Annotated in this window: 195 protein-coding genes, 1 tRNA gene, 3 rRNA genes, 2 pseudogenes and 1 riboswitch (2 of these 202 running past the window's edge); of the genes and pseudogenes, 117 read left to right on the top strand and 84 right to left on the bottom strand. The window is 71.0% G+C overall.

The window, feature by feature from the left end; all coding sequences use genetic code 11:
- Positions 1–1,115, top strand: the 3' end of a protein-coding gene (gltB, locus tag LNW72_RS11955) for a glutamate synthase large subunit (RefSeq protein WP_250975381.1). 3,424 nt of this gene lie to the left of the window's left edge; 1,115 of the gene's 4,539 nt are visible here — the last part of the coding sequence; its start codon lies off the left edge, out of view; the stop codon is at positions 1,113–1,115.
- Positions 1,108–2,568 (top strand): glutamate synthase subunit beta, encoded by a 1,461-nt coding sequence (locus LNW72_RS11950; protein ID WP_250975380.1) that lies wholly within the window; start codon positions 1,108–1,110, stop codon positions 2,566–2,568. The genes gltB and LNW72_RS11950 overlap by 8 nt, the downstream gene beginning before the upstream one ends.
- Positions 2,569–2,752: 184 nt before the next feature.
- Here LNW72_RS11950 and LNW72_RS11945 read toward each other — a convergent pair whose 3' ends face one another.
- Positions 2,753–3,649 (bottom strand): hypothetical protein, encoded by an 897-nt coding sequence (locus tag LNW72_RS11945; protein ID WP_374117214.1) that lies wholly within the window; start codon positions 3,647–3,649, stop codon positions 2,753–2,755.
- Between the two features lie 214 nt (positions 3,650–3,863).
- Between LNW72_RS11945 and LNW72_RS11940 the strand changes: the two genes are divergently transcribed.
- The 6 genes and pseudogenes from LNW72_RS11940 to LNW72_RS11915 all read left to right on the top strand — a co-directional run bounded on the left by LNW72_RS11940 (position 3,864) and on the right by LNW72_RS11915 (position 14,524).
- Entirely contained in the window at positions 3,864–4,547 is a 684-nt protein-coding gene (locus LNW72_RS11940) for a response regulator transcription factor (RefSeq protein ID WP_250975378.1), read from the top strand.
- Between the two features lie 289 nt (positions 4,548–4,836).
- Positions 4,837–7,934: pseudogene (locus tag LNW72_RS11935) on the top strand (endo-alpha-N-acetylgalactosaminidase family protein).
- A gap of 82 nt (positions 7,935–8,016) precedes the next feature.
- Positions 8,017–8,910 (top strand): AraC family transcriptional regulator, encoded by an 894-nt coding sequence (locus LNW72_RS11930; RefSeq protein ID WP_250980116.1) that lies wholly within the window; start codon positions 8,017–8,019, stop codon positions 8,908–8,910.
- 32 nt (positions 8,911–8,942) lie between these two features.
- Positions 8,943–11,462 carry an aminopeptidase N gene (gene pepN, locus LNW72_RS11925; protein ID WP_250975377.1) on the top strand — a complete coding sequence of 840 codons (2,520 nt, stop codon included), beginning with the start codon at positions 8,943–8,945 and terminating at the stop codon, positions 11,460–11,462.
- Positions 11,463–11,693: 231 nt separating this feature from the next.
- Positions 11,694–13,082: an aminotransferase class V-fold PLP-dependent enzyme gene (locus LNW72_RS11920; RefSeq protein WP_250975376.1), complete on the top strand. Its 1,389-nt coding sequence runs from the start codon at positions 11,694–11,696 to the stop codon at positions 13,080–13,082.
- Positions 13,079–14,524, top strand: coding sequence for a lysine N(6)-hydroxylase/L-ornithine N(5)-oxygenase family protein (locus tag LNW72_RS11915; protein ID WP_250975375.1), 1,446 nt, complete (start codon positions 13,079–13,081; stop codon positions 14,522–14,524). The genes LNW72_RS11920 and LNW72_RS11915 overlap by 4 nt, the downstream gene beginning before the upstream one ends.
- Here the strand turns inward: LNW72_RS11915 and LNW72_RS11910 are convergent.
- Positions 14,496–16,343, bottom strand: coding sequence for a bifunctional UDP-sugar hydrolase/5'-nucleotidase (locus LNW72_RS11910; protein WP_250975374.1), 1,848 nt, complete (start codon positions 16,341–16,343; stop codon positions 14,496–14,498). The genes LNW72_RS11915 and LNW72_RS11910 overlap by 29 nt on opposite strands.
- Before the next feature lie 130 nt (positions 16,344–16,473).
- On the opposite strand from LNW72_RS11910, the gene LNW72_RS11905 reads away from it, so the two are divergent.
- Both LNW72_RS11905 and pyk read left to right on the top strand, forming a co-directional pair.
- Complete coding sequence (locus LNW72_RS11905; protein ID WP_250975373.1) at positions 16,474–17,187, top strand: SIMPL domain-containing protein; 714 nt, start codon at positions 16,474–16,476, stop codon at positions 17,185–17,187.
- Positions 17,188–17,348: 161 nt separating this feature from the next.
- Positions 17,349–18,782: a pyruvate kinase gene (gene pyk / locus LNW72_RS11900; RefSeq protein ID WP_250975372.1), complete on the top strand. Its 1,434-nt coding sequence runs from the start codon at positions 17,349–17,351 to the stop codon at positions 18,780–18,782.
- 91 nt (positions 18,783–18,873) lie between these two features.
- On the opposite strand, the gene LNW72_RS11895 is transcribed toward pyk, so the two are convergent.
- The 3 genes from LNW72_RS11895 to LNW72_RS11885 all read right to left on the bottom strand — a co-directional run bounded on the left by LNW72_RS11895 (position 18,874) and on the right by LNW72_RS11885 (position 20,297).
- Entirely contained in the window at positions 18,874–19,155 is a 282-nt protein-coding gene (locus LNW72_RS11895; RefSeq protein ID WP_250975371.1) for a hypothetical protein, read from the bottom strand.
- A 190-nt stretch (positions 19,156–19,345) separates the two neighbouring features.
- Positions 19,346–20,113, bottom strand: a complete 768-nt coding sequence (locus LNW72_RS11890; RefSeq protein ID WP_250975370.1) for a transcriptional regulator — start codon at positions 20,111–20,113, stop codon at positions 19,346–19,348.
- A gap of 109 nt (positions 20,114–20,222) precedes the next feature.
- A tRNA-Leu gene (locus LNW72_RS11885) sits at positions 20,223–20,297 on the bottom strand.
- 64 nt (positions 20,298–20,361) lie between these two features.
- Here LNW72_RS11885 and LNW72_RS11880 point away from each other — a divergent pair.
- Complete coding sequence (locus LNW72_RS11880; protein WP_374117213.1) at positions 20,362–21,018, top strand: ANTAR domain-containing response regulator; 657 nt, start codon at positions 20,362–20,364, stop codon at positions 21,016–21,018.
- Positions 21,019–21,082: 64 nt separating this feature from the next.
- On the opposite strand, the gene LNW72_RS11875 is transcribed toward LNW72_RS11880, so the two are convergent.
- The 8 genes from LNW72_RS11875 to LNW72_RS11840 all read right to left on the bottom strand — a co-directional run bounded on the left by LNW72_RS11875 (position 21,083) and on the right by LNW72_RS11840 (position 30,787).
- The gene (locus tag LNW72_RS11875) at positions 21,083–21,799 is read right to left on the bottom strand and encodes an ABC transporter ATP-binding protein (protein WP_250975369.1); all 717 of its coding nucleotides are present in this window, start codon (positions 21,797–21,799) and stop codon (positions 21,083–21,085) included.
- Positions 21,796–22,701, bottom strand: a complete 906-nt coding sequence (locus LNW72_RS11870; protein ID WP_250980114.1) for an ABC transporter ATP-binding protein — start codon at positions 22,699–22,701, stop codon at positions 21,796–21,798. Before LNW72_RS11870 ends, LNW72_RS11875 begins: the two co-directional genes overlap by 4 nt.
- 8 nt (positions 22,702–22,709) lie before the next feature.
- On the bottom strand, positions 22,710–24,491 hold the full coding sequence (locus LNW72_RS11865; RefSeq protein ID WP_250975368.1) for a branched-chain amino acid ABC transporter permease: 1,782 nt from the start codon (positions 24,489–24,491) through the stop codon (positions 22,710–22,712).
- A gap of 5 nt (positions 24,492–24,496) precedes the next feature.
- Positions 24,497–25,423, bottom strand: a complete 927-nt coding sequence (locus tag LNW72_RS11860; protein ID WP_250975367.1) for a branched-chain amino acid ABC transporter permease — start codon at positions 25,421–25,423, stop codon at positions 24,497–24,499.
- A gap of 133 nt (positions 25,424–25,556) precedes the next feature.
- Positions 25,557–26,789, bottom strand: coding sequence for a branched-chain amino acid ABC transporter substrate-binding protein (locus LNW72_RS11855; protein ID WP_250975366.1), 1,233 nt, complete (start codon positions 26,787–26,789; stop codon positions 25,557–25,559).
- Between the two features lie 273 nt (positions 26,790–27,062).
- Positions 27,063–27,704: a hypothetical protein gene (locus LNW72_RS11850; protein WP_250975365.1), complete on the bottom strand. Its 642-nt coding sequence runs from the start codon at positions 27,702–27,704 to the stop codon at positions 27,063–27,065.
- Between the two features lie 237 nt (positions 27,705–27,941).
- Positions 27,942–28,415 (bottom strand): hotdog fold thioesterase, encoded by a 474-nt coding sequence (locus tag LNW72_RS11845; protein WP_250980113.1) that lies wholly within the window; start codon positions 28,413–28,415, stop codon positions 27,942–27,944.
- An 83-nt stretch (positions 28,416–28,498) separates the two neighbouring features.
- On the bottom strand, positions 28,499–30,787 hold the full coding sequence (locus LNW72_RS11840) for an FdhF/YdeP family oxidoreductase (protein ID WP_250975364.1): 2,289 nt from the start codon (positions 30,785–30,787) through the stop codon (positions 28,499–28,501).
- Between the two features lie 123 nt (positions 30,788–30,910).
- Between LNW72_RS11840 and polA the strand changes: the two genes are divergently transcribed.
- Positions 30,911–33,649 (top strand): DNA polymerase I, encoded by a 2,739-nt coding sequence (gene polA, locus LNW72_RS11835; protein ID WP_250975363.1) that lies wholly within the window; start codon positions 30,911–30,913, stop codon positions 33,647–33,649.
- Here the strand turns inward: polA and LNW72_RS11830 are convergent.
- Entirely contained in the window at positions 33,580–34,443 is an 864-nt protein-coding gene (locus LNW72_RS11830; RefSeq protein WP_250975362.1) for a DUF4184 family protein, read from the bottom strand. The two genes, polA and LNW72_RS11830, sit on opposite strands and share 70 nt — an antisense overlap.
- 138 nt (positions 34,444–34,581) lie before the next feature.
- On the opposite strand from LNW72_RS11830, the gene LNW72_RS11825 reads away from it, so the two are divergent.
- The 3 genes from LNW72_RS11825 to LNW72_RS11815 all read left to right on the top strand — a co-directional run bounded on the left by LNW72_RS11825 (position 34,582) and on the right by LNW72_RS11815 (position 37,245).
- On the top strand, positions 34,582–35,874 hold the full coding sequence (locus LNW72_RS11825; protein ID WP_250975361.1) for a lytic transglycosylase domain-containing protein: 1,293 nt from the start codon (positions 34,582–34,584) through the stop codon (positions 35,872–35,874).
- 179 nt (positions 35,875–36,053) lie between these two features.
- On the top strand, positions 36,054–36,188 hold the full coding sequence (locus tag LNW72_RS11820; protein ID WP_250975360.1) for an SPW_0924 family protein: 135 nt from the start codon (positions 36,054–36,056) through the stop codon (positions 36,186–36,188).
- A gap of 55 nt (positions 36,189–36,243) precedes the next feature.
- Positions 36,244–37,245, top strand: coding sequence for a DUF3068 domain-containing protein (locus LNW72_RS11815; protein ID WP_250975359.1), 1,002 nt, complete (start codon positions 36,244–36,246; stop codon positions 37,243–37,245).
- Positions 37,246–37,273: 28 nt separating this feature from the next.
- On the opposite strand, the gene hrpB is transcribed toward LNW72_RS11815, so the two are convergent.
- Together hrpB and LNW72_RS11805 are read right to left on the bottom strand one after the other, a co-directional pair.
- Positions 37,274–39,820 carry an ATP-dependent helicase HrpB gene (gene hrpB, locus LNW72_RS11810; RefSeq protein WP_250975358.1) on the bottom strand — a complete coding sequence of 849 codons (2,547 nt, stop codon included), beginning with the start codon at positions 39,818–39,820 and terminating at the stop codon, positions 37,274–37,276.
- 40 nt (positions 39,821–39,860) lie between these two features.
- Positions 39,861–40,679 (bottom strand): class I SAM-dependent methyltransferase, encoded by an 819-nt coding sequence (locus LNW72_RS11805; protein WP_250975357.1) that lies wholly within the window; start codon positions 40,677–40,679, stop codon positions 39,861–39,863.
- A 317-nt stretch (positions 40,680–40,996) separates the two neighbouring features.
- Between LNW72_RS11805 and rpsA the strand changes: the two genes are divergently transcribed.
- From rpsA to LNW72_RS11780, 5 genes are all read left to right on the top strand, one after another.
- Entirely contained in the window at positions 40,997–42,505 is a 1,509-nt protein-coding gene (gene rpsA, locus LNW72_RS11800; RefSeq protein WP_250975356.1) for a 30S ribosomal protein S1, read from the top strand.
- A 157-nt stretch (positions 42,506–42,662) separates the two neighbouring features.
- Positions 42,663–43,598, top strand: a complete 936-nt coding sequence (locus LNW72_RS11795) for a PAC2 family protein (RefSeq protein WP_164298497.1) — start codon at positions 42,663–42,665, stop codon at positions 43,596–43,598.
- Positions 43,599–43,646: 48 nt separating this feature from the next.
- The gene (gene coaE / locus LNW72_RS11790; RefSeq protein ID WP_250975355.1) at positions 43,647–44,246 is read left to right on the top strand and encodes a dephospho-CoA kinase; all 600 of its coding nucleotides are present in this window, start codon (positions 43,647–43,649) and stop codon (positions 44,244–44,246) included.
- A 104-nt stretch (positions 44,247–44,350) separates the two neighbouring features.
- The gene (locus tag LNW72_RS11785) at positions 44,351–44,716 is read left to right on the top strand and encodes a tetratricopeptide repeat protein (RefSeq protein ID WP_250975354.1); all 366 of its coding nucleotides are present in this window, start codon (positions 44,351–44,353) and stop codon (positions 44,714–44,716) included.
- A 23-nt stretch (positions 44,717–44,739) separates the two neighbouring features.
- A complete protein-coding gene (locus tag LNW72_RS11780) occupies positions 44,740–45,213 on the top strand; it encodes a cupin domain-containing protein (RefSeq protein WP_250975353.1) in 474 nt (157 codons plus the stop codon).
- A gap of 46 nt (positions 45,214–45,259) precedes the next feature.
- On the opposite strand, the gene LNW72_RS11775 is transcribed toward LNW72_RS11780, so the two are convergent.
- Positions 45,260–45,844 (bottom strand): methylated-DNA--[protein]-cysteine S-methyltransferase, encoded by a 585-nt coding sequence (locus tag LNW72_RS11775; protein WP_250975352.1) that lies wholly within the window; start codon positions 45,842–45,844, stop codon positions 45,260–45,262.
- Between the two features lie 237 nt (positions 45,845–46,081).
- Here LNW72_RS11775 and LNW72_RS11770 point away from each other — a divergent pair, with 237 nt between their 5' ends.
- From LNW72_RS11770 to LNW72_RS11740, 7 genes are all read left to right on the top strand, one after another.
- Entirely contained in the window at positions 46,082–47,038 is a 957-nt protein-coding gene (locus LNW72_RS11770) for a hypothetical protein (protein ID WP_250975351.1), read from the top strand.
- Positions 47,039–47,113: 75 nt separating this feature from the next.
- Positions 47,114–47,899: an MHYT domain-containing protein gene (locus tag LNW72_RS11765; RefSeq protein ID WP_250980112.1), complete on the top strand. Its 786-nt coding sequence runs from the start codon at positions 47,114–47,116 to the stop codon at positions 47,897–47,899.
- Positions 47,900–47,938: 39 nt separating this feature from the next.
- Positions 47,939–50,035, top strand: coding sequence for an excinuclease ABC subunit UvrB (gene uvrB, locus LNW72_RS11760; RefSeq protein ID WP_250975350.1), 2,097 nt, complete (start codon positions 47,939–47,941; stop codon positions 50,033–50,035).
- A 116-nt stretch (positions 50,036–50,151) separates the two neighbouring features.
- The gene (locus LNW72_RS11755; protein WP_138356309.1) at positions 50,152–50,730 is read left to right on the top strand and encodes a TerD family protein; all 579 of its coding nucleotides are present in this window, start codon (positions 50,152–50,154) and stop codon (positions 50,728–50,730) included.
- A gap of 175 nt (positions 50,731–50,905) precedes the next feature.
- A complete protein-coding gene (locus LNW72_RS11750; RefSeq protein ID WP_250975349.1) occupies positions 50,906–52,741 on the top strand; it encodes a TerD family protein in 1,836 nt (611 codons plus the stop codon).
- 81 nt (positions 52,742–52,822) lie between these two features.
- A complete protein-coding gene (locus LNW72_RS11745; RefSeq protein ID WP_164298507.1) occupies positions 52,823–53,803 on the top strand; it encodes a TerC family protein in 981 nt (326 codons plus the stop codon).
- Positions 53,804–53,915: 112 nt separating this feature from the next.
- Entirely contained in the window at positions 53,916–54,926 is a 1,011-nt protein-coding gene (locus LNW72_RS11740; protein WP_250975348.1) for a cytochrome c oxidase assembly protein, read from the top strand.
- A gap of 29 nt (positions 54,927–54,955) precedes the next feature.
- Here the strand turns inward: LNW72_RS11740 and LNW72_RS11735 are convergent, their stop codons facing one another.
- From LNW72_RS11735 to LNW72_RS11725, 3 genes are all read right to left on the bottom strand, one after another.
- On the bottom strand, positions 54,956–55,477 hold the full coding sequence (locus LNW72_RS11735) for a hypothetical protein (RefSeq protein ID WP_250975347.1): 522 nt from the start codon (positions 55,475–55,477) through the stop codon (positions 54,956–54,958).
- Positions 55,478–55,616: 139 nt separating this feature from the next.
- Positions 55,617–56,042, bottom strand: a complete 426-nt coding sequence (locus LNW72_RS11730) for a hypothetical protein (RefSeq protein WP_250975346.1) — start codon at positions 56,040–56,042, stop codon at positions 55,617–55,619.
- A complete protein-coding gene (locus tag LNW72_RS11725; RefSeq protein ID WP_250975345.1) occupies positions 56,039–56,383 on the bottom strand; it encodes a hypothetical protein in 345 nt (114 codons plus the stop codon). The genes LNW72_RS11730 and LNW72_RS11725 overlap by 4 nt, the downstream gene beginning before the upstream one ends.
- Before the next feature lie 142 nt (positions 56,384–56,525).
- On the opposite strand from LNW72_RS11725, the gene LNW72_RS11720 reads away from it, so the two are divergent.
- Positions 56,526–57,290: a GntR family transcriptional regulator gene (locus LNW72_RS11720; RefSeq protein WP_250975344.1), complete on the top strand. Its 765-nt coding sequence runs from the start codon at positions 56,526–56,528 to the stop codon at positions 57,288–57,290.
- A gap of 9 nt (positions 57,291–57,299) precedes the next feature.
- On the opposite strand, the gene LNW72_RS11715 is transcribed toward LNW72_RS11720, so the two are convergent.
- Positions 57,300–57,719 carry a Rieske (2Fe-2S) protein gene (locus LNW72_RS11715; RefSeq protein WP_250975343.1) on the bottom strand — a complete coding sequence of 140 codons (420 nt, stop codon included), beginning with the start codon at positions 57,717–57,719 and terminating at the stop codon, positions 57,300–57,302.
- Between the two features lie 105 nt (positions 57,720–57,824).
- Positions 57,825–60,833, bottom strand: a complete 3,009-nt coding sequence (gene uvrA, locus LNW72_RS11710) for an excinuclease ABC subunit UvrA (protein WP_250975342.1) — start codon at positions 60,831–60,833, stop codon at positions 57,825–57,827.
- Positions 60,834–61,054: 221 nt separating this feature from the next.
- Between uvrA and LNW72_RS11705 the strand changes: the two genes are divergently transcribed.
- Both LNW72_RS11705 and LNW72_RS11700 read left to right on the top strand, forming a co-directional pair.
- Positions 61,055–61,786: a maleylpyruvate isomerase family mycothiol-dependent enzyme gene (locus LNW72_RS11705; protein WP_250975341.1), complete on the top strand. Its 732-nt coding sequence runs from the start codon at positions 61,055–61,057 to the stop codon at positions 61,784–61,786.
- Between the two features lie 34 nt (positions 61,787–61,820).
- The gene (locus LNW72_RS11700) at positions 61,821–62,477 is read left to right on the top strand and encodes an MBL fold metallo-hydrolase (protein ID WP_250975340.1); all 657 of its coding nucleotides are present in this window, start codon (positions 61,821–61,823) and stop codon (positions 62,475–62,477) included.
- Between the two features lie 86 nt (positions 62,478–62,563).
- On the opposite strand, the gene LNW72_RS11695 is transcribed toward LNW72_RS11700, so the two are convergent.
- On the bottom strand, positions 62,564–63,475 hold the full coding sequence (locus LNW72_RS11695) for a hypothetical protein (protein ID WP_250975339.1): 912 nt from the start codon (positions 63,473–63,475) through the stop codon (positions 62,564–62,566).
- Between the two features lie 236 nt (positions 63,476–63,711).
- Between LNW72_RS11695 and LNW72_RS11690 the strand changes: the two genes are divergently transcribed.
- The 11 genes from LNW72_RS11690 (at position 63,712) to LNW72_RS11640 (ending at position 74,700) form a co-directional block, all read left to right on the top strand.
- Positions 63,712–64,395, top strand: a complete 684-nt coding sequence (locus LNW72_RS11690; protein WP_250975338.1) for a papain-like cysteine protease family protein — start codon at positions 63,712–63,714, stop codon at positions 64,393–64,395.
- Between the two features lie 7 nt (positions 64,396–64,402).
- On the top strand, positions 64,403–65,323 hold the full coding sequence (locus LNW72_RS11685) for a hypothetical protein (RefSeq protein WP_250975337.1): 921 nt from the start codon (positions 64,403–64,405) through the stop codon (positions 65,321–65,323).
- A 74-nt stretch (positions 65,324–65,397) separates the two neighbouring features.
- Positions 65,398–67,407 carry an excinuclease ABC subunit UvrC gene (gene uvrC / locus LNW72_RS11680; RefSeq protein WP_250975336.1) on the top strand — a complete coding sequence of 670 codons (2,010 nt, stop codon included), beginning with the start codon at positions 65,398–65,400 and terminating at the stop codon, positions 67,405–67,407.
- 45 nt (positions 67,408–67,452) lie between these two features.
- On the top strand, positions 67,453–68,376 hold the full coding sequence (rapZ, locus tag LNW72_RS11675) for an RNase adapter RapZ (RefSeq protein ID WP_250975335.1): 924 nt from the start codon (positions 67,453–67,455) through the stop codon (positions 68,374–68,376).
- On the top strand, positions 68,373–69,380 hold the full coding sequence (gene yvcK, locus LNW72_RS11670) for a uridine diphosphate-N-acetylglucosamine-binding protein YvcK (protein ID WP_308401922.1): 1,008 nt from the start codon (positions 68,373–68,375) through the stop codon (positions 69,378–69,380). The genes rapZ and yvcK overlap by 4 nt, the downstream gene beginning before the upstream one ends.
- Positions 69,371–70,348, top strand: a complete 978-nt coding sequence (whiA, locus tag LNW72_RS11665; RefSeq protein ID WP_250975334.1) for a DNA-binding protein WhiA — start codon at positions 69,371–69,373, stop codon at positions 70,346–70,348. The genes yvcK and whiA overlap by 10 nt, the downstream gene beginning before the upstream one ends.
- Before the next feature lie 384 nt (positions 70,349–70,732).
- Positions 70,733–71,737, top strand: a complete 1,005-nt coding sequence (gap, locus tag LNW72_RS11660) for a type I glyceraldehyde-3-phosphate dehydrogenase (protein WP_138356328.1) — start codon at positions 70,733–70,735, stop codon at positions 71,735–71,737.
- A 101-nt stretch (positions 71,738–71,838) separates the two neighbouring features.
- Positions 71,839–73,053 carry a phosphoglycerate kinase gene (gene pgk / locus LNW72_RS11655; protein ID WP_250975333.1) on the top strand — a complete coding sequence of 405 codons (1,215 nt, stop codon included), beginning with the start codon at positions 71,839–71,841 and terminating at the stop codon, positions 73,051–73,053.
- Between the two features lie 6 nt (positions 73,054–73,059).
- Positions 73,060–73,836 (top strand): triose-phosphate isomerase, encoded by a 777-nt coding sequence (tpiA, locus tag LNW72_RS11650; protein WP_250975332.1) that lies wholly within the window; start codon positions 73,060–73,062, stop codon positions 73,834–73,836.
- A gap of 120 nt (positions 73,837–73,956) precedes the next feature.
- Positions 73,957–74,193 (top strand): preprotein translocase subunit SecG, encoded by a 237-nt coding sequence (gene secG / locus LNW72_RS11645; protein WP_138356331.1) that lies wholly within the window; start codon positions 73,957–73,959, stop codon positions 74,191–74,193.
- A 171-nt stretch (positions 74,194–74,364) separates the two neighbouring features.
- Positions 74,365–74,700, top strand: a complete 336-nt coding sequence (locus LNW72_RS11640) for an RNA polymerase-binding protein RbpA (RefSeq protein ID WP_073497103.1) — start codon at positions 74,365–74,367, stop codon at positions 74,698–74,700.
- 195 nt (positions 74,701–74,895) lie between these two features.
- Here the strand turns inward: LNW72_RS11640 and LNW72_RS11635 are convergent, their stop codons facing one another.
- Positions 74,896–75,774: a MurR/RpiR family transcriptional regulator gene (locus LNW72_RS11635; RefSeq protein ID WP_138356333.1), complete on the bottom strand. Its 879-nt coding sequence runs from the start codon at positions 75,772–75,774 to the stop codon at positions 74,896–74,898.
- Positions 75,775–75,835: 61 nt separating this feature from the next.
- Between LNW72_RS11635 and LNW72_RS11630 the strand changes: the two genes are divergently transcribed.
- The 4 genes from LNW72_RS11630 to pgi all read left to right on the top strand — a co-directional run bounded on the left by LNW72_RS11630 (position 75,836) and on the right by pgi (position 80,772).
- On the top strand, positions 75,836–76,939 hold the full coding sequence (locus tag LNW72_RS11630; RefSeq protein ID WP_250975331.1) for a BadF/BadG/BcrA/BcrD ATPase family protein: 1,104 nt from the start codon (positions 75,836–75,838) through the stop codon (positions 76,937–76,939).
- A gap of 70 nt (positions 76,940–77,009) precedes the next feature.
- On the top strand, positions 77,010–77,774 hold the full coding sequence (locus LNW72_RS11625; protein WP_250975330.1) for an SIS domain-containing protein: 765 nt from the start codon (positions 77,010–77,012) through the stop codon (positions 77,772–77,774).
- Positions 77,775–77,874: 100 nt separating this feature from the next.
- Positions 77,875–79,104, top strand: coding sequence for an MFS transporter (locus LNW72_RS11620; protein ID WP_250975329.1), 1,230 nt, complete (start codon positions 77,875–77,877; stop codon positions 79,102–79,104).
- 9 nt (positions 79,105–79,113) lie between these two features.
- Complete coding sequence (gene pgi, locus LNW72_RS11615; RefSeq protein WP_250975328.1) at positions 79,114–80,772, top strand: glucose-6-phosphate isomerase; 1,659 nt, start codon at positions 79,114–79,116, stop codon at positions 80,770–80,772.
- A gap of 81 nt (positions 80,773–80,853) precedes the next feature.
- On the opposite strand, the gene pgl is transcribed toward pgi, so the two are convergent.
- Genes pgl through tkt form a run of 5 tightly spaced genes read right to left on the bottom strand, consistent with a single transcriptional unit; the run spans position 80,854 to position 87,490 of the window.
- On the bottom strand, positions 80,854–81,636 hold the full coding sequence (gene pgl / locus LNW72_RS11610; RefSeq protein WP_250975327.1) for a 6-phosphogluconolactonase: 783 nt from the start codon (positions 81,634–81,636) through the stop codon (positions 80,854–80,856).
- Entirely contained in the window at positions 81,636–82,727 is a 1,092-nt protein-coding gene (gene opcA / locus LNW72_RS11605; RefSeq protein WP_250975326.1) for a glucose-6-phosphate dehydrogenase assembly protein OpcA, read from the bottom strand. The genes pgl and opcA overlap by 1 nt, the downstream gene beginning before the upstream one ends.
- Entirely contained in the window at positions 82,724–84,247 is a 1,524-nt protein-coding gene (gene zwf, locus LNW72_RS11600) for a glucose-6-phosphate dehydrogenase (protein ID WP_250975325.1), read from the bottom strand. The genes opcA and zwf overlap by 4 nt, the downstream gene beginning before the upstream one ends.
- 1 nt (position 84,248) lies before the next feature.
- Positions 84,249–85,367 (bottom strand): transaldolase, encoded by a 1,119-nt coding sequence (gene tal, locus LNW72_RS11595; RefSeq protein ID WP_250975324.1) that lies wholly within the window; start codon positions 85,365–85,367, stop codon positions 84,249–84,251.
- Positions 85,368–85,402: 35 nt separating this feature from the next.
- Complete coding sequence (gene tkt / locus LNW72_RS11590) at positions 85,403–87,490, bottom strand: transketolase (RefSeq protein WP_250975323.1); 2,088 nt, start codon at positions 87,488–87,490, stop codon at positions 85,403–85,405.
- A 397-nt stretch (positions 87,491–87,887) separates the two neighbouring features.
- On the opposite strand from tkt, the gene LNW72_RS11585 reads away from it, so the two are divergent.
- From LNW72_RS11585 to LNW72_RS11575, 3 genes are all read left to right on the top strand, one after another.
- Positions 87,888–88,832, top strand: a complete 945-nt coding sequence (locus LNW72_RS11585) for a heme o synthase (protein WP_250975322.1) — start codon at positions 87,888–87,890, stop codon at positions 88,830–88,832.
- Positions 88,833–88,856: 24 nt separating this feature from the next.
- A complete protein-coding gene (locus LNW72_RS11580; protein ID WP_138356343.1) occupies positions 88,857–89,216 on the top strand; it encodes a hypothetical protein in 360 nt (119 codons plus the stop codon).
- A gap of 63 nt (positions 89,217–89,279) precedes the next feature.
- Positions 89,280–90,419, top strand: coding sequence for an amidohydrolase (locus LNW72_RS11575; RefSeq protein ID WP_250975321.1), 1,140 nt, complete (start codon positions 89,280–89,282; stop codon positions 90,417–90,419).
- Here LNW72_RS11575 and LNW72_RS11570 read toward each other — a convergent pair.
- Complete coding sequence (locus LNW72_RS11570; protein WP_250975320.1) at positions 90,396–91,385, bottom strand: COX15/CtaA family protein; 990 nt, start codon at positions 91,383–91,385, stop codon at positions 90,396–90,398. The genes LNW72_RS11575 and LNW72_RS11570 overlap by 24 nt on opposite strands.
- Before the next feature lie 100 nt (positions 91,386–91,485).
- Here LNW72_RS11570 and LNW72_RS11565 point away from each other — a divergent pair, with 100 nt between their 5' ends.
- Positions 91,486–92,766 carry a glycoside hydrolase family 55 protein gene (locus tag LNW72_RS11565; protein ID WP_250975319.1) on the top strand — a complete coding sequence of 427 codons (1,281 nt, stop codon included), beginning with the start codon at positions 91,486–91,488 and terminating at the stop codon, positions 92,764–92,766.
- A gap of 51 nt (positions 92,767–92,817) precedes the next feature.
- On the opposite strand, the gene LNW72_RS11560 is transcribed toward LNW72_RS11565, so the two are convergent.
- Positions 92,818–93,534 (bottom strand): ABC transporter permease, encoded by a 717-nt coding sequence (locus tag LNW72_RS11560; RefSeq protein ID WP_250980110.1) that lies wholly within the window; start codon positions 93,532–93,534, stop codon positions 92,818–92,820.
- Between the two features lie 86 nt (positions 93,535–93,620).
- A complete protein-coding gene (locus LNW72_RS11555; RefSeq protein ID WP_250975318.1) occupies positions 93,621–94,562 on the bottom strand; it encodes an ABC transporter ATP-binding protein in 942 nt (313 codons plus the stop codon).
- Between the two features lie 202 nt (positions 94,563–94,764).
- Here LNW72_RS11555 and LNW72_RS11550 point away from each other — a divergent pair, with 202 nt between their 5' ends.
- From LNW72_RS11550 to dapD, 12 genes and pseudogenes are all read left to right on the top strand, one after another.
- On the top strand, positions 94,765–95,565 hold the full coding sequence (locus LNW72_RS11550) for a MarR family transcriptional regulator (RefSeq protein ID WP_250975317.1): 801 nt from the start codon (positions 94,765–94,767) through the stop codon (positions 95,563–95,565).
- The gene (gene sufB / locus LNW72_RS11545; protein ID WP_250975316.1) at positions 95,562–96,983 is read left to right on the top strand and encodes a Fe-S cluster assembly protein SufB; all 1,422 of its coding nucleotides are present in this window, start codon (positions 95,562–95,564) and stop codon (positions 96,981–96,983) included. The genes LNW72_RS11550 and sufB overlap by 4 nt, the downstream gene beginning before the upstream one ends.
- Positions 96,984–97,087: 104 nt before the next feature.
- Positions 97,088–98,254: a Fe-S cluster assembly protein SufD gene (gene sufD / locus LNW72_RS11540; protein ID WP_250975315.1), complete on the top strand. Its 1,167-nt coding sequence runs from the start codon at positions 97,088–97,090 to the stop codon at positions 98,252–98,254.
- Positions 98,254–98,592 (top strand): non-heme iron oxygenase ferredoxin subunit, encoded by a 339-nt coding sequence (locus LNW72_RS11535; protein ID WP_250975314.1) that lies wholly within the window; start codon positions 98,254–98,256, stop codon positions 98,590–98,592. The genes sufD and LNW72_RS11535 overlap by 1 nt, the downstream gene beginning before the upstream one ends.
- Before the next feature lie 7 nt (positions 98,593–98,599).
- Positions 98,600–99,367, top strand: a complete 768-nt coding sequence (gene sufC / locus LNW72_RS11530) for a Fe-S cluster assembly ATPase SufC (protein WP_138356351.1) — start codon at positions 98,600–98,602, stop codon at positions 99,365–99,367.
- Entirely contained in the window at positions 99,364–100,620 is a 1,257-nt protein-coding gene (locus LNW72_RS11525) for a cysteine desulfurase (RefSeq protein ID WP_250975313.1), read from the top strand. Before sufC ends, LNW72_RS11525 begins: the two co-directional genes overlap by 4 nt.
- Positions 100,621–100,630: 10 nt before the next feature.
- Entirely contained in the window at positions 100,631–101,086 is a 456-nt protein-coding gene (gene sufU / locus LNW72_RS11520; protein WP_138356353.1) for a Fe-S cluster assembly sulfur transfer protein SufU, read from the top strand.
- Positions 101,083–101,457: a metal-sulfur cluster assembly factor gene (locus LNW72_RS11515; protein ID WP_250975312.1), complete on the top strand. Its 375-nt coding sequence runs from the start codon at positions 101,083–101,085 to the stop codon at positions 101,455–101,457. The genes sufU and LNW72_RS11515 overlap by 4 nt, the downstream gene beginning before the upstream one ends.
- Positions 101,458–101,696: 239 nt before the next feature.
- The gene (locus LNW72_RS11510; RefSeq protein WP_250980109.1) at positions 101,697–103,019 is read left to right on the top strand and encodes a hypothetical protein; all 1,323 of its coding nucleotides are present in this window, start codon (positions 101,697–101,699) and stop codon (positions 103,017–103,019) included.
- 58 nt (positions 103,020–103,077) lie between these two features.
- Complete coding sequence (locus tag LNW72_RS11505; RefSeq protein ID WP_250975311.1) at positions 103,078–103,398, top strand: multidrug efflux SMR transporter; 321 nt, start codon at positions 103,078–103,080, stop codon at positions 103,396–103,398.
- Positions 103,398–103,957: pseudogene (locus LNW72_RS11500) on the top strand (TetR/AcrR family transcriptional regulator). Before LNW72_RS11505 ends, LNW72_RS11500 begins: the two are co-directional and overlap by 1 nt.
- Positions 103,958–104,100: 143 nt before the next feature.
- Positions 104,101–105,099: a 2,3,4,5-tetrahydropyridine-2,6-dicarboxylate N-succinyltransferase gene (gene dapD, locus LNW72_RS11495; RefSeq protein ID WP_250975310.1), complete on the top strand. Its 999-nt coding sequence runs from the start codon at positions 104,101–104,103 to the stop codon at positions 105,097–105,099.
- A gap of 71 nt (positions 105,100–105,170) precedes the next feature.
- Here dapD and LNW72_RS11490 read toward each other — a convergent pair whose 3' ends face one another.
- Both LNW72_RS11490 and LNW72_RS11485 read right to left on the bottom strand, forming a co-directional pair.
- Positions 105,171–105,785, bottom strand: a complete 615-nt coding sequence (locus tag LNW72_RS11490) for a pyridoxamine 5'-phosphate oxidase family protein (protein WP_250975309.1) — start codon at positions 105,783–105,785, stop codon at positions 105,171–105,173.
- Between the two features lie 147 nt (positions 105,786–105,932).
- Entirely contained in the window at positions 105,933–107,765 is a 1,833-nt protein-coding gene (locus tag LNW72_RS11485) for an endonuclease/exonuclease/phosphatase family protein (RefSeq protein ID WP_308401921.1), read from the bottom strand.
- Between the two features lie 251 nt (positions 107,766–108,016).
- Here LNW72_RS11485 and LNW72_RS11480 point away from each other — a divergent pair, with 251 nt between their 5' ends.
- The gene (locus tag LNW72_RS11480) at positions 108,017–109,513 is read left to right on the top strand and encodes a hypothetical protein (protein ID WP_250975308.1); all 1,497 of its coding nucleotides are present in this window, start codon (positions 108,017–108,019) and stop codon (positions 109,511–109,513) included.
- A 302-nt stretch (positions 109,514–109,815) separates the two neighbouring features.
- On the top strand, positions 109,816–111,276 hold the full coding sequence (locus tag LNW72_RS11475; RefSeq protein WP_250975307.1) for an alkaline phosphatase PhoX: 1,461 nt from the start codon (positions 109,816–109,818) through the stop codon (positions 111,274–111,276).
- Positions 111,277–111,329: 53 nt separating this feature from the next.
- Here the strand turns inward: LNW72_RS11475 and LNW72_RS11470 are convergent, their stop codons facing one another.
- Positions 111,330–112,592 carry a TerD family protein gene (locus LNW72_RS11470; protein WP_250980107.1) on the bottom strand — a complete coding sequence of 421 codons (1,263 nt, stop codon included), beginning with the start codon at positions 112,590–112,592 and terminating at the stop codon, positions 111,330–111,332.
- A 97-nt stretch (positions 112,593–112,689) separates the two neighbouring features.
- Positions 112,690–113,499, bottom strand: coding sequence for an NAD(P)-dependent oxidoreductase (locus tag LNW72_RS11465; protein WP_250975306.1), 810 nt, complete (start codon positions 113,497–113,499; stop codon positions 112,690–112,692).
- Positions 113,500–113,685: 186 nt separating this feature from the next.
- On the opposite strand from LNW72_RS11465, the gene LNW72_RS11460 reads away from it, so the two are divergent.
- The 3 genes from LNW72_RS11460 (at position 113,686) to LNW72_RS11450 (ending at position 117,186) form a co-directional block, all read left to right on the top strand.
- The gene (locus LNW72_RS11460) at positions 113,686–114,618 is read left to right on the top strand and encodes a 5-dehydro-4-deoxyglucarate dehydratase (RefSeq protein WP_250975305.1); all 933 of its coding nucleotides are present in this window, start codon (positions 113,686–113,688) and stop codon (positions 114,616–114,618) included.
- 65 nt (positions 114,619–114,683) lie between these two features.
- The gene (locus LNW72_RS11455) at positions 114,684–115,898 is read left to right on the top strand and encodes a hypothetical protein (protein ID WP_250975304.1); all 1,215 of its coding nucleotides are present in this window, start codon (positions 114,684–114,686) and stop codon (positions 115,896–115,898) included.
- 61 nt (positions 115,899–115,959) lie between these two features.
- Entirely contained in the window at positions 115,960–117,186 is a 1,227-nt protein-coding gene (locus tag LNW72_RS11450; protein WP_250975303.1) for a hypothetical protein, read from the top strand.
- 143 nt (positions 117,187–117,329) lie between these two features.
- Here the strand turns inward: LNW72_RS11450 and LNW72_RS11445 are convergent, their stop codons facing one another.
- Entirely contained in the window at positions 117,330–118,100 is a 771-nt protein-coding gene (locus LNW72_RS11445) for an IclR family transcriptional regulator (protein ID WP_250975302.1), read from the bottom strand.
- A 135-nt stretch (positions 118,101–118,235) separates the two neighbouring features.
- Between LNW72_RS11445 and LNW72_RS11440 the strand changes: the two genes are divergently transcribed.
- Complete coding sequence (locus tag LNW72_RS11440) at positions 118,236–119,768, top strand: aldehyde dehydrogenase (NADP(+)) (protein ID WP_250975301.1); 1,533 nt, start codon at positions 118,236–118,238, stop codon at positions 119,766–119,768.
- Between the two features lie 34 nt (positions 119,769–119,802).
- On the top strand, positions 119,803–120,423 hold the full coding sequence (locus LNW72_RS11435; protein WP_285370236.1) for a DUF1349 domain-containing protein: 621 nt from the start codon (positions 119,803–119,805) through the stop codon (positions 120,421–120,423).
- Between the two features lie 55 nt (positions 120,424–120,478).
- Here LNW72_RS11435 and thpD read toward each other — a convergent pair whose 3' ends face one another.
- The 5 genes from thpD to LNW72_RS11410 form a co-directional block, all read right to left on the bottom strand.
- Entirely contained in the window at positions 120,479–121,378 is a 900-nt protein-coding gene (thpD, locus tag LNW72_RS11430) for an ectoine hydroxylase (protein ID WP_250975300.1), read from the bottom strand.
- Positions 121,379–121,382: 4 nt separating this feature from the next.
- Positions 121,383–121,841 carry an ectoine synthase gene (locus tag LNW72_RS11425; protein ID WP_250975299.1) on the bottom strand — a complete coding sequence of 153 codons (459 nt, stop codon included), beginning with the start codon at positions 121,839–121,841 and terminating at the stop codon, positions 121,383–121,385.
- Between the two features lie 49 nt (positions 121,842–121,890).
- Positions 121,891–123,171, bottom strand: a complete 1,281-nt coding sequence (gene ectB / locus LNW72_RS11420) for a diaminobutyrate--2-oxoglutarate transaminase (RefSeq protein WP_250975298.1) — start codon at positions 123,169–123,171, stop codon at positions 121,891–121,893.
- 94 nt (positions 123,172–123,265) lie between these two features.
- Positions 123,266–123,781: a diaminobutyrate acetyltransferase gene (ectA, locus tag LNW72_RS11415; RefSeq protein ID WP_250975297.1), complete on the bottom strand. Its 516-nt coding sequence runs from the start codon at positions 123,779–123,781 to the stop codon at positions 123,266–123,268.
- A 359-nt stretch (positions 123,782–124,140) separates the two neighbouring features.
- Positions 124,141–125,184: an aminotransferase class V-fold PLP-dependent enzyme gene (locus LNW72_RS11410; RefSeq protein WP_250975296.1), complete on the bottom strand. Its 1,044-nt coding sequence runs from the start codon at positions 125,182–125,184 to the stop codon at positions 124,141–124,143.
- 113 nt (positions 125,185–125,297) lie between these two features.
- Here LNW72_RS11410 and LNW72_RS11405 point away from each other — a divergent pair, with 113 nt between their 5' ends.
- The 3 genes from LNW72_RS11405 (at position 125,298) to LNW72_RS11395 (ending at position 130,874) form a co-directional block, all read left to right on the top strand.
- The gene (locus LNW72_RS11405) at positions 125,298–126,389 is read left to right on the top strand and encodes an amidohydrolase family protein (protein WP_250980105.1); all 1,092 of its coding nucleotides are present in this window, start codon (positions 125,298–125,300) and stop codon (positions 126,387–126,389) included.
- A gap of 284 nt (positions 126,390–126,673) precedes the next feature.
- Positions 126,674–127,861, top strand: a complete 1,188-nt coding sequence (locus LNW72_RS11400) for an SCO1860 family LAETG-anchored protein (protein ID WP_308401920.1) — start codon at positions 126,674–126,676, stop codon at positions 127,859–127,861.
- A gap of 193 nt (positions 127,862–128,054) precedes the next feature.
- Complete coding sequence (locus LNW72_RS11395) at positions 128,055–130,874, top strand: ABC transporter substrate-binding protein (RefSeq protein ID WP_250975295.1); 2,820 nt, start codon at positions 128,055–128,057, stop codon at positions 130,872–130,874.
- Here LNW72_RS11395 and cobC read toward each other — a convergent pair.
- From cobC to LNW72_RS11315, 16 genes are all read right to left on the bottom strand, one after another.
- Positions 130,864–132,009: an Rv2231c family pyridoxal phosphate-dependent protein CobC gene (gene cobC, locus LNW72_RS11390; protein ID WP_250975294.1), complete on the bottom strand. Its 1,146-nt coding sequence runs from the start codon at positions 132,007–132,009 to the stop codon at positions 130,864–130,866. The genes LNW72_RS11395 and cobC overlap by 11 nt on opposite strands.
- Positions 131,993–132,898, bottom strand: a complete 906-nt coding sequence (locus LNW72_RS11385) for a sirohydrochlorin chelatase (protein WP_250975293.1) — start codon at positions 132,896–132,898, stop codon at positions 131,993–131,995. The genes cobC and LNW72_RS11385 overlap by 17 nt, the downstream gene beginning before the upstream one ends.
- Complete coding sequence (locus LNW72_RS11380; RefSeq protein ID WP_250975292.1) at positions 132,895–133,545, bottom strand: precorrin-8X methylmutase; 651 nt, start codon at positions 133,543–133,545, stop codon at positions 132,895–132,897. Before LNW72_RS11380 ends, LNW72_RS11385 begins: the two co-directional genes overlap by 4 nt.
- Before the next feature lie 37 nt (positions 133,546–133,582).
- Entirely contained in the window at positions 133,583–135,292 is a 1,710-nt protein-coding gene (gene cobJ / locus LNW72_RS11375) for a precorrin-3B C(17)-methyltransferase (RefSeq protein WP_250975291.1), read from the bottom strand.
- Entirely contained in the window at positions 135,289–136,563 is a 1,275-nt protein-coding gene (gene cbiE, locus LNW72_RS11370; RefSeq protein ID WP_374117406.1) for a precorrin-6y C5,15-methyltransferase (decarboxylating) subunit CbiE, read from the bottom strand. The genes cobJ and cbiE overlap by 4 nt, the downstream gene beginning before the upstream one ends.
- 133 nt (positions 136,564–136,696) lie before the next feature.
- Positions 136,697–137,497, bottom strand: coding sequence for a precorrin-4 C(11)-methyltransferase (gene cobM / locus LNW72_RS11365; protein WP_250975289.1), 801 nt, complete (start codon positions 137,495–137,497; stop codon positions 136,697–136,699).
- A complete protein-coding gene (gene cobI, locus LNW72_RS11360) occupies positions 137,494–138,222 on the bottom strand; it encodes a precorrin-2 C(20)-methyltransferase (RefSeq protein WP_250975288.1) in 729 nt (242 codons plus the stop codon). The genes cobM and cobI overlap by 4 nt, the downstream gene beginning before the upstream one ends.
- Positions 138,219–139,604 carry a cobyrinate a,c-diamide synthase gene (locus LNW72_RS11355; protein WP_250975287.1) on the bottom strand — a complete coding sequence of 462 codons (1,386 nt, stop codon included), beginning with the start codon at positions 139,602–139,604 and terminating at the stop codon, positions 138,219–138,221. Before LNW72_RS11355 ends, cobI begins: the two co-directional genes overlap by 4 nt.
- Positions 139,601–140,197 carry a cob(I)yrinic acid a,c-diamide adenosyltransferase gene (gene cobO, locus LNW72_RS11350; protein ID WP_250975286.1) on the bottom strand — a complete coding sequence of 199 codons (597 nt, stop codon included), beginning with the start codon at positions 140,195–140,197 and terminating at the stop codon, positions 139,601–139,603. Before cobO ends, LNW72_RS11355 begins: the two co-directional genes overlap by 4 nt.
- Complete coding sequence (locus LNW72_RS11345) at positions 140,197–142,209, bottom strand: putative cobaltochelatase (RefSeq protein ID WP_250975285.1); 2,013 nt, start codon at positions 142,207–142,209, stop codon at positions 140,197–140,199. The genes cobO and LNW72_RS11345 overlap by 1 nt, the downstream gene beginning before the upstream one ends.
- A complete protein-coding gene (gene cobN, locus LNW72_RS11340) occupies positions 142,206–145,853 on the bottom strand; it encodes a cobaltochelatase subunit CobN (protein ID WP_250975284.1) in 3,648 nt (1,215 codons plus the stop codon). The genes LNW72_RS11345 and cobN overlap by 4 nt, the downstream gene beginning before the upstream one ends.
- The gene (locus tag LNW72_RS11335) at positions 145,850–147,451 is read right to left on the bottom strand and encodes a cobyric acid synthase (RefSeq protein ID WP_250975283.1); all 1,602 of its coding nucleotides are present in this window, start codon (positions 147,449–147,451) and stop codon (positions 145,850–145,852) included. Before LNW72_RS11335 ends, cobN begins: the two co-directional genes overlap by 4 nt.
- The gene (locus tag LNW72_RS11330; RefSeq protein WP_250975282.1) at positions 147,448–148,410 is read right to left on the bottom strand and encodes a cobalamin biosynthesis protein; all 963 of its coding nucleotides are present in this window, start codon (positions 148,408–148,410) and stop codon (positions 147,448–147,450) included. The genes LNW72_RS11335 and LNW72_RS11330 overlap by 4 nt, the downstream gene beginning before the upstream one ends.
- Before the next feature lie 127 nt (positions 148,411–148,537).
- A riboswitch (cobalamin riboswitch) is annotated at positions 148,538–148,666 on the bottom strand.
- Positions 148,667–148,815: 149 nt separating this feature from the next.
- Positions 148,816–149,049, bottom strand: a complete 234-nt coding sequence (locus tag LNW72_RS11325) for a hypothetical protein (protein WP_250975281.1) — start codon at positions 149,047–149,049, stop codon at positions 148,816–148,818.
- A 25-nt stretch (positions 149,050–149,074) separates the two neighbouring features.
- Positions 149,075–150,331 carry an inorganic phosphate transporter gene (locus tag LNW72_RS11320; protein ID WP_250975280.1) on the bottom strand — a complete coding sequence of 419 codons (1,257 nt, stop codon included), beginning with the start codon at positions 150,329–150,331 and terminating at the stop codon, positions 149,075–149,077.
- Between the two features lie 188 nt (positions 150,332–150,519).
- The gene (locus LNW72_RS11315; RefSeq protein WP_250975279.1) at positions 150,520–151,911 is read right to left on the bottom strand and encodes an FAD-dependent oxidoreductase; all 1,392 of its coding nucleotides are present in this window, start codon (positions 151,909–151,911) and stop codon (positions 150,520–150,522) included.
- A gap of 116 nt (positions 151,912–152,027) precedes the next feature.
- Here LNW72_RS11315 and LNW72_RS11310 point away from each other — a divergent pair, with 116 nt between their 5' ends.
- The 3 genes from LNW72_RS11310 (at position 152,028) to LNW72_RS11300 (ending at position 155,380) form a co-directional block, all read left to right on the top strand.
- Positions 152,028–152,675: a class II aldolase/adducin family protein gene (locus LNW72_RS11310; protein ID WP_250975278.1), complete on the top strand. Its 648-nt coding sequence runs from the start codon at positions 152,028–152,030 to the stop codon at positions 152,673–152,675.
- A gap of 111 nt (positions 152,676–152,786) precedes the next feature.
- Complete coding sequence (locus tag LNW72_RS11305; RefSeq protein WP_250975277.1) at positions 152,787–153,902, top strand: alpha/beta fold hydrolase; 1,116 nt, start codon at positions 152,787–152,789, stop codon at positions 153,900–153,902.
- Between the two features lie 89 nt (positions 153,903–153,991).
- On the top strand, positions 153,992–155,380 hold the full coding sequence (locus LNW72_RS11300) for a hypothetical protein (RefSeq protein WP_250975276.1): 1,389 nt from the start codon (positions 153,992–153,994) through the stop codon (positions 155,378–155,380).
- 84 nt (positions 155,381–155,464) lie between these two features.
- Here the strand turns inward: LNW72_RS11300 and LNW72_RS11295 are convergent, their stop codons facing one another.
- Entirely contained in the window at positions 155,465–156,382 is a 918-nt protein-coding gene (locus tag LNW72_RS11295; RefSeq protein ID WP_250975275.1) for a neutral zinc metallopeptidase, read from the bottom strand.
- Between the two features lie 254 nt (positions 156,383–156,636).
- Here LNW72_RS11295 and LNW72_RS11290 point away from each other — a divergent pair, with 254 nt between their 5' ends.
- From LNW72_RS11290 to LNW72_RS11280, 3 genes are all read left to right on the top strand, one after another.
- Positions 156,637–158,235, top strand: coding sequence for an ABC-F family ATP-binding cassette domain-containing protein (locus LNW72_RS11290; RefSeq protein WP_250975274.1), 1,599 nt, complete (start codon positions 156,637–156,639; stop codon positions 158,233–158,235).
- A 392-nt stretch (positions 158,236–158,627) separates the two neighbouring features.
- Complete coding sequence (locus LNW72_RS11285; protein WP_187144825.1) at positions 158,628–158,852, top strand: helix-turn-helix domain-containing protein; 225 nt, start codon at positions 158,628–158,630, stop codon at positions 158,850–158,852.
- A 116-nt stretch (positions 158,853–158,968) separates the two neighbouring features.
- A complete protein-coding gene (locus LNW72_RS11280) occupies positions 158,969–159,760 on the top strand; it encodes an enoyl-CoA hydratase/isomerase family protein (protein ID WP_250975273.1) in 792 nt (263 codons plus the stop codon).
- A 62-nt stretch (positions 159,761–159,822) separates the two neighbouring features.
- Here LNW72_RS11280 and LNW72_RS11275 read toward each other — a convergent pair whose 3' ends face one another.
- Entirely contained in the window at positions 159,823–160,611 is a 789-nt protein-coding gene (locus LNW72_RS11275) for a nucleopolyhedrovirus P10 family protein (protein ID WP_250975272.1), read from the bottom strand.
- 136 nt (positions 160,612–160,747) lie between these two features.
- On the opposite strand from LNW72_RS11275, the gene LNW72_RS11270 reads away from it, so the two are divergent.
- The 5 genes from LNW72_RS11270 to amaP all read left to right on the top strand — a co-directional run bounded on the left by LNW72_RS11270 (position 160,748) and on the right by amaP (position 163,165).
- A complete protein-coding gene (locus LNW72_RS11270; RefSeq protein WP_250975271.1) occupies positions 160,748–161,263 on the top strand; it encodes an Asp23/Gls24 family envelope stress response protein in 516 nt (171 codons plus the stop codon).
- Between the two features lie 73 nt (positions 161,264–161,336).
- Complete coding sequence (locus tag LNW72_RS11265; protein WP_138354999.1) at positions 161,337–161,519, top strand: hypothetical protein; 183 nt, start codon at positions 161,337–161,339, stop codon at positions 161,517–161,519.
- Positions 161,519–161,890 (top strand): Asp23/Gls24 family envelope stress response protein, encoded by a 372-nt coding sequence (locus LNW72_RS11260; RefSeq protein WP_250975270.1) that lies wholly within the window; start codon positions 161,519–161,521, stop codon positions 161,888–161,890. Before LNW72_RS11265 ends, LNW72_RS11260 begins: the two co-directional genes overlap by 1 nt.
- Positions 161,887–162,561, top strand: coding sequence for a DUF6286 domain-containing protein (locus LNW72_RS11255; protein ID WP_250975269.1), 675 nt, complete (start codon positions 161,887–161,889; stop codon positions 162,559–162,561). Before LNW72_RS11260 ends, LNW72_RS11255 begins: the two co-directional genes overlap by 4 nt.
- Positions 162,562–162,568: 7 nt before the next feature.
- Positions 162,569–163,165 carry an alkaline shock response membrane anchor protein AmaP gene (gene amaP / locus LNW72_RS11250; protein ID WP_250975268.1) on the top strand — a complete coding sequence of 199 codons (597 nt, stop codon included), beginning with the start codon at positions 162,569–162,571 and terminating at the stop codon, positions 163,163–163,165.
- Between the two features lie 36 nt (positions 163,166–163,201).
- Here amaP and LNW72_RS11245 read toward each other — a convergent pair whose 3' ends face one another.
- The 6 genes from LNW72_RS11245 to LNW72_RS11220 all read right to left on the bottom strand — a co-directional run bounded on the left by LNW72_RS11245 (position 163,202) and on the right by LNW72_RS11220 (position 168,630).
- Positions 163,202–163,963, bottom strand: a complete 762-nt coding sequence (locus LNW72_RS11245; protein WP_250975267.1) for an SDR family oxidoreductase — start codon at positions 163,961–163,963, stop codon at positions 163,202–163,204.
- Between the two features lie 4 nt (positions 163,964–163,967).
- The gene (locus LNW72_RS11240) at positions 163,968–165,776 is read right to left on the bottom strand and encodes a glycoside hydrolase family 15 protein (RefSeq protein WP_308401919.1); all 1,809 of its coding nucleotides are present in this window, start codon (positions 165,774–165,776) and stop codon (positions 163,968–163,970) included.
- 28 nt (positions 165,777–165,804) lie between these two features.
- Positions 165,805–166,596, bottom strand: a complete 792-nt coding sequence (locus LNW72_RS11235) for an SURF1 family protein (protein WP_250975265.1) — start codon at positions 166,594–166,596, stop codon at positions 165,805–165,807.
- Positions 166,597–166,653: 57 nt separating this feature from the next.
- Positions 166,654–166,905, bottom strand: a complete 252-nt coding sequence (locus LNW72_RS11230; RefSeq protein ID WP_250975264.1) for a hypothetical protein — start codon at positions 166,903–166,905, stop codon at positions 166,654–166,656.
- 71 nt (positions 166,906–166,976) lie between these two features.
- Positions 166,977–167,981, bottom strand: a complete 1,005-nt coding sequence (locus LNW72_RS11225) for a DEDDh family exonuclease (RefSeq protein WP_250975263.1) — start codon at positions 167,979–167,981, stop codon at positions 166,977–166,979.
- Between the two features lie 31 nt (positions 167,982–168,012).
- Positions 168,013–168,630, bottom strand: a complete 618-nt coding sequence (locus tag LNW72_RS11220; protein ID WP_250975262.1) for a TetR/AcrR family transcriptional regulator — start codon at positions 168,628–168,630, stop codon at positions 168,013–168,015.
- A gap of 129 nt (positions 168,631–168,759) precedes the next feature.
- Here LNW72_RS11220 and LNW72_RS11215 point away from each other — a divergent pair, with 129 nt between their 5' ends.
- Genes LNW72_RS11215 through LNW72_RS11200 form a run of 4 tightly spaced genes read left to right on the top strand, consistent with a single transcriptional unit; the run spans position 168,760 to position 172,998 of the window.
- The gene (locus LNW72_RS11215; protein ID WP_250980103.1) at positions 168,760–169,554 is read left to right on the top strand and encodes an acetoacetate decarboxylase family protein; all 795 of its coding nucleotides are present in this window, start codon (positions 168,760–168,762) and stop codon (positions 169,552–169,554) included.
- Positions 169,554–170,438: an SDR family NAD(P)-dependent oxidoreductase gene (locus LNW72_RS11210; protein ID WP_250975261.1), complete on the top strand. Its 885-nt coding sequence runs from the start codon at positions 169,554–169,556 to the stop codon at positions 170,436–170,438. The genes LNW72_RS11215 and LNW72_RS11210 overlap by 1 nt, the downstream gene beginning before the upstream one ends.
- 20 nt (positions 170,439–170,458) lie before the next feature.
- A complete protein-coding gene (locus tag LNW72_RS11205; protein WP_250975260.1) occupies positions 170,459–171,745 on the top strand; it encodes an amidohydrolase family protein in 1,287 nt (428 codons plus the stop codon).
- A complete protein-coding gene (locus LNW72_RS11200; RefSeq protein ID WP_250975259.1) occupies positions 171,742–172,998 on the top strand; it encodes an amidohydrolase family protein in 1,257 nt (418 codons plus the stop codon). Before LNW72_RS11205 ends, LNW72_RS11200 begins: the two co-directional genes overlap by 4 nt.
- A 142-nt stretch (positions 172,999–173,140) precedes the next feature.
- On the opposite strand, the gene LNW72_RS11195 is transcribed toward LNW72_RS11200, so the two are convergent.
- Positions 173,141–173,335, bottom strand: a complete 195-nt coding sequence (locus tag LNW72_RS11195; protein WP_250975258.1) for a hypothetical protein — start codon at positions 173,333–173,335, stop codon at positions 173,141–173,143.
- A 135-nt stretch (positions 173,336–173,470) separates the two neighbouring features.
- Between LNW72_RS11195 and LNW72_RS11190 the strand changes: the two genes are divergently transcribed.
- Together LNW72_RS11190 and LNW72_RS11185 are read left to right on the top strand one after the other, a co-directional pair.
- Positions 173,471–176,254: a LuxR family transcriptional regulator gene (locus LNW72_RS11190; RefSeq protein ID WP_250975257.1), complete on the top strand. Its 2,784-nt coding sequence runs from the start codon at positions 173,471–173,473 to the stop codon at positions 176,252–176,254.
- A gap of 120 nt (positions 176,255–176,374) precedes the next feature.
- Complete coding sequence (locus LNW72_RS11185; protein WP_138354984.1) at positions 176,375–177,418, top strand: zinc-dependent alcohol dehydrogenase family protein; 1,044 nt, start codon at positions 176,375–176,377, stop codon at positions 177,416–177,418.
- A gap of 71 nt (positions 177,419–177,489) precedes the next feature.
- Here the strand turns inward: LNW72_RS11185 and LNW72_RS11180 are convergent, their stop codons facing one another.
- Positions 177,490–179,028, bottom strand: a complete 1,539-nt coding sequence (locus LNW72_RS11180) for a S8 family serine peptidase (RefSeq protein ID WP_250975256.1) — start codon at positions 179,026–179,028, stop codon at positions 177,490–177,492.
- 509 nt (positions 179,029–179,537) lie between these two features.
- On the opposite strand from LNW72_RS11180, the gene LNW72_RS11175 reads away from it, so the two are divergent.
- The 3 genes from LNW72_RS11175 to moaA all read left to right on the top strand — a co-directional run bounded on the left by LNW72_RS11175 (position 179,538) and on the right by moaA (position 182,773).
- On the top strand, positions 179,538–180,011 hold the full coding sequence (locus LNW72_RS11175) for a DUF485 domain-containing protein (RefSeq protein WP_250975255.1): 474 nt from the start codon (positions 179,538–179,540) through the stop codon (positions 180,009–180,011).
- The gene (locus LNW72_RS11170) at positions 180,008–181,636 is read left to right on the top strand and encodes a cation acetate symporter (protein WP_250975254.1); all 1,629 of its coding nucleotides are present in this window, start codon (positions 180,008–180,010) and stop codon (positions 181,634–181,636) included. The genes LNW72_RS11175 and LNW72_RS11170 overlap by 4 nt, the downstream gene beginning before the upstream one ends.
- 147 nt (positions 181,637–181,783) lie before the next feature.
- A complete protein-coding gene (moaA, locus tag LNW72_RS11165; protein WP_250975253.1) occupies positions 181,784–182,773 on the top strand; it encodes a GTP 3',8-cyclase MoaA in 990 nt (329 codons plus the stop codon).
- 65 nt (positions 182,774–182,838) lie between these two features.
- On the opposite strand, the gene LNW72_RS11160 is transcribed toward moaA, so the two are convergent.
- Together LNW72_RS11160 and LNW72_RS11155 are read right to left on the bottom strand one after the other, a co-directional pair.
- Complete coding sequence (locus LNW72_RS11160; protein ID WP_250975252.1) at positions 182,839–183,111, bottom strand: hypothetical protein; 273 nt, start codon at positions 183,109–183,111, stop codon at positions 182,839–182,841.
- A gap of 177 nt (positions 183,112–183,288) precedes the next feature.
- On the bottom strand, positions 183,289–183,654 hold the full coding sequence (locus tag LNW72_RS11155) for a DUF3099 domain-containing protein (RefSeq protein WP_250975251.1): 366 nt from the start codon (positions 183,652–183,654) through the stop codon (positions 183,289–183,291).
- Between the two features lie 235 nt (positions 183,655–183,889).
- On the opposite strand from LNW72_RS11155, the gene LNW72_RS11150 reads away from it, so the two are divergent.
- Entirely contained in the window at positions 183,890–184,165 is a 276-nt protein-coding gene (locus tag LNW72_RS11150) for a GlsB/YeaQ/YmgE family stress response membrane protein (protein ID WP_138354976.1), read from the top strand.
- A gap of 32 nt (positions 184,166–184,197) precedes the next feature.
- On the opposite strand, the gene LNW72_RS11145 is transcribed toward LNW72_RS11150, so the two are convergent.
- Genes LNW72_RS11145 through LNW72_RS11135 form a run of 3 tightly spaced genes read right to left on the bottom strand, consistent with a single transcriptional unit; the run spans position 184,198 to position 187,687 of the window.
- The gene (locus LNW72_RS11145; RefSeq protein ID WP_250975250.1) at positions 184,198–184,749 is read right to left on the bottom strand and encodes an RNA 2'-phosphotransferase; all 552 of its coding nucleotides are present in this window, start codon (positions 184,747–184,749) and stop codon (positions 184,198–184,200) included.
- Positions 184,750–184,772: 23 nt separating this feature from the next.
- The gene (locus LNW72_RS11140) at positions 184,773–186,167 is read right to left on the bottom strand and encodes a metallopeptidase TldD-related protein (protein WP_250975249.1); all 1,395 of its coding nucleotides are present in this window, start codon (positions 186,165–186,167) and stop codon (positions 184,773–184,775) included.
- Positions 186,164–187,687 (bottom strand): TldD/PmbA family protein, encoded by a 1,524-nt coding sequence (locus LNW72_RS11135; protein WP_250975248.1) that lies wholly within the window; start codon positions 187,685–187,687, stop codon positions 186,164–186,166. Before LNW72_RS11135 ends, LNW72_RS11140 begins: the two co-directional genes overlap by 4 nt.
- Before the next feature lie 248 nt (positions 187,688–187,935).
- On the opposite strand from LNW72_RS11135, the gene LNW72_RS11130 reads away from it, so the two are divergent.
- From LNW72_RS11130 to LNW72_RS11105, 6 genes are all read left to right on the top strand, one after another.
- Positions 187,936–188,862, top strand: coding sequence for a lytic polysaccharide monooxygenase (locus tag LNW72_RS11130; RefSeq protein ID WP_250975247.1), 927 nt, complete (start codon positions 187,936–187,938; stop codon positions 188,860–188,862).
- A 123-nt stretch (positions 188,863–188,985) separates the two neighbouring features.
- A complete protein-coding gene (gene fabG / locus LNW72_RS11125) occupies positions 188,986–189,690 on the top strand; it encodes a 3-oxoacyl-[acyl-carrier-protein] reductase (RefSeq protein WP_250975246.1) in 705 nt (234 codons plus the stop codon).
- Positions 189,691–189,695: 5 nt separating this feature from the next.
- On the top strand, positions 189,696–190,466 hold the full coding sequence (gene fabI, locus LNW72_RS11120) for an enoyl-ACP reductase FabI (protein WP_250975245.1): 771 nt from the start codon (positions 189,696–189,698) through the stop codon (positions 190,464–190,466).
- A gap of 195 nt (positions 190,467–190,661) precedes the next feature.
- The gene (locus LNW72_RS11115; protein ID WP_250975244.1) at positions 190,662–194,444 is read left to right on the top strand and encodes a hypothetical protein; all 3,783 of its coding nucleotides are present in this window, start codon (positions 190,662–190,664) and stop codon (positions 194,442–194,444) included.
- A gap of 42 nt (positions 194,445–194,486) precedes the next feature.
- Positions 194,487–196,301 carry a hypothetical protein gene (locus tag LNW72_RS11110; RefSeq protein WP_250975243.1) on the top strand — a complete coding sequence of 605 codons (1,815 nt, stop codon included), beginning with the start codon at positions 194,487–194,489 and terminating at the stop codon, positions 196,299–196,301.
- Positions 196,298–197,761, top strand: coding sequence for a hypothetical protein (locus LNW72_RS11105; RefSeq protein WP_250975242.1), 1,464 nt, complete (start codon positions 196,298–196,300; stop codon positions 197,759–197,761). Before LNW72_RS11110 ends, LNW72_RS11105 begins: the two co-directional genes overlap by 4 nt.
- Before the next feature lie 61 nt (positions 197,762–197,822).
- Here the strand turns inward: LNW72_RS11105 and LNW72_RS11100 are convergent, their stop codons facing one another.
- A complete protein-coding gene (locus tag LNW72_RS11100) occupies positions 197,823–198,503 on the bottom strand; it encodes an FCD domain-containing protein (RefSeq protein ID WP_250975241.1) in 681 nt (226 codons plus the stop codon).
- Between the two features lie 22 nt (positions 198,504–198,525).
- On the opposite strand from LNW72_RS11100, the gene LNW72_RS11095 reads away from it, so the two are divergent.
- The 4 genes from LNW72_RS11095 to LNW72_RS11080 all read left to right on the top strand — a co-directional run bounded on the left by LNW72_RS11095 (position 198,526) and on the right by LNW72_RS11080 (position 201,036).
- Entirely contained in the window at positions 198,526–199,842 is a 1,317-nt protein-coding gene (locus LNW72_RS11095) for an MFS transporter (RefSeq protein ID WP_250975240.1), read from the top strand.
- Between the two features lie 57 nt (positions 199,843–199,899).
- Entirely contained in the window at positions 199,900–200,022 is a 123-nt protein-coding gene (locus LNW72_RS11090) for an SGM_5486 family transporter-associated protein (protein ID WP_250975239.1), read from the top strand.
- 170 nt (positions 200,023–200,192) lie between these two features.
- Positions 200,193–200,420 carry a hypothetical protein gene (locus tag LNW72_RS11085; protein ID WP_250980102.1) on the top strand — a complete coding sequence of 76 codons (228 nt, stop codon included), beginning with the start codon at positions 200,193–200,195 and terminating at the stop codon, positions 200,418–200,420.
- Between the two features lie 94 nt (positions 200,421–200,514).
- Positions 200,515–201,036, top strand: coding sequence for a histidine phosphatase family protein (locus LNW72_RS11080; RefSeq protein ID WP_138354968.1), 522 nt, complete (start codon positions 200,515–200,517; stop codon positions 201,034–201,036).
- A gap of 284 nt (positions 201,037–201,320) precedes the next feature.
- Here the strand turns inward: LNW72_RS11080 and LNW72_RS11075 are convergent, their stop codons facing one another.
- The 3 genes from LNW72_RS11075 to LNW72_RS11065 form a co-directional block, all read right to left on the bottom strand.
- Complete coding sequence (locus LNW72_RS11075) at positions 201,321–202,412, bottom strand: IS630 family transposase (RefSeq protein ID WP_250973875.1); 1,092 nt, start codon at positions 202,410–202,412, stop codon at positions 201,321–201,323.
- 33 nt (positions 202,413–202,445) lie between these two features.
- The gene (serB, locus tag LNW72_RS11070; RefSeq protein WP_250975238.1) at positions 202,446–203,699 is read right to left on the bottom strand and encodes a phosphoserine phosphatase SerB; all 1,254 of its coding nucleotides are present in this window, start codon (positions 203,697–203,699) and stop codon (positions 202,446–202,448) included.
- 134 nt (positions 203,700–203,833) lie between these two features.
- Entirely contained in the window at positions 203,834–205,480 is a 1,647-nt protein-coding gene (locus LNW72_RS11065) for a streptophobe family protein (RefSeq protein ID WP_250975237.1), read from the bottom strand.
- A gap of 199 nt (positions 205,481–205,679) precedes the next feature.
- Here LNW72_RS11065 and LNW72_RS11060 point away from each other — a divergent pair, with 199 nt between their 5' ends.
- Positions 205,680–208,181, top strand: a complete 2,502-nt coding sequence (locus LNW72_RS11060) for an FHA domain-containing protein (RefSeq protein WP_250975236.1) — start codon at positions 205,680–205,682, stop codon at positions 208,179–208,181.
- 77 nt (positions 208,182–208,258) lie between these two features.
- Here LNW72_RS11060 and LNW72_RS11055 read toward each other — a convergent pair whose 3' ends face one another.
- From LNW72_RS11055 to LNW72_RS11045, 3 genes are all read right to left on the bottom strand, one after another.
- On the bottom strand, positions 208,259–209,023 hold the full coding sequence (locus LNW72_RS11055) for a transglycosylase SLT domain-containing protein (protein WP_250975235.1): 765 nt from the start codon (positions 209,021–209,023) through the stop codon (positions 208,259–208,261).
- 315 nt (positions 209,024–209,338) lie between these two features.
- Positions 209,339–210,376 (bottom strand): S-adenosylmethionine:tRNA ribosyltransferase-isomerase, encoded by a 1,038-nt coding sequence (locus LNW72_RS11050; RefSeq protein WP_250980101.1) that lies wholly within the window; start codon positions 210,374–210,376, stop codon positions 209,339–209,341.
- Between the two features lie 5 nt (positions 210,377–210,381).
- Complete coding sequence (locus LNW72_RS11045; RefSeq protein WP_250975234.1) at positions 210,382–211,080, bottom strand: SDR family oxidoreductase; 699 nt, start codon at positions 211,078–211,080, stop codon at positions 210,382–210,384.
- 168 nt (positions 211,081–211,248) lie between these two features.
- On the opposite strand from LNW72_RS11045, the gene LNW72_RS11040 reads away from it, so the two are divergent.
- The 4 genes from LNW72_RS11040 to LNW72_RS11025 all read left to right on the top strand — a co-directional run bounded on the left by LNW72_RS11040 (position 211,249) and on the right by LNW72_RS11025 (position 213,904).
- Positions 211,249–212,403: a GAF domain-containing sensor histidine kinase gene (locus LNW72_RS11040; protein ID WP_250975233.1), complete on the top strand. Its 1,155-nt coding sequence runs from the start codon at positions 211,249–211,251 to the stop codon at positions 212,401–212,403.
- Positions 212,396–213,064 (top strand): response regulator transcription factor, encoded by a 669-nt coding sequence (locus LNW72_RS11035; protein WP_250975232.1) that lies wholly within the window; start codon positions 212,396–212,398, stop codon positions 213,062–213,064. The genes LNW72_RS11040 and LNW72_RS11035 overlap by 8 nt, the downstream gene beginning before the upstream one ends.
- 150 nt (positions 213,065–213,214) lie before the next feature.
- The gene (locus tag LNW72_RS11030; protein ID WP_250975231.1) at positions 213,215–213,460 is read left to right on the top strand and encodes a chaplin; all 246 of its coding nucleotides are present in this window, start codon (positions 213,215–213,217) and stop codon (positions 213,458–213,460) included.
- Positions 213,461–213,661: 201 nt separating this feature from the next.
- Positions 213,662–213,904 (top strand): chaplin, encoded by a 243-nt coding sequence (locus LNW72_RS11025; protein WP_138354961.1) that lies wholly within the window; start codon positions 213,662–213,664, stop codon positions 213,902–213,904.
- Positions 213,905–213,988: 84 nt separating this feature from the next.
- On the opposite strand, the gene LNW72_RS11020 is transcribed toward LNW72_RS11025, so the two are convergent.
- Entirely contained in the window at positions 213,989–214,774 is a 786-nt protein-coding gene (locus LNW72_RS11020) for a hypothetical protein (RefSeq protein WP_138354960.1), read from the bottom strand.
- Positions 214,775–214,855: 81 nt separating this feature from the next.
- Here LNW72_RS11020 and LNW72_RS11015 point away from each other — a divergent pair, with 81 nt between their 5' ends.
- From LNW72_RS11015 to LNW72_RS11000, 4 genes are all read left to right on the top strand, one after another.
- A complete protein-coding gene (locus LNW72_RS11015; protein ID WP_164298432.1) occupies positions 214,856–215,665 on the top strand; it encodes an ABC transporter ATP-binding protein in 810 nt (269 codons plus the stop codon).
- Between the two features lie 132 nt (positions 215,666–215,797).
- Positions 215,798–216,220: an NfeD family protein gene (locus LNW72_RS11010; protein ID WP_138354958.1), complete on the top strand. Its 423-nt coding sequence runs from the start codon at positions 215,798–215,800 to the stop codon at positions 216,218–216,220.
- Between the two features lie 134 nt (positions 216,221–216,354).
- A complete protein-coding gene (locus tag LNW72_RS11005; protein ID WP_250975230.1) occupies positions 216,355–217,338 on the top strand; it encodes an SPFH domain-containing protein in 984 nt (327 codons plus the stop codon).
- Positions 217,339–217,387: 49 nt separating this feature from the next.
- On the top strand, positions 217,388–218,155 hold the full coding sequence (locus tag LNW72_RS11000) for a sulfite exporter TauE/SafE family protein (protein ID WP_250975229.1): 768 nt from the start codon (positions 217,388–217,390) through the stop codon (positions 218,153–218,155).
- A 76-nt stretch (positions 218,156–218,231) separates the two neighbouring features.
- Here LNW72_RS11000 and LNW72_RS10995 read toward each other — a convergent pair whose 3' ends face one another.
- The 3 genes from LNW72_RS10995 to LNW72_RS10985 form a co-directional block, all read right to left on the bottom strand.
- The gene (locus LNW72_RS10995; RefSeq protein WP_250975228.1) at positions 218,232–218,735 is read right to left on the bottom strand and encodes an HNH endonuclease; all 504 of its coding nucleotides are present in this window, start codon (positions 218,733–218,735) and stop codon (positions 218,232–218,234) included.
- A 458-nt stretch (positions 218,736–219,193) separates the two neighbouring features.
- Positions 219,194–219,733, bottom strand: a complete 540-nt coding sequence (locus LNW72_RS10990) for a YbhB/YbcL family Raf kinase inhibitor-like protein (RefSeq protein WP_250975227.1) — start codon at positions 219,731–219,733, stop codon at positions 219,194–219,196.
- A gap of 84 nt (positions 219,734–219,817) precedes the next feature.
- Complete coding sequence (locus tag LNW72_RS10985; protein ID WP_250975226.1) at positions 219,818–220,600, bottom strand: sporulation protein; 783 nt, start codon at positions 220,598–220,600, stop codon at positions 219,818–219,820.
- A gap of 102 nt (positions 220,601–220,702) precedes the next feature.
- Here LNW72_RS10985 and LNW72_RS10980 point away from each other — a divergent pair, with 102 nt between their 5' ends.
- From LNW72_RS10980 to LNW72_RS10950, 6 genes are all read left to right on the top strand, one after another.
- Entirely contained in the window at positions 220,703–221,365 is a 663-nt protein-coding gene (locus LNW72_RS10980; protein ID WP_250975225.1) for a DNA-3-methyladenine glycosylase, read from the top strand.
- Between the two features lie 115 nt (positions 221,366–221,480).
- Positions 221,481–222,740 (top strand): tyrosine--tRNA ligase, encoded by a 1,260-nt coding sequence (tyrS, locus tag LNW72_RS10975; RefSeq protein WP_250975224.1) that lies wholly within the window; start codon positions 221,481–221,483, stop codon positions 222,738–222,740.
- 561 nt (positions 222,741–223,301) lie between these two features.
- A 16S ribosomal RNA gene (locus LNW72_RS10970) occupies positions 223,302–224,824 on the top strand.
- Positions 224,825–225,117: 293 nt separating this feature from the next.
- Positions 225,118–228,240 (top strand): 23S ribosomal RNA (locus LNW72_RS10965).
- A 141-nt stretch (positions 228,241–228,381) separates the two neighbouring features.
- Positions 228,382–228,498: ribosomal RNA gene (gene rrf / locus LNW72_RS10960) — 5S ribosomal RNA — on the top strand.
- Together the 16S, 23S and 5S rRNA genes form the textbook arrangement of a ribosomal RNA operon.
- A 1,672-nt stretch (positions 228,499–230,170) precedes the next feature.
- Positions 230,171–230,686 carry the 5' portion of a hypothetical protein gene (locus LNW72_RS10950; protein ID WP_250980100.1) on the top strand. Its footprint extends 321 nt past the window's final position, so only the first 516 of its 837 coding nucleotides appear in the window; the start codon lies at positions 230,171–230,173; its stop codon lies beyond the right edge, outside the window.

Here is a 230,686-nt window from a genome sequence, read left to right as displayed (position 1 = left end):
AGAACCCGGTGCTGCGCGAGCGCTTCAGCGGCAAGGCCGAGTACATCGTCAACTTCTTCGAGTTCATCGCCGAAGAGGTCCGCGAGATCCTCGCCGAGCTGGGCTTCCGCACCATCGAGGAGGCCGTCGGCCACGCCGAGCTCATCGACGCCGGCCGCGCCGTCGACCACTGGAAGGCGCAGGGCCTGGACCTGGCCCCGCTGCTGTACGTGCCGGAACTGCCCGACGGCGCGGTCCGCCACCAGGTCACGGTGCAGGACCACGGCCTGGAGAAGGCGCTCGACAACACGCTGATCCAGCTCGCCGAGGAGGCGCTGGCCACCGGCGCCCCGGTCCGCGTCCAGCTCCCGATCCGCAACGTCAACCGCACGGTCGGCACCATGCTCGGCCACGAGGTGACGAAGAAGTACGGCGGCGCGGGCCTGCCAGAGGACACCATCGACATCACCCTGACCGGCTCCGCCGGCCAGTCGTTCGGCGCCTTCCTCCCCCGGGGCATCACGCTCCGCCTGGAGGGCGACGCCAACGACTACGTCGGCAAGGGCCTGTCCGGCGGCCGCGTCATCGTCCGCCCGGACCGCGGCGCCGACCACCTCGCCGAGTTCTCCACCATCGCGGGCAACACCATCGCGTACGGGGCGACCGGCGGCGAGCTGTTCCTGCGCGGCCGGACCGGCGAACGGTTCTGCGTCCGCAACTCCGGCGCCACCGTCGTCTCGGAGGGCGTGGGCGACCACGGCTGCGAGTACATGACGGGTGGCCGGGCCGTCGTCCTGGGCGAGACGGGCCGCAACTTCGCGGCCGGCATGTCCGGCGGCATCGCGTACGTCCTCGACCTCGACCCGGACAACGTCAACACCGGCATGGTCAACGTCGAGGCGCTCGACGCCGAGGACATCACGTGGCTGCACGATGTCGTGCGCCGCCACCAGGAGGAGACCGGCTCCACCGTCGCCGAGAAGCTGCTCGGCGACTGGGGAACCACCCTCACCCGCTTCGGCAAGGTCATGCCGAGGGACTACAAGGCAGTGCTCGCCGCCAAGAACGCCGCCGAGCAGGCCGGACTCTCCGAGTCCGAGACCACCGCGAAGATGATGGAGGCGGCTAATGGCTGACCCCAAGGGCTTCCTCACCACGCCCCGCCAGCTGTGCGACCGGCGTCCCGTCGAGGAGCGCAAGCAGGACTGGAACGAGGTCTACATCCCCGGCGGGCTGTTGCCGATCATCAGCAAGCAGGCCGGCCGCTGCATGGACTGCGGCATCCCGTTCTGCCACAACGGCTGTCCGCTCGGAAACCTCATCCCCGAGTGGAACGACTACGCGTACCGCGAGGACTGGACCGCGGCCAGCGAGCGGCTGCACGCGACCAACAACTTCCCGGAGTTCACCGGCCGGCTGTGCCCCGCGCCCTGCGAGTCCGCCTGTGTGCTGGGCATCAACCAGGACGCCGTCACCATCAAGAACGTCGAAGTCACCATCATCGACAAGGCGTGGGACAGCGGTGACGTGACCCCGCAGCCGCCGGAGCGGCTGTCCGGCAAGACCGTCGCCGTCATCGGCTCGGGCCCGGCGGGACTCGCCGCCGCCCAGCAGCTGACCCGCGCCGGCCACACGGTCGCGGTGTACGAGCGCGCCGACCGCATCGGCGGCCTGCTGCGCTACGGCATCCCCGAGTTCAAGATGGAAAAGCGGCACATCAACCGCCGTATCGAGCAGATGCGCGCCGAGGGCACCAAGTTCCGCACCGGTGTCCAGATCGGCACCGACCTGCTGGGCGACAAGCTCAAGAAGCGCTATGACGCGGTCGTCATCGCCGCCGGTGCCACCCAGGCCCGCGATCTGCCGGTGCCCGGCCGTGAGCTCGGCGGCATCCACCAGGCGATGGAGTACCTGCCGCTCGCCAACAAGGTGCAGGAGGGCGACTTCGTCGCTCCGCCGATCACCGCCGAGGGCAAGCACGTGGTCGTCATCGGCGGCGGCGACACCGGCGCCGACTGCGTCGGCACCGCCCACCGCCAGGGCGCGGCCTCGGTCACCCAGCTGGAGATCATGCCGCGGCCGTCCGACGACCGCCCGGACAACCAGCCCTGGCCGACGATGCCGATGACGTACAAGGTCACCTCGGCGCACGAGGAGGGCGGCGAGCGCGTCTACGCCGTCAACACCGTGAAGTTCGAGGGCGACGAGGACGGCAACGTCCAGTCGCTGCACCTGGTCGAGGTGGTGTTCCAGGACGGGAAGTTCGTGCCGCAGCCGGGCACCGAGCGCTCCATCCCGGCCCAGCTCGTCACGCTGGCCATGGGCTTCACCGGCACCGACCAGAAGAACGGCCTGATCGACCAGCTCGGCCTGGAACTGGACGCGCGCGGCAACATCGCCCGCGACCAGAGCTACGCGACCAACGTCGGCGGCGTGTTCGTCGCCGGTGACGCGGGCCGCGGCCAGTCGCTCATCGTGTGGGCCATCGCCGAGGGCCGCTCGGCCGCCAGCGCGGTGGACCGCTTCCTGACCGGCGCCAGCACCCTGCCCGCCCCGGTCCGCCCGACGGACCGCCCGGTCACGGTCTGACCGGCCTCAGCTGTCCCGTCCGACGACGTACGGAACAATTGCGGCGCCTGCCCCACCCCGACCACGGGGGGCAGGCGCCGCAGCCGTTTTCCCCACCCCGCCGCTGAAGCCCGGCCGGCGATTGAGGCGAGGGGGCCCGGGGGGTTGCCCCGGTTTCGGGAAGGGGCGGGGTGGGGGACAGCCCCTAGGTGTCGCACTCCAGGACCGTCCGGCAGAGCGTGCAGCGGGCCGTGACGCGGCCGCGCACCGGAACCCGGATCCGCTGATGGCAGGTGGGGCAGGGGAAGGAGACCCGCGGCGGGTTCGTCGCCTCGAAGGAGTACCCGCCCAGCGGCGCCGGGGCCTGCGTGGTGCCCGCGCGCCGGTCCCTGGCGTAGCGCCGCCGGGCCGCCCAGCCGGCGGCCAGCAGCGGCGGCTGCCGCCGCTCCTGCTCGGCGAGGACCAGCCCGGCCCGGTAGGCGTCACGCGCCAGCGGGCTGCTGAACCACGGCTCGATGTCGTCGCCGAAGACCAGCGCCCGCTTCGCGAGCACATAGCCGTACTCCTCCGGCGTCAGATAGCCCAGCTTGTACGCGGACATCATCAGCCGGTCCTCCCGGATCGCCGGCTCCTCCCGGTACGAGTCCAGCAGCAGCCAGCCCGCCCCGAGGAACGCCGTCGCGGTGTCGGTGAGGATCTCGTTGTCGCGGGTGCCGGGCAGTTCCAGGCCGAGACGGTGCAGGTAGACGTGCATGACCTCGTGCGCCAGCGCCGCGCCCACATCGCGGCGGTCCGTCTTGAAGCGCGAGTGCAGCTCGACGAAGTACTCGGGGCCCGCCGCCAGTTCGACACTGCCCGCGTGCACCATGTCGCGGAACCCCACCACCATCCGCGCGTCCGGCAGCCGGAAGTGCTGCAGCATCACGCGCGCCACGCGCTGCGCCCCCAGGTACGGGTCCTCGTCCGGCGGGAACTCCACCGACTCCGGGCGCACGCTCGCCGGGTACTGCTCGACCGTGTCGGCGGACAGCCGCCGGTACAGCGCGGTGAGCGAGCTCTGGATCGTGGCCAGGTGCGGGAACCCGTGCTCGATCTCGGTCACAGCCATCTCCCCCCGCCGGCCACCGTGCGGACCGGTGGCCTTTCGAGATTACGCGTCCGCACCGGGGGAGACGCGGAAACCAGTGGTGGTGCCTCCGTGGGTGGGCACAAAGATCGCGGGAACCGTACGTTGTGCCCGCTCTGCGGTTGCGGGTGCCGGGGACCCCCGGTCCCATGGAGGAACACGGGATCCCCGGACCGGCCGAAGGGAAGGCATGACGATCAGCGTGGTCATCGCCGATGACCAGGAGATGGTCAGGACCGGTTTCCGGATGATCCTGGACAGCGAGCCGGACATCGACGTCGTCGCCGATGTCGTCGACGGCGAAGCCGCCCTCGACGCCGCCCGCCGGCTGCACCCCGACGTCTGCCTCCTCGACATCCGGATGCCGAAACTCGACGGCCTGGAAGTGACCCGGCTGCTGTGCGCCCCCGAAGTGGTCCGGCCGCCCCGCGTCGTCATCGTCACCACCTTCGACCTGGACGAATACGTGCACACCGCGCTCCGCAACGGCGCCTGCGGCTTCCTGCTCAAGGACTCCAGCCCCGCCATGCTCGTCGAGGCGGTGCGGGCCGCCGCGGTCGGCGACTCGCTGATCTCGCCCGCCATCACCGTGCGGCTGCTGCGCGACATGGCGCCGGCCGCCGGATCACCGGGGGCCGGGCCCGTCCGGCAGCCCGCCGAGCCGCTCACCGAACGCGAGCAGGACGTCGTGCGGTGCCTGGCCCGCGGAATGACGAACGCCGAGATCGCCTCCGAGCTGTTCGTGTCCCTCTCCACCGTCAAGACCCACCTGGGCCATGTGCAGATCAAGCTCGAAGCCCGCAACCGGGTCGAGATCGCGGCCTGGGCGTGGGAGAGCGGGCTGGCCGCGGGACCTGGGGGCGGGCCCGCGTGAACAGCCTGCCCGGGTGGGCGGTCCGGCACCCGGGGCCGGCCGTCGCGGCCAAGGTCACGCTCCGCGCGGTGCCGCGCGGCTGATCCCGCCCGACCCAGGAGTCCAACACCGGCGCACCTTTGTCCATGGGCGCGCCGGGTCCCCGGGACGCAAGGTGAAGGGCGATCCACCCGTGAAGCAGCTGTACAGCCGGCAGCCACCGGCCGTGCGGCCCACGGCAACCGGCGGTGCGTCCAGCAGCACCGCCATGCCGTGACGATGCCGTAGTGATGCCGTAGTGAGGAGTGCGATGTCCGCCCCCGACACCAGCATGGAAGCCGGTCCCAGCCGCCGCGCGGTGGTGCTCTCCACCGCGGCCGCCGGACTGGCCGCGGCGCTCGTCCCCGGACAGGGAAGCGCCGCCGCCGCGACGGCCGCCGCGGGCCAAGCGGTGATCCGCTCCGCGCACCTGGACGTCCGCGTCCACACCGCCTTCCCCGGCATCGCCTCCTACACCGACCGCGGCACCGGCGCCGTCATCCACGGCGCGCCCGCCCCGCGAGCACCCTCCTCATCGACGGCGCCGCCCACACCCCGCGGGTCACCAGCACCGTCCGCGCCGACCGCGTCACGTACACCCTCGCCTTCGACGGCGGGACCCGTATCGAGGCGCAGATCACCGTCGACGGCTGGACCGCCGAATTCCGTGTCACCGCCGTCGCCGACACCGACAGCCTGCGCGTGGGCACCCTGCAGATCCCCGGGCTGCGGCTGCTGAGCGTACGCAGCGACCAGCCGGGGGCCACCCTGCTCGCCGCGAAGCTGCAGCTCGACAAGGCCACCAGCGGCGACACCCTGGTCCGCGTCACCGCCACCACACCCGCCGAGGCGGCGGCCACCGGCTGCGCCTACGCGGTCGTCGCCACCGACGCGCTCGGCGCCGCGATCGAGAGCAACACCGTCTACGACAAGCCGGTCGGCGCCCAGGGCACCACCTGGGAGAACGGCCGCTTCCAGCGGCAGACGCTGGCCGCCGACGGCTGGATCGAAGCCGGGCTGGCGCCCGGCCAGTGGACGCACCGGGCCGCCGGCGCCGCCACCACCGACACCGAGCCGCTGCCGTACGCCAAGGTCATCGTCACCCGGGACCGCAACGGCGACGGGAAGACCGACTGGCAGGACGCGGCGATCGCGCTGCGGGACATCGCCGTCACCCCGCTCGGCGCCGACACCCAGCACCTGCGGGTCGTCCCGCACATCCCGTTCAACTTCGCCAGCCAGGCCACCAACCCGTTCCTGGCCACCCTCGACAACGTCAAGCGGATCTCGCTGGCCACCGACGGGCTGCGGCAGTTCACCCTCCTCAAGGGCTACCAGTCCGAGGGCCACGACTCCGCGCACCCCGACTACGGCGGCAACTACAACCGGCGCGCGGGCGGCCTCGCCGACCTCAACACCCTCGTCGCCCGCGGCGCCCGCTGGAACAGCGACTTCGCCGTCCACGTCAACGCCACCGAGTCGTACCCGGTGGCCAACGCCTTCTCCGACCAGCTCGTCGACAAGACCGACAAGCAGTGGGACTGGCTCGACCAGTCCTACCGCATCAACGCCCGCCGCGACCTGATCAGCGGCGACATCGCCGCCCGCTTCCAGCAGCTGCGCGACGAGACCCACCCGGCGCTCAACACCATCTACCTCGACGTGTTCCGCGAGTCGGGCTGGACCTCCGACCGGCTCCAGCGGCACCTGCGCGCCCAGGGCTGGACCGTCACCAGCGAATGGGGCCACGGCCTGGAGCGCTCCTCCCTGTGGTCGCACTGGGCCAACGAGACCGACTACGGCGGCGACACCTCGCGCGGCATCAACTCCCAGCTCATCCGCATGGTGCGACACCACCAGAAGGACGTCTTCGCCGACAAGTGGCCGCTGCTGGGCACCGCCAAGCTCGGCACCTTCGAGGGCTGGGTCGGCAAAACCGACTGGAACGCCTTCTACCGCACCGTCTGGACGGAGAACCTGCCCGCCAAGTACCTCCAGGCGTACCCGATCAGCACCTGGACCGACCACGAGATCACCTTCTCCGGACCCACCGCCACCTCGGTGACCGACGCCGACGGCACGAAGACCATCACCACCGACGGCCGCACCGTCTACCGCGGCGGCAGCTACCTGCTGCCCTGGGAGCCGCGGCAGGCCAAGAACCCGCCGAAGCTCTACCACTACAACCCGGCGGGCGGCGCCTCCACCTGGCGGCTGCCGGCCGGCTGGGCGGCCGCCCGCACCGTCAGCCTCTACCGCCTCACCGACCAGGGCCGCCGCTTCGCAGGCGACCTGCCGGTCCGGGCCGGCTCCGTCACCGTGACCGCCGACGCCGGACAGCCCTACGTCCTCTACCGCGACCAGGCGCCCCGCCAGGCCGCCCCCGGCTGGGGCGAGGGCACCGCGATCCACGACCCCGGCTTCCACTCCGGCCGGCTCGACGACTGGCACGTCAACGGGCCGGCGACCGTCGTCCGCAACCCGATCGGCGACTACGAACTCGTCATCGGCGCCGGCCCCGCCGCCTTCGTCGGCCAGCGCCTGTCGCGGCTGCGGCCCGGCAGCTACGCGGCCTCCGTCCAGGTCGAGATCGGCGCCACCGCGGGGGAGCGGCGCCGGGCGGCCCTGGAGGTCCGCACCGCCGACGGCGTCACCGCCGTCAACTGGACCGACACCTCCACCGCGGGCAACTACGTCGCCGCCGACCGCAAGCACGGCTCCCGCATGCAGCGGATGTTCACCTGGTTCACCGTCCCCGAAGGCGGCGGCCCGGTCACCCTCGCCCTGTGCGCCGACGAGGGGACGGCCCGCGTCACCTTCGACAACGTCCGCGTCGTCGCCGCACTCCCCACCCGCAGCCCCGGCGCCCTCGTCCACGAGGACTTCGAGAACGTTCCCCAGGGCTGGGGCGCCTTCGTCAAGGGCGACGCCGGCGACGTCACCGACCCGCGCACCCACATCGCGCAGCGGCACTCCCCGTTCACCCAGGCCGGCTGGAACGGCAAGGTGATCGACGACATCATCGACGGCACCCAGTCCCTCAAGTCCCGCGGCGAGAACGACGGGCTGATCTACCGCACCGTCCCGCACACCGCCCGCTTCACCCCCGGCCGCCGCTACCGCGTCACGTTCCGCTACGAGAACGAGGAAGCCGGCCAGTACGCCTGGATCACCGCCACCGACCGCCCGGAAACCACCGAACTGTCCCGGACGGTGCTGCCCGCCGCCCGGATGCCCGCCACCCACAGCTACGAGTTCACCGCCCCCGCCGACGGCGACGCCTGGGTGGGGCTGCGCAAGGCCGGCGACAGCGGCACCGCCGAGTTCTCCCTCGACACCTTCACCGTCACGGACCTCGGCCCTGCATAACACCCCAAACCGCCAGGGGGCCGGGGGCGCGGCCCCGACCCCCTGGCCAGCACCGCACTCCATGAGCCAAGATCAGTCCTCGATGTTCCACACATGGATGCGCTACTTCTCCCCGAACCCGGTCCACCACCGGCTCGGCCTCGTATGCCTCGGCGTCGGCATGCAGCACGGAGCGCTGCCCACCGTCGGGCCGCGCACCATCGACCACCACGTCGCCGTCGTCATCAGCGCCGGCTCCGGCTGGTTCCGGCACCGCGGCGGCGACGCCGTGGAGATCACCGCGCCCACCCTGCTGTGGCTCACCCCCGACGCCGAGCACCACTACGCGCCGCACCCCGGCAGCGGCTGGGACGAGAGCTTCGTCGACTTCACCGGACCCGCCGCCGCCACCTACACCGAACTCGGCTACATCGAGCCCGACCGGCCCATCGTCCCGCTCAGCGACACCACGGGACCGCGCGCCGTCATCGCCCGCATAGCCCGCGCCGCCCGCCCCGGAAACCCACTCCTCGAAGTCGAGAGCTCCGCCGCCGTCCATGAACTCCTCGTCGCCCTGCGCCGCGCCCGCGCCGACACCACCGGCGACGGCGACCGGGTGCTCGACGCCCTCGCCCGCGACGCGTTCCTGCCGCTGACCATCGCGGAACACGCCGCCCGGCACGGCATGACGCTGGCCGAACTGCGCGCCGCGGTCCGCCGCAGCGCCGACTGCAGCCCCAAGGACTACCTGCTCGGCATCCGGCTCGGCCGTGCCAAGGAACTCCTCGCCGCCACCGACCTGCCGGTCGCCGCCGTCGCCCGCCGCGTCGGCTACGAGGACCCCGCCTACTTCAGCCGGCTGTTCACCCGCCGGGTCGGCGCCGCCCCCGTACGCTTCCGCGAACAGCAGTACCGCACCGTCCCCGGCGGCTGGTCCACCGACCACCTCGACCCACGGAAGATCACCCGCCAGACAGCAGATCACCCCGGGCCGTGACCTGCGGGCACCCGTACGGCAGCATGTCCGGCATGCCAGCCCTGACTCGCGCCGAGGCCGAGACCCGCGCCCGCCTGATCGACGTGCACCATTACGCGATCCACCTGGACCTCACCCGCGGCGACGCGACCTTCCGCTCCACCACGGTGATCCGCTTCAGCGCGCGCGAAGCCGGCGCCGCCACCTTCATCGACCTCAGGCCCGCCGCACTGCACAGCGCCGCACTCAACGGCCACGCGCTCGACCCCGGCACCCTGGACGACGGCCGGCTCCCGCTCACCGGGCTGCGGGCCGGCAACGAACTGCGGATCGACGCGGACATGCACTACTCCCGCACCGGCGAAGGCATGCACCGCTTCACCGATCCCGCCGACGGCGAGGTCTACACGTACTCCCAGCTCGGCCTCGACCACAGCCCCGCGTTCGCCGCCACGTTCGACCAGCCCGACCTCAAGGCCGTCTTCGACGTCACCGTCACCGCCCCGCCCGCCTGGACCGTCCTCGGCAACGGCATAGCGCAGCGCACCAGCACCGGCGAAGGGCACTGGCAGCTCGCCACGACGCCACCCATCAGCACCTACCTCCTCGCGGTCGCCGCGGGCCCCTGGCACAGCATCCGCACCGAACACGCGGGACTGCCCTTCGGCCTGCACGCCCGCAAGAGCCTGGGACCGTACCTGGAGAGCAACGCGGCCGAACTCCTCGACACCACCCGCCGCTGCTTCGACCGCTACCACGAGATCTTCGACGAGCCCTACGCCTTCGACTCCTACGACCAGGCGTTCGTCCCGGAACTCAACTGGGGCGCCATGGAGAACCCCGGCCTCGTCACCTTCCGCGACGAATACGTCTACCGCTCCGCCGTCACCCACACCGAACGCCAGAGCCGGGCCGTCGTCATCGCCCACGAAATGGCCCACATGTGGTTCGGCGACCTCGTCACCCTGCGCTGGTGGGACGACATCTGGCTCAACGAGTCCTTCGCCGAGTACCTCGGCTACCAGGTGCTCGCCGAAGCCACCGGCTTCACCAGCACCTGGACCGACTTCGCCATCGCCCGCAAGATCTACGGCTACGACGCCGACCAGCGCCCCTCCACCCACCCCGTCGCCCCCGAAGCCGTCCCCGACACCGCCTCCGCGATGCTGAACTTCGACGGCATCTCCTACGCGAAGGGCGCCTCCGCACTGCGGCAGCTCGTCGCCTGGCTCGGCACCAGGGACTTCCTCGCGGGCGTCAACGACCACATGGCCCGGCACCGCTTCGGCAACGCCACCCTCGACGACTTCATCGAGTCCCTCGCCGGCGCCACCGACCGCGACGTCCGCAAATGGGCCGCGCAGTGGCTGCGCACCACCGGCGTCGACACCCTCCAGCCGCACTTCGACGGCCCCGCCGCACCGTTCATCGCCCGCACCGGCAGCCGCCCGCACCACATCAACGTCGGCCTGTACGACCGGGCCGTGACCGACCCGTGCCGGCTCGTCCTGCGCGAACGCCTCGAAGCGGACCTCGCCGCCCCCCGCGTCCCGCTGCTGCCCGAAGGCCGCCCCGTCCGCCCCGACCTGGTGCTGCTCAACGACGGCGACCTCAGCTACACCAAGATCCGCTTCGACGACCAGTCGTGGACCACCGTCACCGAATGCCTCAGCGGCCTGCCCGACCCGCTCTCCCGCGCCGTCGTCTGGAACGCCGCCCGCGACCTGGTGCGCGACGGCGAACTGCCGCCCGGCGACTACTTCGACCTCGTGCTGCGGCACCTGCCCGCCGAGACGGACCCCGCCATCGTCCAGGGCGTCCTCGCCTTCACCCGCGGCCAGCTCATCGACCGCTACCGCGGCCCCGCCCGCCGCACCGCCGACCTGACCCTGCTCGCCGGTGTCTGCCGGACGTTCCTGCACGGCGCCGACGCCGCCCTGCACCTCAGCGCCGCCCGCACCCTCATCGACTGCGCCGGCACCGAGGGCGACACCGCCCGGCTGCGCGACTGGCTCACCGCCGGCCGGATCACCGACGGACCCGCCCTCGACCCCGAACTGCGCTGGCAGCTGCTGCTCCGCCTCACCGTCCTCGGCGCCGCCACCCCCGGTGACATCGCCGCGGAACTCGCCCGCGACCCCAGCGCCTCCGGCGAGGAGGGCGCCGCCCGCTGCCGCGCAGCCCTCCCCGACCCGCAGGCCAAACACGCCGCCTGGACGTCGATGTTCGGCGACGACTCCCTGTCGGTCTATCTGTTCACCGCCACCGCCCAGGGGTTCTGGCAGCCGGAACAGCACCATCTGCTGCACGGGTACGTGCCGCACTACTTCGCGGCGGCCACCGCCGTCGCCGCCCGCCGCGGCCCCGCCCTCGCCACGGCCGCCGGCCGGCACGCCTTCCCCACCACGGCCACCGACATGTCCACCCTGCGGCTCGGCGGCGAATGCCTGCGCGACGCGAACCCGCTGCCGGCGCTGCGCCGCCAGCTCGCCGACCAACTCCACGAACTGCAACGGGCGTTGAAGATCCGGGCGACGTACCCCGAGCCGGCCGACGACACCGTCCGCGGCTAGACCCCGACCCAGGACCGTTCCACCAGGGTGCCCGCCGGCCGGGCGGGCACCCTGCGCCACGCCGTGCCGTCAACGCACCGGACACCCCGAACACCCCCGCCCGACCACCCCCGCACGGCCGGAATCTGATCCTCCGTACCGGCCCCGCAATACCCCTGACTGGTGGCTCTCGTTGAGCACACCGGGCGGAACCGCCCGCCCGACAGGCAGCGACCGCGAAGGGGCCACCCCATGCCACCCCAGCTCGCCGGAGGGATCACAGGACCCGGCCACCTGCGCCCCCTGCTGGACACCGTCCTCGACGCACTGACCGCCGGCGCCACCGCCCGCGGCGGACCCCTCCCCGCCGGCGGCCCCGACACCGTCGCCCGGCACGTACGCGACGCGTGCGCCCCCGCCATCCCGCACACCGGAACCGGCGCCGAACACGCCCTGCGCACCCTCGTCCACGCCCTCGCCGCCGGAGCCGCCGACCCCGCCCACCCGCGCTGCGTCGCCCATCTGCACTGTCCGCCGCTGGCCCTCGCCGTCGCCGCGGACCTCGCCACCAGCGCCCTCAACCAGTCCCTCGACTCCTGGGACCAGGCACCCGCCGCCAGCGCCCTCGAAGCCGAGACCACCGCCGCCCTCGCCGCCCTCGTCTACCCCGGCCACCGCGCCCCCGACGCCCTCGTCACCAGCGGCGGCACCGAGTCCAACCACCTCGCCCTGCTGCTCGCCCGCGAACGCCACCCCGGCGCCCCCGCCCTGCGGGTCGTCTGCGGAGCCAACGCCCACCACAGCATCCAGCGCGCCATCTGGCTCCTGGGCCTGCCGCCGGCCCACGTCCTGCCCACCCCCGCCGGCACCCTCGACCCCGCCACCCTCCACACCGCCCTCGGCGAGCTCGGCGACCCCGGCCCCGTCCTCGTCGTCGCGACCGCCGGAACCACCGACACCGGCGCCATCGACCCGCTCCCCGAGATCGCCCACCACACCGCCGCCCACGGCGCCGAACTCCACATCGACGCCGCCTACGGCGGACCCCTGCTCTTCAGCGACCGCGAAGCACACCGCCTCGACGGCCTGCCGTTCGCCGACTCCGTCACCCTCGACCTGCACAAACTCGGCTGGCAGCCCATCGCCGCCGGCCTGCTCGCCGTACGAGACACCACCGCACTGCGGCCGCTCAACCACCAGGCCGACTACCTCAACGCCGACGACGACACCGAAGCGGGCCTGCCCGACCTCCTCGGCCGCTCACTGCGCACCACCCGCCGCCCCGACGTCTTCAAGATCGCCGTCACCCTCCGCGCGCTCGGCCGCGAAGGACTCGGCGCCCTCATCGACACCGTCTGCGACCAGGCCCAGCACCTCGCCGACCTCATCGACGCCCACCCCGCCCTCACCCTGCGCGGCCGCCCCGAGATCAGCACCGTCCTGTTCCGCCCCACCGACGCCGACGACACCCACGTCGCCGCCGTCCGCCGCCGCCTCCTGCACGACGGCCACGCCGTACTCGGCCGCGCCCACGCCGACGGACGCCTCTGGCTCAAAGCCACCCTGCTCAACCCGCACACCCGGCCCGCCGACCTCACAGCGCTCCTGCACCTCACCACGGAAGGCACCACGGCCCGATGACGACAGCACCCACCACCCCGCAACCCACCGAAGCCACCGAACCCGCCGAACCCACTGCACCCGCCACCCCCGAAGAACCCCTCGACCTCCTCGGCATCGGCATCGGCCCCTTCAACCTCTCCCTCGCCGCCCTCGCCGACGGCATCCCCCACCTCACCGCCGCCTTCTACGACCAGCGGCCCTCCTTCCAATGGCACCCCGGCCTGCTCATCGACGGCGCCACCCTCCAGGTCCCGTTCCTCGCCGACCTCGTCACCCTCGCCGACCCCGCCAGCCGCTGGTCGTTCCTCTCCTACCTCAAAACCCGCGAACGCCTCTTCCCCTTCTACTTCGCCGAGCGCTTCCACATCCACCGCGCCGAATACGACGCCTACTGCCGCTGGGTCGCCGACACCCTCACCACCACCCACTTCGGCCAACAGGTCGACACCGTCCGCTGGAACCCCGGCCGCGCCCTGTTCGAGGTCGACCACACCCACCTCGACCGCAACGGCGAAGCCGAAGCCCTCGGCCGCACCCACGCCCGCAACCTCGTCATCGGCATCGGCACCAGCCCCTACGTCCCCGAACCCCTGCGACCCCTCGCCGAAGCCCCCACCGTCCCCGTCATCCACTCCAGCGACTACGTCAACCAGCGCGCCCGGCTCCTCGCCACCGAACACATCACCGTCGTCGGATCAGGACAGTCCGGCGCCGAAGTCTTCCTCGACCTGCTGCGCGCCCGCCCCGCCGGCCGCGAACGCCTCACCTGGATCGCCCGCACCCCCGCCTTCGCACCCATGGAATACAGCAAACTCGGCCTCGAACACTTCACCCCCGACTACACCCGCTACTTCCACGGCCTCGCCGAACCAGTCCGCGACCAACTCGTCCCCCAGCAGTGGCAACTCCACAAAGGCATCGACCACGACACCATCAACGCCATCCACGACGAGCTCTACCGCCGCACCCTCGACGGCGGCTGGCCCGACGCCACCCTCACCCCCGGCGTCACCGTCCGCACCGCCGGCCGCCTCGGCAGCACCGGCATCGAACTCCACCTCGAACACGAACAACAAGGCACCCGCAGCCGCCTCCAGACCAGCGCCGTCGTCCTCGCCACCGGCTACCGCGAACGCTCCATCGACCAACTGCTCGCCCCGCTCCACCCCTACCTGCGCCGCGACGCCGCCGGCCGGCCACGCATCGACGCCGACCACCGGCTCGCCCTCGACCCGTCCATCAGCGGCGCCGTCCACATCCAGCACGCCAACCGCCACACCCACGGCGTCGGCGCCCCCGACCTCGGCCTCGTCGCCTGGCGCTCCGCCGTCATCCTCAACGCACTGACCGGCAAGGAGCCCTACCCCCTGCCGGCCAGAACGTCGTTCACCACCTTCGGCCTCGACGGGACGGCCGCCTCCAACGTGCCGACTAGAACAGCGGCACTCCGTCGCGGGTGAGCTTCCAGCTGTCACCGCCGAAGGCGGACGGATCGATCGAACCGTTCGCCTTCACCCACGCGATGATCGTGTTCCGGATCTCGTCCGAATTCGCCCACACCGACGGCGTCGCCGCCACATGCGGGAAATTGCCGCCACCGTTCGCCCGGTAGTTGTTCACCGCCAGCACGAACTTCGCCGCCGGATCCAGCGGCGCACCCTGGAACGTCGGATTCACGATCCGCGAACCCACCGGCTTCGCGATGTCGATCTCGTACGACACCCCGCCGACCACGTCGTAGTTGTAGTCCGGAGTGCTGTCCGCGTTCGTCAGCTTCGACACATCCACCACCGAACCCGCCGCCGTCTGCACGAAGTACTTCGCCGAGAACTCCAGATAGTCCTTCACCTGCGCACCCGTGAGCACCCGCGCGTCCAGCGTGTTCTCGTACACATACAGCCCCGCCACATCCCGCAGCGACACCTGACCCGCCGGAATCGCCGCCGTCCGGGAGAAACACGCCGCCTGCGACAACACCGGCAGCGCCGCGTACTCCGTCCCCGCCAGCGCCGCCTTCACCGTCTGGCTCTGCACCGCGTTGATGAAGTCGATGATCGGCGTGTCCTTGTACGGCGCCTCGGTCGCCGCCATCGCGACCGTGCACGTACCGACCACCTGGTTCACATACGCCACGACCTTGTCGTGCTCCGCCTTCACCAGCTTCACCACATGCGGATCCTCCGCCACCGCGTTCGCGTTGCGGACCTCCGCCACCACCGACGTCACCGACCAGCGGCCCCGCGAGAACTCCAGCCCGATGTCGAAGACACTCAGCCGCATCCCCCACATCAACGGCTCCGACAACACCACGTTCCTACCGGACACCGTGTTGACGACCGTGCGCGACGCGACCTCCTTGTGCGTGTGCCCCACCAGGATCGCGTCGATCCCCGGCACCTGCTCCGCCACCAGCGACGACGCGTTCTCCGGATACGGCAGCGCGTCCCCGTACGACGTACTGCCGTCAAGTCCCGAGTGGTCCGTGCAGATCACCACGTCACAGCCCAGCGCCCGCAGCTTCGGCACATAGATCTTCGCCTGCTCCACCAGACCCGGGAACGCCATCTTCCCCTGCACATTGGCCTTGTCCCAGATCGCGATCCCCGGATTCGTCAGCCCCAGGATCCCGACCTTGATGTCCTGCCCGCCCTGCACCCTGATCCGCTTGATCGTGTACGGCGGGAACGCCGGCTTCAGCGTCTTCGCGTCCACCGCGTTCGCCGCCAGCAACGGGAAGTCGCACTGCTCCTGGAACTTCCGCAGCACCGGGATGCCGTAGTTGAACTCATGGTTGCCCAGCGCCGCCGCGTCGTACCGCATGTGGTTCATCGCCAGCGCCATCGGGTGCACCGGAGGCCGCTTGCCGTGCTTGCCGGCCGCGCCCGCCGTGCCGGTGATCGGCTCCACCCGCGCGTAGTAGTACGACAGCTGCGTGCCCTGGATGATGTCACCCGCGTCGATCAACAGCGTCCGGTCGCAGCCCTTCTCGGCACGCGCCTGCTCCACCAGCGTGGAGATCTTCGCCAGACCCACGTCGTTGTGGGTGCTGTCGTCGTACTCCTTGTCCGTGAAGTAGTCCCAGTTGAAGACATGGCCGTGCAGATCCGTCGTGCCCAGCACCCGCAGCGAGTACGTCTTCGGGCCGTGACCGTGCCCCCGTCCCTCGTCGTGCGCCTGCGCGGGCGCGGCGCCGGCAACGGCCCCCGCCGCGCCCGCGAGCGCCACCCCCGCACCCGTGGCGGCGGAACGGTTGAGGAAGGTCCTTCGGTTGAGCGGCATGTCGGCTCCCGGTCTGTCTGGTGGTGTAACGCGCGTAGATTCTGGCGCAGGAACCCCACCCCGCAACACCCCCCACGCGTTTCCATCAGATGTCCCGCCGAAGAATGCCCTGCCTGCGACAGTGGGGCACATGGCCACAGAAACGGACAGGACCCACCCAACCACCGACGCCCCGCACGTCGGCGTCCGCGGCGAAGCCACCCTCGAGGTCGAACCCGAACTCGCCCGCATCGCCGTCACCATCAGATCCCGCGGCGCCGACCGCCGCCACACCCTCGACGACCTCACCCGCCGCAACACCCAGGCCATCGACCTCATCAAGAGCTACGGCGAAGCCGTCGACAAGATCGAAACCGGCACCATCGGCCTCACCCCGGAACTCCGCGACAAAGGCCGCGACCGCGGCGAAAAGATCCGCGCCTACCACGGCGTCGTACGCATCGGCGCCACCCTCACCGACTTCACCGCCCTCGGCGAACTCACCACCCGCCTCGCCGACCTCGAACTCACCTCCGTCGACGGCCCCTGGTGGTCCCTGCGCCCCCAGTCGCCCGTCTACCGCGAAGCCCGCAGACAAGCCGTCCACGACGCCGTCCAACGCGCCCGCGAATACGCCGAAGCCCTCGGCTCCACCCTCACCGCCCTCCTCGAACTCACCGACGAAGGCGTCCAGCAGGCCACCCCCTACCCCCGACAGGCCTTCGCCGCCATGAGCACCCGCGCCGCCGGCGGCCCCGGCACGGCCGACCTCGCCCCGCAGTCCCTCGACCTCGAACCCGAACGGCAGAACGTCTCCGCACACGTCACCGCACACTTCACCATGACCCCGCCCCCGCTCGGCTGACCCCGGCACCCCTCCACCCGGCCCCCACCAGGACCCGCCACGCTGCTCACATGAGCACTGCCATGCACGTTCGACACTTGTCAACAACCGTTAATCCAGCCGACGTTGGACAGTCGCCTCCACCCATCTGCCTACCCGTCAGTAAGTCATAGGCTCGAAACATGCGCCGAGCAAAAATTGTCTGCACCCTGGGCCCCGCCACCGACAGCTACGACCAGATCAAAGCACTCGTCGAAGCCGGAATGGACGTCGCCCGCCTCAACCTGAGCCACGGCTCCTACCCCGACCACGAGGACCGCTACCACCGCGTACGCAAAGCCTCGGAAGAGACCGGACGCAGCGTCGGCGTCCTCGCCGACCTTCAGGGCCCGAAGATCCGCCTCGGCCGCTTCACCGAAGGCCCCGTACTCCTTGAACGCGGCGACGAATTCACCATCACCGTCGAAGACGTCGAAGGCGACCGCCAACGCTGCGGCACCACCTACAAAGGACTCGCCGCCGACGTCACCAAAGGCGAACGCATCCTCGTCGACGACGGCCGCGTCACCCTCGAAGTCACCGAAGTACAGGGCTCCCGCGTCCACACCATCGTCATCGAAGGCGGCATGGTCTCCGACAACAAGGGACTCAACCTCCCCGGCGTCGCCGTCTCCGTCCCCGCCCTCTCCGAAAAAGACATCGAAGACCTCCGCTGGGCCCTGCGCATCGGCGCCGACATCATCGCCCTCTCCTTCGTCCGCAGCGCCCAGGACATCATCGACGTCCACCGCATCATGAAGGAAGAGGGACGCCACGTCCCCGTCATCGCCAAGATCGAAAAGCCACAGGCCGTCGACAACCTCGAAGAGATCGTCGACGCCTTCGACGGCATCATGGTCGCCCGCGGCGACCTCGGCGTCGAAATGCCCCTCGAAGCCGTCCCCATGGTCCAGAAGCGCGCCATCAAACTCGCCAAGCGCAACGCCAAACCCGTCATCGTCGCCACCCAGATGCTCGACTCCATGATCGACGCATCCCGCCCCACCCGCGCCGAAGCCTCCGACGTCGCCAACGCCATCATGGACGGCACCGACGCCGTCATGCTCTCCGGCGAAACCAGCGTCGGCAAACACCCCATCGAAACCGTCAAGGTCATGGGCCGCATCATCTGCGCCTCCGAAGAAGAGATCCTCTCCTCCGGCCTCCCCCCACTCACCGAACGCAACAAACCCCGCACCCAGGGCGGCGCCGTCGCCCGCGCCGCCGCCGAAATGGGTGACTTCCTCGGCGCCAAGTACCTTGTCGCCTTCACCCAATCAGGCGACACCGTCCGCCGCCTCAGCCGCTACCGCTCCCCGATCCCCCTCCTCGCCTTCACCCCGGAACCCGCCACCCGCTCCCAGCTCAACCTCACCTGGGGCGTCGAAACCCTCCTCGGCCCCATGGTCCAGACCACCGACGAAATGGTCGACCAGGTCGACGAACAACTGCTCCGCATCGGCAAGTGCCGCAAGGGCGACATCGTCGTCATCACGGCCGGCTCCCCGCCGGGCGTACCCGGCACGACGAACATGGTGCGCGTACACCACATCGGCGAGGACGACTCCCCGAAGTAGCCCGCCATCGCGGTTCGTCACACCGCAGACCAGGCCTGCCGGACGCGAGATCCGGCAGGCCACCGACGGCCCGGAAGACGCGGTGCCGGCCTCAGTTGTAGATGAAGAGCCAGTACAGGTACTGGTTGGTGGACGGAAAATAGGCGTAACGGCATTGGTACGGAAAACCTTCACGCTGATATTCCTGGCCATCATCCACACACGCTGATTTGGCAGCGTAAAGCCCTCCGGTGAAATGCCATGAACCCGCGGCGCTGGCCGTAGCCGCGACGGGCCGGCGATCCTGAGCGTAGGCGGGAGCCGTGGTGATGGCCGTAGTGGCCATCACGCCGGAGACGAGAACCGCCGCGACGGCGGCAGAGATCTTCTTCAACGTTCCTCCTGTAGGAGTCGTGCGGCCTGGCACGAGCCGATGGCCGCGCTGCCAGGCTAGGACTGGCGTGCGAACGCCGCCGCGGAATGATCGCGATGTGACATGTGCCACGAAACGGCCTTTGGCCGAATTTGGCCTGTGCCACGCGCGCGCCCAACTCCCGTTTTCTGGCGGCCAGTTGCTCTTGTACTCAGTACTTGGGCCCCACATGCAGGTCCATGAGCGCCACGGAGGCGCGGCGCGCGACGGAAACGTTGTACGGGTCCTTGCCGCGCCGGGTGATCTTCCATTCGACGCCGACCGCGTCGAGGGCGGCGCTGTAGAGGCCGAGGATGTCCTCGGACTTGTTGGTGAAGAAGTACCGCGGGTACTCGTAGCGCTTCGGCTCGCCGCCGATGACCTTCTCGGTCCAGTTGGTGATCCGACAACCGTCGGAGTGGATGAGTCCCCGGATGAACTCCCACGGGTGGGCGTCGACGATCTCCTGCTGCCATGATTCGAGGGCGATGCGCCGCTCGTGCTTCTTGCCCGGGGCGTGCTGCGGGAAGAGGCACGGCCAGTGCTTGCTGGTGGACGTCACCATGGTGCAACCCTGCTTGCGCACGCGGCAGACAGCGTTGTCCGGGTGGATCGTCCGGATCGCCGCTTCGCAGGATTCGATGAGACCTGGCCAGGAGTCCGCGCAGGCGATGCGGAGGGCGAAGACGCCGCGCGGCTGTGCGCTGAGGCATCCGTCGCCGAGGTAGAGACCCAGTAGATAGGCATAGGCGGCGGTAGAACCTGGTGATCGTGCCGGGGACGTGCGCCGGGCGCAGTCGTGGCCTCGGCGCGGTTCGATCTCGACTCGCCAGGCGCGGAGAGCGGACCGCGAGATGTCTGTGATCTTGCTGACACTGTTCAGGCTCTGGCCTGTCGCGACGAGCCCGAGCGCTCGACGCCGTATTTCCAGATCGTACATACACCCGATGCTGGTCCGTACGCCGCAAAACCTCGCCGATTCGAAGGCCTGTTCACCCGACTAAGTGAAGATCGCCAACCATCGGCCAACCTTGGAATCCAAGGTAGAGTGCCCCGGGTCGGACTCGAACCGACACTGTATGGGTTTTGAATCCATTGCCTGCTGCCAATTGGGCTACCGGGGCCCCTTCGAAACAGAGGATAGCGGAAACCCTCCGTGGCTCAAACATACCGGAGCTAGGTAGGCTCATGGGTGCATTACCCCGCCATGATCGAGGAGTCCCGTTGAGCGCCGCCGAGCCCATAGACGAGCAGTCGCACGTACCGCCGATGACGACGCGAGTCGTCATCGCCGAGGACGAGGCACTGATCCGGCTCGATCTCAAGGAGATGCTCGAGGAAGAGGGCTACTCCGTCGTCGGCGACTGCGGCGACGGCGAGACCGCCGTCAAGCTGGCGGAGGAGCACCGGCCGGATCTGGTGATCCTGGATGTGAAGATGCCCATCCTGGACGGGATCTCCGCTGCCGAGCTGATCGCGAAGGCGAAGATCGCGCCGGTGCTGATGCTGACCGCGTTCTCCCAGCGGGAGCTCGTGGAGCGGGCGCGGGATGCCGGGGCGATGGCGTATCTCGTGAAGCCGTTCAGCAAGAGTGATCTGGTGCCGGCCATAGAGATGGCGGTGAGCCGCTTCCAGGAGCTGCGGGCGCTGGAGCTCGAGGTCGCGGATCTGTCGTTGCGGCTGGAGACCCGGAAGCTGGTGGACCGGGCGAAGAGTGTGCTGCAGACGAAGTACGGCTTGTCGGAGCCGGCGGCGTTCCGCTGGATCCAGAAGACGTCGATGGACCGGCGGATGTCGATGCAGCAGGTGGCGCAGGCCGTGATCGACGAGGTTCCGGAGAAGTAGTGCCCGCTGGACATGATGAAGGGCCCGCACCGTGCGACGGTGCGGGCCCTTCATCATGTGGGTGTCAGTCCTCGCCGAGGTAGGCCTTCCGCACGGATTCGTCGTGGAGCAGGTCCGCGCCGGTCCCGTTCAGGACGATCTTGCCGATCTCCATCACGTGGCCCTGGTCCGCCAGTGACAGGGCGGCCTGGGCGTTCTGCTCGACGAGCAGGATCGTGGTGCCCTGGGACTTGAGCTCGGCGATCGTGTGCATGATCTTCTGCATCATGATCGGGGAGAGGCCCATGGAGGGCTCGTCGAGCATGAGCAGTTTGGGTCGCGACATGAGCGCGCGTCCCATGGCGAGCATCTGCTGTTCACCGCCGGAGAGCGTTCCCGCGGCCTGCTTCCTGCGTTCCCCGAGGATGGGGAAGAGGTCGTAGGCGCGCTTGATGTCCTGGCCGATGGCGGCTTTGTCGTTGCGCAGGTATGCGCCGAGCTGCAGGTTGTTCTCGATGGTGAGGCGGGGGAAGATGTGCCGGCCTTCGGGGGAGTGGGCCAGGCCCAGTGCCACGATCTTGTGTGCCGGAACCTTCTCCAGTGACTGGCCGCCGAAGGTGATCTTGCCGCTGAGGGGTTTGATCAGTCCGGAGAGGGTGCGCAGGGTGGTGGTCTTGCCCGCGCCGTTGGTGCCGATGAGGGTGACGACCTGGCCTTCTTCGACGCTGAACGAGATGCCCTTGACGGCCTCGATCTTGCCGTAGGCGACGCGCAGGTCCTCGACTTCGAGCAGTGCGGTCATCGTTCGCCCTCCGTGCCTTTGGTGCTGGTGGTGCTGGTGGTCGCGGATTCCGCTGCCTCGACCTCGGCGAGTTCCTCGTCGCCCGGGGCTCCTTCGAAGGGTTCGCCGAGGTATGCGGCGATGACGCGGTCGTCGCGCTGGACGACCTCGCTGGTGCCTTCGACGAGCTTCTCGCCCTGGACGAGTACGGAGACTCGGTCGCAGAGGTTGAAGATGAAGCGCATGTCGTGCTCGATGACGAGGACGGCGATACCCATGTCGCGGATGGCGAAGACGAGTTCCTCGGTGGTGCGGGTCTCCTGCGGGTTCATGCCGGCGGTGGGTTCGTCGAGCAGCAGGAGTCCGGGGTCGCTGGCCAGGGCGCGGGCGATCTCCAGTTTGCGCTGGTCGCCGTAGGGGAGGTTGCGGGCCAGGTGTTCGGCTTTGGATTCGAGGCCGATGAAGGCGAGGAGTTCCATGGCGCGGTCCCGGGAGGCGGTCTCGGCGCGTTTGAAGCCGGGGCCGCGCAGGAGTGCGGAGAACAGGCCTTCTTTGGTGCGGGTGTGGCGGCCGACGAGCACGTTTTCCAGGACGGTCATGTTGGCGAAGAGCCGGATGTTCTGGAAGGTGCGGGCGATGCCGGCCTGGGTGACGAGGTGGGGCTTGGGCGGCAGGACCTTGCCCTGGTAGCTGACGGTGCCCTCGGTGGGCACGTACAGGCCGGTGAGGCAGTTGAAGAAGGTGGTCTTGCCGGCGCCGTTGGGGCCGATGAGGCCGACGATCTCTCCGGTGTTGACGGTGAGGTCGACGGATCGGACGGCGGTGAGGCCGCCGAATCGCATGGTGACGCCGGAGGCGTTCAGCAGGGGGGTGCCGGGGGTGGCTGCGGGCCCGGCCTTGGGGGTGGTGGTGTCGGTGGTCATGGTGCCGCTCACGCCCCTGCCTTGCTGGTGCCGACGTTGGCGTCGGAGAGGGTGAGTTGTGCGGGGACGGAGAGCTGGTCGGTCTCGTGGTATTCGAGTTTGGACCGGCGGTTGACGACCAGGCCTTCGGGGCGGAAGCGCATCAGGAGGATGAGTGCGAGGCCGAAGAGGAGGAGCTGGTAGTCGTGCATGAACTGCAGTTTGACCGGGATGAGGTAGAGCAGTGAGGCGCCGATGAGGGGGCCGCTGACGGTTCCCATGCCACCGAGGATGACGGCGGCGAGGAGGAACGCGGAGTTGGGTGGTGCGGTTCCGGCGAACTCGAACTGGTCGGGTGTGACGCTGTAGGTCACGTGTGCCTGTACGGCTCCGGCGAGTCCGGCGAGGCTGGCGCCGAGTGCGAAGGCCAGGAGTTTGAGGCGGAAGCCGTTGATGCCCATGGCGGTGGCGGCGGTCTCGTCTTCGCGGATGGCGACCCAGGCGCGGCCGATGCGGGATTCTCCGGCGCGGCGGAAGACGAGGACGACGATGGCGGTGAAGACGAGCATCAGCAGGTAGTAGTTGCCGAATCGGCCGAGGCTGTTGACGCCGGTTTCGTGGCTGTCGCCGAAGTTGAACCCGAACATGTCGAGGTCGGGGACGTTGGAGATGCCGTTGGGTCCGTTGGTGATGTCGGGCCCGGTGGTGCCGTTGAGGTTGTTCATGGTGATGCGGAAGATCTCACCGAAGCCGAGGGTGACGATGGCGAGGTAGTCGCCGCGCAGCCGCAGGGTGGGTGCTCCGATGAGGACGCCGAAGACCAGGGAGGCGGCGGCGCCCGCGAGTGCTGCGGCCCAGAAGGGGAACTGGATGCCGAGCGCGGAGGAGGTGGAGCCGGATACCAGGGCGGCGGTGTAGGCGCCGACGCCGAGGAATGCGACGTATCCGAGGTCGAGCAGGCCCGCGAGGCCGACGACGACGTTGAGGCCGAGGGCGACGGTGGCGAAGACCAGGATGTTGACGCCGACGGAGGTGTAGGCGTCGTTGTTCTGGGTGAAGGGGAAGGCTGCCGCGGCGGTGAAGGCGGCGGCCATGGCGACGTTGCGGTGCTTCGTGGTGAGCGTGGTCAGCCGGGCGATCAGGCCGCTCTTGGTGAGGGCGGCGAAGCTGAAGGCGACGATGATCAGGAAGCCGACGAAGAGTTCCGCGTACGCGGTGTCGATGCCGTACGTGAAGACGTAGAGGCCGATGCCGAACGCGGCGACGATGAGGAGGAGTTCCGCCCAGGAGGGGAGGGTGCGGGTGGGTTTGGGGGGCGGGTCCGCGTCGAGCGCACCGAAAACAGCTTTCCAGACGTTGACGGGTGCGGTGCCACGGCTGGGCAGGGCAAGGGCTCCGATGAGCGCGGCGAGGGCAGCGACGATCGCGACGTAGGCGCCGGGTTCGAGGTTGACGATGCCGTTGAGTTCCACGGTGATGCTGACGACCGTGTAGCCGACGACGCCGAACATCCCGCGGGTGAGCAGGAACAGGGGGCTGTCGGTGCCGGCGGGGTTCAGCCAGCGCAGTCCCCGTACGCCGTAGGACGCGGCGGTGAAGAGCAGCGTGAGGAGTGCGCCGACGAGGGCGAGCACCTGGAGGCCGCCGGGGTAGCCGGCGACGGTGAGGTCGCCGGGGTATGCGGAGGTCCAGGTCCAGGGGAGGAAGGTGGAGATCGCGGTGGCGGCGGCGCCGATGGCGACGAGTGCGCGGGCGGCCTTCTCCGGGAGCGGGATGATCCCCTGGTGCCGGGTGGTGGTGTCTGTGGTCATGTGGATCACGCCCGATCCGCGACGCGTTCGCCGAGCAGGCCCTGGGGCCGGATCAGCAGGACGAGGATGAGCAGGACGAAGGCCCAGACGTCCTTCCAGGCGGAGCCGAATTCGCCCATGCCGGGAATGTTGTCGATGTAGCCGGTGGCGAGCGCTTCGGCGATGCCGAGGGTGATGCCGCCGAGCATGGCGCCGTAGATGTTGCCGATGCCGCCGAGTACTGCCGCGGTGAAGGCCTTGAGGCCCATGAGGAAGCCCATGCGGTAGCTGATCTGGCCGTCCTTGAGCCCGTAGGCGACGGCTGCGACGGCGGCGAACGCGGCACCGATGGCGAAGGCCATGACGATGATGCGGTCGGTGTTGATGCCCATCAGCTTGGCGGTGTCGGGGTCCTGGCTGGTCGCCTGCATGCCGCGGCCCATGCGGGTCTTGGCGACGAACAGGCCCAGGGCGAGCATGCAGACCGGGGCTGCGATGAGCAGGAAGATCGTGCCGCGCTGGATGGTGACGCTGCCGACGTGGAAGGGGTCACCCGAGAAGCGCGGGAAGGGGTGGTCCTTGTTCGCGTCGGGGTACCACTTCCAGATGGCCTGCTGGAGGGCGATGGACAGGCCGATCGCGGTGATGAGCGGCGCGAGCCGGGGGGCGTTGCGCAGTGGCCGGTAGGCGAACCGTTCGGCGGCGACGGCGACGAGGACGGAGCAGACGATGCCTCCGACGATCATGAGGGGGAGTGCGACCCAGAGGGCGGTGCCGGTGGGAAGGACGAGGAACGCGGTGAGGGCGCCGAATCCCCCGATCATGAAGATCTCGCCATGGGCGAAGTTGATCAGCTGGACGATGCCGTAGACCATCGTGTAGCCGATTGCTATCAGTCCGTACAACGCGCCGAGTATCAGGCCGTTGGCCAGCTGTTGCGGCAGTTCGTGCACCGCAGGGCCTCCGTGGAGTGGGACGGATACGCCCGGCCGCGCGGCGCTGGTGACGGGTCCGCGCGGCCGGTGCGTACTTACAGGGGGGTGCTGCGGTGGATCTGGTGCGGGTCGGTCGTTGATCGGCGGGTGATCAGCTCTGGTTGAACACGCCGCTCTTGATCGGTGCCCACTTGCCGCCCTTGACCTGGTACACGGTGAGCTGCTTGTTGGTGGTGTCGCCGAACTCGTCGAAGGAGACGGTGCCGGTCACGCCGTTGAAGGAGACCTTGGACATGGCCGCGGTGATCTTCGCGCGCGAATCGGACGGGAGCTTGCCGCCGTTGTCGTTCATGACGGTCTTGACGGCCTGGATGATGGCCCAGGCGGAGTCGTAGGAGTAGCCGCCGTACGCCTCGAAGGCCTGCTTGTAGCCGGCGGCCGCGTAGTCGGCGACGAACTTCTTCGCGGACGGGAGGGTCTCGACGGGCGCGCCGACCGAGGTGGCGAGGTCGCCCTCGGCCTTCTTGTTCAGCTTGACGTAGTCGGCGCTGTACATGCCGTCGCCGCCCATGAGCGGGATGGCGACGCCGTTGTCCTTGAGCTGCTGGCTCAGCGGGCCGGCGGCGGGGTATTCGCCGCCGTAGTAGACCGCTTCGGCGCCGGCGGCCTTGACCTTGGTGACGATGGCGTTGAAGTCGCGGTCGTCGGGGTTGACGTGGGCGGTGCCGACGACCTTGCCGCCGAGCTTGGTGAACTCGCCGGTGAAGGTGGCGGCGAGGCCGGCACCGTAGGTCTTCTGGTCGTCGATGACGTAGACCTTGGTCTTCTTCGCCTCGCCGAAGAGGTACTGCGCGGCGAACGGGCCCTGGATGGCGTCCGTGGTCGCGGTGCGGAAGTACGACTTGAACGGGCGGGCCTTGGTGCCCGTGGCCCACTTCTCGCCCTGGGTCAGGGACGGGTTCGTGTTGGCGGGGGAGACCTCGACGAGGTTCGCGCCGTCGAAGATCTTCTGCATCGACTGGGCGACGGAGGAGTTCAGCGGGCCGACGACTCCGGCGACGGTGTTGTCACCGACGAGCTTGGTGGCGTTCTGCTGGCCGGGGCCGGGCTTGCCCTGGTCGTCCAGCGCCTGGATCTTGAACGTGACGCCCGGAACCTCTTTGGTCTTGTTCGCCGTGTTGGCGGCGAGCTCGACGGAGTTCTTGATGCCCTGGCCCAGCGCGGACAGGTCGCCGGTCAGGGGGGCGTCGACGCCGATGACGACGGTGGTGTTGGCGCCGTCGTCGCCCTTCTTGCTGTCGTCGCTGCGGGATCCGCAGGCGGTAAGTGTGAGGGCCCCAGTGGTGAGCACGGAGGTCAGTAGCAGCAAGGAACGGTGTCGCACGATCAGTCCTTTCCCCAGGCGCGGCCTGCTCTGGTGAGAGGCCGAGTCGTGCGCTGGAACCCGAACTGGCGAATCCGGTGGCGCGGTGACTGGCCGTGACTCTAGGCCTGTGTGGGGAACTCGGGCAGCGGTGCGGGAAGAGTGTGACTGTCTTGTTATGCCGGATGGAAACTCTTGAGGTTTTGTTGAGGTTCCTTGGGCGGTTTGCGGTGTTTTGCCCCCCTGTCCGCATGTTTTATGGCGTTGTCCGGATAGCGAGAACCCGCACTTCCGCTACGGGATGGAAGTGGTGGAAGTGCCGCGGGCGGGTCCTGGCCGGCAGATTCGGTGCAGGAATGCGGAGAGGTCGCGGGGATAGCCGCCGCCGAAGATGAAGCTCTGATTCTGTATTGCGCGCGTGTTACGCAGCGTTACGTCGAGGAAGGGAAGATCCACGTCCAGCGGCAGCCCCGCGCATTTGTGCACGGTCATCTTTATCGTGATGTGCCGCGTTGTTCCCTGCTTAAGGGTCAATGGGACCGAGGGGGCGATTTCGGCACTGAGTCCCTCGAATGAGGGAGTAACGCCGAGAATCGTCACCGCAGTTCCCTCCCGCACGGTCACGGTGAAACGGAACACCCCGGACCCGGCGGGGGACATGGGCGGCGGATGTCCCGACTCGTAGGCGATGTAGGTGACCTGCGCAGGCCATGGGCCGGGGTCCGGCACCGGCTCCGGGGTGCGCATCGCATGGCCCAGGGCGATGACCGCGATGACGCACAGGGCCGCGGTGGCGGCCAGCACCGTACGGCGGCCCCGGTCGGACAGCGCGGCCCGGCGTACTTCCCAGCGGACGGCCCAATATCCGCCCGGGCGGGGGGAGTTGGTGGTGGGTGTGCCGGTGGCGGGGCCCTCCACCGGGCCGATGCCGCTCACCGCGCCCGGCCCCCGGTGCGACCAGGGGGAACGTGCCGGCGGTCCGGCCCGCCGTCCCTGGTGCGGACGGACCGGCGCCCGGCCCGGTAGGTGACGGCGAGTAAGGCGGTGCGGACGGGCGCGGGCGCGCGGCGGTGCCGCGCGTGCCGGATCCCTGCTGCCGCCATGGCCGCCCCCCTGCCGAAAACGCTAGGGCCTCCGGGCCCGCGCGACAACGGTGCGGGCCCGGCCGGTGGGTCAGGTCGTGGTGGCGCCGGGGCTGGCGGGGCGCAGCATGCAGGTGAGGCGGGCGGTACAGACCCGCTTGCCGTTCTCGTCGGTGATGACGACCTCGTAGGTGGCGGAGGAGCGGCCGCGGTGGACGGGGGTGGCGACGCCGGTGACGTTGCCGGAGCGGATGCCGCGGTGGTGCGTGGCGTTCAGGTCCACGCCGACGGCGAGTTTGCCGGGACCGCCGTGCAGCATCGCGCCGACGGAGCCCAGCGTCTCGGCGAGGACGGCGGAGGCGCCGCCGTGCAGCAGGCCGTAGGGCTGGGTGTTGCCCTCGACGGGCATGGTGCCGACGACCCGGTCGGGGGACGCCTCGGTGATCTGGATGCTCATGCGGTCACCGAGGTGGCCGGCCGAGAACAGGGCGGGCAGGTCGAGGCCGAGGCCGGACCACTGCGCCAGGATCTCCTGCGGGAACTGCGTGCTCGTCTGCTCGCCCATGCGGCCGGCTCCGATCGTCATCGTTCGGTGGTGTCGGTGGATCAGTGAATCGGTGTACGGCTCAACTTTCTACCTGACGGTAGTCACGATCCGTGCACCGGGGCCGTCCGCTCCAGGCGGACGACCACTGACTTCGACGCCGGGGTGTTGCTGGTGTCCGCCGTGTGGTCGAGCGGGACGAGGACGTTCGTCTCGGGGTAGTAGGCGGCGGCGCAGCCGCGCGGGGTCGGGTAGTGCACCACCCGGAAGCCGTCGGCGCGGCGTTCCGTGCCGTCGGTCCACTCGCCGACGAGGTCGGCGTAGGAGCCGTCGGGCAGCCCGAGGGCTTCCGCGTCCGCGGGGTTGACCATGACGACGCGGCGGCCGCCCTTGATGCCCCGGTAGCGGTCGTCGAGGCCGTAGATCGTGGTGTTGTACTGGTCGTGCGAGCGCAGTGTCTGCAGCAGCAGCCGGCCCTCGGGGACGGCCGGGTACTCGACCGGTGACGTGGTGAAGTTGGCCTTGCCGGTGGCGGTGGGGAAGGTGCGGGTGTCGCGCGGTGCGTGCGGCAGGGTGAAGCCGCCGGGGTGCCGGACCTTGGTGTTGAAGTCGTCGAAGCCGGGCACGACGCGGGATATCCGGTCGCGCACCAGGTCGTAGTCGGCTTCGAGCGCGGCCCACGGGACGGCGGTGTCGTCGCCGAAGGTGGCGCGGGCGAGCCGGCAGACGATCGCGGTCTCCGACAGCAGGTGCGGGGAGGCGGGCCGCAGGGCGCCGTGTGAGGCGTGCACCATGCCCATGGAGTCCTCGACGGTGACGAACTGGTCGCCGCCCGCCTGGGTGTCCTTCTCGGTGCGTCCCAGGGTGGGCAGGATCAGGGCGCGCGATCCGGTGATGACGTGCGAGCGGTTGAGCTTCGTCGACACGTGCACGGTCAGGGCCGCGTTGCGCATCGCGGCCTCGGTGACGGCGGTGTCGGGGGAGGCGGCCACGAAGTTGCCGCCCATGGCGAAGAAGACCTTCGCGGTGCCGTCGCGCAGCGCGCGGATGGCGCGGACGACGTCGAGGCCGTGCTCGCGCGGCGGGGCGAAGCCGAACTCCTTCTCCAGGGCGTCGAGGAAGGCGGGGGCGGGGCGTTCGAAGATGCCCATGGTGCGGTCGCCCTGCACGTTGCTGTGGCCGCGCACCGGGCACACCCCGGCGCCGGGGCGGCCGATGTTGCCGCGCAGCAGCAGGAAGTTGACGACTTCCTTGATGGTGGGGACGGCGTGCTTGTGCTGGGTCAGGCCCATCGCCCAGCACACCACGACGCTCTTCGCGTCCAGGACCAGGGCGAGCAGCCGGTCGATCTCCGCGCGCTCCAGGCCGGTGGCGCGCAGCACCTCGTCCCAGTCGGTGGTGCGCGCGGTGGCGGCGAACTCCTCGTAGCCGTGGGTGTGCTCGTCGATGAAGGGCCGGTCGACGGCGCCGGCTTCGACCAGCATCCGGTTCAGGGCGCGGAACAGCGCCTGGTCCCCGCCGAGCCGGATCTGCAGGAACAGATCGGTCAGCGCGGTGCCGGAGCCGGCGAGGCCGCGGGCGTTCTGCGGGTTCTTGAAGCGCTCCAGGCCCGCTTCGGGCAGCGGATTGACGGTGACGATCTTCGCGCCCTGCTGCTTGGCCTTCTCCAGGGCGGAGAGCATCCGGGGGTGGTTGGTGCCCGGGTTCTGCCCGGCGACGATGATGAGGTCGGCGCGGTACAGGTCCTCCAGCAGCACGCTGCCCTTGCCGACGCCGATGGTCTCGGTGAGCGCGGAGCCCGAGGACTCGTGGCACATGTTGGAGCAGTCCGGCAGGTTGTTGGTGCCCAGCCGGCGGGCGAAGAGCTGGTAGAGGAACGCGGCCTCGTTGCTGGTGCGCCCCGAGGTGTAGAACACGGCCTCGTCGGGCGACGCGAGCGCGTGCAGCTCCTGCGCGACGATGTCGAAGGCCCGCTCCCAGGGCACCGGCACGTAGTGGTCGGCGCCTTCCGCCAGGTACATCGGCTGGGTGAGCCGGCCCTGCTGGCCCAGCCAGTAGCCGCTGCGCCGCGCCAGGTCGGAGACCGGGTGCTCGGCGAAGAAGTCGGGGGTGACCCGGCGCAGTGTCGCCTCTTCGGCGACGGCCTTGGCGCCGTTCTCGCAGAACTCCGCCTTGTGCCGGTGCTCGGGCTCGGGCCAGGCGCAGCCGGGGCAGTCGAAGCCGTCCTTCTGGTTGACCTTGAGCAGGGTGAGCGCGGTGCGGCGCACGCCCATCTGCTGCTGGGCCATGCGCAGGGAGTGCGCGACCGCGGGCAGACCCGCGGCGGCGTGCTGCGGGGCTGTGACGTCGGGTGCGTCCTGAACCGGGTCGCCCGCGGGGGGTTTCGCTGCCATGTCTCCGATCCTGCCACGCGGGAGGGGCGGCCGCTCCGGCGCGTCCGGGTCGGCCGCCGGGCGCCGGCGGGGGTTGACGGTGCTTGGCGGGGCTTGTCAGTGGGGCATGGGAGTATCGAGGACGTGGCAGCAAAGGCATCGAAGACGAGCGCAGCGACCGGCACGGCATCCACGGCGGGAGACCGGCCGCGGCTGCTCCTGCTCGACGGACACTCCCTGGCGTACCGGGCGTTCTACGCCCTGCCGGTGGAGAACTTCAACACCGCCACCGGCCAGCCGACGAACGCCGTGTACGGCTTCACGTCGATGCTGGCGAACACGTTGCGTGACGAGAAGCCGACGCATCTGGGCGTCGCCTTCGACGTCTCGCGCAAGACATGGCGGTTCGACGAGTTCCCCGAGTACAAGGCGACCCGTTCGAAGACCCCCGACGAGTTCCGCAGCCAGGTGGAGCTGATCGGCGAGCTGCTGGACGCGATGGGCGTCAAGCGGTTCGCGGTGGAGAAGTACGAGGCGGACGACATCATCGCCACGCTGGCCACCCAGGCGGAGGCCGCGGGGTTCGACGTCCTCATCGTGACCGGTGACCGGGACGCGTTCCAGCTCGTCAGCGAGCACACGACGGTGCTGTACCCGACCAAGGGCGTCTCGGAGCTGACCCGGTTCACCCCGGCGAAGGTCGAGGAGAAGTACGGACTGTCGCCGTCGCAGTACCCGGACTTCGCGGCGCTGCGCGGCGACCCGTCGGACAACCTGCCGGGGATCCCCGGGGTGGGGGAGAAGACCGCCACCAAGTGGATCACCCAGTTCGGGTCGTTCGCGGCGCTGATGGAGCGGGCCGACGAGGTCAAGGGCAAGGCGGGGGAGAACCTGCGCGCGCACCTGGACGCGGTGAAGCTCAACCGCCGGCTGACCGAGATGGTGCGCGACGTGGAGCTGCCGTGCGGCCCGGTGGAGCTGGAGCGCGCGGCGTACGACCGCGATGCGCTGCACATCGTGCTGGACGCCCTGGAGTTCCGTAACCAGAACTTCCGGGACCGGCTGTTCGCGGTGGACCCGGGCGCGCGGGAGGAAGAGGCGCAGGTCGCCGAGGGCGTCGCCGTGGAGGGCGCGCAGCTGACCGAAGGCGGCCTGCAGGAGTGGCTGGAGGGGCACGGCACGGCGCCGCTCGGCATGGCCACCGTCGACACGTGGGCGCTGGGCGCCGGCACCGTCACCCAGGTCGCGCTGGCCGGGGCCGAGGGGCCCGCGGTGTGGTTCGACCCCGCGCAGCTGGCCGAGGCGGACGAGAAGGTGTTCGCGTCCTGGATCGCGGACGCCGCCCGCCCCAAGGTGCTGCACAACGCGAAGAACGTGATGCGGGTCTTCGCCGAGCACGGCTGGACCGTGGCCGGCGTCAGCATGGACACCGCGCTCGCCGCCTATCTGATCAAGCCCGGCCGCCGCTCCTTCGCCCTGGACGCGCTGTCGGTGGAGTACCTGGGCCGTGAGCTGGCACCGGCCGGCGCCGAGAGCGGGCAGCTGGCGTTCGGCGAGGAGCAGGAGGACTCCGCCGCGCTGGACGCGCTGCTGGCGCAGGCGCGTACGGTCCTTGACCTCGGCACGGCGTTCACCGGCCGGCTGGAGCAGGACGGCGCGACGGGGCTGCTGCGGGACGTGGAGCTGCCGACGTCGGCGCTGCTCGCCCGCATGGAGCGGTCCGGGATCGCGGCCGACCGCGCGCACCTGGAGGCGCTGGAGCAGCGCTTCGCCGACGCCGTGCAGCAGGCGGTGGCCGAGGCGCACGCCGCGGTGGGCCACGAGTTCAACCTCGGCTCGCCCAAGCAGCTCCAGGAGGTGCTGTTCGGGGAGCTGGGCCTGCCGAAGACCAAGAAGACCAAGACCGGGTTCACCACGGACGCCGACGCCCTGGCGTGGCTGGCCGCGCAGACCGACCACGAGCTGCCGGTGATCATGCTGCGCCACCGGGAGCAGGCCAAGCTGCGGGTGACGGTCGAGGGTCTGATCAAGACGATCGCGCCCGACGGGCGGATCCACACCACGTTCAGCCAGACCGTGGCCGCCACCGGCCGGCTGTCGTCCACCGACCCCAATCTGCAGAACGTGCCGGTCCGTACCGACGAGGGCCGGGAGATCCGGCGGGGCTTCGTCGTCGGCGAGGGCTTCGAGTCGCTGCTGACGGCGGACTACAGCCAGATCGAACTGCGGGTGATGGCCCACCTGTCGGAGGACGCGGGCCTGATCGACGCGTTCAACACCGGCGAGGATCTGCACACCACCGTCGGCTCGCACGTCTTCAGCGTCCCCAAGGACGCGGTGGACGCGGAGATGCGCCGCAAGATCAAGGCCATGTCGTACGGCCTGGCCTACGGGCTGTCCGCGTTCGGCCTGTCGCAGCAGCTGGGGATCTCCCCGGGTGAGGCGGGTGCGCTGATGGACACCTACTTCGAGCGGTTCGGCGGGGTGCGGGACTATCTGCAGCGCGTCGTGGAGGAGGCCCGCGGCACCGGCTACACCGAGACGCTGCTGGGCCGCCGCCGCTATCTGCCCGACCTCAACAGCGACAACCGGCAGCGCCGCGAGATGGCCGAGCGGATGGCGCTGAACGCGCCGATCCAGGGCTCGGCCGCCGACATCGTCAAGCTCGCGATGCTGCGGGTCGGTGAGGCGCTCACCGAGGAGAAGCTGGCCTCGCGGATGCTCCTGCAGGTGCACGACGAAATCGTGGTGGAGATCGCGCCGGGCGAGCGCGAGCGCGTCGAGGAGCTGGTGCGCCGCGAGATGGCCGGCGCCTACCCGCTGCGGGCCCCGCTCGACGTCTCGGTGGGCGTCGGCAAGGACTGGGAGTCCGCGGCCCACTGACGGCGCCGCCTGCGGCGCAGCCGGGCGGCGGCCGCGTACAGCAGCGCGCCGCCCGCCAGCCCGGCGCCCGCGCCGAAGGAAGCCGTGGGCACCACGTCGCCGATGGACGTCGGTGCCCTGACCGCGTACTCCCGCAGACAGCGGACGACCGAGCCCGCCACCGCGCAGCCCACCAGCAGCGCGACCGTGCCGCCGCGCCCGCGGGCCGTCAGCCGCGGCAGCCGGGCGGGCGGCGGCTCCTTCGGGGCGGCGCGCAGCGCGCGGGCGGTGAACGCGGCCAGCACCAGCAGCGCCGCCGCCGAACTGCCGTACTGCAGCCACTGGTACAGCTGCTGTCCGTGCACCACGGTGTTCAGCACCGGCAGCGTCCGCACCCCCCACCGTCCGTAATGGGTGAAAGTGTCCCATCCGACGTGGGTGGCCGCGCCGATCGTCGCGGAGAGCCAGAACCAGCCCGCCGTGCGCGCCGACCACGGCCGCCGGTCCCCGTCGAACAGCGCCCCGGCGCGCCCCTGCCACCCCTCGGGCAGCAGCGCCAGCAGCGGATCGCGCAGGAACAGCCAGCCGCCCACCAGCCCTGCGGCGATCAGCGGATCGAGGGTCGGGACCGCCGCAGGCGAGTGCGTCACATGACCGAACCCGAAGACGCCGGACACCACCGAGGCGGCGAAGTACGGGATGTCGGGGGCGAAGGAACCCGCGACGAGCGCCGCCGCGACCAGCGGCCCGCGGGCGGTTCCGTCCCGGCGCAGCCCCGGCAGCACCGCCGCCGCGTGGCTCAGGGTGAACGGCATCAGACCCCCTCATGAAGTGATCCTTTCGGACCAGTATGCGGAGTACCGCACGGTGGATGCGCGCCGGAAGTTCCCGTATGGTCCGTGGGGTTGCGGCGCGGTAACGCGCTCAGCTCGCACGTGGGAGGGACCGCGGACATGGCAGCGCGATACGGACGGCGGATACGCGCGATGCGCAGGGGGGCGGCGGGCACGGCGGTCGCGGCCCTGGCGGTCGCGGCGCTCAGCGCCTCGCAGGCACCCGGTTTCGCCCAGGCGGAGCGGGCCCGCAGTGCCGTCCCCAAGCCGCCACCGGGCCCGCAGATCGACGGCGGGTCGCCGTTCTACAGCGCCCTGCCGCCCGGGGACGGCTCCAGCGGCCTGGCCGTGGGCGGCACTTCGGGCCCCACGCCCACCGGCGGCACCGGCACGAGCATCGACACCGGCGGCACGGGCCTGCCCGGCACGGTGCTGGACGCCTACCGCAGGGCGCAGCTGGCCATCGCCACCTCCGACCAGGGCTGCAAACTGCCCTGGGAACTGCTCGCCGCGATCGGGCAGGTCGAATCGGGTCAGGCGAGCGGCGGCGCCGTCGACGCGAAGGGCACCACGTACAAGCCGATCCTGGGCCCGGTGCTGAACGGCGCCGGGTTCGCGAACATCTCGGACACCGATGGCGGCGCCTACGACGGGGACACCGTCCACGACCGCGCGGTGGGACCGATGCAGTTCATCCCGTCGACCTGGGCCAGTTGGGGAGCCGACGGCAACGCGGACGGCGTGAAGGACCCGAACAACATCTACGACGCCGCCCTCGCCGCCGGCCACTACCTGTGCGCCGACAACCGCGACCTTTCGGTCTCCGCGGACATCGACCGCGCGATCCTGGGCTACAACCACTCGCAGGAGTACCTGCACACCGTCCGGGCCTGGTTCCAGCACTTCAAGGACCAGGGAGCCGTCGCGGTCCCGGACAGCGGCCGCACACCCGGCACCGGCACCGGCACCGGCACCGGCACCGGCCCGAAGACACCGCCGGCCACCACCGCGCCGAAGCCGGGCGCCGGCCCGTCCGCCACGGCCACCGGCTCCGTCTCGCCGGCGCCGACCACCACCGGCCGGCCGACGCCGCCGACCACCGGCCCGGGGACGCCCACCGGAACGCCGACCGGCACCGCGTCGCCGTCGCCCACGCCGACGCCCACGGGCAGCGGGAGCCCCACCCCGGGCTGCCCGACGCCTACGCCCACTCCGACGGGGTCCGCCTCGCCGACGCCCACCCCGACCGGCACCCCGACGCCGACGCCGACTCCCACGCCGACCGACGGCTCCTGCCCCACCCCGACGCCGACCACGTCACCGACGCCGTCACCGACCGCGACGGGCGCCACGACCGCGCCCGCGAGCCCGAGCGCGGCCCCGTCGACCAGCCCGGCGGCCGTCGCCGGCTGACGCACCGCGCCACCTGACGTACCCCGCACCCGACGAGCCCGGCCCCGCCCTCCACGGCGGGGCCGGGCTCGTTCGCGCGGTGGCCGCATTCGATCGGTAGAACCTGTTCTCATCTGATCCCCCGATTGCTACGGTGCCCCGGCCCAGCCGACGTCGTCGTCCACAAGGGAGGTCCGGCCATGCGCGCCCTGATCGCCGCAGCCATCGGACTCGTCGCCGCTCTCGCGCTCGTCCTCACCATGACCGCGGTCGGCGCACCCGCGGGGAAGACCTCGCCCAAGCCGCTGCTGACCACGATCCCCAGCCATCCGTAAACCGGCCGTACCCGCCTACGGTCACCCGTAGCCACAAAGGAGGGGAAGCGTCCCGATGCGCCGCAAGTCCAGCCTGGTGCTGCTCGCCTTCGCCGTCTTCTTCGCGACCCTGTCGCCCCTGATGCGCTGGTACGCCTTCCCACGGCTGGCCAAGGTGCCGGCCAACGAGTACCAGTCGGTGGTCCTGGAGGCGAAGAACGCCACCCTCCTCGTCAACTACCTCTCGCTCAAGCCGGAGATCGTCCCCAAGCTCAGCATCGTCCAGACGCTCAAGGGCAACGTCGAGGAGTCCAAGAAGGTCAAGGCGGACACCGGCCGCGACGTCGTGGTCTGGGACGCGCTGTCCTTCGTGGCCGGCCCGGACGGCTCGATGGTCTCGGAGATCCCCGAGCGCTACATCTTCGACGCCCACACCCAGGACCCGGTCCACACCGCGAGCGAGAGCGTCGACGGCGACTCCGTGCACCGTGAGGGCGTGGAGTTCAAGTTCCCGTTCCTCACCGAGAAGCGCGACTACTTCTACTTCGACGCGCAGTCCCGGACGTCCGCGCCCATCCACTACAAGGCGACGCAGAAGTTCCGCGGCATGACCGTCTACTACTTCGAGCAGACCGTCCCCTGGGTGAAGGTCCCGCTGCCGAAGAAGATGCCCGGCGGCGTCACCGAGGCCTCGCTCGGCGGCTCGGTGGAGCGCTGGTACACCACGGTGCGGAAGTTCTGGGTCGACCCCACCACCGGTGCCCCGGTCAACGGCGAGGAGGTCCACCAGGAGGAGCTGCGCTTCCCGCAGGCGCCCGACACGAAGCCGGTGACCGTCTTCTCCGGTGATGTGAAGATGCGCGAGGACTACATCGACTCCACCGTCAAACTGGTGAAGTCCCAGCGCCAGCTCATCCTGCTGCTGACCAGCTACCTTCCCTGGGGCTTCCTGATCCTGGGCGTCGTCCTGCTCTCGCTCTCCCTGCTCCTGGAGGCGCGCGGCCGCCGCCCGGCCGACCCGGCCCCCGACGACACGGTGCGCGACCCGGATCCCGACCCGCACCCGATCGCCGTCTGAGCCCCGCCGCCGCGCCGTCCTGGAGGGGTCAACGCCGCTGGTTCGTCCGGCGGGTGGGCGCGGCGGCGGCCGGGTCCTCCGGCCACGGGTGCTTGGGGTAGCGGCCGCGCAGCTCGGCGCGGACCGAGCGGTAGCCGCCCCGCCAGAACGAGGCGAGGTCGGCGGTGACGGCGGCGGGCCGGCCGGCGGGGGACAGCAGATGGACGAGGAGCGGCACCCGGCCACCCGCGATCCGCGGGGTCTCCTGCCAGCCGAACAGCTCCTGGAGCTTGGCCGCGAGCACCGGCTGGTCGCCCTCGTAGTCCACCCGGATCCGTGAACCGCTGGGCACCTCGATCCGCTCCGGAGCCAGCTCGCCGAACCGGGCGGCGGCACCGGAGGCCCAGGGCAGCAGCCGGTTGAGCGGGCCGCCGGCGTCGGTGCGTTCCAGATCGGCGCGCCGGCGGGCCGCGGACAGCTCGGGGCCGAGCCAGTCGTCCATCCCGTCCAGCAGCGCCTGCTCCGAGACGTCCGGCCACGGCTCGCCCAACTCCCGGTGCAGAAAAGCCAGCCGGCGGCGGGTGTCCTGCGCGTCGCGCGACCAGCGCAGCAGCCCGGTGCCCTCCCGCCGCAGCCCCTCGGCGACGGCGGCGCGCAGCAGCGCCCGGTCCGGTGACCGCAGCGGGCGTGCCGTGAGCTCCACGGCGCCCAGCCGCTCCACGCTGCGCGCCACCACGTCGCCGTCCGACCAGCGCACCTCCTCGCCCGAGGCCAGCAGCGGAGCCGCCGCCGTGCGGGCGGTGGCCTCGTCGATCACCGCGGCCAGCCGCACCCGCGCCGAGACCGCCGTCACCGGCCGGTCCGCGACCGCGACGGCCAGCCAGCCGGGCGTCCCGAGCCGGGAGCCGGTGCCCAGCTCCGCCGCCGTTCCTGACGCCATCAGATACGTACCGGCGCCGCGGGCCCGGGCCACCCGCTCGGGGAAGGCGAGCGCGGCCACCAGCCCGGCCGCCGCGTCATCACCACCGGAGCCGGCCGCCCCGGACCCGCGCGGCCCGTCCGGTCCGCCGCCGGTCCCGGCCTGCCGCAGCGACGCCTCCAGCCGGCCGGCCTCGGCGCGCCAGCGCGCCGCGTAACCGTCGCCGCCGCGCCGGGCCTGCCGCCAGGCGGCGGCCAGGTCGTCGCCGTAGTCGCGCGGCGGCTCCTCGCTGAGCAGCGCCACGACCTCGGCCGCGCGCCGCGCACCGACCGCACGTGCCCCGTCGAGCAGCGCGCGGGCGAGCCGCGGGTGCACGCCCAGCCGGCTGAGCCGCTTGCCCCGGTCGGTGGCGCGGCCGTCCGAGGACACCGCGCCGACCGCGAGGAGCACCTCGCGGGCCGCGCCCATCGCGCCGGCCGGAGGGGCGTCGAGCAGGGCGAGGCCGGCGGCGTCCGGGTCGCCCCAGCAGGCCGACTGCAGAGCGAAGGCGGCCAGGTCGGCCACCGAGATCTCCGGTGCCGGCCAGCGCGGATGCCCGGCGTCGTCCGCCTCCGACCAGCAGCGGTACACCGTGCCGGGACCCTCGCGCCCGGCGCGCCCGGCCCGTTGGCGGGCCGCCGCGTGCGAGACCCGCACGGTCGTCAGCGCGTCGAGGCCGCGCGCGTGGTCCACCCGCGGCTCGCGCGCCAGCCCGCCGTCCACCACGATCCGCACCCCGGGGACGGTGAGGCTCGACTCGGCCACCGACGTGGCCAGCAGCACCCGGCGCCGGGTGCCCGGCGCGAGCGCCGCGTCCTGCACGGCGGCCGGCGCCCGCCCGTGCAGCTGCAGCACGTCCACGTCGGGCCCGCTCAGCATGCCGGCGACCCGCGCGATCTCCCCGACGCCCGGCAGGAAGCACAGCACGTCCCCCTCCTTCTCGCGCAGGGCCCGCCGTACCACCGCCGCCACATGCTCCAGCAGCGCCGGATCGACCCGCATCCCGTGCGGCGGCCGCACCGGGCGGGCCGGCGGCGCCCACTGCACGGCGACCGGATGCAGGATGCCCCGCGCCTCGACCACCGGGGCGGCGCCGTCCTCGCCCCCGACCAGTGCGGACCAGGCGGCGGTGTCCGTGGTGGCGGAGGCCGCGACCACCCGCAACTCCGGGCGCAGGGCGGCCCGTACGTCCAGCAGGAAGGCCATCGAGGTGTCGGCGTCCAGATGCCGCTCATGGCATTCGTCCAGTACGACGGTGTCCACACCGGCCAGCTCCGGATCGCGCTGCAGCCGCTGGAGCAGCACACCGGTCGTCACCACTTCGACGACCGTCTGCGCCGAGACCTTCCGCTCGCCGCGCACCGTGAAGCCGATCCGCGCTCCGACGCCCTCGCCGAGCAGCCACGCCATCCGCCGGGCGGCGGCCCGCGCCGCCATCCGGCGCGGCTCAGCCACCAGCACCCGGCGGGGGACCTCCCCGTACTGGGGGAGCAGCCCGGCCAGGGCGAGCGGTACGAGGGTGGTCTTCCCCGTTCCGGGCGGCGCGGCGAGCACGGCGCAGCCCCGCTCGTCGAGCGCCCGCAGCAGTGCGGGCACGACGGTCTGTACGGGCAGGTCGAGGGAACTGGCGCGGATCACCCGCCCAGTGTGCCCGTCGGTCCGGCGGCGGGCGCCGCCGTCAGTCCCGCACGCACACGAAGATCGCGGTCCCCGGCAGGATCCCGCCGCGCAGCGGCGACCAGCCGCCCCACTCCTGGGTGTTCCACTCCGGCCACCGCGGCTCGACGAGATCGACCAGCCGGAAGCCGGCTGCGGCGATCTCCCGCACCCGGTCGCCGAGGGTCCGGTGGTGCTCGACGTACTCGGCGAGCCCGCGCTCGTCCTGCTCGACGTACGGGGTGCGGTCGAAGTAGGAGGAGACCGCGGTCAGCCCCTCGGGGCCCGGCTCGTCGGGGAAGGCCCAGCGGATCGGGTGGGTGACGGAGAAGACCCAGCGCCCGCCCGGCCGCAGCACCCGGTGCACCTCGCGCTGCACGCGTTCGGGGTCGGCGACGAAGGGGAGCGCGCCGTACGCCGAGCACGCCAGGTCGAACGAAGCGGCCGCGAACGGCAGCGTCCCGGCGTCGGCCTGGACCAGCGGGAAGCCGCCGTCCGCCGCCTCCTCGTCGATCCGGCGCGCGTGCTGCAGCTGCCGGTGGGAGAGGTCGAGGGCGACGGGGCGCGCGCCGCGCGCGGCCAGCCAGCGCGAACACTGCGCGGCGCCGGCGCCGATCTCCAGCACCGACAGGCCCGCGATTTCGGCGGCGGGGCCGAGCAGTCCGGCGTCGGACTCGTCCAGTCCCTCCGGCCCCCAGACGAAGTTCCCGTCGCCGAGGAAGGCTCCGTGTTCGACCTGGTACTCGTCCGCGTTCCGGTCCCACCAGCCCCGGTTGGCCCGGCTGCTTTCCGTGACGCCTGCGGTACGCCGGGTGGCTTCTGGTTCGGGTCCTTGGCTCATCGCGGTTGTCGTCGTACTCTCTGGTTGGACCTGTGACGGGGGGACTTGCGCCGGGTATGGGCTGTTCTGCCCCAGGTGGGCCCTTCGCGCATTGACCGTGTCCGGCTGCCCCCGTATGCTACAAGTTGCGCTGCGGGCCTGCGCACCTCAGACGTAGCAGGTTGCGCTCGCACTGGCTTGTATCCCCTCGGTCCTTGAGGCGACTCTCCGAATCATTTGGAAGGTCTGACTCAAGGCTGTCCGGCTTCGGCTGTGCGATAACGGGTCCTGGCGTAGCAGTACCTACAACTTCTGTCCGTACCGGAGTCCTTCCCCATATGACGAGCAGCACCGAGGCAACGCGCACCACCCCGCAGGTGGCGGTCAACGACATCGGCTCCGAGGAAGACTTCCTCGCAGCGATCGATGCGACGATCAAGTACTTCAACGACGGCGACATCGTCGAAGGCGTGATCGTAAAGGTCGACCGGGACGAGGTCCTGCTCGACATCGGTTACAAGACCGAGGGCGTCATCCCGTCCCGCGAGCTTTCGATCAAGCACGACGTCGACCCCAATGAGGTCGTCAAGGTCGGCGACGAGATCGAAGCCCTTGTTCTCCAGAAGGAGGACAAGGAAGGCCGCCTGATCCTCTCGAAGAAGCGCGCTCAGTACGAGCGTGCCTGGGGCACCATCGAGAAGATCAAGGAAGAAGACGGGATCGTCACCGGTACCGTCATCGAGGTCGTCAAGGGTGGTCTCATCCTCGACATCGGCCTCCGCGGCTTCCTGCCCGCCTCGCTCGTCGAGATGCGTCGCGTCCGCGACCTCCAGCCGTACGTGGGCAAGGAGCTCGAAGCCAAGATCATCGAGCTGGACAAGAACCGCAACAACGTGGTCCTGTCCCGCCGTGCCTGGCTTGAGCAGACCCAGAGCGAGGTCCGTCAGACCTTCCTCACGACCCTGCAGAAGGGCCAGGTCCGCTCCGGCGTCGTTTCCTCGATCGTCAACTTCGGTGCGTTCGTGGACCTCGGCGGCGTCGACGGTCTCGTGCACGTCTCCGAGCTGTCCTGGAAGCACATCGACCACCCCTCCGAGGTTGTCGAGGTCGGCCAGGAAGTCACCGTCGAGGTTCTCGACGTGGACATGGACCGCGAGCGTGTCTCCCTGTCGCTGAAGGCGACGCAGGAAGACCCGTGGCAGCAGTTCGCCCGGACGCACCAGATCGGCCAGGTCGTTCCCGGTAAGGTCACCAAGCTCGTTCCGTTCGGTGCGTTCGTGCGCGTCGACGAGGGCATCGAGGGCCTGGTCCACATCTCCGAGCTGGCCGAGCGCCACGTGGAGATCCCGGAGCAGGTCGTCCAGGTCAACGACGAGATCTTCGTCAAGGTCATCGACATCGACCTCGAGCGCCGCCGCATCAGCCTCTCGCTGAAGCAGGCCAACGAGGCCTTCGGTGCCGACCCGGCCACGGTCGAGTTCGACCCGACCCTGTACGGCATGGCCGCGTCGTACGACGACCAGGGGAACTACATCTACCCCGAGGGCTTCGACCCCGAGACCAACGACTGGCTCGAGGGCTTCGAGACCCAGCGCGAGGCGTGGGAAGGCCAGTACGCCACGGCCCAGACCCGCTTCGAGCAGCACCAGGCCCAGGTCATCAAGTCCCGCGAGGCCGACGAGAAGGCGGAGGCCGAGGGTGCTGCGGCTCCCGCCGGTCCCGCCAGCTCCGCCGGTCTCGGTGGCGGCGGTTCCTACTCCTCGGAGTCGGATGACAACTCCGGCGCCCTGGCGTCGGACGAGGCACTGGCCGCGCTCCGCGAGAAGCTGGCCGGCGGCCAGAGCTGACGCTCTGACCTGCAGGTAGCCGTACGGACGGAAGGCCCGTTCCCCGAGAGGGGAGCGGGCCTTCCGCGTTGTCAGGGGGTGAAGCGGGCCCGGATGCGGGAATGCTCCCAGCTCCTCGCACGTTTCCGAGGAGGAAGAACGAGGAGGAACGATCACAGTGCTGGATCCGCAGGGGCTGTACGAATTCGTGCCGGGCGGTGCCGAGGCCGTGGACGAGGCGGTCGGGGAGACCGGCCCCGTTCTGCTGTACCACCTGGAGGGGTACATCGACGCGGGTGACACCGGCGAGCAGATCTCGGAGCAGCTGCTGGACCGCCTCGACAACCAGCTGGTGGCCAGGTTCGACGCCGACCGGCTGGTCGACTACCGCGCGCGCCGGCCCCTGATGCTCTTCGAGCGCGACCACTGGTCGGGGTACGAGGCACCGGAGATCGCTCTCTACCTGGTCCGTGACACCACGGAGACGCCCTTCCTGCTGCTGACCGGCTCCGAGCCGGACGTGGAGTGGGAGCGCTTCGCCGCGGCCGTGCTGCAGGTCGTCGAACGGCTCGGGGTGCGGCTGGCCATCAACTTCCACGGCATTCCGATGGGCGTTCCGCACACCCGCCCGGTCGGTCTGACCCCGCACGGCAACCGGGTGGACCTGATGCCCGGCCACCGCAGCTGGTTCGACGAGGCGACGGTGCCCGGCAGCGCCGAATCCCTCATCGAGCTGCGGCTCGCCGAGGCGGGCCGGGACGTCCTGGGCGTCGCCGCGCACGTGCCGCACTATCTGTCGCGTTCCCCGTACCCGGACGCGGCGCTCGCCGTACTCGAAGCGATCACCGCCGCCACCGGCCTGGTCCTGCCCGAGGTGGCGCACGCGCTGCGCGCCGAGGCGCACACGGTCCGCGGCGAGATCGACCGCCAGGTCGCCGAGGGCGACGGCGAGCTGGTCTCGGTCGTCCGCGGGCTGGAGAGCCAGTACGACGCGGTGGCCGGTTCGATGACCCGGGAGAACCTCATCGCCGAGCCGGTCGACCTGCCGTCGGCCGACGACCTCGGGGCCGAGTTCGAACGGTTCCTCGCGGACCGCGAGGACGACGGAAGCTGACGACAGACCCTAGGGCCTGTCCTGCTGGGCAGGCCCTAGGCTGACGCCATGCTGAAGGTGGGCCTGACCGGCGGAATCGGCGCCGGCAAGAGCGAAGTGTCACGGCTGCTCGCGTCGTACGGGGCGGTCGTGGTGGACGCGGACAAGATCGCCCGGGAGGTCGTGGAGCCAGGATCGCCGGGGCTGGCCGCCGTGGTGGCCGAGTTCGGCACGGAGATCCTCACTCCCGACGGGGCGCTCGACCGCCCCAGGCTGGGGTCGATCGTCTTCGCCGACCCCGCCAGGCTGCAGGCACTGAACGCGATCGTGCATCCGCTCGTGGGCCGCCGGTCCGCCGAGTTGGAGGGCGCCGCGGGCCCGGACGACATCGTCATCCATGACGTCCCGCTGCTCACCGAGAACGCGCTCTCCGAGCTCTACGACCTCGTCGTGGTGGTGGACGCGTCCCCCGCCACCCGACTCGACCGCCTGGTCCGGCTGCGCGGCATGGACGAGGGCGAGGCCCGGTCGCGGATGGCGGCCCAGGCCACCCGCGAGCAGCGGCTCGCCATCGCCGATGTCGTGCTGGACAACGACGGTCCCCTGGAGGCGCTCGAACCCCAGGTCAAACGGGTCTGGCAGCAGCTGCGCGACCGCCTGGGGCCCTAGCGCCGCCCCGCGCGGGACCGCCTGGAATGTGATTGCGGGAGACCGCGTTGGGTATGTCTGTGCCGACGATCAGTCGTCACCCCAGCCATGGAAGGGAGGCGGCCGTGCCCGAGCAGACCCCCGAGACCCACGTCATCGATTTCCGTGCCGCGGAGCAGTTGTTGGAAGCCCGCGACCCGCGCGGAGCGGTGAAGCTGCTGGACTCGGTCATCACCGCCCACCCGGAGAACACCGCCGCGCGCCTGCTGCGGGCCCGAGCCTTCTTCGCCGCCGCCCAACTGCGCCCGGCCGAGCTCGAGTTCCAGATAGTGCTGGAACGGGAACCCGACAACGCGTTCGCGCACTTCGCGCTCGCCCGGACCCTGCAGCGTGCCAACCGTCCGGATGAAGCAATGCGACACTTCCGGCTGGCCGCCGCTCTGGACCCGCGGCCGGACTATGTTGAGGCGGCTCGTTTCGACGCTCCCTGAACCGTTCCGGAGGAACCCCGCACATGGACAGCAGCAGGCGCTGGAGCCGGATCCGCAGAGCGGCGGCGGTGGCCGCATGTGTGGTGGCACTGGGACTGGTGCCGTCCGGCGCCCTGGCGACACCGGGCAGCGGGGTGACGGCCACGGTGCTGGCCAAGGGCACCTCCGCCGAGGGACTGAAGATCAGGACCCAGGGGCGTACGGATGTCGTGGTGCGCACGGTCACCATCGCGCCCGGCGGTGAGACCGGCTGGCACTACCACCAGGGGCCGCTGATCGCCGTCGTCCAGTCGGGCACGCTGACCAGGACGCTGGCCGACTGCTCGGTGGTGCGCAGCAGCGCCGGCCAGTCGTTCATCGAGCCGGACGGCGCCCGCAAGGTGCACAACGGGCAGAACCTCGGCACGGTGCCGGTCGTCCTGTACGTCACGTATCTCCTGCCCGAGGGCGACGCGCTGTCGGTCGACGCCCCGGACCCGGGCTGCCGCCACTACTGACCGGGTGACGGAGCCACCCGGTGGTCCCGTGGTCCGCTCCGCGCCGTCAGAACAGGGGCGGCGGGAGCACACCCTCCAGGGCCAGCAGCGTCCGCTTGATCTCCAGGCCGCCGCCGAAGCCGCCTATGCCCCCGTTGCTCTCCACGACGCGGTGGCACGGGACGACGAGCGGCAGCGGATTGGCTCCCATGGCGGTGCCGACGGCACGGGCGGCGCCCGGTTCGCCGACGCGGTCGGCGAGGTCCTGGTAGCCGACGACCGAGCCGTACGGCACGCCGGTGGCGAGCTCCCGCTGGACGCGGCGGTTGAAGCCGGCGGTCAGCGACCAGTCCAGATCGAGGGTGAAGTCGCGCAGCTCGCCGGCGAAGTACGCCCGCAACTGGCGGACGGCGGGGGCGAGCCGCCCCGACTCCCCGGACTCCTCGACCGGCTCCTCGACCGGCTCCGCGCCCAGCCGGCGCCCCAGCCGCTCCAGGAAGGCCTCCGTCACCTCGTCGTCGGCCCGGAAGACGACGCTGACCAGCCCCTGGGCGGTCGCGGCGAGCAGCAGCGGGCCGATCGGGGTGTCCAGCCGCGTCCAGGCCACCGTGGCGGGCCGCTCCGCCACCTCGTGCTGCTCGGTGTTCGTCATACCGCCAGCGTATGCCGGGCCACTGACAACGGGCCGGGAGTCGATCTCCTGCGCCGGCCTTCTGCGTCGGCCTCCTGCACCTGCCTCATGAGCCGGGTTCGCCGACCGGGTCCGTCAGCCGGATCGGCCGACCGGGTCCGTCAGCCGGGGCCGCAGCGATCACTCGGGCGGGTGCCACTCTTCGACAGCCTTGTCACAGCGGGTAGTTGAGCGGTTCCGGTGGGGGAGGGGGCCGTCATGACGCGAAACGACTTTGCCCAGGCCCTGCGCATTCTCGCCCGTGACCAGCGGCAGGTGGTGACGGTCAGCCAGCTGTCCGGCATCGGGGTGTCGGAGGTGGCGCTGCGCAAGCGCTGCGGGCCGGGCGGGCCGTGGCAGCGGGTGCTGCCGAGGGTGGTGGTGCTGCGGCGCGGTGCGCTGTCCGCCTGGCAGCGCTGCCGGGCGGCCCTGGCCTACGCCGGGTACCCGGCGGCGCAGGCGCAGCTGACGGGGATCGCGGCGCTGGCCCTGCACGGGATGCGTGAGGTCCTGGTCCCGGCCGAGGTGCGGGTGGTCGACGTCCTGGTGCCGGCCGGGCGGGCGCTCAGGACGCACACCTGGGTGCGGGTCCACCATGCGCGCACCCTTCCCGGCCCCGAGTTGGTGGACGAGCTGCCCGTCGCGCCCCTGGTGCGCGCCGCGGGGGACGGGGTCCGGGCGTCGTGCGACCCGGACTGGGTGCGGGCCGTGCTCCGCGAGCTGGTGTGGGACCGCGGGATCGACCCGGCCGAGCTGGCGGGCGAGCTGCGCACCGCGTCGCTGTCCCGCAAGCCCGGGATCGACGAGACGCTGCGGGAGCTGGCGCTGCCGGGACGGGTCCGCCGCCCGCTCGGCGGCCAAGTACGTTCGCTCGTCGCGCTCTCGGGGTCGCGGCCGCCGCTGTGGCGGCCCGAACTCCGCCTGGACGGTGTGTTCCTGGCATCGCCGGACGCCTACTGGGCGCGCGAGGGGGTGGCCCTGGTGATCGGGCCGGCGGCCGGCACCAACCCGTTGGACACGTGCGGCCTCCGGGTCGTCCGGGTGCCTCCGGAGGCACTGACGACGAGTCCGGCGCAGGTCGTGGCGGCGCTTCGGACGGCGCTCGGCTCGGGGCCGCACGGACCGCTGGACCGCGTCACCGTGCACCCGGATCACGGGTCGGTAAAGGGAATCTGAAACTCGGTCAGATATTCGCCGGGCCGTCCTATCGTGTGCCAACTCGATGCGCCGGAAAGGCCCGCCGTGGACGGCATGTACGGAACGGTCAACGGATTCACGTACGGCTGGATCACCCCCGTGGTGGCCTACGTCATGGCTTGCCTGGGAGCCGCTCTCGGACTGCGCTGCACGGTCCGGGCGCTCGTGATGGAGCGGTCCCGGCGGGCCGGCTGGCTCGCCCTGGGCGCCGTCTCCATCGGCTCGGGCATCTGGACGATGCACTTCATCGCCATGATGGGGTTCACCGTCGACCAGCTGGAGATCAACTACGACAAGTCGATCACCTTCCTGAGCCTCGGGGTGGCCATCGCGGTGGTCGGCGCCGGCGTCTTCCTGGTCGGGTTCTTCGGCCGCGGCGCACCGGTCCTGCTCGCCGCCGGCGCGATCACCGGCGTCGGGGTGGCCGCCATGCACTACCTGGGCATGGCCGGGATGAAGCTGAACGCGGACCTCTCCTACAACACCGGAACGGTGTACCTGTCGATCGGCATCGCGGTGGCGGCGGCCACCGCGGCGCTGTGGGCCGCGGTGTCGGTCAAGGGCTTCGCCGCGAGCATGGGGGCCAGCGTCATCATGGGCGTCGCGGTCACCGGCATGCATTACACGGGCATGGCCGCGCTCCGGGTGCATCTGCACGACTCGGGGATCGCCGGCGGCCTGGGCGGCGCCTCGCCCGCCGCGATCCTGGCGCCCGTCCTGATCGGCCCGGTGGTGTTCCTGTTCCTGGCCGGGGTCGTGGTGGCGCTGGACCCGCCCGGGGTCCAGAAGCCCCGCTACGAGCCGGTCCGCGAGCCCGTCCACGGCCGTCGCCCACGGTGATCCCCGTGGTTTGTCAGTGCTGGGCCGTACGGTGGTTCCATGCGGCCCGTATCAGACATCGAACGTACTGTGGCGCCCTTCGAGGTCGTCAGCCCCTTCCAGCCCAATGGTGACCAGCCGGCCGCCATCGAGGAGCTGGAGCGGCGTATCCGCGCAGGTGAGAAGGATGTCGTCCTCCTCGGCGCGACCGGCACCGGAAAGTCGGCGACCACGGCGTGGATGATCGAACGGCTCCAGCGCCCGACGCTCGTCATGGCGCCCAACAAGACCCTCGCGGCGCAGCTCGCGAACGAGTTCCGCGAGCTGCTGCCGAACAACGCCGTCGAGTACTTCGTGTCGTACTACGACTACTACCAGCCCGAGGCGTACGTCCCCCAGACGGACACCTACATCGAGAAGGACTCCTCGATCAACGAGGAGGTCGAGCGGCTCCGCCACTCCACCACCAACTCCCTGCTGACCCGTCGCGACGTCATCGTCGTCGCGTCGGTCTCCTGCATCTACGGCCTGGGCACCCCGCAGGAGTACGTCGACCGCATGGTGCGGCTCCGGGTCGGTGACACGATCGACCGCGACACGCTGCTCCGCAAGTTCGTGGACATCCAGTACACCCGCAACGACCTGGCGTTCCAGCGGGGCACCTTCCGGGTCCGGGGCGACACCATCGAGATCTTCCCGGTCTACGAGGAGCTCGCCGTCCGCATCGAGATGTTCGGTGACGAGATCGAGGCGATGTCCACCCTCCACCCGCTCACCGGCGAGGTGATCAGCGACGACCGGGAGATGTACGTCTTCCCGGCGACCCACTACGTCGCGGGACCGGAACGCATGGAGCGCGCCGTCGCGGGGATCGAGAAGGAGCTGGAGACGACCCTCGCGACGATGGAGAAGCAGGGCAAGCTGCTGGAGGCCCAGCGGCTGCGCATGCGGACCACGTACGACATCGAGATGATGCGGCAGATCGGCAGCTGCTCCGGGATCGAGAACTACTCACGGCACATGGACGGCCGTGAGGCGGGCACCGCCCCGAACACCCTCATCGACTACTTCCCGGAGGACTTCCTCCTGGTCATCGACGAGTCGCATGTCACCGTGCCGCAGATCGGTGCCATGTACGAGGGCGACGCCTCCCGTAAGCGCACCCTGGTCGACCACGGCTTCCGGCTGCCGTCCGCGATGGACAACCGCCCGCTGAAGTGGGAGGAGTTCCTGGAGCGCATCGGCCAGACCGTCTACCTGTCGGCGACCCCCGGCAAGTACGAGCTGTCGCGCGGCGACGGCGCGGTCGAGCAGATCATCCGCCCGACCGGGCTGGTCGACCCGCAGGTCATCGTCAAGCCCACCGAGGGGCAGATCGACGACCTGGTGCACGAGATCCGGCTGCGCACCGAGCGGAACGAGCGGGTGCTGGTCACCACCCTCACCAAGAAGATGTCCGAGGACCTCACCGACTACATGCTGGAACTCGGCATCCAGGTGCGGTACCTGCACAGCGACATCGACACGCTGCGCCGGATGGAGCTGCTCAGCGAGCTGCGGGCCGGCGAGTACGACGTGCTGATCGGCATCAACCTGCTCCGTGAGGGCCTGGACCTCCCCGAGGTGTCGCTGGTGGCGATCCTGGACGCGGACAAGCAGGGCTTCCTGCGCTCGGGCACCTCCCTGATCCAGACCATCGGCCGTGCGGCCCGAAACGTGTCCGGCGAGGTCCACATGTACGCCGACACGATCACTCCCGCGATGGCGCAGGCCATCGACGAGACCAACCGGCGCCGTGAGAAGCAGGTCGCCTACAACACCGAACACGGCATCGACCCGCAGCCGCTCCGCAAGAAGATCGCGGGCATTCTCGACTCGTTCGCCCGCGAGGACGCGGACACCGAGGAGCTGCTGGGCTCCGGCAGGCAGCGCTCGCGCGGCAAGGCCCCGGTGCCGGGACTGTCGTCCAAGGCGGGCGGCAAGCGGGTGGCCCAGAGCCTGCCCGCCGAGGAGTTGGCGGACCTGATCGCCGAGCTCACCGCGCAGATGCACGCCGCGGCGGCCGAGCTGAAGTTCGAGATCGCGGGCCGACTCCGTGACGAGCTGGGCGACTTGAAGAAGGAACTGCGGCAGATGCGCGAGGCCGGTATCGCCTAGGGCCTGTCCGGCCGACAGACCCTGCCCTGGGGTGAACCGAGGTGCGCTGTCCCGGCGTCTTGTTAGGGTGCGGGGCAACCGCACACAGTCCGGTGACGGGTGAGAGGGGACAGCGCGTGACGGTCAACATGACCAAGGGCCAGCAGATCAGCCTTACCAAGTCCGACGGGGGGACGCTGACGGCCGTTCGGATGGGGCTCGGCTGGCAGGCCGCGCCCCGCCGCGGTCTGTTCGGCAGCCGCACCCGGGAGATCGACCTCGACGCCTCGGCGGTGCTCTTCGCCGACAAGCAGCCGGTGGACGTGGTGTTCTTCCGGCACCTGGTCAGCGACGACGGTTCCGTCCGGCACACCGGCGACAACGTGGTCGGCGGCGCCGGCCAGGGTGGCGACGACGAGTCGATCCTGGTGGACCTGCAGCGGGTGCCGGTCCACATCGACCAGATCGTCTTCACGGTGAACTCGTTCACCGGGCAGACCTTCGCCGAGGTGCAGAACGCGTTCTGCCGTCTCGTCGACGAGACCAACGGCCAGGAGCTGGCCCGCTACACCCTGACCGGTGGCGGGCAGTACACCGCGCAGATCATGGCGAAGGTGCAGCGCGCGGGCAGCGGCTGGTCGATGACCGCCATCGGTACGCCGGCCGCAGGCCGTACGTTCCAGGACCTGATGCCGTCGATCCTGCCGGCGCTCTGACTCCACAGGCGCCCAGCACCACGGATCGACAGCACCACGGATCCACAGCACCAAGGAACAACGGCACCACGAGAACAACAGCACCACGAGAGCAACGGCAGCGCACGCACGCCGGCAGCGCACGCACGACAGCTGCACACGCACGACGCGTACAACACCAATGGGGGGTGGCGGCATGGCTGCCGAGCTGGTCCGGGGACAGAATCATCCGCTCCCGGCCGGGCCCGAGGGCGCCGGCCGTCTGGAGATCCGGGTGACGGCGGGCACGCCGGTGGTGGCCGTGGCCACCCTTGGTGACGAGCAGGGGCGGGTGAGCGGCACGGAGTGGATCGCCCACCCCGGGTCGCCGCACCTGCCCGGCCTCGAAGTGTCCCAGCAGGCCGCCGCCTCCCACCGGCTCGCGGTGGACCTGGGCGCCCTCTCCGAGGACGTCCACCGGGTCCATGTGCTGCTCGCACTCCCCACCGCGGCCGGCGTTCCGGCCTCCTTCGGCGTGGTGGCCGCTCCGCATGTCGCGGTCACCACGCTGGACGGGTCCGAGGTCGCGGGATTCACCATCACCGGGCTCGGCCCGGAGACCGCGGTCGTCGCCGTCGAGCTCTACCGCAGGCAGGGCGGGTGGAAGGTCCGCGCCGTCGGTCAGGGGTACGCGGGCGGCCTGGCCGCCATGCTGCGCGACCAGGGAGTTCCGGAGGCGGCCGGGCTCGCCGCGGGCATCCATGACGCGGTGGCGAAGGGACTGGCCCGCTCGGTCACCCCGCCGCCCCGGCAGCAGGCCGGATCCCCGGCGTCGTCGTCCGCGGGGGCGACCCCCGGCGGCCCGGTCAGCTACCAGCACCCCCGGCGGCACACCGCCCCGCAGACCCCGGACCTGCCGCCCGGCCGGCCGGCGGACGCCACGCCCCCGGGGAGCGCCCCGCAGCCCGTCGCCGGTGACGCCAGCGGCTGGACGATGGAGGAGCGGCTCTACAACCAGGTCTGGGGCATGTTCGAGGATCTGGCCCGCACCACCGCCGCCTACCGCAGCGCGGTCGACTTCGCCGAGTCCCGGCTGGACCAGGAACTGGACCGGCTGCTGGCCGACCCGCGCACCCGCGTCGGCCCGGCCGCCGACGCCGCCCGGGACCAGGCCCGCGCCAAGCAGACCGACCTCATGGACCAGGCCCGTGCCGTCCTCGACCGCGACCTGGCGCAGCTGCGCGCCGAGTCCGAGGTCGTCGAACCGGCGCTGCCGCCGCCGTACGCCGGCTGGGAGAGCCCGGTCTGGCACGGCTACACGGTGCCGATGGAGGTGCCGATGGCCGCCAGGCTCGGCAATCTGCATCTGCCCGAGACCCCCGAACTGCGGATCCCGCTGCTGGTCAGACTGCCGCTGGAGCGCGGTCTGTGGATCGACAGCTCGCAGGACCGGCGGCTGGCCATGGAGATCGCGGTCACCATCGCGGCCCGGCTGCTCGCCTCGTACCCGGCCGGTGACTTCTCGGTGCACGTCATCGACCCGGCCGGCACCGGCAGCGCCGCGCTCACCCCGCTGACCGAGTCGGGCACCCTGCGGATGCCGCCCGCCACCGGCGCGGCCGGAGTGGCGGCGCTGATCGGCAGGATGACCGAGCGGGTGGACCTGGTGCAGATGGCCATGCGGGCCGGCGCCCCGGACTCGCTGCCGGTGGACCTGGACACCGCAGAGCAGTTGCTGATCGTCAACGACTTCCCGTACGGCTTCGACGACCGCACCGTCAACCAGCTGCGCTACCTCGCCGACGAGGGCCCGTCGGTCGGTGTGCACCTGCTGATGGTGGCCGACCGGGACGACGCACGGGCGTACGGCCCGGTCCTCGACCCGCTGTGGCGGTCCCTGATGCGGCTCACCCCGACCCCCGAGGACCACCTCGCGGACCCCTGGGTCGGCCATGCCTGGACATATGAGCCGCTGCTCGTGCCTCCGGGTAGTCACGTGGTGCCCCAGGTCCTCCGTCAGGTCGCGGCTGCTCGGCAGGCGTATGGCCGCTGACCTGGTATTTTGACCTTACCTTTGCCTTCTCTTGGGCATTCCGGTACCGTTCACTGTTCGTAGTGAACTACCGGAGGCGCAGTGGATGTTTCCTTGACCATGTGGGCACTGACCATCGCGGGTCTGTGTGCCCTGATCGCCGTCGACTTCCTCATCGGACGCAAGCCGCACGACGTCACCATCAAGGAAGCGGGCATCTGGACGGTCGTCTGGATCGTCCTCGCCGCGCTGTTCGGGCTCGGCCTCGCACTCTTCGCGGGCGGTCAGCCCGCGGGCGAGTTCTTCGCGGGGTTCATCACCGAGAAGTCGCTGAGCGTCGACAACCTCTTCGTCTTCGTCCTGATCATGTCGAAGTTCGCGGTGCCGACGAAGTACCAGCAGCGGGTGCTGCTCGTCGGTGTCCTCATCGCGCTGGTGCTGCGCGCCGTCTTCATCGCCGGCGGCGCCGCGATCATCGCCAACTTCTCCTGGGTCTTCTACATCTTCGGCGCGTTCCTGATCTGGACCGCCTGGAAGCTCATCAAGGAGGCGCTGGCCGATCCCGAGGACGAGGAGTTCGAGGAGAACAAGCTCCTCAAGCTCGTCGAGAAGCGCGTCCCGTCCACCGACAAGTACCACGGCACGAAGCTGTTCATCGTCGAGAACGGCAAGCGCCTGATGACGCCGATGCTCGTCGTCATGCTGGCGATCGGCACCACGGACGTCCTGTTCGCGCTCGACTCCATCCCGGCGATCTTCGGCCTCACCCAGGACCCGTACATCGTGTTCACGGCCAACGCCTTCGCGCTGATGGGTCTGCGACAGCTGTACTTCCTGATCGGCGGACTGCTCAAGAAGCTGGTCCACCTCTCGTACGGACTGTCGGTCATCCTCGGCTTCATCGGCGTGAAGCTGGTCCTGCACGCGATGCACGAGTCCGGGGTGAACGTCCCGGAGATCTCCATCCCCGTCTCGCTCGGCGTCATCGTGGCCGTGCTCGCGGTCACCACCGTCACCAGCCTGTTCGCCTCCAAGAAGCAGGCGGCGGCCGAGGCGGCCGAGAAGAACAGCATCGACGCGTAACGCGCGGTGGGCAGGGCCCGGCAGCGACACGCCGGGCCCTGCCCGCATCCGTCCACCCCGGCAGGTCTAGCGTTGGCCGCCGGGACCGGACGGATGCGAGGACGAGGACGACATGGCTGCTGCGCTCGGCACCACGGCGGCGGCTCTGCCGGAACTGACGGTGTCCACGTTCCTCGGCGCCTGGCAGCTGGACGGCGTGGCGCTCGCCGCCGTGGTCCTGCTGGGCGGCCTCTACGTGGCGGGCGTGCGGCGGCACCGTCGCGCCGGCGGCCGCTGGCCGGTCGCACGGACCACGGCGTTCCTCGTGCTCGGCCTGGGCGCGATCGTGGTCGCCACGATGTCCGGCCTGGCGGTCTACGGGCGGGTGCTGTTCTGGCCCGCCGCCGTGCAGAACATCGTGCTGGACCTGATCGCCCCCCTGGGCCTGGCCCTCGGCGACCCACTGGCCCTGGCGGCCCCGGACGGCCCGCTGCACGGCGTCCTGACCGGCCGGGTGGTGCGCCTGCTGACGTATCCGCTGGTCAGCTCGGCGGCGGTACTCGGCTCCGAGCTGACGATCTACTTCACGCCCTACTTCGAGACGGCGCTGCGCCATGACGCCGTCCGCCAGCTGATGCATCTCCAGTTGCTGCTGACCGGCTGCCTGTTCGTCCTGCCGATGCTCACCCACCAGGAACTGCTGCCCCGCTGGTGCACCCACCCGGTCCGGGCCGCCCTGGTCTTCCTCGACGGCCTCTTCGACTCCCTCCCCGGCATCGTCGTCATGACCAGCGGCACCCTGGTCGCCGGCCACTGGTACGCGTCCCAGCCCCGCACCTGGGGCCCGACCCTCCAGCAGGACCAGCTGATCGGCGGCGGCCTGATGCTCACCCTCGCCGAATTGGTCGGACTGCCCTTCCTGATCGCGGTCTTCGCCCAGTGGTGGCGCACGGACCGAGCCAAAACCGCAGAACTGGACGCCCGCCTGGACCTGGAGCTCCTCCCAGCGGCCCCAGCAAAGCCCGCGACCACGCCGGCACCCGCGTCCGCCCACGAGCCCGCCCCCGCCGTCCCGGAAATGACCCGCCCCTGGTGGGAGACGGACGCGGGCGAAGTGGGCCAACGAATGAGGCGGCGCCCGTAGGGCCTGTCCGACCAGCTTGTGGCCAGCGGTTACCCGAGCTTGGAGCCGGCCTTGTCGTAGGCGGCGGCTTGGGTGGGCGTGAGGTACCGGGAGACGCGGACGAGGGCCGTCCCGTGCGGGTAGTCGTACTCGGCGAGCATGGGGATGCTCGCCGTGACCTTCTGGATGTACTCGGCGCGGGTCTTCGCGGCCTCTGTGGTGGGGAAGACTTCGATGCAGCCGCCGAGTTCGACGTCGCCCGTCTTGTACATGCTGGCGTCGGCACCCTTGATCCGACTGTCAGCGAACTTGATCGCTGACGTGTACTGGCCGGGGCGCCCCATCAGGTGATTGCTGTCGTTCTCAGCGGTCACCGTGACCGTGAGCTTCGCACTCGGAACATCCTTGGCAATCGAGCCGAACGCCGTGGTCGCCGTGACATCAGTTCTGGTGCTCCCCGGACCGACTTGGCCCACGGGCTTGTCCGGAGTCGGCGAACTGCCCACGGAGCAGCCGGTAGCGAGCAGGAGCCCGCAGGCGAAGAAGGCGGTGCGGGCTGGATGAGCATGCATGGGTCCCCCTGATTGATCTCGAGGATGCAGCGTGGCAGCGCAGGGGGATGGCCGGTGCCGGAGTGACGGACCTGTGACCAAGCGTTGCCGGGTGGGCTGCCGTGTACCGGCGCTGCTGGTCAACACTGACGGCCCGGACTCAGCGCGACCGTGGAGCGAACGGGTCGGCGGTGCGGAAGCGGATGGTGCCGTCCGTGTCCGCCGGGTGCTCGGCGAGCGGGATGATCCGGTACGCCACACGGCACTTGGCGTCCGCGTACAGCAAGCGGCCGGGACCGGTCGGCGCGGGCCGGTAGCCGATTGGGACGGCCATTGCGACGTTGATCGGGTCGTGGCACAAGTGGCACCATGCGTGCGGTTGCCGTTCGACCGCGACGGCGCAGGACGGTTCGCACGCATACAGTTCGACGTCGTCGGCGTACACGCCGGCCCCGATGTGGTGTGTGCCTATCGACCGGGCGCGGTAGAGGCGCGCTGCGCAGTGCGCGCAGTTCAGTCCGCGCAATTGGTTGATGGTGAGCCGGTCCGGGTCGATGACTGGAGGCTGGGTGTTGTCGGTGCTCATGGCGTCTTCTCCTGGGTGACTTCTGCCCAGAGGCCGTGATCGTCCGGGGTGGTGCCGTGGCAGGACGAGAAGGCGCGGATGATCGAGAGACCGGCACCCCTGACGCTGTGCAGCGGTAACGCCACACTGCCGGACGCGGAGATGCGGGCCCGGTAGCCGGCCGTGGAGACGGTCATCTGGATCTTCGCCGGCCGTGTCGCCAGGACGGCGACGAACAGTTCGTCGGCCAGCAGCGGAGCGTCCTCGTGGCGCACGTGATTGCCCACCCATACCCGGACGACGCGAGCCTGCTCTGCGTTCCCGGGGAAGCGGCGCTGCCAGCTCTGTCCGGATTCAGGCATGGGTGTGCTCCCAAACTCCGCAGCGTTCTGAGTACGGAAAGTTTCTTTCTGTACTCAGAATCACGCGCGACTTGGCGAGGGTCAAGTGAAGAGGCCAATATGTGAGTACAGAATCGGACGATCACTCGGGAGGGTGGTTCGCGTGCCCCGCGAGGAACGGCCGGAGTACCTCCGCATCGCCGCCGAAGTACGTGCCCAGATCCACGACGGCACCTACGCGCCGGACGACCGCCTGCCCACCCTGCCGGAGCTGTGCGAGGCGCACGGCGTCTCCGAGACGACGATCCGCAACGCTCTCTCGGTCCTGCGCAACGAGGGGCTGATCGAGACCCGGACCCGCGCGGGCACCATCGTCCGCAAACGGCCGCCCATTCACCGCATGGCAGCTGACCGGTACCGCACCAACACCACTGCGCCGCAAACGGCGTTCACCAAGGACCAGGGCATCGGCTGGTCCGAGTACCGGCTCGACAAGCGGTACGTGAAGAAGCGAGCCGATGCCGAGCTGGCCGCGCTCTTCGAGTGCGAGATCGGCGAACCGCTCCTCGCCCGCCACTTCGTGTTCTACGACAACGACGCTCCGACGCAAATGTCCATCAGCTACGTCCGCTGGTCCGATGTCGCCGCTACGCCTGTCGCCGACCCGATCAATGAGCCGTGGCCGGGCGGCACTCGTGCGCAGTTCAAGACTCTGGGCATCCACGTCAACCGCATCACCGAGTCGTTCACCACGGCCATGCCCACCGAGGACGAGCAGGCGACGCTACGCATCGGCGGCTCCGTGCCGGTGATCCGCTTCACCCGCAGGCACGTCGCCGACGACGGCAGGGTGGTCGAGGTTGCGCATCCGATCGTCCGGCGCGGTGACACCACGGTCGTCGAGTTCGCGATCGACCTCGACGACTGATGCCGGGTGTCAGGCCTTGGGGCCGGTGATCAGTTTGCCGCCCTCGACGCGTACCTCGACGGCGGGCAGCGGCTCGGTCGCCGGGCCCTGGACGACGGCGCCGGTCGTGGCGTTGAAGCGGCTGCCGTGGCAGGGGCAGGAGACGATGCCGTCCTCGACCTTGTCCACCACGCAGCCGGCGTGCGTGCACACGGCGCTGACCGCCTTGTAGGCGCCCTGGGTGGGTTGCGAGACCACGACCTTGTCGTCACGGAACAGCTTGGCGCCGCCGACGGCGACCTCGGTGGCCGGGCCGAGGTCGACGGGCCCGGTGGCCGCCGCCTTGTCCTTGCCGGATCCGCCGCAGGCCGTGAGGCCCAGGCCGGCGACTCCGGCGAGAGCCGCGCCCCGCAGGACGGTACGGCGGCAGGCGGCGTGCGGTTCGGTCATCGTGGTGCTCCAGGCTCAGGACGCGGAAAGGGACGCAGGGACTGATCTTGCGACCAGTACCCTACGTCCCGAACCTGTGCCTACCTGTGTACCGATGTACTGGTGTCAGGCCTTGCCCGCTGCCTTCTTGCGCGGCGCCGCCTTCTTGGCGGGTGCCGCGACGGTCTCCGCGACCGCGGCCTTCTTCGCGGTGACCTTCTTCGCGGTGACCTTCTTGGCCGGGGCCTTCTTCGCCGCCGGCTTCTTCCGCGGCGACACCGTGGCGTCGCTCACCCGGTCACCCAGGATGTCCCGCAGGAACTTACCGGTGTGGCTGGCCGTCGACCCCGCGATCTCCTCCGGGGTGCCCTCGGCCACCACCAGTCCGCCGCCGTTGCCGCCCTCCGGGCCCATGTCGATGACCCAGTCGGCGGTCTTGATGACATCGAGGTTGTGCTCGATGACGATGACCGTGTTGCCCTTGTCGACCAGGCCCGACAGCACCTTGATGAGCTTGCTGATGTCCTCGAAGTGCAGACCGGTGGTCGGCTCGTCGAGCACGTAGACCGTCCGGCCGGTGGAGCGCTTCTGCAGCTCACTGGCGAGCTTGACGCGCTGCGCCTCGCCGCCGGAGAGGGTCGGCGCCGACTGGCCGAGCCGGACGTAGCCCAGCCCCACCTCGTTCAGGGTGCGCAGATGACGGGAGATCGTCGGGACGGCCTCGAAGAAGTCCAGCGCCTCCTCGATCGGCATGTCGAGCACCTCGGAGATGGACTTGCCCTTGAAGTGCACCTCCAGCGTCTCGCGGTTGTAGCGGGCGCCGTGGCAGACCTCGCACGGGACGTAGACGTCCGGCAGGAAGTTCATCTCGATCTTGATCGTGCCGTCGCCCGAGCAGTTCTCGCAGCGGCCGCCCTTGACGTTGAAGGAGAAGCGGCCCGGCAGATAGCCGCGCACCTTCGCCTCCATCGTCTCGGCGAAGAGCCTGCGGACGTGGTCGAAGACACCGGTGTACGTCGCCGGGTTGGAGCGCGGGGTGCGGCCGATCGGCGACTGGTCCACGTGCACGACCTTGTCCACCAGGTCGTCGCCCTCCACCCGGGTGTGCCGGCCCGGGACGCTGCGCGCCCCGTTCAGCTCGCGCGCCAGGTGGGTGTACAGGATGTCGTTGACCAGCGTCGACTTGCCGGATCCCGAGACGCCGGTGATGGCGGTGAGCACCCCGAGCGGGAAGGACACGTCGATGTCCTGCAGGTTGTGCTCGCGGGCGCCGTGCACGGTCAGCTGCCGGTCACGGTCCACCGGCCGGCGCACGTCCGGCATCGGGATCGAGCGCTTGCCGGACAGATACTGGCCGGTCAGCGATTCCTCGTTGGCCAGCAGGTCCTTGAGCGAACCCGAGTGGACGACCTTGCCGCCGTGCTCACCGGCGCCCGGGCCGATGTCGACGATCCAGTCGGCGATCTTGATGGTGTCCTCGTCGTGCTCCACCACGATCAGGGTGTTGCCGAGGTCCCGCAGCCGCACCAGGGTCTCGATGAGCCGGTGGTTGTCCCGCTGGTGCAGACCGATCGACGGCTCGTCCAGCACGTACAGCACGCCGACCAGACCGGAGCCGATCTGGGTGGCGAGCCGGATGCGCTGGGCCTCGCCGCCGGACAGGCTGCCCGAGGCGCGGTTGAGCGAGAGGTAGTCCAGGCCGACGTCGACCAGGAACTTCAGCCGCTCGTTGACCTCCTTCAGAACCCGTTCGGCGATCTTCTTGTCGCGGGCGTCCAGCTTCATCGCGGAGAGGAAGTCGGCGCAGTCGCTGATCGACATCGCGGAGACATCGGCGATGGACCGGCCCTGGACGGTGACCGCGAGGACGATCGGCTTGAGCCGGGTGCCCTCACAGGTCGGGCACGGCACCTCGCGCATGAAGCCCTCGAAGCGCTCGCGGCTGGAGTCCGTCTCGGACTCCTGGTGCCGCCGCTTGACGAACGGGATCGCGCCTTCGAAGTTGGTCGTGTACGCGCGCTCGCGGCCGTACCGGTTCTTGTAGGCCACCTTGATCTGCGTCTTGTGCCCGTGGAGCAGCGCCTTCTTGGCGCGGACCGGCAGACCCGCCCAGGGGATGTCCGTACGGAAGCCGAGCTCCTCGCCGAGTGCCTCGACGAGCCGCTGGAAGTACCCCTTGGACATCCCGCCGGACCACGGCGCGACCGCGCCGTCCTCCAGCGACTTCTCCTCGTCCGGGACGATCAGCTCCGGGTCGACCTCCATGCGGGTGCCGATGCCGCTGCACTGCGGGCAGGCGCCGAAGGGCGAGTTGAAGGAGAAGGAGCGCGGCTCCAGCTCCTCGAAGGAGAGGTCGTCGTAGGGGCAGTACAGGTGCTCGGAGAACATCCGCTCACGCTGCGGGTCGTCCTCGGGCAGATCGATGAAGTCCAGGATCACCATGCCGCCGGCCAGCCCGAGGGCGGTCTCGACGGAGTCGGTCAGCCGCCGCTTGGCGCTCTCCTTGACGGTGAGGCGGTCGATGACCACCTCGATGGTGTGCTTCTCCTGCTTCTTGAGCACCGGTGGCTCGGTCAGCTGGATGGTCACGCCGTCCACCCGGGCCCGGCTGTACCCCTTGGTCTGCAGGTCGGCGAAGAGATCGACGAACTCGCCCTTGCGCTCGCGCACCAGCGGGGAGAGCACCTGGAAGCGGCTGCCCTCCTCCAGCTCCAGCACCCGGTCCACGATGGCTTGCGGCGACTGGCGCGAGATCGGCCGGCGGCACTCGGGACAGTGCGGCTTGCCGATCCGGGCGAAGAGCAGCCGGAGGTAGTCGTAGACCTCGGTGATGGTGCCGACGGTGGAGCGCGGGTTGCGCGACGTGGACTTCTGGTCGATCGAGACGGCCGGTGAGAGGCCCTCGATGAAGTCGACGTCGGGCTTGTCCATCTGGCCCAGGAACTGCCGGGCGTAGGAGGAGAGCGACTCGACGTAGCGGCGCTGCCCCTCGGCGAAGATCGTGTCGAACGCGAGGGAGGACTTGCCCGAACCGGAGAGCCCGGTGAACACGATGAGCGCGTCCCGGGGGAGGTCGAGCGAGACGTTCTTGAGGTTGTGCTCGCGAGCGCCACGGACTGTGAGTCGATCGGCCACGCCAGTGCGCACCTTTCATAGAAAAGGAGAGGGTCGGCACCCCCAGTCAGCCTAAACGGGGCGCCGTCAACATTTCTTCCTGTTGTGACACACCGAGCCTATAGCACGCGCATTCGATTTACGGAGGGCGTCCGCCATGTTCACCCGACCGAGTGATCGCGCTAGCGTCGTCCGTGCACCGTCGATCAAGCTGTCGAGCACGTTGTCGATCAGGAGGCCCTGTGTCCGTCCAACGACCCGACCCCGCCCGCGATGCGGCCGCCGTGCAGGCAGCCACCGAACGGCTGATCGAGGCGGTCGCGGCGCTTCCCGCCGCCGCGGTCGCCGAGCCCTCGCTGCTGCCCGGCTGGACCCGCGGCCACGTCCTGGCCCACCTCGCCCGCAACGCCGACTCGCTCGTCAACCTCCTCACCTGGGCGCGCACCGGCGAGGAGACCCCGCAGTACATCAGCACCGAGGTCCGCGACAAGGACATCGCCGACGGCGCGGGCCGCCCGCTCGCCGAGCACCTCGACGATCTGCGGAGCTCCGCCGAGCGCTTCGCGCTGGCCACCGGGGAGATTCCGCCGCAGGCCTGGGCCACCCAGGTCCGGATGCGGTCCGGCAAGGTGATCGCCGCGGCCGAGATCCCGTGGCGGCGGCTCGTCGAGATCAACTTCCACCAGGTGGATCTCGGAATCGGCTGCGGTTTCGACGATCTGCCGGCGGACTTCACCGGGCGGCAGCTCGAGGCGCTCCTCGACGGCCTCTCCGGTCACGAGGGCGTCGCCGCCGTGCGGCTGCACGACACCGGCAGCGGATCCTCCTGGGACCTCGGCGCGGCCACCGAGCCGGAGCTCACCGTCAGCGGCACCGGCAACGCCCTGCTGGCCTGGGTCAGCGGCCGCGCCAAGGGCGACGGCCTGACCACCGTCCCGGACCACCCGCTGCCCGTCCTCCCACCGCTCATCTGACGCCATTGAACTGGGCGCCATTAACCTGGGCGGCATGCCCTATAACGGAGAAGTGAAGGTCGGCGGCGCGCCGGACGTGCACGAGCTCACCGACCTCATCATCACCAAGGTCGCGGTCGGCGCGATGAACAACAACGCGTACCTGCTGCGCTGCCGGGACTCCGGTGACCAACTGCTGATCGACGCGGCCGCCGAGCCCCGGACGCTGCTCGGCCTGATCGGTGACGACGGAATCGCCTCCGTCGTCACCACCCACCAGCACGGCGACCACTGGGGCGCCCTCGCCGAGGTCAAGGCCGCCACGGGCGCGCGCACCTACGCCGGGCGCTACGACGCGGAGGGCATCCCGGTCCCCACCGACGTGCTGGTCGAGGACGGCGACACCATCCAGGTCGGGCGGATCGAACTGACCGCCCGCCACCTGGTCGGCCACACCCCCGGCAGCATCGCCCTCGTCTACGACGACCCGCACGGCCACCCGCACCTGTGGACCGGCGACTGCCTCTTCCCCGGCGGCGTCGGCAACACCCACGACGACCCCGAGGCCTTCACCCGCCTCCTGGGCGACGTGACCACCAAGCTCTTCGACGCCCTCCCCGACGAGACCTGGGTCTACCCGGGCCACGGCAACGACACCTCCCTCGGCACCGAGCGCCCGCACCTCGCGGAGTGGCGCAAGCGCGGCTGGTGATCCGGCGGGGGCGCCCGGCAACGGGCCGGCCCCACCCCGACGGATCCGTGCTGAGTGCGTCCGCCCTGGGTGCGTCGGCCCGGCCCTCAGGACCAGTCCCACGCGATGCCCAGCAGGCCCGGCCGTACCGTCTCCTCCACGAAGTGGACGGTGCCGCGGCCGTTGAGGAGCAGCTCGGCCACCGCCTGCTGGGGGGCGCCCTGGGTGGGCTGTTCGAAGCGGCGGCAGCGGACCGGGAGGGTGGTGGGGGCGAAGGCGGCCTGGAGGACGTACTGGCCGCCTCCGAAGGGGAAGCCGCGGACGTACTCGCCGCTCGGCGGGCCGCTGCCGTCGTCGAAGCCGTAGCCGAGCAGGGCGGTGTCGCCGGCGCGGAGCCGGCCGTCGAAGAGCAGTTCGGCGACGACCACGCCGGACTCCTGGTGCCGTCTGACGCGTCCGACGCGGCAGTTGTCGGCCGCCCGCACCCGGACCCGCTCGACATCGCAGCCGGGGTCCCCGTGGTGGATGGCCACATAGCGGTCCACGCCGTCGCGGTGTGCGCGGACCACATGCTGTGAGTCGTGGGCGAGCAGCTCGCGTGCCTCCCCGATCCGCACCCTCTCGTAGTGCACGACGGTGTGGAGTCCGCCGTCCGCCGGGGAGCCGAGCTCCGCGAGCAGGGTCTCCAGGGCCGCGGCGGGTTCCATCAGGTACTGGTACGAGCGGGCCGGCGGCCGGTCTGGCGTCGTGCGGGGGACGAGCAGCCGGCTCAGGGAGTGCGCGGGCAGTTCCAGGACGTCCTCCAACGCCTGGACGGCGCGCAGCGATTCGGCCCGCTCCGGTCTGCGGATGCCGCTCTGCCAGTAGCTGAGGCTGGTCACGGATACCCGCACGCCGCGCTGCGCGAGCCGGTGCCGCACCCGTTCCAGGGCCAGACCGCGGGCGGCGACGGCCGTCCGCAGCGCGTGGTGGAAGGGCCCGGTGCGCAGCGCCTCGGACAATGCGGTTCTCTGCGACATCGCGCTCCTCCGGCCGCGCGGTCTGTGAACGTTCACCCACGTGGTGGCCGGTACGTCTCGCGGCACGCTGCTGACCTGCTGATCCGCGCCCTGTGTTCACACCCGTACCGCGGGCGTTCACACCTGGCTCGCCCCCACATTGAAGCCCGTTGACCGGTCCCCGACAACACCCGATGCTCTGATCCAGCGTCCGGACGCGCTCCTCCACCCCCCACTTCCCGACAGGGAGGAACGCCATGCTCCATCCCCTCCGCATGCGGTTGCGCGGCCGCGGGCGCCTCGCGGCGGTCGTGCTCGCACTCGCCGCGACGCTCGGCCTCGGCATCACCGGCACCCCCACAGCCGGCGCCGCAACCGGTGCCGCACCCGGTCCCGCGTCCCATGCCGTGCCCCTCGCCGCGCCCCTCTCCGCACCCGCCGCCGCGACCAGCACCCTGGCCGGCGCGAAGCAGCTGAACATCACCATGCAGGCGCAGCAGAACACCAACTGGTGCTGGGCCGCGAGCGGCAACACCATCGCCACCTGGTTCGGCCGCTCCTACTCGCAGAACCAGTTCTGCAACGCGGCCTTCAACCGGGCCCAGGGCTCGACCTGCGGCAACTGGCAGGCGTCGCTGGACAACGTGCAGAGCGCGCTGGACTGGGCCGGCATCAACCCCGGCAGCTACGTCACCGGCTATCTGCGCTACGCCACCGTGCAGAGCGAGATCAGCGCCAACCGGCCGGTGGAGACCCGTATCGCGTGGAGCTCCGGCGGCGGGCACATGCATGTGCTCTACGGCTACGACACCGCCACCAACTTCGTCTACTGGGGAGACCCCTGGCCGTCCAACTACCGCTACAACTGGGCGGATTACTCGTACTACGTCAACAACAGCTCGTTCTCCTGGACCCATTCGCTCTACCGGATCGGAGCGTGAGGCGCCGATGAAGACGAGCACGACACACAAGATCGCGGCAGGCGCCGCCGCCGTGCTGGCGTCCGGCGCGCTCACTCTGGCCGCAGTCCCCGTGGCGCACGCCGACGACACACCCGCCGCTTCCGCCGCTTCCACCTCCACAGCCCCCGCCGCCGCCCGCGAAGCCGCCGCGGCGCCGGCCACCCTCGACACGCTCTCCCGCTTCTTCGCCCGTGACGGCGGCACCGCTCTGAAGGGCGCCACGAAGGCCGCGGCGCCGCACCTCGAAGGCACGACCGTCACGGTCAACACCCTCAACCCCGGCTTCGTCGCGGGGGACAGGGGCGCGGCCGTCGCGCTCCCGGAGTTCGCCGCCACCAAGGCGGTCTCCGCCGACGGGCACACCGCCTCCGTGTGGACGGTGCGCAGCGGGGCCGGCTGGAAGGTGGTGAACATCGCCACCGGGAGCGACGAGACCGACTACGTCGCCAAGGGCGGTGCGCAGCCCGGTTCCACGGTCTTCCGGGAGCCGCAGATCGACGCCTGGTACGTGGTGCGCGGGGGCAGGGTCCTGCCGCTCGATCCGGACGCGGTCAAAGCCGTCGGCGCCGCCGGCACGACCCTGGCCGGCTACCAGCAGCTCGTCCACCGAAGGTACGGGGACAAGCTGCCCGGCTCGGCGTACGACAGGGCGGGCCTGGGCGGCGGCTACGACACGGGGGCTGCCCCCGGAGCCGCTCCCGGGACCGTTCCCGCAGCAGTCGGTCCGGCCGCGGCTCCGGCCGCGGCTCCGGCTGTCGCAGCGGCCCCCGAGGCGCAGGCCGCCGGGGACAGCGCGGCGGACGGGCACCTCGGGAAGGGCGCCCCGCTCGGCGCGGTCGGCGCCGGTCTCGCGCTGATCACCGCCTTCGCCTTCGGCGTACGCCGCCGCACCATGCGGCGTAGCTGAACCGTCATTCCCGGTCCCCGCGCGTGACCCGTGCCGGGACCGGGAATGTCACCGCCCGCCAGTAGGGTGGTGGCATGGCAGACCCCTCCAGTTACAGACCGAAGCCGGGTCAGATCCCCGACTCGCCGGGGGTCTACAAGTTCCGGGACGAGCACGGCCGGGTGATCTACGTCGGCAAGGCGAAGAGCCTGCGCCAGCGGCTGTCCTCGTACTTCCAGGACATCGCCAACCTGCACCAGCGCACCGCCACCATGGTCACGACCGCCGCGTCCGTCGAGTGGACCGTGGTCGGCACCGAGGTCGAGGCGCTGCAGCTGGAGTACTCCTGGATCAAGGAGTTCGACCCCCGGTTCAACGTCAAGTACCGGGACGACAAGAGCTATCCGTCGCTGGCGGTCACCATGGGTGAGGAGTTCCCCCGGGTGCAGGTGATGCGCGGGCCCAAGAAGAAGGGCGTGCGCTACTTCGGGCCGTACGCCCATGCCTGGGCGATCCGCGAGACCGTGGACCTGATGCTGCGGGTCTTCCCCGTGCGGACCTGCTCCGCGGGGGTGTTCAAGCGGTCCGCGCAGATCGGCCGGCCCTGCCTGCTCGGCTACATCGGCAAGTGCGCCGCCCCCTGCGTCGGCCGGGTCACCCCGGACGAGCACCGTGAACTCGCCGAGGAGTTCTGCGACTTCATGGCCGGCCGCACCGGCACGTATCTGCGCCGCCTGGAGCAGCAGATGCGGGAGGCGGCCGGCGAGATGGAGTACGAGCGGGCCGCCAGGCTGCGTGACGACATAGAAGCGCTCAAGCGGGCCCTGGAGAAGAACGCTGTGGTGTTCAACGACGCCACCGACGCCGACCTGATCGCGGTCGCCGAGGACGAGCTGGAGGCGGCCGTCCAGATCTTCCACGTCCGCGCCGGCCGGGTCAGGGGACAGCGCGGCTGGGTCACCGACAAGGTCGAGGCGGTCGACACCGCCGGCCTCGTCGAGCACGCCCTGCAGCAGCTCTACGGCGACGAGAAGGGCGAGGGCGTCCCCAAGGAGGTGCTGGTCCCGGCGATGCCGCAGACCGCCGAGGCGCTCACCCAGTGGCTCGGCGAGCGGCGCGGTTCGCAGGTCAGCCTCCGGATCCCGCAGCGCGGCGACAAGAAGGACCTGATGGTCACCGTGCAGCGCAACGCGCAGCAGGCGCTCGCGCTGCACAAGACCAAGCGCGCCTCGGACCTGACCACCCGCTCCCGGGCGCTGGAGGAGATCTCCGTGGCGCTGGAGCTGGAGACGGCTCCGCTGCGGATCGAGTGCTTCGACATCTCGCACCTCCAGGGTGACGACGTGGTCGCCTCGATGGTGGTCTTCGAGGACGGTCTGGCCCGCAAGAGCGAGTACCGCCGCTTCCAGATCAAGTCCTTCGAGGGCCAGGACGACGTCCGGTCCATGCACGAGGTGATCTCCCGGCGCTTCCGCCGCTATCTGCAGGAGAAGCAGAAGACGGGCGAGTGGGACGTCGGCGCGGCCGGCGGCGAGGTCGGCGCCGAGGGCGGCGAGGCCACCGAGGCGGTGGGCGGGCCCATCGACCCGGAGACCGGCCGGCCGCGCAAGTTCGCGTACCCGCCGCAGCTCGTCGTCGTCGACGGCGGGCAGCCGCAGGTCGCGGCCGCCCAGCGGGCACTCGCGGAGCTGGGCATCGAGGACGTGGCCGTCTGCGGCCTCGCCAAGCGCCTGGAAGAGGTCTGGCTGCCGGACGACGACGATCCGGTGATCCTGCCCCGCACGAGCGAGGGCCTGTACCTGTTGCAGCGGATCCGGGATGAGGCACACCGCTTCGCGATCTCGTACCAGCGCACCAAACGATCGAAATCGATGAAGGCGGGCGCCCTGGACGCGGTGCCGGGCCTCGGCGAGACACGCCGCCAGGCGCTGCTGAAGCATTTCGGCTCGCTCAAGCGGCTGCGGGCCGCCACGGTGGAGCAGATCTGCGAGGTGCCGGGCATCGGCCGCCGCACGGCCGAGACGGTCGCCGCGGCCCTGGCCGGAGCCGCGCCCGCCGTTCCCGCGGTGAACACCGCCACGGGAGAGATCATTGAGGATGAGTAGACGGCCGCACCCGGGGGCCGCCTCAGTGGAACGGGGGAGACAGCGATGACAGAGAACGACGGAGACGGAGCAACCGTGACGACCGGTGGAGCGGGTGAGGCCGCCGAGGCCATCCCCGAACTGGTGATCATCTCCGGCATGTCCGGAGCCGGCCGCAGCACCGCGGCCAAGTGCCTCGAGGACCTCGGCTGGTTCGTCGTGGACAACCTGCCGCCCGCCCTGATCCCCACCATGGTGGACCTCGGCGCGCGCTCGCAGGGCAACGTGGCGCGGATCGCGGTCGTCGTGGACGTCCGCGGCCGCCGCTTCTTCGACAACCTGCGGGAGTCGCTGGCGGACCTCGACACCAAGGGCGTCAAGCGCCGCGTGGTGTTCCTGGAGGCCTCCGACGACCTCCTGGTGCGCCGCTTCGAGTCCGTCCGCCGCCCGCACCCGCTGCAGGGCGACGGCCGGATCGTGGACGGCATCGCCAAGGAGCGCGACCTGCTGCGCGAGCTGCGCGGCGAGGCCGACCTGGTGATCGACACCTCCAGCCTGAACGTGCACGAGCTGCGGTCGAAGATGGACGCCCAGTTCGCGGGCGACGAGGAGCCCGAGCTGCGGGCGACCGTCATGTCCTTCGGCTTCAAGTACGGGCTCCCGGTCGACGCGGACCTGGTGGTCGACTGCCGGTTCATCCCGAACCCGCACTGGGTCCCGGAGCTGCGCCCGTACACCGGGCTGAACGACGAGGTCGCCCAGTACGTCTTCAACCAGCCCGGCGCCAAGGAGTTCCTGGACCGGTACGCCGAGCTGCTGCACATCATCGCCGCCGGCTACCGCCGGGAGGGCAAGCGGTACGTGACCATCGCCGTCGGCTGCACCGGCGGCAAGCACCGCAGTGTCGCGATGTCCGAGCGGCTCGCCGCGCGGCTCTCCTCGGACGGGGTGGAGACCGTCATCGTCCACCGGGACATGGGGCGCGAGTGATCCGGACGGCACGGCGCCTGCGTCGCACGAGCCGTCGCTCCGGAGTACCGCCGAAAGTGGTCGCCCTGGGCGGCGGCCACGGCCTGTCCGCGTCGCTGAGCGCCCTGCGCCGGATCACCGGCGACCTGACCGCCGTCGTCACCGTCGCCGACGACGGCGGTTCCAGCGGCCGGCTGCGCGAGGAGATGGGCGTCCTGCCCCCCGGTGACCTGCGCAAGGCGCTGGCCGCGCTGTGTGGGGACGACGAGTGGGGGCGGACCTGGGCGCAGGTGATCCAGCACCGCTTCGTCAGCAAGGGCGATCTGCACGGACACGCCGTAGGCAATCTGCTGATTGTCGCCCTCTGGGAGCAGCTCAACGACGAGGTCGCGGCACTCGAATGGGTCGGCCGGCTACTGGGTGCGCACGGCCGGGTGCTGCCCATGTCCGCGGTGCCGCTGGACCTCCATGCGAGCGTCCGCGGGCACGACCCCGAGAAGCCCGACGAGACCACCACCGTACGGGGCCAGGCCACGGTCGCCCTCACCCCCGGTGACGTGCAGGAAGTCTGGTTGCTGCCGGCCGATCCGCCGGCCGTTCCGGAGGCCGTCCAGGCGGTCCTGGACGCCGACTGGGTGGTCCTCGGACCGGGGTCCTGGTTCTCCTCGGTGATCCCGCATCTGCTGGTCCCGGAACTGGCCGACGCACTGGTGAACACCCGGGCTCGCAAGGTCCTCACACTGAACCTCGCACCCCAGCCGGGGGAAACCGACGGCTTTTCTCCGCAGCGTCACTTGGAGGTTTTGGCCCGACACGCCCCTAAACTCACCATCGACGTGGTGTTGGCCGATGAGGCCGCCGTGCCCGACCGGGAGAGCCTGGCCCAGGCTGCCGAACGGTTGTGCGGCACGGTCGAGCTGGCGCGGATAGCGGCCCCTGACGGGCCGCGGCACGATCCGGAGCTGTTGGCCACCGCGTATGACCGGATTTTTCGTATGCGTGGAAGGATCGGCCCATGGCGATGACGGCAGCGGTGAAGGATGAGATTTCCCGGCTCCCCGTCACCCGGACCTGCTGCCGGAAGGCGGAGGTCTCGTCGATCCTGCGGTTCGCGGGCGGTCTGCACCTGGTGAGCGGCCGCATCGTGATCGAGGCGGAGCTCGACACCGGGATCGCGGCCCGGCGGCTGCGGAAGGACATCCTGGAGATCTTCGGCCACTCCTCCGACCTGGTGGTGATGGCCCCCGGCGGGCTGCGCCGCGGCAGCCGGTACGTGGTCAGAGTGGTCGCCGGCGGTGACCAGCTGGCGCGGCAGACGGGTCTGGTGGACGGCCGCGGCCGCCCCATCCGGGGCCTGCCCCCGCAGGTCGTCTCCGGCGCCACCTGTGACGCCGAGGCGGCCTGGCGCGGCGCCTTCCTGGCCCACGGCTCGCTCACCGAGCCGGGCCGCTCCTCGTCGCTGGAGGTCACCTGCCCCGGCCCCGAGGCAGCGCTGGCGCTGGTCGGCGCGGCCCGCAGGCTGCAGATCCCGGCCAAGGCCCGCGAGGTGCGCAACGTCGACCGGGTCGTCGTACGGGACGGCGACGCGATCGGCGCGCTGCTGACCCGGCTCGGCGCCCATGACTCCGTCCTGGCCTGGGAGGAGCGCCGGATGCGCCGCGAGGTCCGGGCCACCGCCAACCGGCTGGCGAACTTCGACGACGCGAACCTGCGCCGTTCCGCGCGGGCCGCGGTCGCGGCCGGCGCCCGGGTGCAGCGTGCCCTGGAGATCCTCGGCGAGGAGGTCCCCGAGCACCTCGCGGCGGCCGGCCGGCTGCGGATCGAGCACAAGCAGGCGTCGCTGGAGGAGCTGGGCTCGCTCGCCGAGCCGCCGCTGACCAAGGACGCGGTCGCCGGCCGCATCCGCCGGCTGCTGGCGATGGCCGACAAGCGTGCCTCCGACATGGGGATGCCCGGCACCGAGGCGAACCTCACCGAGGAAATGGTCGGCTGACCGCGCCGCCGTTCACCCACCGCACGCCCCGGTGTTCCGCACAGGACACCGGGGCGCGGTGCGTCCGGCTGCCGCCGCCGCGGCGGAACCGATGGGAAGCCCAACCGCCGTGCGGACGCGGCCCGGTGGCGGCGCCGAACGGTTTGTTGAATTGTGGGACCGGCCGTCTCAGCATCCGGAGCGGTTACCGACGGCCTCCACGGTGACACTCCGTGACAGGCGGGGTGAACTGGGAAAACGGCCGCTGAGCGGGCGCTCAGAGCCCGTCCGGGCGCCGTCGATGTCACTGGGAACACGTGGGCGAGGTAGGGTCGTGGGTGGTCGGGGACATCCCATATTTCGCAGCCGGAGTGTATTCCGGCACATCAGCGAGGAGATCGGTTCGTGACGATCCGGGTAGGCATCAACGGCTTCGGTCGTATTGGTCGCAACTTCTTCCGTGCCGTGCTTGAGCAGGGCGCGGACATCGAGATCGTCGGTGTCAACGACCTGACCGACAACGCGACCCTGGTGCACCTTCTTAAGTACGACAGCATCCTGGGCCGTCTCAAGGCCGAGGTCACGCACACCGACAACACCATCACCGTCGGCGGCAAGACCTTCAAGACGATGGCGGAGCGGGACCCGGCGAACCTGCCGTGGGCCGAGCTCGGCGCGGACATCGTCATCGAGTCCACGGGCTTCTTCACCAAGCGCGACGACGCCGCCAAGCACCTCGCGGCCGGCGCGAAGAAGGTCCTCATCTCGGCTCCGGCCAAGGACGAGGACATCACCGTGGTCATGGGCGTCAACCACGAGAAGTACGACGCGGCGAAGCACAACATCATCTCCAACGCCTCGTGCACCACGAACTGTGTGGCGCCGATGGCGAAGGTCCTCCTGGAGAACTTCGGCATCGTCAAGGGCATGATGACCACGGTCCACGCCTACACGAACGACCAGAAGATCCTGGACTTCCCGCACAGCGACCTGCGCCGTGCGCGGGCCGCCGCGATCAACATCATCCCGACCTCCACGGGTGCCGCCAAGGCCACCGCGCTGGTCATCCCCGAGCTCAAGGGCAAGCTGGACGGCACCTCGCTGCGCGTCCCGGTCCCGACCGGCTCGATCACCGACCTCGTGGTGACCGTCGAGCGCGACGTCACCAAGGAAGAGGTCAACGCGGCCTTCCAGAAGGCGGCCGAGGGCCAGCTCAAGGGCATCCTCGAGTACACCGAGGACCTCATCGTCTCCACGGACATCGTCAACGAGCCGGCCTCGTGCACGTTCGACTCGCAGATGACCATGGTCCAGGGCGACCAGGTCAAGATCTTCGGCTGGTACGACAACGAGTGGGGCTACTCCAACCGCCTGGTGGACCTGACCACCTTCGTCGGCGGCCAGCTCTGAGTCACGGCCTAGCCACGCAGATGTGAGTGACAGGGCTCGGCCGACGCGATGACGCGTCGGCCGGGCCCTGTCCCTTGTCGACCACGAGGAGCCCACCGGATATGAAGACGATCGACGACCTCCTGAACGAGGGACAGGTCGCGGGCAAGCGGGTGTTCGTCCGCGCCGACCTGAACGTGCCGCTCTCCGGCGACACCATCACCGACGACGGCCGGATCCGCGCCGCCGTCCCGACCATCACCAAGCTCGTCGCCGCGGGCGCGAAGGTGATCGTCGCCTCCCACCTGGGCCGCCCCAAGGGCGAGCCCGACCCGCAGTTCTCGCTCGCACCGGTCGCCGTACGCCTCGGCGAACTGCTCGGCACGGACGTCGTGTTCGCGGCCGACACGGTCGGGGACAGCGCGCAGGCGGCCGTGGCCGGGCTGGCCGACGGTGGCGTGGTACTGCTGGAGAACCTGCGGTTCAACGCGGGCGAGACCGCGAAGGACGACGGCGAGCGCGGCGCCTTCGCCGACCGCCTGGCATCGCTCGCGGACCTCTACGTCGGTGACGGCTTCGGCGCCGTGCACCGCAAGCACGCCTCCGTGTTCGACCTCCCGGCGCGCCTCCCGCACGCCGCGGGCGGTCTGATCGCCACCGAGGTCGACGTACTGAAGAAGCTCACCTCCGAGGTGAAGCGGCCGTACGCGGTCGTGCTCGGCGGGGCGAAGGTCTCCGACAAGCTCGGCGTCATCGACCACCTGCTGGAGAAGGCCGACCGGATCCTGATCGGCGGCGGCATGGTCTTCACCTTCCTCAAGGCCCAGGGCCACGAGGTCGGCAAGAGCATGCTCCAGGAGGACCAGATCCCGGTCGTCCAGGAGTACCTCAAGCGCGCCGAGGCCAAGGGCGTGGAGTTCGTACTGCCGGTCGACGTCGTCGCCGCCGGCGCGTTCCCCGACCTCAAGGCGCAGGCGCCGACCAACCCGGTGACCGTGGACGTCGACGCCATCCCGGCCGACGTGATGGGCCTGGACATCGGTCCGGAGTCCGGTGCGCTCTTCGCCTCGAAGCTCGCCGACGCGGCCACCGTGTTCTGGAACGGCCCGATGGGTGTCTTCGAGCACCCCGACTACGCCGAGGGCACCCGCGCGGTCGCCCAGGCACTGATCGACAGCCCAGCGTTCACCGTGGTCGGCGGCGGTGACTCGGCCGCGGCCGTGCGCATCCTCGGCTTCGACGAGAACGCTTTCGGCCACATCTCGACCGGTGGCGGCGCGAGCCTCGAATACCTCGAGGGCAAGACGCTCCCCGGCCTCGCCGCACTGGAGGACTGACCCAGCATGAGCACCCGTACCCCGCTGATGGCCGGCAACTGGAAGATGAACCTCAACCACCTCGAGGCCATCGCGCACGTCCAGAAGCTCGCCTTCGCGCTCACCGACAAGGACTACGACGCCGTCGAGGTCGCCGTCCTGCCGCCCTACATCGACCTGCGGTCGGTGCAGACCCTCGTCGACGGCGACAAGCTGAAGATCAAGTACGGCGCCCAGGACCTCTCCGCGCACGATTCCGGTGCGTACACCGGTGAGATCGCCGGATCGATGCTGGCCAAACTGAAGTGCACGTTCGTGGCCATCGGTCACAGCGAGCGACGCCAGTACCACGGTGAGGACGAGGAACTCGTCAACGCCAAGATCAAGGCCGCCTACCGGCACGGGCTGACCCCGATCCTGTGCGTCGGTGAGGGCCTGGACGTCCGCAAGGCCGGTCAGCAGGTCCCGCACACCCTCGCCCAGCTCGACGGCGCGCTGCGGGACATCCCGGCCGAGCAGGCCGAGACGATCGTCGTCGCGTACGAGCCCGTGTGGGCGATCGGCACCGGCGAGGTCGCCACCCCCGAGGACGCGCAGGAGGTCTGCGGTGCCATCCGCGGCCGCCTCGCCGAGCTGTACAGCCAGGAACTGGCCGAAAAGGTCCGTATCCAGTACGGCGGCTCGGTCAAGTCCGGAAACGTCGCGGCGATCATGGCGCAGCCGGACGTGGACGGCGCCCTGATCGGTGGCGCGGCGCTCGACGCGGAGGAGTTCGTCAAGATCGTCCGCTTCCGGGACCAGTAGGACCAGCAGGCGGTGGGCCTAGCGGGCCCGCACGAAGTACCCTGTCGGGGCCGGACCGGCGCACTGGCGCCCGGTTCGGCCCTGCGCCGTCCATTTGTAGTCGAGAGAGTTGGTCCAGCCGTGGTAGTCGGGTTCTCCATCGCCCTCATCATCTTCAGCCTGCTGCTTCTGCTGCTGGTGCTGATGCACAAGGGGAAGGGCGGCGGCCTCTCGGACATGTTCGGTGGTGGCATGCAGTCCTCCGTCGGCGGCTCCTCGGTGGCCGAGCGCAACCTCGACCGGATCACCGTGGTGATCGGTCTGTTGTGGTTTACGTGCATTGTCGTACTTGGTCTGGTGCTCAAGTTCCAGAAGTAACCCCCGCGGCGTACTCCCCTGAGTCCAGGGAGAACTGACGCCTCGTCGCAAACGCGGCTTATCATGGGAGGGCGTCCTACGGGGCCGGGTACACCACCTGCCACTGGACGGCACGTAAGGTCTCCGTAAACTGGGCGACCTCGCAGCACCATCACGCAGGGAGTTACGACCGTGGCAAGTGGCAACGCGATCCGTGGCAGTCGGGTCGGAGCGGGGCCGATGGGAGAGGCCGAGCGCGGCGAGTCCGCGCCACGCCTCCGCATCTCCTTCTGGTGCTCGAACGGGCACGAGACCCAGCCGAGTTTCGCCAGCGACGCGCAGATCCCGGAGACCTGGGACTGCCCGCGCTGTGGTTTCCCGGCAGGGCAGGACGAGGAGAACCCGCCGGCGCCGCCGCGGACCGAGCCGTACAAGACGCACCTGGCCTATGTGCGGGAGCGGCGCAGCGCGGCCGACGGCGAGGCGATCCTCGCCGAGGCCCTCGCGAAGCTCCGCGGCGAGATCTGAGCGATCTCCTCGCGTACGGCACGCGGATATCCCCCTTGTTCGCCGGGCGGGCCCGACCGTGGCCTCAGCCGTCGGCCGAGCTGGACCTTCCCAGCTCGGCCGACGACTGAGGCCGGGAGTCACCCGGCGAACGGGGGTATTTTTCTGCCCTCTGCCGACCGCCCTCCGCCCTCTGCCGCCTACGGCTGTGCCGGGTCAGCGGCGGCGGGCGCGGGCGGTGTGGCTGTCGGCGATGTGGGCGGTCAGCGCGACCGCCGCGGTGGCCCGCTCGTAGGTGAGCTGGGCGACCCGGGCCGACAGGCAGTCGATGATCAGCAGGACCGAGTGCCGGGTGCCGTAGCCGCCGCGCCGGAAGCTGGTCTCCGCCGAGGCCGAGGTGAGCCGGATGTCGGCGGCCTGGGCGATCGGTGAACGCGGGTCGCTGGTGACGGCCACCGTGGTCGCGCCGCGCTCCGCGGCCAGCCGCAGCGGGTCCAGGGCCTCGCGCGTCGTGCCGGAGTGCGAGATCGCCACGGCCACGTCGGAGGGCGTCAGCAGTGCCGCGGAGGTCTCCGCCGCGTGCACCTCGGTCCAGCCGCGGGCGGCGCAGCCGATGCCGAACAGCCGGGCCTCGGCCTCCCGGGCGGCGATCCCGGAGCCACCGACTCCGTACACATCGATCCGGCGGGCCTTGGCGAGCGCCTGGGCGGCCCGTTCCAGGCTCTCCCGGTCCAGTTTGTCGACGGTGTGCCGCAGGGCCCGCAGATCGGCCTGGGCGACCACCGCGACGACATGGTCGAGATCGTCGTCGGGGCCGATGTCCGGGCCCAGCACCGGACTGAGCGGCCCCTCGCCGTCGCCGCCCTGGCTGCGGCCCTGCTCCTGTGCCAGCTCGATCAGCAGATGCTGGTAGGAGTCCAGGCCCAGCGCATGGCAGAAACGCGTGACGGTGGCCTGTGACGTGCCCGTACGGCGGCCCAGTTCGGCCGCGGAGCCACGGGTGGCCGCCACCGGATCCGCCAGCACCAGCTCGCCCACCTTGCGCAAGGAATCGGACATGCGGGGGAGTTCGGAGCGGATCAGGGCGATGACCATGACGACTCGTCTCGGCTGGGGTCTTGTCGGTCAGTGAATCTATCAATCACCATGCGGTGTGATGAATGAAATTCACAACCGAAGCCATCGCGGTGACGACGGCCGCCGGCGCACTCCGGCCGGACGGTCGCTGGTGGTCGGCATCGACGCGGGCGGGACCCGGATCCGCGCCTATCTGGCCGAGGCGACGGCCGGGGCGACGGCCGGGGCGACGGTCGGGACCGGGCCGGCGGAGACCGACGGGGCCGGCCGCGCCGGCGGGGTGATCGGCGAGGGCGCCGGCGGTCCCGGCAACGCGATGAGCGTGCCGCGGCCGGAGCTGACCCGGCACCTGGCCGCCGCGCTCGGCGCCGCGGTCCCGGTGGAGCTGCGCGGTTCGGTGGCCGCCGTGCTGGGCGGCTTCGCGGGCGCCGCCCCGGACACCGGTCCCGACGCCGGCCACGACCTCGCCCTGTCCTGCCTCGGGGCGGCGCTCGCCGAGACCGGCATCGACGCCGCCAAGGTGGCGGTCCGCGGCGACATCGAGATCGCCTTCGCCTCCGCGCCGGGCATGCCCGCCGACGGACTGCTGCTCATCGCCGGGACCGGCGCCGCTTCGGCACGCATCACCGGACGCCGGCAGGAGCTGACGGTGGACGGTGACGGGTGGCTGCTCGGTGACGAGGGCGGTGGCTTCTGGCTGGGCCGGGAGGCCGTCAGGGCGGCGCTGCGGGCACTGACCGGGCGCGGGCCCTGGACCTCGCTGGTCGGCGCGGTGGCGGCGCACTACCTGGCGTCCGGCGGCGAAGCGGCGGGCCTCCCCGGGCCGGTGGCGGAGACGGACCGGCAGCGGCTGGGGGAGCTGCGGGATCTGATCGTGCCCCTGGTGTACGCGCAGCCGCCGGTGCGGCTGGCGGCACTGAGCCCGCTGGTCGTCGCCGCCGACCGGGCCGGCGACCAGGTGGCCGGGGAACTGCTCGACGCGGCGGCCGCTGAACTCGGCAGGACCGTCGCCGCGTTGCGTCCCGTGGCGGGCGAACCCCTGGTGGTCACCGGCGGTCTGCTGGCTCCGGCGGGGCCGTTGCTGGGCAGGCTGTCGCGGCGTGCGCTGGCGATGGGGCTGCGGGTCGTCCCGGTGCCGGACGGCGGTGCGGGCGCGGTGGCGCTGGCGAGGCTCTTGACGTGACCACGATAGTCGGCTCATTGTTTCAATGATTCGTCGGAGTGATGGTTAATTCAACCAAGGAGGGTCGGCCATGGCCGAACCACAGCTCAGCGCCGCCCAGTTCGCCGAGCACGGCCGCGCCGCCGTCGAGCGGGCCATCGGAGCCAACACCGACTCCGTCGCCGCCGCGGCCCGCCTCATCGCCGACAGCGTCGCCGCCAACGGTGTCGTCCACGCCTTCGGCACCGGTCACTCGCAGGCCACCGCGCTGGAGATCGCGGGCCGGGCCGGCGGTCTCGTCCCGACCAGCCGCATCGGCCTGTCCGATCTGGTGCTGCGCGGCGGCGAGGACCGCTCCGTGCTCGCCGACCCACTGCTGGAACGCTCCCCGGGCCTGGCCAAACGGCTCTACGAACTGGCCACCCCGCAGCCGCAGGACCTCTTCGTGATCATCTCCAACTCCGGTGTCAACAACTCCATCGTCGACATGGCCCTCCAGGTCAAGGAGTCCGGGCACCGGCTGATCGCCCTCACCTCCCTGGAGCACACCCACGCGGTGCCCGCGCTGCACAGCAGCGGAAAGCGGCTCGCCGACCTCGCCGACGCCGTACTCGACAACTGCGCGCCGGCCGGCGACGCGCTGCTGCCGATGCCGGACGGCGGCGCGCTGTGCGGGGTCTCCACCATCACCTCGGCGCTGCTCGTGCAGATGGTCGTCGCCGAGGCGGTCGGCATCCTGACCGCCGAGGGGCACGAACCGCCGGTCTACATCTCGGCCAACCTGCCCGGCGGATTCGAGCGCAACGCCGTTCTGGAGGCCCGCTACGAGGGCCGGCTGCACCGCGGCGGTTTCTGAACCGGCTATTCCCACCGGTTTTCCCACCGGCGCCACGGGCGTTGTCAGTGGCCGCCGTTACGGTGCCAGGACCGATCACATCCTGGCCCGAGGGGGAGCTTTGACCGCGAACGACAGCGATCTGCGGCCGGCCGTGGAGAGCGCCGTGCCGTCCTGGCGCGGCGGCTTCGGCCGGCTGTGGAGCGCCGCGGTGGTCTCGCGGCTGGGCGACGGACTGCGCACGGCCGCACTGCCGTTGCTCGCGGTCGGGCTCACCGGCTCCCCGCTGCTCGTCTCACTGGTCACGGCGGTCGGATTCCTGCCCTGGATCCTGTTCGGCCTGCTCGGCGGCGCGATCGCCGACCGGGTGGACCAGCGGCGCGCCATGTGGGCCGTCGACGCGGTGCGCTGCGCGCTGATGGCCTGCTTCGCGCTCGCCGTGTGGCTGGACGAGGTGAGCGTCGCCCTGCTGCTGGTGCTGGCGTTCGTCCTGACGACGCTGCAGACCCTCTTCGACAACGCCGCGACCGCGCTGCTGCCGACGGTCGTCCCCACCGCCGGCCTCGGCCGCGCCAACGCCAGGCTGATGACCGGGCAGACCATCGCCGGCACCTTCCTGGGCGCGCCCCTGGTGCCGCTGCTGATCGGCCTCTCCGCCGGGCTGCCGTTCGCGGTGGACGCGGCGACGTATCTGCTCGCCGCGGCGCTGGTCGCCTCCATACGGACGGCCCCACGCGAGCGCGCGCCGCGCCCGCCGGGCCGGACGTTGCGGCAGGACATCGCCGAGGGCATCCGGGTGCTGTGGCGGGACCGGGTCCTGCGGTCACTCTGCACGGCCAACACCGTCGTCAACATCGGGATGGGCGCGCTCATCGCCACCCTGGTCCTGCACGTCACCGGATGGCTGCACGCCGGGCACTCCGGCTACGCGGCGGTGCTCACCGCCTACGGCGCCGGCAGCGTGGCCGGCGGTCTGGCGGCCGGCCGGATCTCCGAACTCGTGGGCAGGACCAGAGCGCTGGTGGCCGGACTGGTGCTGCAGAGCTGCGCCCTGATCGTGCTCGGCACCGTACGGTCGCTGCCCGTCGCGGTCGTCGTGCTGGCGCTCTTCGGCGCCATGGGGATGCTGTGGAACGTCAACGAGGTCACCCTCATGCAGGAGCGGACGCCCGCCGCCCTGCTGGGCCGGGTCAGCGCCGCCAACCGCACCCTGTCCACCGCCGGGGCCCCGCTCGGCGCCCTGCTCGGCGGCGCGGTGGCGGCGGCGTGGGGACTGAACACCCCGGCGCTCGCCGCCGCCGCGCTCTTCGCCTGCGGGGTGATAGCGCTCCTACCGGCCGTCATCAATTAGTTTGGACCCATGTCCGACACCAATACGCACGGCCGTGCCCGGCTCGACCAGCTGCCCGAATGGCACGCCCTGGGCAAACACCGCGAAGAGCTGGGGGAGGTGCGGCTGCGCGAACTGTTCGACCAGGATCCGCAGCGCGCCGACCGGTACTCCCTGCAGGTCGGTGATCTGCACCTGGACTACTCCAAGCACCTGGTGACCGACGAGACCCTGCGGCTGCTGCGTGAGTTGGCGGCGTCGAGCGGCGTGGCCGAACTGCGCGACGCGATGTTCCGCGGCGAGCGGATCAACGTCACCGAGGACCGCGCGGTGCTGCACACCGCGCTGCGCGCACCGCGCTCCTCCGTCATCCAGGTCGACGGCCATGACGTCGTGCCCGCCGTCCACGCCGTCCTCAGCAAGATGTCCGTCTTCACCGACCGGATCCGCTCCGGCGAGTGGACCGGCCACACCGGCAAGCGCATCACCAACATCGTCAACATCGGCATCGGCGGCTCCGACCTGGGCCCGGCGATGGCGTACGAGGTGCTGCGCCCGTACGCCGACCGCGGGCTGACGCTCCGTTTCGTATCCAACGTCGACGGCGCGGACCTGCACGAGGCGGTGCGCGACCTGGACCCGGCCGAGACGCTCTTCATCATCGCCTCGAAGACGTTCACCACCATCGAGACCATCACCAACGCCACCTCCGCCCGCAACTGGCTGCTGACCGGCCTGAACGCCGACACCTCCGCCGTCGCCAAGCACTTCGTCGCGCTGTCCACGAACGCGGGGAAGGTCACCGAATTCGGCATCGACCCGGCGAACATGTTCGAGTTCTGGGACTGGGTCGGCGGCCGGTACTCCTTCGACTCGGCGATCGGCCTGTCGCTGATGCTCGCCATCGGCCCGGACCACTTCCGCGAGATGCTGGCCGGCTTCCATCTGGTGGACGAGCACTTCCGCTACGCCCCGCCGGAGGAGAACGTCCCGCTACTGCTCGGCCTGTTGGGCGTCTGGTACGGCGGCTTCCACGACGCGCAGTCGCACGCGGTCCTCCCGTACAGCCACTACCTGTCGCGGTTCACCGCGTACCTGCAGCAGCTGGACATGGAGTCCAACGGCAAGTCCGTGGACCGGCAGGGCAATCCGGTGGCGTGGCAGACCGGGCCGGTGGTCTGGGGCACCCCGGGCACCAACGGCCAGCACGCCTACTACCAGCTGCTGCACCAGGGCACCAAGGTCATCCCGGCGGACTTCATCGGCTTCGCCAACCCCATCGGCGAACTCGGCCCGCTCGCCGGCCAGCACGACCTGCTGATGGCCAACTTCTTCGCGCAGACCCAGGCGCTGGCCTTCGGCAAGACGCCGGAGGAGGTCGCCGCGGAGGGCGTGCCCGCCGAACTGGTGCCGCACAAGACGTTCCGCGGCAACCACCCGACGACCACCATCCTGGCCACCGAGCTCAGCCCGTCGGTGCTCGGCCAGCTGATCGCGCTCTACGAGCACAAGGTGTTCGTCCAGGGCGCGGTGTGGAACATCGACTCCTTCGACCAGTGGGGAGTCGAGCTGGGCAAGGTGCTCGCCAAGCGGATCGAGCCCGCGCTCAGCGAGGGGGCGGCCATTCCGGGCCTGGACGGGTCCACGGCGGCGCTGGTCCGGCGCTACCGGGAGCTGCGCGGCCGCTGAACGGCCGCTGAAGCTGAACGGCCGCCGGCCGGGCCGATGTTCCAGCCCGGCCGGCGGCCGATCACCACACCCGAACGACCGCTACGCCGAAGCCGGCGGGTACAGCTGCGGTGGCAGCTTCGCCGCGGCGGTCCGGTCCAGCAGCCACAGCGTGCGGCGGCGGCCGCGTGCGCCGGCCGCCGGCGCCTGGATCTCGCCCGCGCCGGACAACGCCATCGCGACCGCGTTGGCCTTGTCCGCACCGGCCGCGAGCAGCCACACCTCGCGCGCCGAGCGGATCGCCGGAAGGGTCAGCGAGATCCGGGTCGGCGGCGGCTTGGGCGCTCCGTGCACCCCCACCACCGTCCGCTCCGTCTCCCGCACCGCGGGGTGCTCGGGGAAGAGCGACGCGACATGGGTGTCGGGGCCGACCCCCAGCATCAGCACGTCGAACGTCGGCACCGGGCCGTGGTCCTCCGGCCCGGAGGCCTTGGCGAGCTCGGCCGCGTAGCCGGCCGCCGCGGCGTCGACGTCACGGCCGTGGGCGCCGTCGGACGCGGGCATGGCGTGCACCCGCGCCGGATCGACCGGCACCGCGTCGAGCAGGATCTCCCGGGCCTGGGTGACATTGCGCTCGGGATCACCCTCCCGTTCGAACCGCTCGTCGCCCCACCACAGGTCCAGCCGCGCCCAGTCCACCGCGTCCCGTGCGGGGGACCCGGCCAGGGCGGCGAGCAGCGCGTTGCCGTTGCGCCCGCCCGTCAGGACCACCGAGGCGGAGCCGCGGGCGGCCTGGGCGTCCACGATCTTCGTGATCAGCCGGGCCGCCGCGGCCTGCGCCATCAGTTCCTTGTCGCGGTGGACGACGACCTGCGGGGTGCTCATCAGGAGCTCGTCCCCTTGCCCGTCGCCGCCTTCTTCGCCGGCACGGTCTTCTTGGCGGGAGCCTTGGCCGCTGACTTGGCCGCGGCGGTCCCGGCCTGCTTGGCGCCCTTGGCCGGGGTGATCACCTCGATCGCCTCGACCGGTTCCTCCGAGTCCTTCGGACCGGAGTCGGTCAGCCGGCCGACACCGAACTTCACCGTCGACCGGTAGATGTCGTCCGGGTCCAGCCGCCGCAGCTCCTCGGCGATCAGTTCGGAGGTCTCGCGGCGCTTGAGCGCCACATGACGGTCCGGCTGCCCCGGCATGGCCAGCTCGGCCAGCAGGCCGTCGGCCCGGTCCAGCCGGATCTCGCCGTCGGCGGTGACCAGTTGGACGCCGGTGATACCGGGCCCGTCCGAGACCTTGCGCTCCACCGAGACCTTCAGCCGGTCGGCGAGCCACAGCGCGAGCAGTTCGGTGCTCGGGTTGTAGGCCTCGCCCTCCACCGTCGCGGAGACGATCCTGGAGTGCTTCTGGTCCAGGGCCGCGGCCAGCATGCTGCGCCACGGCGTGATCCGGGTCCAGGCCAGGTCGGTGTCGCCGGGCGCGTACGCCTCGGCGCGCTCACCGAGGGCGAGCACCGGGTCCTCGGCAGCGGCGGCGTCGGTGATCCGGCGCTGCGCGAGCCGTCCCAGCGGGTCCTCGGCGGGCTTGTCGGGCGACTCCTCGGGCCACCACACCACGACCGGGGCGTCCGGCAGCAGCAGCGGCAGCACCACGGACTCGGCGTGGTTGGCGAGTTCGCCGTGCATCCGCAGCACGACGGTCTCTCCGGTGCCCGAGTCGGAGCCGACCAGCACCTCGGCGTCCAGCCGCGCCATCGCGCGGTCGCGCGGTGAGCGGCCGGGCCGCTTGATGACGGCCAGGATCCGGGACGGGTGCTCCCGTGACGCGTCGCTGGCCGCCTTGAGGGCGTCGTAGGCGCTGCCCTCGTCGGTGACGATGACCAGGGTGAGCACCATGCCGACGGCCGGGGTGCCGATGGCGCGGCGGGCCTCGATGAGCCCGGCGTTGATGCGGGACGACGTGGTGTCCGTCAGATCGATCCTCATGGCCGGCGCCAGCTCCTACCGTCTCGTGCGAGCATCTCGTCCGCCTCCGCCGGCCCCCAGGTTCCCGAGGCGTACTGGGCGGGCTTGCCGTGCGTGTCCCAGTACTTCTCGATCGGGTCGAGGATGTTCCAGGACAGCTCGACCTCCTGGTGGCGGGGGAAGAGGTTGGCATCGCCGAGCAGCACATCGAGGATGAGCCGCTCGTACGCCTCGGGGCTGGACTCGGTGAAGGACTCGCCGTAGGCGAAGTCCATCGTCACGTCCCGGACCTCCATCGAGGTGCCGGGCACCTTCGAACCGAAGCGCACCGTCACGCCCTCGTCCGGCTGCACCCGGATGACCAGGGCGTTCTGCCCCAGTTCCTCGGTGGATCCGGCCTCGAAGGGCAGATACGGGGCCCGCTTGAAGACCACCGCGATCTCGGTGACCCGGCGGCCGAGCCGCTTGCCGGTGCGCAGGTAGAAGGGGACTCCGGCCCAGCGGCGGTTGTTGATCTCCAGCTTGACCGCCGCGAAGGTGTCGGTCTTCGACTTGGGGTCGATGCCGTCTTCCTCCAGGTACCCCACGACCTCCTCGCCGCCCTGCCAGGCGTGCGCGTACTGGCCGCGTACCGTGTGCGCGCCCAGGTCCTTGGGCAGCTCCACGGCGCCGAGCACCTTGAGCTTCTCGGCGACCAGCGCCTTCGGGTGGAAGGAGCCGGGCTCCTCCATCGCGGTCAGCGCGAGCAGCTGCAGCAGGTGGTTCTGGATGACGTCACGGGCCGCGCCGATGCCGTCGTAGTACCCGGCCCGGCCGCCGATGCCGATGTCCTCGGCCATCGTGATCTGGACATGGTCGACGTACGACCGGTTCCAGATCGGCTCGAACATCGTGTTGGCGAAGCGCAGCGCCAGGATGTTCTGGACGGTCTCCTTGCCCAGGTAGTGGTCGATCCTGAAGACCTCGTTGGGCGGGAAGACGTCGTGCACCAGCTGGTTGAGCTCCTGGGCGCTCTCCAGGTTGTGGCCGAACGGCTTCTCGATGACCGCGCGCCGCCAGGAGTCGCCCTGCCCCTCGGACAGGCCGTGCTTCTTGAGCTGCTGCACGACGTTGGGGAAGAACTTCGGCGGTACGGAGAGGTAGAAGGCGAAGTTGCCGCCGGTGCCGCGCGCCTTGTCGAGCTCGTCGATCGTCGACTTCAGCTTCTCGAAGGCGGTGTCGTCGTCGAACTCGCCCTGCACGAAGCGGCAGCCCTCGGCGAGCTGCTGCCAGACCTCCTCGCGGAAGGGGGTGCGGGCGTGCTCCTTGACCGCGTCATGGACCTCCTGGGCGAAGTCCTCGTCCTCCCAGCTCCTGCGGGCGAAGCCGATGAGCGCGAAGCCCGGTGGCAGCAGACCGCGGTTGGCGAGGTCGTACACGGCAGGCATCAACTTTTTACGGGACAAATCGCCCGTGACGCCGAAAATGACCAGGCCGGACGGCCCCGCGATACGCGGGAGCCGCCGGTCCTGAGCGTCACGCAGCGGATTGCTGCTGGTCAACTCATGCCTCCACGGGCGTCAGACGCTTGAGTACCGCCGAAGTGGACTCCAGCAGCTCGTTCCAGGAGGCCTCGAACTTCTCGACGCCCTCGTCCTCGAGCAACTGCACCACGTCGTCGTACGAGATACCGAGGGCCGCCAGCGCGTCGAGCTCGGCCTGGGCCTGCTCGTACGTGCCGCGGATGGTGTCGCCGGTGACCTCGCCGTGGTCGGCGGTGGCCTCCATGGTGGCTTCCGGCATGGTGTTGACGGTGTTCGGGGCGACCAGCTCGGTCACGTAGAGCGTGTCCGGGTAGGCCGGGTCCTTGACACCGGTCGAGGCCCACAGCGGACGCTGCTTGTTCGCGCCCGACTTCTCCAGCGCGTTCCAGCGGTCCGAGCTGAAGACCTCCTCGTACGCCTGGTAGGCGAGCCGGGCGTTGGCCAGTGCGGCCTTGCCCTTGAGGGCCTTCGCCTCGTCGCCGCCGAGCTTGTCGAGGCGCTTGTCGATCTCGCTGTCGACCCGCGAGACGAAGAAGGACGCGACCGAGTGGATCTTCGCGAGCTCCAGGCCGGCGGCCTTGGCCTTCTCCAGCCCCGCCAGGTAGGCGTCCATGACCTCGCGGTAGCGGGCCAGCGAGAAGATCAGCGTCACGTTCACGCTGATGCCCCGGCCGATGACCTCGGTGATCGCCGGCAGGCCGGCCTTGGTCGCCGGGATCTTGATGAGGGTGTTCGGCCGGTCGACGAGCCAGGCGAGCTGCTTGGCCTCGGCGATGGTGGCCGCGGTGCTGTGCGCCAGCCGCGGGTCCACCTCGATGGAGACCCGGCCGTCCTGGCCCTCGGTGCGGTCGAAGACCGGCCGCAGGATGTCGGCGGCGTCGCGGACGTCCGCCGTGGTGACCATCCGGATGGCTTCCTCGACCGTGACCTTGCGGACCGCGAGATCGGTGAGCTGGCTCTCGTAACCCTCGCCGCCGACGATCGCCTTCTGGAAGATCGACGGGTTGGTGGTGACGCCCACGACGTGCTGCTGGTCGATCAGCTCGGCCAGGTTCCCGGACGTGATCCGCTTGCGGGACAGGTCGTCCAGCCAGATCGCGACGCCTTCGTCGGAGAGGCGCTTGAGTGCGTCTGTCATGGAAATTACATCTCCTACTGGTCGGGTGCGGGGCGTCAGCGGGTGACCGCGTCGACGGCGTCGATGGACTGCCGGGCGGCGTTGGCGACGGCGTCGGCGGTGAAGCCGAACTCACGGAAGAGGATCTTGGCATCGGCCGAGGCACCGAAGTGCTCCAGGCTGATGATCCGGCCCTGGGCGCCGATGTAGCGGTGCCACGTCAGGCCGATACCGGCCTCGACGGCGACCCGGGCGTGGACGTCCGGGAGCAGCACGCTGTCGCGGTACGCCATGTCCTGCTCCTCGAACCACTCGACGGACGGCATCGAGACGACCCGCGTCGGGATCCCGTCGGCCTGCAGTGCGTCGCGGGCCTCGACGGCCAGCTGCACCTCGGAGCCGGTGGCGATGAGGATGACCTGCGGACGGCCGCCCTCGGAGTCGAACAGCACGTAGCCGCCCTTGGCCGCGTGCTCGTTCGGCGCGTACGTGGGCACACCCTGGCGGGTGAGCGCCAGGCCGTGCGGAGCGGGCTTGGAGTCGTGGCGCTTGAGGATCTCGCGCCAGACGATCGCCGTTTCGTTGGCGTCGGCCGGACGGACGATGTTCAGGCCCGGGATCGCGCGCAGCACGGCCAGGTGCTCGACCGGCTGGTGCGTCGGGCCGTCCTCGCCGAGGCCGACGGAGTCGTGCGTCCACACGTACGTGACGGGCAGCTGCATGAGCGCGGCCAGTCGCACGGCGGGGCGCATGTAGTCGGAGAACACCAGGAAGGTGCCGCCGTAGATGCGGGTGTTGCCGTGCAGCGCGATGCCGTTCATCGTCGAGCCCATGGCGTGCTCACGGATGCCGTAGTGCACCGTGCGGCCGTACGGGTCGGCGCCCGGCAGCGGGTTGCCCACCGGAAGGAAGGACGAGCCGCTGTCGATCGTGGTGTTGTTGGAGCCCGCGAGGTCGGCCGAGCCGCCCCACAGCTCCGGTACGACCGCGCCGAGCGCCTGCAGGACCTTGCCGGAGGCGGCGCGGGTCGCGAGGCTCTTGCCGGTCTCGAAGGACGGCAGCGCCTTCTCCCAGCCGTCGGGCAGCTCGCCCGCGGCGATCCGGTCGAAATCGGCCGAGCGCTCCGGGTTGGCGTCCCGCCACTCCTGGAACCGCTTGTTCCACACGGCGTGCGCCTCGCGGCCGCGGTCGGCCACCTCGCGGGCGTGCTTCAGCACCGCGTCGTCGACCTCGAAGGTCTTCGCCGGGTCGAAGCCCAGCACCTTCTTGGTCGCGGCGACCTCCGCGTCACCCAGCGCCGAGCCGTGCGCGGCCTCGGTGTTCTGCGCGTGCGGGGCCGGCCAGGCGATGATCGAGCGGGCCGCGATGAACGACGGCCGCGAGGTCTCGGCCTGGGCCGCCTTCAGCGCCTTGTACAGGCCCTTCGGGTCCAGGTCGCCGTCGGGCAGCTGCTCGACGCGCTGGACGTGCCAGCCGTACGCCTCGTAGCGCTTGAGGGTGTCCTCGCTGACGGCCGTCTCGGTGTCGCCCTCGATGGAGATGTGGTTGTCGTCCCACAGCAGCACGAGGTTGCCGAGCTTCTGGTGCCCGGCGAGCGAGGACGCCTCGGCGGAGATGCCCTCCTGCAGGCAGCCGTCGCCGGCGATGACCCAGATGGTGTGGTCGAACGGGGAGGTGCCCGCCGCCGCGTCCGGGTCGAACAGGCCGCGCTCGTAGCGGGCCGCCATGGCCATGCCGACGCCGTTGGCGATGCCCTGGCCGAGCGGACCGGTCGTGGTCTCCACGCCGACCGTGTGGCCGTGCTCCGGGTGGCCGGGGGTCTTGCTGCCCCAGGTGCGGAACGCCTTCAGATCGTCCAGCTCCAGGCCGTACCCGGACAGGTAGAGCTGGGTGTAGAGCGTCAGGCTGGAGTGACCGGCCGAGAGGACGAAGCGGTCACGGCCGGTCCAGTCGGGATCCGACGGATCGTGCCGCATCAGCTTCTGGAACAGCAGGTACGCGGCGGGCGCGAGGCTCATGGCCGTGCCGGGATGGCCGTTGCCGACCTTCTGCACGGAATCCATGGCCAGGACACGAGCGGTATCAACGGCCCGCTTGTCCAGATCGGTCCACTCAAGGTCTGTGGTGGTCGGCTTGCTGCTCACCCTGGTTCAGGGCTCCTCTCCACATGTCGAAATGCCGGTGACGTGGCGCCTACCCGGCGTTGTCGAGCCTACCGCCGCAGGCGCGTGCACCTTTTCGAGCGTTCGACCCTCGGGACGACGGCCGGACCGCTGCTCGGGGCAGCGTTCCCGGCGGCACTCCCGGCAACCAGGACCCTGGCACGGCCATTCCCGGCATGCCGGGATACTGACAGCCTGCCCCGGCCCGGCCGCGTTCGCCTCCTGAACACCCGGCGAAGGACGGGCGGCAACACGGGTCACCCCCCGGGGCAGGCGGAGTATTCCGTACGTCTACAGTGGCGTGGTACGCGCAAGGACTTACCGGACCTTCACGTCCGGGACCGGGACTTGCTGGACTTAATCCTCTCCAGGGGTGTTTGTGACGGCCGTCGAATCCCGACCCGCAGGGGTCATCGGGACGAGCTCCGGACAGCGGCCGTTCGCGGCTCGTGTCATGGCGTTCGTGGCGCTGACCAAGCCACGCATCATCGAACTGCTGCTCATCACGACCGTTCCGGTGATGTTCCTGGCGGCGGGTGGCGTCCCCGATCTGTGGCTGGTGCTGACGACCGTCGTGGGCGGTTATCTGTCGGCGGGCGGTGCCAACGCGCTCAACATGTACATCGACCGCGACATCGACGCCCTGATGCACCGCACCGAGCAGCGTCCGCTGGTCACCGGCATGGTGTCGCCGCGCGAGGGGCTGATCTTCGGCATCACGCTCTCGGTGGTCTCCACCGTCTGGTTCGCGGTCCTGGTCAACACGCTCTCGGCGGCGCTGTCGCTGACGGCCATCCTCTTCTATGTCTTCGTGTACACGCTCGGCCTCAAGCGCCGCACCGCGCAGAACATCGTGTGGGGCGGCATCGCGGGCTGCATGCCGGTGTTCATCGGCTGGTCCGCGGTCACGAACTCCGTCTCGTGGGCCGCGCTGGTCCTCTTCCTGGTGATCTTCCTGTGGACGCCGCCGCACTACTGGCCGCTGTCGATGAAGGTCAAGGACGACTACGAGCGGGTGGGCGTGCCGATGCTGCCGGTCGTGGCCGGCAACCTGGTGGTCGCGCGGCAGATCGTCATCTACAGCTGGGCCATGGTGATCGTCTCGCTGGCCCTGTGGTGGCCGCTGGGCGAGACCTCCTGGCTGTACCCGGTGGCCGCGGTGCTGCTCGGCGCGATGTGGCTCAAGGAGGCGCACGGCCTGTACAGCCGGGCGAAGGCCGGGGTCAGCGGCGCGAAGCTCAAGGAGATGCGGCTGTTCCACTGGTCCATCACCTATCTGTCGCTGCTCTTCGTCGTCGTGGCCGTGGATCCTTTCCTTCACTGATTACCGACGGGTAGCATCTGCCTCATGGCTGAGACCGCGCAGAACACCGTGGAAGAGACTCCGAAGGCGGACCCGCGCGCCGAGCGCCGCACCGCCAGGCTGGCGAAGCAGATCGGTGCCTTCGCCAAGAGCCACGGCGGCGGCGCCGAGGCGAACATCGCCTACATCGGTGAGATCGGCGCCCGGATCGTCCTCGTCGGCGAGAACGGCGAATGGGGCGACCTGGTGGCCCCGACGTACGCCATGGCCGTCGCGGCCGTCGAGCGCGCCGGAGTCACCGTGCACGAGGACTTCGACGGCGAATTCGCCGCCAAGGTGCGCACCGGCCCGTACGAGTGGTCGCGGATGGCCGGAATCCAGATCGGCGGTCCCAGCAACACCTGACGCCCCGCCCGCCCGTTAGGGACCATGGGAAACGGTCCCGGCCGGCGGTGCGAGGAGTCAGTGATGCTGGAGCTGCCACCTTTGGTGGACGCGCACTGCCACGGGGTCGTCCCCGGGGAGCTGGGCCTCGGCTCGTTCGAGGCGCTCCTCACGGGGGCCGCCGCGCCCGGCACCACGCTCTTCGACAGTCCCGCAGGCTTCGCCGTCCGCCGCTGGTGCCCGCCCCTGCTGGGCCTGGAACCGCACTGCACCCCCGCGCACTACCTGGCGGGGCGCCGGGAGCTGGGCGCGTACGAGGCCACCCGGCTGCTGCTGCGCGGCACCGGGATCGGCGGCTATCTGGTGGACGCCGCGGTGGGAGCCGGAGCCCGGGACGGCGCCGCTGGTCCGGGGTCCGCCGCACTGCCCGCCGACCTCACCTCGCCCAAGGAACTGGGCGCGGCGGCCGCCGCCGCGGCGTACGAGATCGTCCGGCTGGAACCGCTGGCGCAGCAGGTCGCCGACACCTCGGGGACCGCGGGTGCGTTCCTCACCAATGTCGCCGAGGCGGTGCACGGAGCGGCACGGACGGCCGTCGCGTTCTCGGTGTCCGACACCTGTCCGCCCGGATTCCCGGCCGGGCCGCCCGACGCCGGCCTGGTACGGCGCGCGGCCGGCGCCTGGCTGGCGGGACGTACGGCCGGTGAACCGCTCGACGACCCGGTGCTGCTGCGCCATCTGGTGTGGAACGCCGTCGCGACCGGCCTGCCGCTGCAGATCCGCGGCCCGGCGGGCGCCGACCCGCTGCGGCTCACCGGGTTTCTGCGCGCCACCGCGGGTCTCGGCACCGATGTGGTGCTCTTACGGAGCTTCCCGAACCACCGGCCGGCCGCCCGGCTGGCGGCCGCGTTCGCGCACGTCCACACGGACATCGGCTCCGCGCCGGCGGCGCCGGCCCTGGCCGAGACACTGGAACTGGCGCCCTTCGGCAAGGTGCTCTTCTCGACCGGGGCGTACGCGCTGCCCGAGCTGTACGTGACCGGGGCCCGGTTCTTCCGCGAGGCGCTGGAGCGGCTGGTCACCGACCGGGTGGCCGTCGGGGCCTGGACGCCGTCCGACGCGCGGCGCGTCGCGGGCATGATCGCCGCAGGGAACGCGCGGCGGGTCTACGGGCTGGAGCGGCGCGCGGACCGCGCCGGGTCAGGCCGTGGACGCGAGCGCTGACCCGGACTGCGCCGGGCCCGGGATGCCGGGCTGTACCGACGGGCGTTCGCGCATCGACAGCACGACCCGCAGCACCCCGATCCAGATCAGCGCCGAACCGAGCATGTGCAGCCCGACCAGCACCTCCGGCAGGTGCGTGAAGTACTGCACATAGCCGATGACGCCCTGCGCCATCAGTACGACGAACAGGTCCCGGGTACGGGCCTTCGGCCCGGCCGGCGCGTCCACGGCGCGCAGCACGAACCACAGCGCGAGCGTGAGGGCCACCACGACCCAGGCGAGATCGGCGTGCAGCTGCGCGACGGTCTTCCAGTCGAGGTCGATCCGGTGCACCTTGGACGAGGCGCCGGGGTGCGGGCCCGCACCGCTCACGATCGTGCCGGCCGCGATCAGCGCCGCGCTCGCGGCGGTCAGCACCCAGGCCAGCTGCTGTACCGGCTTGCCGACCAGCGGGCGGGGCTCCGCATCGCCCTCACGGGCCCGCTGCCACATCAGGACCGCGACGGTGATGAGCGCGGTGCTGAGCAGGAAGTGGGTGGAGACGATGTACGGGTTGAGCTTGGTCAGCACGGTCAGGCCGCCCCACACCGCGTTGCCCATCACCACCCAGAACTGCGCCCAGCCCAGCCGGGTCAGGCTGCGCCGGTGCGGTTTCGCGCAGCGGGCGGCCACGATCGCCCAGCCGACGGCCGCGCTGAGCACGTACGTCAGCAGGCGGTTGGTGACTTCGATCGTGTGATTGATGCCCATCGCACGGGTGCCCAGCAGGCTGTCCCCGTTGCAGGTGGGCCAGGTCGGGCAGCCCAGCCCCGAACCGGTCAGCCGCACCGCGCCACCGGTGGCCACGATGACCACCGACATCACCAGGGCGGCCAGCGTCGCCCGGCGGACCGTCACGGCGGACGGAGTCCAGCGCTGGTCGAGATAGGCGAGCGGATTACGGGCGACTTCGGGCAACTTCGGCACGCGCCCATCGTAAGCGGCGGCTTGTGCAACTTTTCACGAGGGGGTCGGGAGGCGCCGGGCACACTTAACATCGAGCGGAGGATCCGCGACTGGGGGAAATATGACAACCGACAAGAGCGGTTCGGTCAACCGGCGGAGAATGCTCTACGGGGGTGCCGCGGTGGTCGCGGGAGCGGGCATCGCGGGATACGCGAGCGGCGAGTGGAACGCCCCCGCGGCGGCGTCGGAGAACTCCGACCATCCCGGTGTGGCGGACGTCATGGCGGACTTCGGGGCCAAGGGCGACGGCAGGACGGACGACAGCGCGGCCTTCGCCGCCGCGTACGCCTACGCCGAGTCGCGGATCTCGAACGGTGTGGGGCACACCGTGATCGACGTGCCGCCGGGGGTGTACCTGATCACGAAGCCGGGTGCGCTGCTCGCCGGCGACAAGGCGGACAAGCGCGCGAGCGGCCTGCGGTTCCGCGGCGGCGGGATGCGGATCAGCGAGATCGTCTTCGCGCCGAAGTCGCCCAAGGACGCCTACCTGTGCCGCAACAACAACATGTGGAGCAACATCTCGTTCGAGGGCCTGCGCTTCACCTCGGGCACGCCCGGCGCCTCGTTCTTCTCCTCGTACTCCACCGGCTGGGCCCAGAACTACCGCTTCTCCGAATGCGAGTGGATGGGGGAGTGGGAGTACGGCCTCGCCCTGGACGGCAGCAACAACAACTCGGAGATGCGCTGGGAGGCCTGCCGGGTGGGCGGCGCCTACCGCAAGGCGTTCCTGTACTCCGGGCTCTCCCAGCGGTCGGAGAAGCGCGAGCAGCAGGACCAGTTCCTCAACTACTGGTTCACCGACATGACGGTCACCTACGAGTGGGGCAACTTCCTGGAGTTCCCCTACGGCGGCTCGATCACCTGCCGCAGCGGCAGCTACATCATCACCGGCCGCCGCCCCACGCCCCACCCGGAGTACGGGTTCGAGAGCGCCTTCTTCCGCTTCCCGCGCGCCTCGCACTTCGACTCCGTGCAGCGCTTCCACGCCGAGGACATCCGCTTCGAGATACGCGACCCCTCGGTCGTGGTCATCGACTGCGAGTGGAGCAGCGGCACGGTGCACTTCAACGACTGCGACGACACGTCCCAGTCGTACAAGCAGTACTCCGACGGCCTCACCGCGCACCGCTACAACATCGGCGCGAGCGGCCCGCTGGTGCGGTACGACATGTGCCAGCTCTCCGGGGCCCACCAGTACCGGCCCGCCGCGGGTGCGCAGCTGCCGACCAGCGTCCGTTACGACATGTGCCGGATCGTCGACCACCCGGCCGACGCGTTCGTCGCCGCGGGCTCGCACGACAAGAAGTTCGCCCGCTTCGTCGATTGCATCATGCCGGGCTGAACGGGCTCCGGACGGGGGCGGCGCCCCGGACGGGGGCGGCGCCGGCCCCCGTCACTCCCACTTGAAGAAGCGCGCCGCCGCGCCGAGCCCCACGACCGCCCAGGCCAGCAGGATCGCGAGATTGCCCCAGGGCATGCCCGCGCCGTCCCGCAGCACGTCCCGCAGCCCGTCGGACAGGGCGGAGACCGGCAGCAGCGCCAGCACGTCCTGCGCCGGGCCGGGGAACTTGTCCAGCGGCACGATGATCCCGCCGCCGACCAGCAGCAGCAGGAAGACGAGGTTCGCGGCGGCGAGCGTCGCCTCCGCCTTGAGCGTGCCGGCCATCAGCAGGCCGAGCCCGGAGAAGGCGGCGGTGCCCAGCACGAGCAGCAGCACCACGAAGAGCGGGTTTCCGTGCGGCGACCAGCCCAGCGCGAACGCGATCGCCGTCAGCAGCACGATCTGCAGCACCTCGGTGACCAGCACCGAGCCGGTCTTCGCGGTCATCAGCGCCCAGCGCGGCAGCGGCGAGGCGCCGAGCCGCTTCAGCACGCCGTAGCGGCGCTCGAAGCCGGTCGCGATGGCCTGGCCGGTGAACGCGGTGGACAGCACGGCGAGCGCCAGGATGCCGGGAGCCAGGAAGTCGACGGCCTTGCCGGTACCCGTGTCGACGATCGAGACGGCGCTGAACAGGACGAGCAGCAGGGCCGGGATCACGACGGTCAGCAGCAGCTGCTCACCGTTGCGCAGCAGCATCTTCGTCTCGAACGCCGTCTGCGCGCCGATCATGCGGGACAGCGGCGCCGCGCCCGGGTCGGGAACGAATGTTCCGCCCGCTCCGGATGCCGTGTCCGCTGCCGTGTTCTCTGCCGTCGTCACGCCCGCAGCTCCTTGCCGGTCAGATCGAGGAAAACGTCCTCAAGGGTGCGGCGCTCGACCGCCAGCCGGTCCGGCATGACGCCGTGCTGCGCGCACCAGGAGGTGACGGTGGCGAGCAGCTGGGGATCGACGGCGCCCTCGATCCGGTAGCTGCCCTGCGTCAGCTCGGCCGCCGCGGTGCCGTCCGGCAGCGCCTTGAGCAGCGAGACGAGGTCGAGGCCGGGGCGGCCGGTGAAGCGCAGGGTGTTCTCGGCGCCGCCCCGGCACAGCTCCTCGGGCGTGCCGTGGGCGATGGACCGGCCGTGGTCGATGATCACGACCTGGTCGGCGAGCTGTTCCGCCTCGTCCATGAAGTGGGTGGTGAGGACGACGGTCACCCCGTCGGCGCGCAGCTCTCGTACGAGGTCCCAGGTGGCGCGGCGGGCCTGCGGGTCGAGGCCGGCGGTGGGCTCGTCGAGGAAGACCAGTTCCGGCCGGCCGACGACGGCCATGGCGAGCGCGAGCCGCTGCTGCTGCCCGCCGGACAGCCGGCGGTACGGGGTGCGGCCGCAGGACTCCAGGCCGAGCCGCTCGATGAGCAGCGCGGGATCCACCGGGCGGGCGTGCAGCGCGGCGGTGTGCCGCAGCATCTCCTCGGCGCGCGCCCCGGGGTACACACCCCCGGACTGCAGCATCACTCCGATGCGCGGCCGCAGCGCGGCGCCCTGGGTGGCCGGGTCGAGGCCCAGCACCCGGACGCTCCCGGCGTCGGCGCGCCGGTAGCCCTCACAGGTTTCGACGGTGGTGGTCTTGCCCGCGCCGTTCGGCCCGAGCACGGCGGTCACCGAGCCGGCCGGCACCGTCAGGTCCAGACCGTCCACCGCGGACTTGTCTCCGTACCGCTTGACCAGGCCGGCGATCTCGACCGCCGGTGACTGACTGGTGCTGCCGCTTCGCATGCCTGTGAGTCTAAGGAGCGCCGGTCGGTGCCCAGAACCCGCCCGGGGCGGGACGCCCGGCGGCCGGACGGAAAGCGCGGAGAAAAGATCTTGATTCAGCAATTCCGCAGGTCAACTTAGGTTTACCTAAGTGACGAACTCCACCGGGAGTGGAATCCGGCATGGGTTGCCGGGGCCTGATGAATTACGCAACAATGAAGTTGTGAAAAACGTCGGCGCGGCCCAGGAGGAGCAGACGACCGGGGAGCGGAGTACCCGCAACCGGGTCGCCCGGTCGATCCTGGACCACGGTCCTTCGACCACCGCCGACCTGGCGGAGCGGCTGGGCCTCACCCAGGCCGCCGTCCGCCGCCATCTGGACCACCTCGTCGCGGAGAACATCGTCGAGCCGCGTGAGCAGCGGGTCTACGGGGCACGCACCCGAGGACGCCCCGCCAAGGTCTTCTCGCTCACCGACTGCGGGCGCGACGCCTTCGACCAGGCCTACGACCAGATCGCGGCCGACGCGCTGCGCTGGATCGCGCAGTCCGCCGGTGGCGGGGAGCTGGGCGATGCCGCGGTCACCGCGTTCGCCCGGGCCCGGGTCGCCAAGCAGGCGGACCGCTACCGTGCCGCCGTCGACGCGGCGGACCCCGCCCAGCGCACCCAGGCGCTCGCCAAGGCCTTGAGTGAGGACGGGTACGCTGCTACCACCCGCAGTGCGTCGGCCGTCTCCGGCGCGCGGGAGCCCGCCGGCGAGCAGCTGTGCCAGCACCACTGCCCGGTGGCGCACATCGCCGAGGAGTTCCCGCAGCTGTGCGAGGCGGAGGCCGAGGTCTTCTCCCACGTGCTGGGAACCCACGTCCAGCGGCTGGCCACCATCGCCCACGGCGACGGCGTCTGCACGACGTACATCCCGCAGCACCCGCAACACCAGCAGAGACAGCAGGCCGGTACCGCAGTGAATACCGATACCGCAGTGAACAACGCATCCGCCAGTACGGCCGGGAGGAACCCCGCATGACTGCTCCCACGGAGACCACGCACCCGGAACTCGATGGGCTGGGCACGTACGAGTTCGGCTGGTCCGACTCGGACGACGCCGGCACCAACGCCCGGCGTGGAATCAACGAGGATGTCGTGCGCGACATCTCCGCGAAGAAATCCGAGCCGGAGTGGATGCTGAAGCTGCGGCTCAAGGGTCTGAAACTGTTCGGCAAGAAGCCCATGCCGACCTGGGGCTCGGACCTCAGCGGCATTGATTTCGACAACATCAAGTATTTCGTGCGCTCCACCGAGAAGCAGGCCGCTTCCTGGGAGGATCTGCCCGAGGACATCAAGAACACCTATGACCGGCTGGGCATCCCGGAGGCCGAGAAGCAGCGTCTCGTCGCCGGTGTCGCCGCCCAGTACGAGTCCGAGGTCGTCTACCACCAGATCCGTGAGGACCTGGAGGAGCAGGGCGTCATCTTCCTCGACACCGACACGGCGCTGAAGCAGTACCCGGAGATGTTCCAGGAGTACTTCGGCACCGTCATCCCGGTGGGCGACAACAAGTTCGCCTCGCTGAACTCGGCCGTGTGGTCCGGCGGATCGTTCATCTACGTCCCCAAGGGCGTCCACGTCGACATCCCGCTGCAGGCCTACTTCCGTATCAACACGGAGAACATGGGCCAGTTCGAGCGGACGCTGATCATCGTCGACGAGGACGCCTACGTCCACTACGTCGAGGGCTGCACCGCGCCGATCTACTCCTCGGACTCGCTGCACAGCGCCGTGGTCGAGATCATCGTGAAGAAGGGCGGCCGCTGCCGCTACACGACCATCCAGAACTGGTCGAACAACGTCTACAACCTGGTCACCAAGCGCGCGGTCGCCTACGAGGGCGCCACGATGGAGTGGGTCGACGGCAACATCGGCTCCAAGGTGACCATGAAGTACCCGGCCGTCTACCTGATGGGCGAGCACGCCAAGGGCGAGACCCTGTCCATCGCCTTCGCGGGCGAGGGCCAGCACCAGGACGCCGGCGCGAAGATGGTGCACATGGCGCCGAACACGTCGTCCAACATCGTCTCCAAGTCCGTGGCGCGCGGCGGCGGCCGTACCTCCTACCGCGGTCTCATCGAGATCGGCGAGGGCGCGGCCGGAGCCAAGTCCAACGTGCTCTGTGACGCCCTGCTCGTCGACACGATCTCCCGCTCGGACACGTACCCGTACGTGGACGTCCGTGAGGACGATGTCTCCATGGGCCACGAGGCGACCGTCTCCAAGGTCTCCGACGACCAGCTCTTCTACCTGATGAGCCGCGGTATGACGGAGTTCGAGGCGATGGCGATGATCGTGCGCGGCTTCGTCGAGCCGATCGCGCGTGAGCTGCCGATGGAGTACGCGCTGGAGCTGAACCGCCTGATCGAGCTGCAGATGGAAGGCTCCGTCGGCTAGTACGACGTCCCCGTCCGGGTGCGCCCGCGCACCCGGACGGACCGACGGCCTGCCCACCGGCGACGCGACGACGTTCCTCCAGAAAGAGAGCAGTACGACAAGCCATGGCTGACAACATCCCTGCCGGCAGCACCACCGAAGGTGCCATCACGGTGGGTCACCCCGCCGATGCCCGGGTCAGCGCCGCGCCGTCCTACGACGTGGCCGACTTCCCGGTGCCGCACGGTCGCGAGGAGGAGTGGCGTTTCACTCCCCTGGAGCGGCTGCGCGGCCTGCACGACGGCACCGCGAAGGCGAACGGCGGCCTCCGGGTCGACGTGACCGCCCCCGAGGGCGTCACCGTCGAGACGGTGGACCGCACCGACGCCCGCGTCGGCAAGGCCGGCAAGCCCGCGGACCGGGTCGTGGCCCAGGCGTTCAGCTCCTTCGAGAAGGCCTCGGTCGTCTCGATCCCCAAGGACCTCGTGCTCACCGAGCCGGTCCGGATCGCCGTGCACGGCGAGGGCGGCACCGCCTACGGCCACCAGATCATCGAGATCGGTGCCTTCGCCGAGGCCGTCGTGGTCATCGACCACACCGGTGACGCCACGCTCGCCGCCAACGTCGAGTACCTGATCGGCGACGGCGCCAAGCTCACCGTCGTCTCGGTCCAGGACTGGGACGACAGCGCGGTGCACGTCGCCCAGCACACCGCGCTGGTCGGCCGCGACGCCCGGTTCAAGTCCGTGATCGTCACCTTCGGCGGCGACCTGGTCCGGCTGCACCCGCGGGTCGTCTACGGCGCCCCGGGCGGCGACGCCGAGCTGTTCGGCCTGTACTTCACCGACGAGGGCCAGCACCAGGAGCACCGGCTCTTCATCGACCACGACACGCCGCACTGCCGCAGCAACGTCACGTACAAGGGCGCGCTGCAGGGCAAGGACGCGCACGCGATCTGGATCGGCGACGTCCTCATCCGCGCCGCCGCCGAGGGCACCGACACCTACGAGCTCAACCGCAACCTGATCCTCACGGACGGCGCGCGGGTCGACTCGGTCCCGAACCTGGAGATCGAGACCGGCGAGATCGCCGGTGCCGGCCACGCCTCCGCGACCGGCCGCTTCGACGACGAGCAGCTCTTCTACCTCATGTCCCGCGGCATCCCGACGATCGAGGCCCGCCGGCTGGTCGTGCGCGGCTTCTTCGGCGAGCTGGTCCAGCAGATCGGTCTGCCCGACCTCGAAGAGCGCCTGATGGCGAAGATCGACGCGGAGCTGGAGGCGTCCGTCTGATGACCACGGCTCAAGGTGCCCAAGGTTTCGTCGTCGCCTGCTCGCTGAGCGAGCTGGAGGACGACACGCCCAAGCGCGTCGAAATCGACAGCACACCGGTATCCCTGGTGCGCACCGCGGGCGAGGTGTTCGCGATCAACGACATCTGCTCGCACGCGAACGTCTCCCTCTCGGAGGGCGAGGTCGAGGACTGTCAGATCGAGTGCTGGCTGCACGGCTCCAGCTTCGACCTGCGCACCGGCAAGCCGTCCGGGCTGCCGGCCACGCGGCCCGTACCCGTATACCCCGTAAAGATCATCGGCGACGACGTGCTCGTCTCCGTCACCCAGGAGTCCTGAGGCACCCATGGCAACGCTTGAGATCCACGACCTGCACGTCTCCGTCGAGGCCGAGAACGGCCCCCGCGAGATCCTCCGCGGCGTCGACCTGACCGTGAAGCAGGGCGAGACGCACGCCATCATGGGCCCCAACGGCTCCGGCAAGTCGACCCTGGCCTACTCGGTGGCCGGCCACCCGAAGTACACGATCACCAGCGGCACCGTCACGCTCGACGGCGAGGACATCCTCGCGATGACCGTCGACGAGCGCGCCCGCGCCGGCCTGTTCCTCGCCATGCAGTACCCGGTCGAGGTCCCCGGAGTCTCGGTCTCCAACTTCCTGCGCACCTCGGCCACCGCGATCCGCGGCGAAGCTCCCAAGCTCCGCACCTGGGTCAAGGAGGTCAAGTCCGCGATGGAGCAGCTCCAGATGGACCCGGCCTTCGCCGAGCGCAACGTCAACGAGGGCTTCTCCGGCGGTGAGAAGAAGCGCCACGAGATCCTTCAGCTGGAGCTTCTCAAGCCGAAGATCGCGATCCTCGACGAGACGGACTCCGGTCTGGACGTCGACGCGCTGCGCCAGGTCTCCGAGGGCGTCAACCGCGTCCGCGAGACCGGCGAGGTCGGCACGCTGCTGATCACCCACTACACCCGCATCCTGCGCTACATCAAGCCCGACTTCGTTCACGTCTTCTCGAACGGCCGCATCGCCGAGTCCGGCGGCGCCGAGCTGGCCGACAAGCTGGAGAACGAGGGCTACGAGGCATACAGCACGAAGGGCGGCGCTTCCGCGTGACACCACTGCATGGCCTCCTCGACACCGAGGCGATCCGCAAGGACTTCCCGATCCTGGACCGCATGGTCCACGACGGCAAGAAGATCGTGTACCTGGACAACGCTGCGACCTCGCAGAAGCCGCGCCAGGTGCTCGACGCGCTGAACGCGTACTACGAGCAGCACAACGCCAACGTCCACCGTGGCGTGCATGTGCTCGCCGAGGAGGCCACGGCGCTCTACGAAGGCGCGCGCGACAAGGTCGCCGCGTTCATCAACGCGCCGAGCCGTGACGAGGTGATCTTCACCAAGAACGCCTCGGAGTCACTCAACCTCGTGGCGAACATGCTGGGCTGGGCCGACGAGCCCTACCGGGTGGACCGCGAGACCGAGATAGTGATCACGGAGATGGAGCACCACTCCAACATCGTTCCGTGGCAGCTGCTCTCGCAGCGCACCGGCGCGAAGCTGAAGTGGTTCGGGCTGACCGACGACGGCCGGCTCGACCTCTCCAACATCGACCAGGTGATCACCGAGAAGACGAAGATCGTCTCGTTCACCCTGGTCTCCAACATCATGGGCACCATCAACCCGGTCGACGCGATCGTCCGGCGTGCCCAGGACGTCGGCGCGCTGGTCCTCATCGACGCCTCGCAGGCCGCGCCGCACATGCCGCTCGACGTGCAGGCGCTCGGCGCCGACTTCGTGGCCTTCACCGGCCACAAGATGTGCGGCCCGACCGGCATCGGCGTGCTGTGGGGCCGCCAGGAGCTGCTCGAGGACCTGCCGCCGTTCCTCGGCGGCGGCGAGATGATCGAAACCGTCTCGATGCAGTCCTCCACGTACGCCCCGGCGCCGCACAAGTTCGAGGCGGGTACGCCCCCGATCGCCCAGGCCGTCGGCCTCGGCGCGGCCGTGGACTACCTCAACGCCATCGGCATGGACAAGATCTGGGCCCATGAGCACGCCATCACCGAATACGCGGTGCAGCGCCTGCTGGAGGTCCCGGACCTGCGGATCATCGGTCCGACGACGGCCGAGGACCGGGGCGCCGCGATCTCCTTCGTGCTGGGGGACATCCACCCGCACGATGTGGGCCAGGTACTGGACGAACAGGGCATCGCGGTCCGCGTCGGACACCACTGCGCACGCCCGGTCTGCCTGCGCTACGGAATTCCGGCGACCACGCGGGCGTCGTTCTATCTGTACTCCACCCCCGCGGAGGTCGACGCCCTCGTCGAGGGACTGGAGCACGTACGGAACTTCTTCGGGTGAGGGCTGACTGGTGAAGCTGGATTCGATGTACCAGGAAGTGATCCTGGACCACTACAAGCACCCGCACGGGCGTGGCCTGCGCGACGGCGACGCCGAGGTGCACCACGTCAATCCGACGTGCGGCGACGAGATCACGCTGCGGGTGAAGCTCGACGGCTCGAAGATCGTGGACGTCTCCTACGAGGGCCAGGGCTGCTCGATCAGCCAGGCCAGCGCCTCGGTGATGAACGAGCTGGTGGTCGGGCGCGAGCTCGACGAGGCGATGAAGGTCCAGGAGGTCTTCCTGGAACTGATGCAGTCCAAGGGCAAGCTGGAGCCGGACGACGCGATGGAGGAGGTGCTGGAGGACGCTGTCGCGTTCGCCGGTGTCTCCAAGTACCCGGCGCGCGTGAAGTGCGCCCTGCTGAGCTGGATGGCGTGGAAGGACGCGACCGCACAGGCGCTGTCCGAAAGGGAGTCAGCATGACCGACAACGCAGAAGTGGCCGAGGCCGCGGTCGAGACCGCGTCCGTAGTCACCACCAAGCCGGCCTCCGAGGAGGAGGTCCGCGAGGCGCTGTACGACGTCGTCGACCCCGAGCTGGGCATCGACGTCGTCAACCTGGGCCTGATCTACGGCATCCACATCGACGACTCGAACGTCGCGACGCTGGACATGACGCTGACCTCGGCGGCCTGCCCGCTGACCGATGTCATCGAGGACCAGGCGCGTTCGGCGACGGACGGACTGGTCGCCGACCTCAAGATCAACTGGGTCTGGATGCCGCCGTGGGGCCCGGACAAGATCAGCGACGACGGTCGCGAGCAGCTGCGGGCGCTCGGCTTCAACATCGGCTGAGCACGCAGCGCTGCACCCGCACCGCCCGCACCACCGGACGGCCCGCACGCCTCGCGCGTGCGGGCCGTCCGCCGTTGTTCGCCGGATGTATGCCCTGCGGGTGTCCCTCGTTGGCGGCTGTGCCCGAGGGTTTGCCACGACATCAGCGACGTCGAAGGGCACTCCTCGTGCAGCCTTACGTTTCCCCGTCCGTCCGCAGGGCCGGTCTGGCCGCGGGTGCGGCTCTCGCCCTGGGCGCCATGGGCCTCGCCGCTCCCGCCCACGCGCACGCCGCGAGCTACGGCACCCCGGTCATCACGCTGTCCGCCACCTACCTGTCGGGCGCCGTCGGCGCGACCGGCGACCCGGTGGTCACGGCGACGGTCTCGCAGAGCGGCGCCGACGCCTCGGCGCTCACGGTGGCCGCCTCGGTCAGCTCGAAGTCCGCCGTCGCGGGCACGGGCGACGTCACGGTGACGGGGACCGGCGGGGCCCGCCGGGTCGCGGTGGCCGCGCACGGCTCCGGCTACACCGATCTGACGCTGAAGGTCACCGGTCTCGGCGGCAAGACCGCGACGAAGACGCTGCACTACGCGGCCTCGCCGGCGGTCCAGTTCGCCGCGGACACCCGCTACTTCACCGGTTCGAGCGACGCCTCGGCCGCGGTGGACGTCGGCGGCGGCTACGCCGTCGTGGCCGACGACGAGTCCAACACGCTGCGGCTGTACGACCGCGCCGCGTCCGGCGCGCCGGTGCGCACCTGGGACTTCAGCTCCTCGCTCGGGGTCTCCAAGGAGATCGACATCGAGGCGGCGGCCCGGGTCGGCAACACGATCTACTGGACCGGCTCGCTGGGCAACAACAAGGACGGCGAGATCAAGGCCGACCGCGCCACGCTGTTCACCACGACGGTGACCGGCTCGGGCGCGAGCACCCAGCTCGCGCTGGGCGGCAAGTACAAGAACCTGCGCGCCGACCTGATCGCCTGGGACAAGGCCAACGGCAACCACTACGGCTTCGCGGCCGGCGCCGCCTCCGGCGAGGTGCCCAAGCAGATCGACGGGTTCAACGTCGAGGGCCTGGAGTTCGCGCCCGGCAGCACCACCACCGCGTACATCGGGTTCCGCGCCCCGCTGGCCCCGCACGTCCCGGGCGGCAAGGCGCTGATCGTGCCGGTCACCAACATCGACAAGGTGATCACCGGCACCAAGGCCGCCTTCGGCGCCCCGATCGAGCTCGACCTGGGCGGCCTCAGCATCCGCGACATCCGCAAGAACGCCGCCGACCAGTATCTGATCGTGGCCGGCTCCTGGGCCGCCGACGACAACAGCGACCCGTACGCGCTGTACTCGTGGGACGGCGTCCCGGGCCACGCCCCGGTCCAGCGCGTCCAGTTGCCGACCACCGACGCGGGCGGCTGGGAGGCCGTCGTGGACGTCCCGGACCTGACCGTGCCGGGCGCCCGCGCTCAGCTCGTCACCGACGACGGCTCGGCCGACCTGTACGGCGACGGCACCGAGGCCAAGGACCTCACGCACCCGGAGTGGAAGAAGTCCCGCGCGACCTGGTTCACCGTGAGCTGACCCGGCGGAACGGCGCCCATGTGTACGGGCGTACGCATCGTTGCGTACGCTTGTACACATGGGCTACATCATGCTGGGCGGCGCCATCCTCGCCGAGATACTCGGCACCACCGCGATGAAGTACAGCGAGGGCTTCAGCAGGCTGTGGCCGTCGGCGATCACGATCACCGGCTACGTCATCGCCTTCACGCTGCTCGCGCAGACCCTGAAGACGATCGAGGTCGGCACCGCGTACGCGATCTGGGCGGGCGTCGGCACCGCGACCATCGCGGCGATCGGGATGGTCTTCATGGGGGAGACGGCGAACGCCGCGAAGGTCCTCGGGGTGCTGCTGGTGATCGCGGGCGTCATCGTGCTCAACCTCGGCGGGTCGCACTGATGGCCCGCCGCTACGACCCCGACCGGCGCCGCCGCATCATCGACGCCGCGATCCGGGTGGTCGGCGAACGCGGCATCGCCGGGCTCAGCCACCGCTCGGTTGCCGCCGAGGCGGACGTCCCCTCGGCTCGACCACGTACCACTTCGCGACCCTCGACGACCTGCTCGTCGCGGCACTCCGCCAGGCCAACGAGGGCTTCGCCCAGTCGATCCGGGACAGCCCGCTCTTCGCCGAACCGGGCCCGGGGACCGGACCGGTCACGCCGGCCGCCCTCGCCGACGAGCTGTCCCGGCTGCTGGAGGTGTGGCTCTCCGGCGACCGGACCCTGATCGAGCTGGACTACGACCTCTACCTCGCCGCCCTGCGCCGCGAGGCGGTCCGCCCCATCGCGGCGGAGTGGGTCGACCAGGCCACCGCCCTCCTCGCCACCCACACCGACCCGTCCACCGCCCGCGCCCTGATCGCCCTCATCGACGGCATCTGCCTCCAGGTCCTCCTGACCGGAGGCACCTACGACCGCGCCTACGCCCGCGAAATGTTCAGCCGGCTGCTCGGCTGACCGGCGGGCCGGCGTGTTGCGCCCTGAAAGGCGTGACGGACCGCCTTCGCGGAGCCCCCGGCCACGACGCCTCCGGCGGAAACCCCGTTCCGCATGCCGGGCCGGTTGGGCATCGGGCGTGACCAGCGGCTAGCGTGCGAGGCATGACTGACACGACCGCTTCGACCGTTAACCGCTCCACCGGCGCCGTTGCCGCCGGCCTTGCCACCATCGCCAATGACGGCACGGTCCTGGACACCTGGTACCCCGCCCCCGAGCTCGTCGCCGACCCCGGTCCGGCCGGCACCGAGCGGCTGACCGCCGGGCGCGCCGCCGAGCTGCTGGGCGCCGCCGCGCCGAAGGCGCTCGGACCGGACCCGCGCCGCGGGGTGGAGGTCGTCGCCGTACGTACCGTCATCGCCTCGAGCGACGACAAGCCGCTCGACGCGCACGACGCCTACCTGCGCCTGCACCTGCTCAGCCACCGTCTGGTGCGCCCCAACGGGCAGAACCTGGAGGGCCTGTTCGGGCTGCTCGCCAATGTCGCCTGGACCTCCATCGGCCCGGTGCCGATCGCCGGGATCGAGGCCGCGCGCCTCGCCGCCCGCGGTGAGGGCCTGCACCTGTCCGTCTACGGCGTCGACAAGTTCCCGCGTATGACGGACTACGTCACCCCCGCCGGCGTCCGTATCGCCGACGCCGACCGCGTCCGCCTCGGCGCGCACCTCGCCGCCGGCACCACCGTCATGCACGAGGGCTTCTGCAACTTCAACGCCGGAACGCTCGGCACCTCCATGGTCGAGGGCCGCATCTCGCAGGGCGTCGTCATCGGCGACGGTTCCGACATCGGCGGCGGCGCGTCGATCATGGGCACCCTCTCCGGCGGCGGCAAGGAGGTCGTCTCCATCGGCGAGCGCTGCCTGCTCGGCGCCGAGTCGGGCATCGGCATCGCGCTCGGCGACGACTGCATCGTCGAGGCCGGCCTCTACGTCACCGCCGGCACCCGCGTCACGCTCCCGGACGGCCGGATCGTCAAGGCCCTGGAGCTCTCCGGCGCCGACAACATCCTCTTCCGCCGCAACTCCACCACCGGCACGGTCGAGGTCCTGCAGCGCACCGGCTCGTGGGGCGGCCTCAACGAGCTGCTGCACAGCCACAACTGACGCACCGGAACAACGGAACAGCGCGACGGCCGGCCCCTTCACGACAGGGGCCGGCCGTTCTGCATGCTCTTTCAGTTGTAGATGTTGTCGGCGTACCGGGGGCCGTAGTAGACCTCCAGGTCCGCCAGCTCCTCGTCCTTGCGTTCCAGGCTCTTCGCGATCCGGGCCCGGGACGGCGCCGCGTCCGGGTTCCAGGCCTCGTGCTTCCAGAGCGCGGAGCGCAGCAGCGCCTTCGAGCAGTGGTAGAAGACCTCTTCGATGTCGACCACCAGCGCGAACTGCGGGCGGTGGCCCTTCACGATCATGTCGTCGAAGAACGCGGCGTCACGCACCAGCCGGGCGCGGCCGTTGATGCGGAGCGTGTCGCCGCGCCCCGGGATCAGATAGATCAGGCCGACGTGCGGGTTGGCCAGGATGTTGTGGAAGCCGTCGGCCCGGCGGTTCCCCGACCGCTCCGGGAGGGCGATCGTGGTGTCGTCGAGGACCAGCGTGAACCCGGCGGGGTCGCCCTTGGGGGAGACGTCGCAGTTGCCGTCCGCGTCCGAGGTGGCGACCAGGCAGAAGGGCGAGGCGGCCAGCCACGCCCTGTCGTGCTCGTGCAGGCCCGGCCGCTCCTTCGTCGCGTCCCGCTGCGACGGCTCCCCGAGCAGTTCCCGCAGTTCCGCCGCCGATGTGATCTCCCGCATCTCCAACGCCCCCTGTGAGTTCCGCCGAGGAACCCACACGCTACCGGAGCGCTCCGCGACCAGGACGGCGCGGGACGCCCGCCGATACCGGCGGGCGTCCCGGTCCTCATGCCGCCCCGGACCTCAGGCCGCTACGGGCGCATGCCGCTACGGGCGGATGCGGACGACCTGCGGGTCGTGGTCGCTCGCCTGGTCGGCGAACTCGGAGTTGATGTGGACGACGTCGTAGTCGGGCGAGCCGAGGGAGGGGCTGACGAGGATGTGGTCCAGCACCTGCGAGTTGCCCTGGAAGACGTACGAGTAGCGCTCGCTGGGACGCAGCGTCAGGACGAGGTCCTTCAGTGCGCGGCCCTCGGTGAGCCGCAGGCCGGCGGCGGAGAACTCGTAGTCGTTGATGTCACCGAGGACGACGACGCGGGCGTCCTTCTGAACCGCCTGGATCTGCCGTACGAAGGTGTTGACCTGGACGGACTGCTGCAGGCGCTTGGTCTCGGAGCTGCGCACCACCGGCTGGGTGCGGCTGGTCAGCGGGCTGTCGCCGCCCTTGGAGGCGAAGTGGTTGGCGATGACGATGACGGGCTTGCCGCGGAAGGTGAACTCACCGGCGAGCGGCTTGCGGCTGTCGGCCCAGGCGCTGTCGCCGGGGGCGATACGGCCGGGGGAGACGCTGAGCGCGGCCTTGCCGTGGTTGCTGGAGACCCAGACGGGGGTGGTGGCGTCGCCGCCGGGCCGGTCGGTGAAGGAGACCCGTGCCGGGTTGTAGAGGAACGCCTGGCGGATGTTGCCGCCGGGCTCGCCGCCGTCGGTCCCGTTCGTCGGGTCGATGGAGCGCCACTGGTAGCGCGGGCCGCCGGCGGCGACGATCGCGTCGATGAACTTGTTCACCGTCTGGTCGGCGGCGACCGTACCGTCGTTGACGGCGCCGTTGTTGTCCTGGATCTCCTCCAGGGCGACGATGTCGGGCGAGGCGAGGTGCGTGACGACGCCGACGGCGAGCCGGTCGAACTTGGTCTGCGGGTCGGACGGGTCGAGGTTCTCGACGTTGTACGTCGCGACCGCCAGCTCGTCCTTCTTCTGCTTGCGGGTGGTCTCCGGCTGCAGGCCGCCGGAGGTGACCGTGCCGATGGTGCGCGCGGTGAGGGTGTAGCCGCCGAACTGGTTGAAGTCCAGGGGGCCTTCGGTGGTGCCGGTGAGCACATCGCCGACGTTCGCGGTCGGGAAGGGCTGCTGGGCGAGCGGGATCAGCGACTGGATCTGCAGCCGGCCGGAGTTCTGGTTCGCGTAGCCGCCGTAGACGGTGCCGCCGCGCGGGGTCGGGTTCTCCTTGGGTCTGACCGTCACCCACAGCTCGGAGTACGGGTCGGTGGCGCCGACCACGCGCGTGTCGGCGACCTGGACGTTCATCCCTTCCAGGGATTCGTACAGGTCCAGGGCGTACGTCGCGGGCCGCAGCGGCAGCGCCTCGATGCTGTTGGCGGCCGCCGCGTCGCCGGCCGGGGCGTACGCGGCGGGGACGTTGGCGCTGTTCAGCACCACCGGGGCGGGCAGCGCGTTGCCGGCGGAGACGACGGTCACCACCGGCTTGGTGATCTCGGTGACGGACTGGTCGCCGATGGTCTTGCCGCCCGGGTAGTACTCGCTGACCGTGCCGGAGACCGTCACCGAGTCACCGACCGCCACCGTGGGGTTGGAGCTGGTGAAGACGAAGACGCCTTCGCTGGTCGCCGGGTCCGCGTCCGGCGTCGGGTCCTGCATCCAGAAGCCCTTGGAGGAGCCGTAGGCGCGGACGCCGGTGACGATGCCGGGCACCGAGGTCACGGCCTGGCCGGACAGCGGGGACAGCCGGGTGGCGCCCTGGAGGTCGTGAATGCGCACGCCGTCGGCGGCGGTCGTGTTCGCGGTCGCGGACTGCGGCATGGCCAGCAGTCCGGCCGCGAGCGCGGCGGTGGCTATGGCGCCGATGGAGCGAGGGGTGGTCAACGTGGCCTCCGTGAGGGATACGGGCGAGCGCGTCACTGAGTGCGATCAACGGTCTCCGGTATGAGTTCTACGCGCGTCAATTTCCTTGTACGGCAGGTGTGTTGTCAAGAGCCCGACAACGGACGAAAAGCGAACGAACCTTGACCGGAAGGTGAACCGGACGTGCCGCGTGCCGACGCGTCTAGGCTGGGTTCGCGCTGCCCCACTGGCGCGGCGCCGTCACCCCCACCGCTGTTGAGGAGAACCCCGCCATGGCCGCTGACCGCCTCGCCCTGCCGCCGGTGCGGCTGCTTCCCGAGGACGAGCTGGCACGCCTCGCGCTCGCCGTACCGCTGCTGGAGCGCGCGGTCCGGCTGGCCCGCTGGGCCGGTCCCGGCACCCGGGTCGACGTCATGGGCGAGCTGACCGCGGACGACCGGCTGCGCGCCGCGGCCGAACTCGGCCTCACCGCCGACCAAGACGGGCTGGCCGAGACCTCGCAGGCCTGGGGCATCGCCATCGACACCGGCATGGTCGAGCTGGAGATCGACGAGGCCGCCGGTGAGGCCACCGAGCCCGGCGACCCCGCGGGATCGGCACTGCCCGGCGAGGCGCTCGCGCAACTGGCCGCCGGCGAGCCGCAGGACGTCCTGGAGGTCTGGCTCGCCACCGCGGAGACCGCCCTCGCCGAAGCCGCTTCGCCGGACTTCGAGGGGCTGCGCGCGGCCATCGGCGGCGACCTGGACGACGACGGGGTCCTGGACCTCGACGCGCTGGACTGGGACCCGGAGGAGGAGGCCGAGTTCCTCGACACGGCGCTCGCCAACCTGTACGCGTACAGCGCGATGGAGGAGGCCGGGTACGAGTCCGTGCCGCTGCCCGTCCTGGCGGCCTCGCTCGTCGTCCCCGAGGACATGGGCGAGCCGACGGACGCCGTCCTCGAGGAGGTCACCGAGGTCATGATGCGGCTGGACGACCACTTCCGGCTGCTCGCCCCCACCGGCCTGATCGAGTACCGGCCGGTCGACGACGCGCTCATCGAGGAGACCGACGAGGACGAGAGCGCGGGCGACGTGGCCCTGCCGGCGGAACTCGACCCGGAGGAGATCTCCCGCTACGGCCTGGTCCGGCTCACCCCGCTCGGCGTGTTCGGCGTCCGCGCCCGGCTGCTCGACGCGGGCGCGCACGCCCCCGCCACCGGCGACCTCGCCGACCGGACCGCGGCCGTGCTCCTGGACGCGATGACCGACTACCCGGACCAGGCCGCCCGCGCCGAGGCCGAACTGTGGCTCGACGGCCGCAAGCCCGACGACGCGGCGCGCGAGCTCCTCACCGCCTCCACCGGCGACGACCTGGGCGCGCCCGGCCGCCGGCTGATGTGCCAGCAGACCCTCAGCCTGCTCGGCCCGGACGCGGAACCGGCGCTGCGCGAGGTGCTCGGCGACCGCCAGCTCGGCGGGCTGGCCCGGGTGTGGCTGACCGAGCGCGGAGCGCGGGACGTGCCGGCGCCGGACGAGGCGATGGTGTTCTGGCTGACCGTCGACACGCTGGCAGCGCAGCTCGACTCGGACAGCGGACCCGAGCTGCTCGCCGAACTCGTGACCGGCCTCGTCGCCCAGCACGACGGCTTCTTCGACGCGGTGTGGCGCGTCGACCACCCGGCCACGTCGGACGTCCTGGAGGCGATGGGACGGCTGCACCCCGACAAGACGGTCGCCAAGACCGCCCGCAAGGCCGCGTTCAAGGCCCGCTCCAAGGCGAACAGCTGAGGCAGGCGACGCGGGGTCCACACCGCGCCGACGGCCGTCGTTCCGGGCCGCACGGCGTCGCGCAAGATGGTGCGGCGCCCTGCGGCCCGCGCGGCGAGGCGCCGTTGCGCTGAGGGGCGGGGCGCCGCTATACCGGGGTGGGGCGCCGTCGCGCCAGGGGCCGGCCGGGCCGGAGGAATCCGGTCCGGTCACGTTGTCGAGCTCATCCGTACGTGGCCCGCCCGTGGCCGGACGCAGTTCACACGGAGTTCTTGTCGGGGCAGGAGCGTAACCGCCGCAGCCCGCGACAGAAGGAGCCCAGAGTGCCGCTCACCCGAAGAGACTTCGTTCAGCGCACGGCGATCACCGGTGCCGGTGTAGCCCTGGCCGGTGCCGTCGACGTACTCGCCACCGCCCCGGGCGCGCTCGCCGCGGACACCCCGGCCACGACCGCCGCCAAGGGGGCCGCCGCCGGGCACCACGCGCCCGAGCTCGGCTACGGACCGATCGTCGAGGACCCCCAGGGCCTGCTCGGGCTGCCGGCGGGCTTCGCGTACCGGGTCATCACCCGCACCGGCGTCACCACGCTGGAGACCGGTGAGTCCACCCCCTCCAACCACGACGGCACGGCCACCTTCGAGGGCGTGCGCGGTGCCACGCTGCTCGTCACCAACCATGAGCTGAAGGGCAAGAGGGCCGCCTGGCCGAACCCGGTGCCGCTCATCGAAGGCCTGGTCTACGACCCGGCGGCGGCCGGCGGCTGCACCGTCGTCGAGGTCGCGAAGCACGGCGGCCATGTCGCCGAGTGGGTCGGCATCGCCGGTACGTCCACCAACTGCGCGGGCGGCGCGACTCCCTGGGGCACCTGGCTGACCTGCGAGGAGACCGAGGACAAGGCCGGCCAGAACGGCATGACCAAGGACCACGGCTACGTCTTCGAGGTCGACCCGTACAACCGCAGGGCCAACCGCGACCCCAAGCCCATCAAGGCGCTGGGCCGGTACGCGCACGAAGCGGTCGTCGTCGACCCCAAGCGCGGCCACCTGTACCTCACCGAGGACGCCTCCGGCCCGAACGGGCTGCTGTACCGCTGGACGCCGCCGGCCGGCTTCCACCACGGCCGCGGGCACCTGGACTCCCTGGGCGAGACCGCCGGCGTGCTGCAGGCGTTCAAGTGCTTCGACTCCGGCGGCAAGTTCGTCGACGACCTGTCGCGGGCGACGAAGACCGGCACGGTCTACGGCGTGGACTGGGTCGACGTCCCGGACCGCGACGCGAAGACCGTGTCGGTGCGCAAGCAGTTCGCGGCGGGCGAGGTCACCCGGGCCCGCAAGCTGGAGGGCATGTGGTGGGGCGACGGCGGCACGTACATCGTCTCGTCCTACGCCCGTGACGAGAGCCCGGTGCAGCACGACGGGGCGGTCTGGTTCTACGACCCGAAGCGCCGCACCCTGACCCTCAAGGTGCTGCTCGGCGTCAACGCCGACCCGGGCGCCGACGGCCCGTTCGACGGCCCCGACAACATCACCGTCTCGCCGTACGGCGGCCTCGTCATCGCCGAGGACGGCGCCGGCATCCAGCACCTCTTCGGTGCCCTGGACGACGGCCGGACCTACCCGATCGCCCGTAACGAGCTGAACATCGGCACCGACCTGGAGCCGGCGTACAGCGAGTTCACCGGGGTGACCTTCTCGCCCGACGGACACACGCTGTTCGCCAACATCCAGGAGCCGGGGATCATGCTCGCGATCACCGGCCCCTGGCGTCGGCAGAAGCACTGCTGACCCGCCGCCCCGGCCGACCCTGCTGATCAGGTGACCAGCCGGCCGTTGTGGCGCTACAGCGCCGCGGCGGCCGGCTTCACCATGCCCTTGGCGCTGCGGGAGTCGATGAAGTCGCCCAGGGCGGTCATCTCCCACTCGCCGGAGAACTGCTTGACCATCTTGCACATGAGGACCCCGGTGCGGGCCTCGCCGTTGGTCAGGTCGAAGCGCACCAGCTCCTCGCCGGTGGCGCCGTCCAGCAGCCGGCAGTACGCCTTGGCGACCTTGTTGAACTTCTGCCCGGAGTAGGAGTTGACGGTGAAGACGAGGCCGGTGACCTCGGGCGGCAGCCCGCCGAGGTGGACGGTGATCGTCTCGTCGTCGCCCGCGCCCGCGCCGGTGAGGTTGTCGCCGGAGTGCTGGATGGCGCCGTTGATGATGCTGAGCCGGCCGAAGTAGCAGGTCTCGATGTGGTTGCGGGTCGGGCCGTACGCGATGACGGAGGCGTCCAGGTCGATGGCCCGGCCGCCGAAGGCGGGCTCCCAGCCCAGGCCCAGCCGCACCGAGGACATCAGCGGCTTGCCGCCCTTGACCAGCGAGACGGACTGGTTCTTCGTGAGGCTGACCCGGCCCTTGTCCAGGTTGATCTTCGTGGGAGCGGCGGGCGCTGCCGGAGCGGCGGGCGCGGCCGGGGGCTGCGGCGGGGGCGAGCTCGGCATGACGGGCGGCGGGCCGAAGCCCTGCGGGGCGGCGGGCGGTGTCTGGGGGGCTGCGGGTGCCTGCGGTGCTGCGGGTGCCTGCGGGGCCGCGGGTGCCTGCGGGGCGGCCGGAGCGGCGGTGGCGGGCTCCTCCACGCTCACCCCGAAGTCGGTGGCGATCCCGGACAGCCCGTTGGAGTACCCCTGGCCGACCGCGCGCACCTTCCACGCACCGCCGCGCCGGTAGACCTCGGCGACCACGAGCGCGGTCTCCGAGCCCAGCCGGGGCGGGGTGAACGTCGCGATGACGCTGCCGCTGTCGGCGTCCCGGACCGTGGCCGTCGGTTCGGTGCCGGCGAAGGTGGCTCCCGCCGCGTCCAGGCTCGCCGTCACGACGATCTTCTCGATGCCGTCGGGCACGGCGCCGGTGTCCACGGTGATGGAGTCGGGTCCGGTGCCGCGGCCCGACTGGTGGGTCACGCCGGGGCCGTTCGGCTGGTTGTAGAAGACGAAGTCGTCGTCCGAGCGCACCTTGCCGTCGGCGGTGAGCAGCAGGCCCGATACGTCGAGCCGCACGGGTGCGGTGACGTCCACCGCTACGCGCGGTACGGAGAGCGGGACATTCGAGCCGGGTGTCATTGCGGTCATGCCCGGGTAACGATCGACCCGGCTTTGCGGTTCCATTACCTTGCGTCATCCGTGGAGAACGTGCCGGGCGCGCGGTCCGCTTCCGCCGTCAGTACGGCCAGACCGGGGGATTGGTGCAGAAGGGGCCGCCCAGGTGGGCGTGGTCGGGGTTGGCCGGGTCGAGTTCGCCCTGCTCGGCGATGAGGGCGGCCGCGTAGGGCTCGGAGTCGTCCTGCGGCTCGTAACCGAGCGTGCGGGCCGTGGCCAGATCCCACCAGAGGCGGGTGTTCGCCGAGCTGCCGTAGGCGACGGTGTGCCGGACGTCCTCGGCGGTCAGCGCGGCGTGCAGCAGCCGGGCGCAGTCGGCGGGGCTCATCCAGACCGAGAGCATCCGCACGGAGGTCGGCTCGGGGAAGCAGGAGCCGATCCGCAGGGAGACGGTCTCCAGGCCGTGCAGGTCCCAGTAGAGGGAGGCGAGGTCCTCGCCGAAGCACTTGGACAGCCCGTAGAAGGTGTCCGGGCGGTGCGGGGTGCCGATCGGGATCAGCGGGTCGTCACCGGTGGGGCGCGGGGTGAAGCCGACCGCGTGGTTGCTGGACGCGAACACGACGCGCCGTACGCCTTCCTGGCGCGCCGCCTCGTAGAGGTGATAAGTCCCTTCGATGTTGGAACGGAGGATCTTCTCGAAGGGTGCTTCCAGCGAGATGCCCGCGAGGTGGATGATCGCGTCGACGCCCCGGACCGCCTCGCGCAGCGCGTCGGCGTCCGTGAGATCGGCCGTGACGGCGTCCGGTGCCCCTGCTACGGGCCGGACGTCCAGCAGGCGGAGTTCGTAGCCGTACGCGGGCAGCAGTTCGCGCATCAGGGTGCCCACGCCGCCCGCGGCGCCGGTGAGCAGGATGGTGCGGGGAGCAGGCATCGTTCTCCTCCGTGGACATCATTCATATCTATGGACAGGCTAAAGAGCGCCCCTGGCACCGTCAAGGCATGCCCGTTCGCTTGACCGGCGCGGCTGGACTCGCTTAGCGTGGCAGCGTTCACGAATATGGACGTGAATCAGAAGAGCGCACAGCCAGAAGAGCGCACAGAACTTCAAGGGGATCCGATGACCTCAGCCTCACTTGCCGAGCGCCTCGACGGCCTGCTGTTCTTCCCCGTCACCGCCTACGGCCCGGACGGCGAGCTGGATCTCGACATGTTCCGCGCGCACGTGCGCGAAGGCATCGAGGCGGGCGCGGCGGCGGTCTTCGCGTGCTGCGGCACCGGCGAGTTCCACGCGCTGACCCCCGAGGAGTTCCGGGCCTGTGTCGCCGCGGCCGTCGAGGTCTCGGCCGGCCGGGTGCCGGTGGTCGCGGGCGCCGGATACGGGACCGCGCTCGCCGTGCAGTTCGCGCGGCTGGCGGAGGACGCGGGCGCGGACGGGCTGCTCGCCATGCCGCCCTACCTCGTCGTCCCCGACCAGGCCGGTCTGCTGCGCCACTACTCCGGCCTCGCCGCCGGCACCGGGCTCGACATCATCGTCTACCAGCGCGACAACGCCGTCTTCGAACCCGAGACCGTCGTCGAACTGGCCAGGATCCCCAACATCATCGGCCTCAAGGACGGGCTCGGGGACCTCGACCTGATGCAGCGCATCGTCAGCGCGGTGCGCAGCGAGCTGCCCGAGCGCGACTTCCTCTACTTCAACGGCCTGCCCACCGCCGAACTCACCGGACTCGCCTACCGCGGCATCGGCGTGCTGCTGTACTCGTCGGCGGTCTTCTGCTTCGCGCCCGAGATCGCCCTCGCCTTCCACAAGGCGCTGAACACCGGCGACGACAAGACCGTCAACCGGCTCATCGACGGCTTCTTCCGGCCGCTGGTCTCGCTGCGCAACCAGGGCCGCGGTTACGCGGTATCGCTGGTCAAGGCGGGCGTCCGGCTGCGCGGTCTGGACGTCGGCGAGGTGCGGTCGCCGCTCGTCGAACCCTCGCCCGCGCACGTCAAGGAGCTTGCCGAACTGATCGAGCGCGGAATGGCGCTGCTGAGCGACAGCTGACGAACGGGCGCCCGGTGCGGCAGCATCGGGCCCGCGTGTGCCGACCCGCTGCTTGAGGAGCCAAGTTGAGAGCCTCCGCCTTCGTCTACCCGTGGGACGTCGTCGGTGACCCGGACGCCCCGCGCCGGATCGCCGGTCTCGGCGTCCAGCAGGTCACGCTCGCCTCCGCCTACCACTCCACCCGCGCCCTGACCCCCCGCCATCCGCGGCAGCGCATCGTCACGGCCCGGCACACCGCGGTGCTTTACCCGCCGGACCCCCAGCGCTGGAGCGGCCGCTCGCTGCGCCCGTACCCGCAGACGTGGGTGCCGGCGACGGACGCCTACGGGGAGGCGGCGGCCGCGCTGTCGGCCGCCGGGCTGTCCGTCCACTCCTGGGTGGTGCTCGCACACAACTCCCGGCTGGGCGAGGAGTTCCCGCGCACCTCGGTGCGCAACGCCTACGGTGACCGCTACCCGTGGGCGCCGTGCATCGCCCAGCCGGAAGTACGTGCCTACGCCGTCGATCTCGCGGTGGAGGCGGCGGTCCGGCCGGGGACCGACGGCACCGAGCTGGAGTCCTGCGGCTGGTACGGGGTCGGCCATCTGCACGCGCACGACAAGATCGGCGGAGTGCCGCTGGGCGGTGCCGCCCAGTACCTGATGTCGCTGTGCTTCTGCCGCACCTGCCGGGACGGCTACGCGGGGCTCGGGCAGGACCCCGACGCCCTGCAGAGCGCCGTGCGGACGGCGTTGGTGCCCGTGTGGTCCGGCGAGCGGGAGCCGGGGCCCGCCGACCGCGCGGCCGAGTGGGCCGAGGTCGAGAAGCTGCTCGGCGTGGACCTGGCCGGCGCGACGCTGTCCTGGCGCGCCATGGTGGCCCGGCACTTCCAGCGGGAGATCGTGTCCTCGGTACGCGCCGGGTCCGGCCCCGGCTTCCAGATCCTGCTGCACGCCGACCCCGGCCCGCACCGGACGGGCGCGAACGTCGGCGTCGACACGGAGGACGTGCTCTCGCACGCCGACGGACTGGTCCTGCCCTGCGCCGGTGGCGCGGCAGAACGGGCCGCCGTGCTGAGCCCCTTCGCGCCCCACCGCCGACCGGACACCGTCCTCGCCGCCAACTTCCCCGTCGTGGCCGGCATGGGCGGCAGCCCCCGCACCCTGGCCGCCGACGTGGCCCACGCGGCGGCCCTCGGCGCCACCGAACTACGGCTCTACCACGCGGGTCTGGCGTCCGGCGCGGATCTCGAGGCGGTCCGCTCGGCCCTCGGCGCCCTGCGCTCCAGGACCGATTTGTAGGGTGCGCGGTCGGCCTGTAGAACTGCCCTCACGTGCCGAAACAGCCTGTGGGGGGCCTACCGTGACCACCGAACCACCCGCTTCCGGGGACAAGTCCGCCATACCGGACGACGTCTGGGAGAAGTTCGTCCAGGACACCGAACAGGACATCAGGGCGCAGGCTCCCAAGGAGCCCTCGGCACGCGCCCGGATGGTCACCGAACGGCTCCGGCGCGAGGCCGAAGTGGCCGCGCGGCAGCAGAAGAAGAACAAGCGGTGGGGGCGGGCGGCGAAGGCGAAGCCGGGCGAGCCCGCGGGCTGGCGCACCGGACCCGCCTGGCAGGACAGGGAAAGCCGGGCGACCCGGCGTCGGCTGCGCGGAGCGCTGGGCGTGGCTCTGGCGGTGGTGGTCCTGCTGGTGGTGCTCAATCCGTCCACCGCGCTGGACTGGTTGCACGGCGACTTCAGCGGCTCCGCCGACACGACGGGGTACCGCTCCGACGACTCGGGCCGGCCCGCCACCCTCCCGCCGGAGACGGCGCCGCCCACGGCCGCCCCGTCCGCCGACCCGATGGCGGACGCCCCGACGCTCGCGGAGCCCTTCCGCGGCTCGCCCGCCCTCCTCTACGCGGACGGCGAGGCCGGGATCGTCCTGCCCGCGGCGAAGCCGGTGGGCCGGATGACGCGTGAGCAGGTGGAGGGCGCGCTGGACCGGACGAAGCAGTTCCTCATCGACACGAACCTCAACCCGGCGACGCTGCGCGGGGAGCGTCCGCGGATCGCGATGGGCCTGGTCGACCCCCGGCAGACGGAGATCATCTCGCGCTGGGACGCCTCCTTCCGCAAGTCCGACAAGGAGCACGACCCGCTGCTCGTGGCCAGCCGGTTCAACCCCGCGGAGGTGAAGCCGGTCGGCAGCGTGGTCAAGGCGCGCGGCCTGATCACCTTCAAGGAGGGCAGCAACGGCTCGGTCACCGTGCACGCCGACGTCACCTTCGTCTATCCGGTGACCGCCGCCGGCGGCTCGACGGCCGTGTCCCGCACCATCGTGCGGCGGGTGCTGGACTTCGACGTCGCCGACCCCCGGATCGAGCAGGTGACCGGCGGCAAGCTCTGGGTGTCCGGCTACCGGCAGGACATCGGCAACACGGCCTGCGACATCTACGACGGCTTCCTGCACCCGAGCATCGGCCCGGACAGCAACGCCTCCGGCACCCCGGGCCCCTCCGCTTCCCAGGTCGACCCGTACGACCGCAGCAAGCCCCTCGACGACGCGAAGAAGGACTGCGGCCAGGTCACCCGCGTCTGACATCGCCTGGTCCGGCGTACGGCCGCGCGAGGAGTACGAACCCAGGTTCCCCGTCACCGCCATGTGCCCGAGGTCGAACCCGGAGGGCGGCGGCAGATCGTCGACGGAGAACGCGAATTCCGCTTCCACGGTGCTCCGTCGGGTCACAGCCGGCGGGTGGCCAGGGTCAGGCGGTCGCGGGCGTCGAAGAGGGCGTCCTTGATCATCTGTTCGTGGGCGGGGGTGAGCCGGGCCACCGGGACGGAGCAGCTGACCGCGTCGCGGGCCGGGGTGCGGTACGGGATGGCGATGCCGAAGCAGCGCAGGCCCAGGGTGTTCTCCTCGCGGTCGACGGCGAAGCCCTGTTCCCGGATGACCGCGAGTTCCGCGATGAGCTTCTCGCGGTCGGTGTGGGTGTGCTCGGTGAGGGGTTCGAGGGTCTCGGGGAGCAGCTTGCGGACCTGCTCGTCGGAGTACGTGGCGAGCAGCGCCTTGCCGAGCGACGTGGAGTGGGCCGGGAGGCGGCGGCCGACCCGGGTGAAGGGCCGCAGGTAGTGCTGGGACTGGCGGGTCGCGAGATAGACGACGCTGGTGCCGTCCAGCCGGGCGAGGTGGATCGTCTCGCTGGTGTCGTCGGAGAGCCGGTCGAGGGTGGGGCGGGCCGCGGCGACGACCTCGTCACCGTCGATGTACGAGGTGCCGACGAGCAGCGCCCGGACACCGATCCCGTAACGCGTTCCGGTGGCATCGGTTTCGATCCAGCCGAGCTCGACTAGGGTGCGGAGCAGCATGTACAGGCTGGACTTGGGGTAGCCGACGGATTCCTGTACGGCCGCGAGGCTGTGCATTCCGGGTCGTCCCGCGAAGAATTCCAGCAGTTCGACCGTGCGGACCGCGGACTTGACCTGAGAACCGCCACCGTCGCCAGCAGACATCGTCCTGACCCCTCTTGTTCGGCCCCGGACCCTGCAAGTAGGCTCCGGAATGGTTCAAAGATTCATAAGTGAAGACGCTGTTCAGCATATCGAACAGCGGCTGATCCGCATGAGGCAAATCTGGAGGTTCCCCCGGTGGCTGTTCCAGTCTGGTCCGTCGACCCCCGTACCGGGAAGCAGCGGGAGCAGGTGGCGGACGAGGCCACCACGGCGGAGATCGACGGCGCCGTACGTGCCGCGGCCGCCGCGGCGCCCGCGCTCGCCGACCGCAGCGTACGCGCCCTCCTGCTGCGTACCGCCGCGGACCTCCTGGAGGAGGCCGGCCCACAGGTGCTGGAGGCGGCCGACGCCGAGACGGCGCTCGGCCCCGGCCGGCTGACCGGCGAGCTGGCCCGCACCACCTTCCAGCTGCGCGCGTTCGCCGACATCGTCGACGAGGGCGCCTTCCTGGACGTCGTCATCGACCACGCGGACCCGGCCGCGAAGCCCGCCCCCCGCCCCGACCTGCGGCGCTACAAGATCCCGCTCGGTGTGGTCGCGGTCTACTCGGCCAGCAACTTCCCGCTGGCGTTCTCCGTCCCCGGCGGCGACACCGCGAGCGCGCTGGCCGCCGGCTGCCCGGTCGTCGTCAAGGCGCACCCGGACCACCCCGCCACCTCGGAGCTGTGCGCGAGCGTGCTGCGCCGCGCCGCCGTCCGGGTCGGGCTGCCCGCCGACGTCGTCGCCGTCGTGCACGGCTTCCAGGCCGGTATCGACCTCATCGAGCACCCGCTGGTCAGCGCCGCCGGATTCACCGGCTCGGTGCGCGGCGGGCGGGCGCTCTTCGACGCGGCCGCGGCCCGTCCCAAGCCGATCCCGTTCCACGGCGAGCTGGGCAGCCTCAACCCGGTCGTGATCACCGAGGCCGCGGCGGACGAGCGGGCCGAGCAGATCGGCGCGGGACTCGCCGGGTCCATGACGCTGGGCGTCGGCCAGTTCTGCGTCAAGCCAGGACTGGTGCTGGCCCCGGCCGGCGCGGCGGGCGACCGGCTGCTCAAGGCCGTCACCGCCGCCGTCAGCGACTCGGACGCGGGCGTCCTGCTCGACGTCCGGATGCGCGACGCCTTCGTCGCCGGTGTCGAGGCCAGGGCCGCGCTGCCCGGCGTCGAGGCCCCGGTGACCCCGGGCTCCGGCGGCGAGCACACCGTCAGCGCCGGATACCTCACCGTCCCCGCCGACCGGCTGGCCGCCGAAGGACCGCACGATCTGCTGCTCGAGGAGTGCTTCGGCCCGGTGACGGTCGTGGCGCGCTACGAGGACCGCGCCCAGATCACCGCCGTGCTGGAGCGGCTGCCCGGCAACCTCACCGCCACCGTCCACATCGGTGAGGAGGAGGCGGGACAGGAGGACGGCCCGGCCACCGCGCTGCTCGCCGAACTCACCCCGCTGGCGGGCCGGCTGCTCGTCAACGGCTGGCCGACGGGCGTCGCCGTCGCCCCCGCCCAGCACCACGGCGGCCCCTACCCGGCGACCACGTCGACCTCGACCTCCGTCGGCGGGACCGCCATCGAGCGCTGGCTGCGGCCGGTCGCGTACCAGGACACCCCGGTCGCCCTGCTCCCCGCGGAGCTGCGCGACGAGAACCCGCTCCACCTGCCGCGCCGCTTCGACGGCCGGCTGGAGATCTGAGCGGAGCTGAAGGAGCGGAGCCGCAGGAGTGGAGCTGCAGGGAGTGGAGCTGAAAGAGCTGCCGTTCGGGCTGCGGGCCTACGGTCCGGCCGCCGAACCGGGCTACGAGGACGGCGTGCTCGTCCTCACCGCGGGACCCGGCCAGGACCGCTTCGTGCACCCCGGCCGGGAGCCGAAGGTGCCGGCCACCGACGCGCCCCGGCTGCTCGGCACCCCGCCGGCGGGCGACTTCCAGCTGATCGCCCGGGTGACGGCCCGGCTGCGGGCCGCGGGCGACGCCGGAGCGCTCTGTCTCCAGGTGGCCGACGAGCAGTGGGCCAAGCTCTGCCTGGAGCTGTCGCCCGCCCGGTACACCGTCGTCTCGGTCGTCACCCGGGGCAGCTCCGACGACGCCAACAGCTGTGAGGTGGAAGGGGATCACGTCTGGCTGCGGATCACCCGCACCGGCCGGGCCTTCGCCTTCCACGCCTCGGACGACGGCGAGCGGTGGACGTTCGTCCGGCTCTTCGCCCTCGGAACGGAACAGGAGGCGGCGGCCGCGAGCGTCGGCTTCATGACGCAGTGCCCGTCCCCGGACGCCGACGGGTGCACAGCGGTCTTCGACCGGATCGCCTTCCGGTCCGGCGCGCCCGCCGACCTGCGCGACGGCAGCTGACATGCCGGCGGGGGCCAGGCTGCTTCAAGCAGCCTGGCCCCCGCCGGCATGTCAGCTAGCGCACCGGGGTGAAGTCCCGCGCGCCGATGAACTCCGGCCGCCGCACCGGCGCCGCGAACGGCTCGACCGCCGCGTTCTCCACGCTGTTGAAGACGATGAAGACGTTGCTGCGCGGGAACGGCGTGATGTTGTCGCCGGAACCGTGCATGCAGTTGCAGTCGAACCAGGTCGCCGAACCCGCCGCGCCCGTGAAGAGCTTGATGCCGTGCTCCCCGGCGAGTTCGGTGAGCGCCTCGTCGGACGGGGTGCCGGCGTCCTGCATCTGCAGCGACTGCTTGTAGTTGTCCTTCGGCGTCTCGCCCGAGCAGCCGAGGAACGTACGGTGCGAGCCGGGCATGATCATCAGCCCGCCGTTGGTGTCATGGTTCTCGGTCAGCGCCACCGAGACGGAGACCGTCCGCATCCGCGGCAGGCCGTCCTCGGCGTGCCAGGTCTCGAAGTCCGAGTGCCAGTAGAACCCCGACGCCCCGAAGCCCGGCTTGACGTTGATCCGGCTCTGGTGGACGTAGACGTCGGAACCGAGGATCTGCCGCGCGCGGTCGGCGAGCCGTGGGTCGCGGACCAGCTCGGCGAAGACCTCGCTGATCCTGTGCACCTCGAAGACCGAGCGGATCGACCCGGACTTCGGTTCGACGATCGCGCGGGGGTCGGCCCGGACCGCCGGATCGGCGCAGAGCCGGTCCAGCTCCTGGCGGTAGCGGCCCACTTCGCCCGGCATCAGCAGCTGGTCGACGGTGAGGAAGCCGTTCCGGTCGTAGCCGCGCAGCTCGGCGGGCTGGATCGGGCCCGGGGTGCCGTACTCGGACCACACGACCGGGTCCTGGCGGGGAGTGCTGACCTCGGACGCGCCGCGGGTCGGGTACCGGCTGGTGATGGTGTCGGTGGTGGTCGTCATGGCGTCAGGCTCCCTCGGTCTCGGTCTCGGTCTCGGTCCGGGTCTTGATACGGGTCGCGGTGGTGCCCCCGGTCTCGGTCAGCAGCGGGTAGACCCCGTTCTCGTCGTGCACCTCCCGCCCGGTGACGGGCGGGTTGAAGACGCAGACGAACCGCAGATCGGTCTTGGGGCGCATGGTGTGCCGCTCGTGGCCGTCGAGCAGGTAGAGCGTGCCCGGGGAGATCCAGTGGGTCTCGCCGGTCTCGTCGTTGGTCAGCTCGCCCTCACCGTCGACGCACAGCACCGCCTCGATGTGGTTGGCGTACCACATGGACGTCACGGTCCCGGCGTACATCGTGGTCTCGTGCATCGAGAACCCGACGCCCTCGGCGGCCAGGATGATGCGCTTGCTGCGCCAGGTGCCGGTCTCGGCGGTCACATCGCGGTCGGTGCCCTCGATGTCCTTGAAGGATCGGACGATCACGTGGTTGCCTCTGCTTTCTTTCCGTTCGAAGTCGGGCCCGGGTGCGGGCTCAGAGGGTTTCGCTGATGACGTCGCTCACGGCCCGCGTGAGGGTGCGCAGACCCTCGTCCAGCTCGTCGGGGGTGATGGTCAGGGCCGGCAGCAGCTTGACGACCTCGCTGCGCGGGCCGGAGGTCTCCAGCAGCATCCCCAGCTCGAAGGCGCGGGCGCAGACCCGGCCGGCGATCGACGGGTCGATGAACTGCAGACCCCAGGCCAGACCGCGGCCCCGGTACTCGGCGCCGGCGCGGGCCTGGGCGGTGCAGATCTCCCGCAGCGCCGTCTCGACCTGCTCACCGCGCATCACCGTCTGCTTCTCCAGCTGGCCGTCGGCCCAGTAGGCGTCCAGCGCGGCGGTGGCGGTGACGAACGCCGGGTTGTTGCCGCGGAAGGTGCCGTTGTGCTCGCCCGGCTCCCAGACGTCCAGCTCCGGCTTGAAGAGCGCGAGGGACATCGGCATGCCGTAGCCGCTGATGGACTTGGAGAGCGTGACGATGTCCGGCGTGATCCCGGCCTCCTCGAAGGAGAAGAACGCGCCGGTGCGGCCGCAGCCCATCTGGATGTCGTCGACGATCAGCAGCATGTCGCGGCGCTTGCACAGGTCGGCCAGCGCCCGCAGCCACTCCGGACGGGCGACGTTGATGCCGCCCTCGCCCTGGATCGTCTCGACGATCACGGCGGCCGGCTGGTTGAGGCCGGAGCCCTGGTCCTCCAGCAGCCGCTCGAACCAGAGGAAGTCCGGCACCCGGCCGTCGAAGTAGTTGTCGAACGGCATCGGGGTGCCGTGCACCAGCGGGATGCCCGCGCCGGCCCGCTTCATCGAGTTGCCGGTGACGGCGAGCGAGCCGAGCGACATCCCGTGGAAGGCGTTGGTGAACGAGACGATCGACTCGCGGCCCTTGACCTTACGGGCCAGCTTGAGCGCCGCCTCGACGGCGTTGGTGCCGGTCGGGCCGGGGAACATCACCTTGTAGTCCAGGCCGCGCGGTTCCAGGACCACCTGCTGGAAGCGCTCCAGGAAGGTGCGTTTCGCGGTGGTGCTCATATCGAGACCGTGGGTGACGCCGTCGCGTTCGAGGTAGTCCAGCAGCGCGCGTTTGAGCACCGGGTTGTTGTGCCCGTAGTTGAGCGCGCCGGCGCCGGAGAAGAAGTCGAGATATGCGTGACCGTCCTCGTCGTACATCACGCTGCCCTGTGCGCGGTCGAAGATGACGGGCCAGCTGCGGCAGTAGCTGCGGACCTCCGACTCCAGGGACTCGAAGACGGTCATGTCGGGTGCGGTGATGGTCACTGTGCCTGCTTTCCGGGAGACGGTGCGGTGGAGGCGGCGCGAAGTCAGGGGTGGGGCGAAGCCAGGGGGTGGGGCGAAGCGGAACGCGGTGGCGTCAGACCGTCGGGCCGATGCGGAACAGCACCTCGGAGTCGTGCCCGTCGGGGAACAGGGCACCGGGGAAGAGGACTTCGCGTTCGACCGGAACGTCGTGGCGCTCGGCGAAGGAGGTGAACAGCCGCTGCGAAGCGGCGTTGTCCGGCGTGATCGTGGTCTCGATCCAGCGGACGTCGTCGACGGCGACGCGTGCGGCGAGATGGTCGAGCATGGCCGCCGCCACACCGCGGCCGCGCTGCGCCGCGTCGACGGCCACCTGCCAGACGACCAGCGTCTGCGGCTCATCGGGACGGATGTATCCGGTCACGTAGCCCACCGGGGACCCGTCGGCGTCGCGGGCCACCACCGAGGTGCCGGCGAAGTCGCGGCACCACAGGAGATAGCTGTACGAGGAGTTGAGATCGAGCGTCCGAGAATCGCGGGCGATGCGCCACATCGCTCCGCCGTCGTCGACTGTGGGGGTGTCGAGGAATGCGGGAGCGAGCGGTGCCTTCAATTCCGTAGCGGCGTTCATGCGGAATGAACCTACCGAGCAGAAAGTGGAATTGCATGGGGCGGAGGTCTTTACGCGGCCGACTCGTCGTGTTATCGCGCGGGCGGGTGCGGGTGGCCGAATCCGTGGCGAGACCTGCCGTTATATACGGATATAACCGGGCGATTTGATCTTGGTGTGGAGTCCGTCACATTCCCGGAGGTGCCCCGGAAACCTTAATGAAATCCGTGCGTTTAGCCTTCGGAAGGCTGGGCAGGAGCTATTCGGAAGAATACTTCCCGGGAATTCGGTCCTGACGGGCCACCGAAAGGACGAATTCCCCGGAAGTGCTTTCTTGTCCTTTATCGTGCTTACGCTCTGCAGTATCGGGTGACGCAGCGCTATCCGGAAAGCGCCGAACCCAGCGCAGCGAGGCCCCGTGCGACCACGGCGGGATCCGCGTCGGGACCGTAGTGGTTGACGCGGACCATCTCCTTGGCGAGCGCGCCACCACCCGCGACGAGCGGAACAGACGGGTCCAGGGCGAGCGCCCGCGCCACCAGCGCGGTGGCGTCGGTGCCCGCGGGCACCCGCAGCGTCGTCGCCACCGGCGCGGCGTCGCGCGCCTCGTACACGTACGGCTCCAGGCCGCCGCCGAGCGCGAGCGCGCCCTCGCGGGTCGCGGTGGCGGCCGCCCGGTGCCGGGCGATCACCGTGTCGAGGCCGTCGGCGTCGATCCGCTCCAGACACGCCTCCAGCGCCAGCATCTCCAACTGCGCGGGCGCGTGCGGCAGCGCGGTGCGGCCGGTGTCGATCCACCGCTCCTTCCAGTCCAACAGGGAGAGGTACGAGCGGCGCGGCGCCGCCGGGTTGGCCGCCATCCGCTCCCAGGCGCGGGCGCTGACCGACACCGCCGACACACCCGCGGGGCCGCCCATCGCCTTCTGCGCGCCGATGACGCACAGGTCCACGCCCCACGCGTCCGGCAGCAGCGGTTCGGCGGCCACCGACGCGACCGCGTCCAGCATGAACAGCGCGCCGTGCGCGCGCACCACCTCGCCGATCTCCGCCACCGGGTTCGTGTTGCCGGTGGCCGCCTCGGCGTGCACCAGCGATACGAAGTCGATCTCCGGGTGCTCCGCCAGTGCGCGCTCCACCTGCTCGGCGGTGACCGCCCCGTGGAACGGCACGGCCAGGTCGGTGACCTCGGCGCCCGCGTCGCGCAGCCAGTCGCCGAACGTCTTCCCGTAGGGGCCGGTCACCACGTTGAGCGCCGCCGAGCCGGGCCGGGCCCCGCCGCGGATGCAGCCCTCCAGGGGCAGCAGCGCCTCGCCCTGGGTGATGACGACGTCCTGCTCGGTGTCCAGCAGCGCCGCGACACGCCGTTCGATCCCGGCGAAACGGGCGGCGGTCAGCGGGGGCAGGTCCAGGAGGGGGTGCGTCACGATGCGTCTCTTCCGTACGGATGAAGGTCTGGGGCCGGCCCGGGGCCCTGTCGGGCCCGAGGGTGCCTTCGCGAGCGTACCTCCGACCTTTTAGGGTGCTGGGCATGAGTGTCATGGGTGATCGCGGTGCGCTGCACGTCAAGGGCCGGGTGCTGGTCGGCCCCGAGGACGTCCGGGACGAGGTGTGGGTGCTGGACGGCCGGATCTCGTACGACCGGCCCGCCGGACCGCTCGAGGTGACCACCGTCGAGGGCTGGGCGCTGCCCGGCCTCGTCGACGCGCACTGCCACGTCGGCCTCGACACGCACGGCCCGGTGGACGCGGAGACGGCGGAGAAGCAGGCGCTGACCGACCGCGAGGCCGGCACCCTGCTGCTGCGCGACGCCGGATCGCCGTCCGACACCCGCTGGGTCGACGACCGCGAGGACCTGCCGCGGATCATCCGCGCCGGCCGGCACATCGCGCGCACCCGCCGCTACATCCGCAACTACGCGCACGAGATCGAGCCGGGGGATCTGACGGCGTACGTCCGCCAGGAGGCGCGGCGCGGCGACGGCTGGGTGAAGCTCGTCGGCGACTGGATCGACCGCGAGGCCGGTGACCTCACGGCCTGTTGGCCGCGCGGCGCCCTGGAGGAGGCCATCGCCGCCGCCCACGAGGAGGGCGCGCGGGTCACCGCGCACTGCTTCGCGGAGGACTCGCTGCGTGACCTCGTGGAGGCGGGTATCGACTGCGTCGAGCACGCCACCGGGCTGACCGAGGACACCGTCCCGCTGTTCGCGGAACGCGGTGTCGCCATCGTTCCGACCCTGGTCAACATCGCGACGTTCCCGGCGATGGCGGCCGGCGGCGAGGCCAAGTTCCCGCGCTGGGCGGCCCATATGCGCCGGCTGCACGAGCGCCGGCACGCCACGGTGGGTGCCGCGCACGACGCCGGCGTCCGGATCTTCGCCGGCACCGACGCGGGCGGCTCGCTGGCCCACGGCCTGATCGCCGACGAGATCGCCGAACTCGTCACGGCGGGCCTGTCGCCGGTCGAGGCGCTGTCCGCCACGACCTGGGGCGCCCGTGAATGGCTCGGCCGCGACGGGCTCACCGAGGGCGCCTCCGCCGACCTGGTCGTGTACGCGACCGATCCGCGGGCGGACGTACGGGTGCTGGCCGATCCGCGGCGCATCGTGCTGCGCGGACGGGTGGTGGGTTGACGCAGCGTTACGCGGAGCGGGTGCCGGTCGTTGAGCACCACCGCGTACGCCTCGGCGCGTCAACAGAGGTGGGGGCCGTCATCACGTGGCACGGGTGACGGGTGGGAACGGGCGTGCAGCAAGATTCGAAGATAGTGCCGGAAACCACCCGTATGGGTGAACTCGCTGCAGGTAGTCGCCAGTTCACTCTCAGTGCGTAAATATGGCGGGACCGAGGTCACCGGCGGCCGCGTTGTCCCCTCAAGCGGCGCCGCTGACTCCAAGCCACTCGTGGGGGTTCCACCGTGTACAGCTCCAACTTCAGCCTGCCCGCACGCCGTTCGGCCGCCGCCATCGGCGCGGCCGTCGCGCTTGCGGCGGGTGCGCTGGCCGTCGCCCCGGCGGCCCAGGCGCATCCCTCCGGGAACGCCGGGGGCACCTCCGGCGGCAGCTCCGGGGGCGGCAGGTCGACCGCGACCGTCCTGCGCGCCGGTCTCGACGTATCGCTGGTGAACAAGACGGTCCATGTGCCGCTGAACGTCTCGCTCAACGATGTGAAGGCGCCGGCCGATGCCGCCGAGACCGCGCTCACCGCCAAGCTGGACGGCGTCGACCACGGCAAGCCGTTCAGCATGCTGCGGGCGGATGTCGCCACCGCCAAGGCGACGGCCGACGCGCACAAGGCGGAGGGCTACGCGAACCTGGCCCGCGCCGAGGTGCATCTGCCCGGCCTGCCGCTGCTGTCCCTGATCCGGATCGAGGCGGTCACCTCCAAGGCGACCTGTGAGGCGGGCCGGAAGCCGGCCGCGTCGGCCACCCTGGCCGGTGTGTGGGTGCTCAACAAGAAGGTCACCCTGACCGCCACCGGGACGACGAAGGTGGCGGTGCCCGGGGTCGGCGAGGTCAGCCTCGACCTGACGAAGACCCAGACCACGTCGCGCACCGCCGCCGCCACCGGGCTGGAGCTGAAGGTGAAGGTCAATCCGCTGAAACTGAACGTCGCGGTCGTGACCGGCACCGTGACCCTGGTCAAGGCGACGTGCGAGACGCCGAAGGTGGTCGACCCGACGACCGGCGGCACCTCCAACGGCGGCGCCACCCATGGCGGTACCACCAACGGGGGAGCCGACAACGGCGGCGCTGCGAACGGCGGCGGCACGAACGGCGGTGCCTCCGACGGTGGTGCCTCCACCGGGGGAGCGTCGTCCGGCGGGTCCTCGACCGGCGCCGACTCCGGTGGCGCGTCGGGTGGCAGCTCCGGCGGCAGCGGCGGATCGAGCGGCGCGAGTGGTTCGGGGGGCGCCGGCGGCAGCGGTGGTTCGGAGCCGCAGACCGGCCCCACCACCCAGAACCTCGCCGAGACCGGCAGCGGTTCCAACACCCCGCTGCTCGCCGCGGGCGCGGGCGCGCTCGTCGTGGTCGGCGGTGGCGCGCTGTATCTGACGTCCCGCCGCCGCAAGGCGGCCGCCCAGGCGGCGGAAACGGACGCCTAGACGTCCGGTTCCGACCGGATTGGGACCCGAGGGGGGACTGAGGGTCCGAGGGGGAATGGGAGAGGGCGGCGCCGTTGTCGGCGTCGCCCTCTACTGTTGTGTTCAGGGGAAAGCAGCCAGAGTTCGCAGGGTTCGTTTCAGGGGTCACAGGGGTCACGGGGTCCGCTGGACGGGCCGGGGGTCGGGGGACACGATGGACAGCGCGCTGTTCGGGGGCAGATACGAGATCCGGGAGCTGCTCGGCTCCGGAGGCATGGCACGGGTTCATCTCGCGTACGACACCCGGCTCGGCAGGACCGTCGCCGTCAAGACCCTCCTGCCGGAACTGGCCCGGGACGCCGAGGCCCGGCGCCGCTTCGCGCGTGAGGCCCGCGCCGCCGCCGGGCTCAACCACCCCGGCATCGTCACCGTCCACGACCAGGACGAGATGCGGACGGACGAGGACATCGTGCCGTACCTCGTCATGGAGTACGTGGACGGCAGCACCCTCGCCGAACTGGCCCGCAGCCAGGTCAGGCTGGACATCGAACGGGCGGTCAGGATCACCTGCGACATCCTGGACGCGCTCGCCCACGCCCACGCCCGCGGGCTGGTCCACCGGGACGTCAAACCGTCCAACGTCCTGATCACGTCGACGGGTTCCGTCAAGGTCGCCGACTTCGGGATCGCCCGGGTCGTGCACTCGCTGACCCGGATCACCGGCACCGGCTCCGCCCTCGGCACCCCCGGCTACATGTCACCGGAACAGATCGAGGACCGCGAGGTCGACGCGCGCAGCGACCTGTACGCGGTCGGCTGCATGCTGACCGAACTGCTCACCGGCACCGTCCCGTTCCCCGGACCGACGCCGCTCACGGTGATGTACGCCCACATCCACTCCACCCCGGAGCCGCCCTCGGCGCGGAACGCGGCGGTACCGCCCGAGCTGGACGCGATCGTCATCTCCGCCCTCTCCAAGAACCCCGCGCTGCGCCCGCGCAGCGCGGCCGTCATGCGCGACGACCTGAACGGCTGGCTCGCGGCACCCAGGGGCGGCGCCACCCCGGCCCTGCCGCCCGCCCCCGCCCCGCGGCCGGTCGTGCCGCTGCACCCTGCGTACAACCCGCCGCACACACCGCCGCACACTCCGGTTCCGCCGCCGCTGCCACAGCTGATGCCACCGGCCTCCGGGCGGCCCGGCGAGGCGTACACCTCCCAGCAGTGGGGCACGGCGCCGGCCGATCCGCGCCGCGGCAAGGGGCGGCGGCGCGCCCTCATCGCCGTCTCGGCGGCCGTGGTGCTGACGCTCGGCACGGTGCTCGCCGTCCGCCTCGGCTCCTCGGCGCGCCCGGACGAGAACACCGTCACGGCTCTGGACCTGATCGCCAAGCGGACCGTCGGCCGCGGCTACGACGGGGCGGTCAACGGCACCGTCAACCCGTCCACGGCCAAGGGCGGCACGCTCAAGCTGATGTCGTACTACGCCCCCGACTCCCTGGACCCGGCGCGCTCCTACTCACCGCTCGCCTGGAACCTGGACCGGCTCCTGCTGCGCAAGCTCGTGGACTTCGCCCCCCAGCCCAGCGGGGCGGGCGCCGAACTCGCGCCGGACCTGGCCACCACCACCGGCACGGTCAGCGACGGCGGCCTCACCTACACGTACACCCTCAAGAAGGGCGTGACGTTCGAGGACGGCACGGGCATCACGTCCAAGGACATCAAGTACGGCATCGAGCGGACGTTCGCGACCGACCTGTTCAGCGGCGGTCCCACGCATCTCAGGGACCTGCTCGACCAGGGCCAGTCCTACCCGGGCCCGTACAAGGACACCGACCCGGACCAGCTGGGCCTGAAGAGCGTGCTCACACCGGACGACAGCACCATCGTCTTCCATCTCGACGCGCCGTTCGCCGACTTCCCCTACGTGCTCGCACTGCCGATGTCCTCGCCCGTGCCGAAGGCCAAGGACACCAAGGACAACTACGAGAGGCAGCCGGTCGCCAGCGGGCCGTACAAGATCGCGTCCTACGACCGCGACAAGAAGCTGCGGCTGGTGCGCAACGACAAGTGGGACCCGGCCACCGACGGCATCCGCACCGCCCTGCCGGACGCCGTCGACTTCACGGTCGCGGCGAGCGCCGACGTGGTAGACGCCGCGCTGCTCAGCGGAGAGGCCGATCTGGACCCGGCCCAGGCCGGTGTCCAGGACGCCACCCGCACCAAGATCCTCGGCAGCGACAGCCTCAAGGCGAACGCCGACTCCGCGCTGATCGGGGCCGTCCGGTACTTCTCCCTGCAGACCGCCGTCGCGCCGCTGAACGACTACCGCTGCCGCTGGGCGGTGCAGTACGCGGCGAACCGGACCGCGCTGCGCGACGCGGGCGGCGGCAAGGACGCGGGGGACGTCGCGGGCGGGATGCTGCCGCCGACGGTCGGCGGCTACGACCCGCATCTGAACACGTACGGCACGGCCGCCGGCCGCACCTATCCCGACCTCGCCAAGCGCCAGCTGTCCGACTGCGGGCACGCGTCCGGCTTCTCGACCACCATCGTCACGGCCAACGGCAACCCCAGGACCAAGGCCATGGTGGAGAACCTGCGCACCCAGCTCGCCGTCGTCGGGATCACCGCCAAGACCGAGTACCCCGAGGCCGCGGACCTGTACGCGACCCTGCCCGACCAGAAGAAGATCAAGGATCGTGGGTGGGGCATCATCCTCACCACCTGGCAGTCCGACTGGCCCACCCCGGCCGGTTTCCTGCGCCCGCTGCTGCTGGCCGGCAGCCCGTCCAACTACGCGGCCCTCGCCGACCAGCAGCTGAAGGACCTGATGGACGAGGCCGACGCCAAGACCGACCGCAACTCCGCCGACAGCGTCTGGCGCACCGTCGACTCCACCTCGCAGGACCGGGGCACCCTGATCCCGTTCATGTACGTGCGGCAGCTCAACTACCGTTCGGCACGGCTGACCAACGTCTATCTCCACCCCGCGCTGGGCGGGGTGGACATCCAGGCGCTCGGCATCAAGAACTGACCTTCGGGAACTCCGGGACCGCCGGGACCTCCGCGTTCCGCCCGCTCCGTGCTGTGGCCAGCGCTTCGACGAAGGCGTCCGTCGTGGCGGCGTCGCGGACGGCGATCCGCAGCCACCGCCCGTCGAGCCCGGGGAAGGTGTCCGCGCGGCGGACCGCGAAGCCGAGGCCGCGCAGCCGCTCACGGACGGCCGTCGCGTCCGGCAGCTCGACGAGGACGAACGGCCCGGCGGGCGTGCCCGCGACCTCCAGGTCGTCGAACTCGCCCAGCCGGGCCAGCAGATACGCGCGGCAGACGGCGATCGCGGCCGCGGCCCGTTCCGCCTCGGCCAGCGCGTCCGGTGTCACACACGCCTCGATGGCGGCCAGCCCCGGCGACGAGACCGCCCACAGCGGCTGCGCCCGCTCCAGCAGGGCGATGTGCTCAGCACCGGCGAGCACATAGCCGATCCGCAGCCCGGCCAGGCCCCAGGTCTTGGTGAGGCTGCGCAGCACGACGAGACCGGGCACGTCGCGGCGGGCGGCCAGTGAGGCGGACTCGCCGGGTACGGCGTCCATGAACGCCTCGTCGACCACCAGGGTCCGGCCGGGCCTGGCCAGCCGTGCGACCACCTCGGACGAGTGGAGCGCCGACGTCGGGTTCGTCGGGTTGCCGAGCACGACGAAGTCGGCGTCCTCGGGAACGGCCGCCGGATCGAGCCGGAAGCCGTCGGCGGCATGCAGGACCACCCGGTGCACGGCGTGTCCGGCGGCGCGCAGCGCCGCCTCGGGCTCGGTGAACTGCGGGTGCACCACGACCGCGTGACGCGGTGCGAAGGCCCGCGCCAGCAGCACGAACGCCTCCGCCGCGCCCGCCGTCAACAGCACCTCGTCCACCGGCCGGCCGTGCCGCCGGGCGACGGCGGCCCGCGCCGCCCGCGCGTCGGGGTAGGCGGCCAGACCGTCGAGCGACGCGGCGATCGTCGCCTTCAGCCAGGCCGGCGGCGTACCGGCACGGACGTTGACGGCGAGGTCGGTCAGTACCCCGCCGTCGTCGCGCACCTCCGCGTCGCCGTGGTGCCGCAGGTCGTAACCGTCGGCGCCGCCGTCTCCGGGAGTGCCGCCGGCACCGGAAGTGCCGTCAGTGGGAGTGGGCATGGGGACCGTGGTGGTGGTCGTGGCCGTGGTCGCCCGAGGGGTCGTCGGGGTGGTGGTGCGGCTGCTGCGGCAGGCCGACCCGGTCCTCGAAACCGGGCAGCTTGACGCGGTAGACGCAGGAGTCGCAGTTCATCCGCAGATCGCCCTTGAGCGTCTCGCGGTAGCGCTCCATCACCAGGTCGGCCAGCTCCGGCTCCGGGCCGATGACGGCCGCCTGCCGCACCTCGGTCGCCGGATGCGCGGCGGCCCATTCGGCGGCCTGGTCCCGGACCCGGTCCGGCAGGATGCCGGTGAACAGGAAGTACGGCAGCACGACGATGCGGCCGGCGCCCAGCTTGCGGCAGCGCTCCAGGCCCGAGGGCACGTCCGGCGCTGCCAGCGAAACGAACGCCGTTTCCACGCCCGCGTAGCCGCGGCCCTCCCACAGCAGCCGCGCGACCTTGTATATCTCGGCGTTGGCGTCCGGGTCGGTCGAACCGCGGCCGACGAGCAGCACCGTGGTGTCCGAGCGGTCGTCGTCGCCGAGCACCTCGTCCAGCCGCCGCTCCAGGATCGTCAGCAGGCCCGGGTGCGGGCCCAGCGGCCGGCCGTAGGTGTACGTCGTGCCCGGGTGCCGCTGCTCCTCGCGGGCCAGGGCGGCCGGGATGTCGCCCTTCGCGTGCCCCGCGGAGACCAGCACCATGGGGACCGCCGCGAAGCTGCGGACGCCCTGGCCCACCAGCTCCGCGACCGAGTCGGCGAGCGGCGGCGGCGACAGTTCGATGAACCCGCCGCCGACCGGCAGCCCGGGGTTGTGCTCGCCGAGCTGCCGGACGAACGCACGGAAGGCTTCGGCTCCGGCCTCGTCACGGGTTCCGTGGCCGACGAGCAGGAGTGCGGGCGGGATCACAGGGAGTTCTCCTTGGTGAGGGGTGCGAGGGTCTCCACGGCGGCGGGTCCGCCGGGACGTCCGGTGGGACGTCCGGTGGGACGTTCGGTGTAGAGCAGGGCGTTGAGCGCGGCGGACGCCACGGCGGAACCGCCCTTCTCGGAGATGTTGCTGACGGCGGGCAGGCCGGAGGCGCGCAGCGCGGCCTTGCTCTCGGCGGCTCCCACGAAGCCGACCGGCAGACCGATCACCAGCGCGGGCGCGGCGTCCAGCGTCAGCAGTTCCTCCAGCGCGGTCGGCGCGCACCCGATCACCCAGATCGCACCGGGACCGACCTGCTCGTAGGCCAGCCGGATCGCGTGCGCGCTGCGGGTCAGCCCGGGACCCGAGCGGCCGTCCTTGAGCCGGCAGACGACCGGCCGGGTGGTGATCCCGGCGGCGACCATCTCGACGTCCGCGACGATCGGGGCGCCCGCGTGCAGCGCGGTGTGGGCGGCCAGCAACTCGTCCTCGTCACAGACGAGTTCCCCGGCGTACTCCAGATCGGCGCTGGAATGGACGACCCGCTCGACCACGGCCCGCGTCAGCGGCGGGAAGTGCGAGGTGTCGAGCCGGGAGCGCAGTCTGCGGAACGACTCCTGCTCGATGGGGTGAACGGTGCGGGTCACAGGGAACCTCCCGGTCGTCGGACGGGCTGCGGGCCGGTCATGCCTGCCACCGGTAGCCGCGCGGGGTCACCATGCGGCCGGCCACGTTGCGGGTGGCGGTGTTGCCGACGGTCACGACGGTCACCATGTCGACCGTCGTCACATCCAGCGCCGCGATGGTCGTCACCTCGCTGCGCTCGTCCGGCCGGGACGCGGCGTGCACGACGCCGACCGGGGTACCGGGCTCCCGGTGCTCCGCGAGCAGCGACAGCGCCTTCGGCAGCTGCCAGTCGCGGCCGCGGCTGCGGGGGTTGTAGAAGGTGACGATCAGATCGGACTCGGCCGCCGCCCGGACCCGGCGCTCGATGACGTCCCACGGTGTGTGCAGGTCCGACAGGCTGATCGACACATGGTCGTGGCCCAGCGGCGCACCCAGGATCGCGGCGGCGGCGAGCGCGGCCGTCACCCCGGGGACCCCGACGACGTCGATGTCGTCCGCGGCCTCGGCGAGCGCGGGGGAGGCCATCGCGTAGACCCCCGCGTCACCGCTGCCGATCAGGGCCACCGCATGGCCCGCGCGGGCCTGCTCCACGGCGGTACGCGCGCGTTCCTCCTCGGCGCCCAGACCGGATTCCAGGATCCGGGTGCCGGGCCGCAGCAGGTCCCTGATCTGGTCGACGTACTGGTCCAGGCCGACGATCACCGACGCCCGGCGCAGCTCCTCGCGGGCCCGCGGGGTCAGCAGATCACGTGCGCCGGGACCGAGCCCGACCACCGAGAGCCGGCCGCGCGGACGGCGCCGCGCCACGGCGGCGGTCGCCATCGCGGGACCTTCCGGCGGCGCGGACTTCCGCTTGGGCACCAGCAGTTCGCCGCCCGGTGCCGCCGCGAGCGCCGCCGCCTCGGCGACGGACGGAGTGCCGACGGCGGCCAGCGGAGCGTCCGACGGGTTCGGTACGCCGATCCCGGCGAGCCGGTCCGCGGTGTACGTCAGCAGCGGCACCCCGAGCCGCTCGGCGGCCTCGACGATCCCCGCCTCGTCCGCCTTCGCGTCCACGGTCGCCAGCGCCGCGACCGAGCGGGGCGAAAGACCGGCGTCTGCGAGGGCGCTCCCGATCAGCGTCAGCACCTCGTCGGCGGGCACTCCCCGGCTGCCGCCCACACCGACCACCAGTGACGGCGGGCGGAGCAGCACGGTGGCTCCGGCGGACGTATCGGCGCCGGTCACACGGTCGGTGACGATCAGTGAGACGTCACTGTCAGTGGCGGCGGTTACGTTGGGTGGCAGAGCAGGAAGGGGGTGGACGCCATGGGGGGTGTCCAGACGTACGGGGTCGCCGTCGAGGATCGCGCGGCTGACGGCCGCGACCGCGCCTTCGACGGGCCAGCCCAGCATGTCGAGTCCCGGCACCCCGGCGGCGTCGGTGGCGGTGCTGATCACCGGACGGCAGCCCAGTGCGTCGGCGACGCGCTGCGCCAGCTCGTTCGCACCGCCGCCGTGGCCGCCCAGCAGGGCTATCGCGTGCTGGTGCGTCTCGTCCACCGTGACGACGCCCGGATCGGTGTCCTTGCCCCGCAGCAGGGGGGCGATCAGGCGGACGACGGCGCCGGTGGCGAGGAAGCACACCAGCTGCTCGCATTCGGCGAAGGCGCGGCCGACCGCCTCGCGGACCGGCCCGTCGTAGACCCGGACCTCGTCCGGCCAGGCGGCGGCCAGGTGTTCGCAGCCGCGCTGCCCCGCCGAGGTGGCGGAAATCAGGCCGATCACAGAATTGCTCCTTCGGTGCCGGGCCGGGTGGCCCACAGGACGAATACGGGATTGTTGGCGGCGAGCCGGGTGACGCCACCCGGCAGCGGTGCCAGCCGGGAGGACTGCAGCAGCAGACCGTCCGGTTCGAGACCGGCCGCGGACAGGGCGGCGCGTACGTCGCCGACGCGGTCGACGGCCGCGAGGGTCACGACCACGGTCCGCCGGGCGCGCCTGGCGCAGGCACCGACGATGGCGGGCAGGTCGCGCCCGCCGCCGCCGATGAAGACGGCGTCCGGGTCCGGGAGCTGGGACAGCACGGTCGGGGCGGCGCCGTGCACGATCTGTACGTCCACACCATGGGCCGCCGCGTTCGCCCGGATCCGCTCGATGCCGTCGGGGGTCTGCTCGACGGCGACCGCCGCGGCGCCGAAGCGCGCGCACTCCACGGCCACGGAACCCGATCCGGCTCCTATGTCCCACACGAGGTCACCGGTGCGCGGGGCGAGCCGGGACAGGGCCAGGGCACGCACCTCGAACTTGGTGATCATCGAGTCGCGGTACCCGAACGCCTCCTCGGGCAGCGCCCATCCGGCCGGCGCGGGCGGCGGTCCCGCGACGATCCGCTGGACCGGCGACAGCACCCGCGCCTCGTCCAGGCAGAGCACGACGCTCACACCGGTCCCCGTCCAGTCGCGGACGGCGGCGTCGGCGGGGGAGACCCGCTCGACGGTCTCGTCCGCCGTGCCGAGGGCCGCCGCGACCACCAGCGTGCGCTCGATACCGGTCCGGGCCAGCGCGGCGCCCAGCTCGGCGGGCCCGGCCCCGGGACCGGTCAGCACCGCGGTCTTGGGGTGCGCGCGGCACACGTTGACGGCCGTCCGCGGATCGCGGCCGTGCGCGCTGACGACGACCGCGTCGTCCCAGGACAGTCCGAGCCGGGCGAAGGCCACCGCGATGGAGGGGGAGGACGGGTGGACGTCCAGGGCTTCCGGGCCGAAACGCGCCCCGAGGGCCCGGACGATGCCGAAGAACCCCGGATCACCGGAGGCGAGCACCGTCACCCGCCGGTCCTGGTGGTCCAGCGAGCCGAGGTGCCGCTCGATGCCGTCGAGGGCCGGGGCGAGCGGGCCGAGGACGATCCGCTCCACGCCGGCCGGCAGCCGCGCCGCCTCCAGATGCCGCCGTGCGCCGACGACGAGCGTGGCACCGGCCGGAGCCGTGGCGGACCCGTCGGCGCCGGTGCTCGTGCCGGTGCTCGTGCTGGTGGTGCCGGTGCCGATGACGGTGATCGCGCCGGGCGCGGGCGGGCCGGCGGTACGCGGCGCTTCCGGCTCGCGAGGGCCGGGCTGGGCGTACGGCTCGTACGGCGTCCGGCTCAAGGCCGTCCCTTCCTTCCGGGGTCGTGTGGCTGGTGGGGGCGGCTTACGCCTTGGACTCGCGCAACGCGCGCCGGGCCGCCGGGTCCGCCCTGCGGAAACCGTGGAAGTGCCCCGGGTGGTACAGGTGCGAACGGGTGCCGGACGCCGCGAGCGCCGGGCCGACGAGGAAGAGGGTGTGCTTCCAGAGCTTGTGCTCCTTGACCGTCTCCTCCAGGGTCGCGATCGTGCAGCGCAGCACGAGCTCCTCCGGCCAGGTCGCCTGGTAGGCGATCACGACCGGCGTCTCCGTCGGATAGCCGCCCTCCAGCAGCTCCGTGACCAGCTGGCCCGACCGGGCGGCCGACAGGAACAGCGCCATCGTCGTGCCGTGCCGGGCGAACTCCCGTACCTCCTCGCCCGGCGGCATCGGCGTCTTGCCGCCGCCCAGCCGGGTCAGGATCACGGACTGCGCGACCTCGGGGATCGTCAGCTCGCGCTGCGCGATGGCCGCGACCGCGGAGAAGGACGAGACGCCCGGGATGATCTCGACCTCGATGCCGAGCGTGTCGCACCGGTCGACCTGCTCCTGCGTACCGCCCCACAGGGCCGGGTCGCCGGAGTGGATCCGCGCCACCTTCAGGTCTTCGGCCTGCGCCCGCTCGTAGACCGCGACGACGTCCTCCAGCGACATCGTCGCCGAGTCCAGGATCTCCGCGCCCTCACGGGCGTGCTCCAGTACTTCCGCCTGCACCAGGCTCGCGGCCCAGATGACGATGTCGGCGGCCGCGATGGCGCGGGCCGCCCGGAACGTCAGCAGGTCGGCGGCGCCGGGCCCCGCCCCCACGATGGTCACCTTGCCGGTCACAGCTTGCCTCCACGGGTGTCCCGGCGGGCGGGAGCGATCAGTGTCGAGAGATAGGGGAGCGGGCCTTCGAGCAGCTCGGAGGCGGGGCGGATGGACTCCTCGGGCAGCCCGAGCGCGGAACCCCACACGGCGCCCTCGGTCCTGCCGGTCTCCCGCAGCGCGGTCGCCACCTCCTCCGCCAGCCGGCCGAACTTGTACGCCACGACGGTGCCCGGCCCCTCCAGGGCCTCCTTCAGCACCGCCGCCCCGGCCGTGACGGGCACGAGCGTCAGCGGCTCGGTCCCCTCGGCCAGCACCGCACCGCTGCGCGCGGCCAGGTCCTGCATCGCGGTGATGCCGGGGACGGTCTCGACGGCGACGCCGTCGACCAGCTCCCCGACGGTCAGCGCGAGATACGTGAACGTCGAGTAGACGTTGGGGTCGCCGATCGTCGCGAACGCCACCGTGCCGTGCGTCCGCAGCAGTTCGGCCACCTGCCCGCCCGCCGCGTCCCACGCGGCCTCGCGCCGTGCCCGGTCGGTCCGCTCGTTCAGCGCGAACACGATCCGGACCACCTTCTCCTGCTCCACGTAGTGCAGCACCGTCGCCTCGGCCCTGCCGCGTTCGAGGGTGTCCATCACGGGGACGACCACCACCGCCGCCGCCCGCAGGGCGTTCACACCCTTGACGGTCACCAGCTCCGGATCGCCGGGGCCCACCCCGACCCCGATCAGCCGCCCGCTCATTCGGAACACCTCTCCACCAGTCTTCGGGCCACGCTCGGAACCGCGGCCCAGTGCACATGCAGATACGAGGCGTGCACGCCCCCGTGGACGAATCCTTCGACGCGGCGCTCCGGCCGCGTCACCCCCCACGCGGGCGTGGCGCCCGCGCCCGGCTCGATGACCGTGCGGTGGAACTCATGCCCCCGCACGCGGGTGCCGGCCTCCGCCAGCACGCTGTCCGAGACCGCCACCGCCTCGCGGTACCCGAGGGTCAGCCGCTCCGACATCCGCGCGGTCGCGTCGAGCACGCCGCACATCGGCTTGCCGTCCAGCTCCCGCGCCAGGTAGAGCAGCCCCGCGCACTCGGCGGCGACGGGCGCCCCGGAGGCCGCCAGTTCCGCCACGACCTTGCGGAGGGGTTCGTTGGCGGAGAGCTCCGGGGCGTACATCTCGGGGAAGCCGCCACCGATCACGAGGGCGGCGGTGCCCTCGGGAAGGGCCTCATCCCGGAGCGGGTCGAAGGTCACGACCTCCGCTCCGGCGGCCGTCAGCAGTTCCGCGTGCTCCGCGTACGAGAACGTGAACGCGGGCCCGCCCGCGACAGCGACCACGGGGGCTGAATTCAGCCCGTCCGGCGATTGAGGACTTCGGGAAGGGGCGGGCCTGGGGAACAGCCCCGCAGGGTTCCATGGGGCGGCGTCCAGGCTCGGGGCGCTGCGCGCCAAAGCCAGCAGCGCTTCCATGTCGCAGCCCGCCCGGACCTGGGCCGCCATCGCCCGCACCGCGCCGACCGCGTCGGCGCTGCGCTCGGCGACCGGGACGAGGCCCAGGTGCCGGGAGGGGACACTGACCTGTTCGGCTCGGCGCAGCGCGCCGAGAACCGGCACGCCGGACTCGTCCAGCGCCTCGCGGAGCAGCGCTTCGTGCCGGTCGGAACCGACCTTGTTGAGGATGACGCCCGCGACCCGCACCTCCGGGTCCCAGGACGCGAAGCCGTGCACCAGCGCGGCCACCGACCGCGACTGCGACGAGGCGTCGACGACCAGCACCACCGGTGCGCGCAGCAGCTTCGCCACATGTGCGGTCGACGCCAGTTCGCCCTGCCCGGCGGCCCCGTCGTACAGGCCCATGACGCCCTCGACGACCGCCAGGTCCGTTCCGGCCGCACCGTGCAGGAAGAGCGGGGCGATCAGTTCGGGGCCGCACATGAAGGCGTCGAGATTCCGCCCCGGGCGGCCGGTGGCGAGCGCGTGGTAGCCCGGGTCGATGTAGTCGGGGCCGACCTTGTGCGGGGACACGGCGAGGCCGGCCCCGGTGAAGGCCGCCATCAGCCCGGTGGCCACGGTGGTCTTGCCGCTGCCCGAGGAGGGCGCGGCGATGACCAGACGGGGGAGGGACGTCACCACTCGATGCCCTTCTGGCCCTTCTGGCCCGCGTCCATCGGGTGCTTGACCTTCGTCATGTCGGTGACGAGGTCGGCGGCCTCGACCAGCTTCTCCGGCGCGTTGCGGCCGGTGATGATCACATGCTGGGTGCCGGGGCGGTCGTTGAGTACCTGGATCACCTCGTCGGTGTCCACCCAGCCCCAGTGCATCGGGTACGCGAACTCGTCCAGCACGTACAGCTGGTACGTCTCGGCGGCCAGGTCCCGCTTGACCTGCTCCCAGCCCTCCTTGGCCGCTTCCTCGCTGTCGGCGATGTCGCGCTGTACCCAGGACCAGCCCTCGCCCATCTTGTGCCAGGCGACGGTGCCGCCCTCGCCGGAGTCGCCGAGGACCCGCAGCGCCCGCTCCTCGCCGACCTTCCACTTCGCCGACTTGACGAACTGGAACACCCCGATCGGCCACCCCTGGTTCCAGGCGCGCAGCGCGAGCCCGAAGGCGGCCGTCGACTTCCCCTTGCCGATACCGGTGTGAACGATGGTCAGCGGCCGGTTGCGGCGCTGGCGCGTCGTGAGCCCGTCGTCCGGCACGCTGCTCGGCTGTCCCTGCGGCATTACGCGGCCCTCCGCACATCACGTACGAGCGCGGACACGGTGTCCGCGCGCAGTTCCTCCAGCGTCACGGCGGTCCCGGCGAGGTCGAGCGCCAGCGCGCCCGCCAGGCCGAGCCGCACGGGACCCGACTCGCAGTCGACGACGACCGACGCCACGCCCTCGGCGTTCAGCAGCCGCGCCGCCCGCGACGCCAGCTGGACGGGTTCGGGTCCGCCGGTCGCCCGTCCGTCCGTCACCACGACCAGCAGCGGCCGGCGGGACGCGTCCCGCAGCCGCTCGATCCGCAGCACCTCGCGCGCCTTCAGCAGCCCGGCCGCCAGCGGCGTCCGGCCGCCCGTCGGCAGCACCCGCAGCCGCGCCGCGCCCGCCTCGACCGACGACGTCGGCGGCAGCGCCAGCTCGGCGTCCGCGCCGCGGAAGGTGATCATCCCGATCTTGTCGCGCCGCTGGTAGGCGTCCATCAGCAGCGACAGGACGGCGCCCTTGACGGCGGTCATGCGCTGCCGGGCGGCCATGGAGCCCGAGGCGTCGACGACGAACAGCACCAGATTCGACTCCTTCCCCTCCCGCACCGCCTGCCGCAGATCGTCCTTCCGGATCACCAGACCGGGACCGCTGCGCCCGCGCGCCCGCTGGTGCGGGGCCGCCGCGTGCACCGTCGCCGCCAGATGCAGCTTCGTCAACTGGCCCTGCGGCCGCCGGGCGCTGGTCGTCCTGCCGTGCGCGGTCCGGGCCCGCGACCGGCGTCCGGCCGCGCCCTCGCCCATGCCGGGGATGGTGAACGCCTTGGTCTTGAACGGCTCGCCCGCCGGAGCGGCACTCTGCTCGCCACCGCCCGACGACCCGCCCTGCTGCTGCCCGGCGGACTCGTCGGGCGCGGAACCCTCCTCCGGACCCTCCTCGGACCCGTCCTGCGGCCCGTCGTCCGGACCGCCCTCCGGCGGCTGCCCGCCGCCGTCGTCGGGGCCGTCCGGGTCCGGGTCGTCCTCCGGGTCCGGGCCGCCGCTGTTCTGCTCCAGCGTGTCGTCGAGCTTCGACTCGTCGAGGCCCGGCGCGTCGAACGGGTTGCGGCGCCGCCGATGGGGCAGCGCCAGCAGCGCCGCCTGCCGGACGTCCTCCGCGATGACCTCGGTCCGCCCGTCCCACGCCGCCAGCGCGGTCGCGGTACGCGCCATCACGATGTCCGCGCGCATCCCGTCGACCTCGAACGCCGCGCAGGTCGCCGCGATCTGGCGCAGCGCACGGTCCCCGAGCACCACGGACGGCAGCAGCGCCCGCGCCGCCACTATCCGCGCCCGCAGCGCGTCCTCGTCGCCCGACCACTTGCCGGCGAACGCCGCCGGGTCCTCGTCGTACGCGAGCCGGCGCCGTACGACCTCGACGCGCTCGTCCGTCTCGCGGGACGCCGCGACCTCCACCGTCAGCCCGAACCGGTCGAGGAGCTGCGGGCGCAGCTCGCCCTCCTCCGGGTTCATGGTGCCGACGAGCAGGAAGCGGGCCGCGTGCCGTACGGAGACGCCCTCGCGCTCGACGTAGGAGGCGCCCATGGCCGCGGCGTCCAGCAGCAGGTCGACCAAGTGGTCGTGCAGCAGGTTGACTTCGTCGACGTAGAGCACGCCGCGGTGCGCGTCGGCCAGCAGCCCCGGCTCGAACGACTTCTTGCCCTCGGACAGCGCCCGCTCGATGTCCAGCGAACCGACCAGCCGGTCCTCCGACGCGCCGACCGGCAGCTCCACCATCCGCGCGGCGCGGGCGGTGCCCGCACCGACCGCGTGCGGGCCGTCCGGGCACGCCGGGTCCGGGGCGGCCGGATCGCACGAGAACCGGCACTCGCCGACGACGGCGACGTCCGGCAGCAGCGAGGAGAGCGCCCGCACGGCCGTCGACTTGGCGGTGCCCTTCTCACCGCGCACGAGCACACCGCCGACCGCCGGCGATACGGCGTTCAGCAGCAGCGCGAGCCGCAGGTCGGTCATCCCGACGATCGCGGTGAACGGATACGGGGTGCTCATGAGTCGCCTTCCAGGTCGCCTTCGAGCTGCAGATAGATCTCGCGGAGCCGGTCCAGGGTCTCCGGGTCGGGCTCGGCCCACAGCCCGCGGTCGGCGGCCTCCAGCAGCCGCTCGCTGATGCCGCGCAGCGCCCAGGGGTTGGACTTCTTCATGAAGTCCTGGTTCTCCTTGTCGAACACGTACTCCGCCGCGAGCCGCTGGTACATCCAGTCGTCCACCACGCCGGCCGTCGCGTCGTACCCGAAGAGGTAGTCGACGGTCGCGGCCATCTCGAACGCGCCCTTGTACCCGTGCCGGCGCATCGCGGCCATCCAGCGGGGGTTGACCACCCGGGCGCGGAAGACGCGGTGGGTCTCCTCGCCCAGGGTGCGGGTCTTGACCTGGTCGGTGGTGGCGCTGTCGCCGACGTAGGCGGCGGGGGAGACGCCCGTCAGGTGGCGCGTCATCGCCACCATGCCGCCGTGGTACTGGAAGTAGTCGTCGGCGTCGACGATGTCGTGCTCGCGGGTGTCGACGTTCTTCGCGGCGACCTGGATGCGGCGGAACGCCTGCTCCATGTCCCCGCGCGCCGCGCGGCCGCCCAGGCCGCGGCCGTACGCGTAGCCGCCCCAGACCGCGTAGACCTCGGCGAGGTCGGCGTCCGAGCGCCAGTTGCGGGCGTCGATCAGCGGCAGCAGGCCGGCCCCGTACGCGCCCGGCTTGGAGCCGAAGATGCGGGCCGTCGCGCGGCGGCGGTCGCCGTGTTCGGCGGTGTCCTCGTCGGCGTGCGCGCGGACGTAGTTGGACTCCGCGGGCTCGTCGAGTTCCGCGACGGCCTGGACGGCGTCGTCGAGGAGCTGGATGACGTGCGGGAAGGCGTCGCGGAAGAAGCCGGAGATGCGGACCGTCACATCGATGCGCGGGCGGCCCAGCTCTTCCAGGCCCACCACCTCGAACCCGGTGACGCGGCGCGAGGCGTCGTCCCAGACCGGGCGGCAGCCCAGCAGGGCGAGGATCTCGGCGATGTCGTCGCCCTGGGTGCGCATGCAGGACGTGCCCCACACCGTCAGGCCGACGGACTTCGGGTACCCGCCGGTGTCGGTGAGGTGCCGCTCCAGCAGCGAGTCGGCGAGGGCCGTGCCGACGTCCCAGGCGAGCCGGGACGGGATCGCCTTCGGGTCGACGGAGTAGAAGTTGCGGCCGGTCGGCAGGACGTTGACCAGACCGCGGGTCGGGGAGCCGGACGGGCCGGCCGGCACATAGCCGCCGCGCAGCGCGCGCAGGATGTTGTCGATCTCGTCGGTGGTGCGCTCCAGCCGGGGCACGACCTCCTCGGCGGCGAACTCCAGGATCCGCACGGCGTCCTGGACGGGCGAGCCGAGCACCTCCGTCACGATCCCGGGGGCCGCGGCCCGGCTCCAGCCGGACTCCTCCATCGCCCCGGCAAGCCGGCGCGCGAGCGTCTCCAGCAGGTCGACGGCGTCGGCGGCGGTCCTGGCGGGCCCGTCGGCCAGCGCCGTCAGCGCGGCGGGCACCGCGAGCCGGGCGCCGGGTTCGGCGAGCAGCGCCTTCTCGTTGAGGCCGAACGCCTCGGCCATCGCGGCCCGCAGCCCCGGCAGCGCGGCGCCGACACCGCCCCACACCTGGGAGGAGCGCAGGATGGCGAGGACCAGGTTGACCCGGGCCTCGCCGACGGGGCCGCCGCCGAGGATGTGCAGACCGTCGCGGATCTGGACGTCCTTGATCTCGCAGAGCCAGCCGTCGAGGTGCAGGACGAACTCGTCGAAGGCGTCCTCGCCGGGCTGGTCGTCGACGTGCAGGTCGTGGTGGAGCTCGGCGGCCCGCACCAGCGTCCAGATCTGGCTGCGGACGGCCGGGGTCTTCGTCGGGTCCAGGTCGGAGACGAGCGCGTACTCGTCGAGGAGCTGTTCCAGCTTGGCGAGGTCGCCGTAGGTGTCGGCGCGCGCCATCGGCGGCACCAGGTGGTCGACGACGGTGGCGTGGCCGCGCCGCTTGGCCTGGGTGCCCTCGCCCGGGTCGTTGACGATGAACGGGTAGACGAGCGGCAGTTCGCCCAGCACCGCGTCCGGCGCGCAGCCCGCCGACAGGCCGAGGCCCTTGCCGGGCAGCCACTCCATGGTGCCGTGCTTGCCCATGTGGACGATGGCGTCGGCGCCGAACGTGTTGTCGAGCCAGCGGTAGGCCGCCATGTAGTGGTGCGAGGGCGGCATGTCCGGGTCGTGGTAGATCGCGATCGGGTTCTCCCCGAATCCGCGCGGCGGCTGGATCATGACCACGACGTTCCCGAACTGCAGGGACGCCAGGACGATGTCCTCGCCGTCGAGGTAGAGGGTGCCCGGCGGCTCCCCCCAGTGCTCCAGCATCCCCGCGCGCAGCTCGGGTTCGAGGGTCGCGAACCACCGCTGGTAGTCGGCGAGCGGGACCCGGGCCGGGGCGGCGGACAGCTGCTCCTCGGTGAGCCACTCGACGTCGTGGCCGCCGGCGGCGATCAGCCGGTGGATCAGCTCGTCGCCGTTGTCCGGGTACCCGTCGACGGCGTAGCCGGCGCCGCGCAGCGCGTCCAGCAGGCCGACGGCCGAGGCGGGGGTGTCGAGGCCGACCGCGTTGCCGACCCGCGAGTGCTTGGTGGGGTAGGCGGTGAAGACGACCGCGAGCTTCTTCTCCGGGTTCGGCTTGTGCTTGAGCGCGGCGTGCCGGACCGCGATCCCGGCGACGCGCGCGGCGCGTTCGGGGTCGGCGACGTACACCGGTACATCGCCCTCGCCGGTCTCCTTGAACGAGAACGGGACGGTGATCAGCCGGCCGTCGAACTCCGGGATCGCCACCTGCATCGCCGCGTCCATCGGCGACAGCGCCGCGTCGGAGGCCGCCCAGGTCGCGCGGGACGAGGTCAGGCACAGGCCCTGGAGGACCGGGATGTCCAGATCGGCGAGCGCGCCGATGTCCCAGGCCTCGTCGTCGCCGCCCGCCGAGGCGTCGGAGGCGCGGGTGCCGCCGGACGCCAGGACGGTCGCGACCAGCGCGTCCGCCCGGCCCAGCAGCGCGTACAGACCGGCGTCGGCGCCGCGCAGCGTCCCGCAGTACACGGGCAGCGCGTTGGCGCCCTTCGCCTCGATCGCGGCGCACAGCGTGTCCACGAAGCCGGTGTTCCCGGACAGTTCGTGGGCGCGGTAGAAGAGCACGCCGACGGTCGGGCGGCCCTCGGTGAACGGGTACGCGCCGTGCGTCCCGTACTGCGGCATGGTGGCCGGGGGTTCGAAGCCCTCACCGGTCAGCAGCACCGTGTCCGACAGGAAGCGGGCCAGCTCCACCAGGTTCGCCGAGCCGCCCTCGACCAGATAGCGCAGCGCCTCCGCGACGACGCCCGCCGGAACCGAGGACTCCGCCATCAGTTCGGCGTCCGGCACCGACTCCCCGCCGAGCAGCACCGTCGGAATGCCGGACGTGCGCAGCGCGGCGAGTCCGTCCTCCCAGGCGCGTTTGCCGCCGAGCAGCCGCACGACGGCGATGTCCGCGCCCTCGGTCAGCGCGGCCAGGTCGCCGGGGCCGACCCGGGTCGGGTTGCCGATCCGGTAGTCCGCACCGGAGGCGCGGGCCGCCAGCAGGTCGGTGTCGGCGGTGGACAGAAGCAGAACGGTGGTCACGGTGCCCCCGGAGCAAGGAAGGGTAGGCCGGCGGGTGCGCCGTCCTCGATGAGCCGCATGAGCGCGGCGGTGTCCGCGTGTTCTTCGATCAGGTCGCCGAGGCGGTCGAGCTGTTCCTCGCGCAGCGTCCCGAAGGAGGTGTCGGGGGCCGGGACGAAGCGGCGGCCGGCCTGTTCGGCGATCCGGCGCAGGAAGGCGCGGCGGAAGCCGTCGCTCTCCAGCGAGCCGTGCCAGTGGGTGCCCCAGACGGCGCCCGACCGGCAGCCGTCCAGCGCCCGCCCGTCGTCGCCGGTCATGAACGGCCCGTCGCCGCCGAGCACTTCCGCGACCCCGTGGTGGATCTCGTACCCCTCGACGGGTTCGCCGAGCGCCTCGCCGACCGGCCGGGCCAGCGTCTTCTCCGCCGCGAACCGGACCCGGACGGGCAGCAGTCCGAGCCCGTCCACCCGGCCGGCCCGCGACTCGATCTCGTCCTCGATCGTCCCGCCGAGGATCTGGTAGCCGCCGCAGATGCCCAGCACCGGACGGCCTTCCGCGGCCCGCCGGACGATCGCGTCGGCGAGCCCGCGCTCGCGCAGCCAGGCCAGCGCCCTGACGGTGCCCCGGGTGCCGGGCAGCACCACCAGGTCGGCGTCGGCGAGTTCCTGCGGCCGGTCGACGAAGCGCACGACGACGCCCGGTTCTGCGGCCAGCGCGTCGACGTCGGTGAAGTTCGACATCAGCGGCACGGCGACGACCGCGACCCGCAGGATGTCCTCGCCGTGCGGCGGGGTGACGACCGACTCCCGTACGGCGCCGCGCATCGAGACCCGCAGCCCGTCCTCCTCGTCGATGCCCAGCCCGTGCGCGAACGGCAGCACGCCGTACACGGACCGGCCGGTGAGCCCGCGCAGCATGTCCAGACCCGGCTCCAGCAGCGAGACGTCGCCGCGGAACTTGTTGACGAGGTAGCCGCAGACCAGTTCCTGGTCCTCGGGGCTCAGCAGGGCCGTCGTGCCGAAGAACGAGGCGAAGACGCCGCCCCGGTCGATGTCCCCGACCACCACGACCGGCAGCCGCGCCGCGCGGGCCAGGCCCATGTTCACGATGTCGTTGTGCCGCAGGTTGATCTCGGCCGGACTGCCCGCCCCTTCACAGATCACCGCGTCATACGTGCCCCGCAGTTCGGCCAGGCACTCCACGACGACGGGGAGCAGCGTGGACTGCTTCCCGCCGTACGGTGTTCCTCCGGCGGACGACGACCCCTCGGGCCCACCGTGGTAGCCGCGGGCGCTCATCTCTCCCACCGGCTTGCCGAGCAGCACCACTTGGCTGCTGCTGTCGCTGCCGGGCTTGAGCAGCACCGGGTTCATCAGCGCCGTCGGCTCGACCCGGGCCGCCTGCGCCTGCATGGCCTGCGCCCGCCCGATCTCCGCGCCCTCGCGGGTCACGAACGAGTTCAGCGACATGTTCTGCGCCTTGAAGGGCGCGACCTTCACGCCCTGCCGGACCAGCCAGCGGCAGATGCCCGCCGTGACGACGCTCTTGCCCGCGTCGGACGTGGTCCCGGCGACCAGCAGCCCTCCGCCGGTGCGGCGCACGCCGCGTGTACCGCTCATCGGGTTCCCTCCTCGGTGGATGCCGACAGCGCGGTGACGGCCAGCCGTCCGCCGGCGCAGACCGCCAGCGCCAGCAGGCCGACGCGGCGCGAGAGCCGTACGGCGCGGGCGATGTCGGCGACTTCGGGCGGCCGGTTGCCGGCGCCCAGTACGGCGCGGTGCTCCACGCGGCCGGCGTAGGCGAGGGTGCCGCCGAGCCGGACGCCCAGTGCGCCCGCGAAGGAGGCTTCCACCGGGCCCGCGTTGGGGCTGGGGTGGCCGGCGGCGTCCCGGCGCCAGGCGCGTAGCGCGCCGCGCGGATCGGGTCCGGCGAGCGTGGCGAGGACGGCGGTCAGCCGGGCGCCGGGCCAGCCGGCGACGTCGTCGAGGCGGGCGGAGGCCCAGCCGAACCGGCGGTAGCGCGGCGACTTGTGACCGGCCATCGCGTCCAGGGTGTTGACGGCACGGAAGCCGACGAGCCCCGGCACGCCGGCCGCCGCGCCCCACACCAGGGCGCCGACGACCGCGTCTGAGGTGTTCTCGGCCACGGACTCCACGACCGCCCGCGCGATCTGCCCGGCGTCCAGGGCCTGCGGGTCGCGGCCGCACAGGTTCGGCAGCCGCTCGCGGGCCGCTTCGAGGTCGCCCGCCTCCAGCGCCGCGGCGACGGCCAGCGCTTCACGGCCCAGCGAGGTGCCGCCCAGCACCGACCAGGTGGCGGCCGCGGTCAGGGCGATGGTGGCGGCGGGGGAGGGGCGTACGGCCCGTGCGGCCAGCGCGGCGGCGGCGGTCGCGCCGCCCGCGCACAGCGCGGTGTACAGCGCGCCGTGGCCGCGGTGGTCGCGCCACAGCCGGCGTTCGGCGGCGGTCGCGGCGCGGCCGAACACGGCGACCGGGTGGCCGCGGCGTGGATCGCCCGCGATCAGGTCGCCGAGCTGGCCGAGAGCGGCGCCGCACGCGAAGGCGTGTCCGGCTCGCACGGTGTCAGCCCGCCGTCACGCCTCGACGGGACAGGGCCTGGGGATCCGGTGGAGTACGACGGCGGCCGGGCATGGCAGGAGTCCTCACTCAGGGTCCGCGCCCTGGTTCGACGTGACCGGCGGTTGAGAGTCTCCTGGCTCCCGGATCCGCGCACCCCCGACCGTCCGGCCGATCGCTCGGCGCTGACGTTCTGGTGGGGGTGCACTCCCCGGTGACAGTGGCGGGACCGCGCCGGATTCACACCGGACTTCCTCTCCTACCGCCGTATGGCACCGGGCAGTCCACCACGTGCCGCGAACCCCGTCAACTCGCTGTTGACCTGCGACGGAAGATGTGCGAAGGCCCACACCCGCGGGTTCGCGGATGCGGGCCTGCGCCGTCGGCGCACGGTGCTCGGAAGAGGATCAGGCGACGATCAGGAAGATGCCGTACGCCACCGCCGCCGCGCAGAGCGCGAAGCACGCGTAGGCGCCGGTCCTGGTCAGGACGGCGGAACCGCCGGAGGCGGCCGTTCCGTCGGTGGCGGACCCGCGCTTGGCGAGCCCGACGATGCCGAGGGTGAAGACGCCCACCAGCCCGATGGTCACCGCGAGGGTGACGCCGAGGACGGTACCGAGGGCCTGCCAGTCGATCTGCATGGTGCTGATTCCTTCCGGGCCGGGATCAGGCCGTGGCCGGTGCGGCGTCGACGGGGGTGGCGACGGGGGTGGCGACGGCCGCGGGAGCCGGGATGGTCGCGGCGAGCGGTGCGACGGGTCCGGCGGGCGGCGGGCTGACGGCCGCGATGGCGGCGGTGACCGCACCCTGCGGCTCGACCGGGAGCTCGTTGACGTTGCTGTGGTCGATCGGCTTGCGGCGCGAGGCGAGCCAGATCGCGGTGCAGGCGGCGAGCGCCAGGACGGCGACCCCGGCGATGCCCCACGCGCCCTGGCCGGCCAGCAGCGCGGCACCGGCGGCGACCAGGCCGGCGGCGGGCAGCGTCAGGCCCCAGGCGGCGACCATGCGGCCCGCGGTGCTCCAGCGGACCACCGCGCCCTTGCGGCCGACACCGGAACCCATCACGGAGCCCGAGCAGACCTGGGTGGTGGAGAGCGCGAAACCGAGGTGCGAGGAGGCCAGGATGGTGGCCGCGGCGCCGGTCTGGGCGGCGAAGCCCTGCGGCGCCTCGATGTCGGTGAGGCCCTTGCCCATCGTGCGGATGATGCGCCAGCCGCCGAGGTAGGTGCCGAGCGCGATGGCGGTGCCGGCCGAGACGATGACCCACATCGGCGGGTCGGCGTGCGGGGCGACGACTCCGCCGGTGATCAGGGCGAGGGTGATGACGCCCATCGTCTTCTGCGCGTCGTTGGTGCCGTGCGCGAGCGAGACCAGGCCGGCCGAGGCGATCTGCCCGGCCCGGTAGCCCTTGGCGGTCGCCTTCGGGTCGCTGTTGCGGCCGATCCGGTAGGTGAGCTTGGTGGCGAGCATCGCCGCCAGGCCCGCGACGACCGGGGCGGCGAGCGCCGGGATCAGGACCTTCATGACGACCTTGTCGCCGTTGACGCCATGGGCGCCGACGGAGACCAGGGTCGCGCCGATGAGGCCGCCGAACAGTGCGTGGGAGGAGCTGGACGGGAGCCCGGCCAGCCAGGTCAGCATGTTCCAGACGATGGCGCCGACCAGGCCCGCGAAGATGACTTCCGGCCGGATCCCCGCGCTCTCGTCGATGATGCCGCCGGAGATGGTCTTGGCGACTTCCACGGACAGGAAGGCGCCGACGAGGTTCAGCACGGCGGACATGGCCACCGCCGTCTTGGGCTTGAGTGCGCCGGTGGAGATGGTGGTGGCCATCGCGTTGGCGGTGTCGTGGAAACCGTTCGTGAAATCAAACACGAGAGCGGTCACGATCACGATTCCGATCAGGAGCGTGATGTGTTCCATGTACCCAGGCAATCGTTTGATCGGACAGTGGCGGTGGCGACCGTACGGAGTCCGGGTGAACGGAAGGTTAACTGGCGGCGGCTGCATGGTGCCGCCCCTCGCGGACCGGATTCTTCAGGCCATGCCGGGTGTTGGGGCGGCTGCGCCATCGCCCGGGATCCGGCTCGGCACCGCCCCCGGAATCCGTTTCAGTGCCGCCCGGAGATCCGGTCCGCGACGCGTGCCACCGGGTCCGTTTCACTGCTGCGCCCGGACAGCTCACGGCGGTCCGCGCCGCGGTAGGCCGCGTACATTCCGTGCACACCGATCCAGCGGAACGGCTCCGGCTCCCAGCGCCGTACCCGGTGGCCCACCCAGGGCAGCGCGGTGAGGTCGGTGCCGTGGCCCTGACCCGAGTCCAGCTGCACCAGATCGCGCAGCGTCCGCGCCGCCAGGTTCGCCGTCGCGACGCCGCTGCCGACGTAGCCGCCCGCCCAGCCGAGCCCGGTCGCCCGGTCCAGCTCCACGCTCGCACACCAGTCGCGCGGCACGCCCAGCACCCCTGACCAGGCATGTTCGATCGCCACGCCGGCGGTCGCCGGGAAGAAGCGGACCAGGATCTCGCGCAGCGCCTCGACCGTGGCCGGCTGCGTACGCCCGTCGTTGTCCGTCCGCGAACCGAAGCGGTACGGCACCCCGCGGCCGCCCAGCGCGATCCGGTCGTCGGCCGTGCGCTGCGCGTACATGTAGGCGTGCGCCATGTCGCCGAGCGTCTCGCGGCCCTCCCAGCCGATGGTGTCCCACACCTGCTGGGGCAGCGGCTCGGTGGCGATCATCGAGGAGTTCATCGGCAGCCAGGACCGCTTCTGCCCCTTGAGCGAGGCCGTGAAGCCCTCCGTGCAGCGCAGCACGTACGGGGCGCGCACCGTGCCGTACGGGGTGATCGCGTGTTTCGGCTTGATCTCGGTCACCGTGGTGGACTCGTGGATCACCACGCCCAGCGCCTCGACGGCCTTCGCCAGCCCCTGCAGAAGCTTCACCGGATGTATACGGGCGCCGTGCGGCGTCCAGGCGCCGCCGGAGGTCCCGGTGACCCGGATCCGCTCCGCGGACTCCCGCGCGCCCAGCAGCAGCCGGTCCTTCTCGCCGAAGGCCAGCTCCGCCGCGTGGAACGCCTTCAGCCGGGCGAGCTGCGCGGGGGAGTGCGCGACCTCCAGCACCCCGCCCTTGACGATGTCGGCGTCGATGCCCTCCTCGGCGGCGACCCGCACCACCTCGTCCACCGTCTCGTTCATCGCGTGCTGCAGGGCGACCGCGGCGTCATGGCCGTGCAGCTTCGCGTACCGGTCGCGGCCCGCGATGCCGTTGTACAGCCAGCCGCCGTTGCGCCCGGACGCCCCGTAGCCGCAGAACTTCTGCTCCAGCACCGTGATCCGCAGGAACGGCACGGCCTTCTTGAGGTAGTAGGCGGTCCACAGGCCCGTGTAGCCGCCACCGACGATGCAGACGTCCGCGGTCGTGTCGCCGGGCAGGGGCTCGCGCGGCACGGGGATGCCGGTCTGCGAGTACCAGAAGGAGATGCCGCCGTTGACGGTGGTCATGATGCCCCTGCAATCCGTGATGCGATCCGGTGCGGCCGTGGTGTGCGGCCGTGGTGTGCGGGACGCTACTGCGCCCCGCGAGGACGCGGCAACGCCCAACCTGTAAGGATCGACGGATGCGCGATGCCATGGAGAAAGCCTGGTCGGAGCTGGTGGCCACGGCCCGGCGCAGTGTCACGGACGGCCTGGTGGTCGGTACGTCCGGCAATGTCTCGGTCCGGGTGGGCGACCTGGTGCTGGTGACGCCGACCGGCGTCCCGTACGACCGGCTCGGCCCCGTCGACGCCGTCGCCGTCGATCTGGACGGCCGGCAGGTCTCCGGACGGCTGCGCCCCACCAGCGAGCTGCCGATGCACCTGGCCGTCTACCGCGGCACGGGCGCGCGGGCGATCGTGCACACCCACGCGGTGCACGCCACGGCCGTCTCGACCCTGGTGGACGAGCTTCCGGCGATCCACTACATGGCGGCGGCGATGGGCGGCCGGATCCGGGTCGCCGGCTATGCCCCCTACGGCACGGACGAACTGGCCGCGCAGGTGCTGCGGGCCCTGCGGGACCGCAGCGCGTGCCTGATGCGCAACCACGGAACGTTCGTGTACGGCGCCACACTCGATCAAGCGTACGACCGTACGGCGCAGCTGGAGTGGATGTGCCAGGTCTGGCTCACCGCCCGCTCGGTGCCCGGACTGACCCCCGCCCTGCTGTCGGACGCCGAGCTGGACGACGCGGGCGGGCGGCTGCGCGGCTACGGCCAGCCCGGCTGACACCGCCCGGCCGACGGCGCACGGCTGACGTAGCCCGGCCGCCACCGCCCGGGGCCACGGCCGGCCGCTGTCCACTGGCCGCATCGCGCCGCCCCGCCGACACTGGAACCGATGCGTATACGAACCGTGGCGGCCGTGGCCACCACCACCGTGCTCGGTGCCGGCGCGGCCGCTGTGGCGGCCGGACGGTACGTGTCCGACCTCGCCCTCAAACCGTCCCCCGACGGCCCGGAACCCGACGAGCGGGTCACCGTCCACGCCACCGCGCCCGGCCAGGTCAGCATGACCCGCGCCCTGGCCTCCCTGCGGCCGGGCGTCTACGGGCTGTCCGGCGACGGAGTGCACGCCGCGGTCGGCGAGGTGCTGTGGACGACGCCGGACACGGTGGCCCGGCGCCTCGACCGGGTCTACAGCGGCGCCCTCGACCCCGGCACCCGGGTCCGGATGACGGCCCAGGTCCACGCGGGCGACCCGCGCGGCGCCCTCGGTCTGGACTACGCCGAGGTGCTGGTGCCCGGCGAACTCGGTCCGATGCCCGCCTGGTTCGTCCCCGGGGCCCGCTCGACGTGGGTGATCACCGTGCACGGCCTCGGCGCGACCCGCGAACTCCCGCTCAACGTCCTGCCGGCCCTGCACGGCCACCGTTTCCCGGTGCTCGACCTCGCCTACCGCAACGATCCCGGCGCCCCGCCCTCACCGGACGGCCTCGGACACCTCGGCGACACCGAATGGCGCGACCTCGACGCGGCGATGAAGTACGCCGCGGAGTACGGCGCCGAACGGTTCGTGCTCTACGGGTGGTCGACGGGCGCCACGATGGCGCTGCGGGCCGCCGACCACTCGGCGCTCCGGGACCGGATCAGCGGGCTGATCCTCGATTCACCCGTCCTGGACTGGAAATCGACCGTGCGCGCCGCGGCGTTTTCCCACGGTGTGCCGGGGGCGCTCGTACCGCTCGGCGTGCGCGCCGCCGAGGGCCGCACCGGGCTGCATGCGGAACGTATCGCGGACGCCGCGGACCCCGCCCGGCTGAGCGTCCCCGTGCTGGTCGTGCACGGCCCGGACGACACCCTCTCGTCCTGGTCAGGATCGCGCCAACTCGCCGCGAAGCGACCGGATCTGGTCACGCTCCACACCGTTCCCGGCGCCTCCCACAGCGCTATGTGGAACGTCGACCCGGCGTCGTACGAAGAGGCCCTGCGACGCTTCCTGACCCCTCTGATGTAGCGCTCGGCGCGGAGCCGGGAGCGCAGCGTGAGGGGCGCCGCCCCGGAGCGCGTTTGGGATTCTGGGGCCTCACCCGGGACACTGCTCCAGTGACGTCCCGTACTTCGCGAGACACTCCGCTCCGCCTTGTCCCCCGACGACCCTCCCTGGCCTTCGCGGTGGGGGGCTCCGCCGCCCGCCCCACGGCGACAGCGCGGCGCTCCCGCCCGCCGCGGCCGCCCGAGGGCACCCCCGCGCTGTCCGAGCTCGCCCGCCAGGCGCGCGCCGAACTCGCCGACACGGTCCGCCTCGCGCGGTGGGCCGAAGCGGGACCCGGTACCGCAGGCCCGACCGGGATACTTCCGGACGCCGACGTCCAGCAGGCAGCCGCCGAGCTGGAGTTGACGGAACGGCAGATCCGGTCCGGCTGGGACCGGGCCCGGCTCGCGGGCCTGATCGAACTCCACCAGGGCGCCGCCCGCCCCGGCTGGCGGCTGCGCGCCTGGGACCGCGACAACACCGCCGTACTGCGCGGCTGGGTCGCGCTCTTCGACGCCTGGTCCCTCGCGCACCCCCCCGGCGACCCCGCCGAGGCGGACCCCTCGCTGGTGGCCGAGGTCGTCGAGGCCACCCCCCAGCTGCTGTCCTTCCTGCACCTCTCCTCGGGCCCGGTACCGGTCGACACCCTGCTGGACCTGCTGCGCCAGCGGGTCGCGGAGCTGCGGACCGAACGGCACGAGCCGCCCGCCGACGGTGCCCACGACCCGCTGCCCGCCCTGCTGAACTGGGTGCTCGACGCGGTCGCCGGGGTCGGGGCGCTGCATCCGCGCGACGCCTCCTCCGACACCCAGGAGGCCGCGCTCACCCCGCTCGGCAACTGGGCGGTCTGGGTCAAGCTGGAACAGATCTGTGTGGCCGCCCAGGGCCCGGCCGGCCATATCGAGCAGTCCGCGGAGAAGATGCTGCGCGCCTGCGCGCGGCTCTCCCCGGGCCCGGCCCGCGCCGAGTACCGCGCCTGGCTCGCCGCCCGGCCCGTCGGCCTGGCCGTCGCCGAGCTGCTGGAGACCGCCCGCGGTGAGGACGCGCTGCTGCGCGGCCTGGCCTTCGAGGCGCTCCGGGTGGTCGGTGCGCCCGCCGAGCCCGCCGTCCGCGCCTCCTCCGAGGAGCCGACGCTGCGGCCCTACGCGCTGCTGTGGCTGGCCGAGCAGGACGGCGGTGACCCGGAGGCCGTCGCGGGACTGCTGACCCGCGAGGAGACCGCCTGGCTGTGGGTGGACACCGCCGCGGCCGTCGCCGACCACGGCGAGGGCCAGCTGCTCGTGAGCCATCTCGACGCGGCGGTGGAGGGCTCGGTGCGGTCGCTCCTGGTGGAGATCCGCGGCGCGGGGCACCCCCGTACCGTCCAGGTGCTCGTGGCGCTGGCCGCCGCGCACCCGGACCCCGCGGTCGCCAAGGCCGTCCGCAGGGCCGCCTTCCAGGTGCACACCGGCGGCGCCTGACCGCTCGGGCACCGGACGACGACGATCGGCGACGGCCCGGCGGGAACACCCGCCGGGCCGTCGCCGTCCCTCCCTGCCGGGGGGTCATCCGAAGGTGTCGCAGCGCGCCAGGTCGCCGGTCCGCAGACCGGTGGCGAACCACTGCTGACGCTGCGCCGACGAGCCGTGCGTCCAGTTGTCCGGGGTCACCCGGCCCTGCGCGCGGGACTGGATCGTGTCGTCGCCGACCGCGGCCGCCGCGTCCAGGCCGCGGGCGATGTCGTCCGCCGTCACCGCGGTGATCAGCGGCCTGCCGGTGGCCGGGTTGATGGTCATGGTGGCGTTCTTCGACCACAGGCCCGCGTAGCAGTCCGCCTGCAGCTCGACCCGTACCGACTTGCTGGTGGCCCCGGTGCGCCCGTCCTGGGCGGCGCGCAGCGTCCCCAGCAGGTTCTGCACATGGTGCCCGTACTCGTGGGCGACGACGTAGCTCTCCGCGAACGGCCCGCCCTCGGCGCCGAACTGGCTCTGCAGCGTCGCGAAGAAGTTCAGGTCGATGTAGACCTTCCGGTCGACGGGGCAGTAGAATGGCCCGGTCCGCGGATCGGCGGCCCCGCAGCCGGTGCGCATCGGCCGGTCGAAGAAGACGGTCGGCGCCGGCTGATAGGTGCCGCCGCGCTGCCGGAACTCGTTCGTCCAGTACGCCTGGACGCTGTTGACCACCGCGACGATCCGGCACTGCTCCTGGGTGTTGGCGTCCCGGCCGGTCGCGCACGTCTGCGCCAGGTCGGCGGCGGCGCCGGTGCGCGGCGCGGTGTCCGTGGCGCTGCCGGACAGGCCCATCTGGTTGGGGCTGATGCCCAGGACGATCCCGATCACGACCACGATCAGGCCGACGATGCCGCCGCCGACCACCTTGCCGCTGGGAGCGCCGCCACCGAACGGTCCGCCGCCGGACGAGCCGCCACCGCGCTGGTCCTGCACCTGTGACGTGTCCAGTTTCGCGTTGTCGTCGAACTGCATACGACGAGTATGGGTGATTTGCCCCACACCGGCCCTCCAGGCCCGAACGGGCGGAGGCCGCCGCGGGCCACCGTCGCCGATCGTGGCCGACGGCCTCGGGCGCGTAGCACCTCATCGCCCTCCCCTGGGCAACAACCGGCTTGCCACACCCCGGTAGACTGGCCTGTATGGCAGTCCCTCTCGTTCATTAGCCGGCGGCGTACGACCTCCCCCGCGCCCCTTTCTGTCGTTCGCCATGCCCTGGAGCTTTTCCCGTGATTACTGCCACTGGCCTCGAGCTGCGTGCTGGAGCCCGCATCCTCATCGAGTCCGCTTCCTTCCGTATCGCCAAGGGCGACCGCATCGGCCTCGTCGGCCGCAACGGCGCCGGCAAGACCACCCTGACCAAGGTCCTCGCCGGTGAGGGCCAGCCCGCCGGCGGCACCGTGACCCGGTCCGGCGAGGTCGGCTACCTCCCGCAGGACCCGCGCACCGGTGACCTGGAGACCCTCGCCCGCGACCGCATCCTCTCCGCCCGCGACCTGGACTCCGTCCTGCGCAAGATGCGGGAGAACGAGGAGCGGATGGCGAACGGCAAGGGCGCCACCCGCGAGAAGGCGATGCGGAAGTACTCCAACCTGGAGACCGAGTTCCTCACCAAGGGCGGCTACGCGGCCGAGGCCGAGGCGTCCACCATCGCCGCCGCCCTCGGACTGCCCGACCGGGTGCTCGGCCAGCCGCTGTCGACCCTGTCCGGCGGTCAGCGCCGCCGGGTGGAGCTGGCCCGGATCCTGTTCTCCGACGCCGACACCCTGCTGCTCGACGAGCCGACGAACCACCTGGACGCGGACTCCATCGTCTGGCTGCGCGACTACCTCAAGACGTACCGCGGCGGGTTCATCGTGATCTCCCACGACATCCAGCTCGTGGAGACGGTCGTCAACAAGGTCTTCTACCTGGACGCCAACCGCACCCAGATCGACGTCTACAACATGGGCTGGAAGCTCTACCAGGCCCAGCGCGAGGCCGACGAGAAGCGCCGCAAGCGCGAGCGCAGCAACGCCGAGAAGAAGGCCGCGTCGCTGAACTCGCAGGCCGACAAGATGCGCGCCAAGGCCACCAAGACGGTCGCCGCGCAGAACATGGCCAAGCGCGCCGACCGGCTGCTGGCGGGCCTCGACGCCGTCCGCGTGTCGGACAAGGTCGCCAAGCTCCGCTTCCCGGACCCCGCGCCCTGCGGCAAGACCCCGCTGATGGCGAGCGGGCTGTCGAAGTCGTACGGCTCGCTGGAGATCTTCACCGACGTCGACCTGGCCATCGACCGCGGCTCCCGGGTCGTCATCCTCGGTCTCAACGGCGCCGGCAAGACCACGCTGCTGCGCCTGCTGGCGGGCGTCGAGACGCCCGACACCGGGAAGATCGAGCCGGGCCACGGCCTCAAGCTCGGCTACTACGCCCAGGAGCACGAGACCCTGGACCCGGACCGCACGGTCCTGGAGAACATGCGCTCGGCCGCCCCGGACACCGACCTGGTCGAGATCCGCAAGATCCTCGGCTCGTTCCTGTTCTCGGGCGACGACGTCAACAAGCCGGCCGGCGTGCTGTCCGGCGGTGAGAAGACCCGGCTGGCGCTCGCCTCGCTGGTGGTCTCCAGCGCCAACGTGCTGCTGCTCGACGAGCCCACCAACAACCTCGACCCGGCCAGCCGCGAGGAGATCCTCGGCGCGCTGCACACCTTCAGCGGCGCCGTCGTCCTGGTGACGCACGACGAGGGCGCGGTGCACGCACTGGCCCCCGAGAAGATCATCCTGCTGCCCGACGGTGTCGAGGACCTCTGGGGCGAGGACTACGCGGATCTGGTCTCGCTGGCCTGACCGCCCCGCCGCCCGGATCGGCCGTGCCGTCCGATCGGCCCGCCTGATCACCTGGCAGTGGATCATTCGGCCTATGGGTGATCCATCATCTGTGTGAGACGAGCTCATACCGCGCCACCGGGTGGCGCGGTATGACCGCCGCCCTGAGTCGATCAGTGGTGTGACGTCGGGAAACTCCTTACCGACCATGGATGACCTGCCGCTTTTCGCGGCGCCCGGACAGCTGTCCGGAAAGCGCCGGACGAATTCGGGGATCTTCGTGTGCCACCCGGCCGCCGGAAAAAGGTCCCCGGTTCAAATGTTGTCGTACGGACCTTGCCGAATGGGTGGCCAGGAAGGCGCCGAGGGGTGATCATGAGAGTCCAGAGCGCACTTCCCTAGAGGAGGCACGGGTGGCCGAGACTCTGAAGAAGGGCAGCCGGGTAACCGGCGCCGCGCGCGAGAAGCTCGCGGCAGACCTGAAGAAGAAGTACGACTCCGGTGCGAGCATCCGGGCGTTGGCCGAGGAAACCGGCCGCTCCTATGGATTCGTGCACCGGATGCTCAGCGAGTCCGGCGTGACCCTGCGCGGTCGCGGCGGTGCAACACGAGGCAAGTCGAAGGCCGCTACGGCCTGACGGGCAGGGCATCTCCCGCGACCCGGATTCCCCAGCGTGCCCACCCGGTCGGCGACTGTGTCGACCAGGTGGTTACTCTTCGGTAATCAATTCCGCGGTTCGCTCGGAGGTGCCCGATGCCCGACCCCACCGTGCTGCTCGAGCGTGACGGAGTGCGGCTCACCGCCGACGACTCCGTCGCGACCGTCACACTGTGCAATCCGGCCAAACGCAATGCCCAGTCACCCGCCCTGTGGCGGGCCCTGGTCGAGGCAGGCCGGCTCCTGCCGGGCAGCGTGCGCGTTGTCGTGCTCCGCGGCGAAGGGCAGTCCTTCTCCGCGGGGCTCGACCGGCAGGCCTTCACGCCCGAGGGCTTCGACGGCGAACCGTCGTTCATCGACCTCGCGCGCGGTTCCGACGAGCAGCTCGACGCGACCATCGCCGAGTACCAGGAAGCGTTCACCTGGTGGCGGCGCAGCGACATCGTGACCATCGCCGCCGTACAGGGCCATGCGATCGGTGCCGGCTTCCAGCTCGCTCTCGCCTGCGATCTGCGGGTGTGCGCGGACGACGCGCAGTTCGCCATGCGCGAGACCAGCCTCGGACTGGTGCCCGACCTCGGTGGCACCAAGCCGCTGGTCGACCTCGTCGGCTATGCGCGGGCCCTGGAGATCTGCGCCACCGGGCGCTTCGTGCACGGGTCGGAGGCCGAGCGCCTCGGCCTCGCCAATCTGGTCGTCCCGGTCGCCGAACTGGACGCATCGGTCCATGACCTCGCCGCCGCGCTGCTCGCCGCGCCCCGTGACGCCGTCATCGAGACCAAGGCCCTGCTGCAGGGTGCCGCCGCCCGTTCGTACGAGGAGCAGCGCCCCGCCGAGCGCGCCGCCCAGGGCCGCCGGCTGCGCGACCTCGCCGGCGTCGGCGAGTAACTCCGCCCGATAACTCCGCCCGATCGATGCCCGGTCGATGCCCGGTCGATGCCCGGTCGTGGTCACCCGATGGCGGTGACCACGACCGCCGTCGTGACGGGGCCCGGGGAACCGGGCTCCGCGGCCGCGGTGACCGCCGCGGCCACCGCGCGGGCCACATCCAGCGCGCGGTGGCCGGGCACGACCGCGATCTGCACCCGGACCTCCCGGGCCGGTGGATCGCCGCCGTCGGCCGTGCGGAGCCCGGACGCGAAGCCGCCGAGCCGTGAGGTCACCCGGGCCACACCCGGCACCAGGAGCGCCGCGGCGACCACCCCGTTGCCGGCCGGTGGCGGGTCCTCGCCCGCAGCGAGCGCGGGGACGGGAGCGGGGACGGGATCGAAGCCGGGCAGGGCCCCCGGCCCGGCCGGGGGATCCATCAGGCCGGTGACGTCGAGGTCCACCGAGGTGACCGCCAGCCCCAGCAGATCGTGCGCCGCACTCCACAGAGCGGTCCGCAACCGCTCCGCGGTGGCGGGCAGCGGCCGGTCGATGGCGGCCTCGAAGGCCGCGGCCACGCACAGCGGGCCGTACGGCACCGCACTCGGCGGTACGAGCGGAACGACCGGTACGAGCGGCGCGCCGCCCGCATCCGTATCCGTATCCGCATGCGTCGCCGGCTCCGCCACCGCCTCCGGGCCGATGCGCAGGGTGCCGACCCGGACGGCGGTGAGCCCGGCCACCGCCCCGCGCAGCGCGTCGGCGGCCGCGTTCTCGGTGATCCAGACCCCGTCTCCCGCCCCGCCGAGCGGCAGCACGCGCCCGAACGAGATCTGCTCCCGTACCGCACGGGCCAAACGGTCCACAGTCACCGGTCTCCGCCTCCTTCGCCGCGCGCCACCCGAACGGCGGCCCGCTCCGCGCTTCCTGACCGCATCTCCACGGCGCGGCAGGGCATGCGCACATAGTGTGGTGCACGGAGCAGCCCAGACGAAGGGACGACTCGCGATGACCGAGGCGGCACAGCGCAACCTGTCCGAGCCGGAGGGCCCCGATTCCGTGGGCGAGGGCAGGACATTGGAGAAGGGCACGAGCGCGGGTGCCGGGACACCCGGCCGGCGGGCGCCGCTGGGCGACCCCGCTACCCGCGGCCGGACCACCATCGCGGACGGAGTGGTCGAGAAGATCGCCGGGCTGGCGGCCCGTGATGTGCTGGGCGTGCACGCGATGGGCAGCGGCTTCGCCCGCACCTTCGGCGCCGTGCGCGACCGGGTGCCCGGCAGCAAGTCCGTCACCCGTGGGGTGAAGGCGGAGGTCGGCGAGGTGCAGACCGCGCTCGACCTGGACATCGTCGTCGAGTACGGGGTGTCCATCGTCGAAGTGGCCCGCGCGGTGCGGGAGAACGTGATCGCCGCGGTCGAGCGGATGACCGGTCTCGAGGTCGTCGAGGTCAATGTCGCGGTCGGCGACGTGAAGCTGCCGGACGAGGACGACGAGGACGACCGCGAGCAGAGGGTCCAGTGACGACCCCGCGGACGGGTGGGACGGCGGCCGGCGGTGCCGGCGACAGCGGTGAGGCGAGGACGGTGAGCGGACGATGAGAATGTCGCTGGTCGGACTGATCGTGGGCATGGCGCTCGGATTCGCCGGGTACTTCGGCGGGTTCGGCGCGTTCCTGCTGGTGGCCGCGCTCGGCGCGGTCGGGTTCGTTGCCGGGAAGTTCGTGGACGGCGATCTGGAGCCCGGAGAGTTCTTCCGCAGCCGCGACCGGCGGCGGTGATGGCCGCTGCGGCCCCGGTCACCCTGCCGGCCGCGGAGCGGGGCGCGCTCAGGATCGCGGACCGGGTGGTGGCGAAGATCGCCGCGCGGGCCGCGTCCGAGGTGCTCGCGGACGTCCCGGAGCACGGGCTCGTGCCGCCGGACCGTACGCCGCACGCGTCGGTCTCGGTGCGCAAGGAGAGCGCCCGGGTGCGGTTGTCGGTGGAACTGGGCTATCCGGGTGACCTCGGGGCGGTCTGCGGCTCGGTGCGCCGCCATGTCGCGGACCGGGTGACGTCACTGACGGGTATGGAGGTACCTGAGGTCGCCGTCGAGATCGAGCGGCTGCACTCCGCGACGGCGCGGCGGCAGAGCGAGGGGAGGGTGCGGTGACCGGGACCGGTACGGAGCCCGAACCCGAGGGCACGACACGGCAGCTGCCGGTCATCGGGCCCTACGAGCCGGACGAGCCCGACGGATCCGGCGGGTCCGCCGCCGAACGGCCCGCCGAGCCGCCGGCCGGCCGCGCGGCCCGGTTCTGGTCGGAGCGCCGGGTGCCGTCGGCGCTGACCGCGCTGGTGGTGCTGGGGGCCGCCGGGATCCTGCTCTACGACATCGCCGCGGTCCGCACCGACCGCGCCGCGATGAGCTGGCGGCCGCGGCTGGCCCACGAACTGGCCACCCGGCCGCTGGACAACGCGCTCGTCATCACCGCCGCCGCGGCCGCCGCCGTGATCGGTCTGTGGCTGATCGTCCTGGCCGTCACCCCTGGCCTGCGCGACATCCTGCCGATGCGGCGCAGCATCACCGGGGTGCGCGCGGGGCTGGACCGGCACGCCGCCGAACTCACGCTGCGCGACCGGGCGATGGAGGTCTCCGGCGTGCACACCGTCCGGGTCCGGGTCGGCCGCCGCCGCATCACCGCCCGCGCCGCGTCCCACTTCCGTGACCTGGACGAAGTACGGGCCGACCTGGACACCGCCCTGGCCGAGGGCGTCGTCCAACTCGGGCTGGCCCGCCCGCCCAGCCTGGGCGTCCACGTCCAGCGTGCCCAGAAGGGCTGATCCGCCGATGCGCAGCTCCCTCAACCGGACCCTGCTGGCCCTGACTGGCCTGCTCCTGCTGATCGCCGGTCTCGCGGTGCTGGTCGGCAGCCTGGACCTGCAGCGCCGCTGGGGATTCACCCTGCCGCACTGGTGGCCGTTCGACGGCCCCAAGGACGTGCTCCTCACGGCCCGGGACCGCACCCGCTACCGCGGCGACGGCTGGTGGTGGCCCACCGTCATGGCTGCCCTGGGGGTGCTGGTGCTGACGGCCCTGTGGTGGTTCCTGGCCCAGTTCCGCAGCCACCGGCTGCGCCAGCTGCGCATCGAGAGCCGCGACGGCCAGGACGCCGTCCTGCGCGGCCGGGCCCTGGAGGACGTCCTGGTCACCGAGACCGAGGCGCTGGAGGGTGTGGACCGGGCCGGCGCCGTGCTGACCGGCAAGCGCTCCGCGCCCCGCGCGCGCCTCACCCTCGCCCTGGCGCCGCACGCGGCCCCGGACACCGTCGTCTCCCGGCTGGACACCGAGATCCTGCAGCGCGCCGGCGGTTCCGCGGGACTCGACCACCTCCCGGCCGAGGCGCGGCTGCGCGCCGTCAAGCACCGCGCCAGCCGCGTCAACTGACCGGCGCCCCGGGCGCCGGGCGCCGTACGCCGTCCGTCAGAAGCCGTGCTGGGCGCCGCCGTCGATCGGCAGCATGACGCCCGTCAGATACGAGGCGGCGGGGGAGAGCAGGAAGGCCGCGGCCCGGCCGAACTCCTCCGGGGTTCCGTAGCGGCCCAGCGGGATGGCGGCGCTGTGCCGGGCGCGGGCGGCCGCCGCGTCGCCGCTGAGGGCGTCGAGCTGCGCCACCCGCTCGGTGTCGATCCGGGAGGGCAGCAGCCCCACGACACGGATGCCGCGCGGGCCCAGCTCGTTGGCGAGGTTCTTGGCGAATCCGGCCAGCCCCGGCCGCAGCCCGTTGGAAACGGCCAGGCCGGGGATCGGCTCGTACACCGACCCGGACAGCACGAAGCCGATCACGCCGCCCTCGCCGAGCGCCGCCGCGGCGGCCCGGGCGAGCCGTACCGCGCCGAGGAAGACCGTCTCGAACGCGTCCCGCCACTGGTCGTCCGTGATCTTCTCGGAGAGGCCGACGGCCGGGCCGCCGACGCTGATCAGTACGCCGTCCAGCCGGCCGAACTCCTCGCGGGCGGCGCCGATGAGCCGGTCGGGGGTGTCCGCGCCGGTGTTGTCCGCGGCCATCCCGATCGTGTTCCCCGGGCCGCCCAGCGCGGCGGCGGCCGCGTCCGCCGACTCCTGCGAGCGCCCGGAGACGACCAGCTTCGCGCCGTCGGCCGCCAGCTCACGGGCGGCCGCCATGCCCAGCCCGCGGGTGGCGCCGGTGACGACGTACACCCGGTCCTTCAGTCCCAGATCCATGCGCTCATGCTCCCTTACGGACTCCGGACAGGCTCAGCGCGGTGTTGACGAGCCCGATGTGGCTGAAGGCCTGCGGGAAGTTGCCGAGCTGGCGGCGGGAGACCGGGTCCCACTCCTCGGCGAGCAGCCCGACGTCGTTGCGCAGGCTCAGCAGGTGCCCGAACAGTTCGCGGGCCTCCCGCTCGCGGCCGGTCGTGTGCAGCGCGTCGGCCAGCCAGAACGAGCAGGCCAGGAAGGCGCCCTCGTCGCCCGGCAGGCCGTCCACGGCCTTCTCGTCGAGGGTGTAGCGGCGGACGAGCCCGCCGTGGTTCAGCTCCCTGCGCACCGCGTCGACCGTGCCGATCACCCGTGGATCGGAGGAGGGCAGGAAGCCGACCTGGGGGATGAGCAGCGTCGCCGCGTCCAGCTGGGTGGAGCCGTAGAACTGGGTGAACGTGCTGCGCTCGTTGTCGTAGCCGCGCTTGCACACCTCCAGATGGACCTGGTCGCGCATGGCCCGCCAGCCGGCCAGGTCGCCGCCGCGCTTCGGCTGCGCCTCCAGGGTGCGGACCGCGCGGTCCGCGGCGACCCACGCCATCACCTTGGAGTGCACGAAGTGCCGGCGCGGCCCGCGGACCTCCCACAGGCCCTCGTCCGGCTCGCGCCAGTTGGACTCCAGGAAGTCCATCAGGGCGCGCTGCAGGCTCCAGGCGTGCTTGTCGTCGGAGAGCCCGCTGTTCCGGGCCAGGTAGAGCGAGTCGAGCACCTCGCCGTAGACGTCGAGCTGCAGCTGCCCGGCCGCGGCGTTGCCGATCCGGACCGGGGCGGACGCCTCGTACCCCTCCAGCCACGGCACCTCGTACTCGGGCAGTCGTCGCTCACCGGAGATCCCGTACATGATCTGCAGGTCGGCGGGGTCCCCGGCGACCGCGCGCAGCAGCCAGTCCCGCCACTTGGAGGCCTCCTGGAGGTAGCCGCTGGAGACCATCGCGTTGAGCGTCAGGGTGGCGTCGCGGAGCCAGCAGAAGCGGTAGTCCCAGTTGCGCACCCCGCCGATCTCCTCCGGCAGCGAGGTGGTGACGGCCGCGGCGATACCGCCGGTCGGCGCGTAGGTCAGCGCCTTGAGGGTGATGAGGGAGCGCAGCACGGCCTCCCGCCAGGGGCCGTCGTAGGTGCACTGCGCCGACCACTTCTCCCAGTCCTCGATGCTGGTTTCCAGCGCGTCGTACGGGTCGATCCGGCGCGGCCGCGTCTCGTGCGACGGGTGCCAGGTGATGACGAAGGCGACGCGCTCGCCCGCCGACACGGAGAAGTCGGCGTAGGTGCAGAAGTCCTTGCCGTACATCGGCAGCTGCGGCGGATAGCTGCGCAGCCAGACCGAGTCGGGCCCCGCGACCGCGATGCGGTGGCCGTCGGCGCGCCGCATCCAGGGCACGATGCTGCCGTAGTCGAAGCGCAGCCGCATTTCGCTTCGCATCTGCACGGTGCCGGAGACGCCCTCCACGATCCGCATGACATCGGGGGCGCGGTCGCGCTGCGGCATGAAGTCGATGACCTTGACCATGCCGGTGGCGGTCTCCCAGAACGTCTCCAGCACCAGGGTGTCACCGCGGTACGCCCGCCGGGTGCACTGGTCGGCGCCGGCCGGGGCGATCCGCCACTGGCCGTTCTCCTCGTCCCCGAGCAGCGCCGCGAAGCACGCGGCGGAGTCGAAGCGCGGCAGGCACAGCCAGTCGATGGAGCCGTCCTTGCCGACCAGCGCCGCGGTCTGGAGATCACCGATGAGCGCGTAGTCCTCGATCAGTCCTGGCACGGGGCCGCCTTTCGTCCACACTCCTGCTCGTAGCGTGCCGGGGACGCCGTTAGACCGCGACCGGAACGCTCTTCCGTGACTCCTGCCCGGTGACCCGCTCCTTGCGCTCGCGGCGCACCAGGATGACCCAGCCGACCGGGACCATCGCCGAGAACAGCCACCACTGGATCGCGTACGCCATGTGCGGGCCGATGCTGGAGTCGTCCGGCTCGGGGATCAGTTCCGGCTGGGCGCCGGAGGGCTTGGGCGAGGTGGTGGCCAGCTCCAGATAGCCGCCGAGCAGCGGCTGCGCACTGGTCTTCGCCATATCCGTGGAGTTGATCAGCATGATCATGCGGTCCGGCAGCCCGCTCTTGTTCCTGATCCCGGTGCTGGAGCTCGTCTCGTCGGGGCGCAGCCGCCCGGTGACGGTGATCTCGCCGGACTCGGCGGCCGGGATCTTCGGCAGCGCGGTGAGCCCGCCGTCGGCGTCGATCCAGCCGCGGTTCACCAGGATCGCCCGGCCGTCGTCCAGCACCAGCGGGGTGATGACGTGGTACCCGTTCTTCTGCCCGTCGGCCGCGGTGCGCTGGCGGGCGACGACCTCGTGCGCGGTGTCGTAGTGACCGGTCGCGCTCACCGACCGGTACAGGTCCTTGCGCGGTACGGTCCTGCCGGGCGCGGCCAGCCGCTCGACCGGGACGGCGGCGGCCTTGACGTTCTGGCTGATCAGGTGGTTGTTGGCCACCCGGTGCTCGTGACGGTGCAGCTGCCAGTAGCCCAGCTTGATCATCGTGGGAATCATGACCAGGCCGAGCAGCGTGAGGATCACCCACTGGCGGGAGAGCAGAAAGCGGTACACCCCACGACCGTACTCGGTCGCGGGGTGCCCGCCGGTAGGGGGTCGGTGGGGGACGGATCAGGAGCTGGGGACGGAGCCGACACGGTCGACGAGACCGTGCACGCCCTCCGCCTTGGCGCAGTGCGCACTGCAGTACCAGCGGCCGTCGGCCTCGACGCCGTGGCCGACGACCTGCACCCGGCAGTGCTCACAGATGGGCGCCATGCGGTGGATGGCGCATTCGAAGCTGTCGAAGACGTGCACCGCACCCTGGGCGTGCACTTCAAAGCTCATGACGTAGTCGTTTCCGCACACTTCACATCGGGCCATGGGGCACAGATTGCGCGGCGCGGGCGCGGTGGGCAACAGGTGGCCGGGCGCGTCGCCGCCGCGCCACTCGATCAGCCGTGTACCCCCGGCGCCGGGGTCACCGCCTTGAGGAGCTCCGCGAAGCGCCGCTCGTCGATGACGGGGGTGCCGAACGCGCGGGCCTTGGCGGCCTTGCTCGTCGGGGAGTCCGGGTCGTTGGTGACGAGCAGGCTGGTGACACGGCTGACGCTGGACGCGACATGCAGCCCGGCGTCGGTCGCCCGGTCCTCCAGCAGTTCGCGGTCGATCCCGGTGTCACCGGAGAACGCCACCCGCATCCCCTGCACGAGCGGGCCCTCGGGCGCCATCCGGCCCGGGTTGGGGTACGGGCAGGAGGGCCGCTTGCGCGCCGGGCGCCAGCTGCTGGGGCGGTAGGAGCCGTACGAACCGGCGGCCGGCGCGGGGCGGGCCGCCGGCACGCTGCCCTCGGTCCATTCGGTGAGCGGCCGGCAGGCGTGCAGCGGCAGCGGCAGCCCGGCCGCGGCCGCCAGGTGCAGGCTGGGGCGGAACGCCTCGGCGAGCACCCGGGCGTCGTCCAGGGCGTGGTGGGCGCGCTGCTGGACGACGCCGTAGTGCGCGGCGAGCGACTCCAGCTTGTGGTTGGCCAGCGGCAGCCGGAGCTCCTTGGCCAGCACGATCGTGCACAGCCGCTGCTCGACCGGGGCGGTGGACTTCGCCCGCGCGTACTCACGGGCCAGCATCGACCAGTCGAAGACCGCGTTGTGCGCGACGAGCACCCGGCCGGCCAGCCGCTCGGCGAGTTCGGCGGCGATCTCCGGGAAGAGCGGGGCGTCGGCGAGCATCGCGCTGGTCAGTCCGTGGATCCACACCGGGCCCGGATCGCGCAGCGGGTTGACCGGTGAGTACCAGTGGTCCTGGACCTCGCCCCGGGAGTCCAGCCGGTAGACGGCGGCGGACACTATCCGGTCGTCGCGGCCGAGACCGGTGGTCTCGACGTCGACCACGGCATATCCGTCCGGGTAGGCGGCGGGCCACGGGGACGGGGAGGCGGTCGGCTCGGTGCGGTTGTCCAGCATGGTCATTGAGAATAAGGGGCGCCGCTGACACTCAGACACACAGCAGGGAGCCGACCAGGGCGCGCGTGGTGGTGGTGAAGAGGCGCTCGGGGTCGGGCGGGGCGGCCAGCGCGCGGGCCAGCGCCGGGTCGTGGCCGGCGGCGGCGGTGTCCCACAAGTCCTGTTCGGCGGGGCTCTGGGCGGGGGAACGTTCGCGGTTGCGTTCGACCAGAACGAAGCCGATGACGTGGAACTCGATGGCGCGCAGCGCCTCGGCGGCCCGTGCCCCGCGCAGCCCCGCGTCGTGCAGCTCATGGACCAGGGCCTGCTGGGCGGGGAGGAACATCAGCTCGGTGAGGCCGCGTTCGTGCACCATCGCGATCAGATGCGGCCGGTCGCGCAGCATCCGGCGCTGGGCGCGGGCGATGGACAGCACCCGGTCGAGCGGGCCGCGGCCGGTGGGCGCGATGGCGCCCATCTCCCGCACGGTACGGGCCACCAGCTCGTCGAGCAGCGATTCGCGGTTGCCCACGTGCCAGTAGATCGACGTGACCGCGGTGCCCAGTTCGGCCGCGAGCTTGCGCATGGTCAGCGCCTCGGGGCCGAGCTGCCGGACAAGTGCGGCAGCGGCGTCGAGTACGTCGTCGCGGGTCAGGGCGGTGCGCGGCATGGTGCTCCCATTGTGGACCGTGCACGCCTATTTACCCTTCGAGCGCGTCGGTGTAACTGTGTTACAGAGCTCGTCCCGAATCTCTCATGACGCACCCGTGTGACTGACATGAACGAAGGGCGGCACGACATGGCGCGAGTACGGTACGGCCCGCGGAGCGAAGCCGAGATGCAGGCGGCGAAGGCGGCCGGCGGCAAGCTCCCCGACATCTGGTCGACCGGGGTGGTGGCGGTCTGGGAGACCGACCCCGACGTGGTGGCGCAGGTCCTGCCGCCGCCGCTCAAGCCGGGGGAACGGCCCCTGGTGCGGGTGAACATCAGCCGCGTCGACCTGTTCGGGCACCCGCTGGGCGCCGGCTCGGTCGCGGTCTCGGCGCGCTACGACGGCGTCGAGGGCTGGTATCCGCTGGTGATGCCGATGACGACCGAACGGGCGCTGATCGGCGGCCGGGAGGTCTTCGGCGAACCGAAGAAGCTCGGCGAGGTCACCGTGGAGCGGGTCGGCGACGTCGTGATGGCGAAACTCGCCCGGCACGGCATCGCGTTCGTCGAGGTCGCCGGCGCGGTCAGCGGCCCGCTGCCACTGCCGGGAGTCACCGAGAAGACCGACTTCTACTTCAAGTTCCTCCCCGCCGTGGACGGCGACGGCTTCGACGGCGAGCCGGTGCTGGTGCGCTGCACCCGGCACGAACGGGTGCGCAAGCTCGAAGCGATGACCGGCAGCGTGGTGCTGCGCGAGTCGTCGTACGACCCGGTCGCCGACCTCACGGTGCGCCGGCTCGTCGAGATCACCATCGGTGAGAAGACCAGCGACCAGTCGGGCCAGGTCGTCGAACGGGTCAGCGCACAGGCGCTGCTGCCCTACATCCACCAGCGCTACGACGACGTCCAGCAACTCCTCGACGCACCCCACCGGGAGGCCTGATGGACCTGCTGGCCGGACAGACGGCCGTGGTGACCGGCGCCGCGAGCGGCATCGGCTACGCCATGGCGGAACGGTTCGCCGCGGACGGGCTGAAGGTGGTCCTCGCCGATGTGGAGGAGGGCGCGCTGGACAAGGCCGTCGGGCGGCTGCGGGAGAGCGGCGCCGAGGCCGTCGGGCAGCTCACCGACGTCAGCGACCGCGCCTCCGTCGAAGCCCTCGCCGAGGCCGCGTACCAGGCCTTCGGCGCCGTCCATGTGCTGTGCAACAACGCCGGGGTGGGCTCCGGGGCCGAGGGCCGGATGTGGGAGCACGACCCCAAGGACTGGCAGTGGGCGTTCTCGGTCAACGTGTGGGGCGTCTTCCACGGCATCCAGGCCTTCCTGCCCCGGATGCTCGCGACCGGTGAACCGGGGCACGTCGTCAACACGTCCTCGGGCGACGGCGGGATCGCCCCGCTGCCGACCGCCTCCGTGTACGCCGTCACCAAGGCCGCGGTGGTGACGATGACGGAGTCGCTCTACGCCCATCTCAAGGCGGAACGCGCGGCCATCGGCGCCTCCGTGCTCTTCCCCGGCCCCCACATGCTCCGCACCGGCCTGTGGGAGTCGCACCGCAACCGGCCCGAGCGGTACGCCAAGTCCGCCCCGCGCCGCACCCCGTACCGCAGCCTCGACCAGTGGGAGGCCGCGATGAAGGAGGCCGGGCACGAGGTGGCCTTCACCCCCGTGGAAGAGGTCGCCGGCTTCGTGGCCGACGGCATCAGGGCCGGCCGCTTCTGGCTGCTCCCCGACAGCGACCGCACCGACGCCCAGATCAGGGCGCGCTCGCAGTCGATGCTCGACCGGGCCGACCCGGGCTATCTGGAGAACTTCATTCTCGACTGAACGAGGGGACAGGAGACACCATGACGGATCCGTACCTGATCATCTCCTCGGACTGCCACGCAGGCCTGCCGACGGAGCAGTACCGGCCGTATCTCGACAGCAGGTTCCACGCGGACTTCGACGAGTTCCTCGGGCAGCGCCAGGCGCGCCGCGAGGCGATGACGCGGCTCGGGGTGCGCAACGAGGCGTTCGCGGAGAAATGGTTCAGCGACAACGAGGAGGGGCTGCGCGGCGGCTGGGACAGCGCGCAGCGCGACAAGGAGCTCGACGGTGACGGGGTGGCGGCCGAGGTCGTCTTCCCGGACGCCGACGCCGTCGACAGCCAGACCGCCGCGCCGTTCGGGGTGGGCCTCGGGCTCTCCGGCGACCAGGACCCCGCCCTGGGGATGGCGGGCGCGCAGGCGCACAACCGCTGGCTCGCGGAGTTCTGCGCCGAACGCAGCCCGGAACGCCGCTGCGGGGTGGCGCTGCTGCCCATCACCGGCGACGTGGACGCGGTGGTGGCCGAGGTCCGCAGGGCGAAGGCGTCCGGCCTCGGCGCCCTGATGATCCCCGCCCGGTGGGTCGACAAGGCGGCGTACCACGACGCCCGTTACGACCCGGTGTGGGCGGTGGCGCAAGAGCTGGAGATGCCGGTCGTCACCCACTCCGGATCGGCCCCGCACCACGAGTACGGGGACCATCTGGGCATCTACGTCAGCGAAGTGACGTTCTGGCCCTCGAGGCCGCTGTGGTTCCTGCTGTGGGCCGGGGTCTTCGAGCGCTTCCCCGGGCTGAAGTTCGGCATCGCCGAGTCCGGCTGCTGGTGGCTGCCGAACCAGCTGTGGTTCATGGACCGGCTCTACCTCGGCGCGCACGGCGGCAAGAAGCTCTCGCCGTTCGCCGAGCTGAAGCGGCCGCCGAGCGAGTACCTGGACCGCCAGGTCTTCATCTGCGCCACCAACACCAAGCGCCGCGAGCTGGCCCAGCGCTACGAGATCGGGGTCGGCAACATCCTGTGGGGCAGTGACTTCCCGCACCCGGAGGGCACCTGGCCCGCGACCCGGGAGTGGCTGAAGAACACCTTCCACGACATTCCGGTGACCGAGACCCGGCAGATGCTCGGGCTGGCCGCCGCCGAGGCCTTCGGCTTCGACACCGCGGCGCTGGCGCCGATCGCCCGCCGGATCGGCCCCACCCCGGCCGAACTGGGCCAGCCGGACGACCAGTCGGCCGTCGAGGCGTCCTGGGCGCGCGCCCGCGACACCGGACGGCACTGGCTGACCGGGCACGACTTCCCGTACGTGGGGATGGAGGCGGGCACATGACGGCACCCACCGGACCCGGACCCGGGCCCGACGACCGCTACACGGTGATCTCGGCGGACTGCCACGCCGGCGCCGACCTGCTCGACTACCGGCCGTACCTGGCGGCCCGGCACCACGAGGAGTTCGACGCGTGGGCGGCCACGTACGTCAATCCGTACGAGGACCTGATCGCCCCCGAGGCGCCGCGCAACTGGGACTCCGGCCGCCGGCTCGCGGAGCTGGAGGCGGACGGCATCGTCGCCGAGGTCGTCTTCCCCAACACCGTGCCGCCGTTCTTCCCCAGCGGTTCGCTGCTGGCCCCCGCGCCCTCGAAGGAGGAGTTCGAGCTGCGCTGGGCCGGGCTGCGGGCCCACAACCGGTGGCTCGCCGACTTCTGCGCGCAGGCCCCCGGCCGGCGCGCGGGCGTCGCCCAGATCCTCCTCAACGATGTGGACGCGGCGGTCCGCGAGGTGCGGTGGGCCAAGGAGCACGGGCTGACCGGCGGCATCCTGCTGCCGGGCGCACCGCCTGGCTCCGGCGTCCCCGAGCTGTACTCGGCGGTGTACGACCCGCTCTGGGCGGTCTGCGACGAGCTGGACGTACCGGTGAACCACCACGGCGGCTCGGCCTCCCCGCCGCTCGGCGACGAACCGGCGGCCCGCGCGGTGTTCATGGTCGAGACGACGTGGTTCTCGCACCGGGCGCTGTGGCACCTGATCTTCGGCGGGGCGTTCCAGCGGCACCCCGGGCTGCGGCTGGTGCTCACCGAGCAGGGTTCGGGGTGGATCCCCGCCGTGCTCGACATGCTGGAGTACTACCACGGGCGGCTGGTCAGCGCCGCGACCCGGGCGGCCACCGCCGAGGCCAAGTTCGGCACCGGGCTGGCGGCCGCCATGGGCAAGGGCCCGCAGGCCGTCTGGCGGGACAACTGCTTCGTCGGCGCGAGCTTCATGCGCCCCCACGAGGTGCCGCTGCGCGACCGGATCGGCCTGGAGAAGATCATGTGGGGCAGCGACTACCCCCATGACGAGGGCACGTATCCCTACACCAGGGAGGGGCTGCGGATCGCGTTCGCCGGGCTCCCGGCCGAGGAGGTCGCCGCGATGGTGGGCGGCAACGCGGCCCGCGTCTACGGCTTCGACCTCGGGCTGCTGGACGCGGTCGCCGCGAAGTCCGGCCCCACGGTGGCGGAGATCGCCGAGCCCCTGAAGGAGCCGCCCGCCGACGCGACCAGCCCGGCGTTCGCACCGGGAGGTTCGGTCCGCGTCTGGTGACGCTGGCGGTGACGGTGACGGTGACGGTGACGGTGACGTTGGCGGTGGCGGTGACGATGGCTGGGGTGTTACCTCCGGCGGCGGGGAATACGGGGGAGAACCCCGCCGCCGGAAGACCGGGTGGACCGCGGTGTGCCGCGGTCTAGCGCGATGACACCGTCCTGAACAGAGCGGACAGTGCCGAGCCGGGCCGCGCCGTGGAGGCGTGCCCGGGTGGATCCCGGGTCGGTGACGGACGTGCGGCGTCCTTGGCGTCGCCGCCCGCCGTCACCAGCACGAACACGGCGAGGGCAAGCACGGCCAGGCTTACCGCGGTGGGCAGGCTCGGCCTGTGCATGAGGGTTCCCCCGGTGGATCGGCTACCGGTTCCACAGTGCCCGGGGCGGGGGTGCCCGGCCATCGTGGACCACCACGAGATCAACCACGACAACACCACGGCATATCCTGGGACCGCGGCGGCGGAAGGGGTGCGGTGGCCACGGTGGGGGAGCAGTTCGGGCTGCGCGAACGGGACGGCCAGCTGGCCGTCGCGGCACGCCTCGCGGAACGGGCCGAGGCGGGCGCGGGCGCCCTGCTGGTGGTGCGCGGCGGCTCCGGCAGCGGCCGGACCGCCCTCCTGGACGCCGCGGCCGAACTCGCCCGGCGGCAGGGCCTCGACGTCCGCCGTACCCGCGGCGCCGAGCACGACCAGGACGCCGGCAGCGTGCCGGCCGTCGTGCGGCGGCTGCTGGACGGCGCCCCCGAGGCCACGTCCATCGACGACCTGTCACCCGGCGGCATACCCCTGGCGCTGGCCGTCGACGACATCCACCTGGCGGATCCGGCCTCCCGCGGCTGGTTCGGCCGGCTGGTGCCCCGGCTCGACCGGCTGCCGGTCCTGCTGATCCTGACCGAGCGTCACCAGTACGACATGACGCCGGCCCCGCGCGGCATCGCCTGGGGCCTGGCCCCCTCCCTCGTCCACACCGTGCGGCTGCCGCCGCTGAGCGGGCCGTCCGTCGACGCGATCGCCCGCGAACGGCTCGGCGGCGACCCGCCGCCCGGCCTCGCCGCGGCGACCGCGGGCAACCCGCTGCTGCTGCACGCCCTGCTGCAGGACCTGGCCGAGCTGCACCCCGGCGGCCCGCCGGAGCGCACCCCGTCGAGCGTCGCCGAACTCCACCCCGGTGCCTACGCCGACGCCGTCGCCTGGCTGCTGGCCGCGGCGGGCCCGCAGACCGCCGACGCCGGCTGCGCGCTCGCCCTGGTGCAGGACGAGCACGACCCGCTCGGCCTGCTGGCCGAATGGCAGCGCGGCGAGCGCCGGCGCACCGGGCGGAAGGGCTTCACGGTGCCGGGTCACGTCGGCGCCGGGCCGGCGCGCGGCGAGCCGGAGACCGCCGATCCCGCGCGGCTGGCCGGCTGGGCCGCCGCACTGCGGCACCACGGCTTCCTGGCCGCAGGACACGGCGAGGCCGGCGGGCCGGCCCGGTTCGCCCACCCGCTGCTGCGCGACGCGGTGCTGCACACCCTGCCCCGCGAGCGCCGGGACGCGGCGCACCGCACCGCGGCCCGGCTGCTGCACGAGCGCGGCGACCGGGCCGGCGCCGTCGCCGGGCATCTGCTGCCGGTCCCGCCGGTCGGCGAGGCGTGGGCGGCCGATGTGCTGCTCGCCGCCGCGCAGGAGACCCGCTCGGAACCCGAGGGCGTGCCGCGGGCCGTCGCCCATCTGCGCCGGGCGCTGGACGAGCCCCTCACCACCGAGCGGCGCGGCAGCGTGCTCACCGAACTGGGCTGTCTGGAGGTCCGGATCGACCGGGCGGCCGGAGTCCGGCGGCTCGCCGAGGCGCTGCGCGTGCAGCAGGACGGGCACGGCCGGGTGCGGGTGGCCAGCGCGCTGGGCACGGCGCTCGCCGCGCACGGCGAGGTGCCGGCCGCCATCGCCGTGCTGCGCGAACTCGCCGACGGCTTCGCCGGCCGCCCTGACCTGCTGAGCGCGGTGCAGGCGGCGACCGCGCTCATCGCCTCGCACGACGGGGAGAGCTGGCGGCAGATGATCTCCGAACTGCTGCGGCTGCGACACCTCGGCGACCCGGACCCGATGGCCGAGATGATGCTCACCGAGTACGAGTCGGCCGCCGGGCTGCTCTCGGCGGAACAGGCCTGGGAGCAGGTGCGTCCACTGCTCACGCACGGCTCGGTGGACCCGCTGCTGGAGCCGTACGTCCTGGGGTCGGTCGCCACCGTCGCGCAGTGGGCCGACCTGCTGGACGAGGCGGAACGGTACGCCGCCCGGATCCCGCTCGGCGAGCCGGTGCTGCATCCCGGCCACGAGTGCCTGGTGAGCGTGCGGGCCGAGGCCGCCGTCATGCGGGGGGACTTCGCCCGGCTCGTCGACGACCAGGACCCCGCCGCCAACGTCCACGTCGGCGCCCAGACCATGATCGCGCTCACCGAACTCGACCGGCTGGACGAGGCGGCCGGGCTCGCCGCGAAGCTCGCCGGCCCCGGCCCCGACCACTCCTGGCAGTGGTGCGAGTTCCTGTACGCGCGCGGGCTGCTGCGGGCGGCGCGGGGCGACGACGCGGGCGCGCTGGAGGACCTCACCGACTGCGGCCGGCGGCAGGTCGCCCGCGGTGTGGTGAGCCCGGTCGTCACCGCCTGGCGCTCGGCGGCCGCCGACAGCCTGGTGCGGACCGGCCGGGCCGGCGAGGCGGTGCCGCTCGCCACCGAGGAGCTGCGGCTGGCCAGGATCTGGGGCACGGCCCGCACCGAGGGGCGCGCCCTGCGCGCGCTCGGCTCGGCCACCGGCGGCCGGCGCGGCATCGAACTGCTCGAGGAGGCCGTCACCCGGCTGCGCGAGGAGCCGGCCGCCGAGCCGGAACTGATCGCCGCGCAGCTCGGCCTGGGCCGCTCCCTGACCGCCGCCGGGCGCTCAGGGCAGGCCCGCGACGTGCTGCGGGAGGCCGCCGCGCGCGCCGAGCGGCTCGGCGCCGTACGACTGGCCCGGCTCGCGCGGCAGGCGCTGCGGGACGGCGGCGCCCGCCCGCGCCGGATCCCGCACACCGGAACGGGCGCCCTGACGGGCAGCGAGCGGCGGATAGCGGAACTGGCCGCCGCGGGCCACGGCAACGGGGAGATAGCGGAGCTGCTGCATCTGGCCCGCCGGACCGTCGAGACCCATCTGACCAGCACCTATCGCAAGCTCGGCATCCGGCAGCGGGCCGATCTGGCGGCGGCGCTGGCGGCGGCTCCCGGGATCCCGGCCGGCCGGTGACCGGCCGCGGGCCCGCACCTGCCGGCCCGCCCTGGCCCGCCGTGACCCGCGGAGTGCGGCCCCCGGACCGCTGGCGTACCGTGAAGTCACCCCATTGAGCTGAGCAGCAAGGACACCCCTATGCGCGCCACCGCCATCCACGCCCCGTTCGACATCAGGGTGGAGGACGTGCCCGACGCCGCGATCCGGCAGCCCGGCGACGCCGTCGTCCGGGTGGTCCGCGCCTGCATCTGCGGCAGCGACCTCTGGGCGTACCGCGGCGAGGCGGCCCGGGAGCCCGGGCAGCGCATCGGCCACGAATTCCTCGGCGTCGTCGAGGAGACCGGCTCCGAGGTGTCGGGACTGACAGCGGGCGACCTGGTCGTCGCCCCCTTCATGTGGTCCGACGGCGTGTGCGAGTACTGCGCCGACGGCCTGACGACCTCCTGTGTGCATGGTGGCTTCTGGGGCTCGGTCGGCTCCGACGGCGGCCAGGGCGAGGCCGTCCGGGTGCCGTTCGCCGACGCCACCCTGGTCAAGCTGCCCGCCGAGGCGCTCTCCGACGACCGTCTGCTGTCCGCGCTGCTCGCGCTGTCCGACGTCATGGGCACCGGCCACCACGCCGCCATCGGCGCCGGTGTCGGCCCCGGCACGACGGTGGCCGTCGTCGGTGACGGTGCGGTCGGCCTGTGCGGTGTGCTCGCCGCCAAGCGGCTGGGCGCCGAGCGGATCATCGCGCTCGGCCGGCACACGGCGCGCACCGACATCGCCCGCACCTTCGGTGCCACCGACGTCGTCGCCGAGCGCGGCGAGGCCGCCGTCGCGGCGGTCCGCGAGCTGACCCGCGGCCAGGGCGCGCACGCCGTCATCGAGGCGGTCGGCACCGAGCAGTCCATGCGGACGGCCGTGGGCATCACCCGCGACGGCGGCGCCATCGGTTACGTCGGCGTCCCGCACGGCAGCGGCACCGGTCTGGACCTCGGCGAGATGTTCAACCGCAACATCGCCCTGCGCGGCGGTGTCGCCCCGGTCCGCAGCTACATTCCGGAGCTGCTCCCCGACATCCTGTCCGGCGCCATCGACCCGTCCCCGGTCTTCGACCACGCGGTCGGCCTGGAGGGCGTCCCCGGCGGCTACAAGGCGATGGACGAGCGCACCGCCCTGAAGGTCATCGTCAAGCTCTGACGGACGAACGCCGGGCGGGCCCGTCCCATCGGGCCCGCCCGGCGTCATCGGCAGCCGTTACCTGGTGACGGCTACTTGGTGACGGCGTCCAGGGCGTCGACGATGCCGTACCCGTAGAAGCTGTTCAGCCGCTTCGGGCCGGTGCAGGTCGCGTCCTGCACCCCGTTGCCGTCCGGGTCGTACAGGCCCGCCGGGCAGCCGGGGTTGTCGGCCTCGGCCTTGAGGAGCCACTGGATCTGCTCGGGCGTGGCGTGCGGGTGCCTGCTCTTGATGAGCGCCGCGACGGCCGCCACGTGCGGGCTGGCCATCGAGGTGCCCTGCAGGTATCCGTAGGTGTTGCCGGGCAGCGTGGACAGGATCCGGCCGTTCTTGTCCGGGCTGCCGGGGATCTGGTACTTGTCCCCGCCGGGGGCGGCGACGTCGATGACGCCCCGGCCGTAGCTGGAGTAGTACGACTTGAGGTTCTGCACGCCGGTCGCGGAGACCGTGACGACGCCGGGCAGCTGGGTCGGGATGTCGAAGCACTGGTGCGGGTCGACGGTGCGGACGACCGGGGTGCCGTCGTCCGGGCTGGACGCGTCGGAGAGCGCGTGCGAGTCCAGGTCGTCGTTGGAGTTGCCGGCGGAGGCGACGTTCAGTACGCCCTTGCGCTCGGAGTACTTCGACGCACGGTTGACGGCGTCGACGATCGCCTGCTGGTCGGGGTCGGCGAGGCAGTTGTAGAGCCACGGGTCGATGTAATAGCTGTTGTTCGTCACGGAGATGCCGTGGTCGGCGGCGAAGACGAACGCGCAGACCACGCTCTCCGGGTAGAACAGGCTGGTGACGGGGTCGCTGACCTTGATGGCCGCGACCTTGACGTTGGGCGCGACACCGGCCACGCCGATGCCGTTGCGCGCCGCGGCGATCTCGCCCGCCACATGCGTGCCGTGGTAATCACTGGCCGGGTCGTACGGGCGCCAGGCGCCCGGGGTGGTGTCGGCCACTCCGCCCACGCAGTTCGCGGACTGCGAGGCGGAGAAGTTCGCGGCGAGATCCGGGTGGGTGTCATCGATGCCGGTGTCGATGACACCCACCGTGACCTTCCGGCTGCCCGGGTTGATCTTCGCGGCCTTGTCGGCCTTGATGGCCACGAGATCCCACTGGTTCGCCTCCAGCGGCTCCTGCGCGGTGCCGGCCTTCGCGTTGGCCGCGGTGGCCGCGGCGACCTGCGCGGCCGTGAGCCGCTCCGGCGCGCCCAGTTCGGTGGTCGAGGCGGGGGCGATGGCGGCGGTGCGGGTGGCGCCCGCGGTCTGCACTCCATGGGCCTTGCGTATCGCGGCGGCGAAGCCCGGGTTCGCCGAGTGGACGACGATGACGCCGATCTTCTCGTACGAGATGACCACCTGGCCGCCGGCCCGGGATATCGCGCGTTCGACGCTCTTGACGGTGCCGTGGTCCACCCTGGTGTTGACCACGTAGGACAGCAGCGGGCCGTCGGCCGCCACGGTACTGTCCGCCGCCGACGCCGAAGCGGCGCCCGGCAGTACGGCGACGGCTGCCGCCAGCGCCATCCCGACGGTCGCCGCGAGCACGCGGCGCCGTCCGGACCGTCTGTGAAGAGGAACCATGGGATCTCCAATCGTCCAACGACCCGCCCTGACGGCACGGTTGCCGTTGGACGGGTACATGACGATGGAAGCTATCGTCGTACCGGTGGCGCCATCAATGGATTGCGGTGGAAATCCCGGATTCCTACCGGATTCCCGTTCGAAGCGGTGGCGCGTCAGCCACCGCCGTGGCCGGACCGCAGCGCCTCGATGCTCAACAGCGGTATGACCACTCGCGGTCCGTACCACCGCCCGGGCGCCGCGCGGCCGGCCGGCCGTGGCGCCGCGGCCACCGGGACGGTCAACCGGACGGCCCCGTAGGGCAGTCGGTGCGGACCCGGGGGCGGGGAACTCGGCGGGGTGTTCACGGGCGATGTCCTCGGTGCTGCGTCACGGCCGCGTCCGGGCCGCTTCGTGGCGGTGCTGGGCGCTCTGTACAACGAAGCGCCCCGGTCCCGGTGTCGGCCCTGATCCGGATGGCGGCAGTTTTCACCGAGGGCCTGTTGAACACCCGCCGTCACCCCTCTAACATGCGGTCTCCGATCATCGACGTGACGCAGATCACTCATGGAGGCACCGTGGACCCCGCACCACCGTCCGCCACCCCGGGCCCGCCGACCCCCGCCTCGTACTCCGAGGTCGAGGCGAGCCCGGAATTCGGCGAACTACGGCACTCCTACCGGGTGTTCGCGTTCCCGGTCACCGTCGCCTTCCTCACCTGGTACCTGCTGTACGTACTCCTGTCGAGTTACGCGGGCGGGTTCATGGCGGCCAAGGTCGTCGGGAACATCAACGTGGCCTTCGTCTTCGGCCTCGCGCAGTTCCTCACCACGTTCCTCATCGCGTGGATATACGCCAGGTACGCGAATGCCCGGCTCGACCCGGGGGCCGAGGCCCTCAAGGCGCGGCTGGAGAACGGCACCACGTCGGTCGGTCCCGACCCGGCGGCCGAGGTTCCCGGGGCGCGGCTGGAGAACGACGCTACGTTGGAGGACCGCTCATGACCACCGGCACGATCAACCTGGCGGCCGAGGCGGCGGCGTCCGAGCACCGCACCCTGATCATCACGCTCTTCTCCGTGTTCGTCGTCATCACCCTCGGCATCACCGTCTGGGCCGGCCGCCAGACGAAGGACGCCACCGACTTCTACGCGGGCGGCCGCGGCTTCACCGGGTTCCAGAACGGTCTGGCGATCTCCGGCGACTACATGTCCGCCGCGTCGTTCCTCGGTATCGCCGGCGCCATCGCCCTCGTCGGCTACGACGGCTTCCTCTACTCGATCGGCTTCCTGGTCGCCTGGCTGGTCGCCCTGCTGCTGGTCGCGGAACCGCTGCGCAACGCCGGCCGCTTCACCATGGCCGACGTGCTCGCCTACCGGCTGCGCCAGCGCCCGGTGCGCACCGCCGCCGGCACCTCGACCATCGTCGTGTCGATCTTCTATCTGCTGGCCCAGATGGTCGGCGCGGGCGCCCTGGTCTCGCTGCTGCTCGGTGTCACCGGCGAGGGCCCGAAGCGGCTGATCGTGGCGCTGGTCGGCATCGTCATGGTGCTGTACGTGACGATCGGCGGCATGAAGGGCACGACCTGGGTGCAGATCATCAAGGCCGTGATGCTGATCCTCGGCACCCTGCTGATCACGATCCTGGTGCTCAACAAGTTCCACTGGAACCCGTCCACGCTGCTGGGCGCCGCGGCCGAGAAGAGCGGTCACGGGCACAAGTTCCTGGAGCCGGGCCTCAAGTACGGCGTCGACAGCACCAGCAAGATCAACTTCATCTCGCTGGGCCTGGCCCTCGTCCTGGGCACCGCCGGACTGCCGCACATCCTGGTGCGCTTCTACACCGTGCCGTCCGCGAAGGTCGCCCGTAAGTCCGTGAACTGGGCGATCGGCATCATCGGCGGGTTCTATCTGATGACCATCGCGCTCGGGTTCGGCGCGGCGGCGCTGGTCGGCGCCGCCAAGATCAAGGCGAGCGACAAGTCCGGCAACACCGCGGCGCCGCTGCTCGCCGAGTACGTCGGCGGCGGCCCCGGCACCACCGGCGGCGCGATCCTGCTCGCGGTGATCTCCGCGGTGGCCTTCGCCACCATCCTCGCCGTCGTCGCCGGCCTCACCCTCGCCTCGTCGGCCTCGTTCGCGCACGACCTGTGGGCCAACGTGATCCGCAAGGGCAAGGTGAGCGAGAAGAACGAGGTGATCACCGCCAAGATCGCCGCGGTCGCGATCGGCGCCGTCTCCATCGGGCTCGGCATGTACGCCACCAAACTCAACGCGGCGGCCCTGGTGGCGCTCGCCTTCGCGGTGGCCGCCTCCGCCAACCTCCCGACCATCCTCTACAGCCTGTACTGGAAGCGGTTCACCACCTCGGGAGCGACCTGGTCGATCTACGGAGGCCTGGTCTCCTCGGTCGTCCTGGTGATCTTCTCGCCGGTCGTCTCCGGCGCCGCCGACTCCCTCTTCACCGGCATGGACTTCCACTGGTTCCCGCTGGGCAACCCGGGCATCGTCTCCATCCCGCTGGGCTTCCTGCTCGGCTGGCTGGGCACGGTCCTGTCCAAGGAGGAGCCGGACCTCGAGAAGTACAAGGAGCTGGAGGTCCGCTCCATGACCGGCGCCGGAGCCCACTGACCGGCCGTCCACCACCGGCGACCACGCGTTCAACAAACTGTTGCAATATGGGGCCCATCGCGTACGCTGCGGCGATACGCGGTGGGTCACCGTGGTCCTAAGCTGGAGTGGCGGGCGCACCTGGTGCCCGCGAGGGAGGCGGAACGCGTGCTGATCGACACCTACGGACGCGTGGCCACCGATCTTCGGGTCTCGCTGACCGACCGGTGCAATCTGCGCTGCACGTACTGCATGCCCGAGGAGGGCCTGCAGTGGCTGGCCAAGCCCGAGCTGCTCACCGACGACGAGATCGTCCGGATGGTACGGATCGGCGTCACCGACCTCGGCGTCAAGGACGTCCGCTTCACCGGCGGCGAGCCGCTGCTGCGCCCCGGCCTGGTCGGCATCATCGAACGCGTCGCGGCCCTCGAACCGCGCCCCCGGATCTCGCTGACCACCAACGGCATCGGGCTCGGACGCACCGCCGCCGCGCTCCGCGACGCCGGCCTGAACCGCGTCAACGTCTCCCTCGACACCCTGCGCCCCGACGTCTTCCAGGCCATGACCCGCCGCAAGCGCCACCATGACGTCATCGGCGGGCTCGAAGCGGCCCGCGCCGCCGGCCTGGCCCCGGTCAAGGTCAACGCGGTCCTCATGCGCGGGGTCAACGACGACGAGGCCCCTGACCTGCTCCAGTGGGCCGTCGAGAACGACTACGAGCTGCGCTTCATCGAGCAGATGCCGCTGGACGCGCAGCACGGCTGGCAGCGCAGCGACATGGTGACCGCCGAGGAGATCCTGGAGAGCCTCAGGACCCGCTTCACGCTCACCCCCGAGCCCAACGGGGCCCGCGGCTCCGCCCCCGCCGAACGCTGGCTGGTGGACGGCGGCCCGGCCCGGGTCGGCGTCATCGCCTCCGTGACCCGCCCCTTCTGCCGCGCCTGCGACCGTACCCGGCTCACCGCCGACGGCCAGGTCCGCGACTGCCTCTTCGCCCGCACCGAGTCCGACCTGCGCGCCCCGCTGCGCTCCGGTGCCGGCGACGCGGAGATCGCCGCGCTGTGGAAGACCGCGATGTGGGGCAAGAAGGCCGGCTCCGGGCTCGACGACCCGTCGTTCCTGCAGCCCGACCGCCCGATGTCGGCGATCGGCGGCTAGGACCCGTCCGGCCCCGCGGTACGGCCCTGGCCCGGCCCCGGGCCGTACCGCGGTTCCGTCCGCTATCAGGACGCCGCAGGACCCCCCGGTTCGGCCGGATCCGCCGGCGTGACGGGGTCCGCGGGGTTCGCCGGGTCCTGCCAGTCCGCGAACGGCACGACGTCCTTCAGGAACCCCCGCAGATCCAGGAACTGCGACAGGTGCTCCCGGTGCTCGTCACAGGCGAGCCAGGTCTTCCGGCGGTCCGGGGTGTGCAGTTTGGGGTTGTTCCATGCCAGCACCCACGCGGCGGTGGTGCGGCAGCCCTTGGCCGAGCAGATCGGCGTCACGTCGTTCATGGCTGCCAGTAAACATGGCGACGCCGGGCAGCCACGGGGGGAGCCGCCCGGCGTCGGTCCGTCGCTCCGACGGGGGATGCGGAGCGCGTACGAAGTATGTCACGCGTGCACCCCGGTCGAGGAGTGGATCCTCATGATTGATCTGAGCTTTTCTTGAGGTTTCCGGCCAGGTGCGGCTCAGTTTCGACTGCTGGACGGGCCCTCCGGATATTCCGTTCCGGGCTCCACATGACCCTCCAGGACGACCGGCTCCAGCATCGGCCGGGTCGGCGGCGGGACGAAGGACGACGGCAGCGACGGCGCGTTCTCCCGTCCCGCGTTGGCGATGACCACCGCGACATAGGGCAGCAGCGCGCCCAGCACCAGCGCGACCCAGGCCAGCGGCCGCTGGACGTTCCACAAGGTCACGGTCGCGATGACCGAGGCGGTACGGACCAGCATCGAGATGACGTAGCGGCGCTGCCTGCCCTGTACATCCTGAGTGAGACCGGTCCGGGCTCCGGTGATCCGGAACACCTCGCCGTCACTGTGCTTCCGCGTCACATTCCACCGCCTGCTCGGCCCACCGGGCCGTACCGAATTCTGTTGCGGGGACCCGCCCCAGACCTCTCTCACGGTACGCCGCGGGTCCGCCGCATTCGAGACCGGGGCCGCCCCGCGAGTGGCGTGCGGACCCCGTCGTACGGCGTATGGACGCCCCCGACATGCGGCGTAGCCCACCCCGGATCAGACTGACGTCACGAGTGCATCGTCACTCGAACGCGAGGAGGCGTGTGACATGAGTTGGTTGTGGGCGATCATCGTCGGCCTGGTTCTGGGTCTGATCGCGAAAGCGATCCTGCCCGGCAAGCAGTCCATCCCGCTGTGGCTGACCGCGATCTTCGGCATGCTCGGCAGCATCCTGGGCAACGCGGTGGCGACCTGGATCGGCGTCAACGACACCAGCGGCATCGACTGGACCCGGCACCTGCTGCAGTTGCTCGGCGCCATCGCCGTGGTGGCCGTCGGCGACGGACTGTGGGCGGCGATCAGAGGCAAGAAGGAAGCCGCCTGACGACTCGGACCTGACGACTCGGACCGGGCGACTCAGACCGGGCGCTGTCGCAGCCGCGCCGGCGGAACCCGGTCGGTCAGCCACACGCCGTTGGCGCTGACCCGGAACACATGGCCCTCGGCGGCCAGCCCGGCAGCGTCCACCTCCAGCACCACCGGACGGCCGTGCCGTGCACCCACGCGCACGGCCGTCTCCACGTCCGCCGACAGATGGACGTCCTGACGGGACATCGGCAGCAGCCCGTCCCGGAGGATCAGCGGCAGCGTCGTCGTCGCGGTGCCGTGGAACAGCACGTCCGGCGGCGGCGCGGCCGCCAGTCCGAGGTCCACCGTGACCGAGTGCCCCTGGCTGGCCCGGATGCGCCCGCCGTCCGGCGAGTACTCGTAGCGCTTCTTGTTGTTCGTCGCGACGACATGGTCCAGCTCGGCGCGCGAGAAGCGGCGGCCCGCCCGGTCGCAGGCGGCGATCAGCTCGTCCACCGCCACCCAGCCGCCCTCGTCGAGGGCCACCCCGACCGCTCCCGGATCGTGCCGCAGCACCAGGGCCAGGAACTTCGAGACCTTGACCGTCCGCTTCTCGTCCACCGTCGTCAATCCTCCTGGCAGGGTCAGACGCCCTGGCTGACCGAACTCATGTTGAAGTCCGGGATCCGCATGGCCGGCGCGGCGGCCCGGGTGAAGTAGTCGCTCCACTCGCGCGGCAGCGTCCGCTCGGTGCGGCCGGTCTCGGCGACCCGGCCGAGCAGGTCCACCGGCGACTCGTTGAACCGGAAGTTGTTCACCGCGCCCGTCACCTCGCCGTTCTCGACCAGGTAGACCCCGTCCCGGGTGAGGCCGGTGAGCAGCAGCGTCGCCGGATCGACCTCGCGGATGTACCACAGGCAGGTGAGCAGCAGCCCGCGATCGGTGGCCGCGACCATCTCCTCCAGCGACTTCGTGCCGCCGCCGTCCAGGATCAGGTTGTCGCCGGCCGGGGTCACCGGCAGGCCGGTGAGGCCCGCGCTGTGCCGGGTGGTGGGCAGCCGGTTGAGCACCCCGTCGCGGATCCAGTCCACCGGACCGACCGGCAGGCCGTTGTCGAACACCGAGGTGTCGTCGCCCGAGGCGTGCGCGATGACGAACGGCGCCGACTCCAGACCGGGTGCCCGCGGGTCGCTGCGCAGCGTCAGCGGCAGGTCGGAGAGCTTCTCCCCGACCCGGGTGCCGCCACCGGGCTTGCTGAACACGGTGCGGCCCTCGGCCGCGTCCCGGGCGCCGGACGACCACAGCTGGTAGATCGCCAGGTCCGCGACGGCGGTCGGCGGCAGCAGCGTCTCGTAGCGGCCGGCGGGCAGCTCGATCCGGCGTTCCGCCCAGGCGAGCCGCTGCGCGAGCTCCGCGTCGAGCGCCGCCACGTCGATGTCCTTGAAGTCCCGGGTCGAGGCCCCGGCCCAGGCGGACCGGGAGCGGTCCGGCGACTTGGCGTTGAGCTCCATGGTGCCGGTCGGCTGGTCGTGCCGCAGCCGCAGCCCGGTGGAACTGCCCAGGTAGCTGGAGGTCACCGAGTGGAAGGCGAAGCCGTACAGCTGCCGTCCGCCGGCCCGCGCGGTGGCGAAGGACTCGCCCAGCGCCGGTGCGAACGACCCGAAGACCTCGGAGGAGGTCTCGGCGGGCGGCTCGGTGAAGCCGGCGGAGTGCGCGGTCCCCTCGACGAGCGGCTGCGCGTCCTCGGCCGGTCCCGCGGCGCGGGCCGCCTCCTCCGCGGCCCGGACCAGCGGCTCCAGGTCGTCGGCGGTCACCGCGGAGCGGGACACCACACCGGAGGCGGCGCCCTGCGAGCCGTTCACCGTCGCGATGACGGTGAGGGTGCGGCCCCGGGTCACGCCGTTGGTGGTCAGCGCGTTGCCCGCCCAGCGCAGGTTGGCGCTGGACTCCTCGTCCGCGATGACGACGCAGCCGTCGGCGCGGGACAGCGCCAGGGCGCGCTCGACGATCTCGTGCGGAGCGGTGCTGCGGGGGCTCATCGGCCGGCCTCCTGGGTCGTGTTCAGGATGTTGACACCGCGGAACAGTGCGGACGGGCAGCCGTGGCTGACCGCCGCGACCTGGCCGGGCTGGGCCTTGCCGCAGTTGAAGGCGCCGCCGAGCACATACGTCTGCGGGCCGCCGACGGCTTCCATCGAGCCCCAGAAGTCGGTGGTCGTGGCCTGGTAGGCGACGTCCTTGAGCTGGCCCGCGAGCCGGCCGTTCTCGATCCGGAAGAACCGCTGGCCGGTGAACTGGAAGTTGTAGCGCTGCATGTCGATGGACCAGGAGCGGTCGCCGACGATGTAGATCCCGCGCTCGACGCCGCCGATCAGCTCCCGCGTCGACGGTCCGTCCGGCGCCGGCTGGAGCGACACGTTCGCCATCCGCTGCACCGGCACATGGCCGGGGGAGTCGGCGTACGCGCAGCCGTTGGACCGTTCGAAGCCGGTGAGCTTCGCGATCCGGCGGTCCAGCTGGTAGCCGACCAGGGTGCCGTCCTTGACCAGGTCCCAGGTCTGCCCGGCGACGCCCTCGTCGTCATAGCCGATCGTCGCGAGGCCGTGCTCCGCGGTGCGGTCCCCGGTGACGTTCAGCAGCGCGGAGCCGTACTTCAACGTGCCCAGCTGGTCGAAGGTCGCGAAGGAGGTGCCCGCGTAGGCCGCTTCGTAGCCCAGCGCCCGGTCCAGCTCGGTGGCGTGGCCGATCGACTCGTGGATCGTCAGCCACAGGTTGGACGGGTCGACGACGACGTCGTACGAACCGGCCTCCACGGTCGGCGCGAGCATCTTCTCGGCCAGCAGCTCCGGGATCTCCGCGAGTTCGGCGTCCCAGTCCCAGCCGGTGCCCGTCAGGTACTCCCAGCCGCGGCCGACCGGCGGGGCCAGAGTGCGCATGGAGTCGAAGTCACCGCTGCCGGGGTCCACCGCGACCGCGGTGAGCTGCGGGTGCAGCCGCACCCGCTGCTGCGTGGTGCTGGTGCCCGAGGTGTCCGCGTAGAACTTGTTCTCCTGAACGGTCATCAGGGACGCGTCGGCGTGCGCGACGCCCTTCGCGGCGAGCAGCCGGCTGCTCCACTCGGCGAGCAGCGCCGTCTTCTCGGCGTCCGGGACGCCGAAGGGGTTGGTCCCGTACTCGGAGACCCACACCTTCTCCGCGTGCACCGGCTCGTCCGCCAGCTCGACCCGTTCGTCGGATCCCGCGGCGGCGATCACCTTCGCCGACAGCTTCGCCATGGCGACCGCCTGGCCGGCGACCCGCGCCGCCGCGTCCATCGTCAGATCGACGCCGGACGCGAAGCCCCAGGCGCCGCCGTGCACGACCCGGACCGCGTATCCGGTGTCCGTGGTGTCCGACGTGCCGGACGGCCTGGCGTCCCGCAGCCGGTACGCGGCGCTGCGGATCCGTTCGAAGCGGAAGTCCGCGTGCTCGGCTCCGAGCGCCCTGGCGCGGGCGAGTGCCGCGTCGGCCAGCGCCCGCAGCGGCAGCGCCAGGAATGACTGATCGACCTCGTGAGGCACAGCGGCCTCCTCCTTCGCCCGAATCGACAGGTCTGATGCGACAGGTCTGCGCAGTGAATCATGCCGCTCGGACAGCCCGGACGGCCACGGTACCTCCGGCGCGTTCCGGGAATTGATGATGCTCCGTCAGAAGCCGGTGGCTGCAGGCCTCTTGTCGTTGGTCCAGACCAATCCTATGCTCGTTCTGCTGTCCCCCCACGCCCCTGTCCGCGCAGTCACGAGATACAGCACGACAAGGAGCCCCCCACATGTCAGCCCCCCACCAGCCGGCACTCCGTGTACCCCCGCCGCGGCTGCCCGCGTTCCGCCATGCCGCGGCCGTCGGCGCCGCGGGCGCCGCGGCACTGGCGCTCGTCGCCCTCACCCCGGTGTCCGCGAGCGCGCACGGCGCCCTCAGCAGTCCTGTCAGCCGGATATCCGCCTGCTACGCCGAAGGCCCCGAACACCCGCAGTCACAGGTCTGCAAGGACCTGGTCGCCATGAGCGGCACCCAGCCGCTCTACGACTGGAACGAGGTGAACATCGCCAACGCCGACGGCCACAGCCGGGACATCATTCCCGACGGCAAGCTGTGCTCGGCCAACCGCGACAAGTACAAGGCCCTCGACATGGCCCGCACCGACTGGCCCGCCACCAGCGTCGCCGCCGGCTCGTTCAACGTCGGCTTCCGGGTCACCGCACCCCACCGCGGCGTCATGACCCTCTACATCACCAAGGCCGGCTACGACCCGACGAAGCCGCTCAAGTGGTCCGACCTGGACGCCACTCCGATCGCCACCTACCCGACCAGCTCCTCCGCGACGAGCGGCTACTACAACTTCACCGCGCAGCTGCCCAGCCGCTCCGGCCGCCACCTGATCTACCAGGTCTGGCAGCGCACCGACAGCCCCGAGGCGTTCTACGGCTGCTCCGATGTCGTCTTCGGACAGGGCGCCGCCGCCAAGGCCCCGGCCGCGCCCAGCGACCAGCAGATCGCCGCCGGAGCGAGCCGGTCGACGGTCAGCCACCACGGCCACGGCGGGGACACCACTCTCGTCACCCAGAACACGGCAGCGAGCGGCCAGGCCGCCGGCACCCTGAAGACGGCACTCGGCGGCAGCGCCGTTCTCGCCGCGGGAGCCGTCGGAATGATCCTCCGCGGCCGCCGCCGGACCGCGGCCCGCACACAGGCGTAACCCCGCCGACTGTAGGGACCCGACAGGGACGGCTGGACGCCCCTGTCGGGGCCGGTTCCCCGTATCGCTGCCCGGACCGATAGTTTCGTGGTGATAGCCACAACTATGGGAAAGGGTGATCCGTTGAGCCGCTCGGTTCTCGTCACCGGAGGAAACCGGGGCATCGGCCTCGCCATCGCCCAGGCTTTCGCCGACGCGGGTGACAAGGTCGCCATCACCTACCGCTCGGGCGAGCCGCCGGAGGGCTTCCTCGCGGTGCGGTGCGACATCACGGACGCCGAACAGGTCCAGCAGGCCTACAAGGAGATCGAGGAGAAGCACGGCGCGGTCGAGGTGCTGATCGCCAACGCCGGCGTCACCCGCGACCAGCTGCTGCTCCGGATGACCGACGAGGACTTCACCTCGGTCCTGGACACCAACCTCACGGGCACCTTCCGTGTGGTCAAGGCCGCCGCCCGGAAGATGCTGCGGGCCCGCAAGGGACGCATCGTGCTCATCTCCTCGGTGGTCGGCCTGCTCGGCTCCGCCGGCCAGTCGAACTACGCCGCCTCCAAGGCCGGCCTGGTCGGCTTCGCGCGCTCGCTGGCCCGTGAGCTCGGCTCGCGCAACATCACCGTGAACGTCGTGGCCCCCGGCTTCGTGGACACCGACATGACCCGCGCGCTCACCGACGAGCAGCGCGCGAAGATCGTCGGCCAGATCCCGCTGGCCCGCTACGCACAGACCGCGGAGATCGCCTCCTCGGTCCGCTTTCTCGCCTCCGAAGAGGCCGCATACATCACTGGTGCCGTCATTCCCGTAGACGGCGGATTGGGCATGGGTCACTGATCACCATGAGTGGAATTCTCGAAGGCAAGCGCATCCTGATCACCGGAGTGCTGATGGAGTCCTCCATCGCGTTCCACACCGCCAAGCTGGCGCAGGAGCAGGGCGCTGAGATCATCCTCACCGCCTTCCCGCGGCCCACCCTGACCGAGCGCATCGCCAGGAAGCTGCCGAAGCCCACCAAGGTCATCGAGCTGGACGTGACCAACGCCGAGCACCTCGGCTCGCTCGCGGACACCGTACGCACCGAGCTGGGCAGCCTGGACGGCGTCGTGCACTCCATCGGCTTCGCGCCGCAGGACGCACTGGGCGGCAACTTCCTCAACGCCCCGTGGGAGTCCGTCGCCACCGCGATGCACGTCTCCGCGTTCTCGCTGAAGTCGCTCACCATGGCGTGCCTGCCGCTGATGAGCAACGGCGGCGGCTCGGTCGTCGGCCTCACCTTCGACGCGCAGTACGCCTGGCCGCAGTACGACTGGATGGGCCCGGCCAAGGCCGCACTGGAGGCGACGTCCCGCTACCTCGCCCGTGACCTGGGCAAGCAGAACGTCCGCTGCAACCTGATCTCGGCCGGACCGATCGGCTCGATGGCCGCCAAGTCCATCCCGGGCTTCGGCGAGCTCGCGGACGTCTGGAACCACCGCTCCCCGCTGGAGTGGGACATGTCCGACCCGGAGCCGACCGGCCGCGGTGTCGTCGCCCTGCTCTCGGACTGGTTCCCGAAGACGACCGGCGAGATCATCCACGTCGACGGCGGCCTGCACGCGGTCGGTGCCTGACCCGTACCGCTCCTGACACCCGGCGAACGCCCGGTCCCCGACGCTTCCTCAGCGTCCGGGGCCGGGCGTTCGGCATTCCCGGACCTTCGCGGATTCTGTCCGCCGACGAGGAGGGAATTTTCTGTGTAACGCGTTCTTTGTACGGGATCCTGCAGGACTCTCGCGCTGCGGACTTGCCAGTGGCAGGATCGCAGAATGAACAGCACGGTTGTGGACCTGCGGCGTTGGCTGACCGGACTGAGCGATGAGGAACTGCGCGGACTGCTCGTCCGGCAGCAGCTGTTCCGGGAACTGGCTTGCAGTCAGTCCCGCGGTCGCAGTGAAGGTCCCCAGGTCTCCCGCCGGGACATCAGGTCCGCGCGTGCGTGGCTGCCGAAATCGTTACCGCGGAATCTTCTGGGGATAGCGGAATTCGGCCTGGGAGATGCCGCAGCCCGGCTGGTACGAGAACTTGGGCACCCCGACGAGGCCGTCGGGGATCCCACGCTAGAGCAGCTTGAGGCTATGCTCGCCGCCCTGGAACCGATCGAGGCGCGGCTGGCTCTCTTCGGAATGGTGCTCGGCGATGTTCCGGTCTCTCCTATGGCCAGGATGCATGAGCAGTCACTAATTAGGGCTTCCGCCCGGCATCCATCGGAACCGCGACCAGAGCCGGTTCGCGAAGGAAAGCGCGACGGGCAAGAAGCCGCGGTGACGCTCTTAGCGGGGGATGGCGCTGAGACCGCTGGGATGGCGGGGACACACGCGCTCAGCGGTGCAGCCGAGCGACTGCGGGCCGGTGCCGTCGTGGCCGCTGGGCAGTTGCGGGAGGCAGCGGACGCAGTGTGCGAAGGACGGTTGCCGGACGATATCGACGGGCTGACGGACGCGCTGGCGTCGTGGTGCGCGGAGCGTGCCGTGCTTGGCAGCCAGATCGGATCCCACGGCCATGCCTGGCCGGAGACTGCAGACTTCACCGCTTTGGGCAACCTCTTGGCTTTGATAGGTGAGGAGCACGCCCGTGCCGTGGAGCGTGAAGCCAGGCGGCAGGCCGCTGCGTGTGAGGAGAGGGTTGCGAAGCTCACAACACAGGCTGCGAACTATCGAAATCTGCTTGCGGGGAGCGACGATCCTGTTGACGCGGAGCTGATCACCGGACTGCTGACCCGGGCCTTGGAGAAACTGCAGGAACTCGGTGCCCCCGTCTCTGAAGCGGACATGGAGTCAACTCCTCTGCAGGGAGGCGGCGAAGCCGCTCCGCAGGAGCAGCTCGCGGATCGGCGGAACTACGCGGACCTGTCACCAGATCTGCCGCTGGACTTTGTCCCCGCGGCGGCTGTCGTGGTGCTCTCGGTGCAGCCGGAGCCGCTGCAACCTGCCGAGATCCTTGTTGCCATGGCGCCGGAGTCGGCTGATCAGCCGAATTTCCAGGAGCAGGACGGGGCCTTGCCATGGAGCGAGGAGTCGCCCTCGCCCATTGTCGAACTCATCGCGGCGGCTCGGCTGGATGAGGCGTACTGGCTGACCGCGGCCTCGGCCGAACCGAGGACACGCGCTGACGCGTTGGCCTTCGCGTCAGCGGCCTTCGGTTGTGTCACCGAAACCGACGCAAGCGCCGTACTCATGGCGCACAACAGGGTGCCGGAGAAGTACGCCGATGATCGGGAAGCGCACCTCATCGCCCTAGCAGCGGCGCTCTGTGCCGGCCTCAACGCGGGCTGGCCGAGTGCCTTGGTAACGGGGTATACCCCGATAGCCGGTCTCCCCGAATGCTGGCAGCAGCTGGTGACCGCACTGGCTAGCGCGGTGCGCCAGTGCCGCAAGCTGGAAGCGGGTGCCGGACGCATCACCACCGAACCCGGCACCGGACAGACCCGGGGGGAGATCGGCTCGCGTGCCCAACAACTGATGAAGGAACTTCCGCGGCGCACCGTCAAGTACCAGCGCGCCACGCGAGCGCTCCAGCGGATGGCAGCCAAAAACGGCGTGCTTGGTCATACTCTCGTGCTAATCCATCGCTGGGCGGATGGCGAGGAGAGTGCCGAAGCGCTGGAAGCCGAGGCCGCACAATACCGTCGACCCCAGGCCGATTCACGGATGATCGAAGAAGCCGATCGGGCCGGCCGCGCGCCCAAGCATGCCAAGGAGGAGATCCACTCAGGGGCCAGACGGCAGCTCCAGGTAGCAGTGGCCTCGGTTGCGGAGTTGCTCGACATGGCCCTCAGCGTCGCCTTGGCCGCAGCCCGCCAGAACACTGTAGAGGAGGCGGATTCCGATCTGGCCCCCGTCATTCATGCGGTCCTCGACGTCGAAGTGCCGCCCGGACCGGCGGGAGCGATGCTTGGTCTGCTCCGGGACTGGCTGCGTGGCGATATGCCGGCCGCGGCTGTCTCCCTGCGCCGGACGGCCGAGGATGACGAGGTCCAGGACGAGTCGGCCGACGAAGTGTGGGGGATTGCACCCGACGCCGATTGTTTGTTGGCTCTGCCCGAGGTGGCACGGAACACAGACGGCACACCGATCCCCGGCCCGGACACGGTGGCGCATATCGCCTCGTTGCTCCGCCCAGTGGATCCGGCTGGGGCACTTTCCTCCTATCTTTGCAGGGGAGATTTGCATCTCGCAGAGCAGCTCATAGGTGCCATGGTCGCGGGAAGAGTTCCGTCTGCCGGAGGCTGGAATCCCCTGCAGGTGGATTCGGCCCGACGCGACCTCGAGGAGTCCACGCAACGCTGGGGTGAGCAGTTGAACACAGCGCTCTCTGCCGTTGGCAGCCAGCTGGCGCAGGTACGCACCCTTAACCTCCTTAACCCCTATGAGGAAAGGGAATTCACCGGGTTTGTCCAGGAGCTCGCGGGGACCGGGCAGGACGGACGTTATCGCGCGGCTCTCATGCGCATTGCCGATCTGAGCGCGCAGCTGTCTGACATGATCAAGAAGTTCGCGGACAAGATGCGCGATGATCTGGCGACGCTTAAGGTCGAGGCGGCCGACCACGAGCGGATCTGTTCGTTGCTCAACGACGGGGACACCGTCACAGCGGAGGAATTCCTTTCCTTCGCGCGTCGTGGGGAACCCCTTCCGGAGCGTCCCGCCGAAACCGGCGAGGAACTCAGGGAATTCCTTGCCGTTGTCGGTCACCCGCAAGCCCCCAAGCCTGCCAACCAGGGGGTCAGCGCCAGATGGTGGGCCGAGCGATACGCGGCCGGCGCCTCGCTGACACCAGGTGCCGAACAGGGTCTGGCCGCCTGGGACGCACTGTGCGATGCCACTCGCCGTTCGATGGAATGGCAGCGACACATCCCCGATGTGCTGCGGTTGATCGGTCTGGAATGCGGACACCTAGGGCCGAGGAACAGTGAACGGCTGACCCGCGGCGTACAACGAATCACAGTGCGAGCCACTTCGTCCGAGGCCAGGCCGGGGTACATCGCCGCACTCGGCTCCCGGGCCACCGAGTACACGGTGCTGTTGATCTCCGAGGAGCAGCGTGCCGAGGGCGGCCCACTGGCCCACCTGGACGATGCCGACCTTGGGTCGAACATCGTCCTCTATCTGCATCCGCTCGGAGCCAGAGGCAGGCGCAGGCTCGCGGAGACGTCGCGCGGCCGTACCCAGCAGGCGCTGGTGGTCGACCCTGCCTCAGTGGGTTGGATTGCCGCGCGTGCCCCCCGGTCGTTTCGGTCCCTCCAACGGATCACACTGCCTTGGGCCGGCTATAACCCGTACACGCCCTTCGTTGCGGGCCTCGTTCCGCCCGAGGTCTTCTACGGGCGGGACGAGCAGATGGCCCAGGTGATGGACCAGCAGGGCGGCCTCTTTCTGTACGGCGGGCGTCAGTTGGGCAAATCCAGCCTACTGCGGCAGGCTGCCGAGGTTTTCCCCCGTCGTAATGCCGACCACGTCGCTATCTACCTCGACCTGCTCAAGGCCGAGATCGGTCAGGCGGAACCACCGGAGCGGATTTGGGGCGTGCTGGTGGAAGCGCTCAAGCGATAGAAGGTACTCGGCCCGAAGGTGTCCGACCGGGCTGGAGCCAAGGTGGTCGCCGAGCACATCAGAAAGTGGCTGCAGGGGAACCCGACCCGCAGGTTGTTGGTGCTCGCCGATGAAGCGGATGCCTTCCTCACGGCCGATTCCCGGCCCGCTTACACGGCGGGTGGGCAGTCGACCTTCCCTACGGTCATGAAACTCCAGGGATTGATGGAGGAGTCGGACCGGCGTTTCAAGGTCGTTTTCGCGGGCCTGCACCAAGTCCAGCGCTTTGGGCATCTGTCCAATGTGACGGTGGTGCACGGCGGCCCCAGCATTCTCGTCGGCCCCCTCACGCACCCAGCCGCGCTGCGCCTGGTGGCGGAGCCGATGGCCGCTCTCGGCTATGCCTTCGACCGCCCAGAACTCGTGTGGCGGGTGCTCGCCGCGACCAATTACCAGGCAAATCTGGTGCAGATCTTCTGTAGTGAGTTGGTCCGCACGATGCACACCCGTTCGGTCGGCGAAGACGGCCGCCCAGCGACGATCAGTGAGGACGATGTACAGTCCGTCGCCGCATCGGATGTGGTACGCCAACGCATCGCCGAACGCCTGCGATTCACCATCAACCTGGAAGATCGATACCGCGTACTGGCCCTGGTCATCGCGCTGCGGAGTTTGGAGGACGGCTACGCAGGCGGCTACACGCCGAAGGAGCTCTTGGACCGAGCAGGCGAGGTATGGGCGGAGGGGTTCGCACAGCTTAGCGCTGGGCAAGTACGGATCTATCTGGAGGAGATGGAGGGGCTCGGACTGCTGATCCGGCTCTCCGACCAGCGCCGCTTCGCGGTCCGTAGCCCCAATGTCGTCAATATGCTCGGGACCAGGGACGAACTGGCCGTGGAGCTGGCGGAGACCGAGTTCGGCTTGCCGTACGACTACAACCCGAGGGCGGCGCGCAGGCTGCTGGGCCCTGACCAGGAAGGCATAGCACGATTCAGCCCGCTGACGGAGGGGCAGCTCTTCGAGGGGCTCAGGCCCGGGGTGTCCATCGTCGCAGCCTCCGCGTTGTTCCAGACTCCTATGATCGTGAGGGCTGTCTCCGTGTATGCCGAGAGTCGTGGCATGAAGGTGCTCAGCCATGGCGCCCGGGATGATCTGGGCGGATGCGTCGCCGATGCGACCCGGCTGCGGATTCCGCATGTGATCGTTGCTGATCTGCGTGGCATCGGCTCGTTGGCCCTTAAGGATGCGTCGGAACGTCTTCTCGCTTATACGGGACCGACGGTGTCGGACACGCCCGCGGCCCGGCCGTTGGATGCGCGCGATGGCACAGCGACCCGAGTCGCCGTGATCCTCGCCGACCCAGTGCCTGCAGCGGAACTCATCGACGGTCCAGTGCGATTTGTCCGTCCTGAACGCTGGTCGGTCGACAGTCTTCGCTCATGGCCGGAGTGTCCCTTCGGTTCCCTCGACGAGCGTCGGCGGCTTATCGGCGCCACCGGTGGCTGGCCGCATCTGGTGGAACGGGTCATCTCCCTGGTCACCCGTGGTGGTTTCACGCTCGAAGGGGCGCTGAGCTCGGCATGCACGCTGACGGTGGAGGCGACCCCGGTCCGCATCCATCTGGAGCGATCAGGGCTGAGTGCTCCTCAGCTCGACCTTCTTACCTTGTGGAGTGCTCACGTCGAGGAAGGGGGGCGCGTCGGGACCGCAGATGTCGCTGCTGTGCTGGACCTGACCGTTGCGGAGGCCGAAGTATTGCTGCTCCGATTGGTTGATCTGGATCTGCTGGATCAGAGCGACACCGGTGTGGCTCTCGACCCGGTCACATTCCGCGCACTGATCGCTGCGCGGGTGGCGAGCGACGGAGCGGCGGAATGACCGCTGGGCACGCTACGGCGGCTCTGCCGCGGTTGGCGGGGTTGCCGGGCCCTGCTCGCCAGCTGCGGCGGATCGCCGAGGATCTCGAGGGAGGTTTCAGTTGCGTGTGGGTGTTGCCGGACGGGTTGGTTGCTTCGGGGCAGGCGCGGGAGCTCCTCGAGGAGTTGTTGTACGACATGCCCGAGGTGCTGAGAGTTCCGTCCTCGGGGCAGCTTGACGCTCCAGCCGATATCCCGTTCGGGGGAGCTTCCCAGGTGCCACAGTTCGACCCGGACACCGTGATCATCGATGACTACGACGACGGGTTCGGCGGAGTTTGGGCGCAGGTCACCGTCCCGTCCCCGTCAGTGAGCGAACGGATCGCCGGCCAGCCGCGTCGCCCGACGTTGCTGGAACGGGTTGGGAAAGAAATCGGCCAGATCACCGATCCGCTGGGAGCATTGACCTCGCCCGAAGCTGGATGTCAACCCGTGATCGTGGTCTGCGGCTGGCAGGAGCCCGATTCGAGCGACACCGCCCGACTCCTGCGCAGTCTGTCCGTGTCGGTCAAGTCGGCCGGGCTGCCACGTCCCCGTCGTCCCCGGGCACTCGCCGTCGTGCGGCTCACAGATCTCCCCGACGCGGTTGTGGACTCGCTCGACATGGAGACCACAGTCGTGCACTGGTGGTGGGGCACGTTGAGTCGGTTGGATACGGCAACCGTGACCGCGACAGCACGCCCCCGAAGCCGTTCACCCATCGGAAAGGCGGGGCACGGCAGCGCCGCCGCTGCTTGTCACCGGATTGCGGAAGCGCTGCGTGAAGAGGTCATCACACAGATCAGCGGTCCCGACCTTAACCTGGCTGTATGCCTGTCGCGGGACTGGGACGGCGTTCTGACCTCTCTCGTCAGTGTGTTGAGTGTTCTTTCCGGTGATCTGCGCCGGCCGTTCCCTGAGGCGCTCGGCCGTACGGCCCCGGTCGCCGTGGAGCGTCCGCCTCTGGAATTGCGAGACTTCTGGGCAGCCGGAGCGATCGACTTCTGGGATGGGCAGCTACGCGGGCCACTGGCCAGCTGGGCCATCACCAGGGACGGCAGATCGACCGCGGATCTCGACGCCATGATTTGGCAGGCGCAGAGCAGAGTACTGCTGCCCCTCATCGATGGCGCTCGCGCCGAGCTGGCGGCACTGCTGCCTTCCGCCGCGGTCCACGGACCAGTCCGGTTGGCCGAGGGCTACGGACCGCGGGGTTCTGGGCAGGGGCTTGTCGCGGGGAGCCGGGCAGCGGCAGTGGAATCGCTCGCTGCCATGGAAGTGGGTGACATCTGGGCTGCGGTCCGAGCAGGTCAGGTGCTGTTGCCGGCTGGTGAGGTCAACCGGCTCAAGTACTTGCGCTTGGCACGGAACAAGCTGGCGCATCGGTGTGCTCTGGATGACGGCTTGGCCCGTGATCTCGGCCGTGCGCTGGTGAGACCGTAAGGATCTGGTCGGGACCGCCGGATGCCCCGGGTAGAGGCTGATTCGGCGTATCAATTTGGAGTTAGCTGCGGTCGAGCCCCCGGCAGTGGAAGGCGTGTCCGGCGGCCTCGGCCGACGCCGTCTCCGCGTCGCCCGCGCGGATCGCCTCGACCAGCCGGGCGTGGTCCAGGTGCTGCTCCGGGCGCAGCACCTCGCCGACGTCCGCGCGCAGGAAGTCGCGCAGCACCTCGCCGAAGTCCGCGTAGAGCTCGACCAGCACGTCGTTGTGCGAGGCGCCGACGACCGCCAGGTGCAGCGTCGCGTCCGCGTCGACGAACGCGGCGGCGTCGCCCGACTCCCAAGCCCGCTCGCGGCGCTCCAGCAGGGTGTCGAGATGCCGCAGGTCGCGGTCGGTGCGGCGGGCGGCGGCCAGCCCGGCGGCGGACGCCTCCAGGGCGCTGCGCAGCTCGGCGACATGGCGCGGATCGGCGTCGGCGAACCGGCGCTGCATGACGCCCGCCAGCTCGCTGGTGGCCACGACGTAGGTGCCGGAGCCCTGCCGGATGTCGAGCAGTCCGTTGTGGGCCAGCGCCCTGACCGCCTCACGGACGGTGTTGCGGGCGACGCCGAGCTGTTCGACCAGTTCGGGTTCCGTCGGGATACGGGAGCCGACCGGCCACTCACCGGACGTGATCTGGGTGCGCAGCCGGGTGATCACCTGGTCGGCGAGCGTGGACTGCCGGGGGAGTGGACCGAGATTCATCCCATCATTCTATGATGGGTGCATGCGCGATGACGAACCCCTCACCCTCGACCGCGACGAAGCCGTGTCCCGACCGGGTTCCGCACCCGGTTCCGCGCCGGTCTCCGAAGCCGCTCCCGGGCCGGAGACGCCGGCGCTGCCCGTCTGGACGCGCCGCCTCGTCCTCGCCGGGCTGGTGCTCGCCGCGCTCAACCTCCGTCCCGCCGTCACCAGCCTCGGGCCGCTCATGAAGGAGGTCAGGGCCGGCCTCGGCATGAGCGGCGCCGTGGCCGGGTTCCTCACCTCCGTGCCCGCCCTGTGCTTCGCGCTCTTCGGCATCGCCGCCCCGCGACTGGCCCGCCGCTTCGGCGCGGGCGCCGTGGTGTGCGCGGGCATGGCGGCCATCGCCACCGGACTGCTGCTGCGCCCGTTCGCGAGCGGCACCGTGCTCTTCCTCGCCGCCAGCGCCGTCGCACTGGCCGGCATAGCGGTCAGCAACATCCTGATGCCGGTGATCGTCAAGCGGTACTTCCCCGACCGGGTCGGCGCGATGACCGGGCTCTACTCGATGGCGCTCTCCCTCGGCACCGCGGCCGCCGCCGCGGCGACCGTGCCCCTGACCTCCGCCATGGGCCACGGCTGGCGGCTCGGGCTGGGCGTCTGGGCGGCGCTCGCCGTCGTCGCGATCGTGCCGTGGCTCGGCCTGGTCCGGGACCGCAGCGCCGCCGCGCGGCCCGCCGCCGCGGGCAGCGGCCCCGCCACCACCACCGACGGGAACACCGGACGGATCATCCGCAGCCGTACGGCCTGGGCGCTGGCCTGCTTCTTCGGCCTGCAGGCCACCGCCGCCTACGTCACGATGGGCTGGATGCCGCAGATCTTCCGCGACGCCGGGCTCTCCGCCGGCACCGCAGGGGCGCTGCTGGCCGTGACGATGGTGATGGGCGTCCCGCTCTCCTTCGCGCTGCCCTCGCTCGCCGGCCGGATGCGGCACCAGGGTCCGCTCGTCGTCGTCCTCGCGCTCTTCGGCCTCGCCGGGTACACCGGCCTGTGGCTCGCCCCGGCCGGCGCCCCCTGGGTGTGGGCCCTGCTGCTCGGCATCGCCAACTGCGCCTTCCCGCTGGCCCTGACGATGGTCGGGATGCGCTCGCGCACCGGCGCGGGAGTGGTCCGGCTGTCCGCCTTCGCGCAGAGCACCGGCTATCTGATCTCGATCCCGGGACCGATCCTGGTCGGCGCCCTCTACCAGCACAGCGGCGGCTGGGACCTGCCCATCGCGCTGATGGCCGCGCTCATGGTGCCGCAGATCGTCGTCGGCGTGCTGGCCGGACGCAACCGGTACATCGAGGACGAACTGTGACCGCGCCGCGGGCGACCCCGCCGCGGTCCTCTCCGGCGCCGGTGCGAGACTGGGGCCATGCCCGTACTTGAGCCCAACCCCCCGCACAGCCAGAAGCGACTGATGATCATCATCGGTCTGATGCTGGCTGTTCCGGCCTTCGTCGCGATCATCGCGACCGTCGCGGCCAAGTTCGGCTGAACCGCCGCCCCTGAGGCCGATGGTGGGGACAACCCCACCATCCCTAGGGGGGCCAGGTCAGGGTCAAGTGGGTGGCCCGCCCGATGGGATCGTCGAGTGCCCTTCCGTAGTTTCGAAGGGTCAGAACATTCCAGCACTTCACGGAGGCGGTCACCGTGTCCACCCAGTCCATCCAGGCACCCACCCGCCCCTCGCGGCACACGGTCGGCCAGGGGGCCGGCGGGGTCCAGACGCGCCTCCCGTGGTGGGCCGTCGCACTGCCCGCGCTCGCCTTCGCCGCGCTGCTCATGCTGATCGCCGGACCCGGCCGGAGCGACACCTCGGCGGCCGAGCCCGCCGGTCAGCTCATCGCCCGCATCGCGGACGCGCTCCCCGGTATCGCCCAGCACCTCCTGTGATGCCGGGGCCTGTGACGATCGGCGCCCACGGGCCGGTGCCCGCCGTAACGGCTACCCCGCGCCTGATCGCGGATTTTCTGGAAAGCTGAGGGGCATGAGCGTCGACTCGCCCCGCACGATCGTCCTACTCCGTCACGCCAAGGCCGACTGGCCCTCGGTCGCCGACCACGAGCGGCCGCTGGCCGAACGCGGTCGCACGGACGCCTCCGTAGCGGGCCGCCGGCTCGCCGACGCGGGGATCGCCCCCGACCTGGTCCTGTGCTCCACCGCCGCCCGCACCCGTGAGACCTGGAAGCTCGCCGCGCACGAGATGCCGCAGCGCCCCAGGACCGTCTACGAGGAGCGGCTGTACGAAGCGAGCCTGGGCGAGCTGCTGGCCCTGCTCAACGAGACCCCCGACGACATCGGCACCCTGCTGGTCATCGGCCACAACCCCGGCATGCACGCCCTCGCCGACGCCCTCGCGGGCACCGCCGAGGCGGACGCCCTGGCCCGGATGAACCGCGGCGGCTTCCCGACCGCGGCCTTCGGCGTCGTCACGTTCTCCGGTTCCTGGAAGTCCGTCGAGCACGGCGTCGGCCGGCTGGCCGACTACTGGGTGCCGCACGAGGCCTGAGCCCGTCCGGACGGACCGCGCGGACCGTGCGGCGAGGCCTGGTGCGATCCCGGGCCGGCCTAGGCCGTGTCTGACAAATCCCTCCCCCAGCTACCGCTGGGGGTGCCCCCAGCCCGGGGCGCCTGGCACGCACGCTCTCCCCCAGCTACCGCTGGGAGGTGCCCCCAGTTGTCGGGCTCATCCACGTACCCCGGTACGAGGACGACCCTCCGCCTTGCGATCGCACGCACCAGACGCCCCGGGCCCCGCCCTCCGGGCGGACGCCGCTATTTGTCAGACACGGCCTAGTGACCTGAGTCAGAGATTCGGTGGCAGTAGGCGGCGACCTTGTCGAGGATCTCGTCAGCGGTCTTCGTCCAAATGAAGGGCCGGGGTTGGTCGTTCCAGTCGGCCAGCCAGGTTCGGACGTCGCGTTCGAGGGCCTGGACGGAGCGGTGGACTCCGCGCTTGAGTTTCTTCTGTGTGAGCTCGGCGAACCACCGCTCGACCAGGTTCAGCCACGACGCACTTGTGGGTGTGAAGTGCAGGTGGAAGCGCGGGTGGGCCAGCAGCCACTTCTTGATCTCGGGTGTTTTGTGGGTCGCGTAGTTGTCGAGGATCAGATGCACCTGGAGCCCGGCCGGGACTTCCTTGTCGAGCTTGGCCAGGAACTTCTTGAACTCGATGGCCCGGTGGCGGCGGTGCAGTGATCCGATCACCTTGCCGGTCGCGACCTCGAGTGCCGCGAAGAGCGTCGTGGTGCCGGCGCGAATGTAGTCGTGGCTGCGGCGTTCTGGAACGCCGGGCATCATCGGCAGCACCGGTTGTGACCGGTCCAGGGCCTGGATCTGCGACTTCTCGTCCACGCAGAGGACCAGGGCCTTCTCCGGCGGATCGAGATAGAGGCCGACGACATCGCGGACCTTGTCGATGAAGAACGGGTCCGTCGAAAGCTTGAAGGTCTGCGAGCGGTGCGGGGCCAGGGCGAACGCCCGCCAGATCCTTGAGACCGTCGACTGCGACATGCCCGTGGCTGCGGCCATGGAACGGGTCGACCAGTGCGTTGCGTTCTTCGGCGTCTCCTCGAGCGTCCTGACGATCACTCGTTCCACATCCGCGTCGGTAATCTTCCGCGGGACACCCGGCCTGGGCTCGTCACACAGGCCGTCCAAGCCGTTCTCCAGGAAGCGCCGCCGCCAGGTGCGGACCGTGTCCGGAGCGATCCGCAGACGACGGGACACCTCCATGATCGAGTGACCGTCCGCGCACTCCAGCACGATCCGCGACCGTTGAGCCAACGCTTGCGCGGTTGTGCGCCGACGCACCCAGCCCTCCAGCACGGCCCGCTGGGGCTCAGTCAGTAACAACGGCGGAATCTTCGGACCCGGACGGCTCATACCGAACTAACGCCAAACCTCCGACTCAGGTCACTAGCGGGATTCCGTCGGGGCGCCGTCCAGCGCGTCGGCCGCCTCGACCTCTTCCCGCGTGATCCCCAGCAGGTACAGGACGGTGTCCAGGAACGGCACGTTGACCGCGGTGTCGGCGGCCTGCCGGACGACCGGCTTGGCGTTGAACGCGACACCCAGTCCCGCCGCGTTCAGCATGTCGAGGTCGTTCGCCCCGTCACCGATCGCGACGGTCTGGCTCAGCGGCACCCCGGCCTGTTCCGCGAAGCTCCGCAGCAGCCGCGCCTTGCCGGCCCGGTCCACGATCGGTCCGGTCACCCGGCCGGTGAACTTCCCGTCCACCACCTCCAGGGTGTTCGCGGCCGCGAAGTCCAGCCCCAGCCGCTCCTTGAGATCGTCGGTGACCTGGGTGAAGCCGCCCGAGACGATCCCCACCTGGTAGCCGAGCCGCTTGAGCGTGCGGATCAGGGTACGGGCGCCCTTGGTGAGCCGGACCTCGGCGCGGACCTTGTCCACCACCGACTCGTCCAGCCCCGCCAGCAGCGCCACCCGGGCGTGCAGCGACTGCTCGAAGTCCAGCTCGCCGCGCATCGCCGCGGCGGTGACCTCGGCGACCTCCGCCTCGCACCCGGCGTGCGCGGCGAAGAGCTCGATCACCTCGTCCTGGATGACGGTGGAGTCCACATCCATCACCACCAGCCGCTGGGCCCGCCGCTGCAGCCCGGCCGGGACCACCGCCACATCCACCCCGCGCGCGGCCGCCTCCATCGCCAGCGCCGAGCGCAGCGCCAGCGGATCGGCGCCCGAGACGGCGAACTCGACCGCCGTCACCGGGTACTTCGCGAGCCGGAAGATCCGGTCGATGTTGCCGCCGGTGGCGGTGATGCAAGCCGCTATGGCGGCTGTCGACTCGGCCGTCAGCGGGTGGCCCAGGACCGTCACATGGGAACGTCCCTCACCGCGCGGCCGGTTGTCACCGATACCGGAGATGATCTCGGCCTGCATCTTGATCGACTCGGACCAGCTGTGCACGGTCGAGCGCAGCTCGCCCTCGGCGCCGGGCGCGGTCGGCGCGGTCACCAGCGCGCACAGCACCATCCGGCCCCGCGTGACGACCTGTTCGATGTCCACGACGTCCACGCCGAACGCGGCGAGGGTGTCGAAGAGTCCGGCGGTGATGCCTGGGCGGTCCTTGCCGAAGATCTTGACGAGGAGGGTGGGCGCGTCCGCGGAGGGAACGGCGGCGACAGGGATGGGCTGCGTGGCGTCGTTCATGGTGACACCACCGTATCCGGCGGCCTCAAGGACGCGACGAGCCGTCCCGCGTGGCGGACACCCATCCGGACCCGCGCAGCGGGAATCCGACCCGAATGCCCGCCGACGCCCCCGCCTGCCGCCTGCGCGGCGCCCTACTGCCTGCGGGGCGCTCCCGGCGGAGGCGGCGGTTCGCCCGGTGGGTCGGGCCATTTGTCGGTGCGGCCGCCGCCACGGGAACGGCGCGGCAGCGGCGGGGGCAGCGGGGCGCCGGCCACCGTCCGGGCCGCGTGCGGCGAGTCGTTGCCGGCGCCTCCGGCGGGCTCCGCCGGCTGCTTGTACGGGTTCGGCCCGTCCTCCTCGGGACGGTACGCCGGGCTCGGAACATAAGGCCCCGGCTCGTAGGCGACGGCCGGGTAGGTCCGCGCGGAATCGCCGGCCGTGCCGCCCGGCGCCGGGCCGGTCGCCAGCGGCGCCGCCTGCCGTCCCGCGGCGCCGGTCGCCAGCGCCAGCAGTGCGCCCACGCCGCCCGCCCCCGCACCCCAGGCGGCGCCCAGCAGCAGCGCCAGCGGGACGCTGCCGTGCAGTTCTATCCCGGCCCCGACGGCGTCGAAGCCGAAGACCGACAGGTTGGCGTTAACCGAGACCCCGGTCAGCCACACCAGCAGCGGGAACGCGACGGCCGACGCGACTCCCAGCCGCAGCGCGCAGCGCCCCGCGTATCCGGCGCGCGATCCGGGCCCCAGCGGGGTGCGGGTCGCGGTGAGCGCCCCGGCGGTCAGCATCATCAGCGCCACCGCGACCGGCAGCAGCCAGACCCGGTCGTCCAGCTCGGCGAGCCGGCCGAGCGTGATGGGTTCCCTGACCCCGCTGTTCAGCAAGCGGTCGAAGGGATCGGGCAGTACCTTCGCGAGCTCCCCGGTCGCGACGCCCTTCCACTGGACGAACAGGCCCAGCGGCAGCGCCAGCCAGACCCCGTCGGGAGCGCCGAGGAGCGCGGCCCCCATGATCCGGCCCGGCTCCTCGCCGGTGACCGCCGCGTACCCGGCGGCGGCGAGCCCCGCCACCACGGCGAGCACCAGCAGCCCGCACAGCGCGGAGACGGCGGGCCGTACCACCCGGTGCACGCCCTGCCAGCCCGGCGGCAGCGGCGTACGGCGCGAGGCGAGCAGCGCGATCAGCAGCACCACCAGCACCCACACCAGACCGCGCAGCAGGGTGGGCACGGTGTCGACGTGGAAGCCGACCGACGTCTTGGCCTTGATCAGCCCCTGCAGACCGTCGGAGAGTCCGCCGCCCCCGATGTCCCCGATACCGGGCAGCTTGTCCAGGATGCCGCCGGTCTGCGGAGCGCCGAGCGAGGCGCCGTCGATGGCGATGGTGTCCTGGCCGGCCCAGGACAGCCCGCCGAGTACGGCGGTGAAGAACACCGCGACCGCCAGCACCCGGGCGGCCAGTTCACCGGCGGAGACGACCGTCCCGGCCTTGCGTAACGACCGCAGGAAGACCCACACCAGCAGCAGTGCGCCCACCAGGCTCACGCCCAGCGGCATGACGCCGATGGCGCCCTGGGTGCCGGCGCTGTCCATCCCGAACACGGCGACGTCGCCCGACGGTCGGACCCGGCCGCCCGCCGCCATCGCCACCACCGCGGCCGTCATCGGTCCGAGCGAACCGGCGGCGTCCGCCCCGAGCAGATGCAGACCGAGCGCGGCGGTGCCCGTCATGGCCAGAAACGCCCAACTCACGGACGCGATGGCGGAGAGCAGTACGCTCACCCAGGGCGTGGTCCTAGCGGTCATCCCGGCCCCCCGAGGTCGTGTCCTTGGGCGGTTACTACTCTCCGGTGGCATTTGGGCGCAGTCAACGCTGCCGGCGGGCGTACTTATCGGAGGGCGGGTTCCGGTTCGACTGCCGGGCCTGAAATAGTTCCTCCCGATGTTCGCAATCCCTAGACTCCCCGCATGGGGAAATACCGGGGGACAACTTTTGGGGCTTGGGGTGCCTGAACTCGTACTCGAATTGAACGGTCAAACCTGGACGCTCGACCCATCCAGGTCGTACAGCCTCGGGCGGGATCCGCAGGGAGACATGGTGTTCGACGACGCCAGGGTCTCCTGGCGGCATGCCACCATCCGCTGGGGCGAACGCAGTTGGATCGTCGAGGATCTCGGCAGCACCAACGGCACCTATGTCCAGGGCCAGCGCATCCACCAGATGGAGGTCGGACCGGGCTCCGCCGTGAACCTCGGCAACGCGACCGACGGCCCCCGTCTCAACTTCAGCGGCGGCCAGCAGGTCAGCGCCGATCTCTACAGTGCGGAGACGTCGCTGGCGCAGCCGCACCAGGCACCTGCCGCACGGCAGGCCCCGCCGGTCCAGCAGCCGCACCGGCCGCCCGTCCAGCCGCAGCAGGGTGGCTGGAACCAGCCGCCGGCGCAGGTTCCGCAGCAGCAGGGCTGGCCGCAGCAGCCGCAGCAGCCGCAGGGCGGGCAGCAGCACCGCAGCCCGACCACGATGCACCACTTCTCGATCAACCAGGTCACGAAGATCGGCCGTGCGCTGGAGAACGACCTGGTCGTCTCCGACCTCCAGGTCTCCCGGTTCCACGCCGAGTTCAAGGCGCACCCCGACGGCCGCTTCGAGATCGTCGACCTGGGCAGCCACAACGGCACCTATGTCAACGGTCAGCCGATCCAGCGCCATCTGCTGGGCCCCCACGACATCGTCGGCGTCGGCCACTCGACCTTCCGGCTCGCCGGGGACCGGCTCGAGGAGTTCGTCGACACCGGCGAGGTCTCCTTCTCGGCCCGGCGGCTGACCGTCACGGTCCCGCAGGGAAACACCACGAAGACGATCCTCAAGGACGTCTCCTTCGGTGTCCCGGAGAAGTCGCTGATCGGGGTGATCGGCCCGTCCGGTTCCGGCAAGTCCACGCTGCTGCGTGCGCTGACCGGCTACCGTCCGGCCGACCAGGGCGAGGTGCTGTACGACAACCGAAACCTGTACAAGCAGTTCGCCGAGCTGCGCCAGCGCATCGGTCTGGTCCCGCAGGACGACATCCTGCACAAGGAGCTGACCGTCCGCAAAGCACTGCGGTACGCGGCCAAGCTCCGCTTCCCCGGTGACACCGCGACCGACGAGCGCAACCACCGGATCCAGGAGGTCCTGCAGGAGCTCAAGCTCGACATCCACGCGGACAAGCGCATCACCTCCCTCTCGGGGGGCCAGCGCAAGCGGGTCTCCGTCGCGCTGGAGCTGCTCACCAAGCCGTCGCTGATCTTCCTGGACGAGCCGACCTCCGGCCTCGACCCGGGTATGGACCGCGACGTCATGAAGCTGCTGCGCGGTCTGGCCGACGACGGCCGCACCGTCCTGGTGGTCACCCACTCGGTGGCCGAGCTGGCGCTGTGCGACAAGCTGCTGGTGATGGCGCCGGGCGGCTCGGTCGCCTACTTCGGCCCGCCGGAGGAAGCGCTCAACTTCTTCGGTTACGAGACCTGGGCCGACGTCTTCTCGGCGTTCGAGAACTATCGCGACTACGACTGGTCGGGCCGCTGGCACGGCTCGCAGCACTACCAGATGTACGCGGCCGACCTGGACGCCGCCCCGCAGGCCGTGGCGGTCGTCCCGCAGATGGCCACCCGCCCGCCGAAGCCGCAGAGCTGGGGTTCCCAGCTGTTGACGCTGGTGCGCCGCTATCTGTCGGTGATCGCGTCCGACCGCGGCTTCATCGGGCTGATGTTCATCCTGCCCGCAGTGCTCGGTGTGGTCAGCGTCGTCATCCCGGCCGACAGCGGTCTGGGCCCGGGTCCGCTCAAGGCCCACCTGGTCAACAAGGACGCGGGCACGATCCTGCTGATCCTCGCGGTGGGCGCCTGCTTCTCGGGCGCCGCCAACTCGGTACGAGAACTGATCAAGGAACGGGTGATCTACGAACGGGAACGGGCCACCGGCCTGTCCCGCTCCGCGTACCTGATGTCCAAGGTCATCGTGCTGGGTCTGATCACGGCCCTGCAGGGCGTCATCATCTGCGGCATCGGCTTCGCCCCGCGGGCCATGCCCACCGAGGGCGTGATCTTCAAGAGCTCACCGGCGATCGAGATGACGCTGGCCGTCATCGCGCTCGGCTTCACCTCGATGATGTTCGGCCTGATCATCTCGGCCCTGGTGAAGACCGCCGAGAAGACCATGCCGCTGCTGGTGATGTTCGCGATCGTCCAGGTCGTCTTCACCGGGGTGCTCTTCCAGCTCTACGACTCGATCGGCGTGGAGCAGTTCGCCTGGCTGATGCCGGCCCGCTGGGCCGTCTCCGCGCTGGGCACCACCGCCCAGCTGAACGTCCTCATGCCGTGGGACGCGGCCAACCCGGACCAGCTCTGGGAGCACACCGCGGCCCAGTGGATCGTCGACATGGGCGTGCTGGTCGTACTCGGGGTCATCTGCGGTGTCGTGGTCGCGCGGCTGCTGCGCCGCCACGAGCCGGAGGTCATGCGCAAGTAGCGCGCAGGGACCGACAACGCCGAAGGGCGGCCGTACCCCTGGGGGTGCGGCCGCCCTTCGGCGTGGTGGACCGGTGCTCAGTAGGCCGAGTCGACGTTGTCGATGGAGCCGTAGTTCGCGGCCGCGTAGTTGCACGCGGCGGTGATGTTGGCGACCGGGTCGTAGATGTCCATGGAGGTACCGGCGACGTGGTACTGCTGGAACGTCGGGTCGATGACCTGCAGCAGACCCTTGGAGGGTATGCCGGCCATGGCGTTGGAGTCCGTGAGGTTGATGGCCTGCGGGTTGCCCGAGGACTCACGGATGATGTTGCGGTAGATGCCGTCGTAGCTGCCCGGGATGTTGTGGGCGGCCATGACCGACAGCGACTCCTTGATCCAGCCGTCGAGGTCGTTCGAGTACGAGACGGCGGCCGGGGCGGCCGGAGCCTTGGTCTCGGCCTTCGGCTTGGCGGCGAGGGCCTTGCGCTCGTGGGAGCGGTTCGCGGCCTGCTCCGCCTGCTTGCGCTTGGCGGCCTCGTCAGCGGCCTTCTTCTTGGCGGCGTCGTCGGCCGCCTTCTTCTTCGCGGCCGCGGCGGCCGTGTCGGCCGCCTTCTTCTTGGCCGCGGCCTCGGCTGCGGCGTGCTGCGAAGCGGCGCCGGCCTGGTCGGTAATGCTCTGCGGGCCAGCGGTGCTGACCACAGCGATGTTGGAGGGCTCGCCGGCGGCGAGGGCCGTTCCGTCGGATCCCTGGACACCAGCGGTGATGGCCAGAACCGTCAGAGCGGCGGTTGCGGTGCCTGCTACGGCGAACGAATGCACCTTGTTCAGGCGGCCGAGCTTCGGGAGCGTCGGGAGCTGCATGGGGGAGTTACCTCTTCCAATTGCGGACTCCGGCATTGATAGCCGGGTAAAAACCGCAGGGCAAAGAGGTCGATTACTAACGAAAGTCGTAGTTGCGGGTTGAACGGCAGGGCGTGTTTACGGGCCCCTTACGCGCCGTGGGCACCCTCCCGGTCCACTATCCGGCTTCGTAAGTGACGTACGTCCTATCGGGCAGGTCACACGGCACCACCCCCGCCATCGACGGATCGTCATGACGGGGGTGCGCACGGTGACGGCTTTTCAGGTGTCCTGGCAGCGTGCCCGGAATCGGCGCCGGAAGCGCCCCCGGAACGCCTACGGGAGCAGCAGGTTCACGTCGCCGAACTCGTGCCACAGATAGCCGCCGCGCACGGCTTCCGCGTAGACCCGCTCCAGCAGCGGAGCGCCCGCCACCGCCTCCAGCATCAGCAGGTGGGAGGCCGCCGGCTCATGCAGCCCGGTCAGCAGCCCGTCCACGGCGTGTACCCCGCGTTCCGGGGTCAACACCAGACCCGTCCAGCCCCGCGCGGCGCGGACGGTGCCCCGGCCGTCCGCCGCCGACACCAGCGCCCGTACGGCCGTCGTACCGACCGCCACGACCCGGCCGCCCCCGCTGCGGGCGGCGTTCACCTGCCAGGCGGTGCTCGGCGACACCTCGAACCACTCCGGGTACGGCGGCTCATGGGTCTCGGCCGAGGAGACCCCGGTGTGCAGGACGATCGGCGCTATCTGCACACCCCTGCTGACCAGGGAGGTCACCATCCCGGTGGTGAACGGCCGGCCGGCGCTCGGCATCTCCGCCGAGCCGCGGCCGTCGGGCGACGGCACCGAGAACACCGTCTGGTACTCCGCGAGCGGCTGGTCCCGCTCGGTGTAGCCGTACCGGATCGGCCGCCCGTGCCCGTGCAGATAGGCGGCGGTGTCCGCCATCGACGGCCGCGCCAGCCACAGCCGGTCCCCGCGCGGCGACAGCGGCTCCTCCAGCACCAGGTGCTCCCCGTCCGGCAGCTCCACGACCGCCCCGGCCGGTCCGCCGGCCCGCGGCACCGTCGTGCCGCGCCCGTCGGGCCTGCGCACCTCCACGGCCCACCGGTGGTCGTCCTGGCGGGTCGAGAAGTGCACGGTCACCGGTTCCAGGCCGAGCCGCCCGCCGACCGCCGCGGGCAGCGTCCGCGAGGTGTTCACCACCAGGACGTCACCCGCCCGCAGCAGCCCGGGAAGCTCCCGGAAGGAGTGGTGCGCCACCTCGCCGGCCGCCGCCCGACCGACCAGCAGCCGTACGCCGTCCCGCCGCCCGGCCGGCGCCCGCGCCGACAGCTCGGGCGGCACCCGCAGCCCCCGCAGCCCCTCCATCGTGGTCACCGTGCTTCCAGCAGCGCCGGAGCGGAGTAGCGCCCGCTGGGCGCCTCCTCGTCCAGCAGTCGCAGGAAGGCCGGGGCGACGTCCGCCGGCAGCAGCCGGTCCGACGGGTCGTCGTCCGGGACCGCCGCCGTGTACAGCTCGGTCCGCAGGTCGCCCGGATCCACCCACCACACCCGCAGCCCCGGCTCCTCCACGGCCAGCACCGCGGACAGCTGCTCCAGCGCCGCCTTGCTCGCCCCGTAGCCGCCCCACGTCCCGTACGCCTCCACGGCCGCGTCGGAGCTGATGTTCAGCACCGCGCCGCCCGCCGCCCGCAGCAGGGGCAGCGCCTCCCGTACGAGCCCCAGCGGCGCCACCACGTTCGTCTCCAGCGCGGCGCGCAGCCCGTCCACCGGAAGCTCCGCCAGGGCCACCAGCGGCTCGGCACCCAGCGCGCTCGCGTTGTTCACCAGCAGATCGACGCCGCCGAACGCGCGGGCCGCCGCGACGAGCGCGGTCCGGTGGGCGGCGTCGGTGACATCGCCCGGCACCGCCGCCACCCGTCCGGGGCCCTCCCGTTCCAGCTCCGCCGCCGCCGTCTTCAGTACTCCCTCGGACCGCCCGTCGAGCACCAGGTCCCAGCCACGCCGGGCGAGCGCCCCGGCCAGGGCACGGCCCAGTCCCCGCGAAGCCCCCGTGATGATCGCCACCGCCATCGTCGTCCCACCCTCCGAGCCGCCACCGGACCCGTTGCCCAGCGGCTCCCTTCACCGTAGGAACGCCGACGTATCCCGCGCCTCGGCCGTCCGCCGCACGTCGGGGGGCACTTTGCCCTAGGTCGCCGGCCCGATCCGCCGGAGCCGCGGCGCCGGTAGGTTGACGACATGTCCAACCGGTCGCCCAGAGGCGGAATCGAAGCGGTCAGCGACGCGGTCCTCGCGATGAGCCGGCACCTGGAGGTGCGCGAGGTGCTGCAGACGATCGTCGCGTCCGCCCGCGAGCTGCTCGACGCCGAGTACGCCGCGCTCGGGGTGCCCGACGATCACGGCGGGTTCGCCCAGTTCGTCGTCGACGGGGTGAGCGACGAGCAGTGGAAGGCGATCGGCCCGCTGCCCCGGCAGCACGGCATCCTCGCCGCGATGCTCCATGAGGCGACCCCGCAGCGGCTCGCGGACGTCACGCAGTCCGACTCCTTCGGGGGCTGGCCGCGCGCCCACCCGGACATGACCGACTTCATCGGGATGCCGGTCGTCGACGGCGAGGAGATCCTCGGCGCGATCTTCCTGGCCAACAAGCTGGGCCCCAGAACCGGGCCCGCCACCGACTGCGCCTTCACCCAGGAGGACGAGACGCTGCTGCGGACCCTGGCCGCGCACGCCGCCATCGCCCTCACCAACGCCCGCCTCCACGAGCGCAGCCGCGAACTCACCCTGGCGGGCGAGCGGGCGCGCATCGCCCACGAGCTGCACGACGCGGTCTCCCAGAAGCTCTTCTCGCTGCGCCTCACCGCACAGGCCGCGGCCGCCCTGGTCGACCGCGACCCGGCGCGCGCGAAGGAGGAGCTGAAGCAGGTGGCGGCGCTCGCCGCCGAGGCCGCCGACGAGCTGCGCGCCGTCGTCGTCGAGCTGCGGCCCGCCGGACTGGACGAGGACGGCCTCGTCGCGACCCTGCGGACCGGGGCCGAGGTGCTCGACCGGGCCCACGCGGCCCATGTCACCTTCACGTCCCACCAGGTCAAGGCGTTGCCAGCGGCCCAGGAGGAGGCGCTGCTGCGGGTCGCCCAGGAGGCGCTGCACAACGCGCTGCGGCACGCTGACGCCGGAGCCGTGACCGTCTGCCTCTTCGGCCGGGGCAAGGGAGCGGTCCTGCGGGTCCGCGACGACGGCAGCGGCTTCGAACCGTCCGCGGTGCGCCGTGCCGGACGCCATCTCGGCCTGGTCTCCATGCGCGACCGGGCGAGCGGCGTGGGCGGACACCTGACAGTGGAATCGGCGCCCGGCAAGGGCACCGTCATCGAGATGGAGGTGCCCGGTGGCTGAGCCAGCGGGGCAGGCACGCATTCGCGTATTGCTCGTCGACGACCACCAGGTGGTGCGCCGCGGACTGCGGACCTTCCTGGAGATCCAGGGCGACATCGACGTCGTCGGGGAGGCGGGGGACGGCGACGAGGGCGTGGCCCGCGCCGAGGAACTGCGTCCCGACGTGATCCTGATGGACATCAAGATGCCCGGCGCCGACGGCATCTCCGCCCTGCGCAAGCTGCGCGAGCTCGGCAACCCCGCCCGGGTGCTGATCGTCACCAGCTTCACCGAGCAGCGCACCATCGTCCCCGCCCTGCGGGCCGGCGCGGCCGGCTACGTGTACAAGGACGTGGACCCCGAGGCGCTGGCCGGTGCGATCCGCTCCGTGCACGCCGGCCATGTGCTGCTCCAGCCCGAGGTGGCCGACGCCCTGCTCTCCCAGGAGTTCCCCACCGGCGGCCAGGGGCGGGGCAACGCCCTCACCGAACGGGAGCGCGAGGTGCTGACGCTGATCGCCGACGGGCGCTCCAACCGGGAGATCGCCCGCGCGCTGGTGCTCTCGGAGAAGACCGTGAAGACCCATGTCTCGAACATCCTGATGAAGCTCGACGTCTCGGACCGCACCCAGGCCGCGCTGTGGGCGGTCAGACACGGCATCGGGGCACCTCCGGAGGCCTGACCGGCCATACCGGACCGGTGTGTTCCGGTATCGGATTCATTCCGACGGGTGGATGTGGGGCCGGTGGCGCATCCTGACCGCCGGTGGCCCGTTCTGTAGGGAGTACCGCGGCGGCTGGTCGCGGTGCACCCTGCAAGGAGGAAGTTCGAAGTGAAGATCCTGAAGACCGCCGCGGCCGTCACCTTCGTCGCGGGCGGGCTCGCCATGGCCGGAGCCGGTGTCGCCTCCGCCCACAGCGGCGCCGAGGCCCACGGCGTGGCCGAGGGCTCGCCCGGCGTCCTCTCCGGCAACCTGCTCCAGGTTCCCGTGCACGTCCCGGTCAACCTCTGCGGCAACACCGTGAACGTGATCGGTCTCCTGAACCCGGCGTTCGGGAACGAGTGCGTCAACCAGTAGTCCCGCCGCGGCCCCGCCGCGACGACCGGCCCCGGAGGCACCGCTTCCGGGGCCGATGCGTTCGATCGAACCCCCGTGCGTTCGATCCGGTGATCCCTTCGGACGTATCCGGTCCGCGCCCCGTGTCATCCGGCCGGGCCGGGCGTTCATCACCGTGCGGCCCCGCGGCTGGGCCGTACCGCAACAGGAGGATCGTTTCCCATGAACACTGCCAAAAAGGCCGCCCTGGTCATCGCCGTCACCGGAATCGCCGCGGGTGTCTCCGCCGGTTCCGCGTTCGCGAGCGCCGATGCCTGTGGCTCCGCCACCGACTCCCCGGGCGTGCTGTCCGGCAACCTGCTCCAGGTGCCGGTGCACGTCCCGGTCAACGTGACGGGCAACACCGTCAACGTGATCGGCCTGCTCAACCCGGCGTTCGGCAACGCGTCGTCGAACATCGGCTGACCAGCCCCGCACGACCGTGAAGGCCCCGCGTTCCACCGGTGACACCGGCGGACCGCGGGGCCTTCCACGTCATCCCGGTGCGGCTCAGGCCCGGCGCTCCGACTCCTCCACGTACGCGTTGTACGCCGCCACCTGCGCCCGCCGCGCGGTCCGCTCCACCGGCCGCAGCAGCTCCGCACGCGCGGCGATCTCCGACGCGCTCACCGCACCCCCGTGCCCGTCGGAGGCGATGGCGACCAGGGCGCCGACCCGCTGCGCCAGCGCCAGCACCCGTACCGCCCGCGGCGGATAGCCGGGCGCCAGCAGATCACGGCCGCGCTCCGCACGCGCCCGGTACGCGTCCAGGGCGGCCTGCGCGGCCGGCCCCGCCCCCGCCACGTCCAGCCGGGTCAGCGCCTCGGTGGTGTCCCGCAGCGCCTCGGCCAGCTCCCGCTCGGCCTCGCCGAGCGACGGCACATCGGCCGGCGGGCCCTGCCGCACCTCCAGGCACTTCCACTCCACCTCCACATGCACATCGCCGCGCGGCCCGGCCTCGCTCACTTCGGGTACGAGGCCGAGCGCCGGGCCGCCGACCGCGATCACGGCCTCGCCCGCGGCCAGCGCCCGCGCGTTGAAATCCGCCGGGCCGCTGAGGCCCAGCGGATGTCCCGGCGCGGGCAGCGCGACCCGCAGCCCGGTCGTCCCGAGCGCGCGCAGCCGGCCGAGGCCGAGCGTCAGCCCGACCGGGCCGGTCTCGCCCGGCAGTCCGGTCATCCGGTGGACCGCGTCCTCGCCCAGGACCTCCTGGGCGACATCATCCGGTGCGGCAAGTCCGGCAAGTAGGGCATTTCCCCACGCCGCCAGCCGTCCTGATCGAGGTTCATCAAGCATCCCCCCAGCCTAAGGAGTGGAGCGCCCGACGCGTGGCGTAGGTTTTCCCTCGGGGCTCTGCCCGTGACAACCGAGACTGCAATGGGAGACAACGCGCTCATGAGCGATGTGCTGGAGCTGGTGGACGTATCGGTGGTCCGCGACGGGCGGGCTCTGGTGGACCAGGTCTCGTGGTCGGTCGCCGAGGGCGAACGCTGGGTGATCCTCGGACCGAACGGCGCGGGAAAGACCACCCTGCTCAATGTCGCCTCCAGCTATCTCTTCCCGACCACCGGCACCGTCCAGGTGCTCGGCGAGAAGCTCGGCAGCGTCGACGTCTTCGAACTGCGCCCCCGCATCGGCATGGCCGGCGCGGCCATGGCGGACAAGATGCCGCGCGGCCAGACCGTCCTGCAGACCGTGCTCACCGCCGCGTACGGCATGACCGCGCACTGGCGGGAGAGTTACGAGAAGGTCGACGAGGACCGCGCCCGCGCCTTCCTCGACCGGCTGGGCATGTCCGACTACCTGGACCGCAAGTTCGGCACCCTGTCCGAGGGCGAGCGCAAGCGCACCCTGATCGCCCGCGCCATGATGACCGACCCGGAGCTGCTGCTCCTCGACGAGCCCGCGGCCGGCCTGGACCTCGGCGGCCGTGAGGACCTGGTACGCCGCCTCGGCCGGCTCGCCCGCGACCCGATCGCACCCTCCATGATCATGGTGACCCACCATGTCGAGGAGATCGCCCCCGGCTTCACCCACGTCCTCATGATCCGCCAGGGCAAGGTCGTCGCCGCAGGACCGGTCGAGCTGGAACTCACCTCGCGCAACCTCTCCCGCTGCTTCGGCCTCCCGCTGGTCGTCGAGCGCAGGGGCGACCGCTGGACCGCCGCGGGACTGCCGCTCTCTTAGGAATCGGCCGCCCGGCCGGGGGGGAGCAGCCTGTAACGCCCCCCGGCGGCACGCCCGTTCGTGCTTCCCCGCGCCCGCCCCCGCGCACGGAAGGCCTGTCACAGATCACCCCCGCCCCCCTACGATGGGGAGGTGGACCCATGGGTGTGGTGGCTGATCGCCGCCGTAGGACTCGGCATACCGCTGGTGATCACGACGATGCCCGAATTCGGGATGTTCGCGGTCGGCGCCGTCGCGGGGGCGATCGTCGCCGCGCTCGGCGGCGGCATCGTCGTCCAGGTCATCGTCTTCGTGATCGTCTCGGTCGCACTTCTCGCGGTCGTCCGCCCGATCGCCTACAAGCACCGGACGCAGCGGCCCGAACTGCGCACCGGGATCGACGCGCTGAGGGGGCGGCAGGCCGTCGTCCTCGAACGGGTCGACGGCGGCGGCGGACGCATCAAGCTCGCCGGAGAGATCTGGTCGGCGCGCGCCCTCGACGAGGAACGGAGCTTCGACCCGGGCGAGAAGGTGGACGTCGTGGAGATCGACGGCGCGACGGCCGTCGTCATGTGACCGAGGACTTCCGACCAACCGATACGGCCGCCGCGGTCGTGCTCCGGGAATTCGCCGAACCTGAGCGCACCGCCGCAGTGGTCTGCGAGAATTGATCATGTCGTAGTACGTCCGCAAACGGCGCGGGAGTGGACATGCAGCCGATCATCATCGTCCTGATCATCCTGGTGGTGCTCGTCTTCGTCGCGCTCATCAAGACGGTCCAGGTCATCCCACAGGCGAGTGCCGCCATCGTCGAACGATTCGGCCGCTACACGCGGACGTTGAGCGCGGGCCTGAACATCGTCGTTCCGTTCATCGACACGATCCGCAACCGCATCGACCTCCGCGAGCAGGTCGTGCCGTTCCCGCCGCAGCCGGTGATCACCCAGGACAACCTGGTCGTCAACATCGACACGGTCATCTACTACCAGGTCACCGACGCCCGCGCGGCGACGTACGAAGTCGCCAGCTACATCCAGGCGATCGAGCAGCTCACCGTCACCACGCTCCGCAACATCATCGGCGGCATGGACCTGGAACGGACGCTGACCTCCCGCGAGGAGATCAACGCGGCGCTGCGCGGCGTCCTGGACGAGGCCACCGGCAAGTGGGGCATCCGCGTCAACCGCGTCGAGCTCAAGGCGATCGAGCCGCCCACCTCCATCCAGGACTCGATGGAGAAGCAGATGCGCGCGGACCGCGACAAGCGCGCCGCGATCCTCACCGCCGAAGGCATCCGGCAGTCCCAGATCCTCACCGCCGAAGGTGAGAAGCAGTCCTCCATCCTGCGCGCCGAAGGTGACGCCAAGGCCGCCGCGCTGCGCGCCGAGGGTGAGGCCCAGGCCATCCGTACGGTCTTCGAGTCCATCCACGCGGGCGACCCGGACCAGAAGCTGCTGGCCTACCAGTACCTCCAGATGCTCCCGAAGATCGCGCAGGGGGACGCCAACAAGCTCTGGATCATCCCCAGCGAGCTCAACGACGCGCTCAAGGGCCTCGGCGGCATCGTCAATCTCCCCGGCGCCCCGTCCAACGGCGCCGGCGGCGGGAACAACGGCGGCAGCAACGGCAACAGCGGGGGCGGCGACGACTTCCCCGCCCCGCGCCGCGAGACCCCACGCTTCGACAAGGACTGACCCTCGGGCATGATCGGTGTATCCGACACCGGTCATCGAGGGGCACAGCGTGACGTTCTGGGAGGCACTCGCCGTCTTCGCGGCGGGTATCGGCGCCGGCACCATCAACACCATCGTCGGCTCCGGCACCCTCATCACGTTCCCGGTACTGCTCGCCGTAGGCCTCCCGCCGATCACCGCGAACGTCTCCAACGCCCTCGGCCTGGTGCCCGGTTCGCTCAGCGGCGCCATCGGCTACCGCCGTGAACTGCGCGGCCAGCGCCGGCGCGTCATCCGGCTCGGCTCCGCCGCACTGGCCGGCGGCCTGGCCGGCGCGATCCTGCTGCTGACCCTGCCGTCCAGCGCGTTCGACGCGATCGTCCCCGTACTCATCGGGCTGGCCCTGGTCCTGGTCGTACTGCAGCCCCGCCTCGCCCGCGCCATCAAGGCCCGCCGCGAACGCGAGGGCACCGAGGTCCCCACCGACGGCGGCCCGCTGCTGCTCGCCGGACTCTTCCTCGCCAGCATGTACGGCGGCTACTTCGGGGCCGCCCAGGGCGTCCTCTACCTGTCGCTGATGGGCCTGCTGCTCCATGACGACCTGCAGCGGATCAACGGCGTCAAGAACGTCCTGGGCATGCTCGTCAACGGCATCGCCGCCGTGTTCTTCCTCTTCGTCGCCGACTTCAACTGGGCCGCCGTCGGCCTCATCGCCGCCGGAGCCACCCTCGGCGGCATCTTCGGCGCCCGCATCGGCCGCCGGCTGCCGCCGGCGGCGCTGCGCGGCGTCATCGTCGCCGTCGGCATCGTGGCCATCGTCCAGCTCGTCCTCAGATGACCGGCCGCGTGCGGCGGCGGGCCCGGGACGGTGCTCACACCGTCCCGGGCCCGCCGCCGTCCGCGCCCCACCGGGATCAGGCCGGCAGCGCCAGCCACCCCGGCAGCGCGTCGTTGTCCCTGATCCCCAGCGCCAGCAGCAGAGTGTCCGCCGGCGTCGGCTCGAACGGCTGCGTCAGCAGCCGCATCCCGGCCTGCTCAGGAGTCCGGTCCGCCTTGCGGCCGTTGTCCTCGGCGCAGGCCGCGACCGTGTTCAGCCAGGTGTCCCCACCGCCGCGCGACCGCGGAACGATGTGGTCCACCGTGCTCGCCCGGCGACCGCAGTAAGCGCACCGGTGCCGGTCACGCACCAGCACCCCCCGCCGCGACCACGAGGCCCGTTGTCGGAAGGGCACCCGGACGTATCGGCGCAGCCTGATCACCAGCGGAACCGGAACCTCGACGGCCGCCGCGCGGATGCGCAGCCCGGGATGCGCCTGCTCGACGACGGCCTTCTCCTGCATGACCAGCACCACGGCACGCCGCAGCGACACCGTCGACAGCGGCTCGAAACTCGCGTTCAGCACCAGAGTCTCACGCATTCCGCCCACCCCAAGGATCCGTCCCCGCCCCATGGCGAAGTGGATCCACTGTGCCTCGCGGACCCCCGGCGGACAACGCAATTACCGTGCGGGGAAAGGGGATCGGCGGGGTGCGGGAGCGGATCCCGGGCGGGTGGCGGTCGGCGGGACGGCGAAAAACGCCGAACGCCCCGGACGCTTCCCCCCGTGCGAAACGGAAGCGTCCGGAGCGTACGGCAGCCGGCGCGGACACCGGGCGGGAAACACCTGGTTCCGGCGGACGGCCGGCAGCGCGCGGGCGAGAACCACCACGACGCGCCGCCCCGCCGCCCCCGCTACCGCGGTACCGGCTGCCCGGTGATGGTGGGCCACCACCAGACACGTACCACTGTGCGATTCAGGGCGCCGGGGCGCAACGCAATTAACGGGCGCCCGCCTGCCGCGGCGGGCCGTCTGCCCGAGCGGCGGGCCGCCGGCCGTCAGGTACCGGCCGGTGCCTCGTACTCGCCGATCAGCTGAGCGCGGCCCAGCGTGTGGAAGCGGAGATTGAAACCGATCACGGCCGGCGAGGCGTCCGCGTCCGGCCCGAGCTTCTCGGTGTCCACCGCGTACACGGTGAAGACATAGCGGTGCGAACCGTCCCCCGGCGGCGGCGCGGCCCCGCCGAAGTCCCGCGTCCCGTAGTCGTTCCTGACGTGCAGCGCGCCCTCGGGCAGCCCCTTGAAGTCACCGCCGCCCGCACCCGCGGGCAGCTCGGTGACGGACACGGGGATGTCGATGAGCGACCAGTGCCAGAAACCGCTGCCGGTCGGCGCGTCCGGGTCGTAGCACGTGACGGCGAAACTCTTCGTCCCCTCGGGGAAGCCCTCCCACCGCAGCTGCGGTGACGTGTTCCCCGCCGCGTACACCTGCTCGTCCTTCAACACCCCGCCCGGCGCCACGTCATCGCTCACCACCGTGAACGACGGCACCGGCGGATGGAACTCGTGGGGGAGCGGCCGCCGCTTCTGCTCGGTCACCTCGACACCTCCTGATCGCAAGAACAGTCATCGACTGCCGCCGGCCTGCGCCGCGGCAGCCTTCCGCGCTCCGAGCCTAGATCCCTAGAACCAGTTGCGCTTGCCGCCGACCTCCGCCAGCCACTGATTCAGGTACGCGGCCCAGTCGGTGCCCTGGAAGGACTGCAGCCCGACCGTGAACGACCGGTACGAGTCGCTGCCCTCGCCGAACAGCCCCGGCTTCTTGTCCATCTCCAGGATCACGTCCATCTCGTTGCCGTCCGCGATGAAGGTCAGCTCCACCTGGTTCAGCCCCCGGTACTGGTGCGGGGCCCGGAACTCGATCTCCTGGTAGAACGGCAGCCGCTGCCGGGTCCCCCGGATGTGCCCCTTCTCCAGGTCCGCGGCCTTGAACGCGAAGCCCAACTGCCCGAACGCGTCCAGCAGCGCCTGCTGCGCCGGCAGCGGGTGCACGCTGACCGGGTCGAGGTCACCCGAGTCCACCGCGCGGGCGATCGCCAGCTCGGTCGTCACCCCGATGTTCATCCCCGACAGATGCCGGCCGAGGAACGTCGTGACCGGCGTCTCCCACGGGATCTCCAGCCCGAACGGCACGGTGTGCACGGCCCCCGGCGCCACCTCGAACGCCCCGCCCAGCCGCTGCCGGTGGAACTCGATGTCCTGCTTGTACTCGTTGTCGCCGCTCTCGACCTCGACGCGGGCCTGCAGCCCGACGGAGAGCCCCTCGATCTGCTGCGCGACCGAACCGCCCTGGATGCGCACCTCACCCTGGACGATGCCGCCCGGCACCACGTTCGGGTCCGTCAGCACCGTCTCGACGGACGCCCCACCGGCACCCATGCTCGCAAGCAGCTTCTTGAAGCCCACGTTGTCCCACTCCTCATACCGGCGGTTGACTGTTTCTTTACGTTATCTATGGTCTGTACGAACGCGGAACCGCGGCGAACGGTTCCAGTACCCTCGTACCGCATGATCGCCGACGCGGAAAGGGCCCCGCTCGCCCGGCCCTTCTTCGACCGCCCGGTCCTCGACATCGCACCGGACCTCCTCGGCCGGATCCTCGTCCGCGACACCCCGGACGGCCCGATCGAGCTGCGCCTCACCGAGGTGGAGGCCTACGCGGGACCCGTCGACCCGGGATCGCACGCCTACCGGGGCCGCACCGAACGCAACGCGGTGATGTTCGGCCCGCCCGGCCACACCTACGTGTACTTCACATACGGAATGTGGCACTGCCTGAACCTGGTCTGCGGCCCCGAGGGCACGCCGAGCGGGGTCCTGCTGCGGGGTGGCGAGATCACCCGTGGGGAGGACCTCGCCCGCGCGAACCGTCCCACCTCCCGCAAGGACACCGACCTCGCCCAGGGCCCGGCCCGGCTGGCCACCGCGCTCTCCGTCGACCGGTCGCTCAACGGATCCGACGTCTGCGACCCCTATACCGGTCCTGCGGGCGAACCGGCCGGCAGCCCGTTCCGCGTCCTCACCGGTACTCCGCCACCCGCCGGCCTGGTGCGCACCGGGCCCCGTACCGGTGTCGGCGGTGCGGGAGCCGTCCACCCCTGGCGCTTCTGGATCGACGGCGACCCCACCGTCAGTCCCTACCGTGCCCACACCCCGAGACGCCGCCCATAACGACTCGCCATGACCGCGTACTCTCGGACACGCTGTACAGACGCTCTGCGACCGCCATGGTGCGCGGACCGCGGAGCACCGACTCATCGCATTGACCCAAGGAGACAAGAGAACCGTGACGGACATCGTCGACGAGCTGCAGTGGCGCGGGCTGATCGCCGTATCCACTGACGAGGACGCACTGCGCAAGGCGTTCACGGACGGCCCGGTCACGGTCTATTGCGGCTTCGACCCCACGGCGCCCAGCCTGCACCTCGGCAACCTGGTGCAGATCCTCACCATCCGGCGGCTGCAGCAGGCGGGCAACCGGCCGCTGGGCCTGGTCGGCGGGGCCACCGGCCTGATCGGCGACCCCAAGCCGTCGGCGGAGCGGACGCTCAACGCTCCCGAGGTCGTCGCGGACTGGGTCGAGCGGGTCCGCGGGCAGATCGAGCCCTTCCTCTCCTTCGAGGGGCCGAACGCCGCGACGATGGTGAACAACCTGGACTGGACGTCCGGGATGTCGGCGATCGAGTTCCTGCGCGACGTGGGCAAGCACTTCCGCGTCAACAAGATGATCGCCAAGGAAGCCGTCGCCCGGCGCCTCAACTCCGACCAGGGCATCAGCTACACCGAGTTCAGCTACCAGATCCTCCAGGGGATGGACTTCCTGGAGCTCTACCGGCGCTACGGCTGCACCATGCAGACCGGCGGCAGCGACCAGTGGGGCAACCTCACGGCCGGCATCGACCTGATCCACCGCGTCGAGGGCGCCTCCGTCCACGCCCTCGCCACCCCGCTGATCACCAAGGCGGACGGCACCAAGTTCGGCAAGACCGAGGGCGGCGCGATCTGGCTCGACCCCGAGATGACCACGCCGTACGCCTTCTTCCAGTTCTGGCTGAACGCCGACGACCGTGACATCTCCAAGTTCCTGCGCATCTTCAGCTTCAAGTCCCGCGAGGAGATCGAGGAGCTGGAGCGCCTCACCGAGGAGCGCCCCCAGGCCCGCGCCGCCCAGCGTGCCCTGGCGGAAGAACTGACGACCCTGGTCCACGGGGCCGCCCAGTGCACCGCTGTCACCGATGCGTCCAAGGCGCTTTTCGGCCAGGGGGAGCTGACGGACCTGGACGAGGCCACGCTGGCGGCCGCTCTCTCCGAGCTGCCGTACGCCAAGGTCACGGCTCTGGAGCCGGTCGTCGACCTGCTGACCGCGGTGGAGCTGGTGGCCAGTAAGTCGGCCGCCCGCCGGGCCATCAAGGAGGGTGGCGCCTACCTGAACAACGCCAAGGTGACCAGCGAGGACGCGGTGCCGGCCGAGTCCGACCTGCTGCACGGCCGGTGGCTCGTGCTCCGCCGCGGCAAGAAGAGCCTGGCTGCCGTCGAGGTCGGCTGAAATCGTGCGTTTGAGCGGCGGTCGAGCTTGACTCTGCCGCCGCTCCTCCGTAATGTAGTCCGAGCCGCTTGAAACGGTGCGTCCGGTTCGTCCGGATCCCCGCGGGGGTGGCCACCCACTACTACGACTTCCCGACAGGGTTGCTTTTCGGTGCGCCGAAATTCAGTCCGAATAGCTCGATTATGAGCGTGGCAGGAAATCGGCTAACGTAGTGGTCATCGCCGCAAGGCGAGAAAAAAAAACCCGCCTCAGCGGGTGGCAGAAACGGGAAATCGGATCTGCTAAGCTGAGAAACACGAAGGGAAGCCCGGAGGGCGCCGGTAAAACGGCACCGAAGGAAGCGTCCGTTCCTTGAGAACTCAACAGCGTGCCAAAAGTCAACGCCAGACTTAAAACACCCCGGGCGGAACCCATTCGGGTTTCGTTTGGTGGTTCCTTTGAAAAAGTCCTTCCGCCCTCCGGTCCTTCGGGACGGGAACTGGTGGGAGGCAATTACACAGCGAGGACGCTGTGCACCACGGGCCTTATTCCGGCCGGTGGTGCCGCTCTTGCGTGGAGACATTCACGGAGAGTTTGATCCTGGCTCAGGACGAACGCTGGCGGCGTGCTTAACACATGCAAGTCGAACGATGAAGCCTTCGGGTGGATTAGTGGCGAACGGGTGAGTAACACGTGGGCAATCTGCCCTTCACTCTGGGACAAGCCCTGGAAACGGGGTCTAATACCGGATAACACTCTCCTCCTCCTGGGGGTGGGTTAAAAGCTCCGGCGGTGAAGGATGAGCCCGCGGCCTATCAGCTTGTTGGTGGGGTAATGGCCTACCAAGGCGACGACGGGTAGCCGGCCTGAGAGGGCGACCGGCCACACTGGGACTGAGACACGGCCCAGACTCCTACGGGAGGCAGCAGTGGGGAATATTGCACAATGGGCGAAAGCCTGATGCAGCGACGCCGCGTGAGGGATGACGGCCTTCGGGTTGTAAACCTCTTTCAGCAGGGAAGAAGCGCAAGTGACGGTACCTGCAGAAGAAGCACCGGCTAACTACGTGCCAGCAGCCGCGGTAATACGTAGGGTGCGAGCGTTGTCCGGAATTATTGGGCGTAAAGAGCTCGTAGGCGGTCTGTCACGTCGGATGTGAAAGCCCGGGGCTTAACCCCGGGTCTGCATTCGATACGGGCAGACTAGAGTGTGGTAGGGGAGATCGGAATTCCTGGTGTAGCGGTGAAATGCGCAGATATCAGGAGGAACACCGGTGGCGAAGGCGGATCTCTGGGCCATTACTGACGCTGAGGAGCGAAAGCGTGGGGAGCGAACAGGATTAGATACCCTGGTAGTCCACGCCGTAAACGTTGGGAACTAGGTGTTGGCGACATTCCACGTCGTCGGTGCCGCAGCTAACGCATTAAGTTCCCCGCCTGGGGAGTACGGCCGCAAGGCTAAAACTCAAAGGAATTGACGGGGGCCCGCACAAGCAGCGGAGCATGTGGCTTAATTCGACGCAACGCGAAGAACCTTACCAAGGCTTGACATACACCGGAAAGCCGTAGAGATACGGCCCCCCTTGTGGTCGGTGTACAGGTGGTGCATGGCTGTCGTCAGCTCGTGTCGTGAGATGTTGGGTTAAGTCCCGCAACGAGCGCAACCCCTGTTCTGTGTTGCCAGCATGCCCTTCGGGGTGATGGGGACTCACAGGAGACCGCCGGGGTCAACTCGGAGGAAGGTGGGGACGACGTCAAGTCATCATGCCCCTTATGTCTTGGGCTGCACACGTGCTACAATGGTCGGTACAATGAGCTGCGATACCGCAAGGTGGAGCGAATCTCAAAAAGCCGGCCTCAGTTCGGATTGGGGTCTGCAACTCGACCCCATGAAGTCGGAGTTGCTAGTAATCGCAGATCAGCATTGCTGCGGTGAATACGTTCCCGGGCCTTGTACACACCGCCCGTCACGTCACGAAAGTCGGTAACACCCGAAGCCGATGGCCCAACCCGCAAGGGAGGGAGTCGTCGAAGGTGGGACTGGCGATTGGGACGAAGTCGTAACAAGGTAGCCGTACCGGAAGGTGCGGCTGGATCACCTCCTTTCTAAGGAGCATCTAGACCGTCATTGACGGTCCAGGGCCATTACGCCGGCATCTGTTCGGCGGTGGTTGCTCATGGGTGGAACGTTGACTATTCGGCACACTGGGAATCCGGAAGCAAGTACTGCTTCGGCGTGGAAAGCGTCTGGATTGCTGGTGGGTCGGGCACGCTGTTGGGTCCTGAGGGAACGACCTTTGTTTCTTCTACACCCCGGCCCCGTTAACGACGCGGAAGCGTTGGAAACGGGTGACTGGTCGTTGCTTGAGAACTAAACAGTGGACGCGAGCATCTAGTTAGCGCAAGTTTTTAAGGGCGCACGGTGGATGCCTTGGCACCAGGAACCGATGAAGGACGCGAGAGGCCGCGATAGGCCCCGGGGAGCTGTCAACTGAGCTGTGATCCGGGGGTGTCCGAATGGGGAAACCCGGCAGTCGTCATGGGCTGTCACCCATACCTGAACACATAGGGTATGTGGAGGGAACGCGGGGAAGTGAAACATCTCAGTACCCGCAGGAAGAGAAAACAACCGTGATTCCGGGAGTAGTGGCGAGCGAAACCGGATGAGGCCAAACCGTATGCGTGTGATACCCGGCAGGGGTTGCGTATGCGGGGTTGTGGGATCGTACTTCAGCAGTCTGCCGACTGTTGGGCGAGTCAGAAACCGTATGGATAGGCGAAGGACATGCGAAAGGTCCGGCGTAGAGGGTAAGACCCCCGTAGCTGAAATCTGTACGGCTTGCTTGTACGACACCCAAGTAGCACGGGGCCCGAGAAATCCCGTGTGAATCTGGCGGGACCACCCGCTAAGCCTAAATATTCCCTGGTGACCGATAGCGGATAGTACCGTGAGGGAATGGTGAAAAGTACCGCGGGAGCGGAGTGAAATAGTACCTGAAACCGTGTGCCTACAAGCCGTGGGAGCGTCGGATACCAGCTTGCTGGTATCTCGTGACTGCGTGCCTTTTGAAGAATGAGCCTGCGAGTTTGCGGTGTGTGGCGAGGTTAACCCGTGTGGGGTAGCCGTAGCGAAAGCGAGTCCGAATAGGGCGAATGAGTCGCGCGCCCAAGACCCGAAGCGGAGTGATCTAGCCATGGGCAGGTTGAAGCGGAGGTAAGACTTCGTGGAGGACCGAACCCACCAGGGTTGAAAACCTGGGGGATGACCTGTGGTTAGGGGTGAAAGGCCAATCAAACTCCGTGATAGCTGGTTCTCCCCGAAATGCATTTAGGTGCAGCGTCGCGTGTTTCTTGCCGGAGGTAGAGCACTGGATAGGCGATGGGCCCTACCGGGTTACTGACCTTAGCCAAACTCCGAATGCCGGTAAGTGAGAGCGCGGCAGTGAGACTGTGGGGGATAAGCTCCATGGTCGAGAGGGAAACAGCCCAGAGCATCGACTAAGGCCCCTAAGCGTACGCTAAGTGGGAAAGGATGTGGAGTCGCAGAGACAACCAGGAGGTTGGCTTAGAAGCAGCCATCCTTGAAAGAGTGCGTAATAGCTCACTGGTCAAGTGATTCCGCGCCGACAATGTAGCGGGGCTCAAGCGTACCGCCGAAGTCGTGTCATTCCCGTGCGAAGCCCTAACGGGTGCGGGGATGGGTAGGGGAGCGTCGTGTGCCGGGTGAAGCGGCGGCGGAAGCCAGTCGTGGACGGTACACGAGTGAGAATGCAGGCATGAGTAGCGATACACACGTGGGAAACGTGTGCGCCGATTGACTAAGGGTTCCTGGGTCAAGCTGATCTGCCCAGGGTAAGTCGGGACCTAAGGCGAGGCCGACAGGCGTAGTCGATGGACAACCGGTTGATATTCCGGTACCCGCTTTGAAACGCCCAGTATCGAACCCTCTGATGCTAAGGCCGTGAAGCCGTCCTGGAGCCTTCGGGCAAAGGGGAGTGGTGGAGCCGCCGGTCCAAGGTGGTAGTAGGTAAGCGATGGGGTGACGCAGGAAGGTAGTCCAGCCCGGGCGGTGGTAGTCCCGGGGTAAGGGTGTAGGGCGTGTGATAGGCAAATCCGTCACACATTAAGTCTGAGACCTGATGCCGAGCCGATTGTGGTGAAGTGGATGATCCTATGCTGTCGAGAAAAGCCTCTAGCGAGTTTCATGGCGGCCCGTACCCTAAACCGACTCAGGTGGTCAGGTAGAGAATACCGAGGCGTTCGGGTGAACTATGGTTAAGGAACTCGGCAAAATGCCCCCGTAACTTCGGGAGAAGGGGGGCCACAACTGGTGAGGGAACTTGCTTCCTGAGCTGGGGGTGGCCGCAGAGACCAGCGAGAAGCGACTGTTTACTAAAAACACAGGTCCGTGCGAAGCCGTAAGGCGATGTATACGGACTGACGCCTGCCCGGTGCTGGAACGTTAAGGGGACCGGTTAGTCACATTTCGGTGTGGCGAAGCTGAGAACTTAAGCGCCAGTAAACGGCGGTGGTAACTATAACCATCCTAAGGTAGCGAAATTCCTTGTCGGGTAAGTTCCGACCTGCACGAATGGCGTAACGACTTCTCGACTGTCTCAACCATAGGCCCGGTGAAATTGCACTACGAGTAAAGATGCTCGTTTCGCGCAGCAGGACGGAAAGACCCCGGGACCTTTACTATAGCTTGATATTGGTGTTCGGTTCGGCTTGTGTAGGATAGGTGGGAGACTGTGAAGTCATGGCGCCAGCCATGGTGGAGTCGTCGTTGAAATACCACTCTGGTCGTGCTGGATGTCTAACCTCGGTCCGTGATCCGGATCAGGGACAGTGTCTGGTGGGTAGTTTAACTGGGGCGGTTGCCTCCTAAAGAGTAACGGAGGCGCCCAAAGGTTCCCTCAGCCTGGTTGGCAATCAGGTGTTGAGTGTAAGTGCACAAGGGAGCTTGACTGTGAGACTGACGGGTCGAGCAGGGACGAAAGTCGGGACTAGTGATCCGGCGGTGGCTTGTGGAAGCGCCGTCGCTCAACGGATAAAAGGTACCCCGGGGATAACAGGCTGATCTTCCCCAAGAGTCCATATCGACGGGATGGTTTGGCACCTCGATGTCGGCTCGTCGCATCCTGGGGCTGGAGTCGGTCCCAAGGGTTGGGCTGTTCGCCCATTAAAGCGGTACGCGAGCTGGGTTTAGAACGTCGTGAGACAGTTCGGTCCCTATCCGCTGCGCGCGCAGGAATATTGAGAAGGGCTGTCCCTAGTACGAGAGGACCGGGACGGACGAACCTCTGGTGTGCCAGTTGTCCTGCCAAGGGCACGGCTGGTTGGCTACGTTCGGAAAGGATAACCGCTGAAAGCATCTAAGCGGGAAGCCTGCTTCGAGATGAGTATTCCCACCCCCTTTGAGGGGTTAAGGCTCCCAGTAGACGACTGGGTTGATAGGCCAGATGTGGAAGCCCGGTAACGGGTGGAGCTGACTGGTACTAATAGGCCGAGGGCTTGTCTAACTATTTTTGCTTCGCGTCCACTGTTTGGTTCCCGGGTTGCGAACAGTCGCTCCGGTTGAACCAGTACTACTTAAATTGAAAAGTGTGCTTGTTCGCTTGGCACTGTCAATAATCCCGTTCAGCGGGATGGCCCGATAGTGTTTCGGTGGTCATAGCGTTAGGGAAACGCCCGGTTACATTCCGAACCCGGAAGCTAAGCCTTTCAGCGCCGATGGTACTGCAGGGGGGACCCTGTGGGAGAGTAGGACGCCGCCGAACAATCTTTATGGACCCTCGGTCCCGGCCTCTGCGCTGGGACCGAGGGTCTTTTTGTTTTGCCCCACCGGTGCGCGGTCACTCGGCAGGTACGAGAGACTGGCACTACAGCAGCACGAACCAAGGAGTTACGACGATGTCCAACTCGCCCGAGGATCGGTCGGATCGGCCTGAGCGCCGGGAGCCGCGACAGAGCGGTGGCGACCGGGGCGGTTTCCGCACCGGCGGCCCGCGCCGCGATGGTGACCGGGCCGGCGGTTTCCGCCGGGATGACCGTCGTGACGACCGACCCCGTACCGACCGCCCGAGTTCTGACCGTCCGAGCTCTGATCGCCCCCGTTCTGACCGTCCGCGTGAAGACCGCCCGCGTACGGACCGTCCCAGCGGTGACCGCGGTGGCTTCCGTCGTGACGACCGTCCGCAGGGTGACCGTCCGCGCTCCGGCCCGCCCAGCGGCGACCGCGGTGGCTTCCGCCGTGACGACCGCCCCCAGGGCGACCGCCCGCGTTCCGGCCCGCCCAGTGGTGACCGTCGTGACGGCCCGCCGCGTGGCGGCTCGCGTCCCGACGACCGTGGCGGCAGCTTCCGCCGCGACGACCGTCCGCGCTCCGGCCCGCCCAGCGGCGACCGCGGTGGCTTCCGCCGTGACGACCGCCCCCAGGGCGACCGTCCCCGCTTCGGCCCGCCGAGTGGCGACCGTCGTGACGGCCCGCCGCGTGGCGGCTCGCGTCCCGACGACCGTGGCGGCAGCTTCCGCCGTGATGACCGTCCGCAGGGTGACCGTCCGCGTTCCGGCCCCCCGAGCGGCGACCGTGGCGGCTTCCGTCGCGATGACCGCCCGCAGGGCGACCGTCCCCGCTTCGGCGCCCCGAGTGGCGACCGTCGTGACGGCCCGCCGCGCGGCGGCTCGCGTCCCGACGACCGTGGCGGCAGCTTCCGTCGCGATGACCGTCGTGACGGCCCCCCGCGTTCCTCCGACCGTCCGCGCTCCGGCCCGCCCAGCGGTGACCGCCGTGACGACCGTGGCGGCGGCTTCCGCCGTGACGACCGTCCGCAGGGTGACCGTCCGCGTTCCGGCCCCCCGAGCGGCGACCGTGGCGGCTTCCGCCGTGACGACCGCCCGCAGGGCGACCGCCCGCGCTACGACCGCCCCAGCAGCGACCGTCCCCGTGACGACCGCCGTGACGGCCCGCCGCGCGGCCCCCGTCAGGACGACCGTGGTGGCAGCTTCCGCCGCGACGACCGTCCCCAGGGCGACCGCCCCCGGTACGACCGTCCCAGCAGCGACCGGCCGAGCAGTGACCGTCCCCGCGAGGACCGGCCGCGCTTCGAGCGTCCGCGTGAGGACCGTCCCCGTGAGGACCGCCCGCGCTACGAGCGCTCGGGCAGCGACCGCCCCAGCAGTGACCGTCCGAGCAGCAGCCGTCCCAGCAGCGACCGTCCGCGTGAGGACCGTCGTGACGGGCCGCCGCGCGGTCCGCGTCAGGACGACCGCCGTGACGCGCCCCCGCGTGGGCCGCGCCGTGACGACGACCGGGGCCAGAGCCGCCGGCCGGCGGAGGAGAGCCACGGACGCTTCGAGAGCGCCGGGCGTGAGGACCGCCGTGAGGAGCGGGAGCCGGTCAAGCGGCTGCCGATCCCGGACGACGTCACGGGCCAGGAGATCGACCCGAGCGTGCGCCAGGAGCTGATGAGCCTGCCGAAGACGCTCGCCGACGATGTGGCGCGCAACCTGGTCATGGTGGCGCAGCTGCTGGACGAGGACCCGGAGGCGGCCTACGAGTACTCCAGGATCGCCCTGCGGCTCGCGTCGCGCGTCGCCGCCGTGCGGGAAGCCGCCGGCTTCGCCTCGTACGCGACCGCTCGCTACGGCGAGGCTCTCGCGGAGTTCCGCGCCACGCGCCGGATGACGGGTTCCGTGGACCTGTGGCCGGTCATGGCGGACTGCGAGCGCGGCATGGGCCGTCCGGAGCGCGCGCTGGCCATGGCGGGTGCGCCAGAGGTGCAGAAGCTGGACAAGGCCGGTCAGGTCGAGATGCGGCTCGTCGCCGCCGGTGCCCGGCAGGACATGGGCCAGCCCGAGGCCGCGGTGGTGACGCTGCAGGGCCCCGAGCTGGCGGCGAACGCCATGAACCCGTGGACCGCGCGACTGCGGTACGCGTACGCCGACGCGCTGCTCGCCGTGGACCGC

This window comes from Streptomyces sp. RKAG293 (assembly GCF_023701745.1).
Taxonomy (GTDB): domain Bacteria; phylum Actinomycetota; class Actinomycetes; order Streptomycetales; family Streptomycetaceae; genus Actinacidiphila.
The sequence above is the reverse complement of the archived record's forward strand: the minus strand, read 5'-3'. Positions and strand labels throughout refer to the sequence as shown.

Bases quoted from the DNA above. Each gene is read 5' to 3' on its own strand.
- tpiA (WP_250975332.1), top strand. From the start codon at position 73,060: ATGAGCACCCGTACCCCGCTGATGGCCGGCAACTGGAAGATGAACCTC.
- LNW72_RS11725 (WP_250975345.1), bottom strand. From the start codon at position 56,383: ATGCCTGAATCCGGACAGAGCTGGCAGCGCCGCTTCCCCGGGAACGCA.
- dapD (WP_250975310.1), top strand. From the start codon at position 104,101: ATGACTGACACGACCGCTTCGACCGTTAACCGCTCCACCGGCGCCGTT.
- LNW72_RS11920 (WP_250975376.1), top strand. From the start codon at position 11,694: ATGCCACCCCAGCTCGCCGGAGGGATCACAGGACCCGGCCACCTGCGC.
- LNW72_RS11750 (WP_250975349.1), top strand. From the start codon at position 50,906: ATGGCTGCCGAGCTGGTCCGGGGACAGAATCATCCGCTCCCGGCCGGG.
- uvrB (WP_250975350.1), top strand. From the start codon at position 47,939: ATGCGGCCCGTATCAGACATCGAACGTACTGTGGCGCCCTTCGAGGTC.
- whiA (WP_250975334.1), top strand. From the start codon at position 69,371: ATGGCGATGACGGCAGCGGTGAAGGATGAGATTTCCCGGCTCCCCGTC.
- LNW72_RS11150 (WP_138354976.1), top strand. From the start codon at position 183,890: ATGAGTTGGTTGTGGGCGATCATCGTCGGCCTGGTTCTGGGTCTGATC.
- LNW72_RS11295 (WP_250975275.1), bottom strand. From the start codon at position 156,382: ATGCAGTTCGACGACAACGCGAAACTGGACACGTCACAGGTGCAGGAC.
- coaE (WP_250975355.1), top strand. From the start codon at position 43,647: ATGCTGAAGGTGGGCCTGACCGGCGGAATCGGCGCCGGCAAGAGCGAA.
- LNW72_RS11865 (WP_250975368.1), bottom strand. From the start codon at position 24,491: ATGACCACAGACACCACCACCCGGCACCAGGGGATCATCCCGCTCCCG.
- LNW72_RS11780 (WP_250975353.1), top strand. From the start codon at position 44,740: ATGGACAGCAGCAGGCGCTGGAGCCGGATCCGCAGAGCGGCGGCGGTG.
- LNW72_RS11930 (WP_250980116.1), top strand. From the start codon at position 8,017: ATGTTCCACACATGGATGCGCTACTTCTCCCCGAACCCGGTCCACCAC.
- LNW72_RS11200 (WP_250975259.1), top strand. From the start codon at position 171,742: ATGACGGCACCCACCGGACCCGGACCCGGGCCCGACGACCGCTACACG.
- LNW72_RS11245 (WP_250975267.1), bottom strand. From the start codon at position 163,963: ATGGATCTGGGACTGAAGGACCGGGTGTACGTCGTCACCGGCGCCACC.
- LNW72_RS11770 (WP_250975351.1), top strand. From the start codon at position 46,082: ATGACGCGAAACGACTTTGCCCAGGCCCTGCGCATTCTCGCCCGTGAC.
- LNW72_RS11305 (WP_250975277.1), top strand. From the start codon at position 152,787: ATGCGTATACGAACCGTGGCGGCCGTGGCCACCACCACCGTGCTCGGT.
- LNW72_RS11015 (WP_164298432.1), top strand. From the start codon at position 214,856: ATGGGAGACAACGCGCTCATGAGCGATGTGCTGGAGCTGGTGGACGTA.
- LNW72_RS11625 (WP_250975330.1), top strand. From the start codon at position 77,010: ATGGCCGAACCACAGCTCAGCGCCGCCCAGTTCGCCGAGCACGGCCGC.
- LNW72_RS11910 (WP_250975374.1), bottom strand. From the start codon at position 16,343: ATGCCGCTCAACCGAAGGACCTTCCTCAACCGTTCCGCCGCCACGGGT.
- LNW72_RS11940 (WP_250975378.1), top strand. From the start codon at position 3,864: ATGACGATCAGCGTGGTCATCGCCGATGACCAGGAGATGGTCAGGACC.
- LNW72_RS11095 (WP_250975240.1), top strand. From the start codon at position 198,526: ATGCGCGATGACGAACCCCTCACCCTCGACCGCGACGAAGCCGTGTCC.
- LNW72_RS11905 (WP_250975373.1), top strand. From the start codon at position 16,474: ATGGCCACAGAAACGGACAGGACCCACCCAACCACCGACGCCCCGCAC.
- LNW72_RS11020 (WP_138354960.1), bottom strand. From the start codon at position 214,774: ATGCTTGATGAACCTCGATCAGGACGGCTGGCGGCGTGGGGAAATGCC.
- LNW72_RS11215 (WP_250980103.1), top strand. From the start codon at position 168,760: ATGGCGCGAGTACGGTACGGCCCGCGGAGCGAAGCCGAGATGCAGGCG.
- LNW72_RS11635 (WP_138356333.1), bottom strand. From the start codon at position 75,774: ATGGTCATCGCCCTGATCCGCTCCGAACTCCCCCGCATGTCCGATTCC.
- LNW72_RS11045 (WP_250975234.1), bottom strand. From the start codon at position 211,080: ATGGCGGTGGCGATCATCACGGGGGCTTCGCGGGGACTGGGCCGTGCC.
- opcA (WP_250975326.1), bottom strand. From the start codon at position 82,727: ATGAGGATCGATCTGACGGACACCACGTCGTCCCGCATCAACGCCGGG.
- LNW72_RS11735 (WP_250975347.1), bottom strand. From the start codon at position 55,477: ATGCATGCTCATCCAGCCCGCACCGCCTTCTTCGCCTGCGGGCTCCTG.
- pgl (WP_250975327.1), bottom strand. From the start codon at position 81,636: ATGAGCACCCCGCAGGTCGTCGTCCACCGCGACAAGGAACTGATGGCG.
- LNW72_RS11175 (WP_250975255.1), top strand. From the start codon at position 179,538: ATGCGGTCTCCGATCATCGACGTGACGCAGATCACTCATGGAGGCACC.
- LNW72_RS11170 (WP_250975254.1), top strand. From the start codon at position 180,008: ATGACCACCGGCACGATCAACCTGGCGGCCGAGGCGGCGGCGTCCGAG.
- LNW72_RS11890 (WP_250975370.1), bottom strand. From the start codon at position 20,113: ATGTACGATCTGGAAATACGGCGTCGAGCGCTCGGGCTCGTCGCGACA.
- cobI (WP_250975288.1), bottom strand. From the start codon at position 138,222: ATGAGCGGGCGGCTGATCGGGGTCGGGGTGGGCCCCGGCGATCCGGAG.
- LNW72_RS11775 (WP_250975352.1), bottom strand. From the start codon at position 45,844: ATGACGAACACCGAGCAGCACGAGGTGGCGGAGCGGCCCGCCACGGTG.
- LNW72_RS11470 (WP_250980107.1), bottom strand. From the start codon at position 112,592: ATGACACCCGGCTCGAATGTCCCGCTCTCCGTACCGCGCGTAGCGGTG.
- LNW72_RS11510 (WP_250980109.1), top strand. From the start codon at position 101,697: ATGGGCCTCGCCGCTCCCGCCCACGCGCACGCCGCGAGCTACGGCACC.
- LNW72_RS11915 (WP_250975375.1), top strand. From the start codon at position 13,079: ATGACGACAGCACCCACCACCCCGCAACCCACCGAAGCCACCGAACCC.
- LNW72_RS11875 (WP_250975369.1), bottom strand. From the start codon at position 21,799: ATGACCGCACTGCTCGAAGTCGAGGACCTGCGCGTCGCCTACGGCAAG.
- LNW72_RS11695 (WP_250975339.1), bottom strand. From the start codon at position 63,475: ATGTCGCAGAGAACCGCATTGTCCGAGGCGCTGCGCACCGGGCCCTTC.
- LNW72_RS11445 (WP_250975302.1), bottom strand. From the start codon at position 118,100: ATGTCTGCTGGCGACGGTGGCGGTTCTCAGGTCAAGTCCGCGGTCCGC.
- ectA (WP_250975297.1), bottom strand. From the start codon at position 123,781: ATGAACGCCGCTACGGAATTGAAGGCACCGCTCGCTCCCGCATTCCTC.
- LNW72_RS11185 (WP_138354984.1), top strand. From the start codon at position 176,375: ATGCGCGCCACCGCCATCCACGCCCCGTTCGACATCAGGGTGGAGGAC.
- LNW72_RS11575 (WP_250975321.1), top strand. From the start codon at position 89,280: ATGCTGGAGCTGCCACCTTTGGTGGACGCGCACTGCCACGGGGTCGTC.
- LNW72_RS11205 (WP_250975260.1), top strand. From the start codon at position 170,459: ATGACGGATCCGTACCTGATCATCTCCTCGGACTGCCACGCAGGCCTG.
- LNW72_RS11210 (WP_250975261.1), top strand. From the start codon at position 169,554: ATGGACCTGCTGGCCGGACAGACGGCCGTGGTGACCGGCGCCGCGAGC.
- LNW72_RS11105 (WP_250975242.1), top strand. From the start codon at position 196,298: ATGACCGCTGGGCACGCTACGGCGGCTCTGCCGCGGTTGGCGGGGTTG.
- LNW72_RS10980 (WP_250975225.1), top strand. From the start codon at position 220,703: ATGATCGCCGACGCGGAAAGGGCCCCGCTCGCCCGGCCCTTCTTCGAC.
- LNW72_RS11880 (WP_374117213.1), top strand. From the start codon at position 20,362: ATGGGTGCATTACCCCGCCATGATCGAGGAGTCCCGTTGAGCGCCGCC.
- LNW72_RS11005 (WP_250975230.1), top strand. From the start codon at position 216,355: ATGCAGCCGATCATCATCGTCCTGATCATCCTGGTGGTGCTCGTCTTC.
- LNW72_RS11840 (WP_250975364.1), bottom strand. From the start codon at position 30,787: ATGGCAGCGAAACCCCCCGCGGGCGACCCGGTTCAGGACGCACCCGAC.
- LNW72_RS11630 (WP_250975331.1), top strand. From the start codon at position 75,836: ATGAATGAAATTCACAACCGAAGCCATCGCGGTGACGACGGCCGCCGG.
- LNW72_RS11130 (WP_250975247.1), top strand. From the start codon at position 187,936: ATGTCAGCCCCCCACCAGCCGGCACTCCGTGTACCCCCGCCGCGGCTG.
- LNW72_RS11225 (WP_250975263.1), bottom strand. From the start codon at position 167,981: ATGCTGGACAACCGCACCGAGCCGACCGCCTCCCCGTCCCCGTGGCCC.
- LNW72_RS11700 (WP_250975340.1), top strand. From the start codon at position 61,821: ATGCCCTATAACGGAGAAGTGAAGGTCGGCGGCGCGCCGGACGTGCAC.
- LNW72_RS11950 (WP_250975380.1), top strand. From the start codon at position 1,108: ATGGCTGACCCCAAGGGCTTCCTCACCACGCCCCGCCAGCTGTGCGAC.
- LNW72_RS11180 (WP_250975256.1), bottom strand. From the start codon at position 179,028: ATGGTTCCTCTTCACAGACGGTCCGGACGGCGCCGCGTGCTCGCGGCG.
- cobC (WP_250975294.1), bottom strand. From the start codon at position 132,009: ATGCCCACTCCCACTGACGGCACTTCCGGTGCCGGCGGCACTCCCGGA.
- tal (WP_250975324.1), bottom strand. From the start codon at position 85,367: ATGACAGACGCACTCAAGCGCCTCTCCGACGAAGGCGTCGCGATCTGG.
- pyk (WP_250975372.1), top strand. From the start codon at position 17,349: ATGCGCCGAGCAAAAATTGTCTGCACCCTGGGCCCCGCCACCGACAGC.
- LNW72_RS11690 (WP_250975338.1), top strand. From the start codon at position 63,712: ATGCTCCATCCCCTCCGCATGCGGTTGCGCGGCCGCGGGCGCCTCGCG.
- LNW72_RS11580 (WP_138356343.1), top strand. From the start codon at position 88,857: ATGGCTGAGACCGCGCAGAACACCGTGGAAGAGACTCCGAAGGCGGAC.
- LNW72_RS11505 (WP_250975311.1), top strand. From the start codon at position 103,078: ATGGGCTACATCATGCTGGGCGGCGCCATCCTCGCCGAGATACTCGGC.
- LNW72_RS11480 (WP_250975308.1), top strand. From the start codon at position 108,017: ATGGCCGCTGACCGCCTCGCCCTGCCGCCGGTGCGGCTGCTTCCCGAG.
- sufC (WP_138356351.1), top strand. From the start codon at position 98,600: ATGGCAACGCTTGAGATCCACGACCTGCACGTCTCCGTCGAGGCCGAG.
- LNW72_RS11260 (WP_250975270.1), top strand. From the start codon at position 161,519: ATGGCCGCTGCGGCCCCGGTCACCCTGCCGGCCGCGGAGCGGGGCGCG.
- LNW72_RS11870 (WP_250980114.1), bottom strand. From the start codon at position 22,701: ATGACCACCGACACCACCACCCCCAAGGCCGGGCCCGCAGCCACCCCC.
- LNW72_RS11460 (WP_250975305.1), top strand. From the start codon at position 113,686: ATGACCTCAGCCTCACTTGCCGAGCGCCTCGACGGCCTGCTGTTCTTC.
- rpsA (WP_250975356.1), top strand. From the start codon at position 40,997: ATGACGAGCAGCACCGAGGCAACGCGCACCACCCCGCAGGTGGCGGTC.
- LNW72_RS11160 (WP_250975252.1), bottom strand. From the start codon at position 183,111: ATGAACGACGTGACGCCGATCTGCTCGGCCAAGGGCTGCCGCACCACC.
- LNW72_RS11075 (WP_250973875.1), bottom strand. From the start codon at position 202,412: ATGAGCCGTCCGGGTCCGAAGATTCCGCCGTTGTTACTGACTGAGCCC.
- LNW72_RS11555 (WP_250975318.1), bottom strand. From the start codon at position 94,562: ATGCGAAGCGGCAGCACCAGTCAGTCACCGGCGGTCGAGATCGCCGGC.
- fabI (WP_250975245.1), top strand. From the start codon at position 189,696: ATGAGTGGAATTCTCGAAGGCAAGCGCATCCTGATCACCGGAGTGCTG.
- LNW72_RS11730 (WP_250975346.1), bottom strand. From the start codon at position 56,042: ATGAGCACCGACAACACCCAGCCTCCAGTCATCGACCCGGACCGGCTC.
- LNW72_RS11335 (WP_250975283.1), bottom strand. From the start codon at position 147,451: ATGAGCGGTACACGCGGCGTGCGCCGCACCGGCGGAGGGCTGCTGGTC.
- LNW72_RS11100 (WP_250975241.1), bottom strand. From the start codon at position 198,503: ATGAATCTCGGTCCACTCCCCCGGCAGTCCACGCTCGCCGACCAGGTG.
- serB (WP_250975238.1), bottom strand. From the start codon at position 203,699: ATGAACGACGCCACGCAGCCCATCCCTGTCGCCGCCGTTCCCTCCGCG.
- LNW72_RS11115 (WP_250975244.1), top strand. From the start codon at position 190,662: ATGAACAGCACGGTTGTGGACCTGCGGCGTTGGCTGACCGGACTGAGC.
- pgi (WP_250975328.1), top strand. From the start codon at position 79,114: ATGTCCGACACCAATACGCACGGCCGTGCCCGGCTCGACCAGCTGCCC.
- LNW72_RS11825 (WP_250975361.1), top strand. From the start codon at position 34,582: ATGGCAGCGCGATACGGACGGCGGATACGCGCGATGCGCAGGGGGGCG.
- LNW72_RS11230 (WP_250975264.1), bottom strand. From the start codon at position 166,905: ATGGCCCGATGTGAAGTGTGCGGAAACGACTACGTCATGAGCTTTGAA.
- LNW72_RS11490 (WP_250975309.1), bottom strand. From the start codon at position 105,785: ATGCGGGAGATCACATCGGCGGCGGAACTGCGGGAACTGCTCGGGGAG.
- LNW72_RS11565 (WP_250975319.1), top strand. From the start codon at position 91,486: ATGACAACCGACAAGAGCGGTTCGGTCAACCGGCGGAGAATGCTCTAC.
- LNW72_RS11055 (WP_250975235.1), bottom strand. From the start codon at position 209,023: ATGCAGCTCCCGACGCTCCCGAAGCTCGGCCGCCTGAACAAGGTGCAT.
- LNW72_RS11195 (WP_250975258.1), bottom strand. From the start codon at position 173,335: ATGCACAGGCCGAGCCTGCCCACCGCGGTAAGCCTGGCCGTGCTTGCC.
- LNW72_RS11465 (WP_250975306.1), bottom strand. From the start codon at position 113,499: ATGCCTGCTCCCCGCACCATCCTGCTCACCGGCGCCGCGGGCGGCGTG.
- LNW72_RS11820 (WP_250975360.1), top strand. From the start codon at position 36,054: ATGCGCGCCCTGATCGCCGCAGCCATCGGACTCGTCGCCGCTCTCGCG.
- LNW72_RS11320 (WP_250975280.1), bottom strand. From the start codon at position 150,331: ATGGAACACATCACGCTCCTGATCGGAATCGTGATCGTGACCGCTCTC.
- LNW72_RS10995 (WP_250975228.1), bottom strand. From the start codon at position 218,735: ATGCGTGAGACTCTGGTGCTGAACGCGAGTTTCGAGCCGCTGTCGACG.
- pgk (WP_250975333.1), top strand. From the start codon at position 71,839: ATGAAGACGATCGACGACCTCCTGAACGAGGGACAGGTCGCGGGCAAG.
- LNW72_RS11050 (WP_250980101.1), bottom strand. From the start codon at position 210,376: ATGGAGGGGCTGCGGGGGCTGCGGGTGCCGCCCGAGCTGTCGGCGCGG.
- LNW72_RS11830 (WP_250975362.1), bottom strand. From the start codon at position 34,443: ATGCCGTTCACCCTGAGCCACGCGGCGGCGGTGCTGCCGGGGCTGCGC.
- LNW72_RS11815 (WP_250975359.1), top strand. From the start codon at position 36,244: ATGCGCCGCAAGTCCAGCCTGGTGCTGCTCGCCTTCGCCGTCTTCTTC.
- thpD (WP_250975300.1), bottom strand. From the start codon at position 121,378: ATGACGACCACCACCGACACCATCACCAGCCGGTACCCGACCCGCGGC.
- LNW72_RS11220 (WP_250975262.1), bottom strand. From the start codon at position 168,630: ATGCCGCGCACCGCCCTGACCCGCGACGACGTACTCGACGCCGCTGCC.
- LNW72_RS11515 (WP_250975312.1), top strand. From the start codon at position 101,083: ATGACCGACAACGCAGAAGTGGCCGAGGCCGCGGTCGAGACCGCGTCC.
- LNW72_RS11025 (WP_138354961.1), top strand. From the start codon at position 213,662: ATGAACACTGCCAAAAAGGCCGCCCTGGTCATCGCCGTCACCGGAATC.
- sufB (WP_250975316.1), top strand. From the start codon at position 95,562: ATGACTGCTCCCACGGAGACCACGCACCCGGAACTCGATGGGCTGGGC.
- rapZ (WP_250975335.1), top strand. From the start codon at position 67,453: ATGACAGAGAACGACGGAGACGGAGCAACCGTGACGACCGGTGGAGCG.
- LNW72_RS11280 (WP_250975273.1), top strand. From the start codon at position 158,969: ATGCCCGACCCCACCGTGCTGCTCGAGCGTGACGGAGTGCGGCTCACC.
- LNW72_RS11845 (WP_250980113.1), bottom strand. From the start codon at position 28,415: ATGGGCGAGCAGACGAGCACGCAGTTCCCGCAGGAGATCCTGGCGCAG.
- amaP (WP_250975268.1), top strand. From the start codon at position 162,569: ATGCGCAGCTCCCTCAACCGGACCCTGCTGGCCCTGACTGGCCTGCTC.
- LNW72_RS11535 (WP_250975314.1), top strand. From the start codon at position 98,254: ATGACCACGGCTCAAGGTGCCCAAGGTTTCGTCGTCGCCTGCTCGCTG.
- LNW72_RS11325 (WP_250975281.1), bottom strand. From the start codon at position 149,049: ATGCAGATCGACTGGCAGGCCCTCGGTACCGTCCTCGGCGTCACCCTC.
- LNW72_RS11310 (WP_250975278.1), top strand. From the start codon at position 152,028: ATGCGCGATGCCATGGAGAAAGCCTGGTCGGAGCTGGTGGCCACGGCC.
- LNW72_RS11395 (WP_250975295.1), top strand. From the start codon at position 128,055: ATGGACAGCGCGCTGTTCGGGGGCAGATACGAGATCCGGGAGCTGCTC.
- LNW72_RS11405 (WP_250980105.1), top strand. From the start codon at position 125,298: ATGGGTGATCGCGGTGCGCTGCACGTCAAGGGCCGGGTGCTGGTCGGC.
- pepN (WP_250975377.1), top strand. From the start codon at position 8,943: ATGCCAGCCCTGACTCGCGCCGAGGCCGAGACCCGCGCCCGCCTGATC.
- LNW72_RS11140 (WP_250975249.1), bottom strand. From the start codon at position 186,167: ATGAGCCCCCGCAGCACCGCTCCGCACGAGATCGTCGAGCGCGCCCTG.
- LNW72_RS11560 (WP_250980110.1), bottom strand. From the start codon at position 93,534: ATGATCGGCGCGCAGACGGCGTTCGAGACGAAGATGCTGCTGCGCAAC.
- LNW72_RS11270 (WP_250975271.1), top strand. From the start codon at position 160,748: ATGACCGAGGCGGCACAGCGCAACCTGTCCGAGCCGGAGGGCCCCGAT.
- sufD (WP_250975315.1), top strand. From the start codon at position 97,088: ATGGCTGACAACATCCCTGCCGGCAGCACCACCGAAGGTGCCATCACG.
- LNW72_RS11715 (WP_250975343.1), bottom strand. From the start codon at position 57,719: ATGACCGAACCGCACGCCGCCTGCCGCCGTACCGTCCTGCGGGGCGCG.
- LNW72_RS11040 (WP_250975233.1), top strand. From the start codon at position 211,249: ATGTCCAACCGGTCGCCCAGAGGCGGAATCGAAGCGGTCAGCGACGCG.
- LNW72_RS11685 (WP_250975337.1), top strand. From the start codon at position 64,403: ATGAAGACGAGCACGACACACAAGATCGCGGCAGGCGCCGCCGCCGTG.
- LNW72_RS11765 (WP_250980112.1), top strand. From the start codon at position 47,114: ATGTACGGAACGGTCAACGGATTCACGTACGGCTGGATCACCCCCGTG.
- LNW72_RS11065 (WP_250975237.1), bottom strand. From the start codon at position 205,480: ATGACCGCTAGGACCACGCCCTGGGTGAGCGTACTGCTCTCCGCCATC.
- cobO (WP_250975286.1), bottom strand. From the start codon at position 140,197: ATGCCGCAGGGACAGCCGAGCAGCGTGCCGGACGACGGGCTCACGACG.
- LNW72_RS11265 (WP_138354999.1), top strand. From the start codon at position 161,337: ATGAGAATGTCGCTGGTCGGACTGATCGTGGGCATGGCGCTCGGATTC.
- LNW72_RS11315 (WP_250975279.1), bottom strand. From the start codon at position 151,911: ATGACCACCGTCAACGGCGGCATCTCCTTCTGGTACTCGCAGACCGGC.
- LNW72_RS11080 (WP_138354968.1), top strand. From the start codon at position 200,515: ATGAGCGTCGACTCGCCCCGCACGATCGTCCTACTCCGTCACGCCAAG.
- LNW72_RS11805 (WP_250975357.1), bottom strand. From the start codon at position 40,679: ATGAGCCAAGGACCCGAACCAGAAGCCACCCGGCGTACCGCAGGCGTC.
- LNW72_RS11345 (WP_250975285.1), bottom strand. From the start codon at position 142,209: ATGAGCACCCCGTATCCGTTCACCGCGATCGTCGGGATGACCGACCTG.
- LNW72_RS11090 (WP_250975239.1), top strand. From the start codon at position 199,900: ATGCCCGTACTTGAGCCCAACCCCCCGCACAGCCAGAAGCGACTGATG.
- LNW72_RS11740 (WP_250975348.1), top strand. From the start codon at position 53,916: ATGGCTGCTGCGCTCGGCACCACGGCGGCGGCTCTGCCGGAACTGACG.
- uvrC (WP_250975336.1), top strand. From the start codon at position 65,398: ATGGCAGACCCCTCCAGTTACAGACCGAAGCCGGGTCAGATCCCCGAC.